The sequence below is a fragment of the Mycolicibacterium sp. XJ879 genome, from assembly GCF_053483935.1.
In genome coordinates this window covers 228862-456654 of sequence record NZ_JBEFTH010000004.1, presented here as the reverse complement: position 1 = coordinate 456654, position 227793 = coordinate 228862, and the positions used below count along the sequence as shown (strand labels likewise).

The following is a 227793-nucleotide window of genomic DNA, read 5'->3' as shown; positions in this document are numbered from 1 at the left end:
GGCCTCGCCCGCTACCGATAACGATGCCGATCAGTACCGGTAGTGCTCCGGCTTGTAGGGGCCCTCGACGTCGACGTTGATGTACTCGGCCTGCTCCTTAGTGAGCTTGGTCAGCGAACCACCAAGCGCCTCAACGTGAATGCGTGCGACCTTCTCGTCGAGATGCTTGGCCAGCCGGTACACCGCGTTGTCGTACTCGTCGTTCTTGGTCCACAGTTCGATCTGGGCGATCACCTGGTTGGAGAAGCTGTTGCTCATCACGAACGACGGGTGCCCGGTGGCGTTGCCCAGGTTGAGCAGCCGACCCTCACTCAGCACGACGATCGACTTGCCGTCGTCGAACACCCACTGGTCGACCTGCGGCTTGATGTTGATCCGCTTGGCCCCGGAGCGTTCCAGCGCAGCCATGTCGATCTCGTTGTCGAAGTGGCCGATGTTGCCCAGGATCGCCTGGTCCTTCATCGCCCGCATGTGCTCGAGTGTGATGATGTCTTTGTTGCCGGTCGCGGTGATGACGATGTCGGCCTCGCCGATACCCTCCTCGACGGTGCGCACGTCGAAGCCGTCCATCAGCGCCTGCAGCGCGTTGATCGGGTCGATCTCGGTGACCGCCACCCGCGCGCCCTGGCCGGCCAGCGATTCCGCGCAGCCCTTGCCGACGTCGCCGTAGCCGCAGATCAGCACCTTCTTACCGCCGATCAGCACGTCGGTGCCGCGGTTTATGCCGTCGATCAGCGAGTGCCGGGTGCCGTACTTGTTGTCGAACTTGGACTTGGTCACCGAGTCGTTGACGTTGATCGCCGGGAACGGCAACTCGCCCTGCGCCTCGAACTGGTAGAGACGCAACACACCGGTGGTGGTCTCTTCGGTGACGCCCTTGACGGCCTCGGCGATCTTGGACCACTTGGTCTTGTCCTGCTCGAAGCGCTCGCGCAGCACCGACAGGAAGACCTTCCACTCGGCCGGGTCGTCGTCCTCGGCGGGCGGCACCACACCGGCCTTCTCGTACTGCGCGCCGCGCAGCACCATCATGGTGGCGTCGCCGCCGTCGTCGAGGATCATGTTGGCGGGCTCGCCCGGCCACGTGAGCATCTGCTCGGCCGCCCACCAGTACTCCTCGAGCGTCTCGCCCTTCCAGGCGAAGACCGGGGTGCCCTGCGGCTCCTCCGGGGTGCCGTGCGGACCGACGACCACCGCGGCGGCGGCGTGGTCCTGGGTGGAGAAGATGTTGCACGACGCCCAGCGCACTTCCGCGCCCAGCGCCGTCAGGGTCTCGATGAGCACCGCGGTCTGCACGGTCATGTGCAGCGATCCTGAGATGCGCGCACCCTTGAGCGGCGCCACATCGGCGTACTCGCGGCGCAACGCCATCAACCCGGGCATCTCGTGTTCGGCGAGCCGGATCTCCTTGCGACCGAATTCAGCAAGGGACAGATCGGCCACCTTGTAGTCGATGCCGTTGCGGACGTCAGGGGTCAGCCGCTGTTCAGTCGTCGTCATGGAGCTCTCTTCCTGGGGCTTTCTGGGGCATGTGGTTTGGCTCAAGCTTGCCCGGCCAGCGTCGTGGCTAATCGGTGGCGATCACACCGTAGCGTTCAGCGGCCGGCGTAAGCAGCCTAGCCAAGTCCGCCGCGACGTCGTGATCTGCCTCCGGCGGCATCGAGATATAGCTCATCGCCAGCCGCACGATCGCGCGGGCCAGCATGCCGGCGTCGTCGTCGCTGCACGCCACCCAGCTGTGCACGAACGTCGCCGTCAGCCGCTGCGAACAGTGGGTGATGATCGGGCCGCTGTCGGTGGTGATGAGCGCCAACAGGTCCGGTTTGATCTCGCCGTTCAGCAGCGACATCACCAGCGGGTCGGCGGCCGACTCGGTGAAGAAGTCGCGGAAACCGTGCAGGAACGCGGAGTAGACGTCGCCCACGTTGCCCTCGATCGCGTCGTCGACGTGGTCGACGAGCCGGTCGGCCAACCGCAGCGCATACGCCTGCGCCAGGCCCTGGCGCGATCCGAACTCGTTGTAGATGGTCTGGCGGCTGATGCCGGCGGCCTTGGCCACGTGCGACAGCGTGATCGCCGACCAGTCGCGGGTGAGCAGCAGATCGCGCATACCGTCCAGGATGGAGTCACGCAGCAACACCCGGGACGCTTCCGCGTAGGGGATGCGCTGCGCGGTTCGCTTCGTGCGCGGTGGACTCACACGCGCGACATTAGCGTTTTCTGCCGCCGCGCTCGCGCAGATGGCGTCACCGGCGCGCGACTTGGACCATTTCGAAGTCCGACTTGGCCGCGCCGCAGTTGGGGCAGGTCCAGTCCTCGGGGATGTCTTCCCAGCGGGTGCCGGGCGCGATGCCATCCTCAGGCCAGCCCTTGGCTTCGTCGTACTCGAACCCGCACACCAGGCATTCGTACACCTTGTAGTCCACGGTCTCTCCTTTCGTTGCGTTAACTCGCGGGTTGGAAGTCGGCCTTCTCGCGTACCGCACAGTCCGGGCAACCCCAGTCGTCGGGGATGTCGGAAAACGGGGTGCCGGCCGGAAAGCCTTCGCGCGGTTCGCCTTTGACCTCGTCATAGACGTAGTCGCAACCCGGGCAGCGGTAGGCGCTCATGCTCGAGCACTCCGCCCTTCGCGCGAGCGCTCATCGCCGGCCCCATAGCGGGCGAGCACCTTGTTGCGCACCCGCGGGTGGATGTTGACGCGGGTGATGTCGCCGTCGTAGTGGTCGAGCACCCGGTGGTCCATCACGCGGCGCCACAGCGGCGGGAAGTACGTCAGCGTGATCATCGACGCGTAGCCGCTGGGCAGGTTGGGCGCACCGGCCATGCTGCGCAGCGTCTGGTAGCGCCGGGTGGGGTTGGCGTGGTGATCGCTGTGCCGCTGCAGGTGATACAGGAACAGGTTGGTCACAATGTGGTCGGAGTTCCAGCTGTGCGCCGGCGTGCAGCGCTCGTAGCGGCCGCTTTCCAGCTTCTGGCGCAGCAGGCCGTAGTGCTCGAGGTAGTTGACCGTCTCCAGCAGCATGAAGCCGTACACCGCCGAAATCACGATGTAGGGAATCAACGCGACGCCGAACACCGCGATCAGCACCCCGTAGAACACCGCCGACATCGCCCACGCGTTGAGCACGTCGTTGGACGGGTGCCACTTGCTCTTTCCGGCCCGTTCGAGCCGCTTGGCTTCCAGTTCCCATGCCGACTTCAGCGACCCGAACACGCTGCGCGGCAGGAACTCCCAGAACGTCTCCCCGAACCGCGCCGACGCCGGATCCTCCGGTGTCGCCACGCGGACGTGGTGGCCGCGGTTGTGCTCGATGAAGAAGTGCCCGTAGCAGGTCTGCGCCAGCGTGATCTTGCTCAGCCACCGCTCCAGCGAGTCCTTCTTGTGCCCCATCTCGTGGGCGGTGTTGATGCCGACGCCGCCGAGGACCCCCACCGACAGCGCCAGGCCGATCTTCGCCGGCCAACCCAGTCCGCCGTCGAAGCCAAGCCAGCTCAGGTCCGAGGCGGTGAACAGGTACGCGCCGACGATGACGCTGGCGTACTGGAATGGGATGTAGGCGTAGGTGCAGTACCGGTAGTACCGGTCGTTCTCCAGCCGCTCCATCACCTCGTCGGGCGGGTTCTGCCCGTCGGGTCCGAAGCGCAGGTCCAACGCGGGCAACAGCAGGTAGACCAGAATCGGACCGATCCAGAACGGCACCTGCGCCGCCACGTGCCAGCCCCACTGGTTGAACGCCCACACCAGCGGCAGCATCACGAAAAGTGCTGTCGGGGCGATCAACCCCATCAGCCACAGGTAGCGCTTCTTGTCCCGCCACTGCTCCGCGGTCTGGGGTTCAGACATCTGTGTCGTCACTGCAAGCCTCCCGAAGTGAGTGCCATCACGTGTTCGCTTGACTATAGAGGTCTTCGTGTCGGCTGTCTAGACATACAGAGTCACTTTGTAAACCTAACCCTGCGAGTTCGGCGCGCAAATGCCCCGTGAGGGTCCTTCAGCGCGCCGAAATCGCCGTGGCTTCCCGGCGGCCCAGCACCGAGTGACCGCGGCCGTACAGGAAATACAGCACCACGCCGATGGCCATCCAGATCAGGAACCGGATCCACGTCACCGCGGTGAGGTTGAGCATCAGCCAGATGCACGCCACGATCGAAGCGATCGGCAGCCACGGGACGCCCGGCGCGCGGAAGCCGCGTTTGAGGTCCGGGCGCGTGCGCCGCAGCACGATCACCCCGGCCGAGACCAACACGAACGCGAACAGCGTGCCGATGTTGACCATCTCCTCGAGCTTGTCCATCGGGAACGCCGACGCCGTCACCGCGACCGCCGCGCCGACCAGCAGCGTGATGCGCACCGGCGTGCCACGGGCGCCGGTCTTGGCCAGGCCACGGGGCAGCAGGCCGTCCCGCGACATCGCGAACAGCACCCGGGTCTGGCCCAGCACCAACACGATCACGACGGTGGTCAGACCGGCCAGCGCGCCGATCGAGATGACCTGGGCCGCCCAGTCCACTCCGTTGGCCGCGAACGCGGTGGCCAGGTTCGCGTTCTCCCCCGCCGCACGCAACTCGGTGTAATGCACCATCCCGGTCAGCACGACCGCGACCGCCACGTAGAGCACGGTGACGATCGCCAGCGAGGCCAGGATGCCGCGCGACACGTCGCGCTGCGGGTACTTGGTCTCCTCTGCGGTGGTCGCGATGATGTCGAAACCGATGAACGCAAAGAACACGATCGACGCGCCGGCCAGCAGGCCGTACCACCCGTAGCTGCTGCCCTGAGCCCCGGTCATCAGCGAGAACAACGACTGCTCGAGGCCGCTGCCGCCCTGGCCGGCTTCCGCGGGCGGCAGGAACGGCGAATAGTTCGCCGCCTTGATGTAGAACGCGCCGACAGCCACCACGAGCAGCACCACCGCCACCTTGATTACGGTGATCGCCAGGCTCACCCCCGCGGATAGCTTCGTGCCGACCGCCAAGATGAACGTGACGAACGCGATGATCAGCAGCGCGCCCCAGTCCAGTTGCAGGCCAAAGACATTGACCGTGCCGCCACCGAAGCCGAACACGGTGCCGAGATAGCTCGACCAGCCCTTGGCGACCACCGCGGCCGCCACGGCGAACTCGAGGATCAGGTCCCAGCCGATGATCCACGCGACGAACTCACCGAACGTCGCATAGGAAAACGTATAGGCGCTGCCCGCCACCGGCACCGTCGACGCGAACTCGGCGTAACACAGCGCGGCCAGCCCGCAGGTGGCCGCCGCGATCACGAACGAGATCGAAATGGCCGGGCCGGTCAGGTTTCCCGCCGTCGACGCGGTGATCGTGAAGATACCGGCGCCGATCACCACCGAGACGCCGAACACCGTGAGGTCCCACCAGGTGAGGTCCTTGCGTAGCCGCGTACCGGGTTCGTCGGTGTCGGCGATGGACTGTTCTACCGACTTGGTCCGCCGCGTCATTGGCATTCCTTCCTGATCCGCTGACCGCAATGTAGCGAGTACCCTCTGCTCAATGGGGCGGACTGCCGAACACGCGGTTGTCATCGGGGCCAGCATCGCCGGCCTGTGTGCGGCGCGGGTGTTGTCGGACTTCTATGACCGGGTGACGCTCTGTGAGCGCGACGAACTGCCCGATGCGCCCGCCAACCGGTCCGCCGTCCCGCAGGGCAGGCATGTGCATCTGTTGATGGCGCGTGGCGCCCAGGAGTTCGAAACCCACTTCCCCGGACTGCTCGACGGCATGGTCTCCGAGGGTGTGCCGATCCTGGAGAATCGGCCCGACTGCATCCACTTCGGCGCGGCCGGTCATGTGCTCGGCACCGCGCATCGGCTGCGAAACGAGTTCACCGCCTACGTGCCCAGCCGCCCGCAGTTGGAATGGCAGCTCCGCAAACGGGTCTCGGCGCTCGACAACGTCGAGAAGATCCACGCGGCGGTCACCCAACCGCGCTTCGACCCCGGCAGCGAGCGGGTGACCGGGGTGCACTTGGAATCCGGCGCGGTGCTGCCCGCCGATTTGGTGGTCGACGCCACCGGCCGCGGTACCCGATTACCGGTGTGGCTGCAGAACTGGGGTTATGAGCGGCCCCGCGAGGACGTCGTGTTCGTCGGCATCGCCTACACCAGCCAGCGCGTCCGGGTTCCCGACGGCCTGCTCAGCGAGAAGGTCGTCGTGGCGGGCGCGTCGGCTGATCAGCCGCTGGGAATCGGCATGCTGCTTTACGAGGACGGCATCTGGAACGTCACCACGTTCGGCGTTGGCAAGGTCGCGCCACCGCAGGACTTCGCGCAGATGTGCGCGTTGGCCGACGAGATCCTGCCCGCCCACGTGGCGTCCGCGCTACGGCGCGGCACCCCGCTGGACGACGTCGCCCACCACAAATATCCGGCCAGCCGGTGGCGCCGCTACGACAAACTGCAGCGCCTACCGGGCGGCATCCTGCCGTTCGGCGACGCCGTAGTGAGCTTCAATCCCACGTTCGGCCAGGGCATGTCGATGACCTCGCTTCAGGCCGGTCATCTGAAGCGGGCCCTTGAGACACCGGGCGCCGACGTGGTCCGCGAAACCCTCCGCGCCACCGCCAAGACGACGTTTCCGGTGTGGACCATGAACGCCATCGGCGACCTGACCATGCACCGGGCCGCCGGGCCCTCACCGTGGTGGTACAAACCGGTGGGCTCGCTGTTCGACCAGTTTCTCGGTGCTGCCGAGACGGATCCCGTTCTGGCCGAATGGTTCCTGCGCCGGTTCAGCCTGCTCGACAGCCTCTACATGGTGCCCTCGCCGCGCCTGGTCGCCCGCACGATCCGACACAACATGCGGCTGTGGCTGGCGCAGAAGCGGGCCGCCAAAGAGCCGGTAATCTTCGAAGCGATGAGAGAAACACGATGAGCGCGGGGCTGTTCGGGCTTCTCGACGATGTCGCGGCGCTGGCCCGGCTGGCGGCCGCATCGGTCGACGACATCGGCGCCGCCGCCGGACGCGCGACCGCGAAGGCCGCCGGTGTGGTGGTCGACGACACCGCGGTGACCCCGCAGTACGTGCACGGCATCACCGCCGACCGCGAACTTCCGATGATCAAGCGCATCGCGATCGGGTCGCTGCGCAACAAACTGCTGTTCATCCTGCCGGCCGCGCTGCTGCTCAGCGAGTTCCTGCCCTGGCTGCTGACACCGCTGCTGATGATCGGCGCGACGTATCTGTGCTACGAGGGCGCGGAGAAGGTCTGGGGCAAGATCCTGGGCCACCAGTCCCACGCCGTGCCAACCACGGCGGTCGGCGGTGATGTCGAAAAGCAGATGACCGCGGGCGCAATCCGCACCGACTTCATCCTGTCCGCGGAGATCATGGTGATCGCGCTCAACGAGGTCGCCGGCGAACGGTTCTGGCCCAGGTTGATCATCCTGGTGGTGGTCGCGTTGGCCATCACCGCCGCGGTCTATGGCGTCGTCGCGGCCATCGTGAAGATGGACGACGTCGGGCTGAGCCTGACGCAGCGGACCTCGGCGGCCGCGCAGAAGATCGGCCGGGGACTGGTCGCCGGAATGCCCAAACTGCTCGCCGCGCTGTCGGTGATCGGCACGGTGGCGATGCTGTGGGTGGGCGGACACATCCTTCTCCTCGGCACCGACGAGGTCGGCTGGCATGCCCCCTACGGGCTCGTCCACCACGCCGAGGAGTTCGTCCGCCACGCGGCCGAAGGTATCGGCGCGCTGACGAGTTGGCTCGTCAACACCGCAGCGTCAGCGGTGATCGGCCTGGTTATCGGGTCCGTGGCGGTCGCGGTCAGGCACGTGTTGCCGATTGGCCGCAACGCCAAGTACTGAGCCCGTCAGATTCCCACGGTGGACCGGAACAGCTTCGTCGGCTCCGCGGCGACCAACCGGATCGGGCCGTCGTCGGCCGACACCCACGCCGCCGAGCCGCGTTGAAGCGTCACCTTGCCCGACTTGGCGTGCACCACCGTTGACCCCTCCGTGCACAACAAGATCTGCGGACCGTCGTTGCGGGTCGGCGCGTCGATCTCGTGGCCGAGCTGGTCGCCGTCGATGCACAGCACCGACACCGCGAATTCCGGTGCGGGCGTGTCATAGACCAGCTCCATACCGCCTTCCATGCTGTCCCTGGCTATTTCGGGACGGATGACCACATCGGCCGCGGGGGTGAAGTCGAGCACCCGCAGCAGCTCGGGAACGTCGACGTGTTTGGGGGTCAGCCCGCCGCGCAGCACGTTGTCGGAGTTGGCCATCACCTCGACGCCCACCCCCTCCAGGTAGGCGTGCAGGTTGCCTGCGGGCAGGTAGATGGCTTCGGCCGGTGCCAGGCTGATCCGGTTCAACAGCAGCGAGGCCAGCACGCCGGCGTCGCCGGGATAGCGCTCCCCGAGCTCGAGCAGGGTCTTGGCCTCGGCGGCGAACTTGCGCTTGCCCGAGCGCACGTAATTGATGGCGCCGTCGAGCACCGCGGGCACCAACACGTCGATGTCGGGCTGCGGCGCGGTGATCCAGGTGGTGAACAGGGCGCGTAAACCATCGGCGTCGGATTGGCCGCCGAGCAGGTTGATGAACGGGTCCAGGGCGCTGACGTCCAGCGCGCGCATCAACTCGACCGTGCGCCCCGCCGGCCGGAAGCCGGCCAGCACTTCGAATTGCCCTAGGGCGACGAGTATTTCGGGTTTGTGACTGGGATCGCGGTAGTTGCGGTTGGGTGCCGAGATCGGAATGCCTGCCCGCTCCTCGCGGTGGAACCCCTCCACCGCCTGCTCGGCGCTCGGATGCGCCTGCAGCGACAGCGGTTCGTCGGCGGCGAGCACCTTGAGCAGAAACGGCAGGCTGTCGCCGAACCGGCTGCACACCGCCGCGCCCAGTTGGCCTTCCGGATCTTCACTCAGGGTCTCCAGCAGCGACCGCTCACCGTCGTCGGTCTGCAGCCACGCCGGGTCGCCCGGGTGGGCCCCGAACCACAGCTCCGCTTCGGGATGTGCTGTGGGGCTTGGCCGTCCAGTGAAATCGGCAATCGCGGTCCGCGAACCCCACGCATAGGTCCGCACCGCGCCACGTAGCAGGTGCACTTGCTTAACCTCGAACCAGTTTCAGATAAACGGCCGTCATCTCCAGCCGCACCGCCAGGATCGCCAATTGTTGTTCGGGGCGGCCGTTGCCGGAGGTCGGGACGCCCTCGCCGGTGGCCGCCTCCGGCACGTCCTCGGCGTCGAGCACGTCGACGCCGTCGAGCCCGCTCACCCGCGCCACCACCACCTGCCGTTCGGCGTCGGTGGTCAGCGCCAAGGTACGCACCCGCTCGGGCAGCGCGCCGTCGATCTCTTCGTCATGGAACAACCGGTCGACGCCGGGCGCACCACCGAACCCGGCGCGCAGCGCGGCGACCGCATCGGCCAGGCCGGCCGCCGCGACCACCCGGTGCGCGACACGCAACATCACCGCCGCCGCGTGCCGCGCCAACGCCAGCGTCGCCGGAGTGTCACCGGCCAACACCACCTGCCGGTCGGCCATGCGGTCGGCCAGCGTCTTGGCGGGATTGGTGAACAGCTCATGGGCGGCGCTGTTGCGGAACGCCTCGGCGTCGAGTTCGTCGGCCAACGCGTCGAGATCGAACCGCATGCTCGGCTGCACGACGGACAGGATCGCCAACCCGGCGGCCAGGTACCGCACCAGGCTGAACTCCTCGGGCACCCACACCCGTGGCGCCAGCGCGACGGCGCGGCCCGCGACCACGTCGCGCAGCGGGCCCTCGAAGGGCGCCACCACCACGACCCGGGCGCCGCGATGCAACGCGGTGGCCGCCGCCGACACCAGCACGGGGTCACCGGCGTCGTCGCCGGCGACGACGAGCACGTCCAACGCGCCGATCCAGGGCGGTACCTCCGCCGCGACGACGATCGGCGCGGTCACCGACCCGCCGACCGCGGCCGCAACCAGCGACCCGGCCGTCTGGGCGTTGCCGCGATCGGCCAGCCAGATCAGGGTGCGGGGTGATTGTTCGGCGCGCAGGCCATCCAGTTCGCCCTCGGCGAGTGCGGCGGCGGTGGCGCGCACCTGGGCACCGGCCATCGACGCTCCGCGCAGCAAACCGTCACGGTCAGCGGCCAGCAAACCGTCCACATCGTCGAGGTCGACGGCGGCACGGGTCGCGTTCACGTGACGGCCCCTGACTCCTCGGGCATTTGAGCGTTCACGGTCCGGGAGACCTGCCCGACGATCGTGTCGATCTCCTCGACGGTGCGGGCCTCCACGTTGAGCCGTAGCAACGGCTCGGTGTTGGACATGCGCAGGTTGAACCAGCTCCCGTCGCCCAGGTCGACGGTCACGCCGTCGAGGTGGTCGATCGATTGGATCTGCGGGCCGAACGCCTTGAGCACCTCCACCACACACGCCTCGGCGTCGGTGACCGTGAAGTTGATCTCGCCGCTGGCCTCGTAGCGCTGGTAGTCGGCCATCAGCTCCGACAGCGGCCGGTCCGCCTCGCCGAGCGCCGCCAGCACGTGCAGCGCGGCGAGCATGCCGGAGTCCGCGCCCCAGAAGTCGCGGAAATAATAGTGCGCGGAGTGCTCGCCGCCGAAGATGGCGCCGGTGTCGGCCATCAACGCCTTGATATAGGAGTGCCCGACCCGTGAGCGCACCGGTGTACCGCCACGCTCGGCGACCAGTTCGGGCACCGCCCGCGAGGTGATCAAGTTGTGGATCACCGTCGCGCCGATCTCGCGGCCCAGTTCGCGCGCGGCGACCAGCGCGGTCACCGCCGACGGCGATACCGGACGGCCCCGCTCGTCAACGACGAAACACCGGTCGGCGTCCCCGTCGAAGGCCAGCCCGATATCGGCGCCGGACTCGACCACATGGGCCTGCAGGTCGAGCAGGTTGGCCGGGTCCAGCGGGTTGGCCTCGTGGTTAGGGAACGTGCCGTCGAGCTCGAAGTACATCGGTTCGAGGGTGACCGCCGCGATCGGGCCGAGCACCGCGGGCGTGGTGTGGCCTGCCATCCCGTTGCCCGCGTCCACGGCAACCTTTAGCGCACGCAGATCGGTCAGGTTCACCAGCGACCGCAGGAACTCGCCGTAGTCGGCGAGCACATCGCGGTCGCTGATCGTGCCGCGCGAGCCGCCATGGCCTGGGACGCCCGCGATGACCTCTTCGCTGATGGTCGAGAGCCCGGTGTCCTTGCCGACGGGTTTGGCACCGGCCCGGCACAGCTTGATGCCGTTGTAGGCGGCTGGGTTGTGGCTCGCGGTGAACATGGCGCCGGGACAATCCAGCAGGCCCGAAGCGAAATAGAGCTGATCTGTCGACGCCAGCCCGATCCGTACGACGTCGAGACCTTGGGCCATCACACCCTCGGCGAAGGCGGCAGCCAGCGCCGGTGAGCTGGCCCGCATATCGTGGCCGACCACCACCTGCGCTGCCTGAGATTCTCTGTCGCGAACCAGCCGCGCGAACGCACCGCCGACGTCGGCGACGAACGCGTCGTCGAGTTCCTCACCAACCAAGCCACGCACGTCATAGGCCTTGATGACGCGATGAACCGCCGCGGCGGGCCGAGACATATAGCTCCTTGTGACGTGGACTACTGGCGCCAGCCTAGCCGTCAGACGCCGCCTGCACGGCCGCTACTCCGGGCCCGGCCGGCTTCGCTGTGACTCAATCGGTCGGGTCGGGTAACACCCGCAGGTGGCCCCGTCGGCGTCCGTTGGATGCAGGCCGCTTCGTCGGCGGTGCCACCAGCATGCCACCGGGCGTCGGAGTGGTCGGGTCGGAAAAGCTGGCGGCGACGCCGTTGACCGGAGGTGCGACGTCGCGTCCCTCACGGACCGCCTCGGCCAACGCGACCAGATCGTCTTCGTCAGGGTGCGACGGCAGCGGTCCGGCATGGCGCACCAGCTCCCAGCCACGCGGCGCGGTGATCCGGCCGGCGTGCACCACGCACAGGTCCCACGAGTGCGGCTCAGACACCGTGGCGAGCGGACCCACCACCGCGGTCGAGTCGGAGTAGACGAAGGTCAGCGTCGCGACCGCATAGTGAGGGCACCCGGGCCGGCAGCAGCGACGGGGAACGTTCACGCACGGAAGGCTATCGCGGACGCACCCGGCAAGCTGCTGGACACGCGCAGTACCAGGACGGCCGATCTCCAACCGTTACGATCGTGTCCGTGGCCGAACGGGCACGTATGCGATCGCGCCGCGGCCGGGAGATGCGCGGGCCGCTGCTTCCCCCAACCGTGCCCGGCTGGCGCAGCCGCGCCGAGCGATTCGACATGGCGGTGCTGGAGGCCTACGAACCCATCGAGCGGCGCTGGCATGAGCGGCTGTCCGCGCTCGACGTGGCGGTCGACGAGATACCGCGGATCTCGCTGAAGGATCCCGACACCATGCAGTGGCCACCCGAGGTGGTTGCGGACGGGCCGATCGCGCTGGCGCGGTTGATACCGGCGGGGGTGGACGTGCGGGGTAATGCCACTCGGGCCCGAATTGTGCTGTTTCGCAAGCCGATCGAGCGACGGGCCAACGACACCGTCGAACTCGGCGATTTGTTGCATGAAATTCTGGTGGCTCAGGTGGCCACCTACCTGGGGGTCGAACCTTCTGTCATCGACCCGACGATCGACGACGAGTAGAGCGCGCGGACTAGATGATGCCGCGTTTGAGGCGGCGGCGCTCGCGCTCGGAGAGCCCGCCCCAGATGCCGAAGCGTTCATCGTTGGCCAGCGCGTAATCGAGGCAGGCGTCCTTCACCTCGCAGCCCTGGCAGATGCGCTTCGCCTCCCGCGTCGAGCCGCCCTTCTCCGGAAAGAACGCCTCCGGATCGGTTTGAGCACACAGTGCGCGCTCTTGCCAGAGGTCGTCTTCGGGAGTCAATGGCGGCGCAACATCGATTGGGTCGGGCACCAGACTCAATTGCGGACGCGTGGGTATCGCAGCCGGTGCCGGTCCGATATTGGTGTGCGGCGCGCTGCCTACTGAGCCGAACAGTCGGTCATCGAACGGAACCACACGATCGAAATGGCCTTGCTCAAAAGACATCTTCCCGCCTCCTCACCTGATCTCGTAGATCCCTAGAAATGGAGCCTCGCTGTTGAGATGTGGCCATCCCATTCGAACAAGTGATCGAATCTCGGTCTGCGACACCGGAACCGGCAGGCCAACCGCGAAATGACACTGCTGTGATTACACACGCGTTAGATGCTGCGGTCAAGCGTTGGAACAGAAATTCATACCATTCCGTGACCGATTCTCGGCGAGTCGTTGATCGGCGTGTCTGTCACACCCGCCCCATTGCAGTGCTCCTGCGCGAACCGCCTCGGCCGCGACGGCCTACTCTCGTTCGATGTGAAGGTCACGGTTCTGGTCGGCGGGGTCGGCGGTGCGCGGTTCCTGTTAGGCGTGCAGCATCTTCTCGGGCTGGGCCAGTTCGGTGACGACTCGACCAACGAGTTGACGGCGATCGTCAACATCGGAGACGACGCATGGATGTTCGGTGTGCGGATCTGCCCGGACCTCGACACCTGCATGTACACCCTCGGCGGCGGCATCGACCCGGACCGCGGCTGGGGCCATCGCAACGAAACCTGGCACGCCAAGGAGGAACTCGCCGCCTACGGCGTACAGCCGGACTGGTTCGGGTTGGGCGATCGCGACCTGGCCACCCATCTGGTGCGCACCCAGATGCTGCGGGCCGGTTATCCGCTGTCTCAAGTCACCGAGGCGCTGTGCAAGCGGTGGTCACCCGGAGCGCGTCTGCTGCCGGTGACCGACGACCGCAGCGAAACCCACGTTGTCATCACCGATCCCAGCGACGGCGAGAAGCGCGCCATTCACTTTCAGGAGTGGTGGGTGCGCTACCGCGCGCAGGTGCCCACGCACAGTTTCGCGTTCGTCGGCGCCGATGCCGCCACCGCCGGCCCGGGTGTCGCCGAGGCGATTGCGACGGCGGACGTCGTGCTGCTGGCGCCGTCCAACCCGGTGGTCAGCATCGGCGCGATCCTGGCCGTACCCGGCATCCGCGCCGCACTGCGCTCCACCCCGGCGCGGGTGATCGGCTACTCGCCCGTCATCGGCGGGAAACCGTTGCGCGGCATGGCCGACGAATGCCTGTCGGTGATCGGGGTGCAGAGCACCTCCGAGGCGATCGGCCAACACTACGGCGCCCGTTCGGGAGTCGGCATCCTCGACGGCTGGCTGGTGCACGAAGGTGACTCCGCCGCGATCGACGGCGTCGAGGTGCGGGCGGTGCCGCTGCTGATGAAGGATCCGGCGACCACAGCCGAAATGGTGCGTGCCGGGCTGGATCTGGCCGGTGTGAAACCGTGACCGAACACGGATCGGCAGCCGCCGTCGAACTGCTCCCCGTGCTGGGGCTGCCGCAGTTCCGGCCCGGTGACAACCTGGCGGCGGCGATCGCGACGGCGGCACCCTGGTTGCGCGATAACGACGTCGTCGTCGTCACCAGCAAGGTGATCTCCAAGTGCGAAGGCCGTATCGTCGCAGCACCGTCTGACCCCGACGAGCGTGATGCGTTGCGCCGCAAGCTGATCGATACCGAGGCCGTGCGGGTCCTGGCCCGCAAGGGGCGCACCCTGATCACCGAGAACGCGTTGGGGCTCGTCCAGGCGGCCGCCGGCGTGGACGGCTCCAACGTCGGGTCGACCGAGTTGGCGCTGCTACCCGTCGACCCCGACGGCAGCGCGGCGGCCCTGCGCACCGAACTGCGTGACCGCCTCGGTGTCACCGTCGGCGTCGTGGTCACCGACACCATGGGCCGGGCATGGCGCAACGGCCAGATTGATGCCGCGATCGGCGCCGCGGGCCTCACCGTGCTACACGGCTACGCCGGGTCGCGGGACCGGCACGGCAACGACCTGATCGTCACCGAGATCGCGGTCGCCGACGAAATCGCCGCAGCCGCCGATCTGGTGAAGGGCAAGCTGACCGATATTCCGGTCGCGGTGGTGCGCGGGTTGTCGCTGCCCGACGACGCATCCACCGCCCGCGCCCTGCTGCGGCCCGGCGAGGAAGACCTGTTCTGGTTGGGCACCGAGGAGGCGATCGCGCTCGGCCGCTCCCAGGCTCAGCTGCTACGCCGGTCGGTGCGCCGCTTCACCGACGAACCCGTCGCCGCCGGCGTCATCGAGGCCGCCGTCGGCGAAGCACTCACCGCCCCGGCACCCCACCACACCCGTCCGGTGCGGTTCGTCTGGTTGCAGGACCGCGCCCGGCGGGTTGCGCTGTTGGACCGGATGAAGGACAAGTGGCGCGAGGACCTGCGCGCCGACGGCCGACCCGAGGACGCCGTCGAGCGCCGGGTCGCCCGCGGCCAGATCCTGTATGACGCACCCGAAGTCGTGATCCCGTTTCTGGTTCCCGACGGTGCGCACAGCTATCCAGATGCCGCGCGCACGGCGGCCGAACACACTATGTTCACCGTCGCGGTCGGAGCGGCGGTGCAGGGGCTGCTGGTCGCGCTCGCGGTGCGCGGGGTGGGTAGTTGCTGGATCGGTTCGACGATCTTCGCGGCCGACCTGGTGCGCGACGCGCTCGACCTACCAGAGGATTGGGACCCGTTGGGCGCCATCGCGATCGGGTACCCGGAAGAAGGCTTGGCCGCTGTCGCACCCCGTGATTTGGTACCCACCGACGCTCTGCTGGTGCGCAAGTGAGCCTGCATGCTTCGGCGGTCGAAACTCTGAAACGTTGGCACGCGCCCGATCCCGGCCAGGACACGCTGCGCCACGCGGTGCTGGCGTTTCTGGCCGCGCGGCCGGACGGTTGCCTACGCGAGTGCGTGCCCGGCCACATCACCGGATCGGCGCTGGTGCTCGACCACACCAAAACCCATGCGCTGCTGACCCTGCATCCGCGGGTCGGCCGCTGGCTGCAACTGGGTGGACACTGTGAGCCCTCCGATTCCACGATCGTGGCCGCCGCGCTGCGGGAGGCCGCCGAGGAGTCCGGCATCGACGGGCTGCAGATCGACCCCGCACTGGCCGCGCTGCACGTGCACCCGGTGACGTGTTCGTTGGGTGTGCCGACGCATCACCTCGACATGCAGTTCGTCGTGCACGCGCCGGCGGGCGCCGAAATCGCTTGTAGCGACGAGTCGTTGGATCTGCGCTGGTGGCCGTTGGACGCGCTGCCCGTCGACTGCGACTTCGGCCTGACGCAATTGGTGACTTCGGCGCGAAAACGTACCGTCACGGGGCGTTAGCGCGCCGAAATCGCATGTTCTAGACGTCGGTGGAGAAGCGGATGCCGCCGTCGGGGATCGCAACCCCCGGCCACACCCGCGCGCCGCGCAACAACTCGCAGCGCGCACCGATGTCGGCGCCGTCGCCGATCACGCCGTCACGGATCAGCGCCCGGGGGCCGATGCGGGCGCCGAAGCCGATGATCGAGCGTTCGATCACCGCACCTGCGCCGACCTTGGCGCCGTCGAAGATCACCGCACCGTCGAGACGGGCGCCGCCGGCGATCTCCGCGCCGCGGCCCACGACCGTGCCGCCGATCAGCAGCGCGCCGGGGGCCACGCTCGCGCCGTCGTGCACGAGGTCTTCGCCGCGGGGCGCGCCGAGGGCGGGCGACGGGGCGATGCCGCGCACCAGGTCGGCCGAGCCGCGCACGAAGTCCTCGGGGGTGCCCATGTCGCGCCAGTAGGTGGCGTCGACGTAACCGCACACCCGCAGGCCGTCCGCCAACAGCCCGGGAAAGACTTCCCGCTCCACCGAAAGCGCCCGCCCCTTCGGGATGCGCTCGATCACCTCACGTTTGAACACATAGCAGCCGGCGTTGATCTGATCGGTCGGCGGATCCTGCGTCTTCTCCAAAAACGCGGTGACCCGTCCGTCGGCGTCGGTCGGCACGCAGCCGAACGCGCGGGGATCACCGACACGCACCAGGTGCAGGGTGACGTCGGCGTTGTTCTCTTCGTGGCTGTCCAGCAGCGCGCGCAGATCCGCGCCCGACAGCACGTCGCCGTTGAACACCAGCGCGGTGTCATGGCGCAGCTTCGACGCCACGTTGGCGATGCCGCCCCCGGTGCCCAACGGTTCATCTTCGACGACGTAATCGATCTGCAGGCCCAGCTTGGAGCCGTCGCCGAACGCGGTCTCGAAGACCGCGGCCTTGTATGAGGTGCCCAGCACGACGTGTTCGATGCCGGCGTCGGCGATCCGGGACAACAGGTGGGTCAGAAACGGCAGGCCTGCCGTGGGCAACATCGGCTTGGGCGCCGAGAGCGTCAGCGGCCGCAGCCGCGTGCCGAGCCCACCGACCAGTACGACGGCGTCTACCTCTGCCGGATTCACGCTAACGCCGTCCTTTCCCGCGGTTGCGCTGAGAATTGCGTACCACCAACCCCCCACGCGCCGCGAGGGCCCCCCTGATGGTCCACCGCAGCGGACTCTGCCACCACTTCGGATACCGATCCGCGAGAAAAGTGTAGGTGCTGGTGTGGTGGGCGGCCAAGTTGCGGGCCGGGTCCCGGCCGGCCGCGTGGCCCTTGTCGTGCAAAACCTCGGCGGCCGGCACGTAGACGTTATGCCAGCCGGCCCGGCCGAGGCGATCACCCAGGTCGACGTCCTCCATGTACATGAAATAGCGCTCGTCGAAGCCCGAGATCTCGTCGAATGCCGCTTTCCTCAGCAACAGGCACGAGCCCGACAGCCAACCGACCGGGCGTTCGCTGGGCTCGAGCCGCTCCTGGCGATAGGCGGCCGTCCACGGGTTCGACCGCCACACCGGGCCGACGACCGCGTGCATGCCGCCGCGGATCAGGCTCGGTTGGTGGCGTGCCGAGGGGTACACCGAGCCGTCGGGGTCGCGGATCAGCGGGCCAAGCGCACCGGCGCGCGGCCACCGCGCCGCGGCCTCCAGCAGGATGTCGATGCTGCGCGGACCCCATTGCACGTCGGGGTTGGCGACCACAAAAAGGTCGGAGCAGTCCGACGCCGCCGCAGTACCTTTCAGATACTCGCTGACGGCACGGTTCACCGCGCTGCCGTAGCCGAGGTTGGCGCCGGTGGGCAGCAGGCGCACGTTGGGGTAGCGCTGCAGCGCTTCTTCGGGAGCACCGTCGGTGGAGCCGTTGTCGGCCATGATGACCGTCACCGGCCGGTCGGTGGCATGCGCCAGCGACGCCAGAAACCGGTCGAGGTGGGGTCCCGGTGAATACGTCACCGTGACGACCACCAAATTGTCGCTCACGCGACTCCTGCCAGTTCGTCACTCACGGCGTAGAGGTTAACCGTGCCCGACCGCGCGTCGAAGTCAGCGCGTCGCCGCCCCGACGGGCCGCGCTGTCGCCGATGTCACACCGCGGCGCCGTCGGCGCCACCACATCGCCCGCCGAGCGGCGCTGACCTGCCAGGACGCCGCCCCACGCGGCGTCGCCGCCGCAGCTAGCGAGTGGGGCCGAGTTGCGCTGAGCCGAGGTCACGACTCTGGCACGCCGACGCGCGCTACCCGGGATCTGGGCGATGCGCACGTAGCCTGGGCTGATGCCCGCGCGCACGATTCGTGTCATCGCCGTGTCGGCGGCGCTGTTGGTCTTGATCAGCACGGGCGCCGCCTGGGGCAAGATTCGCTCGTTTGAAGCCGGTATCAACCAGATCTCCCCGGTCGCGCTCGGCGGGGGCGGCGAGGACGGCGCGATCGACATCCTGCTGGTCGGCATGGACAGCCGCACCGACGCCCACGGCAACCCGTTGTCGCAGGAAGAACTGGCAATGCTGCGGGCCGGCGATGATGAGGCCACCAACACCGATACGATCATCTTGGTGCGGGTGCCCAACAACGGTAAGTCCGCCACGGCGATCTCGATCCCCCGCGACTCGTACGTGGAGGCGCCCGGGGTGGCCAAGATGAAGATCAACGGCGTGTACGGCTCGGTCCACCTGGAGCGGATGAAGGACCTCGTCGAAGAAAAGGGCATGGATCCGGCCGTGGCCGAGCCGATGGCCGCCGAAGCCGGCCGCGAGGCGCTGATCAAAACCGTCGCAAACCTGACCGGTGTCACCGTCGACCACTACGCCGAGATCGGGCTGCTGGGCTTCTCGCTGATCACCGATGCCCTCGGCGGTGTCGAGGTGTGCTTGAAAGAAGCGGTGTACGAACCGCTTTCGGGTGCCGACTTCCCGGAGGGCTGGCAGACGCTCAACGGCCCACAGGCGTTGAGCTTTGTCCGGCAGCGCCACGATCTCCCGCGCGGTGACCTCGACCGGGTCACCCGCCAGCAGGCGGTGATGGCCTCGCTCGCCCACAAGGTGATCTCCGGTAAGACACTGTCCAGCCCCGCGACGCTGAACCGGTTACAGGAGGCCGTCCAGCGTTCGGTCGTGTTGTCCGACGGTTGGGACGTCATGGAATTCGCCCAGCATCTACAGAACCTCGCCGCCGGTAACGTCGCGTTCGCGACCATCCCATGGCTGCAGGAGAACGGCTGGAGCGACGACGGTATGCAGAGTGTGGTCCGGGTGGATCCGGCCGCGGTCAAGGAGTGGGTGGCCGGCCTGCTGACCGAACAGGACGAAGGCAAGACCGAAGAGCTGGCGTACACACCGGACAAGACCACCGTCGACGTGCTCAACGCCACCGATGTCAACGGGTTGGCCGCCGCGGTGTCACAAGTGCTGGCCAACAAGGGATTCGCCCGCGGCATCACCGGGAACCACGAAGGCGAGGCGGTGTCCAGCAGCCAGGTGCAGGCCGCCGCCGCCGACGACCTCGGCGCCCAGGCGGTCGCCGCCGATCTGGGTGGGCTTGCGGTCGTCGAAGACCGCTCGGTGCCGCCCGGCACGGTGCGGGTGGTGTTGGCCGACGATTACACCGGCCCCGGTTCGGGTCTGGACGGCACCGACCCGACGCTGACCTCGGTCGACGCGCTCGCCGTCGGATCGACCGCCTCGACCGACGGCACCCCGCCCCCGCCGCAGATCATCACCGCGGGCTCCGACGACCCGCAGTGCGTCAACTAGCCGTGTCGACGGTCAGTTCGGCCATCCTGGATCCGCTGATGGCGGCCGACCCGGCGGGTCCGCGCATCACCTACTACGACGACGCCACCGGTGAGCGCATCGAATTGTCAACGGCCACACTGGTTAATTGGGCCGCCAAGACCGGCAATTTGTTGCGCGACGAGCTGGGCGCTGGACTGGGCAGCCGGGTCGCGGTCTTGTTGCCCGCGCACTGGCAGAGCGCCGCGGTGCTGTTCGGGATCTGGTGGATCGGCGCGGAAGTGGTGTTGGGGGCAGGCGAGGCCGACGTCGCGCTGTGCACCGAGGACCGGCTGTCCGACGCGGACGCTGCCGTCGGAGTCGGCGAGGTCGCGGTGCTGTCACTGGACCCGTTCGGTAAGCCGGTCGATGACCTTCCGATCGGCGTGACCGATTACGCCACCGCGGTGCGGGTGCACGGCGACCAGATCGTCCCCGAGCCCAGCCCGGGTCCGGCGTTGGACGGCCACTCGGTCGCCGACGTGCTCGCCGACGCCCGGACGTCGGCGGATGCACAAGGATTGACCGCGCAGGACCGGGTGCTTTCCAGCGCGTCCTGGGACACCGCCGACGCGCTCATCGAACACCTGCTGGCGCCGTTCGCGGTGGGCGCGTCCCTGGTGCAGGTGGCCAACCCGGATCCCGCTGCGCTCGAGCGGCGCAAACAGATGGAGAAGGTCACCAGAGGCTGACGGGCCGATTAATTTGCGATTTCGCAAGCGACGGCCGCGTTGTGGTGCCACGCTGGACCCGTGCTCGACAGGCGCGGCTTTCTCGTGCTGTCGGCCGGCTTGGCGGCCGGTGTGGTCGGCGCGTGCTCGACGCGTACCGCCGAGCCGGCGGCGGCCCAGGAGGCGGCAGCCACGCCAGGCTTCGATATCGCGTTCACACCTGTGCAGACCGACGTCGACCTCGGCGGCGTTCAGGTGCGGACCTGGGCGTACGGTGACCGGCTGCCGGGCCCGGAGATCCGCCTGCGCAAGGGCGAGCGGCTGCGCGCGCAACTGACCAATAAGCTGCCCGCTCCCACCACCATCCACTGGCACGGCCTGGCGATCCCCAACGACATGGACGGCGTGCCGGTGCTGACCCAGCCCGCGGTGGCGCCCGGCGGTGACTTCACCTACGAGTTCGTCGTGCCCGATGCCGGCACCTACTGGTATCACTCCCACGAAGGCACACAACTCGACCGTGGCCTCTACGGCCCCTTGGTTGTCGAAGACCCCGCCGACGGCGCCGACTACGACGACGAACTCGTTGTGGTACTTGATGATTGGGTCGACGGCACCGGCCGCGACCCGGACCAGGTGCTGGCCGAGCTGAGGAAGGCGGGGATGCCCGCGATGCCGGAACTGCCCGACGCGGGCATCACGCCGTCGACGCCGCTCGGCGACGACGGCGGCGACGTCACTTACCCGTACTACCTCATCAACGGGCGGGTCACCACCGATCCGCAGGTCGTGGACTACCGTGCCGGGCAACGTATCCGGCTGCGGGTCATCAACGCGGGCTCGGACACGGCATTTCAGGTCGGGGTGCCCAACCACCGGCTGCACGTGATCGCCACCGACGGGTTCGCGGTGGAGCCGGTCGACACCGACTCGGTGATCCTCGGAATGGGTGAGCGGGTCGATGCGATCGTCACGCTGCAGGCGTCGGTGCCGGTGATCGCGGCGGCGTACCGCAAAGACGGCTACGCGCAATTGAACATGCGCGTCGGCGGCGCAGCGAGCGCCGTCAACACCGACGACTACGTCGCCGCGCTGCGCATGCAGGCCCCGCTGGACACCGCGACGCTGAGCGCCCCGCCCGACCTGAACCTGCCCGGTGGCCCCGTCGACCAGAGCATCGACATGCGCCTGGCCGGGCCGGTGAACGGCTACAACTGGACGATCAACGGCAGGCAATACGATCCGCCCAACGACGGTTACCCGGTGCGCCCCGGCCAGCGGGTGCGCATCCGCTACGTCAACGAGTCGAAGATGTTTCACCCGATGCACTTACACGGGCACACGTTCCAGGTGATGGGTCCCGGCTCGACTCCGTTGGCCCGCAAGGACACCGTGCTGGTGGCGCCGCTGCGCACCGTCGAGATCGACTTCGACACGGACAACCCCGGTCGGTGGATCACCCACTGCCACAACACGTATCACCTCGAGGCGGGAATGGCCACCTTCATCGAGTACGTCTGAGAGCGAGGGCGCCCACACCTACTTCAGCAGGGCGCGGGACATCACCACGCGCTGAATCTGGTTGGTGCCCTCGTAGATCTGGGTGATCTTGGCGTCGCGCATCATTCGTTCGACGGGGAAGTCGGTGGTGTAGCCGTAGCCGCCGAACAACTGGACCGCGTCGGTAGTGACCTCCATCGCGACGTCGGAGGCAAAACATTTCGACGCCGAGGAGATGAACCCGAGGTTGGGCTCACCACGTTCGGCGCGCGCTGCGGCGGTGTAGACCATCAGCCGGGCCGCCTCGATCTTCATCGCCATATCGGCCAGCATGAACTGCACCGCCTGGAAGTCGGCGATGCGCTTGCCGAACTGCTTGCGCTCCTTGACGTATTCGATGGAGGCGTCCAGTGCGCCCTGGGCGATGCCGACGGCTTGGGCCCCGATCGTCGGGCGAGTGTGGTCCAAGGTGGCCAGCGCCGTCTTGAAACCGGTGCCCTCATCGCCGATGATCCGGTCGGCGGGGATCCGGCAATCCTCGAAATACAGTTCGGTAGTGGGCGATCCCTTGATGCCCATCTTCTTTTCCTTGGCGCCCACCGAGAACCCGGGATCGTCCTTATGGATGACGAACGCCGAGATGCCGTTGGCGCCCTTGTCCGGATCTGTCACCGCCATCACCGTGTACCACGTCGATTGGCCGCCGTTGGAGATCCAGCACTTGGCGCCGTTGAGCACCCACTCGTCGCCCTCGCGGCGCGCCCGCGTCCGCATCGACGCCGCGTCGCTGCCCGCCTCACGTTCGGACAGGGCGTAGGAGGCGACCGCATCGCCGGCGGCGATCGACGGCAGCACCTGCTTCTTGAGTTCCTCGCTGCCGCGCAGCAGCAAACCCATCGTGCCCAGCTTGTTGCAGATCGGGATCAGCGACGAGGACGCGCACACCCGCGCCACCTCTTCGATGACGATGCACGCCGCCACCGAATCACCGCCTTGGCCGCCGTACTCTTCGGGGATGTGGATGGCCGCCATCCCCGAACCGGTCAGCGCCGCCAGCGCCTCATCGGTGTAGCGCGCTTTCTCGTCGACGTCTGCGGCGTGCGGTGCGATCGCTTTCTCGCACAGGTCACGAAGCACCGACCGCAGCTCGTTGTGCTCGTCGGACAGCATGAAAGTGTCGAAAGACGGGTTGCCAATCGCCATCACAGACTCCTTGCTACTCGCGGGTAACTTTACCCGTGCGGGACGGCGTCATGCTCAGTGGGCCGATCCGCCGCGACCCGAGACGATCTGCAGGCCGCGCACCATTTCACGGTACGTGCGGTGATACAGCGACCGGATGATCGCGCTGCGCCGCAGCAGATCCACCGGACCCCGCGGGGCGACCAGGCCCACGTCGTGCCCGGCGAACACCGACGCGCCGGTCGCCAGGCGCAGCTTGCCACCGACCGCGGACTCCACCTCGGCCCGGTACAGCCCGCAGTAGTCGGGCTGGGCGAAGAAGACCTTGTTGAACCCGATCAAAAACGGGGCCATCCCACCGGAGTCCTGCAGGTAGCGCAGCGTGCCGACCGCGACGCCGGGCCACTGCTGGTTGAACACGTCGTCGGCGATGACGATGCCGCCGTCGGCGAGCGTGGCCTCGGCGAGTTTCATGTCGGAGTACACGATCTCGTCGGTGTGGCCGCCGTCCACGCTGAAAAACCGGATGTTGCCGCCGGCCAGGTCCCGCAGCGTCTGCGGCGACAGCTTCGTCGAATCACCCTGGTGGATCACGACGTCGTCCATCGACGACCACAGGTTCACGTTGTTGACGAACTTGGTCAGGTCGCCGTGTCCGGATCCGTCGACGTTGAGGTCCTGATCGCCGAAGATGTCGATGGCGACCGACTTCTCCCCGGGACGCTGCAGCAACCGCAACCCGATGAACAGCTTGCCGTGGTGCACGCCGATTTCGGCCACCGCGCCCGACACCTGTTTGGCGCGCTGCGCTGAGTTCAACCCGTCGAGCAGCAACAGGACCTCAGGCTCTAAGAATCCGGTGACCACCCGGTGCCCGACAGCCCGGTACCGTGCGAAATTGCGCTCCATCGGGTTGGAGCCTACTGCCCGAGGAGGCGTTCGCGCAGCGCTGCGTCCTTGCGCAACACGGTGTCGTGTAGCTGCGCCTGGAACTGCTCGACCCGCGCACGCAGCGCCGCGTCGCAAGCCCCGAGAATGCGCACCGCCAGCAACCCCGCGTTACGGGCGCCGCCGATTGACACGGTGGCCACCGGCACGCCCGCGGGCATCTGCACGATCGACAGCAGCGAGTCGAGGCCGTCGAGCTTGGCCAGCGGCACCGGGACGCCGATCACCGGCAACGACGTCGCCGAGGCCACCATGCCGGGCAGATGCGCCGCACCCCCGGCGCCGGCGATGATCACCTCGATCCCTCGGCCTGCCGCGCTCTGGGCGTAGTCGAGCATGCGGGCCGGGGTGCGGTGCGCGGAGACGACGCCGACCTCGAACGGGATGTCGAATTCGGCAAGGGCCGCTGCGGCGTCCTCCATCACGGGCCAGTCGCTGTCGCTGCCCATGATGACGCCGACGCGCGGCGCAGGAGCACTACTCATGTGGATCCCATCCGTCTGTCCATTCCGCATGTGACAACCAGTGCGCCGCACGGCCGGCGCGTTCTCGCACATCGGCGACGTACCCGTCGTCGTCCACCGAACCGTCCGGCGCGCCGATGATGTTGACGTGGCCGATCTTTCGGCCGGGCCGCTCGTCCTTGCCGTAGAGGTGCACCTTGGCCTCGGGCAGCCGCGCGAAGAGGTGATGCAGCCGCTCATCCATGCCCATCTCCGGTTTCTGTTGGGCGCCAAGGACATTGGCCATCACGGTGACCGGCGCGATGGGGCCGGTGTCGCCGAGCGGGTAATCGAGAACCGCGCGTAGGTGTTGTTCGAACTGGCTGGTGCGGGCGCCGTCGATGGTCCAGTGCCCGGAGTTGTGCGGTCGCATCGCGAGTTCGTTGACGAGCAGCGTGCCCTCGACGGTCTCGAACAGTTCGACGGCCAACACCCCGACCACGCCGAGCGCTTCGGCCAGCCGCAGACCCAGTCGTGTCGCCGCGGTGGACAGTTCGTCGCTGAGCTTGGGGGCCGGGGCGACCGCCTCGACGCAGATGCCGTCGCGCTGCACGGTCTGCACCACCGGCCATGCCGCACCCTGCCCGAACGGCGACCGCGCGACGAGGGCGGCCAGCTCGCGCCGCATCTCGACCCGCTCCTCGACGAGCACTTCTGCGCCGTCGGCCAGGTGCCGCGCGGCCGCGTCGCGCGCCTCGGCCAGGTCGCGCGCCAGCGTCACACCGCGGCCGTCGTAGCCGCCGCGGACGGCCTTCACCACGATCGGGCCGTCGACCCGGGCGGCGAACGCGTCGACGTCGGCGGGCTCGGTGACGGCTGCGAACCGCGGCACCGGCGCATCCAGGGCCGCCAGCCGCCGCCGCATCACCAGCTTGTCCTGTGCGTGGATCAGCGCCGACGGCGGCGGTGCCACGTTGACCCCGTCGGCCACCAGCTTCTCGAGCAGCTCGGTCGGCACGTGCTCGTGGTCGAAGGTCAGCGCGTCGGCCCCTGCGGCCGCGCGGCGCAGCGCGTCGAGGTCGGTGTGGGCGCCGATCACCACATCGGGGCTGACCTGCGCGGCCGGGTCCTCGGCGGTGACCGCCAGTATCCGCAGCGTCTGACCCAGCGCGATAGCGGCCTGATGGGTCATCCTGGCCAGTTGCCCGCCGCCGATCATGGTCACCAGCGGGGGCCCGCTCGGGGTTCGCGACACGCCTTTATGGTGTCATGGCCACGATCGGCCGCCTCGGCTGCCTTTAGGCCGACCACCTGCGCGGCTACGCGCTGGCTGGGTGATTTCCGTAGACTGCCTCTTTGTGTCCTTTACCGATGCCACGATCGCGCGGCTGCCCCGCGTGGTTCGGCCGTACCTGGAACGGCATCACGAACTGATCAAGTTCGCCATCGTGGGCGCGACAACGTTCGTCATCGACACCTCGGTCTTTTACACGCTCAAGCTGACCGTGCTGGAGCCCAAACCCGTCACGGCCAAGATCATCGCGGGCATCGTCGCGGTGATCGCGTCATACATCCTCAACCGGGAATGGAGCTTCCGCGACCGGGGCGGGCGGGAACGCCACCACGAGGCGCTGATGTTCTTCGGGGTCAGCGGCGTCGGGGTGCTGCTGTCCATGGCCCCGCTGTATTTCTCCAGCTACGTGTTGATGTTGCGGGTGCCCGAGGTCAGCCTGACGGTGGAGAACATCGCCGACTTCATCGCCGCCTACATCATCGGCAACCTGCTGCAGATGGGGTTCCGGTTCTGGGCCTTCCGCCGCTGGGTCTTCCCCGACGAGTTCGGCCGCAACCCCGACAAGGCCCTGGAATCGCTCACCATCGGCGGTATCGCCGAAGCGCTGGAAGACCACGTCGAGCAGGTGCAGCGCAACGGCTCGCGCAATGGGAACGTCACGCCGCTGCGCCGCCCCAACCGGCGGGCCCGGCGGCTGGCTCAACTCGACGATTCCTCTGAGCCCAGCGTGTCGAAGACTTCGTGATACAGCAGCGAGTGCACGCGCTCCACCCGGGGGATGTCGTAGAACTCAAGCGGATCCTGCGACGCTGACTCGATGATCAGCGTGCCGGTACGCACCACCCGGTCCAATAGCCCGTGCCGGTACTCGACGCTGTTGATCCTGGCCAGCGGGATGTCGATACCCGCGCGCGTCAGCACGCCGTGGCGGAACATCACCCGCCGGTCGGTGATGACGAAATGCGTTGTCCACCAGCTCAGGAATGGCCAGAGCGAAAGCCAGCCGACGATCACCAACCAGATCGCCGCGATGACGATGAGCACGACGTTGCGGGCGGTGGGATCCCATCCCGTCTGGTTGACGTAACCCGCGCCGAACGCTGCCAGCGCGGTGGCCACCAGCAGCATCAGGATCGGGCCGATCAGCCGCTTCCAGTGCGGGTGGCGGTGCAGCACCACCTGTTCGTCGGCGGCCAGCACGTTGTCGGGATATCCCATGCCGAGCACTTTAAGGCGATTTGGGTGCGCTAACCATCGCCCAGCGATCGTTCGCGCACCGAAATCGCTACGGGGCGGGACGCAGGTGCACGATGTCGCCTGCCGACACCTTCGTCAGGGCACCGTCGGTATCGATGTCGAGCCTGCCCTGCTCGTCGATGTCGCGGGCGACGCCGACGATCTCCTGACCACCCGGCAGCATCGCCCGCACGGGCGTGCCGAGGGTCAGGCTGCGTGCGCGGTAGTCGGCGATCAGCGCGGGGTCGGCGCCGCCGTGCCGGCGCCAGGCCTCGAAGCGACGGCCCAGTTCGTGCAGCACCCGCTGCAGCAGTTGCTGACGGTCCGGGGCCGGCCCACCGAGTTCGACGAGCGAGGTGACCCCGGGCACCCCGATCTCGGCGCCGGTCAGCGAGACGTTGAGCCCGATACCGACCACCACGGCCTGCGAAGCGGCGGCCACCTCGGCGAGGATGCCCGCGAGCTTGCCGCCGCCGGCCAGCACGTCGTTGGGCCACTTCAGGCCGGCCTGCACGCCGGTGTCGGCGACCGCGTCGACGATCGCTACCCCGGTGGCCAGCGGCAGCCATCCCCACGCCTGGCTGGGTACCGCGGCGGCGTCGACGCCGACCGACACGGTGATCTGCGCGTACGGCACCGCCGACCAGCTGCGGCCCTGCCTGCCGCGGCCGGCGGTCTGGTTCTCGGCGACCAGCACGGCGCCGTCGACGGCCTCGCCGCGCTGCGCGCGCGCGATCAGATCGGCATTGGTGGAGCCGGTTTCGGCCACCACGTCGATGCGACGCCACAGCGGCGAGGCACCGATGACGTTGTGCCGCAACGCCGCCTCGTCGAGCGGAACCCGGTCAGCAGTCATTGGGTGCGGGCCTTCCTGCGAAGCGGTCGGACATCCAGTCGAGCATCTGCAGTGCGTTGGCGGGGTTGTGGCCGCCGTCGGGGTCGAATTCGATGGTCACCGTCCCGCCGAGCGCGCACGCCTCCTCGATCGCCGAGCGGGTCCATTCGGCGTCGATGAACGGATCATTGCCGCCGTAGAACACGTACAGCGGCGCCGACAGCGGTTGCTGGGGCAGCGCCCAGTCGTCGAGCAGCCGGCGCAATCGCTGGGCGGCCTCCGGGGTGCGCGGGGTGAACTCCCGCGGGCCGATCCGCTGGATCGCCGCCGCGCGGGCGTAGGCGTTTTCCTGGCTGCAGTCCGAAAGCTCCTCCCAGTGCCGTGCGGCTTCGAACCCGCGGTAGTCGTCACGGTCGAGGTCGGGATGTAGCCGTGCCAGGGACTCGACCACCGCCTGCATGACGGGCCGCTGTTCGGTGGTCAGGGTGCCGTGTTCGGCCTTCGTCACGAGCCCCGAGATGTCGGCGGCAGGCGATGACGCCACGGCGCCGACGAGCAGGAGTTCCGGTGCGTAGTCGCGGGCCTGTTCGTTGGCCGCCCACGCCGCGCCGCCGCCCTGGGAGTCGCCCAGCGCCGACCAGTTCTCGGACACGTCCCCGAACGTGTGCCGCAGCGCGCGCACCGCGTCGATCATGTTGCGTCCCGCCGTGCGGGCGTCCGAATACGGGTGGATGCCCTTGACCCCGAGGCCCTGGTAGTCGGGCAGCGCGACGGCATATCCCCGCTGGGTGAGCACCCGCACCACATGGACGAGGTTGTGCAGGTTGGGCGACAGCGACGGTGCGCACTGCGGGTCGATGCCCAACGTGCCGTGTCCGAACGCGACCACCGGCCATCCACCCTCGGGCGGGGCCTCCTTGGATGTGAACACCGAACCCGACACCACGGTCGGTGCTCCGGTGTCGCCGGAGGTGGACCGGTAGACCACCCGGGCCGCCCGCAGCTGGCGGCCTTCCACGGTGCGGGTGACGCCGGGCATCGTGGTGGCGGTCACCAGGGAACCGGGCCCGCCGCCACTGGTGTCGGCCGACTCGACCGGCACCGGCGGCCCGCCCGATGACGGGAACTGGTTGAGGAACTTCAGGGCAAGCGTCGTGGCGATCGGTTGAAGTGGCACGATGGCCAACACGCCCACCACCGCGACCACCAGCGCGACGGCGACGGTCACCACCACTGTGCGAGTCGTGCCGCTGCGTTGGCTAGACATGAGCCTCCTAGCGTTGTCGTCGCGCCCACACCGCCACCCAAACCTAGGGCAGCCGCATCGGTGGGCCGCGGCGGAGCCCGGTGAGAATCACATTCCGCGAACATCGCAACGGCCGCGCACCACATTTTCATGATCGATCGTCTCGGACGAACCCCACCCATTGCGCAAGATGAAATCTTTTGCGGAGGCGTTCCGAAGTGACATCACAATTTGTGCGTCGGCCGACTCAGTTGATGGTTGCTGGCTGACTCGATCACCTGTCGGAGGTCTTTCGCATTCGGGATAGCTGGCGGCACCGTCAGCAGACGGTCAGTACGCGCCGGTGCCCGCCGCGACGGTGCGGATGGTCTTGGCCGCGATCAGCAGGTCACTGGTGATCGACCAGTTCTCCACGTAGGACAGGTCCAGGCGCACCGAGTCCTCCCAACACAGATCCGAGCGTCCGCTGACCTGCCACAGCCCGGTGATACCCGGCAGCACCAACAGCCGACGGCGCACCTGGTCGGTGTAGGTGTCGACCTCCCGGCGCAACGGCGGACGCGGCCCGACCACGCTCATATCGCGGCGCAGCACATTGATGAACTGCGGCAGCTCATCGATGCTGTAGCGGCGCAGGAACTTGCCCACCGGAGTCACCCGCGGGTCCTCGCGGATCTTGAACAGCACGCCGCCGACGCTATCGTTGACGTCGAGTAGCCGGTCGACCTCTTTGTCCGCGCCGTCCACCATGGTGCGGAACTTGAGCATCTCGAACGGCCGGCCGTCCAGTCCGATCCGCTCGGAGCGGTACAACACCGGGCCCCTGCTGGTCAGTTTGATGGCCAGCGCGGCCAGCAGCATCACGGGCAGCGCGCCGGTCAGCACGGTGATCGACACACAGAGGTCGAAGGCCCGCTTCTGCAGTTTCTTGGTTCCGCTGTACTGCGGCTTCTCGACGTGGATCAACGGCAACCCGGCCACCGGCCGCATCGTCAGCCGCGGGCCCGCGACATCGACGACACCCGGCGAAACCACCAGGTCGACACCGAGTTTGTCCATTTCCCACGACAACTCGCGTATCCCTGCGGGGCCGAAGTGATCGGTGGTGGTCAGCGCGACGGTGTCGGCGTCAGTCTTGAGGATCGCGTCGTGCAGGTGGTGTTCGTTTCCGAACACCGGCAGCGCGCCGACGCCGGGCACTTCCAGGGTGCCCCCGCCGGGGCGACCGGTCAGACACACCCCGACCACCGCATACCCGTACGACCAGCCGCGCGCCAACGACTGCACCAAACTGCGCACGGCGCGGGCGTCACCGACGGCGACAACGGTCTGCACGCACTTGCCCTGGCGACGTTTCCGCGCCAGCAGCCGACGGCACAAGTTACGGCTGGCCAGCAGCGCGAGCAGACCGAGCGGAAGGGCGACCGCGAGATAGCCGCGGGCGTACTCCGGGCGAAAGATCATCAGCCCGACGGCGATCACGCCGACGGTTGCCAGCGTCGCGGAGAAGACGCGGCGATACTCCTCGACGCCGGCGCCGACGATCCGAGGTGAGCGGGTGCGGTAGGCCGCGAGCAAGGCCAGCCACGTCGCCGCGACGATGATCGACAGCAGCGAGTAGTAGGAGAACACCCAGAAGTACGCCCCGGGCGGCATCGCCTCCGGCGCGCCGAGCCTGACGAACTGTGCGGCGACGAGGGACAGGCAGACGACGAGGACGTCCGTGACGATCAGGGCGCGGCGGTATGAGTTGTGCCAGGGCGCGCTGTGCGCGGCACCGATCTTCGTCAATCGAGGCTTCGCGGGGGTGTAAGCCTCTTCAGCCACGAACACGGCTAGGCGTTCCTCCTAAGATTTGCTGACGGCTACGGGCCCCCCGACGAAGCACGATTGCGCGTTTACTATGTCAAAGTTTGCCCGGCTCCGCCACCCCATCCACGAAATAGCTGGTCAACAAGGAGCGTCAACCAGCAACACCTTCGCGACGCTGGCAAATTGACATGAATTGATAATTTGTCGTTCGGGGTAGCGAGAACTGTCAATTCGTTGCATATCGAGCAAGTTCCTCAGCGCGCAGCTGGCGGAATTTCGTCCACATGTCGTGGCCCATCTGCCGCATACCTGCGGCGTTGTAGTGCCGGTCGGTCGCGGAATTGACGGAATTGCGTGGTCCCGGGATGAAAGCGGTGCCCGGTATCCGGGCCGGCGTATCGACGTGTACGGCGTGGATCTTCGGATAATCGCGGCCGCTCAATTCCATCTCTTCGGGTGCCATTCCGCCCAACAACATCGGCACGTCTTTGCCGTATCGGGTACGTAAATCCGCGATGAGGGAATCGAGCTTGGCCCGATAAACCGTGCCGGAGGTCAGCGGCACGTCGCTTTCGCCCTGGTGCCACAGCACCGCGGCCACCTCACTGCCGGGATAGGCCGCCAGCGCCTTGTCGATGGCGCTCACCCCTCGCCGGTAGAGGTTCACCCTGGTGCGGGTGTCGGCGGGATCCCAGGTGTAACCGTTTTTCGGCGTGAACGACGTGTCACCGCGCGCGCCGGGGATGAGCAGGACGGTGCGTCCCGTCTCGTCGGCCAGGTGTTTGGCGAACGTCAACCCGAACCCGACCCCTTTACCGGGGATCTCGTGGATGAGCGGGTCGACGGCCAGGACGGCCTTACCCGCCGACGGTCCGCACATCGCCCACTGGTGCACCCGCGGGTGCGGCCGGTCCGGGCCGCTCAGATCGAGGCCGAGGCCCATGCCGAACGCATTGGACTGGCCGAGCACCGGCACGATCAGATACGGCTGCTCGGGCGGCGCGACGTCGATGCCCTTGGGTGCGAGCAGTCGCAGCACCACGCATTTGGCCTCGGTCAGCAGCCGCCGCCACAGCGGCCAGTCGCCGTCAGTTACCGGGTGGGGGTGAGGTGCACTCATCTGTCACCGGCTTTCCTGCGAATCTGTCTGCCAGCCATGCGTATTGGGAGCTGATGTCGACATTGCCGTGGCCAGCCTGCGGCTGCAGGTCCCATACGATCGGGCCGCCGAGGGCGCAGGCGCGCGCGATCGCGTCGGTGGTCCACTGTGCGTCGATGTATTCGTCCTGACCGCCGTAGGACACCGACAGCGGCGCCGTGAGCGGCTGCTGCGGCAGCGCCCACTGACCCAACAGTTCGCGCAGCCGCTCGGCGGCCTGCGGTGTCTTTGGGACCAGGTCGCCGGGGGCGAGCGCCTCCGCCGCCTCCTTGCGGTCCAGTCCCTTGGCGCCCGAGCACGACGACAGCACGTCCCAGTATTCCGCGGCCGCGCCGCTGCGGTAGTCGTCACGGTCGAGGTCGGGGTGCAGCCGCGCCAACGTCTCCACCACCGACTGAAACGCCGGCCGCTGGTAGTACGTCAACGTTTTGGCCTCCGCCTTGTCCACCAGGCCGGTGACGTCGGCGGCCGGAACCATCGCGACGACGCCGACCAGGTCGAGTTCGGGCGCGTAGCCGCCAGCCTGCTCGCCGGCTGCCCACACCGCGCCGCCGCCTTGGGAACCGCCGAGCGCCGCCCACTGCGGCGAGATGTCGTCGAAGGTGCGGTGCAGTGCGCGCACCGAGTCGATGATGTTGAGCCCCGCGGTCTTGGCGTCCAGGTAGGGGTGTATGCCCGGCGCGCCGAGCCCCTGGTAGTCGGCGAACGCAACGGCGTAGCCCTTCCGAACCAGCCCGACCACCATGGCGGACATGCCGAGCAGCGAGTCCGACAGCGACGGCGCGCACGGCTCGTCCATGCCCGTGGTGCCGTGCCCGAACGCTATGACCGGCCACCCACCTTGGGGCGCAACACCTTTGGGCGTGTAAACCGAGCCGGAGACCACGGTCGGGTCGCCGGTATCGCCGTTGGTGGAGTGGTATAGGACGCGTGCGGCGTTGAACTCGGCGCCGACCTTGCTGCGGGACAGCCCCGGCATCGTCATGGCGCTGACCAGGTCACCGGGTTCGGATCCGCCGAGGCGCGCGGTCGCGATCGGTTCGGCGTCGGGGTGGGCAGCCGGCGTGTCGCCTTCGACGTCGCCGGAGCGAAACGCCCATGCCACCACGACCGCGCCCGCCACCAGAACGACCGCTGCCGCGACGACAAGCGCGACACGAAGCCGACCCATCAGCGCCACCGGTAGCGGTAGCGTCGGGCGACGTTCATTGCGGGCTTCTCCACCGTGTAGTAGGTGACGCTGGACACCGCTAGCGTGACCGCAAGCACCACAACGATGTTCAGACACATCCCGCCCAGGGAGTCACCCGCCAGCAGGCCGAACCGGTGCAGCATCAACATCGTCGGGAAGTGCAGCAGGTACAGCGACAACGACACCTTACCCACGAACAGGAAGGGGGCCCGTTCGAGGCCTTCGCCGATCCTCGAGCGTTGTCCGCACGACAGCGGTGCGACGATCACCAGGATCACCAGCGCCGAGGCGATGGCCATCGCGCTGGTGCCGAACATGTTGCCCAACGCGATCAACGCCAACCCCACGACCAGCACGACGGGCAGCGCCAGCGCCGAAACCGGCCGCACCCGCCGTGCGGCCGGTGTCCGCACCGTGCCCTGTTCGATCGCCACGACAGCGACCGCGGCCAGCATGCCGAACGCGAAGTTGTCGGCGTTGACCAGAAAGCTCCTCAGATACACCGAAACCCAGTTGGGTCCCCACTGCATCAGCTCAGGGTCGGTGACCCCGAAGTGGTTGCTCACCAACGGCAACAATAGTTTTGCGACGAACCCGATCACGATGAACACCACGGGCAGGCTGGCGGCCAGCAGCAGGGGACGCGCCGCGGTTCTGCGGCGTATCGCGAACAACAGCACGGCCGACAACGGCAGCGACAAGTAGAACGCGAATTCCAGCGTCAGCGACCACGACGGGTTCAGGCCGGTGAAAATGTACTCGGGAATGTAGGTCTGCACGAGCGTGAGATTGGCCAGCAACTGCCACGGGTCGGTGATGGTGCCGGTGCCCTCGTCGGTGCCGAGCGCCTGCACTGTGGGGTTCTCGACGTACACCACACCGAAGATGTAGTTGCACACCAGGAAGATGAACAGGTAGCCGGGCACGATGCGGGCAATCCGGTGGATCGCGAAGTTGCGTGCGCTTGGCGGCGTTGCCACCGCGGCGTCGTCGGTCAGCCTGCGAACGTAGGGCAGGAACAGCAGAAAGCCGCTGAGCACGAAGAAGAAGATCAGGCTCATCCCGACGATGCCGATCTTGGTCTGCGCCGAGGTGTTTGGTGAAAAGTTGCCGGCGACGTGCATGACCGCCACTCCGACGGCCGACAGGCCGCGCGCCCCGTCCAGGCCGATGATGCGCCCGGTAGTGGCGGGTGTCGGCCGCGCCGGCGACGGGTCCGCGTTATCCCGCGGCTTGATGGTCACTGCGGCGCCCCGGGCGGTGTCAGACCCAGACAGCTGTCGGGTGCCGGCTCACTGCGGAACCGCGCGTTTACCCAGCCGAACGCCGAGGAGACGTCAATGTCGGCGTGGCCCTTGTCCGGCTGCGGCGCGATGTCGATGACATCGCCCATCGCGCACGCCGCGCGCAGCGCACGGTCGGTCCACTCCGGAAGCACCAGCGCATCGTTGCCGCCGTAGAGCACGAGCATCGGGGCCGTGGTCGGGAGCTTCGGCAGGCTCATGTTCTGCAGCAGCGTGCGCAGTGTGTCGACGGCCTGCGGAGTGCTCGGCCGAAGGTCCTCACCGCTGAGCTGCGGCGTCAGCGCGCTGCGCTCAGCGACCTCGGGCCCGTCGCACGCAATCAACGTGTCCCAGTTGTCTTCTGCGAAGCCCCGCCGGTATTCGTCGAGCGCGAAGTCCGGATGTGTGCGGTGCAGCGACTCGAGGATCGCCACCAGCGCGGGCAGCTGTTCTCCGGTGAGCTGACCGGTGGCGGCCGCGTCGGCGAAACCGGCGATGTCGGCGGCCGGCGCCACGCTGACCGTGCCCAGCAGCGCGAGGCCGGCGCCATAGGTGGCGGCCAGTTCATTGGCCGCCCAGGCGGCCTGCCCGCCCTGGGAGACGCCGATCGCCATCCAGCGTGCGGATGCCTCGGGGACCAGGTGGCGCGCGGCCTTCACCGAGTCGATGACGTTGTAGCCGGCCGTGGTGGCATCCAGGTACGGGTGGTCGCTGTTGTCATCGCCGTCTTCCATGCCCAGCCCCTGGTAGTCGGGCACGGTGACGACGAACCCCGCATCCACCAGCGCCGTCACCGCGTTGGACGTGCCCAGCAGGTTCGGCGAAAGCGACGGTGCGCACGTGGATTCGATCCCGGTGGTGGCGTGGGCGTAGGCCACGATCGGCCAGCCGCCTTCGGGCGCGTCGCCCTTGGGCACGAAGACGCTTCCGCTGACTCGGGTGTGCTGGTTGTCGATACCGGAGGTGGACGTGTACTCGATGCGCGCGGCCAACGAACTCGCCGCGCGCAGCCTGCGGTCGATGGTCGGCAAGGAGTTGGCCTGGGCCAGGCCACCCGGCTCTCGTCCGGCGGCGCTGTAGTCCGCCTCGATGGGCATCCCCGACATCGCCGCGGGCGCCTCCTGTTCGGAAGTGTCGTCGGCACAACCGGTTACGACGGCGCCGGTCGCCACGAGAAGGCACGCCAGCCCGATGCCCCCGAGGTGAGCGCGGATCATCAGTTCCTTTCTGCGAGGGCCTCGTCGACGACGTGGTCGAGGTGACGGATGCCGTGCGTGCGGTCGCGCAGCAGCCCGTACGCGAGCACCAGGATGGCGCTGAGCGCAAACCCCACTGCGCCTGCGGGGACGACGAACTGCCACGCCGAGCCCTGCCGGACCGCCGGTTCGGCGGCGTCGACGACGACGAGTTCGGCGGCGCCGGTGTCGACCCTGGCCATCTCCTTGGTCAGCGCGACCAGGTTCTGCGTGACGCCATCGGCGGTGCGGCGGGTGAGGTCGGGGTCGCTGCCGGTCACCGCCACCTCCAGCAGCGCGGAGTTCTTGGCCGACACGGTGATGCGGGCCGCGAGTTCGGCCGGGCTGGTGTCCAGGTCCAACTGCTCGATGGTGCGGATCGTGACCTGCCGGCTGCGGGCCAGATGGCCGGTGGTGAGGTTTCGCGAGATCGAGTTCAGGTGGCCGTAGTAGGCGTCCACCGGGGTGGCGCCGCCCGGCGTCACCGCGAAAACGCGTGCGGTCGAGGTGAACACGGGCGGCGTGCTCTGCCAGGCCAGCCAACCGGCGCCCGCCGAGACTGCGGTTGCGCACAGCAGCACCACCCAGCCGTTGACCAGCAGCCGTAGATAGTCGCGTACCCGAGGCACGTTCGCGGGCGGCCTCATGTTGCCCCCACGCAGACGTCGGCGGGCTGTTGGCCGTCGAAGCGCGCCTTCAGCCACGCCAGCGACGTCTGGATGACCAACTCGTTGGTGGTGGTCGTGTCACCGATGCGGCGATTCACCACGATGGGATCACCTTTGGCGCACGCCTCTTTCACCGCGAGCGCGACACCGGCTTGTGGCACCACCGGGTCGTGTGTGCCGTACACCACCAGGACGGGCGCGGGCGGGGCCGGTGAGCTGCCGGGCAGCGCCAAGGTGTTCAACGCGTTGCGCAGCGTAGCGGCGGCGGCCTCGTCGCGCGGGCGCAGGTCCTCCGGGCGCAACTGCGACACCAGCCGGTTCGCCTCTGCGGGATCCGCGGGCGCGCACGAGGTGAGCAGATCCCAGTGCTCGCTGGCCAAACCCGAACGGTAGGCGTTCAGATCGAGATTGGGCAGCTCCTGCGACAAGCCCTGCAGCAGCACCATGAGCAGCCGGTACTGGTTCGGGGTGAGGTTGCCGCTGCTGGCGGCATCGACCAATGGCGACAGGTCGGCGTACGGCGAAAGCGCCACGGCGCCTACCAGGTTGAGCCCGGCGCTGTAATCGGCGGCCCGGATCGCCGCTGCCCATGCTGCAAGGCCGCCCTGGCCGCTGCCGTACGCCGCCCAGTCCGGGCTGGTCTCGGGAACCACCCGGTGCGCCGCGCGCACCCCGTCGATCATGGTGTTGCCCAGGGCAACCCAGTCCAGCGGCGCGTGCTGTTGGCCGCCGACACCGAGCCCTGGAAAGTCGGGCATCATCACCATGTAGCCGCGGTTGAGCATCACCGTCATCGCTGACGCGTAGCCGCCCAGCCCCTGCGCCAGCGACGGCGCGCAGTTCTCCGTCACGCCGGTGAGCGTGTGCCCGAACGCGATGACCGGCCACCCGCCCTCGGGCGCCTTGCCCGCGGGAACCGCAACCACGCCGGAGACTTCGGCGGGTTGGCCGCCGGTGGTGGTCGAGCGGTACACCACCCGTACCGCCGTCACGCCGGCGTCGGTGAAGTGTCTGTTGGGGGCGAGGGGTTCGACCTCAACCAGCGATCCTGGCCCGTCGCCGGTCAGATCCGGCGGCGGCAATTCGGTCGCGCCGACAAACGGCGGCACCAGCGAGTGCGGCGGCCGGTTGTAGTCCGCCTGCGGCTGCGGCGGGCTCGGCGCACAGCCGGCCAGTACCGACACCGCGCCGACGATGGCTCCTGCGTGGGCCACCGCGAGCCGCAACCGCACTATCCGTTGCCTCCGTGTCTGGGCCTGCTCCCGGCGCCCAGCGCCGCGTCGCCGTTGGCATGCCGCGGGGTGTCCGAGCCGACGAGTTGACCCTTCTGGGTCGCCACGGGTCGGGTGTCGGCCGAGTTGTCGCGTCCGCTGCCCGACGGCCTCGCTGCCGAATCCGCTGGGGCGTCACGGCGCACCTGTTTGTGGTGTTGGCGCCGCAGGCGGCCGCCGACACGTTCGAAGGTCGCCACCGTCCCGATCAACGCGACGTTGGCGGTCTGCAGCGCCTGGATCCCCCGGCGCAGCGCCGAGTTCGTGGTGGACCCGATGCGGGCCAGCAGCACCGCACCGTCGCACAGCGCGCCGATGTTCGCGCCGTCGGCGTAGTGCTCGAGCGGAGGCGTGTCGACGACGACATAGTCGAAATTGCGTCCGAGCTCCTCGAACATCGCGGTGGCGCGGTCGTTGGCCCACATCTCGCCGGGGCGCGACGCCTTGGGTCCCGCGGGCAGCACCGCGATGGCGTGCGCGCCGACGGGGATCTCGCCGATCACCGCTTCGGCCACTGCGTGCTCGCCGGCGATCACCGTGCTCACGCCTCGGTTCATGGCGCGGGCGCGACGCTGGTCGTCCAGACCCAGCCGGTCGGCCAGGTCCGCGCCGCGCAAATCACCGTCGACGACGATGACCGAACGGCCCGACTCGGCCAGCGCGGCGGCGAGGTCGATGGCGACGGTGGTGCGTCCGTCGCCGGTCGACGGGCTGGTCACCGCGATGCGGCGCGGCGGGGCGCCGCTACCGGGTGGCACCGCGAACCGCAGGTTCGTGCGCAGTTCACGCACCCGCTCGGCGTAGAGCTCGTTGCCGTCGAGATCGACGACCGTGGTCGCGGGCCGGGTGGGTTCTGCGGGCAGCGCCCCCAGCAGGTGGGTGCCGACGGCGCCCTCCACCGCATCGCGGCCGCGCAGCCGCTTGTCGAGGATGCCCGCCAGCACCGCGGCGATGATGCCGACCACCAGACCGATGACCGCACCCAACGCCGTCATCGTGAGCACACCGAGCCCCGTCGGCGCCGTCGGGTAACTGGCCTCGTCGACCACCACCAGGCCCGCGGCGGGGCTGCCGCCCCGGCGCGACGTCTCCAGCTCGCTGACCAGCCCGACGAGCTGGTCGGCCACCGCATTGGTGTAGGCCTGCGCCTGCGCGGGGTCGGCGTCGGTGACGCTCACATCGAGCAATACCGTCTTCTCACCGGGCAGCGCCGTGACCTTCGAACGCAGCTCGTCCGGCGAGATCGGCGCCTTCAGCTGGTCCACCGCGCGGGCGGCCACTTGTTCGCTGGACGCCAAGTCGGCGTAGGAGTACACCCGTTCCTGGGAGAAGAGGTTGTTCTGATACGCCTCGGTGACCGAGGTGCCGTGCTGCGTTGCTACGAACAGGCGCGCAGTGGACTGGTATTCGGGTGTCAGTAAAAACGTGGCCGCATAGCCACCGGCGCCACCAACGATCACCAGGGTCACGATCAGCCACCAGTACCTGCGGAAAATACGCAGGTATTCCATGATCTCCAAGATCGAACCTTTCAGAAGCGCGCCGCAAACTAAAGATCAAACACGGACAGAGTAACGGTTGTGCGGCCGGACCGCCGCAATGCACCTGACCGGGCAGGCTGGTGTCCAGTCCGCGAAGCTGTCACCATAGTCCCGTGACGTGCCGCCCGGACCTGATCGGCAAATGCCTGCTCGCCGTGGTGGCGATCGCCATCTGCCCCCTCGTCGCGTGGCTTGCCGTCGGGCACGGGACGCTGGTGACGTACGGGGTTGTCGGCCTTATTGCGCTGGTCATCGCCGTATATATCGGTTTGCGCCATCCGTTGTGGCTGTTTTGGGCAACGGCGGCGGTAATCGGCGGACTGCCCTTCGGATACTTCCCCGGCGTCCACATTCCGCTGTACCTGTTATTCGCCGCCGGAGCGGTGCTGGCGGCCATCATCCATCCCACCCAGCGAACTCGACTCAGCACGCTCGAGACAGCGGTGATCGCGTTGCTGGTTGCATCGGCTTTGTCTGTTGTCGCCACCGGGGCCACCCTTCCGGCAATTTTGCTGTACGCGAAGTGGGGCATCGCAACGTCGGTGACAATCGCGTTGCTGAGAATGTCGCGCGAGAACCTCGCCCGGTTCGGAAGGATATTCGTCTACGCCGCATCAGCCAATGCCCTCGTCGGAATTGCCATGGCGACGGTGGACCAACAGCAGCGCCTGTTGAAGCCGCTGCAGATCTTCGGCTACGGCGTCGGCGCAGGGCTGCGCGAGCAGACGGCGTTGTACGTCTACTCCGACGAGGGCGCCACGATCGGCAGGACGTTGCGCCTGGGCGGGACGTGGGTGCTGCCCAACAGCGCCGGGCTGGCCCTGGCGACCGCGCTGATCATCTGCCTGGTCCTGTTCACCGGCTGGCGGCGCACCCTGATGTCCACCGTCATCGTGATGGCGCTGCTGCTCACGCTGAGCCGCAGCATGATCTTCTCGGTCGCGGTCGGGCTGCTGCTGGTGCTGCTGTCCCACAGCATGCGGGCCCGCGACCGCCAGATCGCGATGGGGATCATCGGTGTCGGCGCCGCGGCGGCCCTGCTGACCCCGATGATCCGGGACCGCATCTTGTCCACGTTCGCCGACGAGGACACCGGGCGCGAAGCCCGGGCGGACTCGATCGCCGAGTTCCCGAACCGCATGTCGGGCAACTGGCTGTTCGGGCTCGGCTGGGACCGACCCGAATTCCGCAGCGGCCAGTTGGCGCAGTCGCTCAACTACGTCTCGAACGCGCCGCTGTTGACGGTCTACCGCGGAGGCATCATCACCGGGCTGGTGTTCGTCGCCATCCTGGTGATCGGCGCGGTGATGGCCTACCGCGCGCTGCGCTCGCCGTCGTTGCCCCATGCCGTCTACGGCGGCGTGTTCATCGGTATCGCGGTGATCTCGGCGAACCTGCAGCAGTCGGTCGTCGATATGCCGCAGATGACGCTGACCTTCTCGATCCTGCTGGCGTTTCTGGTCTATGTCGATCAGACCAGACACGAGGCGCCGCCCGGCCGGGCAGCGGCTGTCGAGCCCGCGGCCGTCGCCGCAAGCTGACGACGTTCACTCGATCACCGGCTCGGCGCGCAGCAGCGCGGCCACCGCGCGGTGCGGTGTGCGCTGTTGCCAGCGCGCGCGGTTGACGTCGTAGAGCCGATCGCCGTCGGCCACCGCCGTGGGCTGGTCGAGAAGATAGCGCCGGCACTGCGCGACGAAGCTGTCGTCGTCGTCGTGGGTTTCAAGGCCGTACAGCGGCCCAAGGTCGCCGATTGCCGCGGTGGTACCCACCACCGGCAGACCCATTCTGATCGCGTCGAGAACCTTCACCCGCACCCCGCCACCGGTCTTGATGGGCGCCACCATCGCGCGGCAGGTGCCGAGGAACTCGGCCAGGTCGTCGACGAAGCCGAGGTCGCGCACACCGTCGGGGTAGACCGGATCGGGTGCGCCCGGCTTCTTCTTGCCGATCACCGCCAGTTCGGCGCCGGCGATGCCCGCGGCGATGTGCGGCCACAGCCGCAGCGCGTGCAGGAACGCCTCCTGGTTCGGCGGCCAGTCCCGCAGCCCCATGAAGACGAGCCGACGCGGCGTGTGCGCCACGTCGACCTGAGCTACCGGCGGCAGGGACACATCGAGCCAGCGGGCGCAGGCCACCCCGTTGGCGCGGTAGAACTCGGCGTCGGCCGCGTCGTAGGTGCCGACCGCGTCGGCGGCCCGCGCGACCCGCAGTTCGTCGCGGCGTAACCGGGGCGCCTCGATGCGGCCCAGCGCGCCGCGGCTCGCGCGCCACACCAGCGCCTCGGAGATGTTGGTGTTGACGACCAACCGGACGCGGCCGAACTTTGTGCTGCGCAGGAATGATTCGGCCATGTAACTGTGCTCGGCGACGAACACGTCGGCACCGCACGCATCGATGGCGGCGACCAGGTCGTCGGTGTCGAAACGGACGTGGACGAGGCTGCGCCGTTTGCGGATGGAATCGGCCAGCAGTTTCGCCGGCCGGATCGCCGGCTTCGGCAGCCGGGTCAGCGCATGGCCGCCGGGCAGCGTGGCCGGGCCCGTCTGCGCCGAAAGGCACAGCGCAGATACCTCGAACTCGTCGGCGGCCAGGCCCATGAGCAGCTGGCCCAGTTCGACGTCACCGGCCCGCTCCGTCACCGGGTCTTTCGACAGCAGGAATGTCACCTTCGTCTTCGGCCGGCCGCTTGCCATGCCGTCCCTTTCCGTAGATCGCCAGCGAGAAAATGGCCAACAGCGCCGCGTCGGCGGCCGACGTCGCAATCGCGGCGCCGACCGCGCCGAGATGCGCCAACATCGCCAACAACCCGAACTTCAGCGGCACCAACCCGATCACCGACGCCATCCGAACCATGTCGCGCCGCTGGGCATACAGCACGAACTGGAACACCATGATCACCGTGCGGAAGGCGCAGTAGGCCGACATGATGATCATCGCGATGGCCAGTTGTTGGGGCGCGGGCGAGATCAGCAACCCGATGCCGACGAGCAGCACCAGCAGCCCCCCGCCCGCGCCGAGCGCCACGGTCAGCTTCAGCGGCGGGCCGGTCGACAGGTCGCCGCCGCTGTCGCGCAGCGTCTGCGCGTAGGTGGTGCCGAACGCCTGGCCCACGTAGCAGACCGCAGAGGCGACCACCCAGGTCAGGTTGTAGTAGCCGACGACCGTGGTGTCGGTGAGCCAGCCCAGCAGCAATACGTCGCCGGCGAGGAAGGTTGAGGTGCCGAGCATCTCCCCGGCCAGCACCAGGATGGTCTGCGGCGGGCCCGGCAACTGCGGCCGGTGGCCGCGCACCGTGGCCGCCGCGAGCACCGCGATCACCACGTAGGGCACGCAGTAGGCCACGCTGGCGCCCAGCAGCGTCGGGTGCATGCCGACCAGCGGCGCACCGAACAGATAAGCGCAGCCCGCCAGCACGCTGCCGGCCTGTCTGCTGGTGTCGATCCGCGACGTCACGTGCGGGTCGCCCCGACGCATCGCGCGCGCCTTATAGGCCCCGACGATCAGCTCGCCGCCGGCTACCGTGACGCCGAACCAGACGATGTAGTTCAGCGGAAAGAAGATCTGGCCCAGCACCATCAGCGCCAGCCCGAGCAGATACCGGCCGGCGCGTTCGCGGACGAAGTCCTGCTCCGGTTCGCGCACCGAGCGCACCACATAGGGATTGCTCAGCGTCTGACCCAGCACCGACATCAGCGCGAAGCCCAGGCTGTACAAGCCGTAGTCGCTGATGCCCAGTTGATAGATCAGCGCCGCCGTCCACGCCAGGCCGGTGCCGCGCCCGCCATAGACGTAGAGCAGCGACACCACCGTCTTAGCGGATCGGCGGGGTGCGGCTTTGGGCTTAGATCCGGGAGTCGACAGGTCAGTGCCCCTCGTGGTGTCGGGCCAGCAGCTGCGACCAGGTCACCGCATAGGCCTGCGCGGTGGCCGCAGCAGAGCGCGCCTGGCGGGTTTTTTCCGCGTACTCCCCCAGCTCGGTGAGCCGCCCGGCGTCGCCGAGCAGCGCCCCGATCGCGCCGGCCAGGTCCGCTGCGACGGCGTCGCGGTCGGCGTCGGGGGTCGGGACGACGACGGCTGCGGATTTCTCGTCCAACTCGGCCAGTGAGCCGTAGGCGGTGCACACCACCGGCGTCCGGTACGCGGTGGCGTGCGCCACGACGCCCGACGCCGGGTACGTCTCGTCGTACCAGTGGCGTTTCCCGTAGGGCACCACGATGGCGCGCACCGAGCCGAAGAACGCGTCTTCGGCGGGGCCGTCGACGGCACCGAGGATCTCGATGCCGTCCACGCGCGGCAGTGATTCGGTGCCGCGGCCGGCGACCCGGATGGCGATGTCGTCGGGCAGCAGTTCGCGGATGCGCGCGACCTGCTCGAAGCCCTTACCTCGGTACACGTGGCCGAAGAACCCGACCGCGTTCGGGCGTTCCTGCACGGGGCGGATGACGGGCCGGTCGCGCACCAGGTGGGGCACGTACACCGCGGTGGTGTGCGGGTAGCGCTGCTCGATCGACCGACGGCCGGTCTCGGTGAGGGCGAACAACGTGCGCCGCCCGTTCACCATGCCTTCCACCTTGGTGGACAGCGGCCGCAGCGGGTAGTGCACGCCGTGGAAGATCAGCTTGCGGCTCAGCGTGGGGCCGAACATGAACTTGGTCGCCGCGGGCCACCACACCCCTTGCGGCGGGTCGTGGATGGTCGCGGTCACCGGGGTGCCCGGCAGGCCGGCGATGGCCCAGAACGGCGCCGCCCCGCCTGCGGCGAGTTCGGCGTGCACGAGCGTGCGGTCCGGCGCCTCGGCGACCGTCTCGGCGACGGCACGTCGATACCGGCGGATATCGCGCAGGGTGTCGCCGCCGGGGCCCCGCGTACGAATCTCGGCAACGTCGCGGAAGTGGGGTCTGACGGCGGTGACGAAGTCCTCGGCGTAGTCACCCACCGCGGTCTGACCTTCGGCAGCGCCGACGAAGACCAGCCGGTATTCGCGCAGGTTCGTCGTCACCTCGAATGCTCCCGTCGTTGATCGGAGCTAACGATACCCAAACGCCGATGGGGCGCCCGGTAAGGGCAATAGGAAGGCCTGTGCGCTGAGGTCGCAGCATTGCCGCCGTGTTATGCTACGCCACGTTTTTCGCCGTCTGGCAGGAGTACATCGTGGGCATAGCTGGAACCGCCAAATTCCTTGCGATACAACGTCTTAAGGGCTTTGACGTACCGGACACCCCGGTCTTCTACGGCACCGACGGCAGCTTCGCGAAGGGTACCGACTGGTTCATCGAAACGCTGCGCGCCTCCAAGCGTTATCTGGAATTCGGCACCGGCGGTTCGACTTATCTGGCAGCAAAGTTCGGAATTGAGTTCATCGCGGTCGACTCGGACCGGTTTTTCTTGAAAAGCGTGGAGAAAAAGATTCGCGATGACGGGCTGGCCCGGCCCGTCGGACAGAGCTTCCACTACGCCGATATCGGGCTGACCGCGCACTGGGGCCGCCCCATCGGGCCCGGCCTGAACTCACCCGGCCGGGTGGCGAAATTCCGCCGCTACTCGGATCTGCCTGCGGCCAGCTTCGTGGGCGGCCGGGCCCCCGACTTCGTTCTGGTCGACGGCCGGTTCCGGGTCGCCTGTGTGCTCAAGACCCTGCGCGCGCTGCGCCACGAGCGCGGCTGGACCATCGCGATGGACGACTACGGTGACCGCCCGCATTTCCATGTGGTGTCCGAGTTCGCCGAGATCGACCAGCTGGTCAACGGCCGGATGGCGGTCATCACCGCGGCCAAACCGGTCAGCGCGGAGTCGCTCGACGCGGCGATCCGCAAGTACGAAACCGAACTCGACTAGCCGAACAGCGGTCGGTAGTAGGCGCTGTACTGCAGCGCGTCGGGGTTGCGCTTGGCGATCAGCTTCGCCGGCACGCCGCCGACCACCTCGAGTTCGCCGATTTCCTTGTACTGGTTGACCAGCGCCTGCGCCGCCACGACGGCGCCGCGACGGATATGGCTGGGCAGGACCATCGCACGGCTGGCGATCCAGACGTAATCCTCGATCACGGTCGGCACCGGCACCGGTAGGAAGTCGGGATGGTTGATGTCGTGCCCGCCACCGATGATGTGGACGTCGCTGGCGATGGTGACGTTGTCGCCGATCCACAATCCGGCGCGGGCGTCGAGCAGGCACCGCTGCCCGATCGTGCTGTGGCGTCCGACGCGCAGGAACTCGGGATCGAGCACCTGCGTTGTGCGCATGATCGAGGACCCTTCGCCGATCGTGGCGCCCACCAACCGCAGGAACCCCAGCCGGACGGTGTGGGAGGGGATGTAGGTGACGAACATGTTGTACAGCAGTTGGGCAATCCGGTTGCGCGCCTTGCGCGCAAGGCCCATCGTCTGCATGCGGTAGTTCGCAAGCTTCCCGTCGGGTCCGACCTCCCATGACGGCGGTGGAGGCAGTTTGAGATCCGGTGCGGCCGCGAGTTTGCGTGCTACGTCGGCGGGGTCGGCTTTCGTCGGTTCTACGAACACTCAAGTACTCCTGTCAGAAGAACAGCGGACGGTAACTTGCGCTGTAGGCCAACGCATCCGGATCGCGCTTGCCGATCGGCTTGCCGGGGTTGCCGCCGACCACCGTCAGCTCGTCGATGTCCTTGACCACCAACGCATGTGCTGCCACCACGGCGCCGCGTTTGATGTGGCTGGGTAGCACCATGGCGCGGCTGGCGATCCACACGTGGTCCTCGACGACGGTCGGGTCGGGGCCGACGATCGGGAAGTCGGGATGGTTGATGTCGTGGCCGCCGGCCAGCAGCTGCACATCGCTGGCGATGGTCACGTTGTTGCCGAAGTAGATGCCCGAACGGCAGTCGAGCACACACCGCATGCCGATCGTGGTGTTCTCGCCGATCGCCAGATAGTGGATGTTTTGGATCTGGGTGCCCCGCATGATCGAGGAACCCTTGCCGATCTCGGCGCCGAACAGCCGCAACCAGGCCAGCCGGATGGTGTGCGACGGGATGTAGGTGATGACGATGTTGAAGGCCAGTTGCCCAACCCACCGGCGAAGCTTGTCGGCGAACGTGACGCCCTCGGTCTCCACGTCGACGATCCGGCCGTTCTCGTCGGTGATGTATTCGAACTGCGGGCTCATCTTGAGCGCGGGCGCGGCGGCGCGCTTCCGGGCGACGACCTCGGGGTCGATCTTCGTCGGTTCTAGACCCATCGCGTCACCCCTTGGCGGATGCCAGGTTGTCGACCGCGGCGTGCAGCTTTTCGGTGAAGACTTCCTCGGTGAACTGCTCGACGTGGCGGCGGATCTTGTCCGCGTCGAATCGGGTGGCTTCGAACCGGTTCAATGTCTCGGCGATCGCGGCGGGCTCCGGCTTGTCGAAGTACATCCCAGTGACGCCCTCGTCGATGGTGTCCAGGAAGCCGCCGAAGCGCAGCGCCACGCTCGGACGGCCCCACACGCCGGCCTCGATGGGCGTCAACCCGTAGTCCTCGTAACTGGCAGCAAGCAGCGCCCGGCAGTTCTTGTAGAGCCAGGCCATCTGGCCGTCGGTGAGGTCGGACAGCATGGTCACATTCGCGGTCTTGATGCCGCGCAACCGCTCGGCGTCGGGGCCCTTACCGACCACGACGAGCCGGCGGTCGGTTCCGGCGAAGGCACGCACGATCACGTCGACGTTCTTGTAGGGCAGCAGCCGGGAGACGACCAGGTAGAACCCGTCCTCGGTGACATCGAGCCCGGGGATCGGTTCAGGGTTCATCGACTGCGACATCGCCACAGGGGCGAACATCACGTCGGAGTCGATGCCGTAGATGTCGGCGATGCGGTTCTGGATCAGCGTCGAGATCGCGTAGTACTTGTCGGCCGCCAGCGCCTGGCGGCGGTCCCACGCCTTGAGGTACGGCTTGGACAGCGCTAACCCGGCGCGTTTGATCAGGCCGCTGTCGTCGCCGAGGTACTTGTCGGACAGATACAGCCACCGCGCCGGTGAGTAGCAGTAAATGAGCTTGCGGCCGTTGGTGCGAAATCCGTGCGCCCACCCGCTGGTGCTCGTCAGCACGATGTCGGCGTCCACGAACACCGACCGCGCGATCTGGGGGTACAGCGGCAGGGCCGCGCGGTGATACTTGCGCAGCGGCCCGAAGCGGTTGTAGGGCGACACCCGGACGTCGCAGTCCGCAAACTCCGGGTAGGTGCTTTGCGGCTCGTAGAGCATCGTGTAGATCGGTGCCTCGGGGAACGCCTTGGCCATCGACAGGACGATCTTCTCGGCTCCCCCGAGTTGGGTCAGGTAATCGTGCGCAATCGCTACCTTCGGACCGTCGATTCCGTCGTATTTGCGGGCTGGTTGCACGCTGATAATCCTCTCACGAGGCTCCGTCGCCTGTTTGCCAGATGTTTGGTTGAATGGTTGCTCTGCTTCCGCGGGGACTATAGAACCGCAAATACGGCCCCGTGACAAGCGGGAGTTTGGAATTTGCTGATCGGCCCTCCTTGGTGGGAACCTGCGGCAGGTATGCTTTGCCGAGCCGCCGCCCGAAAAGTACCGGAGTAAACGCATGAATAACGAAGGCGTCAATTTAACGGTGTCCCCCGCCGGTAGCCGTGTTAGCTACCGGGATATCGAAACGCTGTGGAAAGGCTACGACGAATACGTCCGTGAGCTGGCGTTGCGTGAGGGTGCGCAAAACATCGCCGAGCTGGGCGGCGGTGCCAACCCGGTGCTGGCCGACAACGAGCGCTGGGGGTTCGCCTCGCACCGCATCGTCGTCGACATATCGGCCGAGGAGCTAGCGAAGGCCGGCGGCGACGTGGAGACGCGGGTGCTGGATTTGTGCCAGCCCGTACGCGACGGCCGCGAGATGTACGACATCGTGTTCTCCAAGATGCTGTGCGAGCACGTGCCCGACGGGCGGGCGTTTCACCGCAACTGCTTCGATCTGCTGCGCCCCGGCGGTCTGGCCGTGCATTACTTTCCGACGCTGTACACGCTGCCGTTCGTGCTGAACCGGCTCATCCCCGAACATGCTGCGCGCACACTGCTGCGCAAGATCCAGCCCGGTCGCATCGACGACCCCAAACACGAAAAGTTCCCCGCCTACTACCACTGGACCACCGGGCCCACCAAGCGGGCGATCCGCCGCTTCGAGAGCGTGGGCTTCGAGCTCGAGCAGTGGCACGGCGCCTTCGGCCATCACTACTATCACCTGGTCAAACCGCTGGACGCGCTGGAGCAGGCCAAGTCACGGTTCCTGCTCAAACACCCGGTGCCCGCGTTGACCAGCTTCGCCGTGGTCGCGCTGCGCAAGCCTGCTTAAGGAGACATTAAGGAACCCGGTAGCATCGGGCACCATGACTAGCGTTACCGAACCGGGCGAAACGCACGAGATCGATATCCACACCACCGCCGGCAAGCTCGCCGATCTGCGCAGGCGCGAGGAGGAGACGCTGCACCCGGTGGGTGAGGCGGCGGTGGAGAAGATTCACGCCAAGGGCAAATTGACTGCCCGCGAACGCATTCTGGCGCTTCTCGACGAGGGATCGTTCGTCGAACTCGACGCACTGGCGCGGCACCGCAGCAAGAACTTCGGGCTGGACAGCAAGCGTCCGCTCGGTGACGGCGTGGTGACCGGCTACGGCACCATCGACGGCCGCGAGGTGTGCATCTTCAGCCAGGATGCCTCGGTGTTCGGCGGTAGCCTCGGCGAGGTCTACGGCGAGAAGATCGTCAAGGTCCAGGAGCTGGCCATCAAGACCGGCCGCCCGCTGATCGGCATCAATGACGGCGCCGGCGCACGCATCCAGGAGGGCGTCGTCTCGCTGGGCCTGTACAGCCGGATCTTCTACAACAACATCAAGGCTTCCGGCGTCATCCCGCAGATCTCGCTGATCATGGGCGCCGCCGCGGGCGGGCACGTGTACTCCCCCGCGCTCACCGACTTCGTGATCATGGTCGACCAGACCAGCCAGATGTTCATCACCGGCCCCGACGTCATCAAGACCGTCACCGGTGAGGACGTCACGATGGAGGAGCTCGGCGGCGCGCACACCCACATGTCGAAGTCGGGCACCGCGCACTATGTCGCCTCCGGTGAGCAGGACGCCTTCGACTACGTTCGCGACCTGCTGAGCTACCTGCCGTCCAACAACTACGCCGACCCACCGCGCTACCCGGCCCCGGTGCCTGAGGGCGCGATCGAGGACAACCTCGTCGACGAGGACCTCGAGCTGGACACGCTGATCCCGGACTCGCCGAACCAGCCCTACGACATGCACACGGTGATCACCAGGATCCTCGACGACGACGAGTTCCTCGAGATCCAGTCGGACTACGCGACCAACATCGTCGTCGGGTACGGCCGCGTCGAGGGTCGTCCGGTGGGCATCGTCGCCAACCAGCCCACCCAGTTCGCCGGCTGTCTGGACATCAACGCCTCCGAGAAGGCCGCTCGCTTCATCCGGACCTGCGACTGTTTCAACATCCCGATCGTGATGCTGGTTGACGTGCCGGGCTTCCTGCCGGGCACCGGCCAGGAATACAACGGCATCATCCGCCGCGGCGCCAAGCTGCTCTACGCCTACGGTGAGGCCACCGTGGCCAAGATCACGGTGATCACCCGCAAGGCCTACGGCGGCGCCTACTGCGTGATGGGGTCCAAGGACATGGGCGCCGACGTCTGCGTGGCCTGGCCGACGGCGCAGATCGCGGTGATGGGCGCGTCGGGCGCGGTCGGCTTCGTCTACCGCCAGGAGCTCAGTCAAGCAGCGAAGGACGGCGCCGACGTTGAGGCGCTGCGCTTACAGCTGCAACAGCAGTACGAGGACACGTTGGTCAACCCGTACATCGCCGCCGAACGCGGCTACGTCGACGCGGTGATCCCGCCGTCGCACACCCGCGGTTACGTGGGCACCGCGCTGCGGCTGCTGGAGCGCAAGATCAGCCAGGTGCCGCCGAAGAAGCACGGGAATATTCCACTGTGAGCGGGGCGAACAATTCAGCCGCTGTGAGCGGGGCTGTGGTTGAGGATCCGCACGCGCACGAGGCGCACATCCAAGTGGTGTCCGGGCACCCGACCGCCGAGGAGCTCGCGGCGCTGCTCGCCGTGTTCGCCGCCGCGTCGGGGACTCCGGAAGAGCCGCGCGAGCAGGAGCAGAACTTGTGGGGTCATCCCGTTGACCGGCTGCGCTACTCGTCGTTCAGCTGGCAGCGGGTGACGTTGGTGGAACGGACCCACATGCGCCGATGACGCGGGTGGTCCTCGCGTCGGCATCGCCGGGCCGCCGAAAGGTATTGCGGCAGGCCGGAATAGATCCGCTCGTCATCGTCTCCGGCGTCGACGAGGACGCTGTGCTCGCAGGGCTTGATCCCGCGGCCACGCCGTCGGAGATCACGGCGGCGCTGGCGGCGGCCAAAGCCGAGGCGGTCCTCGGCGGGCTGGATTCGGCTGTGTCGGCCGATTGCGTGGTCATCGGCTGCGATTCGATGCTCTACCGCGACGGGGCGCTCGTCGGTAAGCCCGCGACAGCCGCGGCAGCACGCGCCGGCTGGCAGCAGATGGGCGGCACGTCCGGTGAGCTGTACACCGGTCACTGCGTTATCCGGTTACGGGACAACGCTGTTGCGTATCAGTGCGCCGACAGCATGGCCACCACGGTGCACTTCGGGGTGCCGTCTGCTGATGAGCTCGACGCCTACGTCGCCACCGGTGAGCCGACCGCGGTGGCCGGCGGTTTCACCATCGACGGGCTGGGCGGCTGGTTCATCGAAGGGGTCGACGGTGACCCGTCGTCGGTGGTCGGCATCGGCCTGCCGTTGACCCGTCGTCTGTTGCGTGAGGCGGGGTTGTCGATCGCCGACCTTTGGGCCGCCAACCCGGTCACCCCTTGAGCGCGAGCAGCGCGAGCAGCGCTAGCAGCGCGAGCAGCGCTAGCAGCGCGAGCAGCGCGCGCGAGCAGACACAAACTCGCACTCAACTACCAAGTTTTGTGTGATTTCGCGTCTGCTCGCGGGGGTTAACTGGCCGCCGCGGAACGCGACAGGTGGGACCGGAGGCGATCGGCGAGCCGCCACGGCTCACGTCTGACGTCGTCAACGGTGATCGGGACCATCGTCCAGTCCACCTCTTGCACACCGGCGTACCTCTTCTTGTCCCTGAGCATCTCGAGCCTGCCAGCGTGCCAGTCGACGCTCTCGTACTCCGCGACCACACGCTGTTTCGGCCAGGCGAAATCGACGCGGTACACCGTGCCGTCGAGGCCGACGATTTCGTACTGCAACTCAGGCATCGGCAGCCCGTAATCGATCATCACCAGGCGTGCCTCGCTTTCCATCGCCGACTCTGCGCGGCCGTCGACGTGCGGCAGCAGCTCTCGCACCTGAACAATCCCGCGGCGGCCCTTCTGTTCACGCACAGCGTCCTCGAGTTGTGCAGGCGTGCAGGCGTTTACATGAAGCACGGCGTCGAGAGTGGCGAGCGCTCGGGGCCTGCGCAGTTGCCGCGCGACCTCCACAGCGGTCCAGGCGGGTGCCGTCGCCAGCCGGCCGGCGATCCGTTGTAGTGGCGCGCCCACACGCTGGTGGACCATCAAACCGGTCGTCGGCCGCATCCGCACACCTGGGTCGAGCACGTGCACCCTTTTGGTGTCCTGCACATCGAAGCGATACAGGCTTGCGGCCGTGCCCATACACGCGACCGCAGGTTGGCCCATCAAAAGATCCAACGCCGCTAATCGACCGTGCAGGTCGGGTTCAGCCGTGCTGTATATCCCCCGCCACACCCGAACGAGTTCGCCGTTGCGAACCATTACGTCGAGCTGCTGACGGGTCATGACCGTCAGCAACTGTCCGGTCGTTGCGATTCCGCCGTGTTCATCGAGAAGGGTCAGGGCAGCCGCGTTCATGCCGAAATCATCAAAGGCCTACGGGTCGAGAACCTGCGGCCGCAGGCCAATCTGGGGATGAAAACGCCGTTGTGGATAACGCCTCTCTCGGCGAGCAGACACAAACTCGCACTCGCGGGCCGATTGTTATGCGAGTTTGCGTCTGCTCGCGCCATAAAGGAGAGCTACATCAGGTCGTTGGGCGGCACATCGCGGCGGTGCGCGCGATACCAGTCGACGGTGCGCATCAACCCATCGTCGAGACCGACTTTTGGCGCCCACCCGAGCGCGCGCATCTTGGCGATATCGGGGCAGCGGCGCAACGTGGCGCCCTCGGGGGCCTCGCCGGGTTTGATGTCCAGCTCCACGCCGACGATCCCGGCGATCCTGGTGGCGAGCTCGCGGATCGTGAGTTCCTCGTCGTTGCCGATGTGGTAGATCTCGCGGTGCGCGCCATGCTCATACATGGTGAGGATGCCGTCGACGCAGTCGTCGACGTAGAGAAACGAGCGTGTCTCGGTGCCGTCGCCCTGGATCGGCAGCACGCTGTCACCGGCCTCCTGGGCGTCCAGTGACCGCAAAATCAGCTGCGGCTCAACATGTTTGAAACCCATATCGGGACCGTAGACGTTGTGCGGCCGGAAGACCTGCACCTTGCGGTAGTGCTCCTGGCCATAGTTGAACGCGATGAGCTCGCTGACGATCTTGGAGCCGCCGTACGAGTAGCGCGGGTTGAGGCTGTCGGGCAGCATCAGCGGAACCGTCTCCGGCGTGGGAATCACCGGTGGCGTCTGGTACACCTCGGCCGTCGACGCCACTACGAGGTCCGGCACCCCGACGTTGCGACCGGCGTTGCTCACCGCCAGCGCACCGCGCAGACCCATGTCGAGCACCAGTTCCGGTCTGGTATAGAAGTTTTCGGTGCCGTTGATGGCGGCCAGGTGCATCACCACGTCGGCGCCCTTGAACGCCCGCTCCAACGCATCCTGGTCGCGCACGTCGTTGGTGAACAGTTCGACGTCGTCGGCGACGTCGCCAAGGCGTCCCGCGTCGCCGCGCACCATCGAGTCGACGACGGCCACGTTCCAGCCGTCGACGACCATCCGCCGCGCCAGGTATGCCCCGATGAAGCCGCACCCGCCGGTGATCACCACGCGGTCAGGCATCGCACACCACGCGTCCACTCTTGCCGACGGCGAAGTAGGAGTCACCCAGTTCGGACTCCGGCAGGTGGCTGAAATGGTTCCAGTAGTCGAAGACGAACCCGTTCGGTTTGATGAACTCGCTGATGGTGCGTGGCGAGATGGTGCCGAGCGACGGGTGGTTGTTGCCGATCACCACCACCGACGCGCCGCTGACCGCGTCGCCGAACCGATCGAAAACGGCCTCGTCGGGAAACTCGGCCGCCAGCAGACCGGTCGGCGTGACGGGGTCGTAGATGCAGATTTCGGCTCCGGGATGGGCCTTCTTGAGCGCGTCGAGCACCCTGATCGACATCGATCCGCGCAGGTCGCTGGTCTCCGGCGACCCCTTGAACGCCATGCCGAGCAAGCTGATCTTCATCGGCGCCGACGCCTGCAGACCGCGCCGTTCGATCTCGCTGCTGATGAAGCGCACCGTCTCCTCCGGCTGGCGTTCGTTGACCATCCGGCCCGCTTTGGTGATCTCCAGATCGAGGCCGCGGGTGCGCGCGCTTTCCATCAGGATGTGCGGGTCCTTCTCCAGGCACGGCCCGCCGACCAGACCCGGCAGCGGGATGTTGGTGCGGTTGTAGCCGAGCTTGCCCGACGAGATGACCTCGTGCGCGCTGACGCCGAACGCGTCGCACACCCGGGCCACCTCGTTGGCGAAGGCGAACTGCACATCGCGGTAGGTGTTGCTGACCAGTTTCATGATCTCGGCCGTCTCGATATCGGACACCAGGACGATGGATTTCGTTAGCCGGCGAAATACCGCGGCCGCCCGGTCAGCCACCTCGGAATTGTCGGCACCGACAATTTGCGGCAATTCGCGCAATTCCGATAGTGCCCGGCCTTCCAGCGTCCGTTCCGGACACATTGCGATATCGAATTGCTTGCCGCTGGCCGCCAGGATCGGCGCGACGACCTGGCGGGTGGTGCCGATCTTGACCGTCGAGCGCAGGATCACCAGGGCGCCGTCGCGCATATTCTCGGCAATGTCGCGCGCGGCGGACTCGATCATGTCGATCTGCGCCACACCCGCCGCCGAAAGCGGTGTGCCGACCGTAATGATGTATGTATCACAGGTAAAGCTGTTGTCGAACCGCTCGGTGGCCACCAGCTTCTTGAACCTGGTCACACCGTCCAGTGCGTCGGGCAGACCGGTTTCGGTGAAGTGCGGTGTGCCCTCGTTGGTCATCGCCACCAGTTCGGGCCGCTTCTCCACCCCGATCACCGAGTAGCCGGCTTCGGCGAGCACCGTGGCCAAGGTCAGCCCCACATAACCCAGTCCGACTATTCCAATGTCGTAATTTGCTGGCTCAGGCATATTTCCTCGAGTTTGTTGAATGCAACGACCCCGACACGAGTGCACACAATACTTTGCCAGAGTTCTTTTTGCACGGCGGGTACATGCCACGCGCCCTGGCGGCTGGGTAGGCTCTGACTGTGCCTCTGCCACCCGATCCAGATCCCGCCCTGCAGGCGTACGCCCATCCGGAACGCCTGGTGACCGCTGATTGGTTGTCGGCCAACCTCGGCCGGCCGGGCTTAGCCATCGTCGAATCCGATGAGGATGTGCTGCTCTACGACACCGGCCATATCCCCGGCGCCGTCAAGATTGACTGGCATACCGACCTCAACGATCCGCACGTGCGCGACTACATCAACGGCGAGCAGTTCGCTGACCTGATGAACCGCAAGGGGATATCCCGCGACGACACCATCGTGGTCTACGGCGACAAGAGCAACTGGTGGGCCGCCTATGCGATGTGGGTGTTCACCCTGTTCGGCCACCCTGATGTCCGGCTGCTCAACGGCGGACGCGATTTGTGGATCTCCGACGGCCGCGAAACCACCCTCGCGGTGCCCAGCACGCAGTCCACCGGCTATCCCGTCGTCGACCGCAACGACGCACCGATCCGCGCCTACAAGGAAGACGTGCTGGCCATCCTCGGCGAAGAGCCGCTCATCGACGTGCGTTCACCGCAGGAGTACACCGGCGAGCGCACGCACATGCCGGACTATCCCGAGGAGGGCGCGCTGCGCGGCGGCCACATCCCCACCGCCAAGTCGATCCCGTGGGCCAAGGCGGCCGACGACAGCGGCCGGTTCCGCAGCCGCGCCGAACTCGAGGAGCTCTACGGCTTCGTGCAGCCCGACGATAGGACGGTGGTGTACTGCCGCATCGGTGAGCGCTCCAGCCACACCTGGTTCGTGCTGACCCATCTGCTCGGCCTGCCCGATGTGCGCAACTACGACGGCTCGTGGACGGAATGGGGCAACGCGGTGCGCGTGCCCGTCGCGGTCGGGGAAGAGCCAGGCGAAGCGCCGTGAGCATGCCGACCCCCTTAGCCGAGGTGGTGTCGGATTTTGCCGAGGTGCAGGGGCAGGACAAGCTGCAACTGCTCCTCGAGTTCGCCATGGAGCTTCCAGCACTGCCCGCCCATCTCGAAGAGGCCGCGATGGAGCCGGTGCCCGAATGCCAGTCGCCGTTGTTCCTGCATGTCGATGCCCAGGACCGCGAACACGTCCGGCTGTACTTCAGCGCGCCGGCCGAAGCCCCGACCACGCGCGGGTTCGCCGCGATCCTGGCCGCCGGGCTCGACGACCAACCCGCCGACGAGATCCTGGCCGTGCCCGACGACTTCTATTCCGAACTTGGGTTGGCCGCGTTGATCAGCCCGCTGCGGCTGCGCGGCATCTCGGCGATGCTGGCCCGCATCAAACGCCGGCTGCGCTAGCTCCACGGGAGCTGGGGCTTTGGGAAAAGTCCCGCGGTGCAAGTTCTTTCGTCGAACGGGCGAGCTGACCCGTTGACTCTGCGGTGACGGCTCGTGCAGCCGCACTATCGCGCCCTGGGCGCAGAGTCAAGAAATTGCGAGTCGACTGCTCAGCGGCCGGATGCCTGTGGAGACTTTCCGGCACCGCGTCATCAGGTGCCCCGCATCGCCCCTTAAACTGCCCCGGGATAGATTCTTAAAGACGTTTCTTAGAGATATGCCGTCAGGAGGCCACGTGGCAAGTCACGCCAGCTCAAAGATCTCCAAGGTGCTCGTCGCCAACCGTGGGGAGATCGCGGTCCGGGTCATCCGGGCGGCCAGGGATGCGGGGCTGCAGAGCGTGGCCGTGTACGCCGAACCCGACGCCGACGCACCGCACGTACGACTCGCCGACGAAGCGTTCGCGCTCGGCGGGCAGACCTCCGCGGAGTCCTACCTCGACTTCGCCAAGCTGCTCGATGCCGCCGCGAAGTCGGGCGCCAACGCGATCCACCCGGGCTACGGGTTCCTGTCGGAGAACGCCGACTTCGCCCAGGCCGTCCTGGACGCCGGGTTGATCTGGATCGGCCCGAGCCCGCAGTCCATCCGCGACCTCGGCGACAAGGTCACCGCGCGGCACATCGCGGCGCGGGCCCAGGCGCCGCTGGTGCCCGGCACCTCGGATCCGGTGAAGGACGCCGACGAAGTGGTGGCCTTCGCCAAGGAGTACGGCGTGCCGATCGCCATCAAGGCGGCGTTCGGTGGCGGCGGCCGCGGTATGAAGGTGGCCCGCACCATCGAAGAGATCCCCGAGCTCTACGACTCGGCGGTGCGCGAGGCCACCGCGGCGTTCGGGCGCGGCGAGTGCTTCGTCGAGCGCTATCTGGACAAGCCACGTCACGTCGAGGCCCAGGTCATCGCCGATCAGCACGGCAACGTCGTCGTCGCGGGCACCCGCGACTGCTCGCTGCAGCGCCGGTTCCAGAAGCTGGTGGAAGAAGCGCCGGCGCCCTTCCTCACCGATGCGCAGCGCAAGGAGATCCACGAGTCGGCCAAGCGCATCTGCAAGGAGGCCGGCTACTACGGCGCGGGCACCGTCGAGTACCTGGTCGGCCAGGACGGGCTGATCTCCTTCCTCGAGGTCAATACCCGTCTGCAGGTCGAGCACCCGGTGACCGAGGAGACTTCGGGTATCGACCTGGTGCGCCAGCAGTTCCTGATCGCCAACGGCGACGCACTCGAGATCACCGAGGACCCGACCCCGCGCGGCCACTCCATCGAGTTCCGCATCAACGGCGAGGACGCCGGCCGCGGTTTCCTGCCCGCGCCCGGCCCGGTGACCAAGTTCGAGGCTCCACAGGGCCCCGGTGTGCGGTTGGACTCCGGCGTGGAAACCGGCTCGGTGATCGGCGGACAGTTCGACTCGATGCTGGCCAAGCTGATCGTCACCGGCGCCAACCGCCAAGAGGCGCTCGAGCGGTCGCGCCGCGCCCTTGCAGAGTTCACGGTCGAGGGCCTGGCCACCGTCATCCCGTTCCACCGCGCCGTGGTGTCCGATCCGGCGTTCATCGGCGACGACTCAGCTGGTTCGGCTGGTTTCACCGTGCACACCCGCTGGATCGAGACCGAGTGGGACAACACCATCGAGCCGTTCACCGGCGGTGACCCGATCGAAGAGGAAGACACCATCCCGCGGCAGACCGTCGTCGTCGAGGTGGGCGGGCGTCGGCTCGAGGTGTCGCTGCCCGGTGACCTGGCGATCGGCGGTGGCGGCGCAGCGGGCGGCAACATCGTGCGTAAGAAGCCCAAGCCGCGCAAGCGTGGCTCCAACGCCGGTGCGGCCGCCTCCGGCGACGCCGTGACGGCGCCGATGCAGGGCACCGTGGTGAAGGTGGCCGTCGAGGAGGGCCAGCAGGTCGCCGCCGGTGACCTGGTCGTGGTGCTCGAGGCGATGAAGATGGAAAACCCCGTCACCGCGCACAAGGAAGGCACCATCACCGGGCTCGCGGTGGAGGCCGGAGCGGCCATCACCCAGGGCACGGTTCTCGCCGAAATCAAGTGATTCCGGTGCGCGAACCAGCGCTGACCGAGCGTTAGCGCACCGAAATCGCATGGAGCCCGTCGAGATCAACGCAGGCGCGTGGTATCTGCGCGCCTTGCGCGCCGACGACCGCATCGACGATCGGCCTGCGCTGGCCGAGTTGGGTGCGACGGACACCGACTACGTCGAGACGCGGGCCGCGCAGTGGGCGGACGACACCACGTATTCGTGGGCGGTGTGCGAACCGACGACCGGTGAGATGCTCGCGGAGGTGACGCTGTCCCCCGCCACCGGGCACATTGGTCTGCGGGCACGCGCGGGCCATGCCGGCGCCGCGCAAGCCGCCGGCGACGCGGTGCGGCGGTTCGCCGAAGCGCTGGGGTGACCCGCTATCTGACGTCGATGTCGGTTCCGGTCGCGAGGTCCTCGCACGGTACGGCGACGACGTCGTCGCGCTGCGCCAGAAACGGCCGCGCGCCCTCGTCGCCGTGCAGCCGCTCGAGCAGCGGCGCCCAGTGTCTGCGGGCGAGCACGACGGGGTGACCGGGCGTGTCGGCGTAATGTGCCCGCGCCAGACCGGACGCCGACCGACGCGCCGCTGCGAGTACCCGCGACACGACGGCGGCGCCGATATCGGGCGTGTCGACGGTGAGCACCACCGCGTAGTCGGCGTCGACCGCGGTCAGACCGGCGCGCAGCGAGGACGACAGGCCGGTCGCCCAGTTCTCGGCGATCACCGCGCGGGCAGGTGCGGGCACATCGACGACGGCCGCGCCCAGCACCACCACCACGTCGTCGCATCCTCCGCGGTGCAGCGCAGAAACCGCCGATACCAGCCAATGACCTTGTGCCGCAAGGACTTTCGGCATTCCATAGCGGCTGCCCGCCCCGGCGGCCAGCAACACGCCTGCGGTGGTCGTCATCGGGCCTCTCAGATTCACGATGCTGTGAGCTGCGATTATAAGAAGACTGCGTCTGCAATTGTGCGTTAGGTGTCTACAGCGTAGGGTTCGAGACAGGTTGAGTTCACAGCCGAGCTGGGAACGTCATCGACGTGCAGGACAGAGCTTCCTGCATTCAGGCTTTGAGCTCGCAGGGTCTACTTGTTTTGACGTGAACCACAGTCCCGAAATCCGACTGATGGAGTCACACAATGTCTACTGTTTCTGATACCTCATCCGCTTCGCCGAGAGCCTCCGCCGATTCGGTCCAATGCCACACCGCGCAGTTCAGCACCCGGTGGTTGAAGCCCGACACCGCGGTTATCGCAGTGAACGGCGAGATCGACGCGGCGAACTCCCGAGAGTTCGTCGACTACGCGCTGCGCCACGCCGGCCAGACCCGCCGGCTGATACTGGATCTGTCCGGTGTCGAGTTCTTCGGCACGGCAGGGTTTTCCGCGCTGCATACCTTCAACGTGCGCTGTGTGGGCGCGCGTATCGAGTGGGCGCTGACAGCGGGTGCCGGGGTGGCCCGGATCCTGACTATTTGCGACCCCGACTGGCAGCTGCCGATGTACTCGAGTGTCGACGAAGCGTTGTCGGCAGTGCAGGGTCAATCGCCGCCGCTACTGCAGCTGGTCCCGAAGTCGCGCTAGGGATTTCGCCAGCAGCCTCGAAACGTGCATCTGGGAGATGCCCACTCGCTCGGCGATCTGGGTCTGGGTGAGCGACTCGAAGAACCGCAGTACCAGCACGGTCCTTTCCCGCTCTGGTAACGCAGCGAGCAACGGCCGCAAGGCTTCTCGGTTCTCGATCTGATCGAGGCCGAAGTCGACGTCGCCGAGCGTGTCGGCGATGGCGGGGGCGTCGTCATTGGCGCTCCCGCCGCTGTCGATCGACAGCGTGTTGTAGGAGCTGCCGGCCACCAGGCCCTCGACGACCTCGTCGCGGTCCATGTCCAGTTCGGCGGCCAACTCCGAGGCGGTCGGTGCGCGGCCGAGCCGCTGTGACAGTTCGGCGGTAGCCGCGCCAAGCCGCAGATGCAGTTCCTTGAGCCGGCGGGGCACCTTGACCGACCAGCTGTTGTCGCGGAAATGCCGCCGGACCTCACCCATGATCGTCGGCACCGCGAACGACACGAAGTCCGAACCCGCCTCGACGTCGAAGCGGATCACCGCGTTCACCAACCCGACCCGGGCCACCTGCACCAGGTCTTCACGCGGCTCACCACGCCCGTCGAAGCGTCTGGCGATATGGTCGGCCAGCGGCAGGCAGCGCTCGACGATGCGGTCGCGCTGCCGCTGGAATTTCGCCGAGCCTTCCGGAACGGCCTTCAACTCGCGGAACATGTCGGCGACATCCGCGTACTCAGAGTTCGATCGCGATGACGAACCCTGTGACGTGGGGGGCGTCACTGCAGCGAGCTCGCTCGTCTCGTCGTCATCGAGATCCCGAACACCCGCGCGTCGTCGGGGCCACGCCCGTCCTCGAAGGTGCGGACCTCGTCGGTCAGCGAGCTGAGCACGTGCCAGCTGAAGCTACCGGGTGACAGGATGTCGGGGCTCCTACATGTGGTGGATGCGTCAATGACTACCGCGTCCTGCCGCGCGTCGATCACCACGAGAAGCACCGAGCCGGGCACCGCCGACCGGATCAACCGGGTGCACGCTTCGTCGACGGCCAGCCGTAGGTCGGCGACCGCATCGAAGTCCAGGTCTTCGAAGGTCGCCACCGCGGCGACCAGAGTACGTAGCACGGCGAGGTTCTCGAGCTCTGCGGCGACCCGAAGTTCCACTGACGAGCCGCCACGCTGGTGCCCGTTGTTGGTGTTGGTGGCCTCGGCCATTTGCCCTCCCGGCGATGTCGAGCCGAGGTTACCCCAGGATGTACCCCAGCTAACCACTAGCGCTCCGATAACCCAGTGCAGCCGCGGGTGTGTCGGCTGCGCCCAACGGGTAATCCACGAACATGGACACTAGGTTGCGCAAGATCCTTGTGACGGCCGGGCTGGTGCTGCTGGCGTTGATTCTGGTCGCGGTGGCCATCTACGCCGCCGCGTTCGTCATGATCGCGCCGATGATGCAGTGACGTCGACAGCGTCGACCTTGCTGGGTCCTTCTTCAAAATCTCTTTCACCATGGTGCAGGTCCAGTACCCCCACGACCTCGGACATCAAACATGCGGCTACGCCGTAGCGATCTGCAAGGCCCGGGTCTGCGGCGGCTGCGGCGCGGACGCGGGTTCTCCTATCAGCATCCCGACGGCACCGCGGTCACCGATGCGGCGACGCTAGAGCGCATCAAGGGCCTGGTGATCCCGCCGGCGTGGAAGCGGGTGTGGATCTGCCCCTATCCCAACGGCCACATCCAGGCCGTGGGCACCGACGCCGCCGGCCGACGTCAGTACCTCTACCACCAACAGTGGCAGCAGGAACGAAGCGAGGAGAAGTTCGACCGGGTGCTGCAGATGTCGGCGGCGCTGCCCGAGATGCGCCGCCGGATCGCGTCGGATCTGAGCGGTCGCGGTCTGAGCTACGACCGGGTGCTCGCGCTGGCACTGCACCTGCTCGATCTCGGATACTTCCGGTCCGGCAGTGAGCAATACGTCGAGGAAAACAACTCGTTCGGGATCGCGACGCTGCGCTGTGATCACGTCACGGTGCGTCCTCAGGGAGTCGAATTCGACTACCCGGCCAAGAGCGGGGTGCGCCGAACCCTGCACATCGAGGATCCCGAGGTGATCAGGTCGGTGCGCGCGCTGTTACGCAGACCCGAGCGCGGCGAGCGGTTCTTGGTCTGCCGCAACGGTTCGGGCTGGACCGAGATCCACGCCGACGACCTCAACAATCGGTTCAAGGAGCTGGTCGGCGAGGACTATTCCGTCAAGGATCTTCGGACCTGGCATGGCACGGTGCTGGCCGCGGCGGCCTTCGTCGATGCTGACCCACCGGTGACCAAGAAGGTGATCAAACGGGTCGAGTCCGCCGTGATGAAGGAGGTCGCCGAGGAACTCGGCAACACCCCTGCGGTGGCGCGCAGTTCCTACGTGGACCCGCGGGTGGTCACCGGCTATGAGTCGGGGCTCACCATCGCCTCGGCCGCGCGCCGGGCGGCCAAAATCAAGGCGGCCGATGAGCGGCAGGCGATTCTGGACCGCAGCACGGCGCGGTTGATCCGCAAGGTCGCCAAACACTAGTCCGCTAGTAGCCCGACGCGGTCCCGTTGCCCAGATAGGTCAGCGCGGTGTCGGCCAGCGACGCCGGGTCGAGGAGGTTGCGCGTGTCGAGCACGACGGCGCCCGGCGACTGTTCGGCGATCAGCGGCCAGTTCAGGTCGCAGAACTCCGGCCATTCGGTGAGTACGACGACGGCGTCGGCGTCCTTGGCCGCCAGGTACGGATCGTCGACGGCGACGATGCTGGCCCGCCGCAGCGCGGCCTGGTCGATCTGCTCGAGGCGCGGGTCGTAGCCGGTGACCTGCGCGCCGGTTCGGCCCAGCTCGGCGCAGATCGTCAACGCCGGTGAGTCCCGTACGTCGCTGGTGCCGGCCTTGAATGTCAAGCCCAGCACGGCCACCCGCGCATGCGCCAGCGGGGTGGCCATCGTGCGGCTCAGGGTGGAGACGATCCGCGCGGGCTGTGCGGCGTTGGTGCAGCGCGCCGATTCCACCTCCGGCAGCTCGACTCCGGCCATCCGACCGGTGTGCAGCAGGGCGGCGGTGTCCTTGGGCAAACACGAGCCGCCCCATCCCGGACCCGGCTGCAGGAAGTGCTGACCGATCCGCACATCGGCGCCCATGCAACGGGTGACGTCGCCGATGTCCGCGCCGACCCCTGCGCACAGCCGGGCAAGCGAGTTGGCGTACGAGATCTTCACGGCCAGAAACGCATTGCTCGCATACTTGGCCAGCTCGGCGCTTTCCGGGCTCATCCGCAGAATCGGCGCCGACCTGCCGTACACCTCGGCGACGGTCGCGGCGGCGGCGTCGTCGTCGGCGCCGATCACGACGCGGTCGGGGTGACGGAAGTCATAGACGGCGTGGCTCTCGCGCAGAAACTCCGGATTGGACACCACCTGGATACCGGTCGGCTCGAGCCGGCGCGCCAGCCACCGCGTGGTGCCGACCGGCACCGTGGACTTCAGTACCAGCACGGCGGTCGACGGCAGCAGCGCGGCCAGTTCGGCGACGGCGGCTTCGACCGCGGACAGATCGGCTGATCCGTCGAACCGGCTCGGCGTCGGCACACAGATGAACACCAGGACGCAATCGGCGAGGTCGGCGTAATCGGTGCTGAACAGCAGGGTTTGGGTAGCTATGCCCTGCCGCAGCAGCAGCGGCAGCCCGGGTTCGTCCAGCGACGCCTGACCGCGGTTGAGTTGTTCGACCCGGCCGGCATCGACGTCGATGCACACCGTTGAGTGCCCCCGCTCAGCGAGGCACACGGCGGTCGTCAACCCCACGTAGCCGGCGCCGATCACGCCCACCCGCACGCCGCTCATGCGCACTCCTGCAGCAGGTTCTTGCTGGCTTCGAGCACCCGCGACACCGTGATCAACAGCAGCCCGGGATGCGGGTCCTCGGCGTGCGGGTCGCCCTTGTCGCCTGCCCACACCGCGATGTGCGGGCCGGCGCCGCGCGGACCCCAGCGGCTCGGCGGTGTCGGACCGAACAGCAGCACCGACGGGGTGCCGGTAGCGGTGGCGATGTGCCCGACGCCGGTGTCACCACAGATCAACAGCCGGCAGTCGTGGATCAGCGCCACCAATTCGAGCAGCCCGAGAGTTCCTGCCAGCACCCGGCCGTGCGGCAGGCCGGCCATGTCGGCCACCGACCGCGCCAGCTCGACCTCGGTGCGGTCACCGGTGATCACGACGTCGTACCCGCCGTCGTGCAGCGCGGCGGCGACGGTCGCGAAGCGCTCAGGCGGCCAGCGCCGCGCCCCGTACGCCGCGCCGGGGTGAATCACCACCGCCGACGACCGGTCAGGGTGGACGGGCGGGCGTGGAATGGTGAGATCTGTTGGATCGCAGGCGATCCCGGCCCACTCCAGAAGTGCACACCAGCGGTCGACCTCGTGCAGGTCGGCGCGCCACGGCGGGCCGTCAACGCCGGGGTAGGCGTGGTGCCGATGGCTGAGCAGCGTGCGCGGGTTCAGCGCCAGCAGGTCGGCCAGGCTCTGCGGTCCGCTGCCGTGCAGGTTGACCGCCAGCGCGGGCGGGTGGCCGAGCGCAGCCAGCTGGCCGAGTCCCGGTGTGTGATGGACCTCGTCGACCGCACCCGTCAGCATCGCCAGGTCCGCGTACCGCTGCGGGGCGGCCAGCACGATGTGTGCCTCCGGATGTGCGCGTCGCAGCCCACGCAGCGCCGGGACGCCGGTCAGCAGGTCGCCGAGGCCCAACGCACGCAAAACCAGAACGGTGTCTTGGCTCACGGCCACGAGGATTCTGTCGAGGCGCACACGACCATCTCCCGGATCTCGCAGCCGGCCGGCTGGGCCAACGCGAACACCACGGTCTCGGCGACGTGTTCGGGTTGGTTGAGCTTGGCGTCCGGTGGCGGCTTGTACTGCTCGTCGCGGTCGTCGAAGAACGCGGTGTGCATACCGCCGGGGATCAGCGTCGTGACGCCGACCTGCCCGGCCAGCTCCGCGGCCAGCGCGCGGGAGAACCCAACGACGCCGAACTTGGCGGCGCAGTAGGCGGTTGCGTCGCTGACGGCCTTGATGCCCAGGGTCGATGCGCAGGTGACGATCGTGCCGTGGGTGCTTTTCAGATACGGCAGCGCGGAGCGGATCACCGCGGCCGTGCCGAGCAGGTTCACGTGTACCACCCGCTCCCAGTCCTTGGCGGGGACGTCGTCGAGCTTTCCGCACGAGTCGATGCCCGCGGCCGTGAACACCCCGTGGACCTGCCCGTCGACGCGATCAGCAAGGGCCTTCACGGCGCTGTCGACGGCATCGGTGTCGGCCAGGTCCGCCCGCTCGAAGGTCATCGAGCCGTCACCGGGGTCGTTCCTGTCGATGATCAGCGGTGTTCCACCCTGTTGCGCAACGGCTTTCGCGGTAGCGGCACCGAGTCCGGATGCGCCGCCGGTGATAATGATGTTGCCCAAGCTCATATGTGGTTCCTTTCGGTCACGACCGCGCCGCGGCGATCAGGTTGGACGACGAGTAACCGGCGACGGTGGGCAGCAGCACCACTTCCCCGCCGTGGCGGCGCACCACGTCGGCCTCGGGCAGTTCGGCTTCGGTGTAATCGCCGCCTTTGACCCAGATGTCGGGCCGCAGTTGGGCAAGGGCGTGCTCTGGGGACAGTTCGTCGAAGATGACGACGGCGTCGACGCACGCCAACGCTGCGAGCACGCGGGCCCTGTCCGCGTCGGCCATCACCGGGCGGCGCGGGCCTTTCAGCGCACGCACCGACGCGTCGGAGTTGAGCAGCACCACGAGCGCGTCACCGAGTTGGCGGGCTTGGCGCAGTAACCGGATATGGCCGGTGTGCAACAAGTCGAAGCACCCGCCCGTGGCGACCAGCGTCTTGTCCGGGCGGCGGAGCTGCTCCCGCACTGCGGACACGTCGGCAGTGATCAGCTCGGTTTGCCCTGCCGCCGACCGGTTTCCGTCCGGCGCCGCCGGACTGGACACTCCGACCGCACCGCCGGTGGTGACGAACCGGCTTGCGGCGTCCACCGCGGCGGTGACCGCGGCCTCCGCGTCCGCGCCCGCGCCGAGCGCTTGGGCGGCGGCGATCGCGAACCGGTCACCTGCGCCGCAGGTGTCGCCCGCGGCGCCGCGGGCGGCGGCGTCGGGTACCCCGACGGGCACGTTGCCGTTCTCGGTGGCCAGCAGCGCGCCGCGGGCACCCAGCGTGATACACACCGCTCTGGCGTCCCACAACCGGCGCAGTGAGCCGGGCGGGTTCCCGGCGGCCTCAGCCTGATTGGGGGTGACCAACCAGCATCCCCTGGTCGGCACCGCGCCGCGCGGATGCGGATCCCAGACCACCGGCACCCGGTCGGCGATGCGGGTCAGCAGGTCGCGGATGCCTTGGTGGGCGCTGACGCCGTGGCCGTAGTCCGCAACGCACACCGCGCGCGCCTGTTCCAGCGCGGTCACCACGGCCACTGGAGCGGTGTCGCCCGCGGCCACACCGGTACCGTGGTCAAGTCGCAGCATCGACTGTCCGGCCGCGCGGATCCTCGTCTTGCACACCGTTGTTCCCGACATCGGCAGGGCAAGCACCGTCACGCCGGCGTGCGCGAGCAGGTCGGTCAGCGCACGCCCGTCCGCGTCGTCGCCGACGGCGGTGACCAACACCACGTCCTGCTCCACGCGGGCGGCGAGGGCGGCGGCCAGGCCGGCGCCGCCGGGACGCTGCCAGATGCGCTCGGCGTCGACGACGGGCACGGGCGCCTCCGGGCTGAGCCGGGTGGCGCTGCCCTCGATGTCGACGTCGAGCATCGAGTCACCGACGATGACCAACGGCTTAGCCATGAGACGCCTCCAGCAGCACGTCGTCGAGCGCGATGCACAGCGCGTGCACCAGAAGCAGATGGATCTCCTGCACGGTCGCGGTGGTGGCCGCTTCCACGCACACCGCGTCGTCGCACATGGCGGCCAACGGGTTCGGCGCAGGCCCCGTCAGCGCCCAGGTGGTCAGCCCGGTCTCGTGGGCGGCCTTGACGGCGGCGAGCACGTTGGCGCTGGTGCCGCTGGTGGACAAGGCGACCAGGATGTCACCCGGCCGACCGTGTGCGCGCACCCCGCGGGCGAACATCTCATCGGACCCGTAGTCGTTGGTGATCGCAGTCAGCGCCGACGTGTCGGCGTGTAACGAGATGGCCGACAACGGCATTCGTTCGTCACGGAACCGTCCGACGAGTTCTGCGGTCAGATGCTGAGCCTCGGCCGCGCTGCCGCCGTTACCGCAGGCCAGCAACCGGCCGCCATCGGTGAGCACCCCGGCGAGCCGCGTGCCCCATTCGGTGAGCCGGGGCGCCTGGTGACCGATGTGATCGACGGCCCGCGACAGCGCGCAGAAATGTTGCTCGATCATCGTTGTCCTCCCATTCCGTCGACCGCGCTGCACAGTTGTGCGTCGGTGATGTTGTCCAGACACGGATGGCCATCGACCGGACAATCGCGGGCACGGGTGAGTCGGCACGGGGCTTGCTGATCTCCGAGCCGCATGACGTTATGGCCGTATGGGAGCCACTGCTCTGCGGGCACCACCGGCGCGAACAGCGAGACCACCGGTGCGCCGACGGCGGCGGCCAGGTGTGCGGGTCCGGTGTTGGGCGCGACGACCACGTTCGCACCCGCGTACACCGCGGCCAGGGTGGCAAGCGATGTGCACCCGCCGAGGTCGATCGCGATGTCGCCGGCCACCGCAGCGGTGAGGTCACGTTCGGTTTGGTCACCGGTGACCACAACGCGGTGCCCGGCCGCCGCCAACGCGGCGACCATCCGGGCGCTTCGCGCGGTGGTGGGTCTGCGCGCCGGCACCGCCGCCCCGGGGTGAAAGGCCACATACGGTGCGTCACCGAGCTTCTCGGACAAGGTGTGCGGCAGATGGGGCGGCGTCCGCACGCGCAGCCTGCCGTCGTCGCCGGCCGGCAACTCGCATCCGGCCGCCCGCACCAGCGACAGGGCCCGCTCGGGTTCGGGCACACCGCCTTCAACGTGGTGACGCAGGTTGAGCAGGGTGCCGGGATAGTCCTCGCTGATCGCGCCGATCCACGGCACCGCCGCCATCCGGCAGATCAGCGCCAACGGCAACGGCGACTGGTGAAACGACGTGAGGATGTAGACCCGTTCGGGCGCCAGGTCGCGCACCTGCTTGACGAGTGCGTCCACATGCCCCGCGGTCAGTTCGGGTGAGTCAAAATCGACCCAGGGCGCCTGCCATTCGATGATGTCGCCGACCGCGGGCAGCAGCTCGGCCGCGGCCCGACCCCGAGGTCCGACCAGAAAGGTCACCTCGCCGTGGCGCGCAGCGACGGCACGGACGGCAGGACCGGTGATCAGCACATCGCCGGCACTGTCGAGTCGGGCAACCACGGCGCCACTCATCGGCAGTCCTTGAGCACGAGCGAAACCGCGTCGCCGATGGTCGCGGCGACGCGGGCACGTTGGTGCGCGTCGCTGATCTCGCGGGTCAGCGTGCGCTCGGTCGGTACCAGCACCGCCTGCGCACCCGCGGACAGGGCGGCCTCGACATCGGCGCCGGTGTCCCCGATCAGCACGCAGCGGGCGGGTTCGACGCCGAGCTCGGCTGCGGCGGCCCGCACCATTCCCGGTGCGGGTTTACGGCATTCGCAGCCGTCGCCGGCGTCGTGCACACAGATCTGCCATACGCCGAACGGTCCCAGCGCCGCGTCGACTTCGGTGTTGACCGCCGCCAGTTCGTCGGGGCTGATCAGTCCCTTGGCCACGCCGGACTGGTTGGTGACGATCGCCAGCAGCAGACCCCTGTCACGCAACCGCCGCAACGCGTCGTGCGCACCGCGTACCGGCCGCACCCCGGCGGGGTCACGCAGATACGGTCCGTCTTCGATGACGGTGTCGTCGCGGTCGAACAGCACCGCCAGCGGCGGCTCCGGCCGCGACGACCGAAACGCCCACTCCCCGCCGATGCGGTGTGCCACTGCGACAGGCGGGATCAGGATGCTCGTCACCGCCATCTTCGTCGCTTCGCGCGCGGTGTGCGGGCCCGCCCAGAATCTGCGGGCGGCGAATTCGGCGGTCAGCGCGGCCCACAGCGCGGCGGCGCAACCCGCGATGCGTCGCCGGCCTGCGAGGGCGGCGGCCGCAGCGGTCAGCGCCGCCGCGATGGTCGCAGCGTGCACGCGCAGGCGTCCGGGTCCTTCCCCGATCGCCGGGCGCCAGCGCCTTCCGTGTTTGCGCAGCATCAGCGCGTCGTCACGGTTGCCGCGCTGGGCACGTACGCTGCTGAGGAACGTCGCCGACGCGACGGGATGCGTGCACCGTCGGGTCCCCTTGACGATGGTGTTGCCCGCCAACGTGATTCGCAGTGCGATGTCGGCATCTTCGCGGTAGGCCCGCCGAAACCTCTCGTCGAACCCGCCGGCGCGCACCAGCGCCGAGCGCCGGTAGGCCATGTCCGCGGTGATCCACCGGGCGTCGGCCAGTCCCTGGGTGCGACGTTCGTCGTCGGTGGCGCGCCGTCCCGGTGCGCGCGGCACGTCGATGACGCCTTGCGAACCGGCTGCGTCTTCGGTGTCGGCCTTCGCCAGGTCGTCGGCCACCGCTTCGAACCAGTTGTGTTGCGGCACCACGTCATCGTCGAGGAAGCAGATCCACTCGGCGCTGCCGGCGCGCCACCCGAGGTTGCGTGCGGCGGCGGGTCCCCGTCCCCCACTGTGCAACACGGTGACCGGCAGGCTGGTCTGAAAGCGCAACGGCGTTGTGGGCTGCACGCGGTCGTCGACGACGATCACCGCCGTCGGCTGCGGGCCACCGGATCCGTCCAGTTGGGCCAGCAACCGGTGTACCGATTCCCGTCCGACGGTCGGCACCACCACGGCGAACTCCGGTGTCATCGCGGCCGCCTGACGAGATACGGCCCGATCGCGAGCACGTCGATCGGTGCGCTGCCAAAGCATTCGAGTGCATCCCGCGGGCTGTCCACCATCGGTCGCCCGGCGGTGTTGAAGCTGGTGTTGACGATCACCGGCACCCCGGTGTGCGCGGCGAAGCGGCTGATCGTGGCGTGCAGAAGCGGGTTGTCGCGATCGACGGTCTGGATCCGCGCGGTGCCGTCCACGTGGGTGACGGCGGGGATCTTCGGCCGCCAGCCCTCGGCGACGTCGTGGACGAACAGCATGTAGGGACTGGGAATCGGCCCGCCGGAAAAGATTTCGTCGGCACGCTCGGCCAGCACCATCGGGGCGACGGGCCGGAACTGTTCGCGTCCCTTGACGTTGTTGAGCCGCTCCAGGTTCTCGATGCGGCGCGGATCGGCCAACAGTGAGCGCTGTCCGAGGGCCCGCGGGCCGAACTCGGCGCGGCCCTGAAACCAGGCCACCAGTTGGTTGTCGGCCAGCGCGTCGCCGATGGCAGCGGCCAGATCAGCGGGCCGCTCGTGCGGTATCGCGGCGTCGCGCAGCACATCGGCGATCTCCTCGTCGGAGAACCCGCGGCCCAGCGCGGCCGACGGCATCGGGATGAGCGGTTCACCTGCCTCACCGGCCAGCGCCAGCGCAGCGCCCAGCGCGGTACCGGCGTCACCGGCGGCGGGTTGCACCCACACGTTCGAGAAGCCGCCTTGTGCCCAGATCTCGGAGTTCGCCACGCAGTTGAGGGCTACTCCCCCTGCCAGACAAAGGTTTTCCTGGTCGCTCTCGTCTCGCAGCCAGCCGACGAGATCCAGCAGCACCTCCTCGACCACCCGCTGCACGCTGCACGCCAGGTCGGCGTGCCGCGGTTCGGGGCGGTCCAGCGCGTGGCCCTTGCCCGCACCAGGTTCCCGACGCGGTGTGAACGACTCCCAATCGATTGGCTGGGTACGAAACCCGCCGTCGCCGGTGGCGTAGACCAACTCCCTGAACCGGTCGATGAAGCGCGGCGTCCCGTAGGACCCCATCGCCATCACCTTGTACTCGTCGCTGGACCGCTGAAAACCCAGATGCTCGGTGAGGCTTTCGTAGAGCAGGCCCAGCGAATGCGGAAGCGATTGGCTGGCAAGGACATCGAGTTTGCTGTCGCGGTAGCTGCCCGCCAGCATCGACGAGCGTTCGCCGCGGCCGTCGACCACCAGCACCGCCGAATCGGGGTGGGCAGAGGCCAGCGCGCTCGAAGCGGCGTGCGCGACGTGGTGGCGCACGTATCGGACGATGCCGGGGTCAAGGCCGGGCAGCGCGGACTGCAGGAACTTGGGTGCGCGTTGGGCGTACATGGTGCGCAGGTACTCCCAATCGCGGTCGAGCCCGGCCATATCCTCGGTTGATTCGTCCAGCAGGCGCGGGTCGTAGGAGTAGCCGACCGCGTCGAGGTCGGCCGGGCTCAGGCCGCCTTGCCGCAGACACCACCGCGCCGCCGCCACCGGCAGCTCCCACGTCGAGAACGGCACTGCGGACTTTCCGTGCTTGCGCCTGGAGAACCGCTCCTCTTCGGCGGCCGCGACGATCTGACCGTCGACCAGCAGTGCGGCGGCTGGATCGTGAAATACCGCGTTGATTCCGAGGATTCGCATTGTCGGCTCCTGACTACCCTGCCGCCGCGGTGGTCTCGGGCGAGGAGGTCAGCTGCGCTTGGAACCACTCGACCGTGCGGGCCAAACCGTCCGCATAGCGCATCCGTGGTTGCCAACCGAGGAGCCTGCGCGCCAGCGTGATGTCCGGGCATCGGCGCTGCGGGTCGTCCTCGCCGGGCGGAAGGAAATGGATGGGCGAGTCGCTGCCCGCCAAATCGCGGATGAGCTCGGCGATGTGAAGGACGGTCACCTCGTCGGGGTTGCCGATGTTGACCGGTCCTGCGCAGCCCGATCTGGCCAGCGCCACCAGCGCGTCGACGGTGTCGTCGACGTAGCACAGCGACCTGGTCTGCACCCCGGTGCCGTTGACCGTGATCGGGTCACCGGCCAGGGCCTGGGCACAGAAAGTCGGCACGATGCGGCCGTCGTCGGGGCGCATCCGTGGCCCGTAGGTGTTGAAGATACGTGCCACGGCGACGTCGGCTGACCGTCCCCGCTGATAGGCGAATGTCAATGCTTCGGCGAACCGCTTGGCTTCGTCGTAGACGCTGCGCGGCCCGACGGGGTTGACGTTGCCCCAATAGGTTTCGGGCTGCGGATGCTCCAGCGGGTCGCCGTACACCTCGCTGGTGGAGGTCAGCACCAGCCGCGCCCCGCAACGTTCGGCGAAGTCGAGCGCGTTGGCGGTGCCGAGCGCGCCGGTGCGCAGCGTCTGCACCGGCAGCCGCATGTAGTCCACCGGAGACGCCGGGGACGCCAGGTGAAAGACGGTGTCGACATCGAGCCGCGTCTCGGTCAGCGGCTCGCTGATGTCGTGGCGGACGAACCGGTAGCCGGGTCGGTCGCGTAGCAGCGTGGCGGCCGTCGGCGCGCTGGTGGACAGGTCGTCCACGCAGGTGACCTCCACCCCGTCGAAGAGCAGTCGCTCACACAGGTGACCGCCGAGAAACCCACCGCCTCCGGTCACCACGACACGCCTCAGCTCATGCATCGTTTGCCCTTTCCTCGCCTGGGTAGCCAGCACAGTCATGAAGCCCTCGGATACGTCGTTTGTGATCGCCAGCCGCAACCGCGCACAAGAGCTCGCGACGGTGGTCGCGCGCCTGCTCGATACCACCGCGTGCCCGATCGTGGTGGTGGACAACGCTTCCGAAGACGACAGCGTTGCGATCATGCGCCGAATCACCGCCCGCTCGGCGGGCCGGCTGCGAATAGTCGAGTTGGGCACCAACCAGGGGGCGGTGGGGCGCAATGCGGGGGTCGCGGCGTGCACCACCCCGTATGTCGCGTTCTGCGACGACGATTCCTGGTGGACAGCCGGATCCCCGGCCATCGGCGCGGAACTCTTCGACAGCCACCCGTCGCTGGGCCTGCTGGCCGCCCGCACGATCGTCTGGCCGCAACGGCGCGAAGACCCGTTCACCGCGTTGTTGGCCGACAGCGCCCTCGGTCACCGCCCCGACCTGCCGGGCCCGTCCATCCTCGGGTTCATGAGCTGCGCTGCGATGGTGCGCGTTCACGCCTTCCAGCAGGCCGGCGGGTTCAGCGACATCCTGCATTTCCGCGGTGAGGAGCAACTGCTGGCCTTCGACCTGGCGGCCTTGGGATGGGATCTGTGCTACTGCCCTGCGCTGACCGCGATCCACCAGCCGTCCGAGACCAGGGCCACCACGGCGGCCCAGGACGCCCGCGTGCTGCGCAACGATGCGCTGACCACATGGCTGAGACGCCCGATTCCGCAATGTCTGCGAGTCACTGCAGATCTGCTGCGCTCGGCGGTCCAGGACCGCGAGCACGCCCGCGGTGCCGCCGAGGCGTTCCTGAAGCTGCCTGCCGTGGTGCAGCAGCGTCGCCCGCTTCCTTCGAACCTCGAGGAAGCAGTGGCCAAGCTGGAGTCGCAGTGAGCCCGTCATCCCGATGACAGACTCCTCGCCGGTTCGGCGGGCTGCTCGAAGCGCACCGGCACCAGGCGGTCGTAGATGCGTTGAGTGTCCGCGGCGATGCGGTCCCACGAGTAGCGGGCCTGTGCCCGGTCGCGACCGGCCGCACCGAGGCTTTGGCGCATGAAGTCGTCACGCAACAAGTGGTTGACCGCTTCGGCGACCTTGTCGGGCCGCCGGGGCCGCACCAGTCGGCCGGTGACGTCGTGCACGACGGTGTCCAGCATTCCGCCGACCGCGGAGGCGATGACCGGTACGCCGCATGCCATTGCCTCCAGCGGGACGATGCCGAACGGCTCGTACCACGGCGTGCACGCGACCACATCGGCCGACCGAAGGATGGCCGGCATGTCCTCGCGGGCGACCGAACCGTAGAACCTCACCCGGTCCGCAACGCCGAGTTCCTCGGCGAGCGCGCGCAGCCGGCAGACCTCCGGATCGGAGCCCAGCCGGGCGAGGTCCGGGCCGCCGACGAGCACCAGCTCGGTATCGCGGATATAGGGCAGCGCGCGTACCACGACGTCAAACCCTTTGCGCGGCACGAACCTTCCGACGCTGACAATCCGCCGGTGACTGCTTCGGGGCGCCGTGGGTCCCTCCGGGCTGAACATGTCGAGGTTAACCCCGCACGGCACAACGGAGATGCGGCTGCGCGACCTGCCCAACCGCATCAGCTCGAACACCTCGTCGGTGCAGGTGGCGGCGACCCAGGTGGCGGTGCGGGCGACCGTCGCCTCCAGGCGCAGCCGGTCGGTCGGGCTGGTGTCCTGCGCGCCCTGGTAGCGGCGCTTGACCACGCCCAGCGCGTGAAACGTCTGCACGGCAGGCAGATTCAGATGCCGCGCGGCCAACTGCGTTGCGATACCGGACATCCAGAAGTGGGCGTGGGCGATGTCGGGGCGGTCTGCAGCCCATTCGGCGTCGAGGAACCGGGCGAACGGGCCCATATGGACCAGCAGTTCGTCCTTGGGCAGCTGCTCGGGCGGTCCGGCAGGCACATGCACAACGGTGTAGCCCTGCGCCGTGTGCACCCGCTCGGGCAGTCCGGGGTCGTCTCTTCGGGTATAGACGGTCACTTGATGTCCGCGGCGTGCCAGCGCCGCCGACAGTTCGGCGACATGTACGTTCTGTCCGCCTGCGTCGGCGCCACCGAGCGCCGCGAGTGGGCTTGCATGCTCGGACACCATGGCGATCTTCATCGGCGCCCTCCTCCCATCTTCATTGGCAGATGTCGTCGATGACTTCTTCGATCGTGGTGGCCCACTCGCGCAGGAAACGTTCGAGCGAAAACTGCGCCATCGCGTAGTCGCGAGCCGCCTTACCGGCGGCGGCCGCTGCCGACCGATCGGCGATGAACTGCTCGAGCGCGTGCGCCAGGGTGTCGACGTCAGCGCTGACCACGCCCGCCTCGGCGGGCACCGTCAGGGGGGCCATCGTCGAGGCCACCGCGACCACCGGCATGCCGAGGTACATGGCCTCCACCAGCGACAGGCCCAGCGACGTCCATCGCGCGGTGTGCAGGAACACGCGGCGCCGGGCCACCTCGGGCAGCAGCGTCGCGGTCGGGACGTCACCCCTACCGCGCACGTGTCCGCCGCCGTCGTCGAGCATGTCGGTGCCCATGCCCCAGACGTCGATCGGAACGCGCGCGCCCAGTGACATCAGCAGATCGGTGCCCACCGTGCGGCCCCGCCGGACAGGTTCGTTGATCATGGTCGCGGCGGCCGGAATCTCGCCGGTGTAGCAAGGACCCGGGTCGGCGATCCCGTGGGCGATCACGCGGGTCGGTGCGATGCCGTTGTCCCACATCAACCGGTTGAAGTCGGTGACATGCACCACGGGGATATCGTCGCGTTCGGCAAGCGGGTGAACGCTGTCGACGGCGTCCGGCCGCGGCGTGTTGTGCTCCACGTAGACGGCGGGGATATCGATCCCGGGCCTGCGGCCCAGCCAGCGCGCGGCCAACTCCAGTTCCTCGGGGCGCTGCAACACCACGAGGTCGACGTCTTCATCGGCCAACGCTGAATCCGAAATCTCATGGGCACGAGGCCAATCCCGGCCGCACAACCCGCGACCGGCTGCGTCGCGGTTCTGCGTGTAGGGAATCAGATAGCGGTGTCGACCCGCGACGAACGCCTCCGTCCACGACCCGTGCACGTGCCACACCAACACGGAGCGCGCAGTCGTGAGATCGAACATGACCGCCGCTTACCCGAGTACTTCGCTGGGAAAACGGTTCTTCAGGACTCTTCGCTATCTGTACTGAAGATCTTTCGCATCATGTACCGGCGCCGACGCGACCGGATTTTCGGTACTCACGTGCGGGTAATCTGGCCGGTATGCCGGACAGCGAAGAGATTCCCGACGACGTGCCCGAGGCCGACGCGGTGGAGCAGCAGCGTCCCGCCGATCCGACGCCCGACGATGACGACGCCCCCGAGGACCAGGGTCAAAGCGTGCCGTTGGAATCCAATGCTTCCGACTGGCACGAGCAGCAGCTCAGCGTCGATTTGGACCCCGAAATCGAGGGGTAGGACCACGAAGAGCAGACCGGGCTCGCGGAGGCCGCGATGGCACCACCGGATCAGCGCCTACAGCGTATCTCCCGGGTAGCCCTGCTCACCGTGGTGATCATCGGGCTGGCCCTGCTGTTGACGCGTTGCCCAGCCAATCGCGACGGCATGCCCGGCCAGCTCGCTCGAGCGATGGAAGAGACCACATCGGCGGCGCGCAGCGGTGCGCTGGCGTTGGACCTGTGGGCCCAGGGCCGCTCGACGACACAGCTGGCCAGCGTGCAGATCACTGATTCCCGCAACGATGTCACCAAGGCGTACAAGGGTATTGCCGAGCTGCGGGCCGAAGATCCGGTCGATGTACGGCGTCAGCGGATGCTGACCGAGTCGATGACGGAAATCATCGCCCAACTCAATGCCGCTTCGGCCGTGCTGCGCGACGTCAGCACGCAGCCCACCGTCGCGGCCGTGCGCGCCGACCTGATGAGGTCATCGCACGACCTTGAGTCCGGCTACCGCTGATGGCCAAGATTTTTGCGGTTGCGCTGGGCATCCTGACCGCGATCGGCGGCTTCCTCGACATCGGCGACCTGGTGATGAACGCGGTCGTCGGCTCCCGGTTCGGTTTGTCGCTGGCCTGGGTGGTGGTGGTCGGGGTAATCGGGATCTGCCTGTTCGCCGAAATGGCCGGCCGGGTGGCCGCCGTGAGCGGTAGGGCGACCTTCGAGATCATTCGGGAGCGGTTGGGACCGCGGACGGCCGCGGCGAACCTGAGCGCATCGTTCTTCATCAACCTGATGACGCTGACGGCCGAAATCGGCGGTGTTGCGCTGGCGCTGCAGCTGGCCACCGATGTCGGACCGATGATGTGGATTCCGGTCGCGGCGTTCGCGGTCTGGGTGGTGATCTGGCGCGTCAAGTTCAAGATCATGGAGAACGTGACCGGCCTGATGGGGCTGTGTTTGATCGTCTTCGCCGTCGCAGTATTCATGCTGAGCCCGGACTGGTCGAACCTGGCCCAGCAGGCCACCTCACCGGCGATCCCGGAGGCGGAATCGGCGGCGACCTATTGGTATTTCGCGATCGCGCTGTTCGGGGCCGCGATGACGCCGTACGAGGTGTTCTTCTTCTCCTCGGGTGCGGTCGAAGAACGTTGGACCCCCAAGGACCTGGGAGTGGCTCGCTTCAACGTCATGGTCGGTTTTCCCTTCGGCGGGCTGCTCTCGATCGCCATCGCGGCTGGAGCCGCAATTGTCCTGTTGCCCAACCAGATCGAGGTGACCTCGCTATCGCATGTCGTCATGCCGGTCGTGGCGGCAGGCGGAAAGTTGGCGCTGGCCTTCGCCATTGCCGGTATCGTGGCCGCCACTTTCGGCGCCTCGCTGGAGACGGCGCTGTCCGCGGGATATACCGTCGCGCAGTATCTCGGCTGGCCATGGGGTAAGTTCCGCCGGCCAGCACAGGCGGCGCAGTTTCACGTTCTGATGTTCGTGTCAATCGTGGCCGCCGTGGCGGTGCTATTCACCGGGGTGGACCCGATTCTTGTCACCGAGTACTCGGTGGTGTTCTCCGCGATCGCGCTGCCGCTGACGTATCTGCCGATCCTGGTCGTCGCCAACGATCCCGCCTACATGGGCGAACGAACCAACGGCAGAGTGCTCAACGCGCTCGCCTCGGTATACCTCGTCATCATCCTTGCCGCATCGTTGATGGCAATTCCGCTGATGATCGTCACAGGAGCCGGACAATGACCGACCGCACCGACCCTGTCATCAAAGGGCACCACGGCCGCGCGCTCGACGCGCGTCTGCAACTGTTGGACCGCCAACTCGTCGACGACGACGACAACCCGATCGGCATCGTCGACGATCTGGAGTTGACCGGTATCGACGTCGACCGCGACATCCCGCCCGGCTCCGATGCGCCCCACGTCACCGCGCTGCTGTCCGGAAAGGTGGTGGCCACCCGCATCTTCGGCGGCACACCGCCGCGCTCGCATCTGCAAGACATCTCGTGGCGCCTTGTCCAATCGGTCGGCATCACCGTGAAGCTCAAACCCAACGACATACGGTTCGAGGGCCGGTGGATGGAGCGATGGCTGCGTGACCGCATCGTCAAGCACATTCCGGGGGGCCGGCATGCTGCTGAGTAGTCTGTTGGGGCTGCGGGTGATTGATGCGGGCTCTCATCCGGTGGGCACCGTCGTCGACGTGCGACTGACCGTCGCGGGGGACCCCGCCAACGACCCGCCGACACCGCGGATGCTCGGGTTGGTCGTCAGCCCGCACAGCAAGGGATCGTTCCTCGGCTACGAACGTGTCGACATCAACGGACCGAGACTGATTGCCGCGCTGCTGCGTTGGGGACACCGCGGAACGTTCTTGGCGGCGTGGGAGGATATCGCCCGCGTGGGCGCCGACCACGTCACCCTGCGGCCGCGCTACACCCGGTACTCGGCGGCGCTGCCTCCTGACGGCGACTGACGCACGCTACCGGGCGGTCACGGCCGGCGTTCGTGGCCGCGACGTCCGTCGGTGCGGCGGCGTTCCTTCATCTCCTCCTCGAAGACGTGGCGCTTACCGCCCTGTAGTTCGTCACGCACTTGCCGCTCGTGTTGACGAAAGACCGACCAGTAGTTGTCGTCGAAGTCCTCGACGATCTGAAAGGTCCAGCGGCCGTGGAGGACGTTTCGGCCAACGACTTCGACCTCCAGCCGATCCGCGACCGCGTCGTGGCCCGCCGACCGCAGCTTGTCGCAGGCCTCGCCCAGCAACAGGTCGGCATGCCCGATCAACTGGTGAAACGAGTACAGGTCACCGCGGGCGCGTTCAACACATTCCAGGGCCTCCGACACTGCGCCGACGGCCTCGACGGTCGCATCGTCGAGACCCTCCGGGCGCCGGCCCTTCTTTGCTTGCAGCTCGTTCATGAAAGGTGCGATACCCATTGCGGGTCGGATTGCATCGGAGCAAACCGCATCGTTTTCGCTCCGACGGGTAGAAGTAGGTGGTGACGGAAATGACGGTGACCACCGGCGAAGACCTGGTGGTGTTGGTCGACGAAGCCGGACGGCAAGTGGGCACCGCGGCGAAGTCGGTCATACATCACCGCGCGACGCCGCTTCATCTGGGCTTTTCCTGCTATGTTTTCGACGCCGCCGGCCGTGTCCTGCTGACCAGGCGTGCGCTCGGCAAACTCACCTGGCCCGGGGTGTGGTCCAACTCGTTCTGCGGGCATCCGGGCCCTTCCGAGCCCGTCGCCGAGGCGGTGCGCCGTCGCGCACGCCAAGAACTCGGCCTGTCGCTCGCGGCGTTGCGATGCGTGCTGCCGGAGTTTCGCTACCGGGCGGTGGCCGCCGACGGCACCGTGGAGAACGAAATTTGCCCGGTGTTCTACGCACGCACCGACGAGCCCGTGCAGGCCGATCCCGACGAGGTCATGGAGTGGCGGTGGGTGCCGTGGTCGGATCTTCGGTCCGCGGCGGCGCTGCCTTGGCTGATCAGCCCGTGGGCGGCCGAGCAGGTGCCGCTGTTGGATGCGGCTAACTGCCCGGATCGTGATCGCGGATGAGGTGCGCGCGCCGCAGCGCGAACAACCGCTCCGCGTAGGCGAGGTCGTCTTTCCACAGCCGCGTCGCGGCCTGCCGCATCAACGGTGTGATCAGCGGCGCGGCCCGCAGCGCGTGCGTGAAACCCGGGCGGTCGGAGTGGGCGACGACGGCCTCGATGACCGCCGTGCGCGGTAGCCCGTCGGGTCCGTTCCCGAGGGGGGTGGCGTGTGTTTCCACGGTGCTTCCCGCACCCTCGCCGTCGAGGATCCGCATCACGATGGTCCGCGGTTCGGGGCTGGTGAACTCGGCAACGACGGGAACGCCGAACCGCCCGATCCGGAAGGTCACCGCGACCAGAAAGCGGTCTGATGTGTCGCAGACGTCGTGGCCCACCGGCGGCGAGGAAAGCACTTCCAGTTTGGTGAACGAATACGGATGAAACCATGCCCCGTGCCACGGGTCCATCCGGTTCGCGATGACGTCGCGCGGTTCGCAGGTGCCGACCAGGCGGGTGACGGCGTGTATCCGGGCGCCGTCCGGACGTTTCGGCAGCACCGGTCGCTCCGTCGGTGTCTCCCCGCCGACGGTATCCAGCCGCACCCAGGCCAACACGCCGTCGTCGTACGCGGAATAAGGGGTCCAACCGGATTGGCAACCACCCGACAGCCGCAGCCCGTGCCAGGCGCAGATCAGCGCGCCGTCGTCGACCTTTCCCGTCGACAGGTCCGCACCCAGGTGAGGACAGGCGCCCGGGCCCACACGCAAGGCGTTGCCGGTGCCGCGCCATGCGACCAGTTCGCGGCCCGCGACGACGGTGCCCAGCGGGCGGCGCCCAATGCTGTCACTGGCGGCGAACGCGTACCAGTTTCCGCTGCGGCGCGCCTGCGAGCGCCGCAGTGCAGAAGCAATGACGGCCGGTGACGCGTCGCGGTGGGTGGGCGGCTGCGCCGACCACCGTGACGGCGGAAGCAGCTGAAACGGCCAGGTTTTCGAGAGTTTCGAACGCATCTCAGCCAGCACGCTCATCGCTGGTGCGCCTTTCACTGGTGGCAAGGCGGCGCAGCACCGCCGAGCGGCCCTGCGTCGGGACGGTGTGCAGGGTGTGTCCGGTGATGCCGAAGCGCGCCAACAGCTGGTTGGCCGCGGTCCACCCGGTGGTCGCGGCGCGCTCCATCAGCGCGACCGGCAGATCGATGCGAACACCGTCACCGGCCAGCGCCAGCGTGTCATATGGCGTCGTCACACCCGGACGGGCGGCAAAATCGCCTGGGGCAAAACGCGGGCAGTCGGCGCGGCGCAGGACCCGTTCGCCGATCACGCGCATGTCGCTGGTCTCCGGATACAGCTCGTGAAGCCGCTTGAGGAGCTGCTCTTCGACCTCCGGTCCGGCGGCGGCGTAGGCGTGCAGTTCGACCACCGAACCACCTGTGCGGGTGTGCCAGTCGGCTGCCTCGCGCTCGTAGCGCTCGAGCACGCTCACGTTGTCCAGCGGCGAGAGCCCGCCGGTGCCCAGAAACGCTGCCCGCTCGGGCCGGACCGAACCGTCCAGCCACAGCCGTTGCACCACGAAGGGCGCCGCGGCGCCCAGCGCGGCGATTTGGTTGCGCCACACCTCGGTGCCCAGATCGGGTGAGTTGGCGACGATACGTTGCAGCGCGCCGACCTCGGTGGCCAGCACCACGCCGTCGACATGGAGCACGGCACCTGAGTCGCAACGGATCTCGAACCTGCCGCCGGATCGTACCTCGGTCACCGTCACACCGGTGTGGAATTGCACACCGCGCGACTCCAGATAAGCGCGCAGCGGGTTCCACAGCGCGACATCGAAGTTCGCGTTCGCGACGTCGAAGACCAGCCCCTCGCTGGAGCCCAGGAAATAGATGTGAAACATGGTGGCCAGTTCGGCGGCCGACAGCTCTGCGGGTTTGGCGAAGAAGCTGCGCGAGAACACCTCGAAAGCCAAGTGCCGTGCCGCCTCCGGGAAGTTGATCGCCTGCAGGAAGGTTTCGGCGTCGACGTGGTCGAGGCGGTGATAGGTGTCGGGCACCGACACCGCGGCCAGGGGCGCAGCGGCGCGCGCGTTGAGGCGGATCAGGTTCCGCAACCGGAAGGTGGGGCTGCGCATCGCGAACGCCAGCGCGTTCCACGGCGGGGTCCGCGGCAGACCGCGGAAGGTGTCTTGGCGACCGCGCGCGTCGACCAGCGGGTAGTCCGCCACGGGCGTTAACATCGACAGGGTTGGGTCAATGCGGCGCAGCAGCTTTCGCAGGTTGTAGTACTGGCGGAAGAATGCGTGGAAGCCGCGGTTCATCGCGACCGGTGTGCCGTCGTCGAACGTATCGGTCCAGCCGCCGACCCGGCCGCCCAGATACGGCTCGCGTTCGACGACGTCGACGCGCACGCCGCGTTCGGCCAGTCCGGTGGCCGCCGCCAGCCCCGCGATGCCGCCGCCCACCACCACCACGTGCGGTGTGGTGCCCAGCATCGCAGCGCTTTCCGCACCCGCCGCTGCGGTGTGCGTGACGCGCCGCGGATCGGTCATGCCGGGGCCTTCGCGAGGAACGTGTGCACGATATTGCGCTGCCAACCGGGCATGGTGTGGCTGCTCACATCGGTGAACCCGTTGGTGCGCAACCGGTCCCGCAACTTCCCGGCGCCGTCGAAGACGTTCACGCTACGCCGCAGGTAGGTGTACAACGATGCGTCACCGTTGCGGATCTTGCCGCTGGGGATGATGATCGTCACGCACACCGCATTCCACAGGGCGGTGGCGAACCGCGAGTCGCGCACGGAGTACTCATGGGCGGCCAGCGTGCCGCCTGGTGCCAGCAGCGCCAGGAAGTCCTGCAACTGGGCATCCGGGTCGGCGAGGTTGCGCAGCAGGTATGCCGCGAAAATGCCGTCGAACGGGCCCTCGACGCCGGCATCGGTGAGCGTCTCGATGCGGCTGTGCACGAACCGCACCGACGGCGGCCACCGCTTGGCGCGGGCTTGGGCCAGCATGCCCGCCGAGCCGTCCACAGCGACAATCTCGGCCTGTGGTGCGACATGCAGCAGCGCCGCGGTGGAAGCCCCGGTGCCGCAACCGGCATCGAGCAGCCGTAACCCACGGCCGTTGTCCGCCAACTTCATTCGTTGCGCCGACAACCGCAGATGGCTGTGGTATCCGGGATTGGCGTCGACCAACTTGTCGTAGGTGCCGGCCGCCGCGTCGAATGCCGCGGGCACATCACCCCGGATGCTCATACCGTGTCCTCCTCACGGTCACGCAACCGCTGCCGCTCCCACAACAGCAGCACGGCGGTGACCAACGCCCATCCGAACAGGAAGTCCTCCACCGGGATGTCGAACGGAAACCGCAGACCGCTGGTGTGCTGCTCGTCGTATATGACGATCGGTGCGCTCAGTTTGGTCAGCCAGCCGTCGACGGGGATCTGGAAGCCCAGCACGATCGCCATGGACAGCCAGTACGCCGGCCGGCGGAACAACCCGGTGCGTAAGAACTTGATTTCCCACAGGCACACCGCGATCACCGCCAGCACCGCAGGAAGCGTGTAGCCCAGACCCGTCATGACGAGTGCACCGACTTACGCTTTGCACGTTGCAGGATCGTGTCGACGGCATTGTAGGTGAGCAACCCGCACAGCGGTATCACAAAGAAGAACAGTAGTTCCTCCAGCGGCATGATGCCGACAAGTTCGACACCGGTCACGTACAGCGGGTTGAAGGTCCACACCTGCGCGAGAATGGCCACCACATCCCACAGTACGAACACGGCCGCCACCGGCAGGATCGCCGCCGCCGCCCGCCACGCGCGGCGGTAGACGCCGGCGCCGAAGAACTCGAGCGGTGCGGTGATCGCCAGGCATCCGGCGAGCACGAGCAAGTAATGCCAGCGGTCCACGTCTAGACCCTGTTCTCTCGTAACCGGGTTCGCCATGCCTTGACCAGCCCGGCCGCGGCGACGCGGATGCGTCGGCCATTGCCGACCGCAGCGCGTTGGCTGAAGATCGCGAAGTCGATGTCCTCGATACGGTCGAGTATCTGTGAGTACAGCGTCAGCGCCGCCGATATGCAGGGTCGAGAACGCGGCGAAAGCAGCGCAATGCCTTGCTGCGCATACTCGTAGGTGCGCTGGGTGGTGGCGTGTTGTTCGACCAGCGCACGACGTACCCGCGCATCGGTTCGGCGATGATCGTGGCACCACGACAGCACATCCCGGTCGACGCGGTGGGCGGCCAACTCGTCGGCCGGCAGATATACCCGTCCGCGCTGCAGGTCTTCGTCGACATCGCGCAGAAAGTTGGTGAGCTGGAAGGCTTTTCCAAGCGCGGCGGCGTACGGCTCGGCTTCCTCGCGGGAGCTGACCGTACCGAGGACGGGCAGCAGCTGCAGCCCGATCACCTCGGCCGAGCCGTGCATGTAGCGCTCCAGCGCGGCGCGGTTCGCGTAGTCGGTGACGGTCAGGTCCATCCGCATCGAGTTCAGGAAGTCGTCGAACAACTCCCATGGAATGTTGTACTTGCGTGCGCTGTCCACCACCGCGGTCAGCGCGGGATCGTCGTCGTCTTCTGTCGGGGGGCTACCGGAAGCCATACGCGAAAACAGCTGGGTTGCCAAGCATTGCAACCGCTCTGCGCGCTCGGCGGTCGTCAATGCCGGATCGAAATCGTCGAGGATGTCGTCGGCGCGTCGGGCGAAGCCGTACAACGCATGCACGGCGGGGCGTTGTTCGGGAGCGAGGAGGCGGGTGGCCAGAAAGAATGTCCGGCCGTGTTCGGCGTTGAGTCGGCGACAGCATCGATAGGCGTCGCGAAGTGCCGGGTCTCGGACGCCGGCAGCGTCCAGTTCGGAACTGATCATGACTGCACCACCTGTGAACTCCTCGGCCGGGTCGGTACCCCGGTGATCCGGTCGGCGGCCAACCGACCGGACAGCAGGGCTGTCGGCACCCCGACACCCGGCACTGTCGACGATCCGGCGAGCACGACGTTGTCGACGCCGCGGACGATGTTGGCTGGCCGAAACGGCCCGGTCTGAGCGAAGGTGTGCGAGAGTGCGAACGGCGTGCCTGCGGCCATTCCTTGGCGCTCCCAGCCCGCGGGGTCCACCGCGTGCAGGAGCTCGGCGTCGCCGCCCAGGTGCGGCAGCCGCTCGACGGTCCGGTCAAGTATCTCGTCGACGTATGCGTTGCCGACCTCGGCCCAGTCCACCTTTCCCACAGCGGTGTTCGGCGCGGGTGCGAGGATGTAGAGCAGGTCGCGTCCGGCAGGCGCCAGGCTCGGATCGCTGGCGGTCGGCCGCGTCACCAGCAGTGACGGATCGGCCATCAGTTGCCCGTCGTCGATGATGTCGCGGAAGGTCTGATCCCACGAGTCCCCGAAGACAATGGTGTGGTGACCGGAGCCCGCCGCACCGGTTCGCGCTGCCGCGCAACCGACATGCGCGACGACTGCGGACGGGGCGGGCTGCAACCGCAGCAACCGCCGGGGCGTGCGCCCGAGCAACCGGTAGGTGTCGGGGAGTTCGGTCGTCAGCACTACCGCGTCGGCCGCGATGGCATCGCCGGTGTCGGTGTGTACCGCAGTCACCCGGTCACCGCGGTGCGCCAAGCTCGAAACCACGGCGCCGTACCGGAATTCGACGCCGGCATCGGATGCCGCGGCGGCCAGCGCGTCGGGCAGCGCCCGTATACCTCCGCGCGGAAAGTAGACGCCGGAGATGGTGTCCATGTAGGCGATGACGGCGTAGACGGCCAGTGCCCGCTGCGGTGGGACGCCGGCGTAGAGCGCCTGGAAGGTGAATACCCGGCGCAGCCGCTCGTCGGAGATGAACCGCCGCACCATGCGGTCCCAGCGCCGGAAGCCGCCGATGGCGGCCAGCCGCGCCAACTGCGGCGTCAGCAGCGCCAGCGGTGAGTCGAAGTTGGCCGCGATGAACCCGTCGAACTCGACGCGGTATAGCCGGGCGAGCCAGTTCCGCAGCCGCACATAGCCTTCGGCTTGCGCCGGACCCGCGAACCGCTCCACCTCGGCGGCCATCGCAGCGGCGTCGCTGTGCACGTCGATACCGCTGCCGTCGGCGAACGACGCGTGGTAGGCGGGGCGCACCGGCATCAACTCGAGCCAGTCAGCCATCGATTCGCCCACGGCCGCGAAGGCGTCTTCGATGATGTCGGGCATTGTCAGCACGGTCGGACCGGTGTCGAGCCGGTACCCGTCGAGATCCATCCGGCCGACCCGGCCGCCGGGGTGCACACCGCGTTCGACGACGGTGACCGCGCGGCCCCGGCCTGCGAGCTGTAGAGCCGCCGACAGCCCGGCCAGCCCGGCACCCACCACGACGACGTGATCGCAGCTACCGCCGACGGTCCGCATGCGTTTCACCACCCTCATGCTGCTCGCGTCGTACACGTTGCGGCCATGTCGACCAACGCTTTTTGAACCTGTCCGCTGATCTCGGGTGTTCGGATGCCGTCCAGCGCACGGCACACTCGCTGGTCGATCATCTGCTCGATCCACCGAACGGCTCCGGTGGCAGCGATCAGGTGGCGCCAGCGCTCGATATCGGTCCCGTCGACGTGTGTTGCGCGCATCAACGTGGCCAACTCGCGGCGCAGCGGGGCATCGGCGAGGTGGTAGGCCGATACCACGACGCTGGTGGCTTTGTGCTCGAACAGATCGACGCCGGCCGGTTTTCCGGTTACCGACTCCGACCCGAAGACCCCGAGCAGGTCGTCGCGCATCTGGAACGCTTCGCCGATCGCCTCACCATAAACGCCGAGCGCGGCCAGCACGGCAGGACAGCATCCGGCGAGCGCAGCACCGATCTCAAGCGGTCTGCGCACCGTGTAGTTGCCCGATTTGCGTCGTGACACGTCGAGCACCTGATCCAAGGTGGGAAAACCTGCCGCGTCGTTGACCAGGTCGGCGAACTGGCCGACCGCGAGTTCGCTGCGCATCGCGTCGTATCGGGGCCAGGCCCGCGTCAGCGCCGCGGTTGCCACGCCGCTTTCCCGCAACATCTGTTCGGCCCACACCAGGCACAGGTCGCCGAGCAGCACGGCGGCCGACTCCCCGAAACGGTCCGACGATCCGGTCAGCCCCCGCTCGCGGTGCCAGCCCGCGAAGGCCACGTGGGCGGCCGGACGGCCCCGCCGCAGCGTGGCACTGTCCATGACGTCGTCCTGTAGCAACGCGAACGCGTGCAGCAACTCCAAACTGGCCGCTGCGCGCAGCGCCGCGGGGTCCTCGTCCTGGCCGCACAACCAGCCCAGGTACATAAACGTCGAACGCAGACACTTGCCGCCGGTGAGAAAGCCCCGCAAGACGTCGCCGGTGATCTCGACGCCGGTCTTACCGAGCTGATCGGCACCGTGGTCGGCGACAAAGCTCGTCACCGCCTCCGAGACGGCGTTGCGCACGCTGGCACGCCACGAGGCAGCGGACACCGGCGCCGAGGCAAGGGCGCATATCCCTGCGTCACCTACACTCAACGTTCGGTCCTTTTTTCGTCCGGCGTTGACTTCACTACCCACTTCGACGAGAAATGAACCGCCGAACCGGTTCCTGCCGGTGTTTTCTCACCGAACGCCGGTGGATGCGCCCCGGTCGCCCGAGGGAGCGACGCTACCCGCGGAACGGATACTGCTGTGCGCCAACAGTTATCGCATCACCGGCGTCGATTGAGCAACCAGATGTGGGTGGACAGCGCGGTCGCGAACGCACACCAGGCCGGGTAGGGCGTCAGCGATAACGCACTCTTGCCGCTGGCTGCCGCGGCCCTACGCGTGAGATCGGCGCTGCTTGCCGTCAGGGCACCCGCGGTGATCGCGGCCAGGCCCAGGCGACGCTGGCTGAAGAACACCCAGGACCAACTGGCGTTGAGCAGTAGGTTGATCGACAACGCCGCAGCAAACGTCTTCCGCCGGTTGTCGTCTCCGACGCTCCGGCTGTCATCGAGGGCCCGCGCCGAGACCAGGGCGATGTCGGTGTACAGCAGCGGCCACACGATCGGAAACACGGTGCTCGGCGGCTGGTACGGCGGCTTGCGCAGCTTCTTGAACCAAGATGACTCTGCGTTGGGTCCCGTCGCCGCGCCGCCGACGAGGGCGGTGGCGGTGACAGCGGCTGCGACCGCCCCAAGTGTCTTGATACGCAAGGTGACTCCGTTCTATAGGTCCTGGTCAGCACTCATTGCCGCGCTACGTCCTGAGTACCCAGGCCGTGCGCCTTCGACTCACCACTGCGTTTAGCCCGTCGTCGACCAGGGAACCCGGTCGTAGCGTGGGGAAATCCCCCCGTTCGGCCTGGAAACGGGCAAGACCGATGCACTGCACATAGGGGAAAGGCGACCAATGGCAGAAGAGAACACCGGTCCCAAAGAAGGCATCAAGGGTGCCGTCGAGGACGTCAAGGGTAAGGCAAAGGAAGCGGCTGGCACGGTGACCGGCCGCGACGACATGGTCCGTGAGGGTAAGGCCCAGCAAGACAAGGCCGACGCCCAGCAGGACGCCGCCAAGAAGGAAGCCGAGGCCGAATCGGCTCGGGGTGGCGCCAAGGCTGCTGAGGAGCGCCAGGAGTCTGAACAGCGTCCGTAGGCAGACAACAGAAAGAGGCCCAGCCGGCCAAATCGGCTGGGCCTCTTTTCTGTCGGGTCAACTGCTGGGTCGTTGCCGTTGTGATTCTGGATGCTCTGCGTGCCAACGGTCTTCGATCTTTCGCACCCGGAGGTGTTCAATCGCGAACCAGCCGAAAGACACGATGAACAGGACGGCGGAAATGCAGCCCAGCGTCACGCCTACGGTGTGGTGGGTGGTCGCGTGCGCGGCCAAGGCAGCGACGAAGGCGACCAGCGCCAGGCCGAGCACCACGAGCGCCGGCATGTTCTTGGTGTCTTTCATGGTCTCGCCGGCGTGCGGACGCGTGGTCCGGGAATGATCGACAGGATCGTTCGGGCTTTTCATGGCTACTCCTCTCCCGGCTAGAACTACCCGACCACGCTGGGAAAGAAACGCCGACGTCACTGGTACGGCGGATATTGGTCATTGCGCAGCAGGTTGGCAAGGTGAGCGGCGTTGCGCCCAAGGCCCGCGGTGGTCTTGGCCACCGGCTCGGGCACCTCGTCCAGATCCTGGTAGTCCGTGGACTGCATCGCCTCGCCGGTCCAGTAGGTGCCGCCCTGCGCCGGGATGGAGAACCCGATGTCGTTGAGCCCCTGGAACATGTCCGCGATGATCTTGTGCGCGCCATCCTCGTTGCCGACGACCCCAACCACTGCCACCTTGCCGACCATCGCCGGTCGTCCGGCGTCGTCGGTGGTGGACAGCTCGGCGTCGAGGCGCTCCAGTATGCGCTGCGCGATGCTGGATGGATGCCCGACCCACACCGGGGTGGTGAGCACCATGATGTCGGCGTCGATCAGCTTGTGCCGGATCTGCGGCCATTGGTCACCGTCGCCCATATCGGCCGCCACGCCGGGCGATATCGCGTAGTCCACAGCCCGCAGGATCTCGGTTTGCACGCCCGCGCCGCGAAGTTGCTCGCAGATGTGCTGGGCCATCAGTTCGCTGCTCGACGGCGCGGGGCTGGGCTTGAGGCTGCACACCACCGCCACGGCGGTCAGCGGCTGTTGGGTCCCGGTCGGTGTGCTCATAGGCCGAACACCGCGGGCGCCGTCACCGAGGGCATGCTCATGGTCACGACGAGCAACGTCAGGGTGAGCAGGACCCAGCCCGCGCCATGCCACGCCCAGAACGACTCGCGCCTTCGCCATGCCTGGTAGGTGCGGACGAACGCGCGCAGCGCGCCGAGCAGCAGGATGGCGGGTGCACCGAGCGTCAGCAGGGCGCGCTGGGGTGCGCCGCAGGCCAACGTGTCGTAAGTCGCTCCTGAGCAGGTGCTCAGCCATACCGCGGCGGTGACCAGATAAGCGATACCGGCCACCCCGACGAGCACCGTGAAGCGGACCGCGTCGCGCGTTGCCGAATCGACGTGGCGCAATTCGCCTGGATGCTGGTGCACTGCCTGTATCTCCCCGGTTCGCTGGTCGCAGCGCCGTCCTACCACGGCGGGGAAAACATTCCCGGTGCCTCGGCCGAATAAACCTCAGGCTTCGACGCGGATATGCGCGGTCAACAGCAGTCGGTCATAGCTGGACCGGGGCGGCAGCTCTTCGTCGTAGTTGAGCTCCAAGAAGTCTTTGGCGATTTGCTCGGCGAGGAGCCGCAGCTTGGTGTTGGTCTCCTGCGAACGCCACTTGAGCAGTTCGAACGCGGATTCGGCGTGAATTCGGTAAACGACCATCAACATGCCTTTGGCCTGTTCGATGACGCTGCGCGCCTCGGCGATCTCGGCGACCGCTGCGGTGACCATCTTGTTCTGATGCTCGGTCATCGCGGGTGTGACGTCGACGTAGAAGCCCTGGGTCCCGATCACTTCACCGGCGTCATCGACGATCTGGTCGCCGACCACGACGACGTGGTGCGTCTCGCCGTCGGTGTCGATGATGCGGTGGCGCGTGGAGAAGGCGCCAGCCGTGCGCCTGATCTCCTCCAGCGTGGCGGCGACCTGGCGGTAGTCCTCGGGATGTTTGTGCGACAGCACAAGACCCGTGGTGGGCTCGACGGTTCCCGGCTCGTATCCGTGCATCCGTTGCACTTGCGGTGACCATTCCCACCGCTCATCGGCGAAGTAGAAGCGGAACCACCCGACGCGCTGCGGGTCCCCGCCTGCGAGGGCGTGCTCGGCGGACGTCTGCCCTTCGAACTCGACCAGCTCATCAGACATGCCAGCTAGATTAACCCTGTTCAGACGGGTAAACATTGGACCTGTTCAACAATTCGCAATGTGGACGTCGCCCAGCGGGGCGGAATTGTCCGTACCCCGGCCTACCATGCGGCTGTGCGGATCAAGGTGTACCTGCTCACGGGCATCGTTTCAGCTACCGCTGCCTATTTGCTAGGTTTCGATGTCACCTGGAGCATCGTGATCGGTGTGTTTGCGCCGGTGCTGCTGGCGGCCGCGCCGTCGTTTCTCGCAGGCACCTTCGTCGGGCTTCGGACCGCGCCGGATCCGGCGGATGCCATGTCGGGCACCGAGTTCGAAGACCACGTGGCGCGGATAGCTCGATCCTGCGGGCAGCCGGTCATCATGACGTCGCTGACCGGCGACTGGGGCGTCGACATCATCGTCGGCAGACGGCCGAACCGGCTGGCCATCCAATGCAAGCGCCAGTCACGCCCCGTCGGCACGGCCGCGGTTCAGGAGGTGGTGGCCGGCGCGCCGATGCAGGACTGCGCCAAGACCCTGGTGGTCACCAACAACGACTTCACCCCTGCGGCACGCAAACTCGCGGAGTTGCACGGTTGCGAATTGGTCAGCGGCGCAGAGCTACGCCGACTGCCCGCGACGATACGGCGGCTCACGCAGCCTGCGGCGCCGACGGAGGTCAGCTGAGCACGTCGCGCGGCTACGGCAGCACGACGCGCGAACATGGGGTCGACTAGAGCATCGGCCGTCCGCCCGTGACCGCGATCCGCGCGCCGGTCACATAGCTGCCCTCGTCGGAGGCCAGCATCACGTAGACCGGCGCCAGCTCGACCGGTTGGCCGGCGCGGCCCAGCGGGGTGTTCTCACCGAACTGCTTGACCTTCTCCGGCGGCATCGTCGAAGGGATCAGCGGGGTCCAGATCGGGCCCGGCGCAACGCTGTTGGCGCGGATACCCTTCTCGCCGAGCATCTCGGCGAGGCTGGCCGAGAAGTTCGCGATCGCGGCCTTCGTCGCCGCGTACGGCGCCAGCTTTGGATTGGGCATATCCGAGTTCACCGAGGAGCTGCCGATCACCGAAGCGCCGGCGCCCATGTGCGGCAGCGCCGCCTTCACGAGGTAGAAGTAGGCGCCGATGTTGAGCCGGAACGTGTAATCCCACTCCTCGTCGCTAATTTCGTCGAGAGTGTCGTGTGTCATCTGGTAGGCAGCGTTGTTGACCAGCACATCGATGCCGCCGAACTCCTGCACTGCCTTGTCGACCACCGCGCGGCAGTGCGCCGGATCGGACAGGTCGCCGGGCATCAGGACGCACTTGCGGCCCGCATCGCGCACATAACGCTCGACGTCCTTGGCGTCCTCGTCCTCGTTGAGGTAAGCGATCAGCACGTCGGCGCCCTCGCGGGCGTAGGCGATCGCGACCGCGCGACCGATTCCGCTGTCCCCGCCGGTGATGATTGCGCGTTTACCCTCGAGCCGACCCGAACCGCGGTAGCTCGTCTCGCCGCAATCCGGTACGGGGTCCATCTTGGCTTGGACACCGGGTGGTGGCTGTTGTTGCTCAGGAAAGCCCACTTGCGATCGCCCTCCTCCGTAGTGTTGGGTGAGCCGACACACCGAGTACCCGCACCGGGCCCGGCAAACCGCTGCGCTTGTTGCACATGTGTCAATTAAGCTGGCGGCATGTCCGAACCCAGGCGCCGGCTCTCCCCCGACGACCGACGAAACGAACTGCTGGCGCTCGGCGCCGAGGTGTTCGGACAACGGCCCTACGACGAGGTCCGCATCGACGAGATCGCCGAACGCGCAGGGGTTTCCCGCGCCCTGATGTACCACTATTTCCCCGATAAGCGGGCGTTCTTCGCCGCCGTCGTGCGCGCGGAGGGCGAACGGCTCTTCGAGGCCACCAACACCCCGCCGAAACCCGGCCAGAGCCTTTTCGACCAGCTGCGCGAGGGTGTGTTGGCCTACCTGCGCTACGACGACGAGAACCCGTACGGCGCATGGGCGACGTACGTCGGCATGGGCCGCCACGATCCCGTGCTGCGGGGCATCGAGGACGTCGACAATGAACGACAGGCCAACCGGATCCTCGCGCGGATCCGCGACGCCTGCGGTGTCGAGCTGGACTCCAAGGTCGAACGCGACCTGCGCATCCGGGTCTACGGCTGGTTGGCGTTCACCTTCGAGATGTGTCGTCAGCACGTGCTGGAACCCTCGGTCGACGTCGACCAGGTGGCCGAGGCCTGCGCGCACGCCCTGCTCGACGCGATCCAGCGGGTGCCCGGCATCCCCGCATCTCTGCACGACGCTTCGTGATTTCGGTGCGCATACGATCGATCGCCGAGTGTTTGCGCACCGAATTCGCAGAAATGTCGGACCCTATGGGCACGATGGGTAGATGAGCTCCACCGCGCTGTCCCGGTTCAGCGAGTTGACCAGGGAGTGGTTCGCGGGCACGTTCGCCGAGCCGACGCCCGCGCAGGCCCAGGCCTGGACTGCCATCGCCGACGGCGACAACACGCTGGTCATCGCGCCGACCGGGTCGGGTAAGACGCTCGCGGCGTTCATGTGGGCCATCGACCAGCTGGCGGTCTCCGAACCGCCGAGCGCCGGAGCAGGCACCAAAGTGCTCTACGTATCCCCGCTCAAGGCGCTGGCCGTCGACGTCGAACGCAACCTGCGCACCCCGCTGACCGGCATCGGCCGGGTGGCCGAACGGCGCGGTATGCCCGCGCCCGGCGTCACCGTCGGGGTGCGTTCCGGCGACACCCCGCCCAAACAACGTCGTGAGCTGATCCTTCGACCGCCGGACATCCTGATCACCACGCCCGAGTCACTGTTCCTGATGCTGACGTCGTCGGCGCGCGAAACGCTGGCCGACGTCCAGACGGTGATCGTCGACGAGGTGCACGCCGTCGCGGGCACCAAACGCGGCGCGCATCTGGCGCTGTCGCTGGAGCGGCTCGATCAACTCAACGACAAGCCCGCCCAACGCATCGGGTTGTCCGCCACCGTGCGCCCACCCGAGGAGGTGGCGCGCTTCCTGTCCGGTCAGCAGCGCACGACGATCGTCGCGCCGGCAGCGGCCAAAACGTTCGACCTGTCGGTCCAGGTGCCCGTGCCCGATATGGCCGCGCCGAACAACCAATCTATTTGGCCCGACGTCGAGCACCGCATCGTCGACCTGATCGAGGCGCACAACAGCTCGATCGTGTTTGCCAACTCGCGCCGCCTCGCCGAGCGGCTGACCTCGCGGCTCAACGAGATCCACGCCGAACGCCTTGGCGTCGACGTGCCCGACGAGCACAACCGGCAGGTCGGCGGCGGCGCTCCGGCCCAGCTGATGGCCAGCGGCGCGTCCTACGGCGCTCCGACGCTGCTGGCCCGCGCCCACCACGGGTCGGTCAGCAAGGAGCAGCGCGCGCAGGTCGAGGATGACCTCAAAAGCGGCCGGCTCAAGGCGGTCGTCGCGACCTCCAGCCTGGAGTTGGGCATCGACATGGGCGCGGTCGATCTGGTGGTCCAGGTCGAGTCGCCGCCGTCGGTGGCCAGCGGCCTTCAGCGCATCGGCCGCGCCGGCCACCAGGTCGGTGAGATCTCACAGGGCGTGCTGTTCCCCAAACACCGGACGGACCTGATCGGCTGCGCGGTGACGGTCAACCGGATGCGCTCCGGGGAGATCGAGAGCATGCGGGTGCCAACCAACCCGCTCGACGTGCTGGCACAGCACACGGTGGCCGCGTGCGCGTTGGAACCGCTCGACGCCGACGGTTGGTTCAATACGGTGCGGCGCAGCGCCCCGTTCACGACATTGCCGCGCAGCGCGTTCGAGGCCACGTTGGACCTGCTGTCCGGCAAGTACCCGTCCACCGAGTTCGCCGAGTTGCGACCCCGCCTGGTCTACGACCGCGACACCGGCACGTTGACGGCCCGGCCGGGTGCGCAGCGGCTCGCGGTCACCTCCGGCGGCGCGATCCCCGACCGCGGCCTGTTCACCGTCTACCTGGCCACCGACTCCGAAAAGCCATCGCGGGTAGGCGAACTCGACGAGGAGATGGTCTACGAGTCCCGGCCCGGTGACGTCATCTCGTTGGGTGCGACCAGTTGGCGCATCACCGAGATCACCCACGACCGGGTGCTGGTGATTCCCGCGCCCGGGCAGCCGGCCCGGCTTCCGTTCTGGCGCGGTGACGCGGTCGGCAGGCCCGCCGAACTCGGCGCCGCGGTTGGCCAGTTCACCCGCGAGCTGTCCCAGCTGGGCCGCGATGAATTCGACGCCCATTGCCGCTCAATGGGTCTCGATGATTTCGCCACGGACAACCTGTGGCGGCTGCTCGACGATCAGCGCCAGGCGACGGGTGTCGTGCCCTCCGATGCGACGTTGGTGGTCGAGCGGTTCCGCGATGAGCTCGGCGACTGGCGGGTGATCCTGCACTCCCCCTACGGTCTCCGGGTGCACGGCCCGCTGGCGTTGGCGGTCACGCGCCGGCTGCGGGAACGCTACGGCATCGAGGAGAAGCCGACCGCCTCCGACGACGGCATCATCGTGCGGCTGCCCGACACCGACGAGGCCGCCCCCGGCGCCGACCTGTTCGTGTTCGACGCCGACGAGATCGAGCCCATCGTCACCGCCGAGGTGGGCGGTTCGGCGCTGTTCGCGTCCCGGTTCCGCGAATGCGCCGCCCGCGCACTGCTTTTGCCGCGCCGCCATCCCGGTAAACGCTCCCCGCTGTGGCATCAGCGGCAACGCGCCGCGCAGCTGCTTGATGTCGCACACAAGTATCCGGACTTCCCGATCGTGTTGGAGGCGGTGCGCGAATGCCTGCAGGACGTCTACGACGTGCCCGCGCTGACCGAGCTGATGCACCGGGTGGCGCAGCGCCGGCTGCGCATCGTCGAGGTCCAGACCGTCACCCCGTCGCCGTTCGCGGCGTCGCTGCTGTTCGGGTACGTCGGTGCGTTCATGTACGAAGGCGACAGCCCGCTGGCCGAGCGGCGCGCGGCCGCGCTGTCACTGGACAGCGTGCTGCTGGCCGAACTGCTGGGCCGGGTGGAGCTGCGCGAGCTGCTCGACCCTCAGGTCATCGCGCTCACGACGCGCCAGCTGCAGCACCTGGCCGAGGACCGTCTGGCGCGCGACGCCGAGGCGGTCGCCGACCTGCTGCGGCTGCTGGGCCCGCTGACCGAACGTGAGATCGCCGAACGCGCGACGACGGAGGAGGTGGGACCCTGGCTGGACGGGCTGCGCGCAGCCAAGCGCGCGTTGACGGTCACGTTCGCCGACCAGACATGGTGGGTGGCCGTCGAGGACTTCGGGCTGCTGCGCGACGGTGTCGGGGTGGCGGTGCCGGTTGGCGTGCCGGCGGCCTTCACCGAGTCGGTCGCCGACCCGCTCGGTGAACTGCTCGGCCGCTACGCGCGCACGCACGGGCCGTTCAGCACGCATGACGCGGCGAGCCGGTTCGGACTGGGGTTGCGGGTCACCGCCGACGTGCTGAGCAGGATGGCGGTCGACGGCAAGGTGATCCGCGGCGAGTTCACCACCTCCGAAACGGAGGGCGAACAGTGGTGTGACGCCGACGTTCTCAAGATCCTGCGGCGTAGGTCGCTGGCGGCGCTGCGGGCTCAGGTCGAGCCGGTCAGCACCGCCGCGTACGGCCGGTTCCTGCCGTCGTGGCATCAGGTCGGCTCGCACAATGCGGGCATCGACGGGCTGGCCGCGGTCGTGGAACAACTCGCCGGAGTGCCGCTTCCGGCTTCGGCGGTCGAACCGCTGGTGTTCGGTCAACGGGTGCGCGACTACCAACCGGCGATGCTCGACGAACTGCTGGCCTCCGGCGAGGTCATCTGGTCGGGCGCCGGTCAGATCGGTTCCGGTGACGGATGGGTGGCGTTCCACCTCGCCGAGTCCGCGCCGATGACGCTGGGCGTGCCGGCGGAGATCGAGTTCACCGACGCCCACCGGGCGATCCTGCAGACGCTGGAGGGCGGCGGCGCCTATTTCTTCCGTCAGCTCGCTGACACCTTCTTCCGTCAGCTCGCCGACAACAACCCGACAGACGAGCTCAAACAGGCGCTGTGGGAGCTGGTTTGGGCCGGCTGGGTCACCGGCGACACGTTCGCCCCGGTACGGGCGGTGTTGACCGGGTCCAGGAGCCCCTCAGGTCGGCGCGGCGCCCCGGCGCATCGGCAGCGGCAGCGGCCTCCCCGGCTGAGCCGCTACAGCGTCGCGCACGCGCAGACCCGCAGTGCCGATCCGACGGTGGCGGGACGCTGGTCGGCATTGCCCGCCGCTGAGCCGGAATCCACTGTGCGCGCACACTTTCACGCCGAGCAGCTGCTCAGCCGCCACGGTGTGCTGACCAAGGGCGCGGTGGCCGCCGAGCAGGTGCCCGGCGGCTTCGCGATGCTCTACAAGGTGCTGACGGCGTTCGAGGAGGCGGGCCGGTGTCAGCGCGGCTACTTCGTGGAATCGTTGGGCGGGGCCCAGTTCGCGGTGGCTTCGACGGTGGACCGGCTGCGCACTTACCTCGACGGGGTGGATCCCGATCGCCGCGAGTATTCGGCGGTCGTGCTGGCCGCCGCCGACCCGGCCAACCCCTACGGCGCGGCGCTGCCGTGGCCCGGACAGGGGCCGGGCCGCAAAGCCGGTGCGCTGGTCACGATCGTCGACGGGGAGCTGGTGTGGTTCCTCGAGCGGGGTGGCCGCACGCTGCTGAGCTTCAGTGACGATCCCGAAGCCCACGCCGCGGCCGCCGCGGCCCTGGCCGACATGGTCGGCAGCGGCCGCGTCTCGTCGCTGCTCGTGGAGAAGGTCAACGGCAGTTCCGTGCTGGAACCGGGCGCCGAGGGCCAGCGCGCAGCGGTGCACGAGGCGTTGACGGGCGCCGGGTTCTCCCGCACCCCGCGCGGTTTGAGGCTGCGGTAGCGATGCCCGAAGGTGACACCGTCTGGCACACCGCCGTCATCCTGCGCGACGCCCTCGAGGGTCAGACGCTGACGCGCTGTGATGTGCGGGTGCCCCGCTACGCCACCGTCGACCTCACCGGCCGGGTCGTCGACGAGGTCGTCAGCCGCGGCAAGCACCTGTTCATCCGGGCCGGCGATGCGAGCATTCACTCGCACCTGAAGATGGAGGGCAGCTGGAAGGTGCACCCGCGAAACAAACCCAGCAGGGTCGGCCATCGGATCCGAATCATCCTGGAGACCCGCGACGTGCAGGCGGTCGGAATCGACCTCGGTGTGCTCGAGGTGCTCGACCGTGAGCAAGACACCGACGTCGTCGCCCATCTGGGCCCGGATCTGCTCGGTGACGACTGGGATCCGCAGGTGGCGCGGAGGAACCTGACCGCCGATCCCGATCGCCGACTGTCCGAGGCGCTGCTGGACCAGCGGGTGATGGCCGGCGTCGGCAACGTGTACTGCAACGAGTTGTGTTACGTCACCGGCTATTTACCGACCACACCGGTCAAGCGCGTGCACGACCCGCTGCGGATGGTGCAGCGGGCCAGGGACATGTTGTGGCTGAACCGGTCTCGGTGGAACCGCACCACCACCGGCGACACCCGGCGCGGCAACCAGCTGTGGGTGTACGGCCGTGGCGGTGAGCCGTGCCGTCGCTGCGCCACCCCGATCGAGTTCGACCAGGGTGGCGAGCGGGTCACGTACTGGTGCCCGGTCTGTCAGACCTAGGCTCGCGACGGCAGCGCCAGCTTGGCGATCTTGCGCACGACTGTGGCGAACTGGCGCGGCAGCGAACCCGCGTTGTACGGGATGCCGTAACGCTGGCAGATGTCGCGAACCTGCGCGGAGATCTCGGCGTGCCGGTGCGCCGGAATGTCGGGGAACAGATGGTGCTCGATCTGAAACGACAGGTTGCCCGACAGCAGGTGAAACAGCTTGCCGCCGGTCAGGTTCGCCGAACCGAGGATCTGTCGGAAGTACCACTGCCCGCGGGTCTCGGCCTTGGTCTCCTCGATGGAGAACTCCTGGACGTCGTCGGGGAAGTGGCCGCAGAAGATGATCATGTACGCCCACACGTTGCGCACCAGGTTGGCTGTCATGTTGCCGGCGAACACCCATGGCGCGAACGGGCCGGCCAACAGCGGGAACGCGACATAGTCCTTCAGCGTCTGGCGCTTGGTCTTGTGCCAGATGCCCTGCAGGATCTCGCGCTTGTCGGACAGCGAGATCTCGCCGGCGCGGATGCGTTCCGTCTCCAGTTCGTGCAGTGCGACGCCGTATTGAAAGAGCACCATCAGCAGAAACGCATACACCGGGTTGCCGAGGAAGTAGGGCCGCCACTTCTGCTCGGGGCTCATCCGCAGGATGCCGTAGCCCACGTCGCGATCCATGCCGACGATGTTGGTGTAGGTGTGGTGCATGTAGTTGTGCGAGTGCCGCCACTGGTCGGCCGGACATGCGGTGTCCCACTCGAATCCGCGGCTGGAGATCGTCGGGTCGCCCATCCAGTCGTACTGGCCGTGCATGACGTTGTGGCCGATCTCCATGTTGTCGAGGATCTTCGACAAGCTCAGCATCGCCGTGCCGGCCAGCCACAGCGGCGGCAGGATTCCGCCGAACAACAGCGTGCGCCCGGTGACCTCCAATGTGCGCTGCGCCTTGATGACCCGGCGGATGTAGTCGGCGTCGCGCTCGCCGAGGTCGGCGATCACGCGTTCCCTGATCGCGTCGAGTTCACGGCCGAACGCTTCGGTCTGCTCGGGGGTCAGGCTGATCGTCTTGCCGGCGACAACCTTCTCCATGGTCTTGGGTGCTGTGGTGGTGACGGTCATTTCGACTCCTTCGGATCTAGAGCGCAAGGTCGACGTCACCGACGGGGACGGACACGCAGATCTGCACGTCCTCCTCGTCGACGCCCGACGTCGCGCCGGTGATCAGGTTTTTCACCGCGCCGCGGGTCTTGCGGCGGGTGCAGCTGTGGCAGATACCCATCCGGCATCCGCTTTCGGGGGTCAACCCGGCGGCCTCGGCCTGTTCGAGCAGCGGCCGGCCGTCGTCGGTGACGCTCAACCCGCTGTCGGCGAAACTGACTGTGCCACCGGAGGTTTCGGTCAAGGCGTCGAAGACCGGCGGCACGAAGCTTTCGCAGTGCGCGTCGGGACGCAGCTCGCGCACCGCATCGGCCAGCCCCGGCGGGCCACAGACGTAAACCGCGTCGGCGTCGGGCATCGCGGCGGCCAAGTGCTCCGGGCCGAACCGGCCCTGCAGGTCCGCACCCGCCGTCGAGCGGGTGTAGCCGTAGCGCACCTTGACGCCGGCCGTGTCCGCCAGGGCGTCGAGCTCGGCGCGGTAGCAGACGTCGTCGGCGCCGCGCGCGTAGTGCACGAAGGCGACCTCGCCGCAATAGCCCTGCGCCCGCAGCGTGCGCAGCATCGACATCACCGGCGTGATGCCGCTGCCGCCCGACACCAGCAGGATGCGCTGCGGCCAGGTGGCGGGCGGACCGCTCGGCAGGGTGAAGTCGCCGCCGACGCTGTCGAGGCCCACCACCATGCCCGGGTGTGCGTGCTCGTTGAGGTACGTCGACACCAGGCCGCCGTCGTGGCGGCCGATCGTCAGCTCGATGTAGCGCGCTCCGGCGGCGCTGGCCGGTGAATACGGCCGGGTGCGCCGACGGCCGTCGATCTCGACCGTCAGGTTGATGTGCTGGCCGGCGCGAAATCCGGTGAACGCCTGATTCGGCTCGAGCGTGAGGGTGACGCTGCGCGCGGTCTGTCGCCGCACGCCGATCACCTTCGCCCGAGCCTCCCCCGACGTCCAGGTCGGGGCGACAAGCTCGGTGTATCGGTCCACACCGTGCGGTCCGGTGAGCAGGTCCACCAGCGGTGAACCCAGCACCCGATCGCGCAGCCCCCGCGTCAAAGTTTGAGTGAACATATGTATACCGTGCGTGGCTGGACTGGCGGAGGTCAAGAGAATGTCGCTGCTTGTGGTACGTTTCACAGAGTGAACAGTCGTACGCCTAGTTCACGAACAAGCCGTTCGGGTAAGAGCAGGTCGCGGTCGCGGGACACCCTGTCCCGGGAAGAGCGCAAAGAAGCCACCCGCCGGGCGATCGTCACGGCCGCGCTGCGGCTGCTCGAAGAACGCAGCTTCGCCGCGCTCAGCCTGCGCGAGGTCACCCGTGAAGCCGGCATCGTGCCCGCGGCGTTCTACCGGCACTTCGAGTCGATGGAGGCGCTGGGCCTGGTCCTCATCGACGAGTCGTTCCGCGCGCTGCGCGAGATGCTGCGCGGCGCGCGCTCGGGCAAGCTCGATCCCAACCGGGTCATCGAGTCCTCCGTCGACATCCTCATCGACGGTGTGAACGAACGACGCGAACACTGGCGCTTCATCGGACGTGAGCGCTCCAGCGGGCTCACCGTGCTGCGCTACGCGATCCGCACCGAGATCCGGTTGATCACCTCCGAGCTGGCGATCGACCTGGCCCGGTTTCCCGGGCTCAACACCTGGAGCTCCGAGGACCTCAACATCCTCGCGACATTGTTCGTCAACTCGATGATCTCGATCGCCGAGGCCATCGAGGACGCGCCCGACCCGCGCGCGCAGGACGAGATCCGGCGCATCGCGGTCAAGCAGTTGCGGCTGATCGTGGTCGGCGTCACCGGGTGGCGCAGCGCGGGTTAGCGTGTGGCGCATGCCGCATCTGGAACTGACCTATCCGCGTCCTGACGTCGCGGTGCTGACGCTGAACCGGCCGGACAAGCTCAACGCCTTGAACTACGCGCTCGTCGAGGACCTGCACGCCACGCTCGCCGAGATCAACGCCAACAACGAATGTCGCGTCGTCGTGCTCACCGGTGCCGGACGCGGCTTCTGCTCCGGGCTGGACCTGACCGATCCGAGCCCCGAGGAGGCGGGCGGCGGCACCGAGTTCCCCCGCTCGGGCATGCGCTGGCAGGAACGCATCGCCGACCTGACCGCCCGCGTGCATCGGCTGCGGCAACCGGTGATCGCCGCGGTCAACGGCGTCGCCTACGGCGGCGGTATGGGTATCGCGCTGGCCTGCGACATCCGGATCGCCGCACAGTCCGCGCGGTTCTGCACCCAGTTCATCAAGCTGGGGCTCGGCGGTTGCGACATCGGGGTGAGCTACACGCTGCCGCGGATCGTCGGGGCGGGTCCCGCGTTCGACCTGATCCTCACGGCACGGGCCGTCGAGGCCGACGAGGCGCTGCGCATGGGCATGGTCTCGCGGGTCGTGCCCGACGGCGAGGTGCTCGACACCTCGATGTCCATCGCCGAGACGCTATGCGGCTACGGCAAGTTCGGCGTGGAATCCACCAAGCAGGTGCTGTGGGCCAACCTCGAAGCCACCAGCCTGGAGGCGGCGCTGCACCTGGAGAACCGCAGTCAGATCCTGTCGTCGACCAGCGGCGACCTGCGCGAAGCTACCGCGGAGTTCCGCCGCCGTCGACAATGATCACCTGACCGGTGATGTAGCTGCCGGCGTCGGAGGCCAACAGCAGTGCGGCCCCGACCATTTCATCCGGGGTGGCTAGCCGCTTCATCAAGGTGCCGCCGACCATGTAGTCGATGGCCTGCTGCGGGTTCTTGCGCATCATGTCGGTGTCCACCGGCCCCGGCGCGATCGCGTTGACCCGAATGCCGGAGGCCACGAACTCCGCGGCCATCGACCGGGTGAACGACATCAGCGCGGCCTTGGCCGCGGCGTAGATAGACAGCGCGGGTGCGAAGTTGAACGCGCCGACCGACACCATGTTGATCACCGCGGCGTGCGCGCTGGCCTTCAGATGCGGCAGCGCCGCCTGCACGAGGAACACCGGCCCGCGCAGGTTGACCTCGTGGGATTTGGCCAGCGCATCGGCCGTGATCTCGCCGAGGGGTTGGGCCAGCGCGTTGGCGGCGTTGTTGACCACGACGTCGACGCCGCCGAACTCGTCGGCGGTGCGCTGCACCAGTGCTTCGAGGTCGTCGAGCTCGCCGAGGTGCGTGGGTACCCCGATGGCCTGGCCGCCGAGGTCGCGCAGGCGCTGCGCGGCCGACTCGCAGGCGTCGGCCTTGCGGCTGGCCACCGCGACGCGCGCGCCTGCGAGCACGAAGCCCTCGGCCAGCGCGAGGCCGATGCCCCGGGTGCCACCGGTGACGATCACGGTGCGGTCGGTCATGTCGAACAGACGGTCAAACGAAGGGCGGTCCACGGCGTTCAGTCAAGCAGACCCCGTTATCGAGGCAGTCAGTCGGTCATCGCCCAGGTCGACGTGGCGATCAAGTCCCCGCGTTGCAGCGCGGCGGCCCGGTACTCGTGAATCCGGCGGTAGTCCTCGTTGGTCACCATGTCGAGAAACGCTGCGGGCGAGGGGTATTCGACGACGAGGATCGCGTCCCACCACGGTTCGGCGGCGTCGCCGATGACCTGCGCGGGCGCGGTGCCTGCGTAGCGGACCGTGCCGCCGACGCGCTGCAGATGCGGGACGACCTCATGCGCGTAGCGCCGGTAGCTGTCCCTGCCGCCGTCGTTGAACTGCAGCAGGTTGACCATCACGACCGGCTCGTCGGCCGGCCTGGCCGCCAACGCTTCGATCTGCTGTGCGGTGGGCTCTGACGGCGAGCCCACCTCAGGTGCATCCGGTGACGCTGACGCGCCGGCCCACGCTCGCGCACACGCTCACGTTCGGCGACGGCGGCGGCGGCACGTACACCGGCGGCGGCGGTGGCGGCGGCGGTGGGGGCGGCGCCTCTTCACCCGGCGGAGGCGGTGGCGGCGGCGGTGGTGGTGGCGGCGGGGGCGGCGGCAGCGCTTCGTTGAGATACGACAGCGGGTCGGCACAGCCGGTGATGTCGACGACCCGACCGCCGACGGATCCGCACACCGTCGCGTCAGCGGAGGGCACGACCGGCACCGTCAGGCCGCCGGCGAACAGCGCGGCTGCCGCCAAAAGGAACACCTTGCGCACACTTCCTCCTCACCAGTTGGCCTCACCGAGACCCACTTCGCGTCAATTGTGGCAGCCGCCACGCCGGAACGTGGTCGAACGACACCCCCAAAATTGACGTCTGGATGATATTTGCTCGCGCTACGTCTGTACGCCACTTCGCCGACAATGCACATGCTGGCAACCGGGTCGGCGCCCCTCGACGGTCCGGATATGCGCACGGCGTCGCGCATGGTCGCAGGTGAACGCGTCATCGCTGAAATCGGCCAGCAACCGTTGGGAAAAAACAACTTCCGTTATGGGCACAAACTTGATCGTTGCGGTGTCAGTTCGTTCGCCCGCACTGCGCCGTTGTCTAGCCATTTAGCGAAAACCTTGGCGTGCGAAGCCGGTAGCTTTGTCCCCGACTTACCGGTATGTTTGCTGCGACGTCCGCGGCGGTCGGGGGACCTTCGGGGTTGGCGCCGCCACGTCGGTTCTTCGCCGGATCCCAACGTGGGGAAGTTTGATGTCTGCCAACCTGCCCTCGCAACGCTGGGCGCAACCCGTCCGCCTGCGCCTGCTGCGTTTCCTGGTCGTCGGTTCGGCGCTGCTGACCGTCGCCGCCACGGTCGCTACCCCCGCGCACGCCGCCGAAGCGTGGCAACGCAAGAGGCCGCCGCTGTCGACGCCGTGGACGCACCTGGTCGGACCGAACAACGCGCTTCCGGAATATCCACGCCCGCAGCTGGTCCGGAAACGGTGGCACAACCTCAACGGGCTGTGGGGTTACACCGGCCGCTCGGCCGCCGAGGCGTTCTCCAGCCCGCCGTCGGCCGCCGCGTACGACGAGAAGATCCTGGTGCCCTACCCCACCGAGTCGGCGCTGTCCGGTATCGAACGCCACGACGATCAGATGTGGTATCGCAGGACCTTCGAGGTGCCGGGCACCTGGCGCGGCCAACGCGTGCTGCTGCATTTCGGCGCCGCCGACCAGATCGCCACCGTCTGGGTCAACGACCAGCAGGTCGCCCACCACGAAGGCGGATACACCGCGTTCAGCGCCGACATCACCAAAGCGCTGCGGTGGTCGGGCAGCCAGGAGTTGACGGTGCGCGTCGAGGACCGCAACGAGGACAACCCGTTTCCGGTGGGCAAGCAGCGCAGCCGGCCCGGCGGGCTGTTCTACACGGGGGCGTCGGGCATCTGGCAGACGGTGTGGATGGAGCCGGTGCGCGCCGCGCACATCGAGAAGCTCGACATCACCTCCGACCTGACCGGTTTGACCGTCACGCCCCATGTTTCCGACGGCACCGACGGCATCGCCGAGGTCGTCGTCTCCGAACCCGACGGCGCGGAGGTGGCGCGCGTGTCCGGGGAGGTCGGCGAGCCGCTGCGCGTCCGGGTGCCAGAACCGCGGCTGTGGAGCCCGCAGGACCCATACCTGTATGACCTTCGGGTGCGGCTCGTCGCCGCGTCCGGGAAGGTGGCTGACGACGTGCGCAGCTACGCCGGCCTACGCACCGTCGGCGTCGTGCCCGACGCGCGGGGCCGGCCGCGGATCGCGTTGAACGACAAGATCACGTTCCTGCACGGACCGCTCGACCAGGGCTACTGGCCCGACGGGATCTACACGGCACCCACCGACGACGCGTTGAAGTTCGACCTCGAACGCACCAAGGCGTTGGGCCTGAACTTCGTGCGCAAGCACGCCAAGGTGGAGCCGGCGCGGTGGTACTACTGGGCCGACAAGCTGGGCTTGCTGGTGTGGCAGGACATGCCGTCGCTGGACGTCTCGCTCGACCCGCCGACGGGGCCGGCGCCCGACCCCAGCCCGCAGGCCAAGGCGCACTTCGAACGTGAGCTCGCCGAGATGGTCGATCTGCTGCGTAGCGTCACGTCGATCATCGGCTGGGTGCCGTTCAACGAGGGTTGGGGCGAGTTCGACACCGCCAGGATCGCCGAGCAGGTCAAGGCGCAGGACCCGACGCGCATGGTCAACGCCAACAGCGGCGTGAACTGTTGTAAGTCCCGGCCCGACAGCCGTGCCGGCGACATCTACGACGACCACACCTACGTCGGGCCCGGCAGGCCCGTCTGGCCCGACCGGCGCGACGAACGCGCCCGCAGACTCGACGATCCGCCACCCGCGCCCGAGCACCGGGTCGTGGTCGACGGTGAGTACGGCGGCCTGGGGCTGGTGCTGGCCAGGAACCGGTGGCCGGGCCGGCCCGAGGCCTACGAGATGACCGACAGCCAGGCCCGGCTGACCGAGCGCTACGTCGAGGTGAGCCGCGACCTCGAGCAGATCGTGCGACGGGGCGGGCTGTCGGGGGCAATCTACACCCAGACCACCGATGTGGAGAACGAGGTCAACGGTTACCTCAGCTACGACCGGTGGCTGGTCAAGATGGTGTTGCGAACGGTCGCCGAACGCAACCGCGCGGTCATCGCCGCCGGCTCGAACCCGGGGGATCCGCCCGACGTGACGCGCTGAGGTCCGACGGTCATAGCGCGCGGGTGCTGGCGAATTCGCGAGGCTGCCCGGTGATCGGGTCGTCGAACGCCAGGCGTTGCGCCAGCAATCGCAGGGGCTGCGTGAAGTCGTCGGGCGCGACGTGAAGCGGGTGCGGATACAGCGGGTCCCCGATGATCGGCAGCCCGAGCGCGGCCATGTGTACCCGCAGCTGGTGGGTGCGCCCGGTTGTCGGGGTCAGCCGGTACAGCCCGCCGCCGAGGTGCTCGATCCGCGTGACGGCGTTCGGTGCGCCGGGCTCCTCGACCGCCTGCAGTTGCCCGCGACGCTTGACGATCCGGCTGCGGACCACGAGCGGAAACTCAAGGTTCGTGGCTACCTTCGCGCGGGCCCGGTACGTCTTGCGCACCGCCCCGGCGGCGAACAGCGACTGATACGCGCCGCGAACCTCGCGGCGTGCCGTGAACAGCAGGACTCCGGCGGTCAGCCGGTCCAGCCGGTGCGCCGGGGCCAGCTCCGGCAGGTCGAGTTCGCGGCGCAGCCGCACCAGCGCGGTCTGCGCGACGTGGCGCCCGCGCGGCATCGTCGCCAGGAAGTGCGGTTTGTCCACCACGACGATGTCGTCGTCGCGGTGCAGCAGTCCCACGTCGAACGGCACCGGCACCTCGTCGCGCAGCTCGCGGTACAGGTACACGTGCGCACCGGGCGGCAGCACCGTGGAATCGGTGACGACGGCGCCGTCGGCGTCGACCACCTCACCGGCGAGCACCTTGGCGCGGGCGCCGGTTCCGAACCGCGACTCCAACTCGGCCAGCACCGGTCCGCCGAACAGCCGCACGCGCGCGGGCCCGATCCCCTCGAAACCCGGCGGCACCGGAAGCGGCGCGGCGCGGCTCAACTCAACGGAACGGGTTCGAGGATCTCGGCACGCGCCTCCGGAGCGGCCGCCCGCAGCGCATCAGCGGATTCGTCGTCGGGCTGCTGCTGGGAGCGCACCTCGGCGTCGACGCGCGCACAGTAGGTGGCCACCTCGCGGTCCACGTCCTGGGGCGTCCAGCCCAGTACGGGCGCGACGATTTCGGCCACCTCCCGGGCGCAGTCCACCCCGCGGTGCGGGTATTCGATCGAGATCCGCATGCGCCGCGCCAGGATGTCTTCCAGGTGCAGCGCCCCCTCGGCGGCCGCGGCGTAGTACGCCTCCACCTTCAGATACACGGGCGCCTCGGTGATCGGATCCAGGAGGTCGGGCCGCGCTGCCCCTTCTTGGCTGGCCATCTGCAGCACTTCGCCGATGGTCGAGCCGTATCGGTCCAGCAGATGCCGAACTCGGTAGGGGTGCAGGTCGTAGTGCGCGCCGACGCTCTGGGTCTGGTTAATCAACGCGAAGTAGCCGTCGGCGCCCATCAGCGGCACCTTCTCGGTGATCGACGTCGCGACCCGGGCCGGGATGAACTCCGCGGCCGCGTCGATCGCGTCTTGGCCCATCACCCGGTAGGTGGTGTACTTGCCGCCGGCGATGGCCACCAGCCCGGGTGCGGGCACCGCGACGGCGTGCTCACGCGACAGCTTGGAGGTCTCTTCGCTCTCCCCCGCCAGCAGCGGACGCAGGCCCGCGTAGACGCCGTCGATGTCGTCGTGGGTCAGCGGTGTGGCCAGGGCCTTGTTCACCTCGCCGAGGATGTAGTCGATGTCGGCCTTGGTGGCGGCGGGGTGGGCCAGGTCCAGGTTCCAGTCGGTGTCGGTGGTGCCGATGATCCAGTGCGTGCCCCAGGGGATCACGAACAGCACCGACTTCTCGGTGCGCAGGATGATGGCCACCTCGCTGACGATCCGGTCGCGCGGGACCACCACGTGCACACCTTTGGACGCCCGGACCCGGAACCGGCCGCGCTGTTTGGACAACGCCTGGATTTCGTCGGTCCACACCCCGGTGGCGTTGACGACGACGTGCCCGCGCACATCGGTGACCGCGCCGTCCTCCGAATCGCGCACCTGCACGCCGATGACCCGGTCACCCTCCCGCAGCAACGCCACCACCTGCGTCGAGGACCGCACCACGGCGCCGTAGTGGGCGGCCGTGCGGGCCACCGTCAAGGTGTGCCGGGCGTCGTCGACGACGGTGTCGTAGTAGCGGATTCCGCCGATCAACGACGTCCGCTTGAGCCCCGGCGACAGCCGAAGCGCACCGGCGCGGGTCAGATGTTTCTGGGCGGGCACCGATTTGGCACCGCCGAGTTGGTCGTAGAGGAAGATGCCCGCCGCGACGTAGGGCCGTTCCCACCACCGCTTGGTCAGCGGGAACAGGAACGGCAGCGGTTTGACGAGGTGCGGGGCCAGCGTCGTCAACGCCAGCTCCCGCTCGTACAGCGCCTCGCGGACCAACCCGAACTCGAGTTGTTCGAGGTAGCGCAGCCCGCCGTGGAACATCTTCGAGGACCGGCTCGAGGTGCCCGACGCGTAATCGCGCGCCTCGACGAGCGCGACCTTGAGCCCGCGCGTCGCCGCGTCCAACGCCGCTCCCGCGCCCACGACTCCCCCGCCGATCACCACGACATCGAACTGCTCGCTGCCCAGACGTTGCCAAGCCGAGGCCCGCTGCTCGGGTCCCAGAAGGGTCTGCGGGTTGGCCGGGGTGGGGTCACTCACTTGTTCCACGTTACGTGCGGTCAATCCAGATCGTCGTGCGCCATCAGCTGTCGGCCGGCCTCGGTGACCGACCCCGACAGCGACGGATACACCGAGAACGTGTGCGCCAGATCCTTGACGTCGTTGCCGTTCTGCACCGCCAACGCGATGGGCAGGATCAGCTCGGAGGCGATCGGGGCCACCACCACGCCGCCGATCACCACCCCGGTGGCGGGCCGGCAGAAGATCTTGACGAAGCCGCGGCGCAGGCTGCTCATCTTGGCCCTGGCGTTGGTGTTCAACGGCAGCATGACCGTGCGGGCCGGCACCGAACCGTCGTCGATGCGTGACTGCGGCACCCCGACCGCCGCGATCTCCGGGCGGGTGAACACCGCAGCAGCCACGGTACGCAGCCGAATCGGTTCGAGCGCCTCGCCCAGCGCGTGGTACATCGCGATGCGGCCCTGCATGGCGGCCACCGAGGCCAGCAGCATCAGCCCCGTGCAATCCCCCGCGGCGTAGATCCCCGGCACCGAGGTGCGCGACACCCGGTCGACCTTGAGGTAGTCGCCGTCGTCGACTTCGATGCCGACGCGTTCGAGCCCGAGGCCGCTGGTGTTGGGCACCGAGCCGACGGTCATCAGCGCGTGGCTGGCCTCGACGGCGCGGCCGTCAGTCATGGTCACCAGCACCCCGGCCCCGGCGCGGCTGACCGAGTCGGCGCGGGCGTTCTTGACCAGCGTCGCACCGCGGGACGCCAGCACTTCCTCCAGCACCGCGGCAGCGTCGGAGTCCTCGTGCGGCAGGATCTGGTCGCGGCTGGCCACCACGGTGACCTTCACGCCGAGCTCGGTGTAGGCGTTGACGAACTCGGCGCCGGTGACGCCGGATCCGACGACGACGAGATGTTCGGGCAGCGTGTCGAGGTCGTAGAGCTGGCGCCAGTTCAGGATGCGCTCACCGTCGGGTTGTGCGCCGGGCAGCACGCGGGGGCTGGCGCCGGTGGCGATCAGCACGACGTCGGCGGTCAGCGTGTCCACGGTGCCGTCGTGGCCGGTGACCTTGACGGTGTGCGTGGCCATGCCGGGGACGGCGTCGATCAGCTCGCCGCGGCCCGCGATCAGCGTGACGCCCTCGTTGCGCAGCCGTGCGGCGATGTCGGCGGACTGCGCGGCGGCCAGCGCCTTGACCCGCTTGTTGATCTGCGGCAGCGAGATACTGGCGTCGCTGAACTCGAAGTCGTATCCGAGGTCGGGGGCTCGGCGTAGTTCGGTGCGCACACCCGTCGAGGCGATGAACGTCTTGGACGGCACACAGTCGAACAGCACGCACGCGCCGCCGATGCCGTCGGCGTCGACGACGGTGACCTCCGCGCGGGCGGCGGCCACCAGTGCGGCTTCATAGCCGGCGGGCCCTCCGCCGATGATCACGATGCGGGTTGGCACGCCCCCAACCTAACGAAGCGGGAGGTTGATCGCCCTGCCGACGCACCAACGCTTAGTCTTTGTCCGTGCCGCTCTATGCCGCGTACGGATCCAACATGCATCCGGAGCAGATGTTGCAGCGGGCCCCTCATTCGCCGATGGCAGGTACGGGGTGGCTGCATGGGTGGCGGCTGACGTTCGCCGGCGAGGACATCGGCTGGGAAGGCGCGCTGGCCACCCTGGTCGAGGATCCGTCCTCGAAGGTGTTCGTCGTGCTCTACGACATGACCAAGGACGACGAGGCCAACCTGGACCGCTGGGAAGGCTCTGAGCTGGGCTTTCACAAGAAGATCCGGTGCCGGGTGGACCGGTTGTCCTCAGACACCACCACGGATCCGGTGCTGGCCTGGCTCTATGTCGTCGACGCCTGGGAGGGCGGCCTACCGTCGGCGCGCTATCTCGGCGTCATGGCCGATGCGGCCGAGATCGCGGGCGCGCCATCGGAGTACGTGCACGATCTGCGGACCCGGCCGGCGCGGAACATCGGGCCGGGGTCGCCGGGGTCCTAGCCGACGCGGCGCAGCTTCCACAGCGGGTAGCCGCGCTCGATCACTGCCATCCGCACCAGGCCCACGATGGTCTTCAGATTTCCCGAATCGGCCGCCCGGATCATCCTCCACCCCCTTCTCACAACAAAGTCCGGTGTTACGGCACCGAATTCGACGGCCACCATAGGCGCTTCGTATCCCATCGCGATGACCGCGGTGCGCTGGCCGTCCGTCACGGTGAAATGCGTCCTCGGCGCGGGAAAGCCGGCGCCGATCAGAGCGAGACGAACCACGGATTCCACTGGCGACTGCGACCCGCCGTCCATCAGACCCAGCGCATCCACGGCCCGCCACCAGTGTCGCGTTCCCCGATAGCGGTCTACGAGCGGCTGCACGTCGAGCGCGTTGATGCCCGTTTTCGAGGCAAGCGCATCCAAGCGGGGGACCGCGGCGTTGCGTGGGCAGTGGCGGGCTAGGTCGAAGGCCGTGCGCTCCGCTGTGGTGATGGGCAACCCGGCGATCTGCACGATTTCGTCGGTTTGAATTTGGCTGTTTCGCACGACGATTCCGTCAGGTGGGCGGGCGTTACGCCAGATCAGCTCGACATCGATGGACTCGTCGATCCATCGCGCGCCGTGCAGGGCAGCAGCGGCCAGGCCCGCGACCACTGCTCGACGCCCCGACCACAACCAGGCGCCAACGGCGCGCTGCAACAGCGACGGGGTGGGCCCTGCAGGGATGTAGACGTCGGGGTAGAGGGCCCGGTAATTCCACCGCAGCTGCCCGCGGGTGAGCACGCCGTCAGCCAGAGCTTCGCTGCCGATGAAGACGTCGTCCATGCCGCGATGCTGACCGGACCCACTGACAAATTTCGCGCTACGACCGAGACTGCGCACACGGCTGTGGACACCCGATCACGACCCTGGCCGCAATCTCGCCCATAGCCTGCGATTCGCAATACCGAACAAGCTGCACCCGGCACCACAGCCCTGACTGCAATCTCGCCGCTAGCACTGATTTCGACAGGTGGTATCGGCGCGCGCCGAGTCCTAGTACCGCGCCGCCTGCTCCACGATGTTGACCAGCACCCGCACCCCCACCGCCAGCGCCCGCTCGTCGATGTCGAACGTCGGCTGGTGCAGGTCCAGCTGCGGACCGCGACCCGACCACACGCCCAGCCGCGCCATCGCGCCGGGCACCTCCTCGAGATACCAGGAGAAGTCCTCGCCGCCGCCGGACTGGCGGGTGTCGGCCAGTACGTCGGGGCCGATCACCTCGATCGCATGGGTCAGGACGCGCGTGGAGATTTCCTCGTTCACCACCGGCGGTACCCCACGCCGGTACTGCAGGCTGTGCTCGAGACCCAGCGGCGCCAACAGCGACGAAACCGCTTCGCGCACAATCGCTTCCAGTGTCTCCCAGGTATCGCGGCTGGCGGTGCGGATGGTGCCGGCCAACGTGCCGGTCTGCGGGATCGCGTTGGCCGCGACGCCCGCGTTGACCGCGCCCCACACCATCACGGTGCTGTTGCGTGGGTCGATGCGGCGCGACAGCACCCCGGGCACCCCGGTAATCAATGTGCCCAGCCCGTACACCAGGTCGCCGGTCAAGTGCGGTCGCGACGTGTGCCCGCCGGCCGAGTCCAGCGTGACCTCCAGCTGGTCGGCCGCCGACGTGATCGGGCCGGCCCGCACCGCGACCCGCCCGACCGCCAGCCGCGGGTCGCAGTGCAGCGCGAAGATCCGCGACACCCCGGTCAACGCACCGGCGGCGATCGCGTCGATCGCGCCGCCCGGCATCAACTCCTCGGCGGCCTGAAAGATCAGCCGGACCCCCACCGGCAGCTCGGGCACCGACGCCAGCGCCAGCGCCGCCCCCAACAACATCGCGGTGTGGGCGTCGTGACCACAGGCGTGCGCGACGTTGGGCACCACCGACGCGAACGGCGTGCCGGTGCGGTCGGCCATCGGCAGCGCGTCCATGTCGGCGCGCAACGCGATCCGCGGGCCGTGTTCGGGTCCGAAGTCACACGTCAGTCCGGTACCCCCGGGCAGCACCTTGGGGTTGAGGCCGGCGTCGGCCAGACGCGAGGCGACGAACTGGGTGGTGCCGAACTCCTGACGCCCCAACTCCGGATGGGCGTGGATGTGCCTGCGCCAACCCACCAGGTCCGCAGAGCGCGACGACAGCCAACGCGCGGCGGCGTGCCTCAGGACGGTCATGCCGCCCGCCTTGCCTGCAGCTCGACCAGATCGCCACGGCGTCGGGTAACGGCGTCTTCGACGCGACCCGACGCGGTGGAAGCGGACATTCTGGCAGTATCTCACTGCTCCGATGGCGGCCGATTTCGACGGTTAAGCTGCCCAGCGTGACGACCCCGGACGCGATGGCCCGCGAAGCGGCGAGCGCCATCGGCGACCGCACCGGCGTCGACCGCCACGACGTAGCCGTGATCCTCGGCTCGGGCTGGGCTCCGGCCGTCGAGGCGTTCGGCGACGCGACTGCCGAGATCGCGGTGGCCGAACTGCCCGGGTTCACCCCGCCAACCGCGCAGGGACACGGCGGCCGGCTGCTGTCGACGCGCATCGGCGAGCGGCAGGTGTTGGTGTTCGTCGGCAGGATCCACGCCTACGAGGGCCACGAGCTGCGCCATGTGGTGCATCCCGTGCGGGCCGCGTGCGCCAGCGGGGTGCACACCGTGGTGCTGACCAACGCCGCCGGAGGGTTGCGCGACGACTTCGTGGTGGGCCAGCCGGTGCTGATCAGCGATCACCTCAACCTGACCGGGCGCTCACCGTTGGTCGGCGCACAGTTCGTCGACCTGGTCGACGCCTACTCGCCGCGGTTGCGTGGCGTCGCGCGCGAGATCGAGCCCGCGCTCACCGAAGGTGTCTACGCGGGGCTCGTCGGGCCGCACTACGAGACGCCCGCCGAGATCCGCATGTTGCGCACGCTGGGCGCCGACCTCGTCGGCATGTCGACCGTGCACGAGACGATCGCGGCCCGCGCCGCCGGGGCCGAGGTGCTGGCCGTGTCGCTGGTGACGAACCTGGCGGCCGGGATGACCGGCGCACCGCTGAACCACGAGGAGGTGCTGGCGGCGGGCCGGCAGTCCGCGACGCGGATGGGCGCACTGCTCGCAGACGTCATCGCGCGGATCTGACGACAACCGGGCTTATGCCGACAAGAAAGTGGGCACACTAGCCGCATGACTTTGTCGCGGACATCGACCACCGCGCAGGAGTGGATTGCCCACGACCCCGATCACCGAACCGCCGCCGAGCTCAAGGAGTGCAGCGAGGAAGAGCTAGCCGAGCGGTTCGCCAACCCGCTGACGTTCGGGACGGCGGGGTTGCGCGCGCCGCTGCGCGCCGGACCCAACGGAATGAACCTGGCCGTCGTGCTGCGCGCGACGTGGGCGGTGGCCAAGGTGCTGCATGACCGCGGGCTGTCGGGCCAAAACGTCGTCGTCGGGCGCGACGCGCGGCACAGCTCGGACGATTTCGCGTTGGCTGCCGCTGAAGTGCTTGCCGCCCAGGGTTTTACCGTCACGCTGATGTTCACGGCGGTGCCGACGCCGGTAGTTCCGTTCGCGGTGCGCCGCCAGTCGGCAGTCGCCGGGATCATGATCACTGCATCGCACAACCCGCCGACCGACAACGGGTACAAGGTGTACTTCGAGGACGGCTATCCGATCGTGGCGCCCACCGACCGCGAGATCGAGCAGGCGATGGCCGAGGCTCCCCACGCCGACGAAATCGAGCGCGTCGCCGTCGAACCGGCCGGTGTCGACGAGGTGCAGGCGTTCGTGGAGCGTGCGGCGCAGGTGCGGCACACTCACGGTTCGGTGCGGGTGGCGCTGACGCCGTTGCACGGCGTCGGCGGGGAGTTCGTGATGGATGCGCTGGTGCGTGCGGGGTTCTCCGATGTGCATGTGGTTGAGGAGCAGTTCGCGCCCGACCCGGACTTCCCCACCGTATCGTCGCCGAATCCCGAAGATCCCGCCGCAACCGAGGCACTGCTGCAGCTGGCCGCCGATGTCGACGCCGACATCGCCGTGGCGCTGGACCCCGACGCCGACCGGTGCGCGATCGGCGTGCCCACACCCGACGGCTGGCGGATGCTGACCGGCGACGAAACAGGTTGGCTGCTGGGCGATTACATTCTGTCGCAGATCGAGCCGGGTCCGGTCACCGAGTCCACGGTGGTGGCCAGCACGGTGGTGTCGTCGCGGATGCTGGCCGCGCTGGCCGCCGAGCACGGCGCGCGTCACGTCGAAACGCTCACCGGGTTCAAGTGGCTCTCCCGCGCCGACAACGACCTGCCCGGCTGCACGCTGGTGTACGCCTACGAGGAGGCCATCGGCCATTGCGTCGACCCGGCCGCGGTTCGCGACAAGGACGGCATCAGCGCGGCCGTGCTGGCGTGCGATCTGGTCACCGCGATGAAACACCGCGGGCACACGCTGCTCGACGCGCTCGACGACCTGGCCCGCCGCCACGGTGTGCACACCACCACCGCGGTGTCGCGGCAGGTGGACGACGCGCACGAGGCAGCGGCCGTGATGGACCGGTTACGTCGCACCCCGCCCGAGGAGCTGGCCGACTACAACGTCACCATCACCGACCTGCGCGACGACGACGGCCCGCTGCGCACCGACGCGTTGATCCTGACCGGCGGCGACGAGCACATCTCGCTGCGCCTGGTGGTGCGGCCGTCGGGCACCGAGCCAAAGGTCAAGTCCTACATCGAGGTCCGGTGCAGTGACAGCGGTGACCTCGAAGCGGCACGCAGCCGCGCGCAAGCCCTGCAGGATGAGCTCACCGCGGTCGCCGAGCGCTTCTGATTGCCCCCTTGCCCCGCGGTCAGCGCGGGCCGAACTGGCGGTCGCCGGCGTCGCCGAGGCCCGGCACGATGTAGGCGATGTCGTTGAGGCCGTCGTCGATGGTCGCGGTGAACAGCCGCAGATCCGGGGCCACCTTCTCCACCGCGGCAAGGCCTTCCGGCGCGGCCACCACGCAGATCGCGGTGATGTCGGCGGCGTGGCGCGAGACCAACAGCTCGATGGTGTGGCACATCGACCCGCCCGTGGCGAGCATCGGATCGAGCACCATCACCGGCGTGTTGCTCAAATCGTCGGGTAGCGACTCCAAATACGGTGTGGGCAGGAGTGTTTCCTCGTTGCGGGCCACACCGACGAAGCCGACCAACGCTTCGGGGATCAGCGCGTGGGCCTGGTCGACCATGCCCAGCCCCGCGCGCAGCACGGGCACCAGAAGCGGCGGGTTGGCCAGCCGGCACCCGGTGGTCGCCGCGATCGGGGTGCGCACCGTGACCGGCTCGACGGGCAGGTCGCGGGTGGCCTCGTACACCAGCATCAGCGTCAGATCGCGCAGCGCCGCGCGGAAGCCCGCGTTGCCCGTCGCCTCGTCGCGCAGGGTGCTCAGCCGCGCGGCGGCCAACGGGTGATCGACGACGCGCACATCCATGCGCCGAACACTAATGGAACCGAGCGGCGCTCCCGTGCGTCATAACCACATGCGCGCCGATACCGATGCGATCCGCCACCTGGGGTCTGCCACCGCCACCCATGCCGCCGAACTCGCCGACGTCGCCGCCGTGCTGGCGTCGTTGCCGCCCCCGAACCTCGGGCCCGTCGGGGCCCGCTTTGTGACCGCGCTCGAGCAGGCGGCCGCCGACGGGGCGCACGTCCTCACGGCGCTGAGCGAACGGCTCGCGTCGTCAGGGCGCACCGCCTATTCCGCAGCCGCCGCGTACGACGCCGCCGACGACGGTGCGCGCGCCCGCATCACCGGCGTCTGACGGTGCCCACAGCGTTGGTGGCGGCGCTGTCGGCGCCGATACGCGAGTTACAGCACCTGGTCGGGCCCGGCTGGGCCGAGGACTCGGCCGTCGTGCTCGGCACCGTGCGCGACGCGCTCGACGACGTGGCGGCCTCGGTTCGGGTGGCGTGGCGCGACGCGCACGCGTCGTGGTCCGGTGCGGGCGCCGACGGGGCCGACGGCTACCTCGCCTCGACGGCGGCGGCCATCGACGACCTCGCCGACCACGTCGACCGGTTGGGCGCGGCGGCACGCACCGCGGCAGAGGCCGTCGCCCAGGCGCACCGCCGGTTGGCGGAGATCGTCGACGACTTCGAGGCCCGCGCCGCCGCGCTGGAGCCCTATCTCGACTCCCCCGGCGCGACGGAGAAGCTGCTGGCCGCGGCGCGACGCGCGCTGGACGAGGCGGTCGCCGCCGTCGCGCAGCTGGAAGCCGACCTGGACGACCATGCCGCGGCGCTGCCGGCCTCAGCACCCCAGGCAGCCCCGGCCCCGGCGGCCACCACAACGCCCGCCGGAATGGCCATACCGGCCGCACCGTCCGGGTTGGGCGGCGCGCCGATGGGCCCGGCGGGTTCGGGGCTGGCCGACCTCGGCGAGTGGGTGAAACCCGAGTCGTTGTCAACCACCCCCGACGCGACGACGTTCGGCGACGGCGTGGCCATCCGGCTACCCGACGGCAGCGTCGCGTTGGCGCCCAACGCGGTGGCCGCCAGCGCGGTGCGCCACGCGTTGACGCAGCTGGGCGTGCCCTACGAATGGGGCGGCATTACCCCGGGCGTCGGCCTGGACTGCAGCGGCCTGACTCAGTGGGCCTACGGCGAAGCGGGGCTGGGCATTCCGCGGCTGGCGCAGGAACAGGACGTCGGCGCCGCCGTCGACGCGGGTTCACTGCGGCCCGGCGACCTCGCGGTGTGGGACGGGCACGTCGCGATGATCGTGGGCAACGGGACGATGATCGAGGCGGGCGATCCGGTCAAGCTGTCCGCGATCCGCACCGACAACGCGGGACAGGGGTTCCAGGGCTTCTGGCGCCCGACGGCGTGAGGCCCGCCCAGCCCAGGTGGTTAGGCTGTGCGCCATGGCTGCTGACATCGTGCCGATCCGGCTCGGGCTGACCAAGGGTGACCTGTACACGTTGTGGGCTCCACGCTGGCGCGATGCCGGCGACGAGTGGGAGGCCTTCCTCGGCAAGGACGAGGACCTGTACGCGTTCGAATCCGTGGCCGACATGGTGGCGTTCGTGCGGGGCAACAACGACAACGACCTCGACGACCATCCGGCGTGGGAGAAGCTGACCGAGGCCAACGCGCACCGGCTCGATCCCCCCGAAGACCGCCAGTTCGACGTCATCGGTGTGGCCGAACTGCTCGCCGAGAAGAAGCCCAGCGAGGAGGCGGTCACCAAGGTGCACCGCACGCTGGCGGTGGTCTCGGCCATCGGCTCGGTGTGCGAGCTTCCGCCGATCACCAAGTTCTTCAACGGCAACCCGGTGCTGGGCACCATCGGCGGCGGCATCGAGGCGTTCAGCGGGCGCGCCGGGCGCAAGCGCTGGGGCGAGATCTCGACGGTGATCCACCGCGGCTGGGACAGCGTCATCGATGCGCTCGACGAGGTGATCACCATCCCCGACGTCGACGCGGTGGCCTCCGAGAAGGCCGCGGCCGAGCTGGCCGAACCCGCCCCCGAACCCGACTTCGACGAGCAACCCGTCGACGAGATCATCGCCGAAGCCGCGTCCGGTGACACCGAGGAAGACGCGGAATCCGAAGCGCTCGCCGGCCAGGCCACCAACCTGGTGCTGGGCAGCGACGAGGACTTCTGGGCCAAGGTGGGCATCGACCCGGTCCAGATCATGGCCAGCGCAGGCACCTACTACACGCTGCGCTGCTACCTCGACGACCGGCCGGTCTTTCTGGGCCGCAACGGGCGGGTCAGCGTGTTCGGCTCCGAACGCGCGCTCGCGCGCTACCTGGCCGACGAACACGACCACGACCTGTCGGACCTGGCCACCTACGACGACATCCGCACCGCGGCCACCGACGGGTCGCTGCAGATCGAGATCATCGACGAGAACGTCTACGTGCTGACCGGTCTGGTCGACGACGTCGCCGAGGGGCCCGACGCGCTGGACCGCGACCAGCTCGAGCTCGCGGTCGAACTGCTCAGGGACGTCGGCGATTACGCCGAAGACCCCACGGTGGAGCAGACCCTGAACGTGAACCAGCCGCTGGGTCGGCTGATCGCCCACGTGCTGGATCCCAAGAGCGTGAACCGCCCCGAACCGCCGTACGCCAAGGCCGTTTCGCAGTGGGAGGAACTCGAGGCGTTCGTGGAGTCGCGGCTGCGCCCGGAGCAAGCCTACGGCTGATGCTGGCGACCGACTGGTCGGCCCGGATGGGTCTTCGCGTCCCGATCGTCAACGCGCCGATGGGCGGAGTGGCAGGGGCCGCGCTCGCCGCCGCGGTGTCGCGGGCCGGAGGCCTGGGCATGCTCGGGATGGGCAGCTCCGCGTCGGCGACGAAGCTGACTGTCGAGTTACCTGACCTGGCCGAGCTGGCGGCACCGTTCGGCATCGGGCTGGTGGACTGGGTCGCCGCCGCCGAACCGGGGCTGCTCGACGCGGCGCTGGCCGCGCGTCCCGCGTTGCTGTCGGTCGGTTTCGGTGACGACTTCTTCTGGGTGGCGCCCGCCCGCGACGCAGGCGTCATCACCGCGACGCAGGTCGGTGACCTCGCGGCGGCGCAGCGCGCGGTCGACGCCGGCGTCGACGTGCTGATCGCGCGCGGCGCCGAAGGCGGCGGACACGGCGCGCCGCGGGTGGGCACCCTGCCGCTGCTCACCTCGGTGCTCGACCGCCACCGGCTACCGGTGCTGGCCGCCGGCGGGATCTCGTCGGGCCGCGGGGTGGCCGCCGTGCTGGCGGCGGGCGCATCGGCGGCGTGGGTGGGCACCGCGTTCAGCGCCTGCCTGGAAGCGTCGGTCTCCCCCGCCGTGCGCCAGGCGCTGCTCGATGCCCGCGACACCGACACGGTGACCACCCGGGTGTTCGACGTCGCACAGGGCTACCCGTGGCCCGACACACTTCCAGAACGGGTGCTGCGCAACGCATTCGCCGACAAGTGGATCGGCAGGGAAGCCGAACTCGGCGACGCCGAGCGCGACGCGCTGGCCGCGGCCGTCGCCGCCGAAGACCTCCGGTCGGCGCCGATCAACGCCGGGCAGGGTGTCGGGGTGTTGGACACCGTCGAATCCGCCGCGGATGTCATCGAGCGGCTGTGCACCGACGCGGCCCGGCTGCTCGGGCGGTGGGCCGACAAGCGCTAGCCGATCAGCACGGCGTAGCGCGGCTTGATCACGTCGTCGATGAGCGCGAGCCGTTCGTCGAAAGAGATGAACGCCGATTTCATCGCGTTGATGGTGAACCGCTGCAGATCCGTCCAGCCGTAGCCGAACGCCTCGACCAACCGCAGCATCTCCTGGCTCATCGAGGTGTCGCTCATCAGCCGGTTGTCGGTGTTGACGGTGACGCGGAAGCGTTGCCGGGCCAGCAGATCGAACGGATGCTCGGCGATGCTGGCTACCGCACCGGTCTGCACATTGCTGCTCGGACACATCTCGAACGGAATCCGCTTGTCGCGCAGCAGCGATGCCAGCCTGCCCAATCGGACCGGGCGGCCGGGCTCCTCGAAGATGTCGTCGACGATGCGCACCCCGTGGCCCAACCGGTCGGCGCCGCAATAGGCGATCGCCTCGTGGATTGACGGCAGGCCGAATGCCTCGCCGGCGTGAATGGTGAAGCGCGCGTTGTTGCTTCGCATGTACTCGAAGGCGTCGAGGTGCCGGGTCGGTGGATGTCCGGCTTCGGCGCCGGCGATGTCGAAGCCGACGACGCCCTTGTCGCGGAAGCGGATCGCGAGTTTGGCGATCTCCAGCGACCGCGCGGCATGGCGCATCGCGGTGACCAGGCAGCGCACCGTGATGGGGCGGCCCTCGGCGGCGGCGGCCTTTTCCCCGTCGACGAAGCCGGCCAGTACCGCGTCGACGACCGCGTCCATCGACAGCCCGCCGTCGATGTGCAGTTCGGGGGCGAACCGGATCTCGGCGTAGACCACGTTGTCGGCGGCGAGGTCCTCGACGCACTCGTAGGCCACCCGGTGCAGCGCTTCCGGGGTCTGCATCACGCCGACGGTGTAGGCGAACGGTTCGAGGTAGCGCTCCAGCGACCCGCTGTGCGCGGCAGTGCGCACGATGGTCGCCAGCTCGTCGGCGTCGGTGGCGGGCAGCCCGGTGTAGCCGGTGGCCTCGGCCAACTCGACGATGGTGGCCGCGCGCAGCCCGCCGTCGAGGTGGTCGTGCAGCAGCGCCTTGGGGGCGCGGCGGATGTTCTCCAAGGTCAGCGGTGTGGTCATGGCGTGATCCGGTCGATGATCAACGGACGCGACGGGGGCGCGGCGTCGGCGACGGACCAGCCGCCGTCGAGTTCGGCGACCGCGCCGACGAACCGCTCCGGCGTTTCGGTGTAGAGCGTGAACAGTGTCTCACCGGCGGCGACGGGCTCGCCGGGACGTCGGTGGATGCGCAACCCGGCGCCGGGCTGAACCCGCTCGCCCGGGACCACGCGGCCCGCACCGAGCCGCCACACCGCCAGTCCTACTGCCATCGCGTCGATGCTTCCCATCGTGCCATTTCGGGGTGCGGTCACGGTCTCGGTGTGCGCGCCGACCGGCAGTTTCTGCGTCGCATCCCCGCCCTGGGCAGCGACCAGGGCGCGAAACCGGTCCATCGCCGAACCGTCGCGCAGCGTCTCGGCAGGATCGACCCCGTCGATCCCGGCGGCGTCGAGCATCTCGGCGGCCAGCGTCAGCGTCAGCTCCACGACGTCGGCCGGACCGCCGCCGGCCAGCACCTCCAGCGATTCGGACACCTCGACCGCGTTGCCGACGGTGCGGCCCAGCGGGGTCGACATGTCGGTCAGCAGCGCGCGGGTCACCAACCCCGCGGCGGCGCCGAGTTCGACCATGGTTTGGGCCAGCTGCCGGGACTCGCTTTCGGTCTTCAGGAACGCACCGGAGCCCACCTTGGTGTCCAGCACCAGCGCCCGGGTGCCCTCGGCGATCTTCTTGCTCATCACCGAGCTGGCGATCAGCGGCAGCGATTCGGTGGTGGCGGTCACGTCGCGCAGGGCGTAGATCTTGCGGTCGGCGGGAGCCAGCTCGCCGGCGGCGAAGATCGCCGCACCCAGATCGCAAAGTTGTTGGCGGATCTGGGCTGTGGGCATCTCGGCGGAAAACCCTTCGATGGACTCCAGCTTGTCGAGGGTGCCGCCGGTGTGGCCGAGCCCCCGCCCGGCGGCCTGCGGTACCGCACCGCCGCAGGCCATCACCACCGGCACCAGCGCGATGGTGATCTTGTCGCCCACCCCGCCGGTGGAGTGTTTGTCGACCAGCGCCAGCGGTTTACCGCCGCGGCGCAGGTCGGAGAAGTCCAGCCGGTCCCCCGAGGCCACCATGGCCGACGTCCAGCGCGCGATCTCGGCGCCGGTCATCCCGCGCAGGAAGATGGCCATCAACAGCGCCGACATCTGTTCGTCGGGCACGGTGCCGTGCGTGTAGGCGTCGATCACCCAGTCGATGGCCGCATTGGAGAGCACGCCGCCGTCGCGCTTGGTCCGGATGACCGTCGGAGCGTCAAAGGACCGCGACATTGTCTTTGCCGCCGAGTGTGGGGTCGTGACACGCTTTTTCGCCCGACGCGTGCGGGTAACCCACGTTCGCGGCCGTGGTCACCGGGTTTCCTTGCGCCCGGCCAGATCCTGCGGGCCGAACGCATCGGGCAGCAGTTCACCGAGCGCTCGAGGCCCGCGCGGATGGTCGATCAGCATTTCGGGGCCGCCGTGCTCGAGCAGCACCTGCCTGCACCGCCCGCACGGCATCAACAGCTCACCCGCTGCGTTCACGCACGACAGCGCAATCAGGCGTCCACCGCCGCTGGAATGGAGGTCACAGACCACTGCGCACTCGGCGCAGAGGCCAAGACCATATGAGACATTCTCCACATTGGCGCCGACCACGATCCGGCCGTCGTCAACCAGGGCCGCCGCACCCACCGCGAACCCGGAATACGGCGCATAGGCGTGGGCGCTGACCTCGGTTGCCTTGTACCGCAATGTTTTCCAGTCGATATCGGCTGGCATGCCACCTCCGCTGGCCCGATTCTCCGATGCGTTCCACTGTTTGACGTCGCCGTAGCGACTGTGAAATTGATAACCCTAATTTGGCGTTTTTGGTGCACGGACACCTAAACCGTAGTTCGTTTAGTAGTGCGACTGGGTTTAGAGTCGCCCCGAGGGTTGGGTGTGCAGTGCAAACCGGCCGAACGATCACCCACGCCCACGCGTTCACCGAAGACGTTGGAGGCCAGATGAGTACTCAGACTTCCGGGGTGACGTCCGGCGGCACTTCGGAGGCGGTTGCGCGACCGAAACCGTCGCCCAGACGCACCCTGTACCGGGGCGATCCCGGCATGTGGTCGTGGGTACTGCACCGCATCACCGGCGCGACGATCTTCTTCTTCCTGTTCGTGCACGTCCTCGACACCGCGCTGGTGCGGGTCAGCCCGCAGGCCTACAACGCGGTCATCGACACCTACAAGACACCGATCGTCGGCCTGATGGAGATCGGGCTCGTGGTGGCGGTGCTCTACCACGCGCTGAACGGGGTCAGGGTCATCCTCATCGACTTCTGGCAACACGGGCCGCGCTATCAGCGCCAGCTGCTGTGGATCGTCGTCGGCGTGTTCCTCGCCGTCTTCATCCCGGCGGTCGGCGTGATCGGCATGCACATGGCGGAGCGGTTCCTGTGAGCGCGCCGACCGGACAGAAGTGGACGCCGCATCACCGTGAGGGCCGCGCCGCCCCGGTGATGCAGAAGGAATACGACCGGCCGGCGGGGCTGGACCATCCCCGCTCGCCGCGGCGCGCCAGGGGGATCCCCTACTTCGAAAAGTACGCCTGGCTGTTCATGCGCTTTTCCGGTGTGGCGTTGGTGTTTCTGGCGCTCGGCCACCTGTTCGTGATGCTGATGTGGCAGGACGGTGTGTACCGCATCGACTTCAACTACGTCGCCGAACGTTGGGCGTCGCCGTTCTGGCAGATCTGGGACATGGCGCTGCTGTGGCTGGCGATGCTGCACGGCGCCAACGGCATGCGCACGATCATCGGCGACTATTCGCGCAAGAACGTCACCAAGTTCTATCTGAATTCGCTGTTGTTGCTGGCCACGGGTTTCACGTTGGTGCTGGGAACATACGTCCTGGTCACCTTCGACGCCAACATCGGAGTTTGATGAATGATTCTTGAACATCGCTACGACGTCGTCATCGTCGGCGCAGGCGGAGCGGGTATGCGCGCCGCGGTGGAGGCCGGGCCACGCGCCCGCACCGCGGTGCTGACCAAGCTGTACCCGACCCGCAGCCACACCGGCGCGGCGCAGGGCGGGATGTGCGCCGCGCTGGCCAACGTCGAAGAGGACAACTGGGAGTGGCACACCTTCGACACCGTCAAGGGCGGCGACTACCTCGCCGACCAGGACGCCGTCGAGATCATGGCCAAGGAAGCCATCGACGCGGTGCTCGATCTGGAGAAGATGGGGATGCCGTTCAACCGCACCCCTGAGGGCCGGATCGACCAGCGCCGCTTCGGCGGGCACACCCGTGATCACGGCAAGGCGCCGGTGCGCCGCGCCTGCTACGCCGCTGATCGCACCGGCCACATGATCCTGCAGACCCTGTACCAAAACTGCGTCAAGCACGACGTCGAGTTCTTCAACGAGTTCTACGCGCTCGACATCGCGATCACCGAGACACCGTCGGGTCCGGTGGCCACCGGCGTCATCGCCTACGAGCTGGCCACCGGCGACATCCACATCTTCCACGCCAAGGCGGTCGTGTTCGCCACCGGCGGCTCGGGCCGGATGTACAAGACCACCTCCAACGCGCACACCCTGACCGGCGACGGGCTGGGCATCGTGTTCCGTAAGGGACTTCCGTTGGAGGACATGGAATTTCACCAGTTCCACCCGACCGGCCTTGCCGGGTTGGGCATCCTGATCTCCGAGGCCGTGCGCGGTGAGGGCGGGCGGCTGCTCAACGGTGACGGTGAGCGGTTCATGGAGCGCTACGCGCCGACGATCGTCGACCTGGCACCGCGCGACATCGTCGCGCGCTCGATGGTGCTCGAGGTGCTCGAGGGCCGCGGCGCCGGGCCGAACAAGGACTATGTCTATATCGACGTGCGCCATCTGGGCGCCGACGTGCTCGAGGCCAAGCTGCCCGACATCACCGAGTTCGCCCGCACCTACTTGGGTGTGGACCCGGTCAACGAACTGGTGCCGGTCTATCCGACCTGTCACTACGTGATGGGCGGCATCCCGACCACCGTCAACGGGCAGGTGCTCGCCGACAACACCACCGTCGTGCCCGGCCTCTACGCCGCGGGGGAATGCGCGTGCGTGTCGGTGCACGGCGCCAACCGGCTGGGCACCAACTCGCTGCTGGACATCAACGTGTTCGGCCGCCGCGCGGGCATCGCCGCGGCCAACTACGCGCTGGGCCACGACCACGTCGACCTGCCGCCGGACCCGGCCGGCATGGTCGTCGGCTGGGTCGGGCACGTGCTCTCCGAACACGGCAACGAACGCGTCGCCGACATCCGCGGGGCGCTGCAGCAGTCGATGGACAACAACGCCGCGGTGTTCCGCACCGAGGAAACCCTCAAGCAGGCGCTGACCGACATCCACGCGCTCAAGGAGCGCTACAGCCGAATCACAGTGCACGACAAAGGAAAACGCTATAACAGCGACCTGCTCGAGGCGATCGAGCTGGGCTTCCTGCTGGAGCTGGCCGAGGTCACCGTCGTCGGTGCGCTCAACCGCAAGGAGTCGCGGGGCGGCCATGCGCGCGAGGACTACCCCAACCGCGACGACACCAACTACATGCGCCACACGATGGCCTACAAACAGGGCACGGATCTGCTCAGCGACATTCGACTGGACTACAAGCCGGTGGTGCAGACGCGATACGAGCCGATGGAACGGAAGTACTGATGACCGTCACATCCGACGTCGACAAGACCGACGCGCCACTGCCGCCCGTCCCGGAGGGCGCGGTGATGGTGACGCTGAAGATCGCCCGGTTCAACCCGGAGGACCCCGACGCGGCCGGCTGGCAGAGTTTCCGGGTGCCGTGTCTGCCCACCGACCGACTGCTGAACCTGCTGCACTACGTCAAGTGGTACCTCGACGGCACGCTGACGTTCCGGCGGTCGTGCGCGCACGGGGTGTGCGGTTCGGATGCCATGCGTATCAACGGCGTCAACCGGCTGGCCTGCAAGGTGCTGATGCGCGACATGCTGCCCAAGAACCCGAAGAAGCAGCTGACCATCACGATCGAGCCGATCCGCGGCCTGCCCGTGGAGAAGGACCTCGTGGTGGACATGGAGCCGTTCTTCGACGCCTACCGCGCCATCAAGCCCTACCTGATGACCAGCGGCAATCCCCCGACGCGCGAACGCATTCAGAGCCAGACCGACCGCGCCCGCTACGACGACACCACCAAGTGCATCCTGTGCGCGTGCTGCACGACGAGCTGCCCGGTGTACTGGGTCGAGGGCTCCTACTTCGGCCCGGCCGCCATCGTCAACGCGCACCGGTTCATCTTCGACAGCCGCGACGAGGGCGCCGCCGAACGTCTCGACATCCTCAACGAGGTCGACGGGGTGTGGCGGTGCCGCACCACGTTCAACTGCACTGAGTCCTGCCCGCGCGGCATCCAGGTCACCCAGGCCATCCAGGAGGTCAAGCGCGCGTTGATGTTCGCCCGCTAAGTGGTGATTTCGGTGTGCAAACCAGCGCACATCGCATGTTTGCGCACCGAAACCGCTTCGGCGAACGAAAACGCGTCACATATCAGCCGGCCGTCTCGTCCTATTGGTATGACCGAGAAAACACCGAAGACCCGTATCGCACCCGTCACCCCGCAGCAGGCCTCGCTGCTGACCAGAATCCTCTACCGGGTCGCCAAGCGGCGGTTCGGCGAGGTGCCCGAGCCGTTCGCCGTCGCCGCGCATCATCCGCGACTGATGCTGGCCAACGTCGTCCACGAAGGCATGCTGCAGTCGGGCTCCAAGAAGCTGCCCGTCAGCGTGCGGGAGCTCGCGGTGTTCTGGACCGCACGCACCGTCGGCTGCTCGTGGTGCGTGGACTTCGGTTCGATGCTGCAACGCCTCGACGGCCTCGACGTGGCAAGGCTCAAGTACGTGGATGAGTACGCCAGCTCACCGCTGTTCAGCGATGACGAGCGCGCGGCCATCGCCTACGCCGACGCCATGTCCACCGACCCGCACACCATCACCGATGACCAGGTCGAGGACCTCAAGCGGCGATTCGGCGACGCCGGCGTGATCGAGCTGACGTATCAAGTCGGCGTGGAAAACATGCGGGCGCGCATGTATTCCGCGCTCGGCATCACCGAACAGGGTTTCAACTCCGGTGACGCGTGCCGGGTGCCGTGGGCGAAGGACGAACCAGCGGTGAACCCGTGAACTTGTCGGGGTTGGCGATATCCCATATGGCACAGACCTTTCCGTCGCGCACGGTCATCGCGGTCACGCGCGGCGTCAACTCGGGATAGCCCTCGGCGGCGGGCAGGCCTGGCGTGTAGCTGCCCAGCTGACCGTTGACCAACGCCAGCTCGTTGGACGACAGCCAGCCCGGCCCGTAGCGGCGGGCCAGCCCGAACAGGAACCGCGCCACCTTGTCGGGGCCGTGGATGACGCGCGGAGCCGTCGGCGCCCTGCGGTTGGAGTCGCCGGTGAAGGTGACGTCTGGATGGAGAAGTCGCACAACGGCTTCCATGTCGCCGCTGGTCAGCGCTGCCATCAGCGCCGCGGCCGCCTCGTTGTGGGTGTCGTCGGACACGGGCGGCGGCGCGGCCGCGACGGCGCGCCGGGCCCGAGACGCCAGTTGGCGGGCTGACGCCGCGCTGACGCCGAGCACGTCGGCGATCTCGGCGAACGGCACGTCGAAGCCGTCGTGCAGCACGAACGCCACGCGCTGGTCGGGGGTGAGACGCTCCAGCACCACCATCGCTGCGAACCGGGCCTCTTCGCCCGCGACGACGGCCGACAGCGGATCCGATCCGTCCAACGGCGTCACGACCGGCTCGGGCAGCCACTCACCGAAGTACGTCTCGCGCCGATGCGCGGCTGAGCGCAACCGGTCCAGGCTGAGGCGGCTGACCACCGTGGTCAGCCAGGCCCGCAGATCGTCGACGTCGTCGCCGGCCCGGTTCCAGCGCAGCCACGCGTCTTGGACGACATCCTCGGCGTCGGCGACGGTTCCGGTGAGCCGGTACGCCACGGCCAGCAGGTGCGGCCGTAGCTCTTCGAACTCGTCGACCCGCGTGCTGGCGGTCATGAGCCGAGTCTAGCTGCCGGCGATTTCCAAGGTCCAACGCCAACCGACGCATTCCATATGCGGAAGCCGCTCCGCACGCGTGATTTCATAGCCACGGTTGCCTGCTACGACGGATTCCGTGCACAATCTTGGGCATGGCTGGCCCGGGTCCGATGCACGGTGTCGGGCCGGTGTCGTTCCAGCTCGACGAACTGTCCAAGCAGATCATCGAGAAGCTGCAGGAGGACGGACGGCGGTCGTATGCGGGCATCGGCAAGGCGGTCGGGCTTTCGGAGGCCGCGGTACGCCAACGCGTGCAGCGCATGGTGGATGCGGGCGTCATGCAGATCGTCGCGGTCACCGATCCGATGCAGTTGGGGTTCGCGCGCCAGGCGATGATCGGCATCCGCTGCAGAGGCGACAGCACCAAGGTGGCCGAGAAACTGGCCGGCATCGATTGGGTCGACTACGTGGTGCTGACGGCGGGTTCGTTCGACGTGATCGTCGAGGTGGTGTGCGCCGATGACGACGGCCTGCTCGACCTCCTCAACACACAGATCCGCGCGCTACCCGAAGTCACCTCCACCGAGACGCTCGTCTACCTCAAACTCGTCAAGCAGCAATACAATTGGGGCGCCAGATGACAATCGCCGACCGCCAGATCGCGTCCGACCTGGCCGCCAAGGCCGACAGGCACCTGTGGGGTCACTTCGCCCGCCACGGCGCGGGCATCACGCCGCCGATCATCACCCGCGGTGAAGGCGTCACGATCTGGGACAGCAACGGGAAGAGCTACATCGACGGCCTGTCGGGGCTTTTCGTCGTGCAGGTGGGGTACGGACGCGCCGAATTGGCCGAGGCCGCGGCCAAGCAGGCCGAGCAGCTGGCGTTCTTCCCGCTGTGGTCCTATGCCACACCGACCGCGATCGAGCTGGCCGAACGAGTCGCCAACTATGCACCCGGCGACCTGAACCGGGTGTTTTTCACCACCGGCGGCGGCGAGGCGGTCGAGTCGGCGTGGAAACTGGCCAAGAACTACTTCAAGCTGACCGGCAAACCCGGTAAGCACAAGGTGGTTTCGCGCGCGATCGCCTATCACGGCACACCACAGGGCGCACTGGCCATCACCGGCCTGCCCGAGTTCAAGGCGCCGTTCGAGCCGCTGACCCCCGGCGGCTTCCGCGTCCCGAACACCAACTTCTACCGCGCGCCCGCGCCGTATCAAGACGACGAAAAAGCTTTCGGACAGTACTGCGCCGACCGCATCGCCGAGGCCATCGAGTTCGAAGGGCCCGACACCGTCGCGGCCGTTTTCCTGGAACCGGTGCAGAACGCCGGCGGCTGTTTCCCGCCGCCGCCCGGCTACTTCGAGCGGGTCCGCGAGATCTGCGACAGCTACGACGTGCTGCTGGTGTCCGACGAAGTGATCTGTGCTTACGGCCGGATCGGCTCGATGTTCGCCTGTGACGACTTCGGCTATGTGCCCGACATCATCACCTGCGCAAAGGGTTTGACATCGGGCTACTCACCGATCGGCGCGATGATCGCCAGCGACCGGTTGTTCGAACCGTTCGACGACGGCAAGACGGTGTTCGCGCACGGCTACACCTTCGGCGGACATCCTGTTTCATCGGCGGTGGCGCTGGCCAACCTCGACATCTTCGAACGCGAGAACATCAACGACCACGTCAAGCAACACGCGCCCGCCTTGCGCGCCACGCTCGAGAAGCTCTACGACCTGCCGATCGTCGGCGATGTCCGCGGCGAAGGCTTCTTCTACGGCATCGAGTTGGTCAAAGATAAAGCAAGTAAGGCCACCTTTTCCGACGAGGAGTCCGAGCGCCTGCTGCGGGGATTTCTGACGCCCGCGCTGTTCGAGGCCGGGCTGTACTGCCGCGCCGATGACCGCGGCGATCCGGTCGTGCAACTCGCACCGCCGCTGATCAGCGGCCCGAAGGAGTTCGACGCGATCTACGACATCCTGCACGGCGTACTGAGCGAGGCCAGTCGACGGCTTTAGGGCGACAACCGATTCGAATGCGTTGGCCGACGCGTGGGTGCTGTCTCACCATGGCCCGATGACATATTCGAGCAGCGCCAGTGAAACGGCACCGGCAATCGCGATCATCAGGGCCGCCATTACAGTCAGCTCACCGGCTCGTTGCGGGTTCAGCTTCGCCAGCGTCGTTCCTGCCGCCGCGCCAAACCCGCCGAGCACCACCACCCCACCCAAGGCCAGATAGAACACCGAAGCCAGAGCGGCCGTCGGGATGCCGTCAAACCCGTTGGCATAGCCGCCGAAAGGGACCGGAAACCGGTACACCGCGGCGACGAGCCCCGCGGCCACCGGCGCCCACCCAATAGCTGCGACCGCGCCTATCAGTGCCGTCCGCAGTGTCACTGGTCACCGCCCATCGCAACCCGGCCTTCTGAAGCGATGCAGACTGCCGACGCCGAAAATCGACCTGTCGCCGCGAAACTGTATTCCATCGGGGAAAGTTCGACGAGTAGCCACCTGCCGGAATGCCGTTTCGACGAGACTGGCGACATGCCCGCCAACGCCAAGCCGACGAAACCGCCGATCGATCCTGTCCGCTGGCAACCGCCGCCCGTGAACCCACTTCCCGACTTCGGACCCGCCGACCTCACGGTCGTTCGCGTCGCGGGCAACGCACCCGAGGATGTGGTGGCCGACGCCGACGGCAACATCTGGACCGGCGTCGAGGACGGCCGGGTCGAGCGGATCTCCCCCGACGGCACGCCCACGGTGGTCGCCGACACCGGTGGTCGGCCGTTGGGAATGCACGTCGCGCGCGACGGACGGCTGCTGATGTGCGACAGCCCGCGCGGCCTGCTGGTGCTGGACCCCCAGACCGGCGCGGTCCAGACGTTGGTCGACCAGGTCGACGACCGTCCCCTGCGGTTCTGCTCGAACGTCGTCGAAATGCCCGACGGCACAATATTTTTTACCGAGTCGACGAGCGCCTTCAGCTATCCGCACTTCAAGGGCGCAGTGCTGGAGGCTCAGCCCCGCGGCAGCCTGTTTCGTCGCGATCCGAACGGCACCGTGCTGACCGAGGTGGCCGGCCTGTACTTCGCCAACGGCCTCACGACGACCGCCGACGGCTCGGCGCTGGTGTTCGCCGAGACACTGGGCCGCCGGCTCGCGAAGTACTGGCTCACCGGACCGCAGGCCGGCACCGTGACGACGCTGGTGGCGAATTTGCCCGGCCACCCCGACAACCTGTCCACCGGTGCCGACGGCCGCATCTGGTGTGCGATCGTCTCGCCCGTCAACGGCGCCGCGGAATGGCTCGCGCCGCGCTGGCCGGCCCTGCGCAAACTGCTGTGGAAGCTGCCCGATCGGCTGCAGCCGCAGATCAAGCCCGAGGTGTGGGCCGTCGCGTTTGACCCGGACAGCGGCGAAGCTGTGGCCGGCCTGCGCACCGAGCATCCGGCGTTCGGCATGGTGACCGGCCTGGTCGAGGCCGATGGGCGGTTGTGGATGGGCTGCATCGGCGCCCCGGCCGTCGCCCACTGCGCCCTCCCCTGACCGCCGAGGCCGACGGATTGGCGGAATCCACTCGCACTTTTTCGCCCGTGTGTCCCTCTCGGCGAAGAGGTCAGCCACTTGCGTAACTTGAACCACTTTAGTCACAGCGCGCCTCCGCGGTAACGCGGCCAAAAGGGCCTAATCTGCGCTGACGATGGCGAAATTTCGAACCGCGTCCATGCGCGCTGTCGGCCTGGCAGCTGCCGTTTTCGTGATGGTCAGCCCGGCGGTGGTAAGCGCGCAGCCGCCAGCGGCGCCCGAGGGCACAACCTGCCCGTACCGCGAGACGACGCCCCCGGCGGTCGACCTCTCCGAAGTTCCCAAACCGGGCCAGGATCCGCCCGCCCCGCTGCCCGTGCCCGCGACCCCGTTGGGCGGCGACGCGCTGTCGGGGTGCGGGCTGATCACCGCACCCGGCACGCCCCCGGTGCCCGGCGACGTCTCCGCCGAGGCGTGGATCGTCGCCGACCTCGACACCGGTGACGTCATCGCCGCCAAGGATCCGCACGGTCGGCACCGGCCCGCCAGCGTCATCAAGGTGCTCACCGCCATGGCAGCCATCAAGGAACTCCCACTGCACCGGGTGGTGGCCGGCACGCCCGAAGATGCGGCGCAGGAAGGCACCAAGGTCGGCGTCGGGCCCGGCGGGCACTACTCGATCAACGACCTGCTGCACGGGCTGATGATGTACTCCGGCAACGACGCCGCCTACGCGCTGGCCACGCAGCTCGGCGGCATGGACGCCGCGCTGCACAAGCTCAACGACCTGGCGCGCAAGCTCGGTGGCCACGACACCCGCGTGGCCACCCCGTCCGGGCTGGACGGACCCGGGATGAGCACGTCGGCCTACGATATGGCGTTGTTCTACCGCTACGCCTGGCAGAACCCGGTATTCACCGACATCGTGGCCACTCGCAGCTTCGACTTTCCCGGTCGCGGCGACGTCGGTTATCCGATCGAGAACGACAACCGGCTGCTCAACAACTATCCCGGCGCGATCGGCGGCAAGACCGGGTTCACCGACGACGCGGGCCAGACGTTCGTCGGCGCCGCCGACCGGGACGGTCGCCGCCTGGTCGCCGTGCTGCTGCGCGGCACCCGCCAGCCGATCGCCCCGTGGGAGCAGGCGGCGCGCCTGCTCGATTACGGCTTCGCGACCCCACCCGGCACCAAGGTGGGCACGCTGATCGAACCCGATCCCGCACTGTTGGGCCGCAAAACGGCGGCCGACGGAACCGCGGCCGGGGTGAACGCCGCGCCCATGCTCTCCGATGTCGATGCCATGCCGGTGCGCGTCGGGGTGGGTGTGGTCGGCTCCATCATCGTGTTCAGCTTGATCATGGGCGCCCGGTCGCTCAATCGCCGCCCGCAGCACTGACGGCGGGCTTGCTAACGTCGTGTCATGGCGTGGGTCATCCTCATCGTGTCCGGTGCGTTCGAAGCGGTGTGGGCCGTCGCGCTGAGCAAATCCGAGGGGTTCAGCCGACCGGCGCCTGTCGCGATATTTGTTGTGGCGCTTATCATTTCGATGGGAGGTCTGGGCATCGCGCTACGCGACCTGCCAGTCGGCACCGGCTACGCGGTGTGGGTCGGCGTCGGCGCCTCCCTTGCCGTCGTCTACTCGCTGGCCACCGGGGCCGAGAGCACGACGCCGATCAAAGTCGCCCTCTTGCTGGGCGTCGTGGGGTGCATCGTCGGCCTGCAGCTCGTCAGCGACTAGCGGCGGATCATCCGCGAAAGTCCCAGGGCCCCAAGAGCTCCCAATGCGACCGCGGTCAATGCGCCGCCCGCCCCCAGACCTTCGCGGACCTGCACGCGCGGAATGATCAACGCGCGACCAGGCGGCAACACGGGTGCGGGTGCCATGTTCTCTTTGGCCGTCGCCGCCCACGCCGTCGCGAACAAGATCAGCCGCGCGGTGATGTAGGCGAACACCATCAACCCCAGCACCGGACCGAACGTAGCCCCCGCCGGGCCGGTGACCACAGAGCGCAGATAGATAGTGGCCACCTGTTTGAACACCTCGAAACCCACCGCCACCAGCAACCCGGCCCGCATCGCGCTGCGTAAGCTCACCGGCTCCCGTGGCAGCCGGGCGATGATCCAGGTGTACAGCAGCCAGCTGATCAGCAGCGAAGTCAGTATGGAGACGACCCGCAACGCCACGCCGACACCCGGAACATCCTCGAGCCCAACCCATTCGAGCACTTTTCTCATCGGTCCGGAATTGCCCAGCGCGGTCAGCGCGACGGTGACGGCAATGGCGACGAAGAGCCCGAGGATCGCCAAGAGGTCTGATGCCTTGGTGCGCAGGAACCCCTTGGACCCCTGCCGGGCAAGACCCCACATCTGGCTGAGCGCCTCACGCAGGTTCGCCATCCAGCCCAGGCCAGCCCACGCCGCGGTGGCCAGGCCGATGATGCCGACCGACGTACGCGAGGCGATCGCCGACTCCATCAAATCGACCAACTGGTCGCCGACATCGCCGGACACTGCCGCCCGGATCCGGTCTTCGACCTCGGCGAACAAGTCGGGCTGGCTGGCCAAGACGAAGCCGCCGACCGCGAATCCCACCATCAGCATGGGGAACAGCGCGAAGACGGTGAAGTAGGTGATGCCCGCCGCGTAGAAGTCGCCCTTGCTGTCCCGATAGCGCTCCTGCGCGCGCATGACGTGGTCAAACCACGTGTACCGGGTGCGCATCCGGTCAATGACGCCAGGTTTGTCCGACTCGGTGGGCGTGTCTGGCTCGGTCATCGACTATCTCCCGGCTCAACGGCGGGCCGGCAAGAACCCCAGCTGGTCGTATACCCGCTGCAATGTCTTCGCAGACACCTCGCCGGCCCGTTGCGCCCCGGCGGCCAGCACCGATTCCAGTTCGGTCGGATCGGCGAGAAGCTCGTCGACGCGGGCCTTGAGCGGCGTGACGAATTCGACGACGGCATCGGCGGTGTCGGACTTCAGATCGCCGTATCCGCGCCCGGCGTAGCCGTCGACGAGCTTGTCGACGTCGGCGCCGGTGATCGCCGACTGGATGGTCAGCAGGTTGGAGACGCCCGGCTTGACGTCCGGGTCGTAGCGCACGTCGCGCTCGCTGTCGGTGACAGCGGAGCGAATCTTCTTGGCTGAAACCTTCGGGTCGTCGAGCAGGTTGATCAGCCCGGCCTCGGTGGCGGCCGACTTGCTCATCTTGGCGGTCGGATCGGTCAGGTCGTAGATCTTGGCGGTGGCCTTCTGGATCAACACATCCGGGATGACGAACGTATCGGGGAAACGTGCGTTGAACCGTTGTGCGACATCGCGTGCCAGCTCGAGATGCTGGCGCTGATCCTCACCGACCGGCACCAGGTCGGTGTCGTAGAGCAACACGTCGGCGGCCATCAGCACCGGATAGGTGAACAGCCCGACGGTGGTGGCCTCGGCACCCTGCCGCTGCGACTTGTCCTTGAACTGCGTCATCCGCGATGCCTGGCCAAAACCGGTGAAACATCCCAGCGCCCAGGCCAGTTCGGTGTGCGCGGGCACGTGGCTCTGCACGAAGATCGTCGAGCGGGCCGGGTCGATACCCAACGCAAGGTACTGCGCGGCGACGGCGAGCGTGCGCCTGCGCAGCTGTTCGGGGTCCTGCGGGATGGTGATGGCGTGCAGGTCGACGACGCAGAAGAACGCATCGTAGTCGTCCTGCATGCCCACCCACTGTCTGATCGCGCCGAGGGCATTGCCCAGGTGCAGGGAGTCGGAGGTGGGTTGCACGCCGGAGAAGACGGTCTTCTCCCGCGCGCCGGCGCGGTCGTTGCTCATGGTGGCCCGATCATTTCACACCGTCCGAACGTGGGTTTGGGCGTGCGATGGCCCCGCGCTCGTCGTGAGTTAACCGCGGTATTCGACGGTCACGGGCGCGTGGTCGGACCAGCGCAGCTCGTAGGCCGTCGCGCGCTCCACGCGGGCGGTCACGGCGTGGTTGGCCAGCGACCTGGTCGCCAACTGGTAGTCGATGCGCGGCCGGCGTCGTTGTCGAACGCCCGACCGCGCCACGACCACCATGAATACGGGCCGGCCACGTCGGGGTGCAGCGCACGCACCACGTCGACCCAGCCCGACGCCAACAGCTCGGTGAGCCATTGCCGCTCGCTGCGCAGAAAGCCCGACTTCTTGAGGTTGCCCTTCCAGTTCTTGATGTCGTTCTCGGTGTGCGCGATGTTCCAGTCGCCCCATACCACCGCATCGCGGTCGGCGAGCTCGGCCATCCGCTTGGCCAACGCCGTGGCCAACTGGTCGTCGTCGGCGCGGGTCTCCTGCAGGCACACCACGTCGGCGGCGGTGTCGGCAAGTCAGGCCAGCAGCCCGAGGTTGTCTGCTGAGCGTTGCCGTACCGCGGCGCGAATCCCGTTGACGTTGATGGTGCTGACGATCACGCACAGACCATAGCCTCGAAGCTTGCAGTACCGCCGGTAACGCCTTTAGTGTCGGCAAGATGACTCTGCGCGACCCGATACACCTCGGCTCCGGTGAACCGATGCTTTTGCTACATCCCTTCATGATGTCGCAGAGCGTGTGGAAAGACGTCGCACCGATGATTGCCGACACCGGCCGCTACGAGGTGTGCGCGCCCACCATGCCCGGTCACAACGGCGGGGTTAAGGGCCGCAACTTCCTCGACACCGTTGAGCTCGCTGACGATATGGAACGGCGCATGGACGCCCTGGGCTGGGACACCGCCCACATCGTCGGCAACTCCCTGGGCGGGTGGGTGGCGTTCGAGTTGGAGCGCCGTGGCAGGGCCCGCACCCTCACCGGGATCGCGCCCGCGGGCGGCTGGAGCCGGTTCACCCCGGCCAAGTTCGAGATCGTGTTCAAGTTCGTCGCCGGGCTTCCGGTCTGGTTGGGCGCCAAGGTCCTGGGGTCGCGCGCGCTGCGTCTGCCGTTCGTGCGCCAGCTGGCCTACGTGCCGGTCAGCGCCGACCCGAGCGGGCTGTCCGACGAGGACCTGTTGGTCATCATCGACGATGTCACCCACTGCCCGGCCTATTACCAGCTGCTGATCAAGTCGCTGTTGCTGCCGGGACTGCGCGAACTGGCCGAGGGCAGCGCGCCCACCCACCTGGTGATCTGTGAAAAGGACCGGGTGCTGCCACATCCGCGCTTCACCCGGCATTTCACCACGCATTTGCCGCAGAGCACCGAGATCACCCACCTCGACGGCGTCGGGCACATCCCGATGTTCGAGGCGCCTCAGCGCGTCGCCGACGTGATCGTCGGGTTCGTCGACCGCTACATCACGCGGCCGCCGCGCGAGGCGCTCGGCGGTTAACCCTTCGTCACCGGGGCCTCGGTCGCGGCCTCGAGCACCGAGTTCAGCGTCTTGCTCGGCCGCATCACCGCGGTGGTCTTCTCCGCGTCCGGATAGTAGTAGCCGCCGATGTCGACCGACTTGCCTTGCACCTCAACAAGTTCGGTGATGATGCTGTCTTCGTTCTTGGCCAGCTCGTCGGCCAGCGCGGTGAACCGTTCGGCCAGCTCCTTGTCCTCGTTCTGCGCGGCCAACTCCTGCGCCCAGTACAGCGCGAGGTAAAACTGGCTGCCACGGTTGTCAAGTTCGCCGGTCTTGCGCGACGGGCTCTTGTTGTTGTCCAGCAGCTTGCCGATCGCGTCGTCAAGCGTCCTGCCCAGCAGTTCGGCCGTCTTGTTGTCGGTCTTGCGTCCGATGTCCTCGAAACACGCACCCAGCGCGAGGTATTCGCCCAGCGAATCCCACCGCAGGTGGTTTTCCTCGACCAGCTGGTGTACGTGTTTGGGCGCCGAACCGCCCGCCCCGGTTTCGTACATACCGCCACCGGCCATCAGCGGCACGATCGACAGCATCTTGGCGCTGGTGCCCAGCTCCAGGATCGGGAACAGGTCGGTCAGATAGTCGCGCAGGATGTTGCCGGTGACGGCGATGGTGTCCTGGCCGCGGATCAGCCGTTCGAGCGTGTACCGCATGGCCCAGACCTGCGGCATGATCTGGATGTGCAGGCCCTCGGTGTCGTGGTCCTTCAGGTAGGCCTTCACCTTCTTGCGCAACTCGACTTCGTGCGGACGCTCGGTGTCCAGCCAGAACAACGCGGTCATACCCGACGCCCGCGCCCGCGTGACGGCCAGCTTCACCCAGTCGCGGATCGCGGCGTCCTTGACCACGGGCATGCGCCAGATGTCGCCGGTCTCGACGTTCTGCGTCAGCAGCACCTCGCCGGTGTCGATGTCGACGATGTCGGCGACGCCGTCCTCGGGGATCTCGAACGTCTTGTCGTGGCTGCCGTACTCCTCGGCCTTCTGCGCCATCAGCCCGACGTTGGGGACGGTGCCCATCGTCGTCGGGTCGAACTGGCCGTGGGTCTTACAGAAGTTGATCATCTCCTGGTAGATCCGGGAGAACGTGGACTCCGGGTTCACCGCCTTGGTGTCCTTGGTCCGGCCGTCGGCGCCGTACATCTTGCCGCCCAGCCGGATCATCGCCGGCATCGACGCGTCGACGATGACATCGGACGGTGAGTGGAAGTTGGTGATCCCGCGGGCCGAGTCGACCATGGCCAGTTCCGGCCGGGTCTCGTGGCAGCGGTGGATGTCCTCGATGATCTCCTCGCGCTGCGAGGCCGGCAGCGATTCGATCTTGGCGTAGAGATCCGACATCCCGTTGTTGACGTTGACGCCGAGTTCGTCGAACAGCTTCTGGTGCTTGGCAAACGCGTCTTTGTAGAACACCTTCACCGCGTGCCCGAAGACGATGGGGTGGCTGACCTTCATCATCGTCGCCTTGACGTGCAGGGAGAACATCACCCCGGTCTCGTAGGCGTCCTGGATTTGTTCCTCGTAGAACTCGATGAGCGCCTTTTTGCTCATGAACATGCTGTCGATGATGTCGCCCTCGTCCAGCGCGACCTCGGGCTTGAGCACCAACGTTTCCCCGCCCTTGGTGTTGAGCACCATCTTGACCGTGCGCGCCCGATCCAGCGTCATCGATTTCTCGCCTGCGTAGAAGTCGCCCTTGCGCATGGTCGCGACGTGGGTGCGCGAGGCCTGCGACCACTCTCCCATGCTGTGCGGATGCTTGCGCGCGAACTCCTTGACCGCCTTGGGGGCGCGCCGGTCCGAGTTTCCTTCCCGCAGAACAGGGTTCACGGCGCTGCCCAGGACCTTGGCGTAGCGGTCCCTGATCGTCTTCTCTTCGTCGGTCTTGGGGTCGCCGGGATAGTCCGGTACCGCGTACCCCTTGGTCTGCAGTTCCTTGATGGCGGCCAGCAACTGCGGCACCGATGCGCTGATGTTGGGCAGCTTGACGATGTTGGTGTCCGGCTCCTGGGTGAGCTTCCCGAGCTCGCCGAGGTTGTCGGGCACCCGCTGGTCTTCGCTGAGGTGGTCGCCGAACTCAGCCAGAATGCGGGCCGCCACCGAGATGTCACTGGTCTTGATCTCGATGCCGGCAGGCTCGGCAAAGGTGCGGATTATCGGCAGGAACGCGTAGGTCGCAAGCAGCGGCGCCTCGTCGGTCAGCGTGTAGATGATGGTTGGCTGCTGGGCACTCATGATCTCTCTTCCGGGCGGCACTATCGGTATCGGCAGATGAAACGTCGCACGACCAGTATCTCGTTGACGTCGACGCTACGCGTGCCCACCTCCGCCGCAACGACTACCTGCTGGCACTTCTTCGCCGCAATGGGATAAACTTCAGCTTGGTCATGAGCGCCAGCGTCAAGCCCCGGCTTGCTGGCCGGCAACCCTCCAACCGCGGTGGGGTGCCCCGGGTGATGACCAGGTTGAGTACCCACTGGCGAGTGGTACCGGCAAGCGCGGGTCCGTTGTGACGGGCCCCCAGAGAGACAGGTGGAGGTCCGGCGTGCGTGAGTGTCGCTGAACTTCGACCCCGGCCACATCACAACAGGAGAATCCCTTGAGCACCGACAACCAGTTGGACGATCCCACCGCCCGGTGGGCATTTGAGACGAAACAGGTTCACGCCGGCCAGACGCCCGACCCAGGAACCAACGCGCGGGCGTTGCCGATCTACCAGACCACCAGCTACACGTTCGACAGCACCGACCACGCCGCCGCGCTGTTCGGGCTGGCCGAGCCCGGCAACATCTACACCCGGATCATGAACCCGACGACCGACGTCGTCGAACAGCGCATCGCGGCGCTGGAAGGTGGCGTCGCAGCGCTGTTCCTGGCGTCCGGTCAGGCCGCGTCGACGTTCTCGCTTCTCAACATCGCCGACGCCGGTGACCACATCGTGTCCAGCCCACGGCTCTACGGGGGCACCTACAACCTGTTCCACTACTCGCTGCCCAAGCTGGGCATCGAGGTCAGCTTCGTCGAGGACCCCGACGACCTCGACTCGTGGCGCGCCGCGGCGCGGCCCAACACCAAGGCGTTTTTCGCCGAGACGATCTCCAACCCCCAAATCGACGTCCTCGACGTGCCATCGGTGGCTGCGGTGGCTCATGACCACGGGGTGCCGCTGATCGTCGACAACACCATCGCCACCCCGTTCCTGCTTCAGCCGATCAGCCACGGCGCCGACATCGTCGTGCACTCGGCCACCAAGTACCTCGGCGGGCACGGCACGGCGATCGCGGGCGTCATCGTCGACGGCGGCACCTTCGACTGGACCAACGGCAACTTCCCCGGGTTCACCACACCAGATCCCAGCTACCACGGCGTCGTGTACGCCGACCTCGGCGCGCCCGCGTTCGCGCTCAAGGCCCGGGTACAGCTGCTGCGCGACCTCGGTTCCGCGGCTTCCCCGTTCAACGCGTTCCTCATCGCCCAAGGCCTGGAGACGCTGAGCCTGCGCGTCGAACGTCACGTCGCCAACGCCCAGCGTGTGGCCGAATACCTGGCCGGACACGACGATGTGCTGTCGGTGAACTACGCCGGGCTGCCCAGCTCGCCGTGGCACGAGCTGGCAAACAAGCTGACCCCCAAGGGAACCGGCGCGGTGCTGGCGTTCGAGCTGGCCGGCGGCGTGGATGCCGGAAAGGCGTTCGTCAACGCGCTGACCCTGCACAGCCACGTCGCCAACATCGGCGACGTGCGGTCGCTGGTGATCCACCCGGCGTCGACCACCCACGCGCAGCTGTCCCCCAAGGAGCAGCTGGCCACCGGCGTCACGCCGGGACTGGTGCGGTTGGCGGTCGGCATCGAAGGCATCGACGACATCCTGGCCGACCTCGAGCAGGGTTTCGCCGCCGCCAAACCGTTCTCCACCGCCGGGCCGACGGACCCGAAGACCACGGCGGCGTTCTGATGACGATCACTGACGTGGCAACCCCGACTCTGCCCGCCGAAGGGGAAATCGGCGTCGTCGACATCGGGCCGCTGACGCTGGAGTGCGGCGTCGTCCTCGACGACGTGCAGATCGCCGTGCAACGTTGGGGCGAGCTGTCGCCCGAGCGCGACAACGTGGTGATGGTGCTGCACGCGCTGACCGGCGATTCGCACATCACCGGCCCCGCCGGACCCGACCACCCGACCGCCGGCTGGTGGGACGGGATCGCCGGGCCGGGCGCCGCGATCGACACCGATCGGTGGTGCGCGGTGGCTACCAATGTGCTGGGCGGGTGCCGCGGTTCGACGGGCCCCAGCTCGCAGCATCCCGACGGAAAGCCATGGGGCTCCCGGTTTCCCCACGTGACCGTGCGTGATCAGGTCGAGGCCGACATTGCCGCGCTCAAGGCGCTGGGCATCACCGAGGTCGCCGCGGTGATCGGCGGCTCGTTGGGCGGGGCGCGCGCGCTGGAATGGATGGTCGGGCATCCCGACAAGGTCCGCTCTGCGCTGCTGCTTGCTATCGGCGCACGCGCCACCGCCGATCAGATCGGCACCCAGAGCACCCAGGTGGCCGCCATCAAGGCCGATCCGAACTGGCACGGCGGCAATTACTACGGCACCGAAACCTCACCCGACGTCGGCATGAGCCTTGCCCGGCGCATCGCGCACCTGACGTATCGGGGTGAGGTCGAACTCGACAACCGCTTCGCCAACGATGCGCAGGGCGCCGAGGATCCGCGCGCCGGCGGCCGCTACGCGGTGCAGAGCTACCTCGAGTATCAGGGCGACAAGCTGGTCGCGCGCTTTGACGCGGGCACCTACGTGGCGCTGACCGAATCGCTGTCCAGCCACGACGTCGGTCGCGGCCGCGGCGGTGTCGAGGCGGCGCTGCGCGGCTGTGCGGTGCCGGCCGTGGTCGGCGGGATCACGTCGGACCGGCTCTATCCGCTGCGGCTGCAGGAGGAACTGGCTGCGCTGTTGCCCAACTGCGCTGGGCTGCAGGTCATCGACTCGATCTACGGCCACGACGGCTTCCTGGTGGAGATGGACGCAGTGGGCAAGCTGATCCGCCAGACGTTGGAGCTGGCCTCCAGATGACCCCCGAAATGACGGTGCGGTGACCCGCTCGGATCAGCAGCCTTCGCTGTCGTTCGGTGCGGAAGCTGCGGCATACGAGCGCGGCAGGCCGTCGTATCCGCCGGAGGCCATCGACTGGCTGCTGCCCCGCGATGCGCGCGACGTGCTGGATCTGGGTGCTGGTACGGGCAAGCTGACCACCCGGCTGGTGGAACGCGGACTGACCGTCGTGGCCGTCGACCCCATCCCGGAAATGCTCGAGCTGCTGAGCAATTCGCTGCCCGACACACCGGCGCTGCTGGGCACGGCGGAGGAGATTCCGCTACCCGACAACAGCGTCGACGCGGTGCTCGTCGCACAGGCCTGGCATTGGTTCGACCCGCAGCGCGCGGTCAAAGAGGTGTCGCGGGTGCTGCGCCCGGGCGGCCGGCTCGGGCTGGTGTGGAACACCCGCGACGAGCGGATGGGCTGGGTAAAGGAACTCGGCCGCATCATCGGCCATGAACACGACCCGACCGGTGCCGACGTGACCTTGCCCGAGCCGTTCACCGATGTGCAGCGCCACCAGGTGGAGTGGACGAATTACCTGACGCCGCAAGCCCTCATCGACCTGGTCGCCTCGCGCAGCTACTGCATCACCTCACCCGAGCAGGTGCGCGTCAAAACGCTGGACCGGGTGCGCGAACTGCTGGCCACCCACCCCGCGCTGGCCAACGCGAACGGGTTGCCGCTGCCGTATGTCACCGTGTGCATCCGCGCCACGCTGTCCTGACGCGCCGACGCGCCGCGACGGACGTTCGCGCCGTGATTCTGCGCGAAACGCACAGTTTGGCCAAAAGGGCTAGTATGGGCATATGGCTCCACTGACTTACCGCAACCGCGATGGCGAGCTAGTCGACATCCCGAACGTCCCAGCTAGTCGATTCAAGAACGAGTTCGGCGCGATTCTCGAACAAGCGGCTCTCGCAGGTGCGGTCGCTGTCACCAAGCACAACGCGACGAAGGTAGTGGTGCTGTCGCTTGCGGAATTCGAGGCGCTGGCGAAGTCGCGGCTACCTTCTCTCGAAGGTCTGACGGACGAGTTCGACACACTGCTTGAGCGCATGCAGACGCCTGAATCCAGGGCGGCGATGGCTGCGGCATTCAAGGCCACGCCGAAACAACTCGGCCAGGCGGCGGTGAAGGCGGCACGCGCCGAGGGCAAGCAGTAGGCGTTCGCCATTCATGGCCGGTCGCCGTCCCCAGCTGCAAGTCATTGCCGGCGTGAACGGCGCCGGAAAGAGCAGCATCATCGGTGCGGCGATCCGGGGCTTCGGTGGCAACTACTACAACCCCGATGAGGCGGCGCGCGCGCTGGTGGCGGCGAATCCGGGCCTGGACCAAGCCGAAGCAAATGCGGCAGCGTGGCTCCATGGTAAGGACGAGCTGGAGACGGCGATCGATAACGGCCTCGATTTCGCATTCGAGACCACCCTCGGCGCAAACACCATGCCGCGCAAGATCGAGGAAGCGGCAGCAGCCGGATACGAAGTGCGAATCTGGTTCGTCGGACTCAGCAGCGCCGAACTACACATCGCACGAGTGCACTTGCGCGTCAGCAAGGGCGGACACCCCATTCCCGAAGATGACATCCGACGTCGCTACGAACACAGTCGGCTCAACTTGATACACCTGCTGCCCGCGCTTACCGAACTGCGAGTCTTCGACAACTCCGCCGACGCTGATCCCGCCACGGGTCAAGCACCGGAGCCGTTAGAGGTGTTGCATGTCGAGGACGGACAAATCGTGGGGCCACCCGACCTGTCGGCGACACCCGAGTGGGCTAAGCCGATCGTGGCAGCGGCATTGAAGCAATCCCGCCCAAACTGAACCCGCCGAGTGGTCGGTTATGGCACGCGAAACCGCGAATACGTTGCCCAAGCGGGCCACTCGAGGGCGGGTTAACTCGTGCCCAGCGGATCGATGGTCCAGGCGATGTAGAGCATCGCCGCGCTGACCATCGCGGTCGTTACGAAGTCGATCGGCTTGCTGCGCACCGCCAACAGCCCGGCGCGTTCGTCGGGAAGAAGTAACCGCAGCACCGCGGCGGCGCCCACCCCGATCGCGATGACCAATGCGCCGCGGCGCCAGTACCCCGTCACCACAAGCCCGAACGCCGCGACGAACACCAGGCCCACCAACCAGATCGGCCACTGCCCGGCGAACACCTTGCGGGCGAACTCCTTGAGGGTCACGTCCCGGCAAGGGCTTCCGCGCGTTCCACCACGTTCGTCAGCAGGAACGCGCGGGTGAGCGGGCCGACGCCGCCAGGGTTGGGCGAGACGTGCCCGGCGACCTCCCACACGTCAGGCGCCACATCGCCGACGAGCTTGCCGTTGTCGTCGCGGCTGACACCGACGTCGACGACGGCGGCTCCGGCGCGCACCATCTCGCCCGTCACCATGTGCGGCACCCCGGCGGCCGCGACGATGATGTCGGCCTGCCGGGTCAGCGCGGCCAGATCGCGGGTGCCGGTGTGGCACAACGTGACCGTGGCGTTCTCCGAACGCCGCGTCAACAGCAGACCCAGCGGCCGGCCCACCGTGACACCGCGCCCGATCACCACCACATGCGCACCGGCGATCGGTACGTCGTAGCGCCGCAGCAGGTGCACGATGCCGCGCGGGGTGCACGGCAGCGGCGCGGGCTCGTTGAGCACCAGCCGACCCAGGTTCGTCGGGTGCAGACCGTCGGCGTCCTTACCCGGGTTCACCCGCTCCAGCGCGGCGTTCTCGTTGAGGTGCTTGGGCAGCGGCAGCTGCACGATGTAGCCGGTGCACTCCGGGTTGGCGTTGAGCTCATCGATGGTCGCGTCGAGGGTGGCCTGGCTGGTGTCGGCGGTCAGATCGCGGCGGATCGAGTTGATGCCGACCTTCGCGCAGTCGGAGTGCTTGCCCCGCACGTAGGCGTGCGAACCGGGGTCATCGCCCACCAACACCGTGCCGAGCCCGGGCGTGCGCCCGGCCGCGGTCAGGGCCGCCACCCGTTCGGCGAGGTCGACGAAGATCTCGTCGCGCGTGGCCTTACCGTCAAGCGTTATCGCACCCACGTGGGTCATTGTGGCAGGCTTCCATCCATGGACACTCCCCGGAATGTGTTCACCCCGGCCAAGCTCGGCCCGGTGACACTGCGCAACCGGATTATCAAGGCGGCGACCTTTGAGGCGTGCACACCCAATGCGCTCGTCACCGACGACCTGATCACCTACCACCGGCTGCCTGCCGCCGGCGGCGTCGGCATGACGACCGTGGCGTATCTGGCGGTGGCGCCGGGTGGGCGCACCGAGGGCAGGCAGATCTGGTGGCGCCCCGAGGCGATCTCTGGACTGCGCAGGCTCACCGACGCGATCCACGCCGAGGGTGCGGCGATCAGCGCACAGATCGGCCACGCCGGGCCAGTGGCCGACGCCCGCTCCAACAAGGCGAAGGCCTACGCGCCGGTGCGGTTTTTCAACCCGCTGGCGATGCGGTTCGCGAGGAAGGCCACCCGCGACGACATCGACGACATCATGGCCGCACACGCCAACGCCGCCCGGATGGCGATCGACGCCGGCTTCGATGCGATCGAGATCCACCTCGGCCACAACTACTTCGCCAGCTCCTTCCTCAGCCCGCTGATCAACCGGCGCACCGACGAATTCGGTGGCTCGCTAAAGAACCGGGCCAAGGTGGCGCGCGGCACCGTACTGGCGGTGCGCCGCGCGGTGGAGGCCGCGGGCAACCCGATCGCGGTTACCGCAAAGCTCAACATGTCCGACGGCGTGCGCGGCGGCATCCCGATGGAGGAGTCGTTGCAGACCGCCAAGTGGCTCGAGGAGGACGGCGGCCTCGACGCCATCGAGCTCACCGCGGGCAGTTCCCTGGTCAACCCGATGTATCTGTTCCGCGGCGGCGCCCCCGTCAAGGAGTTCGCCGGCGCGTTCAAACCGCCGCTGCGCTGGGGCATCCGGATGACCGGCAACAAGTTCTTCCGCGAGTACCCCTACCGCGAGACGTATCTGCTGCGCGACGCCAAACAGTTCCGCGCCGAGCTGAAGATGCCGCTGATCCTGCTCGGCGGCATCACCAACCGCGAGTCCATGGACCTGGCGATGGCCGAGGGGTTCGACTTCGTCGCGATGGGACGCGCACTTTTGGCCGAGCCCGATCTGATCAACCGGATCCAGGCCGACGGGGACAAGCACTCCGTGTTCTCGGCGTGTAACCACTGCAACAAGTGCATGGCCACGATCTACAGCCAGACGCACTGTGTGGTGACCGGCTCGCCCGATTACACCGCGGTGCGTACGCCGGGCTGACCGGCTACTGCGACGGCGGCTGCACCGCCGCCATCGGCGGCGTCTGGAAGTGCAGCATCGGTTCGTCGCGCACCCAGTCGTCGGTCTTGATGACGAGTTGTTCGGTGGTGACGGTGTAGGTGGCGCCGTCTTTCTGCGCGAAGAACTCGCCGGGCACGGTGGGTTCGGCGACGACGACGAGCACCGCGTCGTCGTTCAGCCGGGCACCGCGGTATTCGTAGTGGCCGTCCGGCACCAGGCAGATCGCGACGAGCGATTGGGCGGTGCGCCCGAAGCTGACCGCCGCGTCCGGCGCGTCACAGCGCACCTTGGTGCCGACGAAGCCGCGGTCGTCGGTGGGATACGACGGCTGCGCCGCGGCTGTCGGGGTAAGCAGCGCCGTCACCAGGCCCACGCCCGCCGCACCGGCGAGGATCAGTGGCGCCCTGGACACCATGCCCAAGTGTGACCACGAACCGCCGGGGATATCAGCACGACTCGCCGTGTGACCGCGACATTTCAGTCGGCAGATATCAGCGCGCGGGCGCAATCGGACACGATGGCCTCCGCGCCGGCCGGTATCGGCCGCCCGGCCCGCAGGTGACGCCGCACGACCGCGTACGGGATGTCGATCACGGCGGCGTTCACCCGGTCGGCGTCGGCGGGCATCGCGGTGAGCAGCCGTCGCAACCCGCGGTGCAGCCGTCGTCGGTGCGCCGTCAGCTCACCGGGCCACTCGGCGGCCCCCAACGCCTCGGCGCCTGCGAGCAGCACATGGGCCTCAGGGCGATGCTCACGGCACCACTGCACGGTGAACCGCGCGCCGGCGACGCAGCGCTGCTGGGAGTCCGACGGGTCGGAGACCGCCGCCAGGAAACCGGACAGGAAGCGTTCCTCGGTGCGCATCCACAGCGCGCCGCACAACGCCGCACGGGTGGCAAACCGGTGATATAGCGAGCCGCTCGGCGCTCCCACCGCCCGTGCGACGGCCGACATCGTCACCGCGGCGGGACCGTCGTCAGCCACCAGTGCCGCGGCGGCGTCGAGGAGTTGATCGACGGTGTATCTGGCGGGCCGGGCCATCGACCCACTATAATAGAGAGATGCCTCTAATTGATCCGGCGGCACCCGCGAGGCGGCTGTACGCCGCGCTGGGCCACGCCGACGGCGAGGCGCTGTTCGCACTGCTCACCGACGACTTCGTCGGCACGGTCAGCACCGGCATGCCGCACGACGTGGGTGGTGAGCACCGCGGTGCGGCCGACATGATCGTCAACGTGTGGGGCCGCATCGCCGCGCACTACGACATGCACGTCGACCCGGCCGAGTTTCTGCCCGTCGACGAGAACCGGGTGGTGGTCACCGGCCGCTACTGGGGTCCGGCCCGCGACGGCGGCACCGCCGTGGACGCGGCTTTCGCCCACATCATCACCACCCGCGGCGATCAGGTGGCGGCCCTGCAGCAGATCACCGACACCGCGCGGTGGCGCATTCCCACGCACTGACCACCCGTTACAGTTGTCGCGATGTCAAATGTCGCCGGCCACCCGGCTCCGCCGAGCTGGGGGTCTCCACCTGCGCTGACGGTCCGGTACGACGGTTCGACCCGCACGTTCGCGCCGGGCAACGACGTCGTCGTCGGCCGCGATCTGCGCGCCGACGTGCGTATCGCCCATCCGCTGATCTCGCGGGCGCACCTGGTGCTGCGGTTCGATCAGGGCCGCTGGGTGGCCATCGACAACGGCAGCCTCAACGGGATGTTCGTCAACAACCGGCGCATTCCCACCGCCGATATCACCGACGGGCTGAACGTCAACATCGGCAACCCCGACGGGCCCCGGCTGACCTTCGAGGTCGGTCGCCACCAGGGCGCCGCGGGCCGCACCCCCACCACGGCACTGCCCGTCGCCACCCAGCGCACCTCCTCGGCACCTCAGCCGGCACCTCAGCCGGCACCGCCGCCGAGCGCGTCGCGGCCCCAACCGAGGTATCCGACGGCGCCGCCGCCCCCGCGCTATCCGACCGGCCCGCAAGCCCATGCCAGCGGCCCGGGCACCTACCCGCCGAGCACCTCGCAACCGGTGCGTCCGGCGCCCACGCCTCAACCGATGTCGTCGCCTTCGCTGGAATCGGCGACGGTGATGGGACCGACGGCGGCGCCGCGCTCCAGCGAGGGCAACCTCGCGACGAGCATGCTGAGGATCCTGCGGCCGGGCAAGCCCGCCGACGCCGGGATGCCCGGCGCCATCAAGATCGGCCGCGCCACCGACAACGACATCGTCGTGCCCGATGTGCTCGCCTCGCGCCACCACGCCACGCTGGTGCCCACTGCGGGCGGCACCGAGATCCGCGACAACCGCAGCATCAACGGCACCTTCGTCAACGGCACCCGGGTCGAGGTGGCGGTGCTGAACGACGGCGACACCGTCACGATCGGCAACATCGACCTGGTGTTCTCGGGTGGCACGCTGGTCCGTCGCACCGAGACCGAGGCGGCCACCCGCACCGGCGGGCTCGAGGTGCACGGCGTCACGTGGACCATCGAGAACAACAAGACGCTGCTGGACAACATCTCGATCGCCGCGCGCCCGGGCACGCTGACGGCGGTGATCGGCCCGTCGGGCGCAGGCAAGTCGACGTTCGCGCGGTTGGTGGCCGGCTACACCCATCCGACGTCGGGCACCGTGACCTTCGAGGGCCACAACATCCACGCCGAGTACGCCTCACTGCGCTCCCGGATCGGCATGGTGCCCCAGGACGACGTGGTGCACGGTCAGCTGACCGTCAACCAGGCGCTGATGTATGCCGCCGAACTGCGGCTGCCGCCCGACACCACCAAGGAAGACCGGGAACAGGTCGTCGCGCAGGTGCTCGAGGAACTCGAGATGACCCGCCACGCCGACACCCGCGTCGACAAGCTGTCGGGCGGGCAGCGCAAGCGCGCCTCGGTGGCGCTCGAACTGCTCACCGGCCCGTCGCTGCTGATCTTGGACGAGCCGACGTCGGGTCTGGACCCGGCGCTGGACCGCCAGGTCATGACCATGCTGCGCCAGCTCGCCGACGCCGGGCGTGTGGTGCTGGTGGTCACTCACTCGCTGACCTACCTCGACGTGTGCGATCAAGTGCTGCTGCTGGCCCCCGGCGGCAAGACGGCGTTCTACGGGCCGCCGAGCCAGATCGGCCCGTCCATGGGCACCACAAACTGGGCCGACATCTTCAGCGCGGTCGCCAACGACCCGGACACCGCCAACCAGAAGTTTCTGGCCCAGCACGGCCCGCCGCCGCCACCGCCGCCGACCGAGCAGCCCTCCGACCTCGGTAACCCGACACGCACCAGCGTGCGGCGCCAGTTCTCGACGATCGCGCGGCGCCAGGTGCGGCTGGTGATCTCGGACCGCGGTTACTTCGCCTTCCTGATGTTGCTGCCGTTCATCATGGGCGTGTTGTCGCTGTCGGTGCCCGGCGATGTCGGCTTCGGGGTGCCCGTCCCGGCGATCGAGGGCGGCGCGGCGCCCAACGAGCCCGGCCAAATCCTGGTCATGCTCAACGTCGGTGCCATCTTCATGGGCACCGCGCTGACGATCCGCGCGCTGATCGGTGAACGCGCGATCTACCGCCGGGAGCAGGCGGTCGGATTGTCAACGACGGCATATCTGTTGGCGAAGATGTTCGTGTTCACAATCTTCGCGGTAGTGCAGTCGGCCATCGTCACCTCGATCGCGATCATCGGTAAGGGTTGGGGCCCAGGCGCGGTGGAGCGCGGCGCGTTGCTTAGCAACCGCAGCGTGGAATTGTTCATCGACATCGCGGTGACCACGGTGGCCGCGGCGATGGTCGGGCTGGCGCTCTCGGCGTTGGCGAAGTCCAACGAACAGATCATGCCCCTGCTGGTGGTGGCGATCATGTCGCAGCTGGTGTTCTCCGGCGGCATGATCCCGGTGACCGACCGCATCGTGCTCGACCAGATGTCGTGGTTCACCCCGGCGCGGTGGGGCTTTGCGGCATCGGCCTCGACGATCGACCTGATTCGGCTGGTGCCCGGGCCGCTGACCCCCGACGACCGGCACTGGCAACATTCGCCCGGCACCTGGCTGTTCGATATGGCCATGCTGGCCGCGATCAGCATCGGGTACGCGTCGTTCGTACGCTGGAAGATCCGGCTGAAAGGCGCCTGATCACCGAAAATCGCACACAACGCGACGACGGTGTTAGCGTGAAACCTTCACATAGCCCGGAAGGTGTACCGAATGCGCTCGACGACGAAACTGGCTTTCGCCTCCGGCGGTCTGGCCATGCTGCTGGCCACGGGTGCGGGCATGGGCGCCGGCCTCGCAGCCGCGCAACCAGACATTGACACGATTGTCTACTCGAATTGCACCTATCCGCAGGTCGTTGCGGCGCTCAACGCCGAATCACCTGCGCTCGCCAGGCAGCTCGAGTCGGCCCCGGCCGCCACCGGCTGGCTGAAGAGCCTGATCGCCGCTCCCCCGGAGACGCGCCGGGCGATGGTCGCGCAGGCGCAGGCCACACCGGGCACCGAGGAGTTCACCCCGGTGGTCATGCGGGTGGCCGCCACCTGCAGCAACTTCTGACCGACGGCGTGCGGCGTCAGCCTTCGCCGCGTGCTGGGGCCAGCCGCTTGAGCGCAAGCCCACCTTCGAAGGGCCGGTAGCCGAACGCCGCGGGCGCGGTATAGCCGGTGTCGCCCAGCGGCGTATGCACCTCGTCGACCGTCGGACCGATCTCGGCGGCCACCGCCGTCAAAGCATCCAGGTCGAACCGGTAGAGCTGCGCGGCATTTCCTGCCAGGATCTTGCGGCAGACGTCTTTGGGCTGGTCGTGCAGCGCCCAGCGGATCGCGAGCTTGGAATGCGGCGCGAACCCCTCCTCGTGCGGGTAGTCACTGCCCCACATGAGGTGTTCTGGGCCGAGGTAACTGATCATCGAGGACTCGAACGGTGTGAGCTCGGCGGCCAGGTAGCAGTTCCGTTTGGCGTAGTCGCTGGGCGCCATGGTGAGTTCGTCGATCGAGGAACCGCCGAACATCCCGTACGTGCGGTTGCCCGCTTGCGATTTCATGCTGGGCACCATTGCGTCGAGCATCATCATCTGGTGCTGCAGCCACAACGTCCCCTGTTCGGTCGCCACGAACCGCAGATCTGGATGACGCTCGAAGACGCCGGCGAGGATGAGATGGGCAACCGTGCGTTGAGCCCACATCGCCATCTCGGTCACCAGCACGGCGTTCGACGCGGGCTGGTCCATCGGCATCACCGGGCTTCCGGCTCCGGCGTGCTGAACCACGGTCAGGTCGAGTTCGGTGCACAGCGCCCACAGCGGCTCGTAGCGGGTGTGAAACAGCGGGGCGACCGACGGGTCCCCTGGTGAGACGGCGGGCACCAGCACGCCGCCGAAGCACTCATGCTCTACGCCCCAACGGATCTCGTCCAGGGCCAGGTCAATGTCGTTGGGGAACACCTGGATCAACCCGCGCCGTCGCGCCGGAGCCAGCGAACAGAAGTCGACCTGCCAGCGGTTGTGGGCTTGCACACCGGCCCAGCGCTTTTCGAACTCCTCGCGGGTGCGCGGCAGGGTGATGGTGATGTTCGGGGTGGTCGGAAAGAACGGCGGCACGGTGTTGGGCAGCAACACTTCAGCGGCCACCCCGTCGGCGTCCATCTCTTCCATCCGCAGGTCGTGGTCCCAGTTGCGCTGCGCGGTGGCGATGACGAGGTCGTCGAACGGGCTCACGTAGGTTTTTGCCCACGCCTCGAAGTCGTCATGAAGCGCCGCGGGCAGATACGGCTGGTAGTCGTACAGGTCGGCGCCCGCGTGGGTGTCGGTCGAGATGACGACGTAGCGGTCGATGGTGTCCCACGTATCAGCCATGCCCCCATCCTTGCGCGCCAGCGCACCGGATGCTCGCGATTCGCGGGTTACCTGGTCAGCCGCCGTGGATGTCCAGGCCGTGCGCGGCGGCGTAGGCCAGCGCTTGTTCGACGTCGATCCTGGCGCCGCGCAATCTGGCCGTTGTCCACAACGTCGGATCAGTACGCGCACCGCGCAGATCCGCCTCCTCGAACCGGGCGTTCTGCACCCGCGCCTCGGACAGGTCGGCACCACGCAGCACGGCCTTGCGCAGATCGGCGTCCACCAGGCCGGTTTCCCGCAGCCGGCAGCCGGAGAGATCGACCCCGCGCAGGTCGCATCCACCCAGCACGGCCAGCGTGAAGTCGACGTCGGCCAGCGTCAGCGGCCGCAACCGGGCATTGGTGAACACGGAACCGAGCATGCTGCATTGCCGAAAGCTGCTGTGATGCAAGGTGGCCCGTTCGAATAAGCAGTTACGGAAGGCCGAGCCGACGTGTTCTGACTCGGTCAGGTTGACACCACGGAAGTCGCACTCGTCGAACACCACCCGCTCCGTCCGTAGCCGGCTCAAGTCCTCGTCACGGAAGTCTTGCCTCGTGAATTCCTCTGCAGTCCAGATGGTCTCGTCGTAGCCCACGATCAGCCGGGCAGCGCGGTGAGGTTCTTGAGCGCATATTCGGTGACGGTGATCAGCGCCGCGCGCGCGGACTGGCGGTCGCGGGCGTCGACGGTGATGACCGGGATGCGCTCCGACAACGCCAGCGCCTTGCGCACCGCTGCTACGGGATACCTTGGGGCCCCGTCGAACTGGTTGACCGCGACCACGAACGGCAGCTTGCGGGCCTCGAAGTAGTCAACCGCGGCGAAGCTGTCGGCCAGCCGCCGCACGTCGACCAGGATGATGGCGCCGATCGCGCCGCGGATCAGGTCGTCCCACATGAACCAGAACCGGCGTTGCCCCGGGGTGCCGAACAGGTACAGCACGAGGTCCTCGGCCAACGTGATCCGGCCGAAGTCCATGGCCACGGTGGTGGTGTTCTTGTCCGGGGTGGCCTCCAGACCGTCGACACCGGCCGACGCGTTGGTGACCAGCGCTTCGGTTCGCAGCGGCATGATCTCGGATACGGCGCCGACGAACGTCGTCTTGCCGGCGCCGAACCCGCCGGAGATGACGATCTTCGTCGACGCCGCAGTTCCCCGCGGCGCGGCGTCGGTGGAGGCGTGGCGCCCCTCAGAGTGCCCTAAGGCCACGCAGCGTCCTTCCTATCAGTTCGCGCCGGTCGGTCAGCGTCGCCGCATCGTCGAGGGTGGTGTGCACCCGCAGGTAACCCTGCGACACCAGGTCACCGATCAGTACCCGGGCCACGCCAAGCGGCAAGGATAGCTGCGCAGCGATCTCGGCCACCGACGGGTGATCGCCGCACAGCCGCACAATCTGCTCCCGCACATCGGTACCCGGCCATCGCACAGGTAACTCGTCGGGCACGGTCTCGATCGGCGCTTCTAGCGGTAGGTAGACGTCGGAATCGGTGCGCCCGGCCGTCAGGATGTAGGGCCGGACGAGGCTCGGCTCGTCGGCGACATCGGGCTCCCAGTCGTCCATCGACCCCTCAGGAGTGCGAAGGTGCTCGCCGGCGTCCCGACTGAACCACCGAACCCACTCGTTCCACCAATATCGCCATCTCGTAACCGATTTGGCCGATATCGCAGTTACGTTTCGCCAGCGTCGCCAGGTTCGAGCCGTCGCCGACCCGCATCAGCAGCAGGTATCCGTTCTCCATCTCGACGACCGACTGCAGCACGTGGCCGCCGTCGAACAACTGCGCCGCACCCGTCGAGAGGCTGGCCAGCCCGGAGGCCACCGCGGCGAGCTGGTCGGCGCGTTCGGTGGGGATGTGCTCGCTGGCCGCGGTCAGTAGCCCGTCGGCGGATACCAGCACGGCGTGCGACACCCCCGACACCTCTCTGGCGAATCGACTGACCAGCCAATCCAGCGACTCGCGTTGGGTCATTCGTCTTCTGTTCCTCTGGTCTCTCGGGCGTGGGACCGGCCGGCGTGCACACCGCCGAAGTGGCTGCTGATGCTCGCTCGGACCGCCTCCGGACTGCGGTGTGGGGATTCGCCGGTGTCGAACTCAGCCGCCGATGCTACTCGGGTGTCGCCGTCGGGCTGTGGCGTCTGCTCGACGGGCTCATCGGCGCCGCCCGGAACCAACCTGGCGCCGGGTTCTCGCACCGGAAGGCCTTCCTCGGTGTGGCGCAACACGGGCGCTTCCTCGGCGGCGGCCGCCGCCGACCAACCGTGGTCCCATACCGTTTCCCAGTTCAGGTCCGTGCTGTTGGCCAGCTCGGTCGGGTCGACGAGCCACTCCGACAACATCTTCTGATAGATCGCGTCATCTGAGCCCGCCGTCGGCGACGGTTCGGGCTCGGGCTCGGCAGGCGCCGCGTCGGCGGCCTGCGCGCGCGCCGCGAAGAACTCCGAGGTATCGGTCGGGCGGGCCGCGCTCGACGGCTGCGGCGCCACCGGTGCGGCCGAGATCCCGCTGGCCCCCGGGTTGCGTTGCGGCAGCAGCGCCACGGGCGCCTCATGGTGGCCGTTGGAGTAGCCGTCGTCGTCGGCGTAGTGGTCTTCGTCGAGCGCCAGCGCGGTCGCGATACCGGCGTGCGCATCGGCGGGCGTGGCGTACTCGGTCAAACTGAACTGGTCGGTTTCCTCGCCCTGCGCCAGCAGCTCGGTGGGGATGTACACACCGGCCGTGGTACCCGAATTCGGTTCGCCCGCAACGGTGCTGCGCAACCGGACCACGAGCCCGTGCTGGGCGGCGAGCCGGCCGACGACGAACAGGCCCATGTGCCGCGCGGTGTACGGGGTGACCTCGCCGCCCGACTGCAGCCGCGTGTTGGCGACCCGCAGATCGGATTCGGTCATGCCCAGCCCGGTATCGCTGACCTCGATGACCAGGCCGCCGTTGGCGGTGTGCACGGCCGAAACCCGCACGGGTGAGGCCGGCGGTGAGTGCCGCAGCGCATTGTCGAGCAGTTCGGCGAGCAGGTGCACGATGTCACCTGCGACGGCGCCGACGATCTCGCTGTCGGGCACGGTCGCGGTGACCACCCTGGTGTAGTCTTCGACCTCCGATGCGGCGGCGTTGATCAACGCCGCGACCGGCACCGGCTCAGCCTGCTCGCGCGGCACCCTGGCACCGGCCAGCACCAGCAAGTTGGCGCCGTTGCGACGCATACGCGCGGCGAGGTGATCGAGCCGGAAGAGGCTTTCGAGCCGGTCGGGGTCCTCTTCGTTGCGTTCCAGGCGGTCGATCAACGCGAGTTGCTGGTCGACCAGCGACCGGCTGCGCCGCGACAGCGTCTCGAACATGTCGCCGACCTGCAGCTGCAGCCGGGACTGCTCGCTGGCCAACAGCAGCGCCTGCTCGTGCAGCTCGTCCACGGCGTGCGCGACCTGTCCGACCTCCTCGGAGGTGTGCACCGGGATCGGGTTGACCGGCGGGGCGTCCCCGCCCGCGCGGACGTGTTCGAGCTCGCGGGTGAGGTCCTCGTGGGCCACCTTGAGCGCGCTGTCACGCAGGCGACGCAGCGGCCGCACCAGCGACCGGGCCACCGCGATGACGACGATCAGCGCCAGCAGAATCACGACCGCGACCACCACCGCATCGCGGATCAGTGCGCTACGCGCCGCCGCGGCCTTCTCCTCGACCGCGGTGGCCACCGAGTCGGTGGTGCGCGCGATGATCTGGCGGGCGATGTCGTCGGTGGCGTCCACCGACGCCGACAACTCGGGGTTGTTGACCAGCGGCACGGCGGGGTCCGTCATCAGGGCCATCCGCTTGACGAACTCGGCCTGCAACTTCTGAACGTCGGGTGACGCCACGCCGAGCACCTGGCTCATGCCGAACAAGGTCGACGGCTCGGTGCCGGCCAGCGCGATCATCGCGGTGCGCAGCTCGGGCTCCGGCAGCTCACCGCCGCGGGCGATGGCGAGTTCCTGCATCATCATTTGGCCTCGGGCACCGATCGCCCGCGACAGCCCGACCGTCTCGGCGCGGATGCGTTCGTCATCGACGCGGACCGAGCCGGTGACCGCGTCCTCGGCAGGCAGCAACAGCAAGGCGTACGCCGCGATGGTGTCGCGCAGCCCGATGCTGTTGGAGGTGGCCTTGTCCATCAACGCCTGACCGTCGTCGATAAGGGTCTGCACGCCGTCGCGGACGTCGGGCGCGACGTCGGTCTCGGCCAACTGCCCCTCCAGCCGCTGGCGGCTGCCGTCGAACTCCGAAAGCGCCGCCTGGGTGTCACCGCCGGTCGAACCCACCAGCATCGCGTTCTCCAGCGACGCCATGTAGTTCTCCACGGCGACCACCATGTCGACGCGGTCGGAGGCCAGCCGCAGGTCAGCAGCCTGTGTCGCGCTGCTGTAGATGCGCAGCCCGCCGAACGTCGCCGCCACCACCAGCGGCACCAACACGATCGCAAGCACCTTCCAGCGGACCGGCCAATTGGCCGGCGACCAGCGTGACGGCCTCTTGATGGGCGGCCCTGCCGTGCCGTCGGCGCTCATCGACGCGTTGTAGTTCATATGACTTTCCTGCTGACTTGCCCAGGCAAGGGCGGGCGTTGTACGCCTGGCAACTGGTCGAGTATGACAGCGATGCGCTGCGGTTTCCACAATTCTTACTGAACAGACAGAGTTGTGGCTCGGAGTGTTCACGCTCCTCGTGGTATGCGAGCAAATGGCTCGAAACTGAAGTCGTGCAGGAAAATTCGCCGATTCTCCTGCACGAGTTCAGTTTCGGCGCTCAGATGTATGAAATGTTCCGGCTGCTGTTCTTGACCCCGCGCATTGCACCGAACACCGGCAACGCGATCCGGATGGTGGCGGCCACCGGGTCCGAACTGCATCTGGTGGAGCCGATGGGGTTCGACCTGTCCGAACCGAAGCTGCGACGTGCGGGTCTGGACTACCACGATCTGGCATCGGTCACCGTGCATCGCGGCCTGACCGCGGCCTGGGCCGCGCTGATGCCTGCGCGGGTGTTCGCCTTCACCGCGCACGCCGCGACGTCGTTCACCGACGTGTCCTATCGGCCGACGGATGTGTTGATGTTCGGCCCCGAGCCCAGCGGCCTGGACGCCGCCACGCTGGCAGATGCACACATCACCGCCCAGGTGCGCATCCCGATGCTGGCCGGGCGACGGTCGCTGAACCTGTCGAACGCCGCCGCAGTCGCCAACTACGAGGCGTGGCGCCAACACGGGTTCGCCGGCGCCGACTGATCACCACCCGTCGAAATGGACGACCTGCTCAACCGGAAGTCGCTTGGCCGGGCGGAAATCGGTGCCCTTGGTGTAGGCGATCGGAAACAGCCCACCTTGGCTGTACTTGTCGAAGGGAATGCCGAGCACCTCGGCGGCCTGCTTCTCCCCGTCGCCGACGAGATGCAACGTGGTGTACGCCGAGCCCAGCCCGCGCGAGCGCAACGCCAGCATGTAGCTCCAGACCGCAGGCAGCAGAGACCCCCAGAAGCCGGCGCTGACACCGGCGGGTGCGCCATCGGGTCGGCCATCCAGGCACGGCACCAAAAGCCATGGCGCCTTGTGCATGTGCTCGGCCAGGTAACTGGCCGACGACACCACGCGCTCGCGCTGCGCAGCACGGCTGTCACCGTCGGCGTACTCCGTTGGGGTCTGGTTGCGGTACCAAGTGAAGTTGGTGCGGTAGATCTCGGCGAGCGCCCTCTTCTGCTGTTCGTCCTCGACGAAAACCCATTGCCAGCCCTGCGCGTTGGAGCCCGTCGGCGCCTGAAGGGCCAGCTCCAGGCACTCCAGCAGCACCTCGCGCGGCACCGGTTTGTCGAAGTCGAGACGCTTGCGCACCGAGCGGGTCGTGGTCACGACGTCGTCGAAGGAAAGGTTGAGACTTTCGTGGGCCGTCACCTGGCTGACATTACATTCGACGCCATTGCAGTCGGATTACGCGAGCGGACACCTACCGCGAGTTCGCCACCAGGATCGGCTTCCACCGATGAATTTCTCGCGACCTGTAGCACCTGGTTGAAGATCAGCATCGAGAAGGTATGGCCGACTCCGACCGGCGGCTGATCTTGAATTAGGCATTCGCTCGCTATCACGCCGGATCGGCGAGAAAGCTCACATACCTCGATCGAATGGCGTTACTGAATTCGCCAGACGCGACGAGTTGCGCAACTTCTACTTGCGGTCCATGGCCAGCGTTCGCAGCAGAAGCGTGTTCGACCAGCAGATGAGGCGTGATTGAGCAGGACAATCGGCATAACAGCGCTTACGGCCAGCCCTTTGCTAAAGCGTCAATTTCGCGCGGATTTGCCAATCACAGCAAAGTCGCCCCGCTTGTTTTATAACTGTACTTATGGATAGTTAGAGCACATGGGGGATTAATTTTCGATTTTGCATACAAACAACTTGGCTAATGCGTTAATTTCTTGATCAAGACGTCACCGTGACTCGTGATCGGGACTGAGGGGGGTAATCGATGAGAGGTCTACGTACCTGGCTGCAAGCCGGTGCCGTTGCGACCGTGATCGCGATGGTTCCGTTGGCGGTCATGCTCACCGCGGCGCCGACCGTGCAGAAACCGCGTATCGACCGGATGGCGCTCGACTACGTGCTGACGGCGGGCATCGTGGAGTCCGGCACGACGGTCGGTATCGCCGACTCGGACCTGTGGGCGCTGTCGACGCCGGACGGCAAGCTCGACACCGCCGCGGTCAACCGGCACCTGGACGAGATGCAGGCGCTCGGCGTGAACACCGTGCGCGTCGTGCTGCCGTGGCGTGGCAACGAACCGTTCCGGCCGGGAACGTTTCCGCCGGGGGTTGAAGAGGCCGCCTGGGCCAGAAGCGACTACATCATCAACGCCGCAGCCGACCGCGACATGGCGATCGTCGCGGTGCTCGCCCACGGACCGGACTGGGCCGGGGTCGACCCGAACACCGACTGGTCGCTGATCGGGTTCGAAGAACCGCCGCAGCCGGATCTATTCGGGGAGTACGCCGGCCGGGTCGCAACCCGCTACGGCGAGAAGATCGCGGCATACGAGATCTGGAATGAACCGAACTACGTGCGGGCATGGGCGCCGACGATCGATCCGGCCGCCTACACCGAGATGTTGCAGGCCGCCTACACCGCGATCAAGGACGCCAATGGCGACGACCCCGACGATCCGCTCGTCGTGGCCGGTGTGCTGGGCGCCGTGATCAGCAGTCCCGTCACGTTGGATCCGGTGACGTTCGTCGAGACGATGTACGCCAGCGGAGCCAAGGGCTACTTCGATGCCCTGTCGTTCCATCCGTACCACTACACGCTGAAGTTCTCCGAAGGCGTCAAGAACGACTTCTGGCGCGCCCCACTCGAGCAGGTGATCGAGATCAGGCAGCTGATGCTCGACAACGGCGATGAGGCGCTGAAGATCTGGGCCACCGAGTACGGTCTGCCGACCTTCGGCGACAACGCGGTGACCGAAGAGCACCAGGCCGAGTTCATCGAGGACTTCCTCAACGCATGGAAGGACCTCAAGGACGCCGACGGCACCTCCTATACGGGTCCGTCGTTCATCTACACGTTGCGCGACCGCCTGGTCGGCGGCGTGCTGACCCCGAACACCTCACTGGGCATCTTCAACGTCGACTGGACGGCGAAGCTGGCCGCGCAGGTGATCAAGGACTTCATCGAGGAGAACCAGGAGCCGGAGGAACCGGAAGAACCGGAGGAGCCCGTCGATCCGGGTGTTCCGAACATCGGCGAGCAGGTTGCTCAAGCGCTGCAGGCGTTCTTTCAGGTGATCGCCAACGCGGTACAGGGTTTCATCAACGCCGTTTCCACGTTCGTTAACTCGGTTGCCCAGGCGATCGCGAACATCTTCCGGCCCACCGCCGCCGCTGAGACGTCGCTGCCGGCGGACGTGCAAAACGAGGTCGCAGCGGGCGTCGACTCGGCTGCCATGTCCTTTCGGACTTCGTCGACCGCTGACGAAGACGCTGATGAGTCGGAAAACTCGACCGCACAGACGGTTTCGTCCGACGACGCCGCCGAGGACACGTCGACCGAGCCGGCCGAGACCGAGGAAGCGACCACGGCCGAAGATGTGGTCACCGAGGAGGAGACGGAGACCACGGAGGAGCAGGTCCCCGCTGACGACCCCGAGACCGTCGACCCCGACGTCGAGACCGAAGAGGTCGACGAGACCGACGAGGTCGAGACCGACGCACAGGTCGAGGCGGACGAGGACGCAGCCGAAGAGGCGGTCGAGGACGACTCGCGTGAACCGGTGCGCACCGGTTTGGTGGCCAAGCCCGGGCAGGTGGGGCCGGACGGCTCTGACGACACGGACTCCGATGATTCGGAGGATGCCGACGATTCGGTGGGGGCCGATGACACGGGCGACGACGACGGCTCTTCGAGGGGTGGGCCGGAGTCGGGATCGGAGGCGGGCTAGCGAAAATCGCGGCTTCGCGAGCCGACCGCCATCGTGAGCTGGCCCATCCGGTCGGCGACGACGGTGACTGCGCCGGTGGCGTTCTGCACCTGCCCACGAATCAGCAGGGCGGCAGCCGTCTGCGCCAGCTTGCGGTGGCGTGCCCAAACCCCTGGCGAGCACAGGATGTTGACCATCCCTGTCTCGTCCTCGAGGTTGAGAAAGGTGACTCCCTGCGCCGTCGCGGGCCGCTGGCGATGCGTCACTGCCCCGGCCACCAGCACCCGGGTACCGTCGGGAACCTCCAACAACCTGTCCGCCGCAACGACGCCGAGCGCGTCGAGATCCTCGCGCAGGAACTGGGTGGGAAAGCTGTCGGGTGAGACGCCGGTGGCCCATACATCGGCGGCGGCCAGTTCCAGTTCGGTCATACCGGGCAGCGCGGGGGTGGCCAACGACGAACCCACTCCGGGCAGCCGGTCGGGACGTTCTCTGGCGGCGGCACCGGCCGCCCACAGTCCTTCGCGCCGCGTGATACCGAAGCAACCCAGCGCACCGGCGGTGGCCAACGCCTCGGTCTGCGGAACCGATAGCTGCACCCGCTGGGTCAGATCAAGCAGGGACGCGAAGGCCCCGTTGGCCTTTCGTTCGTCGACCATCCGCCCGGCCAGCTCGTCGCCGATGTGGCGGACGGCGCCCAGGCCGAGCCGCACCTCGGTGCCGCGGTTCTCCAGCGTGGCGTGCGCGAGGCTGGCGTTGACGTCCGGGCCGTGCACGGCGACCCCGTGTCTGCGGGCATCGGCGACCAGGGACTGCGGTGAGTAGAAGCCCATCGGCTGCGCCCGTAGCAGGGCGGCGCAGAACGCCGCCGGGTGGTGCAGTTTGAACCACGACGAATAGAACACCAGCGATGCGAACGACAGCGAATGGCTTTCCGGGAAGCCGAAGTTGGCGAAGGCTTCCAGCTTCTCGTAGATCCGGTCGGCCACGTCGCCGGTGATGCCGTGGCGTTGGCGCATCCCGTCGTAGAACCTGTCCCGCAGCCGGCGCATCCGCTCCGAGGAGCGTTTGGACCCCATCGCCCGGCGCAGCTGATCGGCTTCGGCCGCGGAGAACCCCGCGCAGTCCACTGCCAGCTGCATGAGCTGTTCCTGAAACAGCGGAACGCCCAACGTCTTTCGCAGCGCGGGTTCCATCGACGGATGCTCATAGGTGACCGGCTCGACACCGTTGCGTCGCTTGATGTACGGGTGCACCGAGCCGCCCTGGATCGGGCCGGGGCGGATCAGCGCCACCTCGACCACCAGGTCGTAGAACACCCGCGGCTTCAGCCGAGGCAACGTGGCCATCTGTGCCCGCGACTCGACCTGGAACACCCCGACCGAATCCGCGCGTTGCAGCATCTCGTAGACCGCCGGCTCCGACAGGTCCAGGCGCGCCAGGTCCACCTCGATGCCCTTGTGCTCGCGCACCAGGTCGATGCAGTAGTGCAGCGCAGACAGCATTCCCAGCCCCAGCAGGTCGAACTTCACCAAACCGATGGCCGCACAGTCGTCTTTGTCCCATTGCAGGACACTGCGGTTTGCCATCCGCGCCCACTCCACCGGGCACACGTCGGCGATCGGTCGGTCACAGATCACCATGCCGCCGGAGTGGATGCCCATGTGCCGCGGCAGGTTGGAGATCTGCGTCGCCAGATCGATCACCGGCTGGGGAATATCCTCGACATCGGGTGGGTCGGCCGCTGTGTTCGATTGCCGCTCCCGCGGCGGGTTCCACCGGCTGATCTGCTTGCTCCAGGCGTCCTGTTGGCCCTGGGAGAACCCGAGTGCACGCGCCATGTCGCGCACCGCGCTGCGGCCGCGGTAGGTGATGACGTTGGCCACCTGGGCGGCGTAGTCACGACCGTAGCGGTCGTAGACGTACTGGATCGCCTTCTCCCGCAGATCCGATTCGATGTCGATGTCGATATCGGGCGGACCGTCACGTGCCGGGGACAGGAACCGTTCGAACAACAACTCGTTGGCGACGGGGTCGACGTTGGTGACCCCGAGCGCGTAGCAGACCGCCGAGTTGGCCGCCGACCCCCGGCCTTGCGCCAGGATGTTGTTCTGGCGGCAGAACCGGGTGATGTCGTGCACCACCAGGAAATAGCCCGGGAACTTCAGCTGCGCAATGGTTTTCAGTTCGTGCTCGATCTGGGCGTATGCCCGTGGCGCCCGCTCCGGCGGGCCGTACCGGTTGCGCGCACCGGCCATCACCAGATGCCGCAGCCAGCTGTCCTCGGTGTGTCCGTGCGGCACGTCGAACGGTGGCAGCTGCGGGGCGATCAGCGCCAGCTCAAACGCGCACTGCTCGCCGAGGTCGGCCGCCGCCGTTACCGCTTCCGGGCAGCCCGCGAACAGCCGGGCCATCTCCTGCCCCGACCGCAGATGCGAACCGCCCAGCGGGGCAAGGTAACCGGCGGCCTCATCCAGCGAGTGGCGGGCCCGGATCGCGCCCATCGCCATGGCCAGCCGGCCGCGTGACGGTTCGGCGAAGTGCGCGCCGGTGGTGGCGACGACATCCAGACCGAAGCGCGGCGCCAGCTCGGCCAGCATCGCGTTGCGTTCGTCGTCGACGGGATCTCCATGATGGGTGAGTTCGACGCTGACCCGCCTCTGCCCGAACCGGTCCACCAGATCGGCAAGCGCATCGGCCGCCGCCTCCGGGCCGCCCGCGCCAAGGGCCTGGCGCACGTGCCCTTTACGGCATCCGGTGAGGATGTGCCAGTGCCCGCCGGCCGCTTCGGTCAGCGCGTCGTAGTCGTAGCGCAGCTTGCCCTTCTCCCCTCCGGCCAGATGCGCCTTGGCGAGTTCACGCGACAACCGCCGGTAGCCTTCCGGGCCGCGGGCCAGCACCAGCAGATGCGGCCCCGGCGGATCGGGATCCTCGGTGCGGTTGCCTCCTCCGATTGAGAGTTCGGCGCCGAACACCGTCGACATATCCAGTTCCCTGGCGGCCTCGGCGAAGCGCACCACGCCGTACAGCCCGTCGTGGTCGGTCAGCGCGATCGCGCGCAGGTCCAGCCGGACGGCCTCTTCGACGAGCTCCTCCGGGGTGCTGGCGCCGTCGAGAAAGCTGTACGCCGAATGGGCGTGCAGCTCGGCATACGGCGTCGAGGTGGCGGGCCGGGCGACGTCGGCCGCCTGGTAGGCCGCGCGCTTGCGCGACCAGGCGGGGCTGTCGCCGCCGTCGCCGACCTGCTCGTCATGGCGATACTCCCCGCTCGCGGGGGAAGGCCAGCCAGAACGGCGCGGTTTGCCCTCCAGCACCCGCTGCATTTCGGTCCAGCTCGGCGGTCCGGTATGCCAACCCACCCGGCCAGTGTATCGAACTCATGTTCGACTCAGCCGGCCATCAACAGGGTCGCTGCGCCCGCGCCCACCAGGCCCACGGTCTGGCGCCGGGTGAGGCGTTCGTGCAGCACCAGGATGCCCAGCAGCACCGGAATCACCGGGTACAGCGACGCCAACGCCACCGCGATCGCCACGATCTGATGCTGGGTGGCCAGAAAGTACGAGATCAACGCCGCGGCGGCCAGGGCGCCGGAGGCCAGCGCAAGCGCCAACGGGTTGCGCGCCACGCGAAGCGCCTGCCGCCCGACGAACAGCAGCGCCACGCCGAGCACACACAGCGCGCCCACGCGTCCGGTCGCCACGGGCCACAGCCCTGACGCCGCCGAGGCCTGCGCGAGCGCGAGGTATTGAACGGCGATGCCCACCCCCGCCAACAGCCCGTCACTTGCACCGCCGGAATGGGTGCCCGTCGTTGCCTGCTGACCGCTCGACACCCACCACAACGCGGGCACCGCAATAGCGATCCCGACCCACGCCAGCAGCGACGGGCGCTCATCGCCGAGCGCGACACTGACCAACGCCGACAACGCGATACCGGTGACCGCGCTGGTCGGAACGACCACCGACATCGCGCCATGGCTCATACCGCGGAACAGAAAGACCATCCCGGCAGCGGTGCCGCCACCCGACAGCGCACCCCACCAGAGGTCCGCCGCTGTCGGCGCCGGCGCGAGCACGGCGGCGGCCGCGATTCCGGCCACCACCAGACCGGCGAGTTGGCCCAGCAGCGCGACGACCACGAAGTGCGCGCGACGCGACGCCAGCCCGCCGACGAAGTCGGAGGTGCCGTAGAACAGCGCCGAACCCAGCGCGAAAAGCCAGCCCGTCACGGCGGCACCCGCTGCTGATCGCGTTCGGCCTGCCCGACCGGGCACACGGCGTCCGTGGTGCACGCCTGGCGATCGCGGTACCGGCACAGCAGCGCGCTGTTGGGCACGAACCCGTACAACCCGCGCAGCAGCTTGGTCAACGCGTGTTCCAGCGCCCGGTGACCGACGCCACCACCTGATCGTTGATGGCCAGCGCCGCCACACCCAGCAGGTTCGCGACACGGGTCTCATGCATGCGTCATGCATATCCGCGGGTTCGGCTCGATTAACGCCCACCCGTCAAATTGGACGCCGCAAGCACGGGCATCCGATCCGTATGACACCCGCAACGATCACACACCGGAAGGTCTTTCGGAACCGCAGAGAAGCCGGCGGCGTTCTATGGTTTCGCGGCGGTGTTCGGCGCAGGCCGGTCCTGCGAACAGGCGGCGGTCGACCAGCTGCTCGAGATACAGCGCAACGCACACGTGGTGCGCAACGCCGAGGCCTACTACCACCAGATGTCCGACGGCCGGATCAACACCCTGGAACCTGCGTGGCGAACACCTGGCCGACACCTTTGCGGCACTTCGGGATCACCCTGACCGCGACGCAGCGGCACGTCACGGATCGTGGTGCGGGCGTTCACGGCAGGTCTTCTGCGACGAGTTGGTCTCTGGGCACCACCATCATCGGCACGTCCAGCACCCGCAGCATCTTGGCCGCCGTCGACCCCAGGAACAGGCGCCTTGGCGCGCCGAGCCGGCTCGATCCGACCATGATCAGATCGCCGTCGCGCCAGTCCAGCTTGCCCACGGCCTCTTCGACAGAACGGCCCTCCACGATCGTCGACGTCACGGGAAAGCCCTCCGGCAAGCGGAGTTTCGCGGTCTCGTGGGTGTGCCGGGCGTGCGCCAGCGCACGTTCGCGAACGGCCGGATCGTCGCGACGCAGCACCCCCAAGACCGGGTCGAGAGCCACCAACGAGACCAGCCTGAGCGGGGCGTCGGCGGCCCGGCTGAACCGCACCGCGTTCTCCAGCAACAGATCTGCCCCGGCACGTTCCCCGATGGCACACGTCACCTCACGCACCCGTTCTGCCGAGGAATGCCGCGTACCGCGCGGCGCGACCGCCACGGGAACCGGAGCCGAGTGCAGTAGTCCGTTGACCACCGAGCCCAGCGAGTAGCTTGCGGCCAGGCCGCCGCCCGCGCCGCCCACGACGATGAGGTCGGCCTGCACGCGGGCCGCTTCCTTGATCAGCGCGTCGGTCGAGGAGTCATCGAACGCGACCCGGCTGGCCACCCCGACATCGTCGGGCACCGATGCGCGTGCCGCCGCGAGCCATTCCTCGGCGTGGTCGGTCAGGTGTTCGCGGTACCCGCCGACCGGCGCATACGACGGCGGCACCCGGTCGGTCGGCAGGACCAGGCACAGGTCGAGCTCAGCGCCGAGCGTCCGGGCAAGCCGAACGCCCAGCGCCACCGCGTCTGCGCCACCGGGGGTGGCCAGATAGCCCACGACGATCCTCACCGCGCCATCCTGTCAACCGGCGGGGTCCGACACCGGCGGATCGACCCGATTGGTTCGAAGTTGCCGACCCGTCAGTCGCTGTACTCGGCGGCGCCGTCCTCGAGCACCAGCCGCGCATCCGAGCCGTCGGGGTTGGCCGCCTCGGTGCGAAACACCGCGCGGCCCGGTTCGGTGCGCCAGATCGAGGTCGTCAGCGTCTCACCGGGAAACACCGGAGAGGTGAACCTGGCCGCGATCGCGTTGACCTTCGTCGCGTCGTTGCCGCCGAGTTCGGCGACCAACGCGCGCCCGGCCACCCCGTAGGTGCACAACCCGTGCAGGATCGGCTTGGGGAAGCCGGCCAGCTCACGGGCGAACCACGGGTCGCTGTGCAACGGATTGCGGTCACCGGAGAGCCGATAGATCAGGGCCTGGTCTTCGCGCGTCGGTAACGCGATCCTCGAATCCGGTTCTCGGTCAGGGATTTCCGGTGCCGCGGGACGCTGGCCGGGCTGCCCGCCGAACCCGCCCTCGCCGCGGATGACGGCGGTGGCCATCGACTCGGCCACCACCTTCGAGGTGTCGGGGTCGGTGCCGGTGGCCTTGAGCATGACGACGGCGTTCTTGCCCTCGCCCTTGTCCTGCATGCCGGCGACTTCGGCGACGACGCTGAGCTTGCCGGCCGGCGGCAGCGGCTCGTAGAGCCGGATGGACTGCGAGCCGTGCAGCAGCATCGCGAAGTTGAAGCTGCCGATCTTGGCGGCCGCGGCGAACGGCGTACAGGCGATCACCGCGTAAGTGGGCAGCACCTGCTGCGGGATCTCGTGGCTGTTCTCGGTTGTGAACGCCAGATCTGAGGTTCCCGCGCCGACGCCGAGCGCGTACAGCATGGTGTCGCGGTCGGTCCATTCGAACAGTTGGGGTTCGGTCTTGACGCCTATGGCATTGGGATCGAGTGGCATAGACGGACGATAGCGCGCATTGACGTTTCCCTCGGCAGGGGCGACGATGCTCGCATGCATTATGTCGTTACCGGCGGTACCGGGTTTATCGGGCGGCGGGTGGTGTCGCAGCTCCTGGCCCGTAGCGACGACGCCGGGGTGTCGGTCCTCGTTCGGCGGGGGTCGCTGTCGCGGTTCGAACGGCTGGCCGCGACGTGGGACGAGCGGGCCAAACCCCTGGTCGGCGACTTGACCGCACCCATGCTCGGCCTCACCGACCAGGCGGTCGACGAGCTCGGCGCCGTCGACCACATCGTGCACTGCGGCGCAGTCTACGACATCACCGCGCCCGACGCCGTTCAACGCGGCGCCAACGTGGCGGGCACCCGGGCGGTCATCGAGTTGGCCGGCCGGCTCGACGCCACGCTGCACCACGTGTCCTCCATCGCGGTGGCGGGACGGCACGGCGGCGAGTTCACCGAGGGCGACTTCGATCTCGGCCAGGACCTGCCGACCCCGTATCACCAGACCAAGTTCGAGGCTGAGCTGTTGGTGCGCTCGGCGCCGGGGCTGCGCTACCGCGTGTACCGGCCAGGCGTGGTGGTAGGCGATTCGCAAACCGGCGAGATGGACAAGGTCGACGGGCCCTATTACTTCTTCGGGCTGCTGGCCAAACTGGCCCGGCTGCCGTCGTTGACGCCGATCGTGCTGCCCGATACCGGTCGCACCAACATCGTGCCCGTTGACTTCGTGGTCGATGCGTTGGTGGCGCTGATGCACAGCGATAACCGTGACGGGCAGACGTTTCACCTCACCGCCGCTAAAACCATTGGGCTGCGCGGTATTTACCGCGGAATTGCCAAGGAGGCCGGGCTGCCGCCGGTGCGTGGGTCGCTGCCCCCGGCCATGGCGACGCCGTTTCTGCGGGCCACTGGACGCGCGAAGGTGTTGCGCAACATGGCGGTCACCCAGCTCGGCATCCCGGCCGAGATCCTCGACGTCGTCGATCTGATGCCGACGTTCACCGCGCACCACACCGCAGACGCGTTGCGCGGCACCGGGATAGCCGCACCGGAGTTCGCGTCGTACGCGCCGCGGCTGTGGCGCTACTGGGCCGAGCACCTCGATCCCGACCGCGCCCGCCACGACGACCCCGCGGGCCCGTTGGTCGGCAAGCACGTGCTCATCACCGGCGCCTCGAGCGGTATCGGCCGCGCGTCGGCCGTCGCGATCGCACAACGCGGCGCGACGGTGTTCGCATTGGCGCGCAACGCCGACGCGCTCGACGATCTGGTCGCCGAGATCCGCGCCGCCGGTGGTCAGGCGCATGCGTTCACGTGCGACGTCACCGATTCGACGTCGGTGGAGCACACGGTCAAAGACATCCTGGGCCGGTTCGACCACGTCGACTACCTGGTCAACAACGCGGGCCGGTCGATCCGGCGCTCGGTGATTGCCTCCACCGACCGGCTGCACGACTATGAGCGGATGATGGCCGTCAACTACTTCGGCGCGGTGCGGATGGTGTTGGCGCTGTTGCCGCATTGGCGCGAGCGACGGTTCGGTCACGTGGTGAACGTGTCGAGCGCCGGTGTGCAGGCGCGCAATCCGAAGTACAGCAGCTACCTGCCGACCAAGGCCGCGCTGGATGCGTTCGCCGATGTGGTGGCCTCCGAGACGCTCTCCGATCACATCACGTTCACCACCATCCACATGCCGCTGGTCCGTACGCCGATGATCGTGCCGTCGCGTCGCCTCAACCCGGTGCCCGCGATCAGTGCCGAACACGCCGCGGCGATAGTGGTGCGCGCCCTGGTGGAGAAGCCGGCCCGGATCGACACCCCGCTGGGCACGTTCGCCGACTTCGGTAACTACCTGACCCCCAAGCTGTCGCGGCGCGTGCTGCATCAGCTCTACCTCGGCTATCCCGATTCGGCAGCGGCCCGCGGTGTGGTGCGGGAACCGTCGTCCCCGCCACGGCGCCCGCAACGTCGCACGGACCCGCCGTTGCGGGTGCCCGACCCGATCAAGCGCGCGGTGCGGCTGGTTCCCGGTGTGCACTGGTAGACGCGCCGACCTATCGTTGGCGGCGTGACTGCGCTCCCGGTCTTCGTCGACGTGGACACCGGTGTCGACGACGCGATGGCGTTGGTGTATCTGTTCGCAAGCGACGAAGCCAACGTGGTCGGCATCGCCTCTACCGCCGGAAACGTTCCGGTGCAACAGGTTTGCCATAACAACCTGGCGCTGCTCGAGTTGTGCGGGGTCGACGTGCCGGTGTCGAAGGGCAGTGAGAACCCAATCAGCGCAACGCTGCGCACCGCGGAGGACACGCACGGTCCCGAAGGCATGGGATATGCGCAGTTGCCGTCGACGGCCCGCACGCTCACCGACTACGACGCCGCAGAGGCCTGGGTGCGCGCGGCGCACGGGTATCCCGGTGAGCTGATCGGGGTGGCCACCGGCCCGTTGACGAACCTGGCGCTGGCACTGCGCCGCGAGCCTGCGCTGCCGCGGCTGCTGCGCCGGCTGGTGATCATGGGCGGCGCGTTCGACTACCGCGGCAACACCACACCGGTGGCCGAGTGGAACGTCAGCGTGGACCCCGAAGCCGCCGCCGAAGTATTTCACGGCTGGGGCCCGGACGTCGGACACCTTCCGATTGTGTTGGGGCTCAACCTCACCGAGAATATCGTGTTGACACCCGAGCTGTTGGGCAGGTTGAGGACCGCGGCGGAGCACCCGCTGGTCACGGTGCTCGAAGACGCGATGCGGTTCTACTTCGAGTTTCATGCCGCCCAGGGCGAGGGCTATCTCGCGCACCTGCACGACCCGTTGGCCGCGGCGGTGGCGCTGGACCCCGATCTGGTGCGGTGCCGGCCCACCACGGTCGACGTCGAGCTGACAGGCACGCTCACCCGGGCGATGACGATCGCGGACTGGAGCAACCGGTGGGGCCGGGAACCCAACGCACTCATCGGTGTCGACGTCGATCCCGCGGCGTTCTTCGACCGGTTCCTCACGCGCATCAACACGTTCGTCAAGCGGCTGGGTCACTCGTAGATGCCCTCGAGATACCAGCGTCGCTGCCGGTAACACAGCAGCAGGGCCTGCGCCGGCTCGGTGTCGAGCAGCACCTGCGCGCGCGCTGTCCGACCCACCTTGGCCCGCTGAGGATCCCACCACCGCTCGTCGACGGACCACGGCCCGGCCCACCAGGCCAACCGGGCGTCCCGACCCGCCTTGCCGGGTGCAACCAGCCGCGACGGATCGGTGGAGAACAGGCCACGACCGGTCACCCGCACCGGATTTCCCTCGGCGTCGAACAACTCGACCGGATCGTCGAGCAGCACCGTCGGCGACGGCTCGGGCAGCTGCCCCGGCCACGGCTGGCGGGGATCGGCCTTCGGCACCGGTTCGTCGCCCAGCGGCATGAACGTGATGCGCTCGGCAGGTCCTCGGCCGCCGGACAGGATGGGCATCTGCACTGCCTCGGGTCCGAGCAGCCCCTGCACCCGCACCAGCGCGCGATAGGCACTGTCGGTCATCTTCGCTGGGGGTCCCCACAGCGGCAGCTGCAGCGCCTCGGCCGAGACCACCTCGACCGGCCGCAGCCGGATCATCGTGACGGGTGCGGTGGGACGGTCGTCGGGGTTGCGTTTGTTCAGCCAGCCGTCGAGCTGCCAGCGCACCCGGTCAGCGGTGGCATCCTCGGTCAACGGCTCGGCACAACGCCAAACCCGTTCGAGCTCTTCACCGTTGGCGGTGACAGCGTGGATGGCCAGCCGGGTGCATCCCACCCCGGAGGACTCCAGGCTTCGATGCAGGCTGCTGGCCAGCGACCGCCCCGCGAACGCCGCGGCGTCGACGCGGTCGATGGGCGGGTCGCAGTTCATGACGGCGTCGAGTTCGGCCTCGGGTTCTCGGCCCGACGGCCCACGGTCGGGCTCCCCGCGCGCGAACCGGTGGGCCACCACCCCGTCGGCGCCGAACCGGGAGGCGACGTCGCTGCGGGTCAGCGCCGCGAACTGCCCGATGCTGCGGATCCCCATGCGCCACAACAGATCCGCCAGGTCCTGCCGGCCGGGACCGACCAGGCTTGGTTCGGCGGCCAACTGCCGAATCGACAGGGGTGACAGAAACCGCGCATCCTCGCCGGGTGCCACGATCCGGCCCGCCCGCGCGGCGAAGACCGCGGTGGGCAGCTGATCGGCGATGCCGACCTGGCATTCGGCACCGGCCGCGGCCACCGCGTCGATCAGCTGCTGCGCGACGGCCTCCTCAGAGCCGAAGTAGCGGGCCGCACCGCGGACCGGCAGCACCAGCAGACCGGGGCGCAGCACCTCGGCCCGCGGCACCAGGTCATCCACCGCGGCCGTAACGCCCTCGAAATGGCGGGCGTCGCGTGCCGGATCGGCGGTGACCACATGCAGTTCCGGACAACGCGCCTGCGACTCCCGGCGCCGCAGCCCCCGTCGCACACCGGCCGACCGGGCCGCCGCCGAACACGTGATGACCCGGTTGGCCAACGTCACCGCGATCGGAGCCGTGGCCGGTAGGTCGGCCGCGGCAGCCGCGGCGACCGCGGGCCAGTCCATGCACCAGATGGCCAGAACGCGCGTGGACATTCATCCGCCCGCGGCACGAACGGAACCGGTGAACCGGCCCCTGGCCCGCATCGCCAGCCGTACCCGGCCGATGCGGCCAAAGCCCGGCCGGCCGTGGCCGGTGATCTCATAACCGCAGACCCGGGCGTCCATCCTGGTGGATGCGCCCTGCCAGTCGCCGTTGGTGACCAGCAGCGTGCAGCCCTTCTGCCGGGCCCGGGCCACCACCGCCCGCGCCCTGGTGGCCGGCACCGTGCGGCCGCCCAGACCGAGCACCACCAGATCCATCCCGTCCATCAGCACCGCGGCCACCTCGACCGGGTCGGCGCCCGGTTCGGGGATGACGGCGATCCTGCTCAGATCGGCTCCCATCTCCACGGCCGCCAGCAGGCCGACATCGGGCTGTCCGACGATCGCGGCATGACCTCCTTCGGCCGTCACCGCCGCCACCATGCTCAGCGGTAAGGAGCGGGCCCCCGACACCACCGCCACCGTTCCGCGCGGCAACGGCTCCGATAGGAGTTCTGCATGGGATTCGGGTAGCGGTAGCAAAGATTCCGAGGTCGGTAGCGAGTCGGCCGACGGTGCCGCGCCGCTGCGTCCGACGCCCACCTTTCCGGAGACCGCCGCTATCCTGCGACGCAGGTGTTCCACCTGTTCAGCGCGGGTAAGCTGGCGCTGCTCCAGGTTCATGGTCGCTGCCACAGCAGCACCTCCTGCATCATCTGAACCATCGGTTATTCGAATGTATGTTCGATATGGTCAGTAAACACTTCCCCACCGACACCGTCAAGGCACTTTCTTCAGCGCGAGCAGACACAAAGTCGCGTTCTCACGGCCCGTTTCATGCGAGTTTGCGTCTGCTCGCGGGCAGAAAGGCGAGGAGTTAGCTCACTCCCATTCGATGGTGCCCGGCGGCTTGCTCGTGACGTCGAGCACCACGCGGTTGACCTCGGCCACCTCGTTGGTGATGCGGGTGGAGATGCGTTCCAGCACCTCGTAGGGCACCCGGGTCCAGTCCGCGGTCATCGCATCCTCACTGGACACCGGACGCAACACGATCGGGTGGCCGTACGTGCGGCCGTCGCCCTGCACACCCACCGACCGGATGTCGGCCAGCAGCACCACCGGGCACTGCCAGACCTGGTGATCCAGACCGGCCGAGGTCAGTTCCTCGCGGGCGATCGCGTCGGCGCGCCGCAACGTGTCCAACCGGTCCGCGGTGACCTCGCCGACGATCCGGATGGCCAACCCCGGTCCCGGGAACGGTTGGCGCGCAACGATTTCCTCGGGCAGTCCGAGTTCGCGTCCCACCGCGCGGACCTCGTCTTTGAACAGCAGCCGCAGCGGTTCGACCAGCTTGAACTTCAGGTCGGCGGGCAGCCCACCGACGTTGTGGTGGCTCTTGATGTTGGCCGCGCCGGTTCCGCCGCCGGACTCCACCACATCGGGGTACAGCGTACCCTGCACCAGGAACTCCACATCACCGTCATTGGCGCCCAACGTATCTCGTACCGCACCCTCGAACGCGCGGATGAACTCGCGGCCGATGATCTTGCGCTTGCCCTCGGGGTTCGTCACCCCGGACAGCGCATCGAGAAACCGTTTCTCGGCGTCGACGGTGACGAGTTTGGCGCCGGTTGCGGCGACGAAATCGCGTTGCACCTGGGCGCGTTCGCCAGCGCGCAACAGGCCGTGGTCGACGAACACACACGTCAACTGGTCACCGATGGCGCGCTGCACCAGCGCGGCGGCCACCGCCGAATCCACGCCACCGGACAGCCCGCAGATCGCGTGCCCGTTGCCGATCTGGTTGCGCACCTCGCTGACAAGGGCATCGGCGATGCTGGCGGCGGTCCACGTCGCGCTGATGCCCGCGAACTCATACAGGAACCGGCTCAGCACCTGCTGGCCGTGCGGTGAGTGCATCACCTCGGGGTGGTACTGCACACCGGCCAGCCGACGCTCCCGGTTCTCGAACGCCGCGACCGGCGAACCCGCGCTGACCGCCACCACGTCGAACCCCTCGGGGGCCGCGGTGACCGCGTCCCCGTGGCTCATCCACACCGGCTGAGTCGCGGGCAGATCGGAATGAAGCTGTCCCCCGGTGACTTTGAGCTCGGTGCGGCCGTACTCGCGGGTGCCGGTCTCGGTCACCGTTCCGCCCAGTGTCTGGGCCATCGCCTGGAAGCCGTAGCAGATACCGAATATCGGCACCTCGAGGTCGAACACCGCCGGGTTGAGCTGCGGCGCCTCGTCGGCGTAGACGCTGGCCGGTCCGCCGGACAGCACGATGGCCTGCGGGTCGCGGGCCACGATCTCTTCGACGCTGGCGGTGTGCGGGATCACCTCGGAGTACACCCGCGCCTCGCGGATCCGTCGCGCGATCAGCTGCGCGTACTGCGCGCCGAAGTCGACCACCAACACGGGTCTGGGCGATGACGATGTCACCCGGTCAGTCTAGTTGGCACCATCGGCTCGTTACCCGGGCCACAAAAGGGGGAATGGTGACAGACAATGGCCGATGACCCGTCCGACGACCGCAAGCTCGAAGCGAGGAGCACCGTGCCTGGTCTGCCGAAACACATCCGCGCCTGCCTGTTCGACCTGGACGGTGTGCTGACCGACACCGCCAGCGTGCACACCAAGGCGTGGCAGGCCATGTTCGACGCCTTCCTTCGCGCACATGCGCAACGCACCGGCGAACCGTTCGTGCCGTTCGATGTGGGCGCCGATTACCTGCGCTACGTCGACGGTAAGAAGCGTGAGGACGGGGTGCGCTCCTTTTTGGCCAGCCGCGGCATCGAACTACCCGACGGGCACCCGGACGACGACACCGACGCCGAGACGGTGTTCGGCCTCGGCAACCGCAAGAACCAGATGTTTCACCAGGTGCTGCGCGCCGACGGGGTGACGGTGTACGACGGCTCGCGCCGCTACCTCGAGGCGGTGGCCGACGCGGGCCTGGGCGTCGCGGTGGTCTCCTCGAGCGCCAACACCCGTGAGGTGCTCGAGATGACGGGCCTGGACAGGTTCGTCCAGCACCGGGTGGACGGCGTCGTGCTGCGCGAGGAGAACATCCCCGGTAAGCCCGCTCCGGACTCGTTTCTGCGGGCAGCACAACTGCTCGGCATCGAGCCCGCCGACGGCGCGGTTTTCGAAGACGCACTGGCCGGAGTGGCAGCCGGGCGAGCTGGTAACTTCGGCTACGTGGTCGGCGTGGACCGCGTCGGACATGCGGAGGCTCTGCGCCACAACGGCGCCGATATCGTCGTGGCCGACCTGATGGAGCTCTTGACGCAATGATCACCGACGAGCTTTACCCGGTAGAGCCGTGGCACGTCCGCGAAACATCGCTCGATCTAGCGGTTATGGACGAATCCGAGTCGATATTCGCCCTGTCCAACGGTCACATCGGCATGCGCGCCAACCTCGACGAAGGCGAACCGCACAGCTTGCCCGGCACCTACCTGAACTCGTTCTACGAGGTTCGCCCGCTGCCGTACGCCGAGGCGGGCTACGGCTACCCGGAAGCTGGCCAGACGATCCTCAACGTCACCAACGGCAAGCTCATGCGCCTGCTTGTCGACGACGAACCGTTCGACGTCCGCTACGGCGACCTGCTCGAGCACGAACGCGTGTTGGACATGCGCGCCGGCACGCTGACCCGAAACGTGCAGTGGCGCTCCCCCGCAGGCAAACAGGTGAAAGTCGTTTCGACGCGGCTGGTCTCGCTCGACCAGCGCGGCGTCGCGGCGATCGAGTACATCGTGGAGGCGGTCGAACAGTTCGCCCGGATCACCGTCCAATCCGAACTCGTGGCCAACGAAGACCAGCCACCCACTTCAGGTGACCCGCGGGTGTCGGCCGTTCTCGACCACCCGTTGGAGGCGGTGCATCAGGAAAGCACCGGCGACGGCGCGATTCTCATCCACCGCACGCGCGGCAGCCAGTTGATGATGGCCGCCGCGATGGACCACGAAATCGACGTGCCCGGCCGCGTCGTGGCGAAAACCGATACCGCCGAAGACTGGGCCCGCACCACGGTCATCTGTGGGCTGCGGCCAGGGCAACGGCTGCGTATCCGCAAGTATCTGGGCTACGCGTGGTCGAGCCTGCGTTCCCGCCCGGCATTGCGCGACCAGGTCGCAGGCGCGCTCAGCGGCGCCGAATACACCGGCTGGCAAGGCCTTCTGGATTCCCAGCGGGCCTATCTCGATGACTTCTGGGACTCTGCCGACGTCGAGGTCGAAGGCGACCCCCACATCCAGCAGGCCGTGCGCTTCGCGTTGTTTCATGTGCTGCAAGCAAGCGCACGAGCCGAGCGCCGCGCGATTCCGGGCAAAGGCTTGACGGGCACCGGCTATGACGGCCACGCGTTCTGGGACACCGAAGGTTTCGTGCTACCGCTGCTCACCTACACCGCGCCCTATGCCGCCGCCGACGCGCTGCGATGGCGTGCCTCCACTCTGGATCTGGCCAAAGAGCGTGCCGAGTTGCTCGACATCGAAGGTGCCGCCTTCCCGTGGCGCACGATCCGCGGTGAGGAGTGCTCGGCGTATTGGCCGGCGGGCACCGCGGCCTTCCACGTCAACGCTGACATCGCGATGGCATTCGAGCGGTATCGCGTTGTGACAGGCGATGATTCGCTGGACATCGAATGCGGGCTGAAGGTGTTGGTAGAGACGGCCAGGATGTGGCTTTCGCTCGGGCAGCATGATCGACACGGGGTGTGGCACATCGACGGTGTCACCGGTCCCGACGAGTACACCGCCGTGGTGCGCGACAACGTGTTCACCAACCTGATGGCGGCGCGCAACCTTCGCGCAGCGGCCGACGCCTGTCTTCGGCACCCCGACGAGGCAAACGCCATGGATGTCACCGCCGAGGAGATCGCCGCCTGGCGTCATGCCGCAGCGACCGTTCACATTCCGTTCGACGAGGAACTCGGCGTCCACCCCCAGTGCGATGGCTTCACGACGTTGCGGGAGTGGGACTTCGAGGCCAACACCGCCTATCCCCTGCTGCTGCACGAGCCGTACGTGCGGCTCTACCCCCAGCAAGTGGTCAAGCAGGCCGACTTGGTGTTGGCGATGCATTGGGAGAGCCACGCTTTCACCCCCGAACAGATGGCGCGCAACGTCGACTATTACGAGCGGCGCACCACCCGCGACTCATCGCTGTCAGCGTGCACGCAAGCGGTGATGTGCGCGGCTGTCGGACATCTGGAACTGGCCCACGACTACGCGTACGAAGCAGCGATGATCGATCTGCGCAACCTGCACCACAACACCCGCGACGGCCTGCACATGGCCTCACTCGCCGGTGCGTGGTCGGCGCTGGTGGCCGGCTTCGGCGGGCTTCGCGACGACGAAGACGTGCTGGTGCTCAACCCGCAACTCCCCAAGACGCTGTCGGGCCTGAAATTCCGGTTGCGGTGGAAGAACTTTCGGCTCACCGTCGACGTCAACCACGAGAACGTCACGTACACCCTTCGCGACGGGCCCGACTCGTCGCTGACGATCCGCCACGCAGGCGAGGATCTCGAGCTCAAGACCCAAAACCCCACCACCGTCGCGGTCAAACCAGTCCGTCCGCTGCTGCCACCGCCGCAGCAGCCACCTGGGCGGGCGCCGTTGCGCCACGAGCAACCTGGCTAGACCAACTGCTTGCCCAGCGGCAGCCCACCTGTGGCCTCGAAGATGACCCGCCGCCCGATCTCCACCGCGTGGTCGGCGAAGCGCTCGTAATAGCGGCCGAGCAGCGCCACGTCGACGGCCGAGCAGACGCCGTCCTGCCATTTGTGGTCGAGCAGCAGCGTGAACAGCCGACGGTGCTCGTCGTCCACCACGTCGTCGTCGTGGTGTAACCGGGCGGCCTTGTCGGGATCCGGTGAGATCAGCACCTCCTGCGCGGTTTTGGCCAACTGCACCGCGCGCGCACCCATCTCCGTGAAGCTGGCGCGCACGTCGTCGGGCAGCGCGCATTCCGGATGGCGCAGCCGCGCGATGCTGGCCACGTGCACCGCGAGCGCGCCCATCCGCTCGATGTCGGCGCTGATGCGGATGGAGCCGACGATGGTGCGTAGGTCGCCGGCCACCGGCTGCTGTAGCGCAAGCAGCCTGATCGCCATCTCCTCGGCCCGGCGGTTCAGCAGCGCGATGTGCTCGTGTTCGGCGATCACCTGCTCGGCCAGCGTCAGGTCGGCGTCCAGCAGCGCCTGCGTCGCGCGTTCCATCGCGGCGGCGGTCAGCCCGCACATCTCACCCAACTGCGCGCACAGCGCAGATAACTGCTCGTGGTATGCGGTTCGCATGGGCCACTGCGTACCCGCATCGGCGGCGGCTCAACCAGTCGAGGTGACCGGTTCGATCGGCAACCGGCGCAGCGCCGCGGGGGCGTCTGCGGGCACCACCGGGTTGGTCGGCGGGATCGGATCAATGCGCTTGTACGGCTGTCCTTGCGGGGGACGCAGGTCGGCCTGCCCCTTGTTGGGCCACAGCGACGCCGCCCGCTCGGCTTGCGCGGTGATCGAAAGCGACGGGTTCACACCGAGGTTCGCCGAGATGGCCGCTCCGTCGTGCACCGACAGCGTCGGATAGCCGTAGACCCGTTGATACGGGTCGATAACGCCGTGCTCGGCGGTGTCGCCGATCGCGGCCCCGCCGAGGAAGTGCGCGGTGAGCGGGATGTTGAACAGCTCACCCCAGGTACCGCCGGCGACGCCGTCGATCTTCTCGGCGATGCGGCGGGTGACCTCGTTACCCACCGGGATCCACGTCGGGTTCGGCTGGCCGTGACCTTGCTTGCTGGTCAGGCGCCGGTAGCCGAGCTTGGTGCGTTCGGTGAACGTGGTGATCGAATTGTCCAGGTGCTGCATGACCAGCGCGATGACAGTGCGTTCACTCCACCGCCGGACGTTGATCATGCGCAGCGTGCCGCGCGGGTTGGCCGCCGCGTCGCGCAGGAACTGGCGCCAGCGCGGCACATCGGTGCCCTCCGGGCCGTCGCCGTCGGTCATCAGCGTCTGCAACAGCCCCATCGCGTTGGAGCCCTTGCCGTAGCGCACCGGTTCGACGTGGGTGTCGGAGGTGGGATGGATGGATGACGTGATCGCCACGCCGTGGGTGAGATCGAGACCGGGTGACACCTTGTACTTGCCCGCGCCGACGATCGACTCGGAGTTGGTCCGGGTCAGCACGCCGAGGCGCTCGGACATCTTGGGCAGCTTGCCGGAGTCCCGCATCTTGAACAGCAGCTGTTGCGTACCCCACGTGCCGGCAGCCAGCACCAGGTGCGTGGCGGTGATGGTGCGTCGCTTCTTGCGTACCCAGCGGCCGGTGCGCACGGTGCGGACGTCCCACAGGCCGTCGGCGCGCTGCTCGAATCCAGTGACGGTGGTCATCGGAAGTACTTCTGCGCCAGCCTTTTCCGCCAGGTACAGGTAGTTCTTCACCAATGTGTTCTTGGCGTTGTGGCGGCAGCCGGTCATGCACTCGCCGACCTCGATGCAGCCGGTCCGCGCCGGCCCTGCCCCGCCGAAGTAGGGGTCGGGCACGGTCTTGCCGGGCGTCTTGGTGCCGTCGGGCCCGAAGAACACGCCGACCGGGGTGGGCACCCAGGTGTGCCCGACGCCCATCTCGTCGGCGACCTCCTTGACGATGCGGTCGGCGTCGGTGAACGTCGGGTTGGTGACCACGCCGAGCATCCGCTGCGCCTGGTCGTAGTGCGGCATCAACTCGGCGCGCCAGTCGGTGATGTCCTTCCACTGCGGGTCGTTGAAGAACGGGTCCGGCGGCACGTAGAGGGTGTTGGCGTAGTTCAGCGATCCGCCGCCCACCCCAGCGCCGGCCAGGATCATCACGTTGCGCAGCAGGTGGATCCGCTGGATGCCGTACATGCCGAGTTTGGGCGCCCACAGGAACTTGCGCAGGTTCCACGAGGTCTTGGCGAAATCCTCGTCGGCGAAGCGCCGGCCCGCCTCCAGCACCCCGACGCGGTAGCCCTTCTCGGTGAGCCGCAGCGCGCTCACGCTGCCGCCGAAGCCCGAGCCGATGATCAGGACGTCGTAGTCAGGTCTCATACCCCCAGTATGGACCTACTCGACGGTAACTTCAGCTACCGACGGTCAACCCGACCTTCTGGAACTCCTTGAGGTCGCAGTAGCCGGCCTTGGCCATCGACCGGCGCAACCCGCCGACCAGGTTGAGCGAACCGAACGGATCGTCGGAGGGGCCCATCAACACCTGCTCCAGCGACGGCCGCTCCCCCATCGCGATCTGCAGCAGCGCCCCGCGCGGCAACGACGGATGTGCCGCGGCGGCGGGCCAGAACCAGCCGTCGCCCAGCGCCTCGGCGGCAGTGGCCAGCGGGGTGCCGAGCACGACGGCGTCGGCGCCGCAGGCGATGGCCTTGGCCAGGTCGCCGGAGGTGTGGATATCGCCGTCGGCCAGCACGTGCACGTAGCGCCCGCCCGTCTCGTCGAGGTACTCGCGGCGGGCGGCGGCTGCGTCGGCGATCGCGGTGGCCATCGGCACGCTGATACCCAGCACCTCGTCGCTGGTGGTGACGCCCTGCGTGGAGCCGTAACCGACGATGACGCCGGCCGCGCCGGTGCGCATCAGGTGCAGCGCCGTGCGGTGATCGAGCACCCCGCCGGCCACCACCGGCACGTCGAGTTCGGAAATGAACGTCTTGAGGTTCAGCGGCTCGCCATCGGAGGCGACCCGTTCGGCCGACACGATCGTGCCCTGGATGACCAGCAGGTCGATCCCGGCCGAAATAAGTGTCGGGGTCAGCGCCCGCGCGTTCTGCGGGCTTACCCGCACGGCCGTCGTCACCCCGGCGTCGCGGATCCGGGCGATCGCCGCACCCAGCAGATCGGGGTCCAGTGGCGCCGAATGCAGTTGCTGCAGAAGGCGTATCGACGCCGCAGGCTCAGGTTCTTTCTCGGCGGCCTCGACCACTTGGGCGATCTTGTCCTCGACGTCGGCGTGTCTGCCGATCAGACCCTCGCCGTTGAGCACACCCAGCCCGCCGAGCCGGCCCAGCGCGATCGCGAACTCCGGTGACACCAAAGCATCGGTCGGATGGGCGATTACGGGAACCTCGAAGCGGTAGGCGTCCAGCTGCCAGGCCGTCGAGACGTCCTTGGACGACCGCGTGCGCCGTGCCGGCACGATGTTGATGTCGTCGAGTTCGTAAGTGCGGCGGGCGGTTCTGCCCATGCCGATTTCGACCAAGTCACGCATGACCAGTGTGTCCCCTTAGCGGGCGTAGTAATTCGGCGCTTCGACGGTCATCGCGACATCGTGCGGATGGCTTTCCTTCAGCCCGGCGGCGGTGATCTGCACGAACTGCGCCTGCTGCAGCTGTTCGATGGTGGCCGAGCCGGTGTAGCCCATGGCCGCCCGCAGCCCGCCGGTGAGCTGGTGGATGACGGTGGACAGCGGACCACGGTACGGCACCCTGCCCTCGATGCCCTCGGGCACCAGCTTGTCCTCGGACAGCGCGTCGTCCTGGAAGTAGCGGTCCTTGGAGTAGGACCTGCCAGTGCCCCCGGCGCCGCCGCGGCCCTGCATGGCTCCCAGTGAGCCCATACCGCGGTAGCTCTTGAACTGCTTACCGTTGACGAAGATCAGCTCGCCGGGCGACTCGGCGGTGCCGGCCAGAAGCGAGCCCAGCATCGCCGTCGATGCCCCGGCGGCCAGCGCCTTGGCGATGTCACCGGAGTACTGCAGTCCGCCGTCGGCGATCACCGGCACTCCATGCGGACGACAGGCCGCTACTGCTTCCAAGATCGCGGTGATCTGGGGTGCGCCGACGCCGGCCACCACGCGGGTGGTGCAGATCGAGCCCGGTCCCACACCGACTTTCACCGCGTCGGCACCCGCGTCGGCCAGCGCGGCCGCGGCGGCGCGGGTGGCCACGTTGCCGCCGATCACCTCGACACGATCGCCCAGCACGGTCTTGACCCGGTGCACCATGTCGAGCACGCCGCGGTTGTGGGCGTGGGCGGTGTCCACCACGAGCACGTCGACGCCGGCCTCCACCAGCGTCACCGCGCGCGTCCAGGCGTCATCACCGACGCCGACGGCGGCGCCGACCAGCAGCCGCCCGTCTTTGTCCTTGGTGGCCAGCGGGAACTGTTCGGTCTTGACGAAGTCCTTGACCGTGATCAGGCCGGTCAGCTTGCCGTGGCCGTCGACGATCGGCAGCTTCTCGATCTTGTGCCGACGCAGCAGCCCCAGCGCGGCTTCGGCGGAGACACCCTCCTGCGCGGTGATCAGCGGTGCCTTGGTCATCACTTCCGAGACGGGCTTGGACTGGTCGACCTCAAAGCGCATGTCGCGGTTGGTGATGATCCCGACAAGGGAGCCGGTGTCGTCGACGACGGGCAACCCCGAGATCCGAAACCGTGCGCACATCGCGTCGACTTCGGCCAGCGTGTTGTCCGGCGAGCAGGTGACCGGGTCGGTGACCATACCGGCTTCGGAACGCTTGACGGTTTCGACCTGGCCGGCCTGCTCGGCGATCGGAAGGTTGCGGTGCAGTACTCCCATGCCGCCGGCCCGCGCCATCGCGATGGCCATCCGCGACTCGGTCACCGTGTCCATCGCCGAGCTGACCAGAGGCACTTTCAGCCGCACCTTCTTGGTCAGCTGGCTGGAGGTGTCGGCGGTGGCGGGAATCACGTCGGAGGCTGCGGGCAGCAACAGGACGTCATCGAAGGTGAGCCCGAGCATCGCAACTTTCGTCGGGTCATCGCCGCCGGTCGGCACCGGCACGGCGAGCGGAACGCTGCTTTCAGCGATCGACATGGATGGGCCTCCAGTGACGAGGACAGTCGTCGAGCTAGACGACCATCCTATCGGCATCGAGGTCGACGGTCCGGTGCCACACGGTGTTCGGAATCATCGGACGCCATGCCGCCCGACGGCTGGACCGAAATGGATGCGGCTGCGTAGGGTGGAGGCGTGCGTGACCACCTGCCACCGGGTTTGCCACCCGATCCGTTCGCCGACGACCCGTGTGACCCGTCGGCCGCGCTCGACGCCATCGAGCCCGGCCAGCCGCTGGACCCGCAAGAGCGGACCGCGGTGGAGGCCGACCTCGCCGACCTTGCGGTGTACGAGGCGTTGTTGGCGCACAAGGGCATCCGCGGCCTGGTGGTTTGCTGTGACGAATGCCAGCAGGATCACTACCACGACTGGGACATGCTGCGCGCCAACCTGCTGCAACTGCTCGTGGACGGCACGGTGCGGCCGCACGAGCCGGCCTACGATCCCGAACCCGATGCCTACGTGACGTGGGATTACTGCCGCGGTTACGCCGACGCCTCACTCAACGAGGCGGCCTCGGAAACCGACGGCTACCGCTGAGCACGCGCTAGCTCTACTCGCCTTCGGGCTCCGGCACCACGGTCGTCGTGGTGATCACCGTCTTCGACGCCTCCCTGGTGGGTGACTCCTGCGTCGGCGCCTGCGTGGTGGTCGCCTGCTGCGTGGTCGGCGGCTGGGTCGTTGCAACTTCGGTCGTCTGCGGTGCCTGCGTTGGCGTCGCGGTCGGTGACGGTGACGGTGCGGGCAGTTGCGTCGCCGAGGACGACGGCGGCTGCTGCACCGACGATGTCGGCGTCGGCCGCTGCGCAGGCGAGCTCGTCGGGGACGGGCTCGCGGTCGGCGTGGGCGACGGGCTCGCGGTCGGCGTGGGCGACGGGCTCGCGGTCGGCGTGGGCGACGGGGCCACAGTCGGTGTCGGCGACGGCGTCGCAGTCGGCGACGGCAGCGTCGTGACATCCGTGGGCGACGGCAGCGTGGTGTCCGTCGGCGACGGCAACGTCGTCACATCCGACGGCGACGGGGCCGTGGTGTCCGACGGCGACGGCGAAACCGAGATCGTCGTCGTGGTGTCGAGCACCGCGATCGGCACCTCCGGGAACACCGGCGGCGGCACATCCGGCGGAATGGTCGCGGCCGGGTCCTGCGCCTGAACCTTCACCGTCAACTCTTGCCAGTCGCTGACGAATTCCTGTTTGCGGTCAACATCGTCGACCGTGGCCACCGTGGTGGTCAGCGTCTGCAGCTTGTCCTGCGCGGCTTCCCACTGGCCTTCGTCGATCAGCTGCTGCACCTCGGCAAACTGCTGCGACGCCAGCATCACCGGATCGTCGCGGGTGGTCTGCTGCTCACCGAACAGCATGGTGCGCAGGCCGTACAACGCATCACCCGGTCCGGCGCCGGCGACCACCGCACCGAAGCCGCCGAGGCACAACACCGCAGCCGCCGCCGATCCGACGACCGCCAGCGACCGGTTGCGTCGTCGTGACACGGTGGCACGATCCAGTGCCAGCACCGCGTCGCGCGGGGTGACGGGCGCGGTCAGCGGTGCGTCGCGCACCTCGTCGCGCCAGCCAGCCAGCAGTTGTGCCAGCTCGGCTTCGCCGGGGTCGGTGGCATACACCGGCTCTTCGAACGCCAGCGCGTCCAGGAACCGGTCGGTGCGGTTGATGTCGTTGAGGGACGGGTCGCCCCCGTTTGCGTTCCAGCGTCCGAAGTCAGGCATGGTCGTGCCGCCCTGTCGAGATGATCTCCTGCTTCAGCCGCGCCAGCGCGCGATGCTGGGCCACCCGGACCGCACCGGCCGTACTTCCGACTGCCTCGGCGGTCTCCTCGGCGCTCATGCCGACGACCACACGCAGGATCAAGATTTCACGTTGCTTTTCCGGCAGTACGGCGAGCAGCTTTTTCATCTGCTCAGACGATTCGGCCTCCAGGGCCATCTGCTCGGGACCGGCGTCCAGCGAGTAGCCCTCCGGCACGACTTCCATCGGGTCGGAGCGGTTCCGTGCCGCTGCGCGGTGCGCATCAGCGAGCTTGTGTGCAGCTATGCCGTACACGAAGGCCAGGAACGGTCGTCCCTGATCCTTGTAGCGCGGCAGCGCCGTGATGGCGGCCAAGCACACCTCCTGAGCAATATCGTCTGCTGAAAGCCCACTGCGTTCCGCGGCTCCCACCCGTGCCCGGCAGTACCTGACAACGATGGGGCGGATGGTTTCCAGCACCTGTCGGAGTGCGTCTCGGTTGCCCGCTACTGCCTCAGCAACGACAGCATCGAGACGTTCTCTCGAAATTGTCATCGTGGGCGATCTCTCCAGCGTTACGAACCGGTGGCAGTCCGGCGGGGGCGGCTCAGCTAAACAATAACTTTCAGGATGACGTGCCCTCGGTCACCGAGACGGGCCACACGCCGCCCCGTGACCGGACTGTGTCGGCAGATTCGTCGCGAATGGCACGGATCTGGTCGTGCGGGCACGTCGCGCTGCCGATGTCGGCCAGCAAGCAGGCCAACGCCCAGCGCAGCGGGATCATTCCGAGGCGGCCCGTCTCGGTCAGCGCGGCGTCTGCGACCAGCCGCGCAGCGTCAAGGTCACCGGCGCTGCACAACGCGGCGGCGTGTACGACGTCGGATTTCACGGCGTGTCGCGCCGAGCCGAACGCCGCGGCCGCCCGGACGGCTTGCTCGGCATGGCGCACCGCCTGCGCGCCCTCGCCGCGGGCCATCGCCAGTTCTGCGCTCACCCAGCCGAGCCGAACCGCAAGCCGGGATTCCGGCGCGTCGGCCAGAAGATCGGCGGCCCGCTGAAGTGCGCGTGCAGCCGCCGGAAACCGGCCCATCCCCAACGCGTCGGCGGCCAGCCCGATCAGCGCGTCGGCACCGGCCTCGGCGTCGGAGCCGGCGAGCGCCAACGCTCGCCCGTCCCAGCCTCGGGCGTGGCCGTGCCAGCCGAGTTGCCGCAGCAACGACGCATAGGTGCTGTGCGCCAACGAGATCAACGGCTCAGGCCGTCGGGTGCGGCGCAGCCGAGCGAGGTCGGCGCGCGCGCTGGCGTAGCGTCCCTGACCGCCCGCGGCGACCGCGCGCAGCCACAGTTCGTGCTGCGACGCGGCCGGCGGCAGCGGCCAGCGGCCGGGGTCGCAACCGAACGCGGCATCGGCCAACACCGTCGCAGAGCAGGAAGTGGTCATCGAAGCGCCGACGCTATCAACGACACGCCGACCGGATGGATTCGGTTAACAGTTGATGCCCACAAAGTTAACTCCAGGTAAGCCGACCATTGATTGTTTGCGTTTGCTGGATTACCTCCTGGCGACGCGATCAGGTGAAACGGCGGCCGGGGTGGTCTCGGTGGGATTCGCTTAGCATGTTTTACGCCGGCGAAAAGGCCCAAGAATGAACGTGAGGTAAATTCTTAGCCTGCGGTTATGGCGTTCCACACGCGTTTGGACTATTGACGAAATTTCGTGAGCCCACCTACTTTGTGTGCACGAGTAGTCATCGGCGACTTGCGCTCGGATCTGTTCCAAGAACTCACGTGTTCAACTGTTTGCGGGAGAACACGCAGAGAGGGGTTCTCCAATGCCTTTGCCGCAACAACTACCCGGACCCAACGCTGATGTGTGGGATTGGCAGATGGCCGGTTCGTGCCGGGGTGTCGATTCCTCGATGTTCTTTCATCCCGACGGCGAACGCGGCCGTGCCCGTGCCCAGCGCGAGAGACGCGCCAAGGAGATGTGCAACCAGTGCCCGGTCATCGCGCAGTGCCGTGCGCACGCCCTGGCCGTCGGCGAGACCTACGGGATCTGGGGCGGGCTCACGGAATCCGAGCGCGAACTACTGCTGAAGCGAGGCATCCGCCGCGCGTCCTAGCCGCGGTTGGCCAGCGGACGGGCCTCGGCGGCCTCAGTTGACCGAATATCCTTTCGCGTCCGCGTAGTCCCGGTATTTGTCGAACGCTGGCGTAATGGCGGGCAGCAGCTTGAGCAACTTGGGCACCGATCCTTCGACCTTGACCTTGCGCCGCGCAATGGCCATCGGCACATTCAGGTTGCCCAGCCAGAACCGGTGCGCGTCTTCGGCCGACATCGTGAGCCGCACCTCGGCTTCACGCCCGGCAGCGTCGTCCCCGTCGAACACGACCGGCGGATCGACGGTGCAGTCGAGCATGAACACCTCATCGGGGTCCGTGTACTGCACTTTGAACGATGTGTCGCCTGCGACGAACTTCGGACGCAGCTCAGGATCGGTGACCAGCTGACGCAGGAACGGAGTGACGAACTGCTGTAGCTGCTCTGCGGACTGAAAACCTGTCATCTGTGCGCTCCTTAGCGTCCCGGGTTGGTCGTCATCGTTGCTGCCCATCAAACAAACACTGTACGGTAAACGCCGTAACGCGGCTCACAATCGCCGCGCTAATCGCCCCGGTCCCGCCGACTCGACCGGAACTTGGGGACGCCAACGGTCAAAGGAGTCACATGCCCAGCCAGACAATCAACGGGACCGGCGCCCACACCTTCGTTGAGTTCGACGTCGTGAATCCCGCCACAGGCGCGCCGTTCACAACGGCTCCTGAGGCCACCCGCGACCAAGTCGACCAGGCCTTCCAGGCGGCCGCAAATGCGTTTCCCGCATGGCGTGCCGATGAGGAGTTCCGACGCGCAAAGCTCATGGAGGCATCCGCTGCGATCGAGGCCAATTCGCAAGAGTTGGCCCAGATCCTGATTGAGGAGTCGGGTAAGACCGCGCCGTTCGCCGGCTTCGAAGTGCCCGTAGCAGCCGGTTGGCTGGCTTACTACGCCAGTCTCGACCTTCCCCGTGAAGTGCTTCGCGACGACGAAATTGCGCGTGTTGAGGTAATCCGCCGTCCTGTCGGCGTCGTCGGCGCGATCACCCCATGGAACATGCCTATCGGACTCGCATTCTTCAAAATTGCGCCGGCGCTGCGTGCAGGTAACACCATGGTGCTCAAACCGTCTCCGTTCACGCCGTTGAGCACACTGCGGTTCGGCGAGATTCTTCGAGATATCCTGCCGCCGGGAGTGCTCAACATTGTCAGCGGCGGCGATCGGGTCGGCCGCTGGATTGCCGGGCACCCGTTGGCCCGAAAAGTTAGCTTTACCGGCAGCGTCGAGGCAGGTAGATCTGTAAATGCCGCTGCTGCATTAGATTTCAAACGGACCACGCTGGAACTTGGCGGTAACGACGCAGCAATCCTGCTGGACGACGTCGACGTTGCAGAAATCGCGCCCGGGCTGTTCTGGTCCGCCTTCTTCAACAACGGACAAGCGTGCGCGCTCATCAAGCGTGTCTATGCCCCGCGCCACCTCTACAACGATGTTGTCGAAGCGCTGGCCGCGGTCGCAGATAGCACAGCCGTTGGTGATCCGACCGACACCACCACGCAACTCGGTCCGTTGTCGACGCTTCCCCAGATCGAGCGAGTGGTCGGACTGGTCGACACCGCCGTGTCGGGCGGAGCCAAGGCCGCCGCGGGCGGCCGCAGAATCGACCGGCCCGGGTACTTTATGGAGCCGACGATTATCTCCGAGATTGCCGATGGGACACCGCTTGTCGATGAGGAGCAATTCGGTCCAGCTCTACCGATTATCGCTTACGACGAACTCGATGACGCAGTGGCCCGAGCTAATCAGACGAACTTCGGTCTGGGTGCCAGTGTGTGGACGGCGGATCCGACCCGCGGCGCGCACGTCGCAGAGGCGCTGGATGCCGGCACGACATGGGTCAACACCCACGCCAGCCTGGGACCCACCACACCGTTCGGCGGGCTCAAGCACAGCGGGTTGGGCGTGGAGAACGGGCCATGGGGCTTGTATGCCTACACCGAGTTGCAGGTCCTGCACCTCAATCGCGGCACCCCGGGCCCCAGCGCGGGTTGATCGCCTGCCGTCGAGCGATAAGCCCTCCGACACTTCACCGTGCGAGCTCCCTTCCAGGCGACCCGCTTGCTCACCGAACGTTGTTTGGTTAATATCGTGACGCGGGCATGAAACCCCTTCAACGGCAGATCGGCAACCAGGAGCGACATGGGAACACTCGAGGGCAAGGTCGTCTTCATCAGCGGCGGTGCGCGCGGCCAAGGCCGAGCACACGCCGTCAGGCTCGCGAAGGAAGGCGCCGACATCATCACCTTCGATATCGCCGAGCAGATCGATTCCGTGCCGTATCCGCTGGCCACCAAAGACGATCTCGAAGAAACGGTGCGACAGGTCGAAGCGCTCGGTCGTCGCATCGTGGCGCGTCAGGCCGATGTTCGCGATCAGGATGCGGTAGGCCGGGTTTTTGATGAAGGCGTCGCCGAGCTTGGCCGGGTCGACATCGTCATCGCCAACGCCGGGATCATGCCGATCGTCGGCCCCACTTCGACCAAGGTGTCCGCGTGGCACGACGCAATCGACATCATGCTTACCGGGGTGGTTTACACGCTGGAAGCCGCGGTACCGACGATGGTGGAGCAGAATGAGGGCGGCGCCATCATCATCACCAGTTCGGTCGCCGGTCTCAAGAGCCCAGCACGGTCTTTACGGACCAACACCTATGGGTTACTCGGCTACACGGCAGCCAAGCACGCCGTGGTCGGCGTGATGCGGTCATACGCGAACGCTCTGGCTAGTCATAACATTCGTGTCAACACTCTGCATCCGACCGGCGCCAATACGATGATGGTGGCGAACGACGCGTTCCTGGGTTCCGCCGACCAGTTCCCTGAGCTGTTCGAGGCGATGAGCAATGCCCTCCCGGTGCAACTGATCGAATCCGACGACGTTGCCAACGCCGTGGCCTGGTTGGTGTCGGATGAAGCGCGCTACATCACCGGGGTCTCGCTTCCGGTCGACGCCGGGGCGTCGGTCCGCTAATCGGTACGCGGCCATCTACACCGACAGCAATCGGCGACCCTCGATTATTGTCACATCGGTCCTTGACTGGAGGCTTTGCGTTGTCTCATTCGGCGCCAGACGTACCGCGCATCAAATACACCCGCACACCGTATCTGGTTGTCTCACGGGAGAAGACGGTCCGGAAGGACATTTACGGTTCAATCGCCGATAACGTCGTCCGGCAGGCGCAGCTGCTCCGAGGCGAAGACGATTCGGACACCGTTATCCTCGCGATGCATCCCATCGGTTCCCCCGGGTACCTGCCGCTGTTTTCCGAGCTCGCGCGTACCGGTCTGCACGTGATCGGCGCAGCCAACCGGTACTCGGTCGGCGACTCCGCTCTGCAGATGGAGAATGTGCTGCTCGACCTGCACGCGTGTATCGAAGATGCACGGAATCGACTCGGCTACAAGAACATTATTCTTGCTGGCTGGAGCGGCGGCGGCTCACCAATGATGGGCTATCAGGCAGAAGCGGAGTCGCCGTCAATCTCAAAAACCGCAGCCGGTGAGGACACAATCCTGGCGGAGACGGCACTCGCTGGAGCTGACGGCGTGATGCTGTTGGCGGCGCCGCGCAGTCGGCACCGCCTTTTGACTGAGTTTCTCGATGCCTCCATCACCAATGAGATCGAGCCCGAACGCAACCGCCAAACCGAATTCGACTTGTACGACCCGTCCAATCCGAACCAACCGCCGTACTCCTCGGACTTCCTCGCCGCGTATCGGATGGCCCAGCGGGACCGTAGTCGGCGGATCACCGCGTTTACACAGCAGAAGTTGGCTGACTTTAGTTCCGCCGGCCGCCCGCACGCCGAATACGCGTTCGTGGTCCCCGGGACTATGGCCGATCCCCGCTGGCTTGACCCCTCAATCGATCCGAACGAGCGTAAGCCCGGATCGAGCTACCTGGGCGACCCCTGTATCGCGAATACCAGCCCCGGCGCGCTGATGCGCTTCACCACCACACGCAGCTGGCTCTCACAATGGAGCCTTCAGACTGCCCAGGTGGACGCAGGAGATGCCGCCCCGCGCGTCACGGTTCCGGTGTTCATGATGGTGAATGGGCGCGATGATGCGGTACCGACCAGTCATCAACAGCAAGTTTTCGATGCGGTCGGTCACACGGATAAGGAACTCGTAAATTTGCCCGGCGCCAACCACTATTTCAGCGGCACCGGTCAAAAGGTACATCTCGCCCGGGCCGCCGATCTGGTGCACGACTGGCTGGTACGGCATCAGTTCGTCAATTGAACACGAGGAGAAACCGATGGCCTTCGCGGCCCACGACTGGGTTGACTACCATGCAAATCACCGGCCACAGGATCCGGCACTTGGCAGCGCCGATGACAACACGATGTTGCGCTGGGCGGACCTCGAGGAGCGGGTGGGTCGTCTGGCGTGCGTACTTCGCGATCGCGGAGTCAAAAAAGGTGACCGCATTCTCGTCATCGCGGAAAATGACCCCCGCATCATCGAGATCCAGTTTGCCGCAATGCGTATCGGTGCGTTGCTGGTCCCACTGAACTGGCGATTGGCGGTCTCCGAAGTGACCGACATCGCGCTCGACGCCGAAGCTCAGATGATCGTCCACGACGCCGAATGGGCCAGCGTCGCAAACAACATCGCCGAGAAAGCAGCGATACCGGAGAGGATTTCTTGGGCGGCGACCGGTTCGGAGTACGACGCGGCTGTAGCCAGTGCCGGTCACCTCGCCCCCCACATCGGCCTGACGTTCGACGATCCAACGCACATCCTGTACACCTCGGGCACGACAGGACTGCCCAAAGGCGTGCTTTCCACCCACGGCACGCTCGTATGGCAGGCGCTGAACACAGCGCATACCACGCGGTATTCCGAGCCGGGTAACCACCACCTCAACCCGATGCCTCTGTTTCATGCCGGCGGACTCAACGTCATGGCCAACCCCATCCTGTACTTCGGCGGGGCGGTGTCGATCATGCGACGGTTTGTACCCGATGCCGTCTTTGCCGCACTGATCCGATCTGAACTGCCCGCAACGCATTTCGCCGCGATCCCGTTGATGTACAGAGGCATATCAGCGCAGCCAGGATTTGATACGGCCGACTTCTCGCACGCACGCCAGTTCATCGTGGCGGGCGCCATCGCCGAACCCGAGCTACTACAACGGTGGGCCGACCGGGGCGTAGCGCTACAACCGCAGTACGGTGGCACCGAACACGGGCCGATGGCCACGGCGGTCGACAACCCGGCCCTAGCGCTCAACAGGGCCAAGGCCGGGTCGATCGGACGGTCCGCCCGGCATACCCAGATCCGCCTCGTCGACCAGGGCGGTAACGATGTTGCCGCCGGCGACACCGGCGAGATATGGCTGCGCGGCCCAAGTGTCACCCCCGGCTATTGGCGCAAAGACAACCAGGATTTCTTCACCGATGGTTGGTACCGCACCGGCGACGCCGCACGCCGCGACGCCGATGGTTACTACTACCTCGCCGGCCGGGTGAAGGAGATGTACAAATCCGGCGGCGAGAACGTGTACCCCGCCGAGATCGAGCGGGTGTTCGGCGAGCATCCCAAAGTTTCGGATGTGGCAGTCATCGGCATCCACCACGAGGTGTGGGGTGAAGTGGGAATGGCGGTCGTTGTACCGGCCCAACCGCGCGTCCCGCCCACACTGGACGAGCTGAACCAATTCGCCCAGGCTCGACTGGCCCGGTTCAAACTACCCAAGTCGCTAGCGGTAGTCGACGATCTGCCCCGCAACGTCACGGGCAAGCTCTGTCGGCAGGCGTTGAAAGCGCAATACGGCGGGGTGTGACCTTGATTCGCCACGACATCACGGACAACGGCATAGCCGAACTGGTGATCGACAATCCACCGGTCAACGCATTCAGACTCTCTGATATCGCCAAGCTAGTCACACATCTGCGCAGCTACCACACCGACAACCGGGCGCATGTGGTGCTGCTGCGCGCAGAAGGCCGCGGATTCTGCGCCGGTGGAGACGTCAAGGAGGTTCAGGATCTTCCCGGCTTCAGCGGAATCCTCGGCCAGGCCAACGGCTCTCAGGAACTGACGCTTGCCATCAGCGAGTGCCCGGTGCCGGTGATCGCCGCCATACACGGCTACTGCATCGGATTAGGGGTGTTGGTCGCGGGGGTGTGTGACATCATCCTGACCGCGGAGCGGACCAGCTTTGTGCTTGCCGAAGCCGACAACGGTGCCACCAGCGGAATCGTCCAGGCTGCCGGTCTGCTGCCGGAGAAGCGGTTGCGGGCCGCGATGTACACGTGCGAACCCTTCTTCGCCGAAGAGCTACACGCCTACGGCAGCGTCTACCGCGTCGTGCCCGCACAACAGTTGGCCGACACCGCACGCGACCTCGCGGCGACGGTCGCAGCCAAGCGCACCGCCGTCGTCAGGGGGTTGAAAGCCGCGATCAACGGATCGATCGCCCGCGACATTCGCAAGGCCTACCGCCAAGAACTGAGCTACACCCTCGAACTGAACATGTCCGGTGAAGCGCACGATGCGCGTGGGGATTTCGTCGAGGGCCGTCGCTCGGGCTACCAGCACGGAAGCGAAACCCAATGAGCTACATGCCAACTGAGGATACGCTTGAGCTCGGTGCGGTTGTCCGACGCTTCCTTGAGAAGCACTCCCCCGAGGATTCTGTGCGACGCTGGATGTCAGTGGACTCGTCATACGATCCTGACGTATGGCGTCTGGCCGCAACTGAACTCGGCCTTCATGGTCTGTGTGTCACCGAGGAGTTAGGCGGTAGTGGTGCCGGTTACTGTGAACTCGGCGCGGTGTTCCAGGAACTCGGCCGGTCCCTGTACGGCGCGCCAATGCTGGCTTCGGTAGGGCTCGCGACGTCGGCGCTCTTGCATTGCGCCGATGACTCATCGAAATCCCAGATCCTGCCGCGGTTGGTGACGGGCGAATCGGTGGCCACAGTCGGCTGGTCAGGACGCGATCCGCTGCAGAGCTCGATCACGGCGACGGTGACCGACGAGCACACGGCAACGCTGTCCGGTCGCGCGGATTACGTGCTTGCCGGCCCGCACGCCGACATCCTGTTGGTGATCGCCACAGCGGCCGACGGCCCGAAGATCTACATCGTCGAAGACACCGCGCAGCTGCAGTGGTCCGAGTTCACACCGCTGGATCAAACCCGCAGACTAGCGCACACCGACCTCACCGGCGTTCGTGCCCGTCGGCTGCCGATCACGGCCGAGGCTTTGGAACGCACCGTGGACATCTGGACGCTGCTGTTGGCGGCCGAACAACTCGGCGGTGCATCCCGGGTACTTGACCAAGCCGTCGACTATGCATGCACCAGGGTGCAATTCGGTCGGACGATCGGTTCGTTCCAGGCGATCAAGCACCGCTGCGCGGACATGCTTGTCGAGGTCGAATCGGCCAAGTCCGTCGTGTGGCACGGACTCTGGACGGCCGATCATGATCCGCACAACCTGGGTATCGCGGCCGCGCTGGCAGGTTCCGTCGCCACCGATACTTACACCTACGTCGCCGCCGAGAACATCCAGATTCACGGTGGCATCGGGTTTACCTGGGAGCACCCAGCCCACCTGTATCTCAAGCGCGCCATGGCCTCCTCGTTTCTGTTGCGATCGACGAGCGAGCATCGTGACCGGCTCGCAACGCTGATCAACCTCCCGAAAGGAGCGTGATCGCAGATGTCCGCCAAGAATGATCGCCGGGTGCTGGGCTCCGCGCTCGAGGAATTCTTCGCCACTCATGACATCGCCGCCAGCCCGGACCAGATGATCCGCGCGGCACGCTTCGACGCTGGCTTGGCGTTCGTGCATTTTCCACCCGGGTTCGGCGGCCTCGGGCTGGGTTCGTCGCTGCAGGCCGAATGTGAGAACGCGTTTCAGCAGGCCGGCTCACCAGACTGGAGTGCGCGCAACGTGATCGGCCTTGGCATGGCGGCGCCCACCATCCTGAAGCATGGCACCCCCGACCAACGCCGCAAGCACCTGCGCACGCTGTTCACCGGCGAAGACATCTGGTGCCAACTCTTCAGTGAACCGGGCGCCGGATCCGACCTTGCCGCGGTGGCTACCCGGGCCAGGCGGCGCGACGACACATGGGTGGTCAACGGTCAAAAGGTCTGGACCTCACTGGGGCACATCGCCCGTTACGGGCTGCTGCTCGCCCGTACCGACCCGGAGGTCGCCAAGCACCGCGGCCTCACCTACTTCCTGTTGGACATGCACTCGCCAGGAGTCGAGGTTCGGCCGCTGCGGCAGCTGACCGGTGAGGCCGAATTCAACGAGGTCTACCTCAACGACGTCGAGATACCGGACAGCGACCGTCTCGGCGACGTGGGCGACGGCTGGAGGGTGGCCATCACCACACTGAGCAACGAACGCGTCTCTCTCGGCGGCCGCCCGTTGCGACGAGGTGAGGGCCCGATTGCACAGGCGGTTCGGGCCTATTGCAGCGCATCGCAGTCCGGCCACGGCAGTGCCGTCGCCCGTGATCTCCTCACCCGCTTGTGGATCCGCGCCGAGGCGGCGCGCCTGACCAACGTTCGCGCCGCATCGAGGGTCGCCACTCCTGGACCCGAAGGCTCGATCGCGAAACTTCAGATGGCAGAACTCAACAAGGCGATCTATGAGTTCTGCGTCGACGTGCAGGGGCAAACTTCGCTGGCCGTAGATGATTACGAGCCGACCGCCCCGGACTTTGCGGCGGTGCACGGCGGTGAGGTTCTCACCAAGGCGTACCTGCGCTCGTTGGCGAACTCGATCGAGGGCGGCACATCCGAGGTGCAGCGCAACATCCTCGGTGAACGTGTGCTGGGGCTTCCCGCGGAACCACGCGTCGACAAGGACATCCCGTGGAACAGGATTGCTCGCGCATGAATATGAGCTTCGACTTCACCGGTCACACCGTGCTTGTCACCGGTGCGGCACAAGGTATCGGATATGAGATCGCCACTGCGTTCAGCGATGCGGGGGCCCGGGTTGGCGCTCTGGACATCGATCCCGCCCTGCTCGACGCGACATGGGGCGGACGAAAGGATGTGCTGCCGATCGCGGTCGATGTGGCGGATTCTCGAGCCATCACCTCGGCGGTCACGCACATTGCCGACTGGGGCGGGAGCCTTGCCACGGTCGTCAACAACGCTGGGATCGCACGCGACTCCGTCGTGTGGAAGATGGCCGATCAGGACTGGAAGGCCGTTCTGGACGTGCACCTCGGCGGCACATTCAATGTCACCCGCGCGGCGGTACCGCTGATGCGGGCCAACGAATTCGGGCGCATCATCAACGTCACCTCCTATACCGGGATGCACGGTAACGTCGGACAGTCCAACTACGCCGCGGCCAAGGCGGCGATCATCGGGTTCACGAAGACAGTCGCCAAGGAAGTCGCTCGCTTCGGGATCACCGCGAACGCGATTTCGCCGAATGCGGCGACGGCGATGGTCAAGGCCATTCCACCCGAGAAGCTCGCCGCACTGACATCGGCCGTCCCGCAGCAGCGGTTCGCCGAACCGGCCGAAATGACCGCCGCGGTACAGTTTCTGGCTTCGGCTGAGGCCGGATACATCACCGGTGTGGTGCTTCCGGTCGACGGCGGCATGTCGATGTGACGATGACCGTGAGCCGTGCCGTGGGTGACCGCGACATCGCCCACCGTCATGCGGCGCGGGGTTGCGTCGTCGAGCCCTAACCGATCGCTGTTGCTTAAACCCCCCGGTCGCAAACCGATAAACGCAGGCCCACATGCGGCGTTGCATAATCAAACGCTGTTTGTTAAATTAGGTATCACGACGTTCACCTGCACCCCGGATGGGAGATAGCGGCAACATGACCCTCAGCTTGATGACACTGGGTGACCAGGTCACCGACCCAGTCACCGACCATCGCGAAAGCGCCATCGAACGACACCGTGCGATCGTCGAAGCGGCCGTCGTGGCCGACGAAGGCGGATTCGAGGGTGTGCACATCGGTGAACACCACGGTCTGGAATACATATACTCATGCCCGCCGGTGATCCTGGCGGCGATCGGTGAGCGCACCAAGAACATCAAACTCAGCACCGCGGTGACGTTGCTTGCCAACCTCGATCCCGTACGAGCCGCCGAGGACTACGCGACGCTGGACGCCCTCAATAACGGCCGCGTCGAGATGGTGGCCGGCCGCGGCAACTTCTTCACCTCGACCTACACGCTGTTCGGGCAGAACCCCGACGACTCCCATGAACTGTTCGAGGAGAACGTGGAGTTGCTCCTCGACCTGTGGACCGGAAAGCCGGTGACATGGCAGGGCAAGCATCGTGCACCGCTGGATGCTTTCGCACTCCAGCCCGCGCCCGAACAGGTGCCTCCGCTGTGGATCGGCGGTGGCGCCTCGGAGTCCACGCTGGAGCTCGCCGCCCGGCTCGGCCTAGACCTGATGCTGCCGAGTGCCTTCGGCAACCCGGCCATGTTCATCCCCGTTGTCGAGGCCTACCTGGAGCGCTACGCCTCCTACGGTCACACCCGCAAGCCGCGGGTCGGGGCATGCTGGCATCTCAACGTCGACACCGACAGCCAACGCGCACGCGAACGCTGGATGCCCCGGTACAAGGCCTACTTCGAGCTGATGACGACGGTCATCAGCCGCGTCAACCCGAACCCTCCGCCCTTCATCACCAAGCCCTTCGACTTCGAGTTCTTGAGTACAAAAGGTCCGGCAATAGTCGGCAGTCCCGCCGAAGTCGTCGACCGGCTTGGTGAGGTCTCTGAGATGCTGCACGCCGATGTCAACCTGTTGTCGATCGACATGGGCGGCCAGCCCGCCGACGAATTCCGGGCCATGGTGGAACTGCTCAGTTCAGAAGTGCTTCCGCAGTTGTCATGAGCCTGGTCGACGGCACCGATATTTGGTTGCCGGAACGGATTTCGATTCGCGAAGTCGGGATGCGCGACGGTCTGCAGATCGAAACGCCCATCCCGACAACGGCCAAGCTGGCGCTTCTGGACGCGTTGGTGGCCACCGGCGTCAAGCGGATCGAAGCCACCGCATTCGTCTCCTCCCGGGCGGTGCCCGCGCTCAGCGACGCCGCTGAGGTCGCCGCTGCCCTGCACCGTTATCCCGACATCGAGTTCTCCGCTTTGGTCGCCAGCACCGCAGGTGCCAAGCGAGCACTCGATGCGGGAGTGACCAACCTCGAGTATGTGGTGTCGGCCGCCGACGGGCACTCACACGCCAACGTTCGGCGTTCCACCGAGGAATCCATCTCGCTCGTGCCACAAGTCGCCGACTTGGTGCACGCCGCGGGTGGCACCCTGGAGGTCATATTCGCGGTGGCATGGGATTGTCCGTTCGACGGCCCGACGCCGGCCGCGCGGGTCGTCTCGCTCGTAAAAAACGCCGTAGGCTGCGGGGCAGACCGGGTGTGTCTCGGCGACACGATCGGGACGGCGACGCCCAGGCGTGCGACGGAGTTGATCGCCGACGTCCAGAGACGACATCCAACGGTTCCAGTCGGACTGCATATGCATAACACCCGCGGTGCCGGACTAGCCACGATTCTGGCCGCGATGCAGATCGGCATCACCATGATCGACTCGTCGATCGGCGGGCTTGGCGGATGCCCATTCGCACCCGGCGCCAGCGGCAACGTGGCGACTGAGGAACTGGTCTATTTGGCCACCGATATGGGGATCGACACCGGCATCGACATTGAACTCGCGATCAGCGCAGCGTATCTCGCACAGGATCTGGTCGGCCGACCGTTACCGAGCGGGGTGTTGCGCGCCGGTGATCGCCGGCGCGCAAGCTGATCGTTCGTTGCCCGCGGCCTTGGCTGAGTCAGTGCGCAGCGCTCGCGTCGGCGATCCGCTCAGCCTGTTTGCGAGCCTTGGCGTGTTCAGACTTGTGCACGATCCCCTCGTACTCGGGGACGCTGGCCGGCGTGTCGTCGGCCATCAGCTCGACCGCTTCACGCGTATCGTCGTCAGTCAAAGGAACGGTGTCGTAGGTGAATTCGACCAGAGTGCCATCGGGGTCACGGGTGTAGATCGAGTGGATAAACTCGTGCTTTACCTCGAGAACGTGATAACCACGGTCGAGCCAGCGCTGCTTGTGCTCTTCGAGTTTGCCGATGTCGTGGCATTCGAACGCGATGTGGTTCACCCAGTACGGCAGGCCGACGCCGGTCGACAGCCCGCCCTGCCAACTGTCAGCTGGGACGCCGGCGTCTTCAAGACCGTGCAGGTCCCAGATCGCGAAGAAGCCGGGTTCGTCGCCATTCGAATAAAAAATGTGCTTCGTCCAACCGCCACCCGGCGCCTGCCGTTTTACTACTTTTCGCAGCTTGAATCCCATGACCTCGGTGTAAAACTGGTGAGACCGATTGACATCTTTGACCGCGATCGCGGTGTGGTGGAACACGTCCGGCGCCCCTTTACCTGTGGGATGGGTACTCCCCCGACATTACCAAACGCTGTCTGATTAATCTATCTATGGCGCGATCCGGCGGAAAAGCCGGACCTCCTGCGCTATGGTTGCGATCTCGCGACCCTGCGACGACGAAAGCGCATAGGTGAAGAACGTCCGATGCCCATAGGCGCGGGAACCCGTCTGCGACAACAAGACCCAGTCGTCGGCGCGGAAGCAGCGATGGATCCACAGCCCATAGTTGATGGGCTGATAATCACCGTAATCGTGCAACGCACCGGCAACGACAGGATCCACCGTCAACGCCAGCGCCGCGACGTGCACCAAGAGGTCGTCCGGTAACTCGTTGCGGAATCTGACCCAGGTGCGACCATTGTCGTCGATCGGCCGGATATCGACGGGGAACCCTGCCGGCGTTGCCGGTGACAGCACCGCCGGCACGCTGTACGGGTCCGGGTTATCGCCCATGCCAACCAATTCCTCGGCGTGCGCCCCGAAAGACGGCGCCTCGAACGAGACCTGACCGCGAGCAACCACCCGATCACGTTGCATCACAGAAACGGCGCGAAACGCCGTCTCGGCGCCGGTTTCGCGATCCGTGATCGCGGTCGCCAATGCGGTGCCGTCGAGACTCCCGCCTTGATACGCCACCTGTGCCGAATGGATCCAGTGTCCGAACCCGGTGTCAATACCCGCATCGAGTACAGCGCGTGCGGCGACAATGCCCGCCGTCACGGAGGTTTGGCGGCAAAGCGCGGTAATCAACGGGTCGAGTCGTTGCCGCCCGAGTTGGGCTCGGTTGGGCCTGTCAGCGATGCGAGCCCTCTGGCTGGGGCTAAGTGTCGACCTCGCCAAGCTATTCCGTCTCGACCTTTGCGGCAGGAAGCCAACGAGACTGGCGCTCGCGGATAGCCTCCTCGAAAGCGCTGACAACGCTGGAGATGATCACATCGAACATCTCGTCCGATGACAGGCCCCTCTCCCGAAGAACCTTGGTCAATGCGGGATACTCCTCGCCAGACAGCAGATCAACCTCGTCACCCTGGGCATCCGTACGCGTCTCTTGAAGTGCGCTGCCGATCGCAACGAGCTCCAGTGATTCGATCAGAGGCATCACAGCTGCGCTCGGGACACCCTCATCGATCAGGTGTTTGGCCGAAACCTCGATACGTTTGGGGCCGAGGCCTACACTGCGTCGGCCGATTACGACCTGAATGATCTCGGGATGCGCCAACAGCGCCGTCCGAAGCTCACGCGCATTCTGCGACAGCCACTCACGCCAGCGCCCCGACGTGACATCAGGTGCACGCACGTCTTCGAGCGCAAGTTGCGCCGCCCCGGTGATGATCTCGTCCTTGTTCTCGAAATGGTGGTACAACGATGCGCCGTTGACGCCCAACTTGTCTGCTAGGCGACGGATGCTCAGGGAGGCGAGCCCCTCCTTGTCGATGATGTCTAGCGCCGCCTCTAGCGAGCGGCGACGCGAGATGAGCGCCTCTTTAGGCCGAGCCACATTTCTCCTCGTGTGCGTCGACGGTTCCGGTGACTATAAAGTTTATCTAACACCGTTGATAATGTGTACCGCGTGGAACTCCCGATCAGTCAAAACGCCCGCGGGCTGGGCACCCACGGCGAGACGATCGCATACCAGAACATGAGTTGAACCAGCGTACTGAGGTAAAACGCCGACCAGATGGCGGTGGCGCCGGTAGCTATTTGGCGCAACGTGTCTTCCTTAGGTCCCCGCATCAGGCCAGCGCCGGCAGACCCGACCGTACCCGCGGCGGCCGACGCCGGTTGCCGCGCATCGTCCCAACGCAGCGCAAGACGAAGTGCGCCGTAACAACTGACACCAAGCAGTCCGGAGAACCAGATGTTCGACCAAATGACACCGCCGATCAGATATTGCGGCGCTTGGTAATACGTCCACAGGTGCAACCACGACACCATCGGGATCTCGAACAGCGGCTGCAGCAGTCCCATGCCCAGGAACACCACTAGCCAGCCCCAAGCACCCAGTTTTCGGTCCAGCCAAGCCCGGTTACGTGCCAGAAACGCTGTCGGGATTCCGAAGAAGAACGCATACGTGAACAGCAGCGCAACCGGTTGCACGCTATCGCCGATCTGAAACAGGGGAATGAAGTTCGAGCTGTACGCGACGTTGAAGAACCACTTGGTGTTAAACGTCCAGTCGAACACTACGGTCAGCGTCGAACCGACGTAGCCGCCCACCAATATCGCGCTGCGCGTGCGGAGCACGTACCACCAGCCAAATAGGAACAGGGCAAGCGCAACGAACTCGAACAGCCGCACAGCGAGCACGTCCGCCACAATCGGCGTGGGCATTACAGCTCCTTCACAACGCAAGTTTCTGGCTACTGCGGATCAGCGGCCCGATGTCAACAACTCGCCCCCGTCTATGGGTACGACGACACCGGTCAGGTAGCTGGCTTGGTCACTGCACAGGAAGGCCACCAGGTGGGCGACCTCCGATGGCTCGCCCAGCCGGCCAAGGGGATTGACCTCGACGTCGTTCTTCTCAGCCCAAGCCAAGATGGGGGTGATCATCTCGGTGTTGGTCTTGCCAGGCGCTACGGCGAGCACCCGAACCCCCGCACTCGCCCATTCCAGGGCAAGCGACTGCGTGAGCATGAGCAGTCCAGCCTTGCTCACGTTGTACGGCGCGAGCCCCACCGACGGATACATGGCAGCTGTGCTTGCAACGTTGATGACCACGCCGCCGGCGGCGGGCATCATCTCTTTGATCCGGCAGGCCAGAAACCAGGGCGATGTCAAGTTCAGTTCGACGATGCCGGACCACTCGTCGTGGGTAAACCGCTCGGCGCGCTTGGCATCGGGCAGCATACCGGCGTTGTTGATCAACATGTCGACGCGCGAATGGCGACTCTTGACCTCATCTACCAATCGCGCAAGAGCCGCGGGCGAGCTCAGGTCCGCTGCGAAAAAGTCACACTCGGCACCGCGGTCACGCAACTCGACCGCGACATCCTCCAGCCGAGCCACATCTCGACCCACCAGCAACACCCGCGCACCTAGCTCCGCTAGTCGCCGTGAAATTGCCGCTCCGATTCCACGGCTGGCGCCGGTGACCAAAGCCGTTCGCCCATCCAACGATTCCGCTGTCAAATTATCGTCCCGTCCCTTCACGCCCGGGCCGAGTCGCCGTATAAGAGGTTGCGAGCCCCCGGTACCCCTGCCGTCGTCGTATCACTTTATCGAACGACGTTCAGGCGTCAAGACGCTGTACGCTCTGCGGCCACGCCGCCCGTCAGCGTCGCCGGTGGTTTGACCGCCCGGCCCGGCCCTGCACCGGCAAATAGTCCTGTTGGCTGAGTGCATTTCCTGAGATCTCATGGCTATCAGGTGTTCAGCGACGCCGGTGGATACCCGCCGGACCCCGGGTGAAGTCGGTGGCACCTGGTTAAGCACGGCGGCTCCATTGCGAACGCAAACCCAAATAAGGTCTCCCCTAACCCGACACTGTTTGATAATGTGCTCTCCGTCGGGTGATCGCCCTCACATGAATCGAAGAAGGACCACGCATGACGACATTGCGGACAACACTTGAGCCTCCGGGCTCAGGGTCTCCGCCGACGGAATCCGTCGACGCTTCGGGCGGTCGCCACGGCGGTTCCACTGGGCCGTTCGCGCGTACGCGGCGTCGGGTGGCGAACTTGCTCGCCCGACTGGTCGCCATACCGGTTCGCAGCGCGCACACGACCGGACGAAGCGTGCTGATGGCAGGATCGGTGTTCAGATACGCCGTCACCGACACCGTCGCGTTGAAACTGAATTTCGGTGAACTCATCGTCCAAGCGTGGACCCTGCTCAAGGTGACGGCCCTGCCGGCGATACTCATGGCGATACCGTTCGGCGCGATGGTGGCCGTGCAGATATCCGGTCTGGTCAACGAGGTCGGCGCCAACTCGCTGGTCGGCTCAGCGACCGGTGTCGCCGTCCTCCGGCAGGGAGCGCCGGTGACCGCCGGGCTGTTGATGGGTGGCGCGGCCGCCGCAGCAATCACGTCTGATTTCGGCGCACGAGCCATTCGCGAGGAGCTGGATGCCCTACGGGCACTGGGAATCGATCCGGTGCGGCGCCTTGTCGTGCCACGCTTTTTGGCCCTGCTCTTGATCACTCCGATCCTCGTGGTCCTGGTGCTCGCCATGGGCGTAGGTGCGGCTTTCCTCATCGCAACGATGGTGAATGGCGTCACGCCCGGCAGCTTCTGGTTGTCCTTTGGATCGTTCGCGAAGATGGTCGACCTCTGGTTCACGATGGGTAAGGGTTTCTGCTTCGCAGCGATCGTTGCGGTGATCTCGTCGCAGCGCGGTATGGAGGCCAAGGGCGGGCCGCGCGGCGTCGCCGATGCTGTGAATGCGTCGGTAGTGCTCAACGTCCTGCTCATCGTGGGTGTCAATCTTGTCATCACTCAGATTCAGTCGATGTTCTTCCCAATGGCGGTGGCATAGTGGCGGCTCCAGCACAGCATTCGGCGGCGCCGTCGACCTTCCTCGGCAGGCGACACTTCTCGGCGCGTCACTTGACTACGCCCTTCCGGACAGCCGGGCAGTGGGCAACCTTTGTCGCACAGACGATTTGGTTGCTTCCGACGACAGTGCGAAAGTACCCGCGCGAAACCCTGCGCGTCATGAATAACTTGGCGTGGGGTCGAGGCTCGATCATCGTCGACGGTGGCGTGATCGGCGTGCTGGTGATCCTCGGTGTCACGGTCGGGGGCATCGTCGCCATCGAAGCGTTCGCAACGCTCGATCTCATCGGGCTCGGGGCATTGACCGGCATCATCGGTGGATGGGGCAACGTCCGCGAAATGGCACCGCTGGTCGCCGGGGTGGCCTTCGCCGCCCAAGCCGGTTGTCGTATGACCGCCGAAATCGGCTCCATGCGGATCGCCGAAGAAATCGACGCGACGGAAGCGATGGGACTCAGAGCGATCCCGTTCGTCGTCGGCACCCGCGTCATCGGCGGGCTAACCTGCATCATTCCGGGCTTCGTGATGACGCTGGCTTTGAGTTTCTACACGGTCAACATGATCGTACAGCGGCTCTACAACCAGCCTGTGGGTACGTATAACCATTATTTCGTAGAGTTTCTCAGCTTGCAGGACATCGCATTCTCGGTGCTGAAGGCAACGATCTACTGCACAGCTGTGACGATAATTCACTGTTACTACGGATTTTTCGCATCCGGCGGACCCGTTGGTGTTGGCCAGGCGTCCGGCCGCGCCATTCGCGCCAGCCTGGTGACCATCATGGTCCTCGATCTCACGACCACCATCATGATGTGGGGCCTACGTCCAGAATTCGTGTTCAAGGGATAGGGAGATAAATGCTATTCCGCGCGTCTGCAGAAGACGAGACCCGCAGGCTCACTGTCATCGGCGTAGCAGTAACTCTGTGCTTCGCAATCGCCTGCCTTCTGGTGGTCACGAAACCATTCTCCAGCAAGACCGACCACATCTCGGTGGTGATGGACATGCCGTTTGTCGGCCAGGGCGTCGCCACCAACACCCCGCTGATGTTGCACGGTGTCACCGTAGGTGAAGTCACAGCGGTGAAAAGCTTGCCGAGCGGTACCGTTCGGATCAATGCCGACGTGGAAGCCACTCCGGCGGCTAGTTTGACCGAGTCCGTAGGCGTAGATTTCCGTCCTGCCAACTACTTCGGCGTGACCGGCATCAACCTGATTCCCGACGGAGCCGGCGAACCGCTACGGGACGGTGCGGTCATCGCCACCACACCACAGGGCAACTTCACCCTGCAAGCATTGTTAACCCGGATGGGGTCGATCACCGACAGCGTGATCACTCCACAGTTGGTCGACGTGATCAATCGGGCGACCCAATACGCCGACGGGCTCAACCCTTTCATCGAGACGATGCTGGTCGCGGCGGACTCGGTCGCCAGGGTTCAAACTGTATCGACCGAGCGACTACTCAGGAATGCAACCGGTATCAGCGTGGCTTTCCCGGCGTTCACCGATGCTGCGACAGCCGCCGGTTATGGCTGGAATCAGGGATCGAGTGCCATCACGTTCAAGGTGTCCGGCGAACCGGCTTTGCCTGGACAAGAACAGGTCGCCGTCATCGGCGAGGAAGTCACCGAAGAGTACTGGCGGGAACGCGCCATACCGACGCTCGACGTGGTTGCCAACTCACTGTTCGGTGCGATCGGGAAGCTGGAATCCTCGCACGCCACCGATTTGCTTCCAGCAGTCAAACTGACCCAGTTGCTCACCGACACCGTGCCGGCGCTGCTGACACCGGCCGGCATCAACGACACGCTGGTGGAATTGCGCACCCGGTTCGAGAACCTCTACGCAGGTTCTCCCGAACAGCGGGCACTGCAGGTTCATATCGTGCTCGACCAGATCCCGGGTGTACAGGCCCCGATTAATGCGATGGGAGGACCGTGATCAAACCTCGCGCCGCGTTGTGGCGATTTGTATTGGCCGGCATCTTTGCGGCACTGGTGTTCACCCTGATTGTGAACGTGCTACGTCAACCCGTTGCCAACGAAACACGTGCTTACACAGCGGAATTCACAGACATCTCCGGGCTGCGTACCGACGCAGACGTGCGCGTCCGAGGTGTACGCGTCGGAAAAGTCAAAGGGATGCGACTGGAGCACAAGAACGGCCAGGACATCGCGATTGTCGATCTCAGCCTCGACAATCGCTACTCGGTGGTGTCCGCAACGCGACTGGCGATCAAGTACCAGTCGCTCACCGGCGCCCGGTACATCGACGTCACCAACGCCGACGAACACGCTGCGGGTAAGCCACCCGCACAGACATCGATCACGCACATCCCGGTGAGCATGACCCAGCCATCTTTCGACATAACGGCACTGTTCAACGGGTTACAACCAGTGCTGGCCACGCTGAGCCCCGAGGACATCGACCGGTTCACCGAGAACGCTGCCAATTATCTACTCGGCGACGGCACCGGAATCGGACCGGTGTTGGACAGCATCCGGAAGCTGACCGAGTTCACGTCAAACCGTCAGCAGGTGGTAGCTACGTTGATGCAGAATCTGAGCACCATCGCCGAAACATTCGGCGGTCACGCCAAAGATCTTGTGCAGGTGATTGAATGGCTGGACCGGCCCATCGATTCAGCCCTTACCGTGCTAGACGAGTTCCGGAAGTCGGCGCTGTACGGACCCCTGTACACGGGCCATGTCGTGCGTCTACTTGCGAATGCGGGTTTCACGCCGGGCCGGGTAGACATCGACGATGCGCTGGACCGCGCGATTACCGCGTTCTATAACTTCAGCGACGAAGTCAAACGTGTTCCCGTTGTCTGGGACAGCGTTGTGCCGCCCCCCGATCCGGAATCTCCGGTTCCGTGCTCGAGGGGTCCGGCGCAATTGCCGGCGTCCATGGATGTCCTACTGAACGGACAGCGGGTGATCATATGCAACCGGTGAGTTTCTGGCGAAACCAAATGCTTTGGGGTGTGGTCGCACTGGCGATGGTTGCGGTGTTGGCGGTGACGGCGGCCGCGGTGTATGTCCGTCCGCCCGGGCAGAAATTGGTGGTCTTCTACACCGATGACGCGGCCGCGGTCCAGCGCGGTGATGACGTGCGGATGGCCGGCATCTCGGTCGGAAAGGTTGCCAGCCTCAAACTCGAGGCGAATCAGGTGAAGGTCCTGGCAACGGTAGACGAGACAGCATTCGTCGGTGATCAGTCCCAGGTGCAGGTGCGCATGCTCACAATTGTTGGCGGCTACTACGTGAATCTGGTGTCACTCGGCGACGAACCCCTGGGACAGAAAGCTATTCCGGCCGCACGTGTAACGATGCCGTATAGCCTCATGCGTACTCTCGCCGACACGACGAAAGTGTCCGAGCAGATGAATCCCAGGCCGATTCGCGAATCGCTGGACCGAGTGCAAGCGGGGCTGCAAGGAACAAACGTCGATGCCATGACGGCGGCGATCGACGCCGGCAATGCGTTGACTGCGACGATCGATCGGCAGCGAGGGCAGATCTCTGCGATTCTCAACCTCTCCGATGAATACATCACCGAGCTGAGCGGCTACCGAGACCAGCTCAAAGAACTCGTCTCCAAAATCTCCATTCTCGAACAGACACTTGTGCTGTACAGCAAGGGCTTTGCCCAATCATTGAAGGGGCTTGGTGACATCGCGGACGCGTTACTGGTCCCTTACGGAAAGTTCTGGATCAACCACCGCGAGGACTTCATCCAGAAGATTCGTGAATGGGAGGACCGCATCAGACGATGGGTCGAGAACAACAGCAGAATCGTCCCCCGACTGCGCCGGGTGCGAGACAAGATCGAGCGGGTTCTCGACGCGCAGAACGCACTCCCGGAGTTGCTCGCCACCGACGTATGCATCCCGATGCCCGGAAGCCCATGCTGATGTCCACCAAGATCCTTCGCAAACTCCTGCGTACCGCCGGCGGGATTGGTTTGGCTGCAGTTATTGCCGCTGCAGGCTCAGCATGTGCCTCCGGAAGCACGCACGACGTCGCCTTTTGTGCTTACCTACCCGACACCGTCGGACTGTACGTAGGAAACCCGATCACCCAGATGGGTTATCCGATCGGCACGATCACGGCTATCCAACCGGAGCCGACCCAGGTTCGGGTCGAGTTCGCGATCACCGAACAGCGCCAAATACCCAGTGATGTCAAGGCGATAATCCGGTCTCCATCTATCCTCGCTGACCGTTCGATGGAATTGGTCGGCAATTATGCCGACGGCCCAAAACTAGAAGCCGGCAACTGCATTCCGGTCGAACGAACCCTTTCCCCGAAGACCATCTCCCAGGTCATCGGCTCGGCAGACACATTCCTCAACGCGATCAACTCGGCCGGCTCGGAGAATATCGCCGACACTATCGGCGGGATCGACCGCTTGACGCAGGGCAACGGGGCCTCCGCTGGACAGCTGTTGACCACGACTTCTTCTCTGCTCGACAGCCCCGACCAAGCCATCAGCGATATCGGATCGATCATCCGGAATACCGCTGAGCTTTCGACGGCGTTGAAGGAAATGCGGGATCCGCTGAAGGAGATCCTGCAGGACTCCCTGATCACCACCGGCGACGTGGTGGTGGCCCTCGACGGCGCCGCACGCCTCTCCGGGCCGACCGGGCTCGGAGCCCTGGGCCCGCTGATCGAAACGGTTGCCGTGATGGAAACCAGGCTGGGCGACACGACGCAGCTCACGCTGGACGCGGTAAGCGACGCGGTTCGCAAGGTCACCCCCCACTCGCAGGCACTCGCCGATCTGTTCAACCCGGTGCCGTGGTGGATCAATACCTTGGCCAACCACGTCAACGCCAAGGAGTGGGGCACCTTCAATATTGCCTACCGACCGCCGCTCTTCCGAGTTCCCACCCACGACGGGCTTGCGTTGTGCGGCTTCATGAACGCTTCGATGCCCGGCAGTTGCGCCGATGTGAACGGACAGCCGTATGCCGTCGACGTTGCCCTGCTGCAATACGTACTACAGGAAGCGAGCAAGCGATGACGCGCCGGATACGTTCGGTAGCCGTCGGCGCCGCGGTGGCTATCCTGGTGTCATCGTGCGCGTCGATCACGGTCAACTCGTTACCCCAACCGGGCGGCCACGGCAACGACGGCTACCACATCATCCTGAAGTTCGCGAACGTCCTCAATTTGCCCGACCGGGCGAAGGTGGTGCAGGACGGCACCACCGTCGGGATGGTGACGCGAGTCGAACTCATGCCCGATCATGTCAACGTCGTATCGCAGATCGAGTCGAGCGTAGTCGTTCCATCCAATGTCCATGCGACCCTGCAACAATCGACCGTCCTCGGTGACACCTACGTTGCGCTAGACCGACCGCCCACCGGCGAAGCGGCGCCGGCCCTGGCTGACGACGACATCGTTCCGCTGGCACAGACGACATCGCCTCCCCAACTCGAGGACACCCTCGCCAACCTCGCGAACTTTGTCGGTAGTGGGGCCATCCAGCGTGCCCAGAACACCATCATCGGTATCAACAACGTCACGCCTTCGCAGCAGGGTCAGCTGCGCAGTTTGGTGAACCGTGTCGCCGTTGACCTCGACGACCTCGCCGACAACATCGACACGGTCGACCAATGGCTCAACGGCGTAGCGGGAACCGCCGAGGTGATGGTTCGCAATCGTGAGACCTATGAGTACTGGTGGTCGCCGGCAGGCATGCTGGGTTGGGACCGCACCACCGAGCACGGAAGTTACATCGGGACAGTGGTTCCCTCCATCGGGAGCATCTACTCCGGTGGGTTCTGGCTTGAGCCGCTGCTCAACTCCCTGGCCAACGCAACCGGAGCGCTGCAGCAGAGCAAATGGGATTTCGAAGCCGAAGCGCCCCGGTGGCGCGAGTTGTTCGCGGAGTACTTCTATCCGGTTGACAAATACCCGGCCATCAACATCACCTCGATAACCGGACCGGATGGGCAGGAAATGATCGGGAACGTCCAGGACGTGCTTCGGATACTGGGAGCGACGCCATGAGGATCGCCAAGAACATCGCGTCATTCACCGCGTTCGCAGTCCTCATCGCGATCGGCGCCAGCTATATCCTATCGTTCGATTTTCACACTCGAACGCCCGATAACCGCATCGATCTGTCGATGGAAGTCCCGGACGTGAAGGGTCTCGTCGTCGGATCGAGCGTGCTGCTCCGCGGCGCATCCGTCGGGAAGATCACCGGTGTCTCGTCGTCGAATAACGCCGCCACCATCGACTTCTATGTCGAAGGCGATCATCAGATCCCCGTCGACAGCGACGTGCGGCTTGACAACCTCTCCGCCCTCGGCGAGGCCTATGTCGGATTTCGCCCGCGCACCGCCGATGGACCGAAGTTGACTGACGGACAACACATCTCGACCGAATCGATAACTGTGCCGCCGTCCATATCGCAGCTCGCGACCACCGTGGTGCGGATGCTTGACCAAATGGATCCCAACCAACTCGAACGAATCCTCGATGAAAGTGACGTTGCACTGCCTGATCCGAAAGTAGTGCTACCGAATCTATCTCGAGCAAGTCTGCTCAGCAGGAACATGGTGGTCGGGATGGAAGGCAAAGGCCAGCAGATGCTGGACAACTTCCAAACGCTGCTGCAGAACGCCGACTGGGTAGGGCCCAACTTGGCGGAGCTGGCCCCGCACCTCTGGGACTTCGGCCCCGCCATAGCCGATGTGTGGAATGGCACGATGAACGCCATCGTCTGGAACAACCCGGAAAACATGATCTTGTTCGGCAAGTTCTTGGAACGCATACAGCTGTTCCTTGACACTCGGGCATCGGACCTCAAGGTGATAACGCAAACACTGATACCCCAATTCCAGGGCATCAGTGGCGCACTGATGAATTTCGACACAGGTCGGATTCTGTCGAATGTGCTGGCAGGCATACCGGAGGAGGGAGCGATCAAACTTCATGTCGCCATCCCCGATCGCTAGGTCGAGGCCCTCTGAACTACCCCCAAGGAGATTCGATGTCCATAACCGACACAGTCGAGCTGACCGAGAATTCGGCGTCTGCACCGGCCGACGAGCAGGCACCAGAGGAAACCGGCGGGCAAACCTCGACTATCGAAGAAACCGATGAACCGGCGAAGCGATCCGCCACTTCCCGACGGGTCTCGTTATCGCTGCGCACCCTGATCACGGCGATTGTGTTCATCCTGCTGGCCGGCACCGCGGGTGCCCTGGGGTGGCTGTACATCGGTGTTCGAGGCCAATTGCACGCGCAGGCACAGGCCACCGCCGACCGAGAACGCGCGCAGCAGATCGCCACCGAGTACGCGGTGAACGCCGCTCAAATGGACTATCAGAATTTCGGCGAGTGGAAGTCGAGGCTGGTTGACGGGACTTCACCCGAACTGAAAGAGAAGCTGACCAAGGCCGCCGACTCGATGGAACAGTTGCTGGCACCCATGCAGTGGACGTCGACGGCGCGGCCGCTGTCTGCGATCGTCAAATCGGATGCGGGCGGCGTCTATACCGTCGATGCGTTCGTCAGTGTTTTGACCAAGACGGTGCAGGCGCCCGAAGGGCTGCAGTCGACCGCGACCTACAGCATCACGATCGACAGTCGGAAGGACTGGCTGATCACCGACGTGGGGGGAATTGACGCCGCCCTCAGAGGCAGCGGCGGGTGACCATGAGTGTTTCACTGCGCGGTAGTCTCGCGGCGGCGGGCGCCCTGGCCGCGTTCTGCAGTGCCTTGCTCGTCGGCGGACCGGCCGCAGCCGTGCCGTATGAACCATACGACCCGGCAACACATTTCGATCAGCCGCAACGGCTCCCAGTCGTGACGCCCGCCCCCAGCGACTGGCAACCGAAGTTTCCTCCTCCATTTGATACGACGCGGCAGTTCGTGACAGATGCCGATATCAATGCCGAGCGGGAAATGTGTCAGTGGTACACCGCGCAGTACAAGGCGATAAAGCGCCAGATCACGGGACTCAACAACGCCGTCGTACGAGCTAATGGCAACTGGGACGCCGATGGCATACCGCAGCAGGCCGGCATCGTCACGGCCAATCTCGATCAATCGATCGAGTTCCTGAACCCGCGCGTCGATGCACTCACCCGAAGCTTCGATCGCGCCGGCGACATGTATTTCCCGCTCTACCAAGGCGATAGCTTCCATGGGCTGTGGCAGCAGATGTTCAATGTAAGCAACGGAATCAAAGCCCGACAGCCCACCTGGTTCAGCGGCCCGTCCTACCACCAGATGCAGTTCTGGGGCAGCAAGATCAAACGCTCCCACGTCTGCCGCTGACCCCGATTCACAAAGGAGGCGCCCGTGCACAGGGCCCGTACCATCGCAGCGTTGGCCGCGGTTGTCGTGATAGCTGCCGCGCCGGTACCTGCCTGGGCCGGAACGGCACCCAGCGTGACACAGGTCATCGAGCAGGCGCGGAACGCTTCCACGTGCAGTCCGTTGACCTACAGCCCCGAGCTCGAGCGTGCCGCGGAGATCATCAACAGGTCGACCTCCGACTACCTCGACCACACCGGGGAGAACATTCCGGCCGACGACCCGCACCCGATGCCGATACTGACGGAGCTCGGCATCGAGGCCGAGAACGTTCATTCGCTGCAGGGTGCCGGCCATGCCGAGGCAGATGCCATTAAGGGCCTGACTCTGCAGGGATACAAGACGATTCCCGACTGCGCCTATACCGAGTTCGGCACCAGCGGACTCTACGAACCCCAGTCGGGATACTTCCTTGTCGTCGCAGTGTTGGTGCAGAAGTGAGCGCAGCCATGAAACCACTGGGCAGGGCCGCGTCTCGAATCGCGACAGTTTGCCTGGCCGCGGTGTGCGTTCCGGTAGTGGTTAGCCCAGCGGCAGCATGGGCCGAGGATTTCGTCACCTATGAGGTTGTCTCCGACAGCGTCGGCGTCGCCAATGTCGAATACCAGACCAGCACGGGCCGCATAGCGGCGAGATCGGTTGCGCTGCCGTGGCGGGTGGACGCACCAGTGCATACCTTCGACGGCCCGCCGCCGAATGGCAGCCAGGTGCGCGCTGATTGGCGGCCGGTCGCCGCTCCCAGGCGGTGGGTCTCTGTGCGCATCATCCACCAAGGAAAGGTCATCTGCCAGAGCACTCTTGATATCGGCAATGCCACCTGCTATGGCAATGTGCCACGTATTTCGTAGTGTTGCCGCCTGATTCAGATAGGAATAGCCGTGAAGCGTCTCTACAGTGTTGTGGCGGCCCTGATCGCCACCATCGCAGCAGTCAGTAGTCCTGCCTCGGCTCAAGCCGACCCGGACCCCAAGCCGGCGGAGTCGGTCATCGATCCTTTCCCCGACATCAGGTATTACGATGTGGTGGATCCCGCGGCATACGTGCTCCCGGGAGGGGTGTGGTTCGTCGCGCCGGGAGGCCAGCACTGCGGCATTTGGGGCCGCGGAAATTTCGGCTGCACTGGTGATATCCCCGGCGCCCCAGACGGAGTGAGGCATATCGGTTGGATAAACGGGGACCGTGCCGTCCACTACGACTGGTCGATGGCGGTCAGATTCCCTGCGACTCGAGCCGACAAACCCCTGCCACCGCACGGGAAGATCACCCACGAGGGTACCAGTTGCGCTGTCACGATGGACAGCAGAGCTTACTGCGAGCGGGGACCCCTTCGTTTCGTCATGGAGCCCAGCAAGACCTGGCTGTCGGCGGCTTGGATGGACCTGAGTTGGATAGAGCGCGGACCTGCATCATGTAGTCCGCCGGGTGGCGGGCCCTGTTACAGCTGATTAATGGTCACATAACTACCAAACAATGTATGGTTTTGTGGAATGATGACATTTACCTCACTTGCTGTCGCGTCGGTTACGGCAGAACCACAATCCGACGGAAACCCGCTAGTGAGCCCTACCCGGGGCGCGAACAACCATTAGGAGCACACATGGCTGCACCCACAGAGCCGTTCTCTGCCAACGATGAACTTCCCCACCCCGTTGGGCCGGACCCGTTGTGGCAGGAGAGCGTCGTGTTGATCTGGTGGGATGCGGCCGCCGGCGTCGGCGGCTTTCATCGCATCGGTCACGAGCCGGGACGGAACATTTCCACGAGCTGGGTCGGCATCCACACCCGCGATGGCGAACGCTTCACCCAGCATGTGAACATGCCGCTCTCAGACGGTGCCCGGGCAGACACGGGATTTTGTGTCGGTGATGCGTATCAGGCTCGATTCGAGAACGGCCATGCGGTCTGGACCATCCGTGAGGACGACTGCGAAATGGAGCTCGTGGCAACTGATTACACACCGCGTTTCGACCTGTTTCGCGCGGGCGGTACCGTCACCGACGACTTCGCGCCGGGGCACCTCGAAGCCGCCGGCCGGGTCGAGGGACATATCCGCCTCGGCGGACGGCTGACTCAGATCAACGGGTTGTGCTATCGCGACCACAGCTGGGGAAAGCGCGACTGGACAACCCTATTGAGTCACCGTTGGATTGCTGGAACGTGCGGCCCTGAACTCACCTTCAACGCGGCCTCGTGGCACGCCGTTGACGGTTCGTTGCGCAGCTTCGGCATCGTCGTCCGTGATGGCGTGGTCACTTACGCGGATGCGGTCGACCTGCTGGTGTTCATGGAAACGGATGCGACGACACACCGCGGCGGCCTCGCCGCCTTCGAATTGCCCGACGGCGAACGCATCCGGATAGACATCCAGACGCCAATCGGTGGTGCGTTGACACTGCACAATGGTGTGGCATGCATCGACGAGCTGTGTGAATTCGAATACCGCGGCAAGACCGGCTTCTGCGACCTCGAGATCACGACCAACCCGCGCGGGGGAACGGAACCGGTCACCGCGCTGGTCCGCGCGACCCAGCAAAGAGGACTGTCGCGACGCGAGTGGGCCACCGAGGACCTGCTGAGCCCACACCGGAGAGACTCATGACGGCCCCAGGTCACATCACCGCGATAGACGACCAAGCAGCGCGCGCGTACCTACTCAATGTCGCAGATACGCTGGGACGTACTGTCATCCCCGCACTCGATGGCGCCGCGCTGAGCCGCGCGAAGGACTGCTTGACGATCCTGGCGAGGCTGGCCGTGCAGCTTACGGCGCCGAATGACGGCGCTCAGCAACCGCTGCAGTTGCTCGCCGAACTCGACACCTTATCGGGCCGCGAAGCCGTTGAGGCCGACGGTGCAGTACTGGACGCTGAGGAGGCCGTCGCCGCCAAAGTTCGCGGCGACGTCGCTACATCCGGTGACGGGGGCCAGCGCAGCTTCGACCGCGACGGCCTTGAGGGTTTCCTGCGCGCACACTCTATCGGCGGCGAGGCGACAAGGATCGTCGACGCGCGCCCACTGGCCGGCGGGCGTTCCAAACAGACCGTACTGCTGCGCCAGCAAGGGGCCGCCGCACTGCCGGAACGCTTTGTGCTGCGGCAAGACTGGGCCAATTCGGTGGTGGGTACCTCGGTGACACCGGAATTCGAGGTACTTCGACGGCTGCACGCGGCCGGCCTGCAGGTACCGGAGCCGTACTTGCTGGAATCCTCTGACGAGGCGCTCGGCGCACCTTTCCTGCTGGTGGGCCATATCGAGGGTCACATCGAAGGCGACGTCTTCGATCCGCCGGCTTCGGAGAACCTCGCATTGCAGTTCGCCGTTCAACTCGGCCGTCAACACGGGCTGGGCGACGCTGCTTTCGACGGTCTCGATGGCCTCGTCGAGCGCAGCTTCACCCCGGACCAACTGCGGAGCGAGCTCGAAACTTTCGAAGCAATCATATCCGAGCTAAGTGAGCCGAACGCGACAATTGCGGCTGCGCTCGACTGGACCCGACGTCACATCGACGACGTCACAGGACCACGTGTGCTGGTGCACGGTGACCTAGGCTTTCACAACTTCTTGGTGTACGAAGACAACCTCACCGGGGTGTTGGACTGGGAACTTGCGCACCTGGGCCATCCTGCCGAGGATCTTGGATACATCCAGGGATGGGTGCGAAAGATGCTGCCGTGGGAGCAATTCATGGCGGCCTACCATCGCGCAGGCGGACCGCAGTCGTCACAGGCTGCGCTCGACTTCTACACGCTGTGGGCGGGCCTGCGGCTCTACTCGATGCTTTTGCAGGCACGCGCTGCCATCGTCTCCGGAGCCCTGCTCGACTGCGAGGTCACGATGTGCGTAGTGGACTACACACCCAAGTTGTTGCACCAGACTTCAGTCGCGTTGCGCGAGATCCTCGCCAGGAACTAAGCCGGCGCTTACCGTCAGCAGATGAGGTCGAGGGCGGCACGCGCGATGCTGTTCGCGTCGATCCCATGGTGGCGATAGACATCGTCGAGGTCGCCGGACTGGCCGAAGCGGCTGACACCCAGCGCCGCGCCCGCGACGCGATTCACATTGCTCAGGAACGCCAGGGTGTGCGGATGTCCGTCCAGAACGGTGACCATCGGCGCGCGCCGCTTTACGGGAAATGCCTGCTCGAGAATCCAGGTGGGGGCCTCGCAGAAGCCGCGACGCGCCTGCACTGCCTCGAACAGCAACCCGGGGCTGGTGACACAGACGACATCGGCGCCGATGCCCTGCCGGCGGAGACTTTCGGCCGCGGTCAGGGTTTCGGTAACCATCGCACCCATCGCAACCAGCGTCACCGCCGGCTCCGTCGCCCGTTGCAGCGGATAGGCCCCGGCGATGACCTGACGCCGGCGCCGCTCGCGCGCCGCCGGATCGGTCGGTACCGCACCCAGAGTCTGATCGACGGGGCGGGTCGACAACCGCAAGTACGATGAACTACCGCCGGGCCGGCCCATGCGGGCCAAGCAGGACAACAAGATCCATTCGGTATCGACGGCAAATGCCGGCTCGTAGCTGATACATCCAGGCTGTTCGAGCCCGACCGACGGGGTCTTGATCGACTGGTGTGCGCCACCTTCGGCAGCCAACGTCACGCCTGACGGCGTCCCGACAAGTATCGACTGCCCGCCGGCATAAATGCTGAAGGACCACGGCTCCAAAGCACGTTCGACAAACGGATCGTAGAGCACACCAATCGGATACAGGGTCTGGCCCCAACGGCTCCAGGTCGCGCCCAGTTCACCGATCAGGCCCACGAGATTTGTCTCAGCGATCCCGAGTTCGATGTGCTGCCCGGTCGGCTTCTCGCGCCAGTGTAGGAGAGTTTCGCCGTCGTCGTCGAACCAATTACGGCGCTCAATCAGCGACCACACGCCCACCTTGTTCACCCAGCCGGCGAGATTGGTTGTCGAGCTCACATCGGGGCTCACGGTGACGACCCGCCCGGCGACGTCGGGCGCCTCCCGGGTGAGATCCAGCAGAGCGCGACCGAACGCGGCTTGCGTTGTGGTCACCCCGGACGGTGTGCGCCCGAAGTCACCAGGGACCGGCGGGGGTGTTGGATCCGAAATCTGCGGACGTTGCAACCGCTTCCGCGTCGCGGCACACAGCCGTCCCGCGGGGGTCTTGTCGTCGAATCGCCGCCACGGATGGTCCGGATCCATCGCCAGGGCGTCGGCGAGTTCCTCGTATTGGGCCACTGACAACAGTGACGAATGATTCTGCGGATGTCCCTGTGTCGGCAGACCATATCCCTTGATGGTGTAGGCGACAATCACTGTCGGGCGGGTGTCGTCGATCTGCGCGAATGCCTCGCGCAACCGATCCAGGTCGTGGCCGCCCAGATCCCTGACCGCCGCCGACAGGGTTACGTCGTCGAGATCGGCAATCAGCCGCCTGATCTCGGCGCTGTCGCGCCCTTTCCCCGGCAGCACGTCCCGCAGCTGGTCGGGGTCATGTCGCAGCAGCCGTTGATACTCGGCATTGGGCATGGTCAGTATTCGGTCCCGCAACGCTGCTCCCCCGCGACGGGTGAACAACGATTCCAGCAATCTGCCGAACTTGCAGGTGATCACCTGCCAGCCGGCGGCGCCGAACATCCGCGCCAACCGCTCTGCGGCTATCAGTGGAACGACACGGTCCAGCGACTGCCGGTTCATATCCACGATCCAGACCAGCTCGCCCAACTCGGCTACGGCAGGATCGAGAATCGCCTCCCATACCGCCCCCTCGTCCAGCTCGGCATCACCGACCAGGGAGTACTGTCGGCCCAGCGTCGCACCCGCCGACCGGTCGTCTCGGACGATCCCGGCGGCGTCGCCGAACCTGAAATGAACGTAACGCCGCGCGATCGCACCCCAGATCGGAGCTGTCGCCCCGATTCCGACCGAGCCGGTCGAATAGTCAACCGGGTCCGGGTCTTTGGCCCGGCTGGGATAACTCTGTAGGCCACCGAATTCGCGAAGCGTGGTCAGATGCACTTCATCGAGCTCACCGATGAGATAGTTGATCGCATGCAGGACCGGGGATGCGTGCGGCTTCACCGAAACCCGGTCTTCCGGCCGTAGTTGACCGAACCAGAGCGTCGTCATGATCGACACCATCGATGCCGAGGAAGCCTGATGGCCACCGACCTTCAAACCGGACGAATTGTGCCGAACCCGGTTGGCGTGATGGACCATCGCCGTCGACAACCAGAGCACCCGCCGCTCGATTTCCGACAGCACGTCGGCATCGGGGGGATGGGAGCCGAGGCAAATGGAGGGAACTGCGGTGGTGCTCACCGAACCGCCCGGATCACCCGCTGTGCGGCGAGTTCCGCCGAGGCCGCACATCCGTTGGTGCTCGATGCGCTCATATAGTCCCCTGCCAGCTGGACCCGAGACCGATGATCGATCAGGTCGACGAGGTCCTGAACGTAGGAGTACATACCGGGGTAGCTGCGGATGACGGCGGGTTGCCACCGCTCGATGTGGCTGAACTCCACATCGCGGGACACCCCTGGCAACACCTTTTCGACGGACTGGAGCATCTGCGCGGCCAACGCGTCGTCTGCGATGTCACCGCGCTCCTTGCACCAGCTACCCAACCAATAGGTGCTGACGATTCCCTTGTCGTGCGGCGCTGCGCATCGACTGTAGTTGTGCGGCAGGACAACTACGCATAGGCCGTGATCCAGCGACGCGGGCACCGGTATCACCATCGCTTCTTCGTCCGGCTTACGCGACAACGCGAAGTGCGCGGCGTAGGCCGTCCCGTACTCCAGACGGTCGCGCAGAATGTCCTGTTGACCGGCATTAAGCTGAGGAAACAATTTCGGCACTTCGGTGGCCGGGGTGGCGATCACACAGGCATCCGCCACGATGGTGGACTCGACCCCGTCGACCGCGTACGTCACCACGACATCGGTGTCACGCTCGGTGACGTTGACGGCTTCGGCATCCGTGACGACATCGAGTCGACCGGCAATCGCATCGACGACGAATCCGATGCCCCCCTGGTAATTCATGAATCCCGAACCGACGAAGTTCACCGCGGCAAAGAAAAAGTCGACGACGGAGAGCTCGTGTGATTCGGCGCAGTACAGGGCCCTCAGCATCGGGTTGACCAGAAACTCTTCGAGTTCCGGGGTCAGTCGGCGTTCACAGTATTGTGCGGCCGTCTCGATGTCGAAGCGCGCTGCGGCACCCAGGTTTTCGTAGCTGAGGTACTTCTTCATCCGTAGGCCGTCGATCACCAGGTTTCGTGCGGTGAGCTTGCTTCGTACGGACAGTAGATCCGTACGGAGACCATCGGCCACCATGGCAGCACCGGTAGACCGGATGCGATGCAGCCAGCCCCCTCTGGGGATTGCGAGCAGGCCTTGGACGTCGTCGATCTCTGCCGACAGGTTGAGTTCGCGGATCAGGCTCCTGATCGCCGCATACGACGACGGCAGGATATTGGCCGCTCGATTGATCGTGAATCCGCTTCGGCGGATGCTGCTCATCTTGCCGCCGACTGTCGGTTCTCGTTCCAAGACTGTGACCGCAAACCCCTCGCGGTGTAGGCGAAACCCTGCGGCCAATCCGGATATGCCGGATCCGATGACGACCGCCCTCGGTCGTGCGTTGCCAGACATCAGTGCTCTTTCCGTAGTATTCGCACCAGCTCGCCAGCAGCTCGCTGCCCCGCGCCGACACTGGCATTGATACTCGTCTGCGCGTGGTAATCGCCCGCCAACTGAATGCGGCGATCGCGTCGGCTGCGCTCCGCGAATGCACGCAGGTCGGCGTAGGTCCCCGGCCGGCTCGCGACCAAAGCCTGCGACCATCTCGAAACACACGATTCCCGCACATCCTCGCACCAGCCCGGGAAGAGGTCGTTCACCGCCTGTCGGGTGGCGGCGACAATGGACGCGTCGTCGTCACCCCAGTGCCGCCGGGACCACTCACTCGTCCAGAAAGCGGTGAGAATACCGGCGTTGCGCGGCACACGTCCTGGCGCGAGATTGTGACCGAGCGCGACGACGGGCAGGTCCGGTTGGGCGGACCGGGGCACCAAAACCATCGAGGACTCTTCGGCCGGTGCGCGCCCGACGCCGACGTTGACCACAATCGACGACGAGTAGTCCAACGCCTCGAGATAGGTACGACGGTCGCAATCAAGCGCGCTGTGTATCCGCACGACGTCGGGTGCTGGAATGGCAAGGACCGCGGCGTCGAAACACCGCCGGTGTTCGCTACCGCCGGCCCGCCAACTCACCTGCACGCCCTGATCGTCCTCGACAACCCCGTCGACTTCGGTCTCCAGGTGCACATTCAACCCGCGTGCGGCACGCTCGGCGAAGAATGCAACACCGTCCCGATGGGTCCATAGGCTGTTTCCCACCAGGAGTGCTTTCGCGGCGGCGAACAGATCCACGACCGATGTCCGCTCCGGCTCCACCAAGAACAGCGCCCGGGTAAGCGGCGCAAGAAGATAGTCGAAGACCTCCCCGGAGAACCGTGACTCGGCGTAGTCGCGCACCGTCTGGGTGTCGAACGGTGCGGCGGTGGACAGATCTATCGGGTTGATCGCCCGATACATTCTCGCCAGATCCACGCCGAACCGCCACAACGACACTTTGGAGGATGTGCTGAGCGCGCCGAACCGCAACAGACTCCGCGGCTGCCGGCGCCGGATCCGCTCGATGCTTCCCTGCCGGTACACACCGATGGTCGCCCCGCGCTTTTCGATCTCGTCCTCGACGTTCAAGCTCTGCAGCAGCGACCGGACTTCACGGCTGGTCGACGGCAACGCACCGGCTCCGGTGTCGAATCCGAAGCCGTTGCGCCAGACCGTGCGTGTCCGCCCGCCCACGGCATTGGACTTTTCGAACACCGTGGTCTGAAATCCAGCGCGGTTCAACCGGTACGCGCACGCGATTCCGCCGACACCGGCGCCGATGACTGCGACCTGCGGACGTACACCCATCAAGAACTCATTGCGGTCCGGTCGGTGTGCCGCTCCACCTGCGCCCTGCGCGTTGTCCGCGCGGCGAATGCCGCCGACAACTCACACGGTGCCTCAACGACCGGGCTGGCGTGTAGATCCGGGTCATGCCGAATCCGGTGGAACATGTTTGGGTACACCGACCTTTCCGAGATCCAATTTAATCCAACACTATACGGTTAGTGCGGCCGTCGTCGATGCCCATTCGGAAAATCCGCCCTGATGTGGTGAATGCCGTGGAACGGGCCGCCAACCTGGCTGCCCTATGAACGTTCCACTCAGAAGCTGCAACACCGAATTCCGGGCCAAGACGGCTGAGGTATCTTGATGTTCCAAACAGTGTTAGATATTGTGTTTTGCGGGCTCCCCGCCCCATATCCACGTTGAGGAGTCGTCGCGATGCAGTTCAACCACCACTCTCCCGAGTTCGCCACCCACTGGCGTGAGCAGTATGCCGAGATGCGCGCGAAATGCCCTGTCGCACATAGCGACGAATTCGGGGGCTTCTACATCGCGACCGACTTCAGTTCCGTCCAGCAGATTCTGCACGATCCGCAGAACTTTCGCTGTGGCCGCGGCCTTGATGTCGGTACCGGTGAGACCATTCCCGGCGGGGTAACCATTCCGACGAACCCCGTTCGAATGGGCATGATGGAGATGGATCCGCCCCGGTCCCAGACGTTACGCAAGATCATCGCCGGCCGGTTCAGCAAGAAGGCGGTCAACGACTACGCGCCGCGCATGCAGGCGCTGGTGTCATGGTGTGTGGACCGCGTGATCGAGAGAGGGTCAATCGATTTCGTCGACGACCTCGCGAATCCGACTCCCGCCCTGATCACGGTCGATTACCTGGGTCTACCGCTGACGAACTGGGAGTTCTACGCGACGACGCTGCACAAGGCGGCATACCGTGAGAAGGGCTCGGCCAGTGCGGTCGGGGAAATGCTGGACGACATCCGTGCGATCGTGCGTGATCGGCAGTCGCAGCGGCGCGGTGACGACAGCGTGATCGAGCAACTCCTCGACGGCCAGGAGGACGGTGAACCGATCAGCGAGGACATCGCCGTCGAGATGATCTTTATGCTGCTCAACGGCGGCATCGACACGACCACCGCGCTGATTGCCAATAGTTTCCTCTTCTTCGATGAGCATCGAGACAAGTGGGAATGGCTGCGCGAGGACCTCAGCCGCGTCCCGGCTGCCGTCGACGAGTTGATCCGGTATACCAGTCCGAGCACCGGTGTGGCCCGTACTGTCGCCAACCCCGTGACGGTTCATGACGTGGACCTCGAACCCGGAGACCGCGTCCTGCTGGCGTTGGGTTCGGCCAATGCCGACCCGGAGGTGTTCGACGACCCCGCCGAGGTCCACCTGGATCGGCAACGCAACCGCCATCTCTCGTTCGGTTCAGGCATGCACCGCTGCATCGGGACATATGTCGCGGTACAGGAGATGACCCTGCTACTGCGCGAGGTCCTGCGCCGCCTGCCCGACTATCGAATCCGACGTGACAAGGTGGTCGCCTACCCCACCGTTCCGCTGGTGAATGGCTACATCGCCATGCCGGCAACGTTTACCCCCGGCCCCAAGCTGATGGGCGGGGTGCTTGCGGACGATCTGCCCTACCCCCTCGACAGGGTGGCGACGTGACAGCCGAACCCGTTGCCGCTGATCAGCCGAACAGCGGCGCACTCAAGGGCTTACGCGTCCTGGAAGTCGGACACATCATCGGCGGACCGTTCTGCGGGCATCTGTTCGCCGACCACGGCGCCGAGGTTATCAAGATCGAACCACCCGGCGTTGGCGACCCCATGCGGACATGGGGCGGCTTGTACAAGGGGGTCGGGCTGTACTGGTCGATCATCGGGCGTGGCAAGAAGTCCGTCGAACTCGACCTCCGCACGGCGACGGGGCAATCGACGTTCCGTGAACTTGCCCGCACCGCCGATGTGGTCGTCGAGAACTTCCGGCCGGGCACGATGGAGCGCTGGGAACTGGGATTCGAGAAATTGCACCGTGAAAACTCCCGGCTCATCATGGTTCGAATCACCGGATTCGGCCAGACCGGGCCCTACCGCGACCGGGCCGGCTTCGGATCGGTCGCCGAGGCGATGAGTGGCTTTCGGCATCTCTCTGGCGAACCGGACCGACCACCCGTGCGAGTCGGCATCTCGATCGGTGACGCGCTGGCCGCCACCCAGGGCTTCACTGGTGCGCTGATGGCGCTGTGGGCGCGCGACCGTCCCGGAGGACTGGGCCGCGGCCAGGTAATCGACGTCGCACTGTACGAGGCGATGTGGATGTACATGGAATCCACCCTCGCCGAGTACCAGAAGCTCGGCAAGATCCGCCAACCGACCGGCGCCCTCCTGCCGGGCGTGGCACCGTCGAATGTCTATCCTTCCCGCGACGGCCAGTGGATCATCATTGGCGCAAACCAAGATTCGGTATTCCGACGGCTTGCCACACTGATCGGCCACGATGACTGGTTGGCAGAGGATTCCCCCTATCTCACCCACACCGGCCGCGGCGCCGCGCAGACGGAACTCGATACCGCTATCGCGATGTGGAGCGCCCACCTCGACGCCGCAACGGCATTGGCGCAACTTGCCGAAGCCGGCGTGCCAGCCGGTCCTATCTACAAAGCTGACGACATCGCCGCAGACCCGCACTATGCCGCACGCGAAATGATCATCCATCTGCCCGAGCCCGGACTAAACGGCGAGCCCGTGGCGATGCCGGGAGTGGTGCCGAAACTCAGCTCCACACCGGGACGAGTGCGTCGCGGTGCGCCGCGGCTCGGCCAGCACACAGCCGAGATCATCAATAGACTGCAGCACAACGACGTCCAATCCGCTACAACCGAATCATCAGGAGCCCCCCACTGTGACGTCGCATCACCCTAACGTCGGTCCGCTGGCGGGAATCACCGTGCTGGACGTCAGTGCACTCGGCCCCGGCCCGTTCTGCTCGATGATGCTCGCCGACTTTGGCGCGGAGGTCGTCAGCATCAGCCGGCCCGGGCCCCGCGAGAACTTCGATCCGTCCCAGTTCTTCTCTCGAGGCAAGCAGTCGATCGTCGTCGACATCAGAAGGCCGGACGGCGCGCAGTTGATCCGGCACATGACAACTCAAGCCGATGTCTTCCTGGAAGGCTTCCGACCCGGGGTGATGGAACGGCGTGGGTTGGGCCCCAACGAGTTGATGGCCATCAGTTCCAGGCTCGTCTACGCCCGACTGACCGGCTACGGGCAAAACGGGCCCCTATCACAGTCGGCGGGCCACGACATCAACTACCTGGCGTCGGCGGGTCTTCTCGGCACGCTGGGTGACGAACAGAACGGACCCGCCATACCACTAAATCTACTCGGAGACTTCGCTTCTGGATCCATGTCGACCGTCCTGGGTATCACCCTGGCGCTCATCGAGCGGCAGGCGACGGGGCGAGGCCAAATCGTCGACGCGGCGATGGTCGACGGAGCCGCTGCGCTGTTGTCGGCGCAGCTCGCCGAATTCAGCGCAGGCCTTTGGCACGGGCCGGGCACATCGTTGCTCAGCGGCCGGGCACCGCACTACGCTGCGTACCGTTGCTCCGATGGAGGATGGTTCGCCGTCGGAGCCATCGAAGACCGCTTCTACGCTCAGATGGTTTCCACTCTGGGTCTGGACATCAACGAACTGCCCGACCGATCGGATCGAGCGAACTGGGATGATCTTCGCGACATATTCGCCTCCTGTTTCGCCGCGCGAACACGTGCTGAGTGGACAAAGGAGTTTTCTGTCGTCGACGGGTGCGGTAGCGCCGTCCTGCGACTGGACGAGCTTGCGGATGATCCCCACCTGCAAAGCCGAAAAACTGTGTACCGTAACGGTAACCTGCTTGAGCCAGCTCCCGCGCCTCGCTTGTCGGGCTTCGCACCTCCGGTTCGTCAACGGGTGGCAGCCATCGGCCAGGACACCAGAGCGGTGCTGCGCCGCTTCGGGGTCCGCGACAGCCGCATCGACGAGCTCGAACGACAAGGCGTGGTCGAGCAGGCCGACTCCTGACCGCCACAGCGGCTGACGCGCTCAGCCCTCCGTTGTGATGGCAGATTCGGGGCAGGCCAGTACCGCCTCATCGACTTCGTCCCTAAGGTGCTCTGGGACAACGGATTCTAGGACCCGGCCCTTGCCGTCGTCGTCCATGCCGAAGACGTCCGGGCAGATCGTCACGCACCGGGCGTGTCCCTGGCACCGTTGATCGTCGATCGTCACCTTCACGGCCGCACCTCCATCTCAACAACCTGTTCAACCGCGTCCGACCGACGAACCGGCATGGAAACGCAGATTAGCAAACGTCGTTCGGTTTTGTCTAAAGGGATATTTCGGCATGGAAACGCCCAACCGAATCCGCTTTCACCTTGTAAAATCCAACGTTGATCGTTTACGCTGGTACGGTCGGATCGATATCAGGAGCGGACATTTGACCACCACGCCCCCAGCGCCAGAAGACATCCTCGACCACTACGACATGTGGGCTCCGGACCACGAGGCCGTCAAGTGGGACGTCTTCGCCTACGCGCGACGTAAATGCCCGGTGTTTCACACGTCGGCCGACGGCGGAGGTCAGTACGTGGTCACCCGGTACCAGGACGCACGCAGGGTGCTGGAGGATACCGAAACCTTCTCGTCCACAGGTGTGAATCCACGTGGCGCCTCGCCGGTGCCGCTGAATCCGCTGGATGCCGATCCGCCCTTCCAGACCGAACTGCGGCGGTTGTTGAATCCCCTGTTCACCCGGACGTACCTGCTGCGGTACGAGCCCGAACTACGACGCGAGGCGCAGGCGCTGATCGACGGCTTCATCGACAAGGGTGAGTTCGACTTCATCGAGGACTACGCCGCGCCGTTTGTCGGTAACGCCCTGGCCAAAATTGCGTTCAACGAACAAGACCCGGCCAAGATGGCGCAGGCGGCATCCATCGTGATTCGGGTGGCCGCCGAGGCCACCGATGAAGCGTTCTTCGAGCTCGCGGTACTGGCTGGCCAGTATCTCGCCGAACGAGAAGACAATCCCGTCGACCGTGACGATGTTCTCAACGCGGTGACCACCGGCACAATCGGCCCCGACCATCGGCCATTGACCGAAGACGAGCGGTTGGGCGTGATGACCGTGTTGTTCCTCGGTGGCCTGGACACCACCCGCGGCGCCCTGGGATCGATCGCCTGGCATGTCGCCAATGAACCCGACCTCGAACAGCGGCTGCGCGATCCACGCTGGGTCCGCCAAGATCTGGACGAGTTCATCCGGCACTCATCTCCGGTTGGGTGTCTTGGACGTCGCATCACCAAAGACGTCGAAGTGGCTGGCACCCATCTCGCCGCCGGTGAGCAGGTTCTGATCCGATACGACTCGGCCAACCGGGATGAGGACCAGTTCGAGAACGCCGACCGCCTGGAATTCGACGTCCGCCGGCCCGGCAACATGGGGTTCGGCTTGGGCATTCACCGCTGTCTGGGTGCGCACTTTGCCCGGATCCAGATCGCGATCGCGTTCGACGAACTGTTCAAGCGGCTTACGAACATGCGCCTTGTCGATCCCGCCGATGTCCGATGGGCGGCGGGAATCGCCAACGGTCCCGAACGGTTGCGTGTGAGATTCGATCGGTACGCGGGTTCGGAAGCGAACTGAAGTCGGCAGCCCACCACGTTGAGTACGCCGAGCCGCGCGTCCTAGCCGCGGTTGGCCAGCTCGCGCAACGCCAACTCGGTTGTCGGCCAATCCATGCACTTGTCGGTGACCGACTGCCCGTAGGTCAGCGGACGGGCCTCGGCGGCTTGGGCGCCACCGACCAGGAAGCTCTCCAGCATCACGCCGCTGACCGGCACCCCGTCGCGGACCAACTGTGCGACCTCGGCGGCGACGGCGGCCTGGCGGACGTGGTCCTTACCGGAGTTGGCGTGGCTGCAGTCGACCACTACCCGACCGGGTAGACCCGCCGCGGTGAGCTTGGCGGCGGTGGCGCTCACCGACTCGGCGTCGTAGTTGGGCCCGCCGGTGCCGCCGCGCAGGATCACGTGGCAGTCGTCGTTGCCTGCGGTGTTCACCAGGGCGCCGCGGCCGGTGTCGTCCATACCGAAGAAAACATGTTGGGCCGCAGCGGCTTTCACGCCGTCGACCGCGACCTGGATGTTGCCGTCGGTGCCGTTTTTGAACCCGACGGGCATCGACAGCCCCGACGCCAGCTGGCGGTGCACCTGCGATTCGGTGGTGCGGGCACCGATCGCGCCCCACGCGACCGCGTCGGCGATGTACTGCGGGCTGGTCGGCTCGAGGAACTCGCATCCCACCGGAAGCCCGATGTCGATGACCTCGAGCAGCAGTTGGCGCGCGATGCGCAGACCGCGGGCCACGTCGAAGGTGCCGTCCATCCCGGGATCGTTGATCAGACCCTTCCAGCCGATCGTGGTGCGCGGCTTCTCGAAGTACACCCGCATCACGATCTTGAGCTGATCGCGTAGTTCCCCGGCCACCTTGGCCAGCCGGCTGGCGTAGTCGAGTGCCGCGACCGGGTCGTGCACCGAACACGGGCCAACCACGACCAGCAACCGGTCGTCCCGGCCTGCCACGATATCGGCCACCTCGTCGCGGTCGCGGGCCACCCGCTCCGCACGCCGGGCACCGAGCGGGAACTCGGTGAGCACATCGTGCGGGCTGGGGATCTCGCTGAAACTGCGGACGCGCCGGTCAGACGTGGCAGGCGGGGTGGCGGTCTGCGCCAGGTTCATCTCGGTAGTGCCTTTCTTGACTGGGCACCTGGGTGAATCTCCGGCGCCCTCTTAACGACGAAAGGCAGCGACCTGATGGTCACTGCCTGGGCTCCGGGTGGACGCGTGCTTAGTGCTGCGCTCTATCGGCCCCACCCGGAGCCTTGATAAAGCGCCAATAGCCGGCACACACGCTGATCACGCGACCCAGGCTATACCGGCGTCCCCGAACTGGCCAAATCGGCCCGGTACGCAGCTAACGGTCCACTTACGGCCCAGTAAATATTTAACTTGCATGTTCAATTTGCTGTGATATGTGACCATGTGGATCTATACCGCATGTACCGGCATTAATAGTTCTTCAATACTTGGGGACATATTGATCTTTGCTTGCTGGAAGCTATCATTGGCAAATGGCTGGTTCGGTCCTGAGCCAGCCTCACACAGGAGGTCAAGGGAGGAACATGGCTAAGCACAAGGCGGTAAAGGCGCTCGGGGTGGGGCTAGTGGCCGGCGGCCTGATGGTCGGCGGGCCCGCAGGTGTCGCGTTCGCCGATGGCGGTCTCGGAGGCCTTCTCGGCTCGGTCGTCGACGGCGCCAACGACGCGGTGCAGAACGTCGTCGGCGGCACGAAC

The 227793-nt window shown here is 66.9% G+C and carries 223 protein-coding genes, 2 pseudogenes and 1 riboswitch (1 of these 226 only partly in view); of the genes and pseudogenes, 102 read left to right on the top strand and 123 right to left on the bottom strand.

The window, feature by feature from the left end; translation table 11 throughout:
* Positions 1-30: 30 nt before the first annotated feature.
* The 6 genes from ahcY to ABQF13_RS12730 form a co-directional block, all read right to left on the bottom strand.
* A complete protein-coding gene (ahcY, locus tag ABQF13_RS12755; protein ID WP_448393101.1) occupies positions 31-1500 on the bottom strand; it encodes an adenosylhomocysteinase in 1470 nt (489 codons plus the stop codon).
* A gap of 67 nt (positions 1501-1567) precedes the next feature.
* Complete coding sequence (gene alkX, locus ABQF13_RS12750) at positions 1568-2200, bottom strand: TetR family transcriptional regulator AlkX (protein WP_448393100.1); 633 nt, start codon at positions 2198-2200, stop codon at positions 1568-1570.
* 46 nt (positions 2201-2246) lie between these two features.
* Positions 2247-2426 carry a rubredoxin gene (locus ABQF13_RS12745; RefSeq protein WP_448393099.1) on the bottom strand — a complete coding sequence of 60 codons (180 nt, stop codon included), beginning with the start codon at positions 2424-2426 and terminating at the stop codon, positions 2247-2249.
* 19 nt (positions 2427-2445) lie between these two features.
* Positions 2446-2610, bottom strand: coding sequence for a rubredoxin (locus ABQF13_RS12740; RefSeq protein ID WP_448393098.1), 165 nt, complete (start codon positions 2608-2610; stop codon positions 2446-2448).
* Positions 2607-3845: an alkane 1-monooxygenase gene (locus tag ABQF13_RS12735; RefSeq protein WP_448393097.1), complete on the bottom strand. Its 1239-nt coding sequence runs from the start codon at positions 3843-3845 to the stop codon at positions 2607-2609. The genes ABQF13_RS12740 and ABQF13_RS12735 overlap by 4 nt, the downstream gene beginning before the upstream one ends.
* 148 nt (positions 3846-3993) lie before the next feature.
* Positions 3994-5463, bottom strand: coding sequence for an amino acid permease (locus ABQF13_RS12730; protein ID WP_448393096.1), 1470 nt, complete (start codon positions 5461-5463; stop codon positions 3994-3996).
* A 52-nt stretch (positions 5464-5515) separates the two neighbouring features.
* On the opposite strand from ABQF13_RS12730, the gene ABQF13_RS12725 reads away from it, so the two are divergent.
* Both ABQF13_RS12725 and ABQF13_RS12720 read left to right on the top strand, forming a co-directional pair.
* A complete protein-coding gene (locus ABQF13_RS12725; RefSeq protein WP_448393095.1) occupies positions 5516-6895 on the top strand; it encodes an FAD-dependent oxidoreductase in 1380 nt (459 codons plus the stop codon).
* Positions 6892-7830: a DUF808 domain-containing protein gene (locus ABQF13_RS12720; RefSeq protein ID WP_448393094.1), complete on the top strand. Its 939-nt coding sequence runs from the start codon at positions 6892-6894 to the stop codon at positions 7828-7830. Before ABQF13_RS12725 ends, ABQF13_RS12720 begins: the two co-directional genes overlap by 4 nt.
* A 5-nt stretch (positions 7831-7835) precedes the next feature.
* Here ABQF13_RS12720 and manA read toward each other — a convergent pair whose 3' ends face one another.
* The 4 genes from manA to ABQF13_RS12700 form a co-directional block, all read right to left on the bottom strand.
* Positions 7836-9074: a mannose-6-phosphate isomerase, class I gene (gene manA / locus ABQF13_RS12715; RefSeq protein WP_448393093.1), complete on the bottom strand. Its 1239-nt coding sequence runs from the start codon at positions 9072-9074 to the stop codon at positions 7836-7838.
* Between the two features lie 4 nt (positions 9075-9078).
* Positions 9079-10161 carry a TobH protein gene (locus tag ABQF13_RS12710; RefSeq protein WP_448393092.1) on the bottom strand — a complete coding sequence of 361 codons (1083 nt, stop codon included), beginning with the start codon at positions 10159-10161 and terminating at the stop codon, positions 9079-9081.
* Positions 10158-11564: a phosphomannomutase/phosphoglucomutase gene (locus ABQF13_RS12705; RefSeq protein WP_448393091.1), complete on the bottom strand. Its 1407-nt coding sequence runs from the start codon at positions 11562-11564 to the stop codon at positions 10158-10160. Before ABQF13_RS12705 ends, ABQF13_RS12710 begins: the two co-directional genes overlap by 4 nt.
* A gap of 94 nt (positions 11565-11658) precedes the next feature.
* Complete coding sequence (locus tag ABQF13_RS12700) at positions 11659-12078, bottom strand: DUF3499 domain-containing protein (protein WP_448393090.1); 420 nt, start codon at positions 12076-12078, stop codon at positions 11659-11661.
* Between the two features lie 131 nt (positions 12079-12209).
* On the opposite strand from ABQF13_RS12700, the gene ABQF13_RS12695 reads away from it, so the two are divergent.
* Positions 12210-12632 carry a metallopeptidase family protein gene (locus ABQF13_RS12695; protein ID WP_448393147.1) on the top strand — a complete coding sequence of 141 codons (423 nt, stop codon included), beginning with the start codon at positions 12210-12212 and terminating at the stop codon, positions 12630-12632.
* 10 nt (positions 12633-12642) lie between these two features.
* Here ABQF13_RS12695 and ABQF13_RS12690 read toward each other — a convergent pair whose 3' ends face one another.
* Positions 12643-13038 (bottom strand): WhiB family transcriptional regulator, encoded by a 396-nt coding sequence (locus ABQF13_RS12690; protein ID WP_448393089.1) that lies wholly within the window; start codon positions 13036-13038, stop codon positions 12643-12645.
* A gap of 306 nt (positions 13039-13344) precedes the next feature.
* Here ABQF13_RS12690 and cofD point away from each other — a divergent pair, with 306 nt between their 5' ends.
* Genes cofD through ABQF13_RS12675 form a run of 3 tightly spaced genes read left to right on the top strand, consistent with a single transcriptional unit; the run spans position 13345 to position 16219 of the window.
* Positions 13345-14325 (top strand): 2-phospho-L-lactate transferase, encoded by a 981-nt coding sequence (cofD, locus tag ABQF13_RS12685; protein ID WP_448393088.1) that lies wholly within the window; start codon positions 13345-13347, stop codon positions 14323-14325.
* Positions 14322-15671 carry a coenzyme F420-0:L-glutamate ligase gene (locus tag ABQF13_RS12680; RefSeq protein WP_448393087.1) on the top strand — a complete coding sequence of 450 codons (1350 nt, stop codon included), beginning with the start codon at positions 14322-14324 and terminating at the stop codon, positions 15669-15671. Before cofD ends, ABQF13_RS12680 begins: the two co-directional genes overlap by 4 nt.
* Positions 15668-16219, top strand: coding sequence for an NUDIX domain-containing protein (locus tag ABQF13_RS12675; protein ID WP_448393086.1), 552 nt, complete (start codon positions 15668-15670; stop codon positions 16217-16219). Before ABQF13_RS12680 ends, ABQF13_RS12675 begins: the two co-directional genes overlap by 4 nt.
* Positions 16220-16238: 19 nt before the next feature.
* On the opposite strand, the gene ABQF13_RS12670 is transcribed toward ABQF13_RS12675, so the two are convergent.
* Together ABQF13_RS12670 and ABQF13_RS12665 are read right to left on the bottom strand one after the other, a co-directional pair.
* The gene (locus tag ABQF13_RS12670; protein ID WP_448393085.1) at positions 16239-17315 is read right to left on the bottom strand and encodes a mannose-1-phosphate guanylyltransferase ManB; all 1077 of its coding nucleotides are present in this window, start codon (positions 17313-17315) and stop codon (positions 16239-16241) included.
* Between the two features lies 1 nt (position 17316).
* Positions 17317-18213 carry a glycosyltransferase family 2 protein gene (locus ABQF13_RS12665; RefSeq protein ID WP_448393084.1) on the bottom strand — a complete coding sequence of 299 codons (897 nt, stop codon included), beginning with the start codon at positions 18211-18213 and terminating at the stop codon, positions 17317-17319.
* Between the two features lie 293 nt (positions 18214-18506).
* Here ABQF13_RS12665 and ABQF13_RS12660 point away from each other — a divergent pair, with 293 nt between their 5' ends.
* From ABQF13_RS12660 to ABQF13_RS12650, 3 genes are read left to right on the top strand one after another with little or no spacing between them, the layout of a single operon-like run.
* A complete protein-coding gene (locus ABQF13_RS12660) occupies positions 18507-19982 on the top strand; it encodes an LCP family protein (protein ID WP_448393083.1) in 1476 nt (491 codons plus the stop codon).
* Positions 19983-19984: 2 nt separating this feature from the next.
* Positions 19985-20692, top strand: a complete 708-nt coding sequence (locus ABQF13_RS12655; RefSeq protein ID WP_448393146.1) for a TIGR03089 family protein — start codon at positions 19985-19987, stop codon at positions 20690-20692.
* A 60-nt stretch (positions 20693-20752) separates the two neighbouring features.
* Positions 20753-22192 carry a multicopper oxidase family protein gene (locus tag ABQF13_RS12650; protein ID WP_448393082.1) on the top strand — a complete coding sequence of 480 codons (1440 nt, stop codon included), beginning with the start codon at positions 20753-20755 and terminating at the stop codon, positions 22190-22192.
* An 18-nt stretch (positions 22193-22210) separates the two neighbouring features.
* On the opposite strand, the gene ABQF13_RS12645 is transcribed toward ABQF13_RS12650, so the two are convergent.
* From ABQF13_RS12645 to ABQF13_RS12630, 4 genes are read right to left on the bottom strand one after another with little or no spacing between them, the layout of a single operon-like run.
* On the bottom strand, positions 22211-23374 hold the full coding sequence (locus tag ABQF13_RS12645; RefSeq protein ID WP_448393081.1) for an acyl-CoA dehydrogenase: 1164 nt from the start codon (positions 23372-23374) through the stop codon (positions 22211-22213).
* Between the two features lie 54 nt (positions 23375-23428).
* Positions 23429-24262, bottom strand: a complete 834-nt coding sequence (locus tag ABQF13_RS12640) for a class I SAM-dependent methyltransferase (RefSeq protein ID WP_448393080.1) — start codon at positions 24260-24262, stop codon at positions 23429-23431.
* 11 nt (positions 24263-24273) lie between these two features.
* Positions 24274-24786 (bottom strand): 5-(carboxyamino)imidazole ribonucleotide mutase, encoded by a 513-nt coding sequence (gene purE / locus ABQF13_RS12635; RefSeq protein ID WP_448393079.1) that lies wholly within the window; start codon positions 24784-24786, stop codon positions 24274-24276.
* The gene (locus ABQF13_RS12630) at positions 24779-25999 is read right to left on the bottom strand and encodes a 5-(carboxyamino)imidazole ribonucleotide synthase (RefSeq protein ID WP_448393078.1); all 1221 of its coding nucleotides are present in this window, start codon (positions 25997-25999) and stop codon (positions 24779-24781) included. The genes purE and ABQF13_RS12630 overlap by 8 nt, the downstream gene beginning before the upstream one ends.
* 103 nt (positions 26000-26102) lie before the next feature.
* On the opposite strand from ABQF13_RS12630, the gene ABQF13_RS12625 reads away from it, so the two are divergent.
* A complete protein-coding gene (locus ABQF13_RS12625) occupies positions 26103-26783 on the top strand; it encodes a GtrA family protein (protein WP_448393077.1) in 681 nt (226 codons plus the stop codon).
* On the opposite strand, the gene ABQF13_RS12620 is transcribed toward ABQF13_RS12625, so the two are convergent.
* From ABQF13_RS12620 to ABQF13_RS12570, 11 genes are all read right to left on the bottom strand, one after another.
* Positions 26738-27256 (bottom strand): PH domain-containing protein, encoded by a 519-nt coding sequence (locus ABQF13_RS12620; protein WP_448393076.1) that lies wholly within the window; start codon positions 27254-27256, stop codon positions 26738-26740. The two genes, ABQF13_RS12625 and ABQF13_RS12620, sit on opposite strands and share 46 nt — an antisense overlap.
* Before the next feature lie 67 nt (positions 27257-27323).
* Positions 27324-28130, bottom strand: a complete 807-nt coding sequence (locus ABQF13_RS12615; protein ID WP_448393075.1) for a biotin--[acetyl-CoA-carboxylase] ligase — start codon at positions 28128-28130, stop codon at positions 27324-27326.
* Entirely contained in the window at positions 28120-29376 is a 1257-nt protein-coding gene (locus ABQF13_RS12610) for a lipase family protein (protein ID WP_448393074.1), read from the bottom strand. The genes ABQF13_RS12615 and ABQF13_RS12610 overlap by 11 nt, the downstream gene beginning before the upstream one ends.
* 309 nt (positions 29377-29685) lie before the next feature.
* Complete coding sequence (locus ABQF13_RS12605; protein WP_448393073.1) at positions 29686-31146, bottom strand: sugar transferase; 1461 nt, start codon at positions 31144-31146, stop codon at positions 29686-29688.
* A 247-nt stretch (positions 31147-31393) separates the two neighbouring features.
* Complete coding sequence (locus ABQF13_RS12600; protein ID WP_448393072.1) at positions 31394-32287, bottom strand: sialate O-acetylesterase; 894 nt, start codon at positions 32285-32287, stop codon at positions 31394-31396.
* On the bottom strand, positions 32256-33497 hold the full coding sequence (locus ABQF13_RS12595; protein ID WP_448393071.1) for a lipase family protein: 1242 nt from the start codon (positions 33495-33497) through the stop codon (positions 32256-32258). Before ABQF13_RS12595 ends, ABQF13_RS12600 begins: the two co-directional genes overlap by 32 nt.
* A complete protein-coding gene (locus ABQF13_RS12590) occupies positions 33497-34762 on the bottom strand; it encodes an acyltransferase family protein (protein WP_448393070.1) in 1266 nt (421 codons plus the stop codon). The genes ABQF13_RS12595 and ABQF13_RS12590 overlap by 1 nt, the downstream gene beginning before the upstream one ends.
* Positions 34759-36018 carry an alpha/beta fold hydrolase gene (locus tag ABQF13_RS12585; RefSeq protein WP_448393069.1) on the bottom strand — a complete coding sequence of 420 codons (1260 nt, stop codon included), beginning with the start codon at positions 36016-36018 and terminating at the stop codon, positions 34759-34761. Before ABQF13_RS12585 ends, ABQF13_RS12590 begins: the two co-directional genes overlap by 4 nt.
* Positions 36018-36683, bottom strand: a complete 666-nt coding sequence (locus ABQF13_RS12580) for a YveK family protein (RefSeq protein WP_448393068.1) — start codon at positions 36681-36683, stop codon at positions 36018-36020. The genes ABQF13_RS12585 and ABQF13_RS12580 overlap by 1 nt, the downstream gene beginning before the upstream one ends.
* Complete coding sequence (locus ABQF13_RS12575) at positions 36680-37936, bottom strand: lipase family protein (RefSeq protein WP_448393067.1); 1257 nt, start codon at positions 37934-37936, stop codon at positions 36680-36682. The genes ABQF13_RS12580 and ABQF13_RS12575 overlap by 4 nt, the downstream gene beginning before the upstream one ends.
* Positions 37936-39486 (bottom strand): tyrosine-protein kinase domain-containing protein, encoded by a 1551-nt coding sequence (locus tag ABQF13_RS12570; RefSeq protein ID WP_448393145.1) that lies wholly within the window; start codon positions 39484-39486, stop codon positions 37936-37938. Before ABQF13_RS12570 ends, ABQF13_RS12575 begins: the two co-directional genes overlap by 1 nt.
* Positions 39487-39629: 143 nt before the next feature.
* On the opposite strand from ABQF13_RS12570, the gene ABQF13_RS12565 reads away from it, so the two are divergent.
* Complete coding sequence (locus ABQF13_RS12565) at positions 39630-41057, top strand: O-antigen ligase family protein (protein WP_448393066.1); 1428 nt, start codon at positions 39630-39632, stop codon at positions 41055-41057.
* Between the two features lie 6 nt (positions 41058-41063).
* Here the strand turns inward: ABQF13_RS12565 and ABQF13_RS12560 are convergent, their stop codons facing one another.
* Genes ABQF13_RS12560 through ABQF13_RS12550 form a run of 3 tightly spaced genes read right to left on the bottom strand, consistent with a single transcriptional unit; the run spans position 41064 to position 44518 of the window.
* Positions 41064-42212 carry a glycosyltransferase gene (locus tag ABQF13_RS12560; protein WP_448393065.1) on the bottom strand — a complete coding sequence of 383 codons (1149 nt, stop codon included), beginning with the start codon at positions 42210-42212 and terminating at the stop codon, positions 41064-41066.
* On the bottom strand, positions 42139-43326 hold the full coding sequence (locus ABQF13_RS12555; protein ID WP_448393064.1) for a polysaccharide biosynthesis protein: 1188 nt from the start codon (positions 43324-43326) through the stop codon (positions 42139-42141). Before ABQF13_RS12555 ends, ABQF13_RS12560 begins: the two co-directional genes overlap by 74 nt.
* A 55-nt stretch (positions 43327-43381) precedes the next feature.
* Positions 43382-44518, bottom strand: a complete 1137-nt coding sequence (locus ABQF13_RS12550; RefSeq protein ID WP_448393063.1) for a glycosyltransferase — start codon at positions 44516-44518, stop codon at positions 43382-43384.
* A 107-nt stretch (positions 44519-44625) separates the two neighbouring features.
* Between ABQF13_RS12550 and ABQF13_RS12545 the strand changes: the two genes are divergently transcribed.
* The gene (locus tag ABQF13_RS12545) at positions 44626-45354 is read left to right on the top strand and encodes a hypothetical protein (RefSeq protein ID WP_448393062.1); all 729 of its coding nucleotides are present in this window, start codon (positions 44626-44628) and stop codon (positions 45352-45354) included.
* On the opposite strand, the gene ABQF13_RS12540 is transcribed toward ABQF13_RS12545, so the two are convergent.
* The 3 genes from ABQF13_RS12540 to ABQF13_RS12530 are packed head-to-tail and all read right to left on the bottom strand — an operon-like array spanning position 45351 to position 47869.
* Positions 45351-46034: an acyltransferase gene (locus ABQF13_RS12540; protein WP_448393061.1), complete on the bottom strand. Its 684-nt coding sequence runs from the start codon at positions 46032-46034 to the stop codon at positions 45351-45353. The two genes, ABQF13_RS12545 and ABQF13_RS12540, sit on opposite strands and share 4 nt — an antisense overlap.
* Positions 46035-46047: 13 nt before the next feature.
* Positions 46048-46728, bottom strand: a complete 681-nt coding sequence (locus tag ABQF13_RS12535) for an acyltransferase (RefSeq protein ID WP_448393060.1) — start codon at positions 46726-46728, stop codon at positions 46048-46050.
* 4 nt (positions 46729-46732) lie between these two features.
* The gene (locus tag ABQF13_RS12530; protein WP_448393059.1) at positions 46733-47869 is read right to left on the bottom strand and encodes a glycosyltransferase; all 1137 of its coding nucleotides are present in this window, start codon (positions 47867-47869) and stop codon (positions 46733-46735) included.
* Between the two features lie 232 nt (positions 47870-48101).
* Here ABQF13_RS12530 and ABQF13_RS12525 point away from each other — a divergent pair, with 232 nt between their 5' ends.
* From ABQF13_RS12525 to ABQF13_RS12510, 4 genes are read left to right on the top strand one after another with little or no spacing between them, the layout of a single operon-like run.
* Complete coding sequence (locus tag ABQF13_RS12525) at positions 48102-48833, top strand: class I SAM-dependent methyltransferase (protein ID WP_448393058.1); 732 nt, start codon at positions 48102-48104, stop codon at positions 48831-48833.
* 34 nt (positions 48834-48867) lie between these two features.
* Positions 48868-50496: an acyl-CoA carboxylase subunit beta gene (locus ABQF13_RS12520; RefSeq protein ID WP_448393057.1), complete on the top strand. Its 1629-nt coding sequence runs from the start codon at positions 48868-48870 to the stop codon at positions 50494-50496.
* The gene (locus ABQF13_RS12515; protein ID WP_448393056.1) at positions 50493-50762 is read left to right on the top strand and encodes an acyl-CoA carboxylase epsilon subunit; all 270 of its coding nucleotides are present in this window, start codon (positions 50493-50495) and stop codon (positions 50760-50762) included. Before ABQF13_RS12520 ends, ABQF13_RS12515 begins: the two co-directional genes overlap by 4 nt.
* Complete coding sequence (locus ABQF13_RS12510; protein WP_448393055.1) at positions 50759-51403, top strand: Maf family protein; 645 nt, start codon at positions 50759-50761, stop codon at positions 51401-51403. The genes ABQF13_RS12515 and ABQF13_RS12510 overlap by 4 nt, the downstream gene beginning before the upstream one ends.
* 125 nt (positions 51404-51528) lie before the next feature.
* Here ABQF13_RS12510 and ABQF13_RS12505 read toward each other — a convergent pair whose 3' ends face one another.
* The 3 genes from ABQF13_RS12505 to ABQF13_RS12495 form a co-directional block, all read right to left on the bottom strand.
* Entirely contained in the window at positions 51529-52416 is an 888-nt protein-coding gene (locus ABQF13_RS12505; protein WP_448393054.1) for a type IV toxin-antitoxin system AbiEi family antitoxin, read from the bottom strand.
* A 164-nt stretch (positions 52417-52580) separates the two neighbouring features.
* Positions 52581-53561, bottom strand: coding sequence for an NAD-dependent epimerase/dehydratase family protein (locus ABQF13_RS12500; protein WP_448393053.1), 981 nt, complete (start codon positions 53559-53561; stop codon positions 52581-52583).
* Positions 53554-54903: a nucleotide sugar dehydrogenase gene (locus tag ABQF13_RS12495; protein WP_448393052.1), complete on the bottom strand. Its 1350-nt coding sequence runs from the start codon at positions 54901-54903 to the stop codon at positions 53554-53556. Before ABQF13_RS12495 ends, ABQF13_RS12500 begins: the two co-directional genes overlap by 8 nt.
* A 119-nt stretch (positions 54904-55022) precedes the next feature.
* Between ABQF13_RS12495 and ABQF13_RS12490 the strand changes: the two genes are divergently transcribed.
* The 4 genes from ABQF13_RS12490 (at position 55023) to ABQF13_RS12475 (ending at position 58761) form a co-directional block, all read left to right on the top strand.
* Positions 55023-55910 carry a sulfurtransferase gene (locus ABQF13_RS12490; protein ID WP_448393051.1) on the top strand — a complete coding sequence of 296 codons (888 nt, stop codon included), beginning with the start codon at positions 55023-55025 and terminating at the stop codon, positions 55908-55910.
* Positions 55850-56317 (top strand): SufE family protein, encoded by a 468-nt coding sequence (locus tag ABQF13_RS12485; protein WP_448393050.1) that lies wholly within the window; start codon positions 55850-55852, stop codon positions 56315-56317. The genes ABQF13_RS12490 and ABQF13_RS12485 overlap by 61 nt, the downstream gene beginning before the upstream one ends.
* A 274-nt stretch (positions 56318-56591) precedes the next feature.
* Positions 56592-58397 carry an acetyl/propionyl/methylcrotonyl-CoA carboxylase subunit alpha gene (locus tag ABQF13_RS12480; RefSeq protein WP_448393049.1) on the top strand — a complete coding sequence of 602 codons (1806 nt, stop codon included), beginning with the start codon at positions 56592-56594 and terminating at the stop codon, positions 58395-58397.
* Positions 58398-58446: 49 nt separating this feature from the next.
* On the top strand, positions 58447-58761 hold the full coding sequence (locus ABQF13_RS12475; RefSeq protein ID WP_448393048.1) for a hypothetical protein: 315 nt from the start codon (positions 58447-58449) through the stop codon (positions 58759-58761).
* Between the two features lie 4 nt (positions 58762-58765).
* Here the strand turns inward: ABQF13_RS12475 and ABQF13_RS12470 are convergent, their stop codons facing one another.
* On the bottom strand, positions 58766-59299 hold the full coding sequence (locus ABQF13_RS12470) for a nucleotidyltransferase family protein (RefSeq protein WP_448393047.1): 534 nt from the start codon (positions 59297-59299) through the stop codon (positions 58766-58768).
* A gap of 230 nt (positions 59300-59529) precedes the next feature.
* Between ABQF13_RS12470 and ABQF13_RS12465 the strand changes: the two genes are divergently transcribed.
* Complete coding sequence (locus ABQF13_RS12465; protein WP_448393046.1) at positions 59530-59973, top strand: STAS domain-containing protein; 444 nt, start codon at positions 59530-59532, stop codon at positions 59971-59973.
* On the opposite strand, the gene ABQF13_RS12460 is transcribed toward ABQF13_RS12465, so the two are convergent.
* On the bottom strand, positions 59944-60666 hold the full coding sequence (locus ABQF13_RS12460) for an RNA polymerase sigma factor SigF (RefSeq protein ID WP_448393144.1): 723 nt from the start codon (positions 60664-60666) through the stop codon (positions 59944-59946). The genes ABQF13_RS12465 and ABQF13_RS12460 overlap by 30 nt on opposite strands.
* A 62-nt stretch (positions 60667-60728) precedes the next feature.
* On the bottom strand, positions 60729-61163 hold the full coding sequence (locus tag ABQF13_RS12455) for an ATP-binding protein (protein ID WP_448393045.1): 435 nt from the start codon (positions 61161-61163) through the stop codon (positions 60729-60731).
* Between the two features lie 332 nt (positions 61164-61495).
* Here ABQF13_RS12455 and ABQF13_RS12450 point away from each other — a divergent pair, with 332 nt between their 5' ends.
* Positions 61496-62512, top strand: coding sequence for a DNA topoisomerase IB (locus tag ABQF13_RS12450; RefSeq protein ID WP_448393044.1), 1017 nt, complete (start codon positions 61496-61498; stop codon positions 62510-62512).
* 4 nt (positions 62513-62516) lie between these two features.
* On the opposite strand, the gene ABQF13_RS12445 is transcribed toward ABQF13_RS12450, so the two are convergent.
* From ABQF13_RS12445 to ABQF13_RS12405, 9 genes are read right to left on the bottom strand one after another with little or no spacing between them, the layout of a single operon-like run.
* A complete protein-coding gene (locus tag ABQF13_RS12445; RefSeq protein ID WP_448393043.1) occupies positions 62517-63815 on the bottom strand; it encodes a UDP-glucose dehydrogenase family protein in 1299 nt (432 codons plus the stop codon).
* Complete coding sequence (locus ABQF13_RS12440) at positions 63812-64747, bottom strand: glycosyltransferase family 9 protein (RefSeq protein WP_448393042.1); 936 nt, start codon at positions 64745-64747, stop codon at positions 63812-63814. Before ABQF13_RS12440 ends, ABQF13_RS12445 begins: the two co-directional genes overlap by 4 nt.
* Positions 64744-65433: an SDR family oxidoreductase gene (locus tag ABQF13_RS12435; RefSeq protein WP_448393041.1), complete on the bottom strand. Its 690-nt coding sequence runs from the start codon at positions 65431-65433 to the stop codon at positions 64744-64746. Before ABQF13_RS12435 ends, ABQF13_RS12440 begins: the two co-directional genes overlap by 4 nt.
* A gap of 16 nt (positions 65434-65449) precedes the next feature.
* Positions 65450-66808, bottom strand: a complete 1359-nt coding sequence (locus tag ABQF13_RS12430; protein ID WP_448393040.1) for a PfkB family carbohydrate kinase — start codon at positions 66806-66808, stop codon at positions 65450-65452.
* A complete protein-coding gene (locus tag ABQF13_RS12425) occupies positions 66801-67370 on the bottom strand; it encodes a D-sedoheptulose-7-phosphate isomerase (RefSeq protein ID WP_448393039.1) in 570 nt (189 codons plus the stop codon). Before ABQF13_RS12425 ends, ABQF13_RS12430 begins: the two co-directional genes overlap by 8 nt.
* Complete coding sequence (locus ABQF13_RS12420) at positions 67367-68386, bottom strand: glycosyltransferase family 9 protein (protein WP_448393038.1); 1020 nt, start codon at positions 68384-68386, stop codon at positions 67367-67369. The genes ABQF13_RS12425 and ABQF13_RS12420 overlap by 4 nt, the downstream gene beginning before the upstream one ends.
* A complete protein-coding gene (locus tag ABQF13_RS12415; protein WP_448393037.1) occupies positions 68383-69876 on the bottom strand; it encodes an HAD-IIIA family hydrolase in 1494 nt (497 codons plus the stop codon). The genes ABQF13_RS12420 and ABQF13_RS12415 overlap by 4 nt, the downstream gene beginning before the upstream one ends.
* Positions 69873-71528 (bottom strand): carbamoyltransferase family protein, encoded by a 1656-nt coding sequence (locus ABQF13_RS12410; RefSeq protein ID WP_448393036.1) that lies wholly within the window; start codon positions 71526-71528, stop codon positions 69873-69875. Before ABQF13_RS12410 ends, ABQF13_RS12415 begins: the two co-directional genes overlap by 4 nt.
* A gap of 13 nt (positions 71529-71541) precedes the next feature.
* Entirely contained in the window at positions 71542-72519 is a 978-nt protein-coding gene (locus ABQF13_RS12405; RefSeq protein WP_448393035.1) for a UDP-glucuronic acid decarboxylase family protein, read from the bottom strand.
* A gap of 37 nt (positions 72520-72556) precedes the next feature.
* On the opposite strand from ABQF13_RS12405, the gene ABQF13_RS12400 reads away from it, so the two are divergent.
* Positions 72557-73432 (top strand): glycosyltransferase family 2 protein, encoded by an 876-nt coding sequence (locus ABQF13_RS12400; protein WP_448393034.1) that lies wholly within the window; start codon positions 72557-72559, stop codon positions 73430-73432.
* 5 nt (positions 73433-73437) lie between these two features.
* Here the strand turns inward: ABQF13_RS12400 and ABQF13_RS12395 are convergent, their stop codons facing one another.
* On the bottom strand, positions 73438-74667 hold the full coding sequence (locus ABQF13_RS12395; protein WP_448393033.1) for a glycosyltransferase: 1230 nt from the start codon (positions 74665-74667) through the stop codon (positions 73438-73440).
* Between the two features lie 19 nt (positions 74668-74686).
* Positions 74687-75667, bottom strand: a complete 981-nt coding sequence (locus ABQF13_RS12390) for a glycosyltransferase (RefSeq protein WP_448393032.1) — start codon at positions 75665-75667, stop codon at positions 74687-74689.
* A gap of 140 nt (positions 75668-75807) precedes the next feature.
* Here ABQF13_RS12390 and ABQF13_RS12385 point away from each other — a divergent pair, with 140 nt between their 5' ends.
* From ABQF13_RS12385 to ABQF13_RS12365, 5 genes are read left to right on the top strand one after another with little or no spacing between them, the layout of a single operon-like run.
* Entirely contained in the window at positions 75808-76002 is a 195-nt protein-coding gene (locus ABQF13_RS12385) for a hypothetical protein (protein WP_448393031.1), read from the top strand.
* 36 nt (positions 76003-76038) lie between these two features.
* A complete protein-coding gene (locus tag ABQF13_RS12380; RefSeq protein ID WP_448393030.1) occupies positions 76039-76503 on the top strand; it encodes a hypothetical protein in 465 nt (154 codons plus the stop codon).
* Complete coding sequence (locus ABQF13_RS12375; RefSeq protein ID WP_448393029.1) at positions 76503-77732, top strand: Nramp family divalent metal transporter; 1230 nt, start codon at positions 76503-76505, stop codon at positions 77730-77732. Before ABQF13_RS12380 ends, ABQF13_RS12375 begins: the two co-directional genes overlap by 1 nt.
* Entirely contained in the window at positions 77729-78133 is a 405-nt protein-coding gene (locus ABQF13_RS12370) for a PRC-barrel domain-containing protein (RefSeq protein ID WP_448393028.1), read from the top strand. The genes ABQF13_RS12375 and ABQF13_RS12370 overlap by 4 nt, the downstream gene beginning before the upstream one ends.
* Positions 78120-78464: a PRC-barrel domain-containing protein gene (locus tag ABQF13_RS12365; RefSeq protein WP_448393027.1), complete on the top strand. Its 345-nt coding sequence runs from the start codon at positions 78120-78122 to the stop codon at positions 78462-78464. Before ABQF13_RS12370 ends, ABQF13_RS12365 begins: the two co-directional genes overlap by 14 nt.
* Before the next feature lie 17 nt (positions 78465-78481).
* On the opposite strand, the gene ABQF13_RS12360 is transcribed toward ABQF13_RS12365, so the two are convergent.
* On the bottom strand, positions 78482-78910 hold the full coding sequence (locus ABQF13_RS12360; protein ID WP_448393026.1) for a hypothetical protein: 429 nt from the start codon (positions 78908-78910) through the stop codon (positions 78482-78484).
* A gap of 89 nt (positions 78911-78999) precedes the next feature.
* Between ABQF13_RS12360 and idi the strand changes: the two genes are divergently transcribed.
* Complete coding sequence (gene idi / locus ABQF13_RS12355) at positions 79000-79551, top strand: isopentenyl-diphosphate Delta-isomerase (protein ID WP_448393025.1); 552 nt, start codon at positions 79000-79002, stop codon at positions 79549-79551.
* On the opposite strand, the gene ABQF13_RS12350 is transcribed toward idi, so the two are convergent.
* The 9 genes from ABQF13_RS12350 to ABQF13_RS12310 form a co-directional block, all read right to left on the bottom strand.
* On the bottom strand, positions 79523-80557 hold the full coding sequence (locus ABQF13_RS12350) for a DUF5914 domain-containing protein (RefSeq protein ID WP_448393024.1): 1035 nt from the start codon (positions 80555-80557) through the stop codon (positions 79523-79525). The two genes, idi and ABQF13_RS12350, sit on opposite strands and share 29 nt — an antisense overlap.
* On the bottom strand, positions 80541-82073 hold the full coding sequence (locus ABQF13_RS12345) for an FAD-dependent oxidoreductase (RefSeq protein ID WP_448393023.1): 1533 nt from the start codon (positions 82071-82073) through the stop codon (positions 80541-80543). The genes ABQF13_RS12350 and ABQF13_RS12345 overlap by 17 nt, the downstream gene beginning before the upstream one ends.
* Positions 82070-82777, bottom strand: a complete 708-nt coding sequence (locus ABQF13_RS12340; protein WP_448393022.1) for a class I SAM-dependent methyltransferase — start codon at positions 82775-82777, stop codon at positions 82070-82072. Before ABQF13_RS12340 ends, ABQF13_RS12345 begins: the two co-directional genes overlap by 4 nt.
* Positions 82774-83103, bottom strand: a complete 330-nt coding sequence (locus ABQF13_RS12335; RefSeq protein WP_448393021.1) for a lycopene cyclase domain-containing protein — start codon at positions 83101-83103, stop codon at positions 82774-82776. The genes ABQF13_RS12340 and ABQF13_RS12335 overlap by 4 nt, the downstream gene beginning before the upstream one ends.
* On the bottom strand, positions 83100-83435 hold the full coding sequence (locus tag ABQF13_RS12330) for a lycopene cyclase domain-containing protein (RefSeq protein WP_448393020.1): 336 nt from the start codon (positions 83433-83435) through the stop codon (positions 83100-83102). The genes ABQF13_RS12335 and ABQF13_RS12330 overlap by 4 nt, the downstream gene beginning before the upstream one ends.
* A gap of 2 nt (positions 83436-83437) precedes the next feature.
* The gene (locus ABQF13_RS12325) at positions 83438-84394 is read right to left on the bottom strand and encodes a phytoene/squalene synthase family protein (protein WP_448393019.1); all 957 of its coding nucleotides are present in this window, start codon (positions 84392-84394) and stop codon (positions 83438-83440) included.
* A complete protein-coding gene (gene crtI, locus ABQF13_RS12320; protein ID WP_448393143.1) occupies positions 84391-85908 on the bottom strand; it encodes a phytoene desaturase family protein in 1518 nt (505 codons plus the stop codon). Before crtI ends, ABQF13_RS12325 begins: the two co-directional genes overlap by 4 nt.
* A gap of 14 nt (positions 85909-85922) precedes the next feature.
* Positions 85923-87026: a polyprenyl synthetase family protein gene (locus tag ABQF13_RS12315; protein ID WP_448393018.1), complete on the bottom strand. Its 1104-nt coding sequence runs from the start codon at positions 87024-87026 to the stop codon at positions 85923-85925.
* Positions 87027-87202: 176 nt separating this feature from the next.
* A complete protein-coding gene (locus ABQF13_RS12310) occupies positions 87203-87691 on the bottom strand; it encodes a TspO/MBR family protein (RefSeq protein WP_448393017.1) in 489 nt (162 codons plus the stop codon).
* A 196-nt stretch (positions 87692-87887) separates the two neighbouring features.
* Between ABQF13_RS12310 and mbp1 the strand changes: the two genes are divergently transcribed.
* Positions 87888-88130 carry a microaggregate-binding protein 1 gene (gene mbp1 / locus ABQF13_RS12305; protein ID WP_448393016.1) on the top strand — a complete coding sequence of 81 codons (243 nt, stop codon included), beginning with the start codon at positions 87888-87890 and terminating at the stop codon, positions 88128-88130.
* A gap of 57 nt (positions 88131-88187) precedes the next feature.
* Here mbp1 and usfY read toward each other — a convergent pair whose 3' ends face one another.
* The 4 genes from usfY to ABQF13_RS12285 form a co-directional block, all read right to left on the bottom strand.
* Complete coding sequence (usfY, locus tag ABQF13_RS12300) at positions 88188-88496, bottom strand: protein UsfY (protein WP_448393015.1); 309 nt, start codon at positions 88494-88496, stop codon at positions 88188-88190.
* Between the two features lie 56 nt (positions 88497-88552).
* On the bottom strand, positions 88553-89185 hold the full coding sequence (locus ABQF13_RS12295) for a flavodoxin family protein (RefSeq protein ID WP_448393014.1): 633 nt from the start codon (positions 89183-89185) through the stop codon (positions 88553-88555).
* Positions 89182-89553 carry a hypothetical protein gene (locus ABQF13_RS12290; protein ID WP_448393012.1) on the bottom strand — a complete coding sequence of 124 codons (372 nt, stop codon included), beginning with the start codon at positions 89551-89553 and terminating at the stop codon, positions 89182-89184. The genes ABQF13_RS12295 and ABQF13_RS12290 overlap by 4 nt, the downstream gene beginning before the upstream one ends.
* Before the next feature lie 84 nt (positions 89554-89637).
* Positions 89638-90318 carry a PAS and ANTAR domain-containing protein gene (locus tag ABQF13_RS12285; RefSeq protein WP_448393011.1) on the bottom strand — a complete coding sequence of 227 codons (681 nt, stop codon included), beginning with the start codon at positions 90316-90318 and terminating at the stop codon, positions 89638-89640.
* Positions 90319-90432: 114 nt separating this feature from the next.
* On the opposite strand from ABQF13_RS12285, the gene ABQF13_RS12280 reads away from it, so the two are divergent.
* Positions 90433-90987 carry a restriction endonuclease gene (locus tag ABQF13_RS12280; protein WP_448393010.1) on the top strand — a complete coding sequence of 185 codons (555 nt, stop codon included), beginning with the start codon at positions 90433-90435 and terminating at the stop codon, positions 90985-90987.
* 46 nt (positions 90988-91033) lie between these two features.
* On the opposite strand, the gene ABQF13_RS12275 is transcribed toward ABQF13_RS12280, so the two are convergent.
* Positions 91034-91873, bottom strand: coding sequence for an SDR family oxidoreductase (locus tag ABQF13_RS12275; RefSeq protein ID WP_448393009.1), 840 nt, complete (start codon positions 91871-91873; stop codon positions 91034-91036).
* 108 nt (positions 91874-91981) lie between these two features.
* Here ABQF13_RS12275 and ABQF13_RS12270 point away from each other — a divergent pair, with 108 nt between their 5' ends.
* The 3 genes from ABQF13_RS12270 (at position 91982) to nei2 (ending at position 97993) form a co-directional block, all read left to right on the top strand.
* Positions 91982-92617 (top strand): TetR/AcrR family transcriptional regulator, encoded by a 636-nt coding sequence (locus ABQF13_RS12270; protein ID WP_448393008.1) that lies wholly within the window; start codon positions 91982-91984, stop codon positions 92615-92617.
* 82 nt (positions 92618-92699) lie between these two features.
* A complete protein-coding gene (locus ABQF13_RS12265) occupies positions 92700-97229 on the top strand; it encodes an ATP-dependent helicase (RefSeq protein ID WP_448393007.1) in 4530 nt (1509 codons plus the stop codon).
* Positions 97230-97231: 2 nt separating this feature from the next.
* Positions 97232-97993: an endonuclease VIII Nei2 gene (gene nei2 / locus ABQF13_RS12260; RefSeq protein ID WP_448393006.1), complete on the top strand. Its 762-nt coding sequence runs from the start codon at positions 97232-97234 to the stop codon at positions 97991-97993.
* On the opposite strand, the gene ABQF13_RS12255 is transcribed toward nei2, so the two are convergent.
* Together ABQF13_RS12255 and ABQF13_RS12250 are read right to left on the bottom strand one after the other, a co-directional pair.
* Positions 97990-99096, bottom strand: a complete 1107-nt coding sequence (locus ABQF13_RS12255) for a fatty acid desaturase family protein (RefSeq protein WP_448393005.1) — start codon at positions 99094-99096, stop codon at positions 97990-97992. The genes nei2 and ABQF13_RS12255 overlap by 4 nt on opposite strands.
* Before the next feature lie 16 nt (positions 99097-99112).
* Positions 99113-100201 carry a ferredoxin reductase gene (locus ABQF13_RS12250; protein ID WP_448393004.1) on the bottom strand — a complete coding sequence of 363 codons (1089 nt, stop codon included), beginning with the start codon at positions 100199-100201 and terminating at the stop codon, positions 99113-99115.
* Positions 100202-100270: 69 nt separating this feature from the next.
* On the opposite strand from ABQF13_RS12250, the gene ABQF13_RS12245 reads away from it, so the two are divergent.
* Positions 100271-100951, top strand: coding sequence for a TetR family transcriptional regulator (locus ABQF13_RS12245; protein WP_448393002.1), 681 nt, complete (start codon positions 100271-100273; stop codon positions 100949-100951).
* A 10-nt stretch (positions 100952-100961) separates the two neighbouring features.
* Positions 100962-101747 carry an enoyl-CoA hydratase/isomerase family protein gene (locus ABQF13_RS12240; RefSeq protein ID WP_448393001.1) on the top strand — a complete coding sequence of 262 codons (786 nt, stop codon included), beginning with the start codon at positions 100962-100964 and terminating at the stop codon, positions 101745-101747.
* Here ABQF13_RS12240 and ABQF13_RS12235 read toward each other — a convergent pair.
* Genes ABQF13_RS12235 through ABQF13_RS12225 form a run of 3 tightly spaced genes read right to left on the bottom strand, consistent with a single transcriptional unit; the run spans position 101716 to position 103242 of the window.
* Positions 101716-102486, bottom strand: a complete 771-nt coding sequence (locus ABQF13_RS12235) for an SDR family NAD(P)-dependent oxidoreductase (protein WP_448393000.1) — start codon at positions 102484-102486, stop codon at positions 101716-101718. The two genes, ABQF13_RS12240 and ABQF13_RS12235, sit on opposite strands and share 32 nt — an antisense overlap.
* A gap of 35 nt (positions 102487-102521) precedes the next feature.
* A complete protein-coding gene (locus ABQF13_RS12230; protein ID WP_448392999.1) occupies positions 102522-102902 on the bottom strand; it encodes a DUF1330 domain-containing protein in 381 nt (126 codons plus the stop codon).
* 1 nt (position 102903) lies between these two features.
* Positions 102904-103242, bottom strand: coding sequence for an RNA-binding protein (locus ABQF13_RS12225; protein WP_448392998.1), 339 nt, complete (start codon positions 103240-103242; stop codon positions 102904-102906).
* A gap of 487 nt (positions 103243-103729) precedes the next feature.
* On the opposite strand from ABQF13_RS12225, the gene ABQF13_RS12220 reads away from it, so the two are divergent.
* Complete coding sequence (locus ABQF13_RS12220; RefSeq protein WP_448392997.1) at positions 103730-105697, top strand: glycoside hydrolase family 2 protein; 1968 nt, start codon at positions 103730-103732, stop codon at positions 105695-105697.
* Positions 105698-105707: 10 nt separating this feature from the next.
* Here the strand turns inward: ABQF13_RS12220 and ABQF13_RS12215 are convergent, their stop codons facing one another.
* From ABQF13_RS12215 to ABQF13_RS12205, 3 genes are read right to left on the bottom strand one after another with little or no spacing between them, the layout of a single operon-like run.
* On the bottom strand, positions 105708-106574 hold the full coding sequence (locus tag ABQF13_RS12215) for a pseudouridine synthase (RefSeq protein ID WP_448392996.1): 867 nt from the start codon (positions 106572-106574) through the stop codon (positions 105708-105710).
* Positions 106571-108322, bottom strand: coding sequence for a glycerol-3-phosphate dehydrogenase/oxidase (locus ABQF13_RS12210; protein WP_448392995.1), 1752 nt, complete (start codon positions 108320-108322; stop codon positions 106571-106573). Before ABQF13_RS12210 ends, ABQF13_RS12215 begins: the two co-directional genes overlap by 4 nt.
* A 20-nt stretch (positions 108323-108342) precedes the next feature.
* Positions 108343-109746, bottom strand: a complete 1404-nt coding sequence (locus ABQF13_RS12205) for an NAD(P)H-quinone dehydrogenase (protein ID WP_448392994.1) — start codon at positions 109744-109746, stop codon at positions 108343-108345.
* A gap of 65 nt (positions 109747-109811) precedes the next feature.
* Here ABQF13_RS12205 and ABQF13_RS12200 point away from each other — a divergent pair, with 65 nt between their 5' ends.
* On the top strand, positions 109812-110294 hold the full coding sequence (locus ABQF13_RS12200; protein WP_448392993.1) for a gamma-glutamylcyclotransferase family protein: 483 nt from the start codon (positions 109812-109814) through the stop codon (positions 110292-110294).
* On the opposite strand, the gene ABQF13_RS12195 is transcribed toward ABQF13_RS12200, so the two are convergent.
* A complete protein-coding gene (locus ABQF13_RS12195; protein WP_448392992.1) occupies positions 110291-111112 on the bottom strand; it encodes a type IV toxin-antitoxin system AbiEi family antitoxin in 822 nt (273 codons plus the stop codon). The genes ABQF13_RS12200 and ABQF13_RS12195 overlap by 4 nt on opposite strands.
* Positions 111113-111322: 210 nt before the next feature.
* The gene (locus ABQF13_RS12190; RefSeq protein ID WP_448392991.1) at positions 111323-112495 is read right to left on the bottom strand and encodes an amidohydrolase; all 1173 of its coding nucleotides are present in this window, start codon (positions 112493-112495) and stop codon (positions 111323-111325) included.
* Between the two features lie 164 nt (positions 112496-112659).
* Between ABQF13_RS12190 and ABQF13_RS12185 the strand changes: the two genes are divergently transcribed.
* Together ABQF13_RS12185 and ABQF13_RS12180 are read left to right on the top strand one after the other, a co-directional pair.
* Positions 112660-113436: a purine-nucleoside phosphorylase gene (locus ABQF13_RS12185; RefSeq protein WP_448393142.1), complete on the top strand. Its 777-nt coding sequence runs from the start codon at positions 112660-112662 to the stop codon at positions 113434-113436.
* 45 nt (positions 113437-113481) lie between these two features.
* The gene (locus ABQF13_RS12180; RefSeq protein ID WP_448392990.1) at positions 113482-115119 is read left to right on the top strand and encodes a phospho-sugar mutase; all 1638 of its coding nucleotides are present in this window, start codon (positions 113482-113484) and stop codon (positions 115117-115119) included.
* 19 nt (positions 115120-115138) lie between these two features.
* Here ABQF13_RS12180 and upp read toward each other — a convergent pair whose 3' ends face one another.
* Positions 115139-115762 carry a uracil phosphoribosyltransferase gene (gene upp / locus ABQF13_RS12175; protein ID WP_448392989.1) on the bottom strand — a complete coding sequence of 208 codons (624 nt, stop codon included), beginning with the start codon at positions 115760-115762 and terminating at the stop codon, positions 115139-115141.
* A 49-nt stretch (positions 115763-115811) separates the two neighbouring features.
* Here upp and ABQF13_RS12170 point away from each other — a divergent pair, with 49 nt between their 5' ends.
* Genes ABQF13_RS12170 through ABQF13_RS12155 form a run of 4 tightly spaced genes read left to right on the top strand, consistent with a single transcriptional unit; the run spans position 115812 to position 119443 of the window.
* Positions 115812-116096 carry a hypothetical protein gene (locus ABQF13_RS12170; RefSeq protein ID WP_448392988.1) on the top strand — a complete coding sequence of 95 codons (285 nt, stop codon included), beginning with the start codon at positions 115812-115814 and terminating at the stop codon, positions 116094-116096.
* Positions 116097-116098: 2 nt separating this feature from the next.
* Positions 116099-117163: a C40 family peptidase gene (locus ABQF13_RS12165; protein ID WP_448392987.1), complete on the top strand. Its 1065-nt coding sequence runs from the start codon at positions 116099-116101 to the stop codon at positions 117161-117163.
* Positions 117164-117197: 34 nt separating this feature from the next.
* Entirely contained in the window at positions 117198-118487 is a 1290-nt protein-coding gene (gene satS / locus ABQF13_RS12160) for a protein export chaperone SatS (protein ID WP_448392986.1), read from the top strand.
* Positions 118487-119443 carry an NAD(P)H-dependent flavin oxidoreductase gene (locus ABQF13_RS12155; RefSeq protein WP_448392985.1) on the top strand — a complete coding sequence of 319 codons (957 nt, stop codon included), beginning with the start codon at positions 118487-118489 and terminating at the stop codon, positions 119441-119443. Before satS ends, ABQF13_RS12155 begins: the two co-directional genes overlap by 1 nt.
* Here the strand turns inward: ABQF13_RS12155 and ABQF13_RS12150 are convergent.
* From ABQF13_RS12150 to ABQF13_RS12140, 3 genes are all read right to left on the bottom strand, one after another.
* The gene (locus ABQF13_RS12150) at positions 119440-120528 is read right to left on the bottom strand and encodes an adenosine deaminase (protein ID WP_448392984.1); all 1089 of its coding nucleotides are present in this window, start codon (positions 120526-120528) and stop codon (positions 119440-119442) included. The genes ABQF13_RS12155 and ABQF13_RS12150 overlap by 4 nt on opposite strands.
* Entirely contained in the window at positions 120525-121823 is a 1299-nt protein-coding gene (locus ABQF13_RS12145; RefSeq protein ID WP_448392983.1) for a thymidine phosphorylase, read from the bottom strand. Before ABQF13_RS12145 ends, ABQF13_RS12150 begins: the two co-directional genes overlap by 4 nt.
* Before the next feature lie 78 nt (positions 121824-121901).
* Positions 121902-122312: a cytidine deaminase gene (locus ABQF13_RS12140; protein ID WP_448392982.1), complete on the bottom strand. Its 411-nt coding sequence runs from the start codon at positions 122310-122312 to the stop codon at positions 121902-121904.
* Between the two features lie 227 nt (positions 122313-122539).
* On the opposite strand from ABQF13_RS12140, the gene sdhC reads away from it, so the two are divergent.
* The 5 genes and pseudogenes from sdhC to ABQF13_RS12115 form a co-directional block, all read left to right on the top strand.
* A complete protein-coding gene (gene sdhC, locus ABQF13_RS12135) occupies positions 122540-122980 on the top strand; it encodes a succinate dehydrogenase, cytochrome b556 subunit (RefSeq protein WP_448392981.1) in 441 nt (146 codons plus the stop codon).
* Between the two features lie 59 nt (positions 122981-123039).
* Entirely contained in the window at positions 123040-123462 is a 423-nt protein-coding gene (locus ABQF13_RS12130) for a succinate dehydrogenase hydrophobic membrane anchor subunit (RefSeq protein ID WP_448393141.1), read from the top strand.
* Positions 123463-123465: 3 nt separating this feature from the next.
* Positions 123466-125220, top strand: a complete 1755-nt coding sequence (sdhA, locus tag ABQF13_RS12125) for a succinate dehydrogenase flavoprotein subunit (RefSeq protein ID WP_448392980.1) — start codon at positions 123466-123468, stop codon at positions 125218-125220.
* Positions 125220-125999 carry a succinate dehydrogenase iron-sulfur subunit gene (locus ABQF13_RS12120; RefSeq protein WP_448392979.1) on the top strand — a complete coding sequence of 260 codons (780 nt, stop codon included), beginning with the start codon at positions 125220-125222 and terminating at the stop codon, positions 125997-125999. The genes sdhA and ABQF13_RS12120 overlap by 1 nt, the downstream gene beginning before the upstream one ends.
* 117 nt (positions 126000-126116) lie before the next feature.
* Positions 126117-126716: pseudogene (locus tag ABQF13_RS12115) on the top strand (carboxymuconolactone decarboxylase family protein); the annotation flags it as partial.
* Here the strand turns inward: ABQF13_RS12115 and ABQF13_RS12110 are convergent.
* Positions 126655-127590, bottom strand: coding sequence for a sigma-70 family RNA polymerase sigma factor (locus ABQF13_RS12110; protein ID WP_448392978.1), 936 nt, complete (start codon positions 127588-127590; stop codon positions 126655-126657). The pseudogene ABQF13_RS12115 and the gene ABQF13_RS12110 sit on opposite strands and share 62 nt — an antisense overlap.
* 134 nt (positions 127591-127724) lie before the next feature.
* Between ABQF13_RS12110 and ABQF13_RS12105 the strand changes: the two genes are divergently transcribed.
* Positions 127725-128213: an Lrp/AsnC family transcriptional regulator gene (locus tag ABQF13_RS12105; RefSeq protein ID WP_448392977.1), complete on the top strand. Its 489-nt coding sequence runs from the start codon at positions 127725-127727 to the stop codon at positions 128211-128213.
* Positions 128210-129589, top strand: a complete 1380-nt coding sequence (locus ABQF13_RS12100; protein WP_448392976.1) for an aspartate aminotransferase family protein — start codon at positions 128210-128212, stop codon at positions 129587-129589. The genes ABQF13_RS12105 and ABQF13_RS12100 overlap by 4 nt, the downstream gene beginning before the upstream one ends.
* Before the next feature lie 45 nt (positions 129590-129634).
* Here the strand turns inward: ABQF13_RS12100 and ABQF13_RS12095 are convergent, their stop codons facing one another.
* Positions 129635-129916 (bottom strand): hypothetical protein, encoded by a 282-nt coding sequence (locus ABQF13_RS12095; protein WP_448392975.1) that lies wholly within the window; start codon positions 129914-129916, stop codon positions 129635-129637.
* 201 nt (positions 129917-130117) lie between these two features.
* Here ABQF13_RS12095 and ABQF13_RS12090 point away from each other — a divergent pair, with 201 nt between their 5' ends.
* From ABQF13_RS12090 to ABQF13_RS12080, 3 genes are all read left to right on the top strand, one after another.
* Entirely contained in the window at positions 130118-131122 is a 1005-nt protein-coding gene (locus tag ABQF13_RS12090) for an SMP-30/gluconolactonase/LRE family protein (RefSeq protein ID WP_448392974.1), read from the top strand.
* Positions 131123-131276: 154 nt separating this feature from the next.
* A complete protein-coding gene (locus tag ABQF13_RS12085; RefSeq protein ID WP_448392973.1) occupies positions 131277-132500 on the top strand; it encodes a D-alanyl-D-alanine carboxypeptidase family protein in 1224 nt (407 codons plus the stop codon).
* A 24-nt stretch (positions 132501-132524) separates the two neighbouring features.
* Complete coding sequence (locus ABQF13_RS12080; protein WP_448392972.1) at positions 132525-132842, top strand: DMT family transporter; 318 nt, start codon at positions 132525-132527, stop codon at positions 132840-132842.
* Here ABQF13_RS12080 and yhjD read toward each other — a convergent pair.
* The 3 genes and pseudogenes from yhjD to ABQF13_RS12065 all read right to left on the bottom strand — a co-directional run bounded on the left by yhjD (position 132839) and on the right by ABQF13_RS12065 (position 135537).
* The gene (gene yhjD / locus ABQF13_RS12075) at positions 132839-133879 is read right to left on the bottom strand and encodes an inner membrane protein YhjD (RefSeq protein WP_448392971.1); all 1041 of its coding nucleotides are present in this window, start codon (positions 133877-133879) and stop codon (positions 132839-132841) included. The genes ABQF13_RS12080 and yhjD overlap by 4 nt on opposite strands.
* Positions 133880-133894: 15 nt before the next feature.
* Complete coding sequence (trpS, locus tag ABQF13_RS12070; RefSeq protein ID WP_448392970.1) at positions 133895-134923, bottom strand: tryptophan--tRNA ligase; 1029 nt, start codon at positions 134921-134923, stop codon at positions 133895-133897.
* A gap of 69 nt (positions 134924-134992) precedes the next feature.
* Positions 134993-135537: pseudogene (locus ABQF13_RS12065) on the bottom strand (exodeoxyribonuclease III).
* Positions 135538-135596: 59 nt separating this feature from the next.
* Here ABQF13_RS12065 and ABQF13_RS12060 point away from each other — a divergent pair.
* Complete coding sequence (locus tag ABQF13_RS12060; RefSeq protein WP_448392969.1) at positions 135597-136433, top strand: epoxide hydrolase EphH; 837 nt, start codon at positions 135597-135599, stop codon at positions 136431-136433.
* Here the strand turns inward: ABQF13_RS12060 and ABQF13_RS12055 are convergent.
* A complete protein-coding gene (locus ABQF13_RS12055) occupies positions 136430-138685 on the bottom strand; it encodes an NADP-dependent isocitrate dehydrogenase (protein WP_448392968.1) in 2256 nt (751 codons plus the stop codon). The genes ABQF13_RS12060 and ABQF13_RS12055 overlap by 4 nt on opposite strands.
* Before the next feature lie 148 nt (positions 138686-138833).
* Positions 138834-138955: riboswitch (SAM riboswitch) on the top strand.
* A gap of 94 nt (positions 138956-139049) precedes the next feature.
* Here ABQF13_RS12055 and ABQF13_RS12050 point away from each other — a divergent pair.
* The 5 genes from ABQF13_RS12050 (at position 139050) to ABQF13_RS12030 (ending at position 143374) form a co-directional block, all read left to right on the top strand.
* Positions 139050-140405: a bifunctional o-acetylhomoserine/o-acetylserine sulfhydrylase gene (locus ABQF13_RS12050; RefSeq protein WP_448392967.1), complete on the top strand. Its 1356-nt coding sequence runs from the start codon at positions 139050-139052 to the stop codon at positions 140403-140405.
* On the top strand, positions 140405-141526 hold the full coding sequence (metX, locus tag ABQF13_RS12045) for a homoserine O-acetyltransferase MetX (protein WP_448392966.1): 1122 nt from the start codon (positions 140405-140407) through the stop codon (positions 141524-141526). Before ABQF13_RS12050 ends, metX begins: the two co-directional genes overlap by 1 nt.
* A gap of 19 nt (positions 141527-141545) precedes the next feature.
* Positions 141546-142277, top strand: a complete 732-nt coding sequence (locus tag ABQF13_RS12040) for a class I SAM-dependent methyltransferase (RefSeq protein ID WP_448392965.1) — start codon at positions 141546-141548, stop codon at positions 142275-142277.
* Between the two features lie 82 nt (positions 142278-142359).
* Positions 142360-142716 (top strand): type II toxin-antitoxin system prevent-host-death family antitoxin, encoded by a 357-nt coding sequence (locus tag ABQF13_RS12035; protein ID WP_448392964.1) that lies wholly within the window; start codon positions 142360-142362, stop codon positions 142714-142716.
* Between the two features lie 13 nt (positions 142717-142729).
* A complete protein-coding gene (locus tag ABQF13_RS12030) occupies positions 142730-143374 on the top strand; it encodes an ATPase (protein WP_448392963.1) in 645 nt (214 codons plus the stop codon).
* A gap of 71 nt (positions 143375-143445) precedes the next feature.
* On the opposite strand, the gene ABQF13_RS12025 is transcribed toward ABQF13_RS12030, so the two are convergent.
* Complete coding sequence (locus ABQF13_RS12025; protein WP_448392962.1) at positions 143446-143739, bottom strand: DUF3017 domain-containing protein; 294 nt, start codon at positions 143737-143739, stop codon at positions 143446-143448.
* Positions 143736-144593 (bottom strand): bifunctional methylenetetrahydrofolate dehydrogenase/methenyltetrahydrofolate cyclohydrolase, encoded by an 858-nt coding sequence (locus ABQF13_RS12020; protein ID WP_448393140.1) that lies wholly within the window; start codon positions 144591-144593, stop codon positions 143736-143738. The genes ABQF13_RS12025 and ABQF13_RS12020 overlap by 4 nt, the downstream gene beginning before the upstream one ends.
* A gap of 27 nt (positions 144594-144620) precedes the next feature.
* Between ABQF13_RS12020 and ABQF13_RS12015 the strand changes: the two genes are divergently transcribed.
* Complete coding sequence (locus ABQF13_RS12015; RefSeq protein ID WP_448392961.1) at positions 144621-145841, top strand: NADH:flavin oxidoreductase; 1221 nt, start codon at positions 144621-144623, stop codon at positions 145839-145841.
* Positions 145842-145845: 4 nt separating this feature from the next.
* On the opposite strand, the gene ABQF13_RS12010 is transcribed toward ABQF13_RS12015, so the two are convergent.
* A complete protein-coding gene (locus tag ABQF13_RS12010) occupies positions 145846-146277 on the bottom strand; it encodes a hypothetical protein (protein ID WP_448392960.1) in 432 nt (143 codons plus the stop codon).
* Between the two features lie 62 nt (positions 146278-146339).
* Positions 146340-146903 carry a TetR/AcrR family transcriptional regulator gene (locus tag ABQF13_RS12005; RefSeq protein ID WP_448392959.1) on the bottom strand — a complete coding sequence of 188 codons (564 nt, stop codon included), beginning with the start codon at positions 146901-146903 and terminating at the stop codon, positions 146340-146342.
* A gap of 20 nt (positions 146904-146923) precedes the next feature.
* Between ABQF13_RS12005 and ABQF13_RS12000 the strand changes: the two genes are divergently transcribed.
* The 3 genes from ABQF13_RS12000 to ABQF13_RS11990 all read left to right on the top strand — a co-directional run bounded on the left by ABQF13_RS12000 (position 146924) and on the right by ABQF13_RS11990 (position 150412).
* Entirely contained in the window at positions 146924-147325 is a 402-nt protein-coding gene (locus ABQF13_RS12000; RefSeq protein ID WP_448392958.1) for a nuclear transport factor 2 family protein, read from the top strand.
* Between the two features lie 21 nt (positions 147326-147346).
* Entirely contained in the window at positions 147347-149995 is a 2649-nt protein-coding gene (locus ABQF13_RS11995; RefSeq protein WP_448392957.1) for an FHA domain-containing protein, read from the top strand.
* A gap of 72 nt (positions 149996-150067) precedes the next feature.
* Positions 150068-150412, top strand: coding sequence for a hemophore-related protein (locus tag ABQF13_RS11990; protein WP_448392956.1), 345 nt, complete (start codon positions 150068-150070; stop codon positions 150410-150412).
* 16 nt (positions 150413-150428) lie between these two features.
* On the opposite strand, the gene ABQF13_RS11985 is transcribed toward ABQF13_RS11990, so the two are convergent.
* Genes ABQF13_RS11985 through ABQF13_RS11960 form a run of 6 tightly spaced genes read right to left on the bottom strand, consistent with a single transcriptional unit; the run spans position 150429 to position 156288 of the window.
* Positions 150429-151709: an amidohydrolase family protein gene (locus ABQF13_RS11985; RefSeq protein ID WP_448392955.1), complete on the bottom strand. Its 1281-nt coding sequence runs from the start codon at positions 151707-151709 to the stop codon at positions 150429-150431.
* Between the two features lie 55 nt (positions 151710-151764).
* Complete coding sequence (locus ABQF13_RS11980; protein ID WP_448392954.1) at positions 151765-152328, bottom strand: pentapeptide repeat-containing protein; 564 nt, start codon at positions 152326-152328, stop codon at positions 151765-151767.
* A 2-nt stretch (positions 152329-152330) separates the two neighbouring features.
* Entirely contained in the window at positions 152331-152942 is a 612-nt protein-coding gene (locus tag ABQF13_RS11975) for a GTP-binding protein (RefSeq protein WP_448392953.1), read from the bottom strand.
* Positions 152923-153294, bottom strand: coding sequence for a DUF742 domain-containing protein (locus ABQF13_RS11970; protein WP_448392952.1), 372 nt, complete (start codon positions 153292-153294; stop codon positions 152923-152925). Before ABQF13_RS11970 ends, ABQF13_RS11975 begins: the two co-directional genes overlap by 20 nt.
* Positions 153295-153301: 7 nt before the next feature.
* Positions 153302-153703 (bottom strand): serine protease inhibitor, encoded by a 402-nt coding sequence (locus ABQF13_RS11965; protein WP_448392951.1) that lies wholly within the window; start codon positions 153701-153703, stop codon positions 153302-153304.
* On the bottom strand, positions 153700-156288 hold the full coding sequence (locus ABQF13_RS11960; protein ID WP_448392950.1) for a HAMP domain-containing sensor histidine kinase: 2589 nt from the start codon (positions 156286-156288) through the stop codon (positions 153700-153702). The genes ABQF13_RS11965 and ABQF13_RS11960 overlap by 4 nt, the downstream gene beginning before the upstream one ends.
* 233 nt (positions 156289-156521) lie before the next feature.
* Here ABQF13_RS11960 and ABQF13_RS11955 point away from each other — a divergent pair, with 233 nt between their 5' ends.
* Positions 156522-156986 (top strand): tRNA (cytidine(34)-2'-O)-methyltransferase, encoded by a 465-nt coding sequence (locus ABQF13_RS11955; protein ID WP_448393139.1) that lies wholly within the window; start codon positions 156522-156524, stop codon positions 156984-156986.
* Here the strand turns inward: ABQF13_RS11955 and ABQF13_RS11950 are convergent, their stop codons facing one another.
* Positions 156987-157646 (bottom strand): nitroreductase family protein, encoded by a 660-nt coding sequence (locus ABQF13_RS11950; RefSeq protein ID WP_448392949.1) that lies wholly within the window; start codon positions 157644-157646, stop codon positions 156987-156989.
* A 574-nt stretch (positions 157647-158220) separates the two neighbouring features.
* Between ABQF13_RS11950 and ABQF13_RS11945 the strand changes: the two genes are divergently transcribed.
* Entirely contained in the window at positions 158221-160182 is a 1962-nt protein-coding gene (locus ABQF13_RS11945) for a cellulase family glycosylhydrolase (RefSeq protein ID WP_448392948.1), read from the top strand.
* Here the strand turns inward: ABQF13_RS11945 and ABQF13_RS11940 are convergent.
* From ABQF13_RS11940 to ABQF13_RS11920, 5 genes are all read right to left on the bottom strand, one after another.
* Positions 160179-163520 carry an error-prone DNA polymerase gene (locus ABQF13_RS11940; RefSeq protein WP_448392947.1) on the bottom strand — a complete coding sequence of 1114 codons (3342 nt, stop codon included), beginning with the start codon at positions 163518-163520 and terminating at the stop codon, positions 160179-160181. The two genes, ABQF13_RS11945 and ABQF13_RS11940, sit on opposite strands and share 4 nt — an antisense overlap.
* Positions 163521-163549: 29 nt before the next feature.
* Entirely contained in the window at positions 163550-164389 is an 840-nt protein-coding gene (locus ABQF13_RS11935; RefSeq protein WP_448392946.1) for a GRP family sugar transporter, read from the bottom strand.
* Entirely contained in the window at positions 164386-164529 is a 144-nt protein-coding gene (locus tag ABQF13_RS11930) for a hypothetical protein (RefSeq protein ID WP_448392945.1), read from the bottom strand. The genes ABQF13_RS11935 and ABQF13_RS11930 overlap by 4 nt, the downstream gene beginning before the upstream one ends.
* Positions 164530-165013: 484 nt before the next feature.
* Entirely contained in the window at positions 165014-165901 is an 888-nt protein-coding gene (locus ABQF13_RS11925; RefSeq protein WP_448392944.1) for a universal stress protein, read from the bottom strand.
* A gap of 71 nt (positions 165902-165972) precedes the next feature.
* A complete protein-coding gene (locus ABQF13_RS11920; protein ID WP_448392943.1) occupies positions 165973-166842 on the bottom strand; it encodes a MaoC family dehydratase in 870 nt (289 codons plus the stop codon).
* A 54-nt stretch (positions 166843-166896) separates the two neighbouring features.
* Between ABQF13_RS11920 and ABQF13_RS11915 the strand changes: the two genes are divergently transcribed.
* Both ABQF13_RS11915 and ABQF13_RS11910 read left to right on the top strand, forming a co-directional pair.
* Positions 166897-168888 (top strand): SDR family oxidoreductase, encoded by a 1992-nt coding sequence (locus ABQF13_RS11915; protein WP_448392942.1) that lies wholly within the window; start codon positions 166897-166899, stop codon positions 168886-168888.
* A 24-nt stretch (positions 168889-168912) separates the two neighbouring features.
* Positions 168913-169884: a nucleoside hydrolase gene (locus ABQF13_RS11910; protein WP_448392941.1), complete on the top strand. Its 972-nt coding sequence runs from the start codon at positions 168913-168915 to the stop codon at positions 169882-169884.
* Here ABQF13_RS11910 and ABQF13_RS11905 read toward each other — a convergent pair.
* From ABQF13_RS11905 to guaA, 3 genes are all read right to left on the bottom strand, one after another.
* Positions 169875-171449, bottom strand: a complete 1575-nt coding sequence (locus ABQF13_RS11905) for a DNA polymerase Y family protein (protein ID WP_448392940.1) — start codon at positions 171447-171449, stop codon at positions 169875-169877. The two genes, ABQF13_RS11910 and ABQF13_RS11905, sit on opposite strands and share 10 nt — an antisense overlap.
* Positions 171450-172121 (bottom strand): DnaE2-dependent mutagenesis accessory factor ImuA', encoded by a 672-nt coding sequence (locus ABQF13_RS11900; RefSeq protein WP_448393138.1) that lies wholly within the window; start codon positions 172119-172121, stop codon positions 171450-171452.
* 198 nt (positions 172122-172319) lie between these two features.
* The gene (guaA, locus tag ABQF13_RS11895; RefSeq protein WP_448392939.1) at positions 172320-173879 is read right to left on the bottom strand and encodes a glutamine-hydrolyzing GMP synthase; all 1560 of its coding nucleotides are present in this window, start codon (positions 173877-173879) and stop codon (positions 172320-172322) included.
* Between the two features lie 66 nt (positions 173880-173945).
* Between guaA and ABQF13_RS11890 the strand changes: the two genes are divergently transcribed.
* Both ABQF13_RS11890 and ABQF13_RS11885 read left to right on the top strand, forming a co-directional pair.
* Positions 173946-174734 carry a beta-phosphoglucomutase family hydrolase gene (locus tag ABQF13_RS11890; RefSeq protein ID WP_448392938.1) on the top strand — a complete coding sequence of 263 codons (789 nt, stop codon included), beginning with the start codon at positions 173946-173948 and terminating at the stop codon, positions 174732-174734.
* Positions 174731-177088 (top strand): glycoside hydrolase family 65 protein, encoded by a 2358-nt coding sequence (locus ABQF13_RS11885; RefSeq protein WP_448392937.1) that lies wholly within the window; start codon positions 174731-174733, stop codon positions 177086-177088. The genes ABQF13_RS11890 and ABQF13_RS11885 overlap by 4 nt, the downstream gene beginning before the upstream one ends.
* Here ABQF13_RS11885 and phoU read toward each other — a convergent pair.
* From phoU to guaB, 4 genes are read right to left on the bottom strand one after another with little or no spacing between them, the layout of a single operon-like run.
* Entirely contained in the window at positions 177085-177744 is a 660-nt protein-coding gene (gene phoU, locus ABQF13_RS11880; protein ID WP_448392936.1) for a phosphate signaling complex protein PhoU, read from the bottom strand. The two genes, ABQF13_RS11885 and phoU, sit on opposite strands and share 4 nt — an antisense overlap.
* 30 nt (positions 177745-177774) lie before the next feature.
* Positions 177775-179511 carry a GMC oxidoreductase gene (locus ABQF13_RS11875; RefSeq protein ID WP_448392935.1) on the bottom strand — a complete coding sequence of 579 codons (1737 nt, stop codon included), beginning with the start codon at positions 179509-179511 and terminating at the stop codon, positions 177775-177777.
* Between the two features lie 31 nt (positions 179512-179542).
* Positions 179543-180670: a GuaB3 family IMP dehydrogenase-related protein gene (locus tag ABQF13_RS11870; protein WP_448393137.1), complete on the bottom strand. Its 1128-nt coding sequence runs from the start codon at positions 180668-180670 to the stop codon at positions 179543-179545.
* A gap of 24 nt (positions 180671-180694) precedes the next feature.
* Positions 180695-182248, bottom strand: a complete 1554-nt coding sequence (guaB, locus tag ABQF13_RS11865) for an IMP dehydrogenase (protein WP_448392934.1) — start codon at positions 182246-182248, stop codon at positions 180695-180697.
* A gap of 156 nt (positions 182249-182404) precedes the next feature.
* Here guaB and ABQF13_RS11860 point away from each other — a divergent pair, with 156 nt between their 5' ends.
* The gene (locus ABQF13_RS11860) at positions 182405-182809 is read left to right on the top strand and encodes a DUF5319 domain-containing protein (RefSeq protein WP_427058319.1); all 405 of its coding nucleotides are present in this window, start codon (positions 182405-182407) and stop codon (positions 182807-182809) included.
* Positions 182810-182822: 13 nt separating this feature from the next.
* Here the strand turns inward: ABQF13_RS11860 and ABQF13_RS11855 are convergent, their stop codons facing one another.
* From ABQF13_RS11855 to ABQF13_RS11845, 3 genes are all read right to left on the bottom strand, one after another.
* Complete coding sequence (locus tag ABQF13_RS11855; RefSeq protein WP_448392933.1) at positions 182823-183992, bottom strand: anti-sigma-D factor RsdA; 1170 nt, start codon at positions 183990-183992, stop codon at positions 182823-182825.
* Positions 183985-184566 (bottom strand): sigma-70 family RNA polymerase sigma factor, encoded by a 582-nt coding sequence (locus ABQF13_RS11850; protein ID WP_448392932.1) that lies wholly within the window; start codon positions 184564-184566, stop codon positions 183985-183987. The genes ABQF13_RS11855 and ABQF13_RS11850 overlap by 8 nt, the downstream gene beginning before the upstream one ends.
* A gap of 70 nt (positions 184567-184636) precedes the next feature.
* A complete protein-coding gene (locus ABQF13_RS11845; RefSeq protein ID WP_448392931.1) occupies positions 184637-185455 on the bottom strand; it encodes a hypothetical protein in 819 nt (272 codons plus the stop codon).
* A gap of 391 nt (positions 185456-185846) precedes the next feature.
* On the opposite strand from ABQF13_RS11845, the gene ABQF13_RS11840 reads away from it, so the two are divergent.
* Positions 185847-186137 carry a WhiB family transcriptional regulator gene (locus ABQF13_RS11840; RefSeq protein WP_448392930.1) on the top strand — a complete coding sequence of 97 codons (291 nt, stop codon included), beginning with the start codon at positions 185847-185849 and terminating at the stop codon, positions 186135-186137.
* Between the two features lie 33 nt (positions 186138-186170).
* Here the strand turns inward: ABQF13_RS11840 and ABQF13_RS11835 are convergent, their stop codons facing one another.
* On the bottom strand, positions 186171-186581 hold the full coding sequence (locus ABQF13_RS11835) for an SCP2 sterol-binding domain-containing protein (protein WP_448392929.1): 411 nt from the start codon (positions 186579-186581) through the stop codon (positions 186171-186173).
* A gap of 161 nt (positions 186582-186742) precedes the next feature.
* Between ABQF13_RS11835 and ABQF13_RS11830 the strand changes: the two genes are divergently transcribed.
* The 10 genes from ABQF13_RS11830 to ABQF13_RS11785 all read left to right on the top strand — a co-directional run bounded on the left by ABQF13_RS11830 (position 186743) and on the right by ABQF13_RS11785 (position 197953).
* A complete protein-coding gene (locus ABQF13_RS11830; protein WP_448392928.1) occupies positions 186743-188164 on the top strand; it encodes an aldehyde dehydrogenase family protein in 1422 nt (473 codons plus the stop codon).
* Between the two features lie 147 nt (positions 188165-188311).
* Complete coding sequence (locus ABQF13_RS11825; RefSeq protein ID WP_448392927.1) at positions 188312-189142, top strand: mycofactocin-coupled SDR family oxidoreductase; 831 nt, start codon at positions 188312-188314, stop codon at positions 189140-189142.
* Between the two features lie 62 nt (positions 189143-189204).
* Positions 189205-190416 (top strand): alpha/beta hydrolase family protein, encoded by a 1212-nt coding sequence (locus tag ABQF13_RS11820; protein WP_448392926.1) that lies wholly within the window; start codon positions 189205-189207, stop codon positions 190414-190416.
* A gap of 16 nt (positions 190417-190432) precedes the next feature.
* The gene (locus ABQF13_RS11815; RefSeq protein ID WP_448392925.1) at positions 190433-191962 is read left to right on the top strand and encodes an AMP-binding protein; all 1530 of its coding nucleotides are present in this window, start codon (positions 190433-190435) and stop codon (positions 191960-191962) included.
* Complete coding sequence (locus ABQF13_RS11810; protein ID WP_448392924.1) at positions 191959-192738, top strand: enoyl-CoA hydratase-related protein; 780 nt, start codon at positions 191959-191961, stop codon at positions 192736-192738. The genes ABQF13_RS11815 and ABQF13_RS11810 overlap by 4 nt, the downstream gene beginning before the upstream one ends.
* A complete protein-coding gene (locus ABQF13_RS11805) occupies positions 192735-193841 on the top strand; it encodes an acyl-CoA dehydrogenase family protein (RefSeq protein WP_448392922.1) in 1107 nt (368 codons plus the stop codon). Before ABQF13_RS11810 ends, ABQF13_RS11805 begins: the two co-directional genes overlap by 4 nt.
* Before the next feature lie 6 nt (positions 193842-193847).
* Entirely contained in the window at positions 193848-195041 is a 1194-nt protein-coding gene (locus ABQF13_RS11800) for an acyl-CoA dehydrogenase family protein (protein ID WP_448392921.1), read from the top strand.
* A complete protein-coding gene (locus ABQF13_RS11795; RefSeq protein WP_448393136.1) occupies positions 195038-195775 on the top strand; it encodes an SDR family oxidoreductase in 738 nt (245 codons plus the stop codon). The genes ABQF13_RS11800 and ABQF13_RS11795 overlap by 4 nt, the downstream gene beginning before the upstream one ends.
* Positions 195776-195992: 217 nt before the next feature.
* Complete coding sequence (locus tag ABQF13_RS11790; RefSeq protein ID WP_448392920.1) at positions 195993-197027, top strand: LLM class flavin-dependent oxidoreductase; 1035 nt, start codon at positions 195993-195995, stop codon at positions 197025-197027.
* Entirely contained in the window at positions 197024-197953 is a 930-nt protein-coding gene (locus ABQF13_RS11785; protein WP_448392919.1) for a hydroxymethylglutaryl-CoA lyase, read from the top strand. The genes ABQF13_RS11790 and ABQF13_RS11785 overlap by 4 nt, the downstream gene beginning before the upstream one ends.
* A gap of 28 nt (positions 197954-197981) precedes the next feature.
* Here the strand turns inward: ABQF13_RS11785 and ABQF13_RS11780 are convergent, their stop codons facing one another.
* The 5 genes from ABQF13_RS11780 to ABQF13_RS11760 form a co-directional block, all read right to left on the bottom strand.
* Complete coding sequence (locus ABQF13_RS11780) at positions 197982-198563, bottom strand: VOC family protein (RefSeq protein WP_448392918.1); 582 nt, start codon at positions 198561-198563, stop codon at positions 197982-197984.
* Between the two features lie 69 nt (positions 198564-198632).
* On the bottom strand, positions 198633-199334 hold the full coding sequence (locus ABQF13_RS11775; RefSeq protein ID WP_448392917.1) for an acyl-CoA thioesterase: 702 nt from the start codon (positions 199332-199334) through the stop codon (positions 198633-198635).
* Positions 199335-199425: 91 nt separating this feature from the next.
* Complete coding sequence (locus tag ABQF13_RS11770) at positions 199426-200082, bottom strand: TetR/AcrR family transcriptional regulator (protein ID WP_448392916.1); 657 nt, start codon at positions 200080-200082, stop codon at positions 199426-199428.
* Between the two features lie 89 nt (positions 200083-200171).
* Positions 200172-200915: a hypothetical protein gene (locus ABQF13_RS11765; protein ID WP_448392915.1), complete on the bottom strand. Its 744-nt coding sequence runs from the start codon at positions 200913-200915 to the stop codon at positions 200172-200174.
* Between the two features lie 39 nt (positions 200916-200954).
* A complete protein-coding gene (locus ABQF13_RS11760; RefSeq protein WP_448392914.1) occupies positions 200955-201737 on the bottom strand; it encodes an SDR family NAD(P)-dependent oxidoreductase in 783 nt (260 codons plus the stop codon).
* Between the two features lie 395 nt (positions 201738-202132).
* Between ABQF13_RS11760 and ABQF13_RS11755 the strand changes: the two genes are divergently transcribed.
* The 15 genes from ABQF13_RS11755 (at position 202133) to ABQF13_RS11685 (ending at position 215338) form a co-directional block, all read left to right on the top strand.
* Positions 202133-203062, top strand: a complete 930-nt coding sequence (locus tag ABQF13_RS11755; RefSeq protein ID WP_448392913.1) for an ABC transporter permease — start codon at positions 202133-202135, stop codon at positions 203060-203062.
* A 71-nt stretch (positions 203063-203133) separates the two neighbouring features.
* A complete protein-coding gene (locus tag ABQF13_RS11750; protein ID WP_448393135.1) occupies positions 203134-203931 on the top strand; it encodes an ABC transporter permease in 798 nt (265 codons plus the stop codon).
* 8 nt (positions 203932-203939) lie between these two features.
* On the top strand, positions 203940-205025 hold the full coding sequence (locus ABQF13_RS11745; protein WP_448392912.1) for an MlaD family protein: 1086 nt from the start codon (positions 203940-203942) through the stop codon (positions 205023-205025).
* Positions 205022-206041 carry an MlaD family protein gene (locus ABQF13_RS11740; protein ID WP_448392911.1) on the top strand — a complete coding sequence of 340 codons (1020 nt, stop codon included), beginning with the start codon at positions 205022-205024 and terminating at the stop codon, positions 206039-206041. The genes ABQF13_RS11745 and ABQF13_RS11740 overlap by 4 nt, the downstream gene beginning before the upstream one ends.
* Positions 206029-207000, top strand: coding sequence for an MlaD family protein (locus ABQF13_RS11735; RefSeq protein WP_448392910.1), 972 nt, complete (start codon positions 206029-206031; stop codon positions 206998-207000). Before ABQF13_RS11740 ends, ABQF13_RS11735 begins: the two co-directional genes overlap by 13 nt.
* Positions 207000-208115, top strand: a complete 1116-nt coding sequence (locus ABQF13_RS11730) for an MlaD family protein (protein ID WP_448392909.1) — start codon at positions 207000-207002, stop codon at positions 208113-208115. The genes ABQF13_RS11735 and ABQF13_RS11730 overlap by 1 nt, the downstream gene beginning before the upstream one ends.
* Positions 208112-209107: an MlaD family protein gene (locus tag ABQF13_RS11725; protein WP_448392908.1), complete on the top strand. Its 996-nt coding sequence runs from the start codon at positions 208112-208114 to the stop codon at positions 209105-209107. Before ABQF13_RS11730 ends, ABQF13_RS11725 begins: the two co-directional genes overlap by 4 nt.
* Positions 209104-210060 (top strand): MlaD family protein, encoded by a 957-nt coding sequence (locus ABQF13_RS11720; RefSeq protein WP_448392907.1) that lies wholly within the window; start codon positions 209104-209106, stop codon positions 210058-210060. The genes ABQF13_RS11725 and ABQF13_RS11720 overlap by 4 nt, the downstream gene beginning before the upstream one ends.
* Positions 210061-210095: 35 nt before the next feature.
* Positions 210096-210761, top strand: coding sequence for a hypothetical protein (locus ABQF13_RS11715; protein ID WP_448392906.1), 666 nt, complete (start codon positions 210096-210098; stop codon positions 210759-210761).
* Between the two features lie 2 nt (positions 210762-210763).
* Complete coding sequence (locus tag ABQF13_RS11710; RefSeq protein WP_448393134.1) at positions 210764-211387, top strand: hypothetical protein; 624 nt, start codon at positions 210764-210766, stop codon at positions 211385-211387.
* Between the two features lie 24 nt (positions 211388-211411).
* Positions 211412-211867 (top strand): spore germination YkwD domain-containing protein, encoded by a 456-nt coding sequence (locus ABQF13_RS11705; protein WP_448392905.1) that lies wholly within the window; start codon positions 211412-211414, stop codon positions 211865-211867.
* Between the two features lie 8 nt (positions 211868-211875).
* Positions 211876-212274 carry a hypothetical protein gene (locus ABQF13_RS11700; protein ID WP_448392904.1) on the top strand — a complete coding sequence of 133 codons (399 nt, stop codon included), beginning with the start codon at positions 211876-211878 and terminating at the stop codon, positions 212272-212274.
* Positions 212275-212346: 72 nt separating this feature from the next.
* Positions 212347-212871, top strand: a complete 525-nt coding sequence (locus tag ABQF13_RS11695) for a hypothetical protein (protein ID WP_448393133.1) — start codon at positions 212347-212349, stop codon at positions 212869-212871.
* A gap of 152 nt (positions 212872-213023) precedes the next feature.
* Positions 213024-214025, top strand: coding sequence for a DUF7064 domain-containing protein (locus ABQF13_RS11690; RefSeq protein WP_448392903.1), 1002 nt, complete (start codon positions 213024-213026; stop codon positions 214023-214025).
* Positions 214022-215338, top strand: a complete 1317-nt coding sequence (locus tag ABQF13_RS11685) for a phosphotransferase family protein (RefSeq protein WP_448392902.1) — start codon at positions 214022-214024, stop codon at positions 215336-215338. Before ABQF13_RS11690 ends, ABQF13_RS11685 begins: the two co-directional genes overlap by 4 nt.
* A gap of 14 nt (positions 215339-215352) precedes the next feature.
* On the opposite strand, the gene ABQF13_RS11680 is transcribed toward ABQF13_RS11685, so the two are convergent.
* Genes ABQF13_RS11680 through ABQF13_RS11670 form a run of 3 tightly spaced genes read right to left on the bottom strand, consistent with a single transcriptional unit; the run spans position 215353 to position 220393 of the window.
* On the bottom strand, positions 215353-217773 hold the full coding sequence (locus tag ABQF13_RS11680; protein WP_448392901.1) for a thiamine pyrophosphate-binding protein: 2421 nt from the start codon (positions 217771-217773) through the stop codon (positions 215353-215355).
* Positions 217719-219059: a protoporphyrinogen/coproporphyrinogen oxidase gene (locus ABQF13_RS11675; protein ID WP_448392900.1), complete on the bottom strand. Its 1341-nt coding sequence runs from the start codon at positions 219057-219059 to the stop codon at positions 217719-217721. The genes ABQF13_RS11680 and ABQF13_RS11675 overlap by 55 nt, the downstream gene beginning before the upstream one ends.
* Positions 219059-220393, bottom strand: coding sequence for a protoporphyrinogen/coproporphyrinogen oxidase (locus ABQF13_RS11670; RefSeq protein ID WP_448392899.1), 1335 nt, complete (start codon positions 220391-220393; stop codon positions 219059-219061). The genes ABQF13_RS11675 and ABQF13_RS11670 overlap by 1 nt, the downstream gene beginning before the upstream one ends.
* 417 nt (positions 220394-220810) lie before the next feature.
* Between ABQF13_RS11670 and ABQF13_RS11665 the strand changes: the two genes are divergently transcribed.
* The 3 genes from ABQF13_RS11665 to ABQF13_RS11655 are packed head-to-tail and all read left to right on the top strand — an operon-like array spanning position 220811 to position 224458.
* On the top strand, positions 220811-222061 hold the full coding sequence (locus tag ABQF13_RS11665; protein ID WP_448392898.1) for a cytochrome P450: 1251 nt from the start codon (positions 220811-220813) through the stop codon (positions 222059-222061).
* On the top strand, positions 222058-223317 hold the full coding sequence (locus tag ABQF13_RS11660; RefSeq protein ID WP_448392897.1) for a CaiB/BaiF CoA transferase family protein: 1260 nt from the start codon (positions 222058-222060) through the stop codon (positions 223315-223317). The genes ABQF13_RS11665 and ABQF13_RS11660 overlap by 4 nt, the downstream gene beginning before the upstream one ends.
* A complete protein-coding gene (locus ABQF13_RS11655) occupies positions 223199-224458 on the top strand; it encodes a CaiB/BaiF CoA transferase family protein (protein ID WP_448392896.1) in 1260 nt (419 codons plus the stop codon). Before ABQF13_RS11660 ends, ABQF13_RS11655 begins: the two co-directional genes overlap by 119 nt.
* A gap of 21 nt (positions 224459-224479) precedes the next feature.
* Here ABQF13_RS11655 and ABQF13_RS11650 read toward each other — a convergent pair whose 3' ends face one another.
* Complete coding sequence (locus ABQF13_RS11650) at positions 224480-224671, bottom strand: ferredoxin (protein ID WP_448392895.1); 192 nt, start codon at positions 224669-224671, stop codon at positions 224480-224482.
* 202 nt (positions 224672-224873) lie between these two features.
* Here ABQF13_RS11650 and ABQF13_RS11645 point away from each other — a divergent pair, with 202 nt between their 5' ends.
* Complete coding sequence (locus tag ABQF13_RS11645) at positions 224874-226082, top strand: cytochrome P450 (protein ID WP_448392894.1); 1209 nt, start codon at positions 224874-224876, stop codon at positions 226080-226082.
* Between the two features lie 41 nt (positions 226083-226123).
* On the opposite strand, the gene ABQF13_RS11640 is transcribed toward ABQF13_RS11645, so the two are convergent.
* On the bottom strand, positions 226124-227179 hold the full coding sequence (locus ABQF13_RS11640; RefSeq protein WP_448392893.1) for a 3-deoxy-7-phosphoheptulonate synthase: 1056 nt from the start codon (positions 227177-227179) through the stop codon (positions 226124-226126).
* A gap of 443 nt (positions 227180-227622) precedes the next feature.
* Here ABQF13_RS11640 and ABQF13_RS11635 point away from each other — a divergent pair, with 443 nt between their 5' ends.
* Positions 227623-227793, top strand: the start of a protein-coding gene (locus tag ABQF13_RS11635) for a hypothetical protein (protein WP_448392892.1). Its footprint extends 267 nt past the window's final position; the window shows 171 of its 438 coding nt (coding positions 1-171); its start codon is at positions 227623-227625; its stop codon lies off the right edge, out of view.

Bases quoted from the DNA above. Each gene is read 5' to 3' on its own strand.
- ahcY (WP_448393101.1), bottom strand. From the start codon at position 1,500: ATGACGACGACTGAACAGCGGCTGACCCCTGACGTCCGCAACGGCATC.
- ABQF13_RS12740 (WP_448393098.1), bottom strand. From the start codon at position 2,610: ATGAGCGCCTACCGCTGCCCGGGTTGCGACTACGTCTATGACGAGGTC.
- ABQF13_RS12735 (WP_448393097.1), bottom strand. From the start codon at position 3,845: ATGTCTGAACCCCAGACCGCGGAGCAGTGGCGGGACAAGAAGCGCTAC.
- ABQF13_RS12730 (WP_448393096.1), bottom strand. From the start codon at position 5,463: ATGACGCGGCGGACCAAGTCGGTAGAACAGTCCATCGCCGACACCGAC.
- ABQF13_RS12725 (WP_448393095.1), top strand. From the start codon at position 5,516: ATGGGGCGGACTGCCGAACACGCGGTTGTCATCGGGGCCAGCATCGCC.
- ABQF13_RS12720 (WP_448393094.1), top strand. From the start codon at position 6,892: ATGAGCGCGGGGCTGTTCGGGCTTCTCGACGATGTCGCGGCGCTGGCC.
- ABQF13_RS12705 (WP_448393091.1), bottom strand. From the start codon at position 11,564: ATGTCTCGGCCCGCCGCGGCGGTTCATCGCGTCATCAAGGCCTATGAC.
- ABQF13_RS12695 (WP_448393147.1), top strand. From the start codon at position 12,210: ATGCGCGGGCCGCTGCTTCCCCCAACCGTGCCCGGCTGGCGCAGCCGC.
- ABQF13_RS12690 (WP_448393089.1), bottom strand. From the start codon at position 13,038: ATGTCTTTTGAGCAAGGCCATTTCGATCGTGTGGTTCCGTTCGATGAC.
- ABQF13_RS12660 (WP_448393083.1), top strand. From the start codon at position 18,507: ATGCCCGCGCGCACGATTCGTGTCATCGCCGTGTCGGCGGCGCTGTTG.
- ABQF13_RS12645 (WP_448393081.1), bottom strand. From the start codon at position 23,374: ATGGCGATTGGCAACCCGTCTTTCGACACTTTCATGCTGTCCGACGAG.
- ABQF13_RS12640 (WP_448393080.1), bottom strand. From the start codon at position 24,262: ATGGAGCGCAATTTCGCACGGTACCGGGCTGTCGGGCACCGGGTGGTC.
- purE (WP_448393079.1), bottom strand. From the start codon at position 24,786: ATGAGTAGTGCTCCTGCGCCGCGCGTCGGCGTCATCATGGGCAGCGAC.
- ABQF13_RS12620 (WP_448393076.1), bottom strand. From the start codon at position 27,256: ATGGGATATCCCGACAACGTGCTGGCCGCCGACGAACAGGTGGTGCTG.
- ABQF13_RS12615 (WP_448393075.1), bottom strand. From the start codon at position 28,130: ATGACTGCTGACCGGGTTCCGCTCGACGAGGCGGCGTTGCGGCACAAC.
- ABQF13_RS12610 (WP_448393074.1), bottom strand. From the start codon at position 29,376: ATGTCTAGCCAACGCAGCGGCACGACTCGCACAGTGGTGGTGACCGTC.
- ABQF13_RS12600 (WP_448393072.1), bottom strand. From the start codon at position 32,287: ATGAGTGCACCTCACCCCCACCCGGTAACTGACGGCGACTGGCCGCTG.
- ABQF13_RS12595 (WP_448393071.1), bottom strand. From the start codon at position 33,497: ATGGGTCGGCTTCGTGTCGCGCTTGTCGTCGCGGCAGCGGTCGTTCTG.
- ABQF13_RS12585 (WP_448393069.1), bottom strand. From the start codon at position 36,018: ATGATCCGCGCTCACCTCGGGGGCATCGGGCTGGCGTGCCTTCTCGTG.
- ABQF13_RS12580 (WP_448393068.1), bottom strand. From the start codon at position 36,683: ATGAGGCCGCCCGCGAACGTGCCTCGGGTACGCGACTATCTACGGCTG.
- ABQF13_RS12570 (WP_448393145.1), bottom strand. From the start codon at position 39,486: ATGGAATACCTGCGTATTTTCCGCAGGTACTGGTGGCTGATCGTGACC.
- ABQF13_RS12560 (WP_448393065.1), bottom strand. From the start codon at position 42,212: ATGGCAAGCGGCCGGCCGAAGACGAAGGTGACATTCCTGCTGTCGAAA.
- ABQF13_RS12535 (WP_448393060.1), bottom strand. From the start codon at position 46,728: ATGGGTCTAGAACCGACGAAGATCGACCCCGAGGTCGTCGCCCGGAAG.
- ABQF13_RS12520 (WP_448393057.1), top strand. From the start codon at position 48,868: ATGACTAGCGTTACCGAACCGGGCGAAACGCACGAGATCGATATCCAC.
- ABQF13_RS12510 (WP_448393055.1), top strand. From the start codon at position 50,759: ATGACGCGGGTGGTCCTCGCGTCGGCATCGCCGGGCCGCCGAAAGGTA.
- ABQF13_RS12505 (WP_448393054.1), bottom strand. From the start codon at position 52,416: ATGAACGCGGCTGCCCTGACCCTTCTCGATGAACACGGCGGAATCGCA.
- ABQF13_RS12500 (WP_448393053.1), bottom strand. From the start codon at position 53,561: ATGCCTGACCGCGTGGTGATCACCGGCGGGTGCGGCTTCATCGGGGCA.
- ABQF13_RS12495 (WP_448393052.1), bottom strand. From the start codon at position 54,903: ATGCCTGAGCCAGCAAATTACGACATTGGAATAGTCGGACTGGGTTAT.
- ABQF13_RS12485 (WP_448393050.1), top strand. From the start codon at position 55,850: ATGGGGCAACGCGGTGCGCGTGCCCGTCGCGGTCGGGGAAGAGCCAGG.
- ABQF13_RS12475 (WP_448393048.1), top strand. From the start codon at position 58,447: ATGGAGCCCGTCGAGATCAACGCAGGCGCGTGGTATCTGCGCGCCTTG.
- ABQF13_RS12470 (WP_448393047.1), bottom strand. From the start codon at position 59,299: ATGACGACCACCGCAGGCGTGTTGCTGGCCGCCGGGGCGGGCAGCCGC.
- ABQF13_RS12465 (WP_448393046.1), top strand. From the start codon at position 59,530: ATGTCTACTGTTTCTGATACCTCATCCGCTTCGCCGAGAGCCTCCGCC.
- ABQF13_RS12460 (WP_448393144.1), bottom strand. From the start codon at position 60,666: ATGTTCCGCGAGTTGAAGGCCGTTCCGGAAGGCTCGGCGAAATTCCAG.
- ABQF13_RS12455 (WP_448393045.1), bottom strand. From the start codon at position 61,163: ATGGCCGAGGCCACCAACACCAACAACGGGCACCAGCGTGGCGGCTCG.
- ABQF13_RS12450 (WP_448393044.1), top strand. From the start codon at position 61,496: ATGCGGCTACGCCGTAGCGATCTGCAAGGCCCGGGTCTGCGGCGGCTG.
- ABQF13_RS12445 (WP_448393043.1), bottom strand. From the start codon at position 63,815: ATGAGCGGCGTGCGGGTGGGCGTGATCGGCGCCGGCTACGTGGGGTTG.
- ABQF13_RS12435 (WP_448393041.1), bottom strand. From the start codon at position 65,433: ATGAGCTTGGGCAACATCATTATCACCGGCGGCGCATCCGGACTCGGT.
- ABQF13_RS12430 (WP_448393040.1), bottom strand. From the start codon at position 66,808: ATGGCTAAGCCGTTGGTCATCGTCGGTGACTCGATGCTCGACGTCGAC.
- ABQF13_RS12425 (WP_448393039.1), bottom strand. From the start codon at position 67,370: ATGATCGAGCAACATTTCTGCGCGCTGTCGCGGGCCGTCGATCACATC.
- ABQF13_RS12420 (WP_448393038.1), bottom strand. From the start codon at position 68,386: ATGAGTGGCGCCGTGGTTGCCCGACTCGACAGTGCCGGCGATGTGCTG.
- ABQF13_RS12415 (WP_448393037.1), bottom strand. From the start codon at position 69,876: ATGACACCGGAGTTCGCCGTGGTGGTGCCGACCGTCGGACGGGAATCG.
- ABQF13_RS12410 (WP_448393036.1), bottom strand. From the start codon at position 71,528: ATGCGAATCCTCGGAATCAACGCGGTATTTCACGATCCAGCCGCCGCA.
- ABQF13_RS12405 (WP_448393035.1), bottom strand. From the start codon at position 72,519: ATGCATGAGCTGAGGCGTGTCGTGGTGACCGGAGGCGGTGGGTTTCTC.
- ABQF13_RS12400 (WP_448393034.1), top strand. From the start codon at position 72,557: ATGAAGCCCTCGGATACGTCGTTTGTGATCGCCAGCCGCAACCGCGCA.
- ABQF13_RS12395 (WP_448393033.1), bottom strand. From the start codon at position 74,667: ATGAAGATCGCCATGGTGTCCGAGCATGCAAGCCCACTCGCGGCGCTC.
- ABQF13_RS12390 (WP_448393032.1), bottom strand. From the start codon at position 75,667: ATGTTCGATCTCACGACTGCGCGCTCCGTGTTGGTGTGGCACGTGCAC.
- ABQF13_RS12385 (WP_448393031.1), top strand. From the start codon at position 75,808: ATGCCGGACAGCGAAGAGATTCCCGACGACGTGCCCGAGGCCGACGCG.
- ABQF13_RS12380 (WP_448393030.1), top strand. From the start codon at position 76,039: ATGGCACCACCGGATCAGCGCCTACAGCGTATCTCCCGGGTAGCCCTG.
- ABQF13_RS12375 (WP_448393029.1), top strand. From the start codon at position 76,503: ATGGCCAAGATTTTTGCGGTTGCGCTGGGCATCCTGACCGCGATCGGC.
- ABQF13_RS12370 (WP_448393028.1), top strand. From the start codon at position 77,729: ATGACCGACCGCACCGACCCTGTCATCAAAGGGCACCACGGCCGCGCG.
- ABQF13_RS12365 (WP_448393027.1), top strand. From the start codon at position 78,120: ATGCTGCTGAGTAGTCTGTTGGGGCTGCGGGTGATTGATGCGGGCTCT.
- ABQF13_RS12360 (WP_448393026.1), bottom strand. From the start codon at position 78,910: ATGAACGAGCTGCAAGCAAAGAAGGGCCGGCGCCCGGAGGGTCTCGAC.
- idi (WP_448393025.1), top strand. From the start codon at position 79,000: ATGACGGTGACCACCGGCGAAGACCTGGTGGTGTTGGTCGACGAAGCC.
- ABQF13_RS12350 (WP_448393024.1), bottom strand. From the start codon at position 80,557: ATGAGCGTGCTGGCTGAGATGCGTTCGAAACTCTCGAAAACCTGGCCG.
- ABQF13_RS12345 (WP_448393023.1), bottom strand. From the start codon at position 82,073: ATGACCGATCCGCGGCGCGTCACGCACACCGCAGCGGCGGGTGCGGAA.
- ABQF13_RS12340 (WP_448393022.1), bottom strand. From the start codon at position 82,777: ATGAGCATCCGGGGTGATGTGCCCGCGGCATTCGACGCGGCGGCCGGC.
- ABQF13_RS12335 (WP_448393021.1), bottom strand. From the start codon at position 83,103: ATGACGGGTCTGGGCTACACGCTTCCTGCGGTGCTGGCGGTGATCGCG.
- ABQF13_RS12325 (WP_448393019.1), bottom strand. From the start codon at position 84,394: ATGATCAGTTCCGAACTGGACGCTGCCGGCGTCCGAGACCCGGCACTT.
- crtI (WP_448393143.1), bottom strand. From the start codon at position 85,908: ATGCGGACCGTCGGCGGTAGCTGCGATCACGTCGTCGTGGTGGGTGCC.
- mbp1 (WP_448393016.1), top strand. From the start codon at position 87,888: ATGGCAGAAGAGAACACCGGTCCCAAAGAAGGCATCAAGGGTGCCGTC.
- usfY (WP_448393015.1), bottom strand. From the start codon at position 88,496: ATGAAAAGCCCGAACGATCCTGTCGATCATTCCCGGACCACGCGTCCG.
- ABQF13_RS12295 (WP_448393014.1), bottom strand. From the start codon at position 89,185: ATGAGCACACCGACCGGGACCCAACAGCCGCTGACCGCCGTGGCGGTG.
- ABQF13_RS12285 (WP_448393011.1), bottom strand. From the start codon at position 90,318: ATGTCTGATGAGCTGGTCGAGTTCGAAGGGCAGACGTCCGCCGAGCAC.
- ABQF13_RS12270 (WP_448393008.1), top strand. From the start codon at position 91,982: ATGTCCGAACCCAGGCGCCGGCTCTCCCCCGACGACCGACGAAACGAA.
- ABQF13_RS12265 (WP_448393007.1), top strand. From the start codon at position 92,700: ATGAGCTCCACCGCGCTGTCCCGGTTCAGCGAGTTGACCAGGGAGTGG.
- nei2 (WP_448393006.1), top strand. From the start codon at position 97,232: ATGCCCGAAGGTGACACCGTCTGGCACACCGCCGTCATCCTGCGCGAC.
- ABQF13_RS12255 (WP_448393005.1), bottom strand. From the start codon at position 99,096: ATGACCGTCACCACCACAGCACCCAAGACCATGGAGAAGGTTGTCGCC.
- ABQF13_RS12250 (WP_448393004.1), bottom strand. From the start codon at position 100,201: ATGTTCACTCAAACTTTGACGCGGGGGCTGCGCGATCGGGTGCTGGGT.
- ABQF13_RS12240 (WP_448393001.1), top strand. From the start codon at position 100,962: ATGCCGCATCTGGAACTGACCTATCCGCGTCCTGACGTCGCGGTGCTG.
- ABQF13_RS12220 (WP_448392997.1), top strand. From the start codon at position 103,730: ATGTCTGCCAACCTGCCCTCGCAACGCTGGGCGCAACCCGTCCGCCTG.
- ABQF13_RS12195 (WP_448392992.1), bottom strand. From the start codon at position 111,112: ATGGACGACGTCTTCATCGGCAGCGAAGCTCTGGCTGACGGCGTGCTC.
- ABQF13_RS12190 (WP_448392991.1), bottom strand. From the start codon at position 112,495: ATGACCGTCCTGAGGCACGCCGCCGCGCGTTGGCTGTCGTCGCGCTCT.
- ABQF13_RS12185 (WP_448393142.1), top strand. From the start codon at position 112,660: ATGGCCCGCGAAGCGGCGAGCGCCATCGGCGACCGCACCGGCGTCGAC.
- ABQF13_RS12180 (WP_448392990.1), top strand. From the start codon at position 113,482: ATGACTTTGTCGCGGACATCGACCACCGCGCAGGAGTGGATTGCCCAC.
- upp (WP_448392989.1), bottom strand. From the start codon at position 115,762: ATGGATGTGCGCGTCGTCGATCACCCGTTGGCCGCCGCGCGGCTGAGC.
- ABQF13_RS12170 (WP_448392988.1), top strand. From the start codon at position 115,812: ATGCGCGCCGATACCGATGCGATCCGCCACCTGGGGTCTGCCACCGCC.
- satS (WP_448392986.1), top strand. From the start codon at position 117,198: ATGGCTGCTGACATCGTGCCGATCCGGCTCGGGCTGACCAAGGGTGAC.
- ABQF13_RS12155 (WP_448392985.1), top strand. From the start codon at position 118,487: ATGCTGGCGACCGACTGGTCGGCCCGGATGGGTCTTCGCGTCCCGATC.
- ABQF13_RS12150 (WP_448392984.1), bottom strand. From the start codon at position 120,528: ATGACCACACCGCTGACCTTGGAGAACATCCGCCGCGCCCCCAAGGCG.
- ABQF13_RS12145 (WP_448392983.1), bottom strand. From the start codon at position 121,823: ATGTCGCGGTCCTTTGACGCTCCGACGGTCATCCGGACCAAGCGCGAC.
- ABQF13_RS12140 (WP_448392982.1), bottom strand. From the start codon at position 122,312: ATGCCAGCCGATATCGACTGGAAAACATTGCGGTACAAGGCAACCGAG.
- sdhC (WP_448392981.1), top strand. From the start codon at position 122,540: ATGAGTACTCAGACTTCCGGGGTGACGTCCGGCGGCACTTCGGAGGCG.
- ABQF13_RS12130 (WP_448393141.1), top strand. From the start codon at position 123,040: ATGCAGAAGGAATACGACCGGCCGGCGGGGCTGGACCATCCCCGCTCG.
- sdhA (WP_448392980.1), top strand. From the start codon at position 123,466: ATGATTCTTGAACATCGCTACGACGTCGTCATCGTCGGCGCAGGCGGA.
- ABQF13_RS12120 (WP_448392979.1), top strand. From the start codon at position 125,220: ATGACCGTCACATCCGACGTCGACAAGACCGACGCGCCACTGCCGCCC.
- ABQF13_RS12110 (WP_448392978.1), bottom strand. From the start codon at position 127,590: ATGACCGCCAGCACGCGGGTCGACGAGTTCGAAGAGCTACGGCCGCAC.
- ABQF13_RS12105 (WP_448392977.1), top strand. From the start codon at position 127,725: ATGGCTGGCCCGGGTCCGATGCACGGTGTCGGGCCGGTGTCGTTCCAG.
- ABQF13_RS12100 (WP_448392976.1), top strand. From the start codon at position 128,210: ATGACAATCGCCGACCGCCAGATCGCGTCCGACCTGGCCGCCAAGGCC.
- ABQF13_RS12090 (WP_448392974.1), top strand. From the start codon at position 130,118: ATGCCCGCCAACGCCAAGCCGACGAAACCGCCGATCGATCCTGTCCGC.
- ABQF13_RS12085 (WP_448392973.1), top strand. From the start codon at position 131,277: ATGGCGAAATTTCGAACCGCGTCCATGCGCGCTGTCGGCCTGGCAGCT.
- ABQF13_RS12080 (WP_448392972.1), top strand. From the start codon at position 132,525: ATGGCGTGGGTCATCCTCATCGTGTCCGGTGCGTTCGAAGCGGTGTGG.
- yhjD (WP_448392971.1), bottom strand. From the start codon at position 133,879: ATGACCGAGCCAGACACGCCCACCGAGTCGGACAAACCTGGCGTCATT.
- trpS (WP_448392970.1), bottom strand. From the start codon at position 134,923: ATGAGCAACGACCGCGCCGGCGCGCGGGAGAAGACCGTCTTCTCCGGC.
- ABQF13_RS12060 (WP_448392969.1), top strand. From the start codon at position 135,597: ATGACTCTGCGCGACCCGATACACCTCGGCTCCGGTGAACCGATGCTT.
- ABQF13_RS12055 (WP_448392968.1), bottom strand. From the start codon at position 138,685: ATGAGTGCCCAGCAGCCAACCATCATCTACACGCTGACCGACGAGGCG.
- metX (WP_448392966.1), top strand. From the start codon at position 140,405: ATGACGATCACTGACGTGGCAACCCCGACTCTGCCCGCCGAAGGGGAA.
- ABQF13_RS12035 (WP_448392964.1), top strand. From the start codon at position 142,360: ATGGCTCCACTGACTTACCGCAACCGCGATGGCGAGCTAGTCGACATC.
- ABQF13_RS12030 (WP_448392963.1), top strand. From the start codon at position 142,730: ATGGCCGGTCGCCGTCCCCAGCTGCAAGTCATTGCCGGCGTGAACGGC.
- ABQF13_RS12015 (WP_448392961.1), top strand. From the start codon at position 144,621: ATGGACACTCCCCGGAATGTGTTCACCCCGGCCAAGCTCGGCCCGGTG.
- ABQF13_RS12010 (WP_448392960.1), bottom strand. From the start codon at position 146,277: ATGGTGTCCAGGGCGCCACTGATCCTCGCCGGTGCGGCGGGCGTGGGC.
- ABQF13_RS12005 (WP_448392959.1), bottom strand. From the start codon at position 146,903: ATGGCCCGGCCCGCCAGATACACCGTCGATCAACTCCTCGACGCCGCC.
- ABQF13_RS12000 (WP_448392958.1), top strand. From the start codon at position 146,924: ATGCCTCTAATTGATCCGGCGGCACCCGCGAGGCGGCTGTACGCCGCG.
- ABQF13_RS11995 (WP_448392957.1), top strand. From the start codon at position 147,347: ATGTCAAATGTCGCCGGCCACCCGGCTCCGCCGAGCTGGGGGTCTCCA.
- ABQF13_RS11990 (WP_448392956.1), top strand. From the start codon at position 150,068: ATGCGCTCGACGACGAAACTGGCTTTCGCCTCCGGCGGTCTGGCCATG.
- ABQF13_RS11985 (WP_448392955.1), bottom strand. From the start codon at position 151,709: ATGGCTGATACGTGGGACACCATCGACCGCTACGTCGTCATCTCGACC.
- ABQF13_RS11970 (WP_448392952.1), bottom strand. From the start codon at position 153,294: ATGGACGACTGGGAGCCCGATGTCGCCGACGAGCCGAGCCTCGTCCGG.
- ABQF13_RS11965 (WP_448392951.1), bottom strand. From the start codon at position 153,703: ATGACCCAACGCGAGTCGCTGGATTGGCTGGTCAGTCGATTCGCCAGA.
- ABQF13_RS11960 (WP_448392950.1), bottom strand. From the start codon at position 156,288: ATGAACTACAACGCGTCGATGAGCGCCGACGGCACGGCAGGGCCGCCC.
- ABQF13_RS11955 (WP_448393139.1), top strand. From the start codon at position 156,522: ATGTTCCGGCTGCTGTTCTTGACCCCGCGCATTGCACCGAACACCGGC.
- ABQF13_RS11945 (WP_448392948.1), top strand. From the start codon at position 158,221: ATGAGAGGTCTACGTACCTGGCTGCAAGCCGGTGCCGTTGCGACCGTG.
- ABQF13_RS11920 (WP_448392943.1), bottom strand. From the start codon at position 166,842: ATGCCACTCGATCCCAATGCCATAGGCGTCAAGACCGAACCCCAACTG.
- ABQF13_RS11915 (WP_448392942.1), top strand. From the start codon at position 166,897: ATGCATTATGTCGTTACCGGCGGTACCGGGTTTATCGGGCGGCGGGTG.
- ABQF13_RS11905 (WP_448392940.1), bottom strand. From the start codon at position 171,449: ATGTCCACGCGCGTTCTGGCCATCTGGTGCATGGACTGGCCCGCGGTC.
- ABQF13_RS11900 (WP_448393138.1), bottom strand. From the start codon at position 172,121: ATGAACCTGGAGCAGCGCCAGCTTACCCGCGCTGAACAGGTGGAACAC.
- ABQF13_RS11890 (WP_448392938.1), top strand. From the start codon at position 173,946: ATGGCCGATGACCCGTCCGACGACCGCAAGCTCGAAGCGAGGAGCACC.
- ABQF13_RS11885 (WP_448392937.1), top strand. From the start codon at position 174,731: ATGATCACCGACGAGCTTTACCCGGTAGAGCCGTGGCACGTCCGCGAA.
- phoU (WP_448392936.1), bottom strand. From the start codon at position 177,744: ATGCGAACCGCATACCACGAGCAGTTATCTGCGCTGTGCGCGCAGTTG.
- ABQF13_RS11875 (WP_448392935.1), bottom strand. From the start codon at position 179,511: ATGAGACCTGACTACGACGTCCTGATCATCGGCTCGGGCTTCGGCGGC.
- guaB (WP_448392934.1), bottom strand. From the start codon at position 182,248: ATGTCGATCGCTGAAAGCAGCGTTCCGCTCGCCGTGCCGGTGCCGACC.
- ABQF13_RS11855 (WP_448392933.1), bottom strand. From the start codon at position 183,992: ATGCCTGACTTCGGACGCTGGAACGCAAACGGGGGCGACCCGTCCCTC.
- ABQF13_RS11850 (WP_448392932.1), bottom strand. From the start codon at position 184,566: ATGACAATTTCGAGAGAACGTCTCGATGCTGTCGTTGCTGAGGCAGTA.
- ABQF13_RS11845 (WP_448392931.1), bottom strand. From the start codon at position 185,455: ATGACCACTTCCTGCTCTGCGACGGTGTTGGCCGATGCCGCGTTCGGT.
- ABQF13_RS11840 (WP_448392930.1), top strand. From the start codon at position 185,847: ATGCCTTTGCCGCAACAACTACCCGGACCCAACGCTGATGTGTGGGAT.
- ABQF13_RS11835 (WP_448392929.1), bottom strand. From the start codon at position 186,581: ATGACAGGTTTTCAGTCCGCAGAGCAGCTACAGCAGTTCGTCACTCCG.
- ABQF13_RS11830 (WP_448392928.1), top strand. From the start codon at position 186,743: ATGCCCAGCCAGACAATCAACGGGACCGGCGCCCACACCTTCGTTGAG.
- ABQF13_RS11825 (WP_448392927.1), top strand. From the start codon at position 188,312: ATGGGAACACTCGAGGGCAAGGTCGTCTTCATCAGCGGCGGTGCGCGC.
- ABQF13_RS11815 (WP_448392925.1), top strand. From the start codon at position 190,433: ATGGCCTTCGCGGCCCACGACTGGGTTGACTACCATGCAAATCACCGG.
- ABQF13_RS11805 (WP_448392922.1), top strand. From the start codon at position 192,735: ATGAGCTACATGCCAACTGAGGATACGCTTGAGCTCGGTGCGGTTGTC.
- ABQF13_RS11800 (WP_448392921.1), top strand. From the start codon at position 193,848: ATGTCCGCCAAGAATGATCGCCGGGTGCTGGGCTCCGCGCTCGAGGAA.
- ABQF13_RS11795 (WP_448393136.1), top strand. From the start codon at position 195,038: ATGAATATGAGCTTCGACTTCACCGGTCACACCGTGCTTGTCACCGGT.
- ABQF13_RS11790 (WP_448392920.1), top strand. From the start codon at position 195,993: ATGACCCTCAGCTTGATGACACTGGGTGACCAGGTCACCGACCCAGTC.
- ABQF13_RS11785 (WP_448392919.1), top strand. From the start codon at position 197,024: ATGAGCCTGGTCGACGGCACCGATATTTGGTTGCCGGAACGGATTTCG.
- ABQF13_RS11765 (WP_448392915.1), bottom strand. From the start codon at position 200,915: ATGCCCACGCCGATTGTGGCGGACGTGCTCGCTGTGCGGCTGTTCGAG.
- ABQF13_RS11755 (WP_448392913.1), top strand. From the start codon at position 202,133: ATGACGACATTGCGGACAACACTTGAGCCTCCGGGCTCAGGGTCTCCG.
- ABQF13_RS11745 (WP_448392912.1), top strand. From the start codon at position 203,940: ATGCTATTCCGCGCGTCTGCAGAAGACGAGACCCGCAGGCTCACTGTC.
- ABQF13_RS11735 (WP_448392910.1), top strand. From the start codon at position 206,029: ATGCAACCGGTGAGTTTCTGGCGAAACCAAATGCTTTGGGGTGTGGTC.
- ABQF13_RS11730 (WP_448392909.1), top strand. From the start codon at position 207,000: ATGTCCACCAAGATCCTTCGCAAACTCCTGCGTACCGCCGGCGGGATT.
- ABQF13_RS11725 (WP_448392908.1), top strand. From the start codon at position 208,112: ATGACGCGCCGGATACGTTCGGTAGCCGTCGGCGCCGCGGTGGCTATC.
- ABQF13_RS11720 (WP_448392907.1), top strand. From the start codon at position 209,104: ATGAGGATCGCCAAGAACATCGCGTCATTCACCGCGTTCGCAGTCCTC.
- ABQF13_RS11715 (WP_448392906.1), top strand. From the start codon at position 210,096: ATGTCCATAACCGACACAGTCGAGCTGACCGAGAATTCGGCGTCTGCA.
- ABQF13_RS11710 (WP_448393134.1), top strand. From the start codon at position 210,764: ATGAGTGTTTCACTGCGCGGTAGTCTCGCGGCGGCGGGCGCCCTGGCC.
- ABQF13_RS11700 (WP_448392904.1), top strand. From the start codon at position 211,876: ATGAAACCACTGGGCAGGGCCGCGTCTCGAATCGCGACAGTTTGCCTG.
- ABQF13_RS11690 (WP_448392903.1), top strand. From the start codon at position 213,024: ATGGCTGCACCCACAGAGCCGTTCTCTGCCAACGATGAACTTCCCCAC.
- ABQF13_RS11685 (WP_448392902.1), top strand. From the start codon at position 214,022: ATGACGGCCCCAGGTCACATCACCGCGATAGACGACCAAGCAGCGCGC.
- ABQF13_RS11680 (WP_448392901.1), bottom strand. From the start codon at position 217,773: ATGTGCGGCCTCGGCGGAACTCGCCGCACAGCGGGTGATCCGGGCGGT.
- ABQF13_RS11675 (WP_448392900.1), bottom strand. From the start codon at position 219,059: ATGTCTGGCAACGCACGACCGAGGGCGGTCGTCATCGGATCCGGCATA.
- ABQF13_RS11670 (WP_448392899.1), bottom strand. From the start codon at position 220,393: ATGGGTGTACGTCCGCAGGTCGCAGTCATCGGCGCCGGTGTCGGCGGA.
- ABQF13_RS11665 (WP_448392898.1), top strand. From the start codon at position 220,811: ATGCAGTTCAACCACCACTCTCCCGAGTTCGCCACCCACTGGCGTGAG.
- ABQF13_RS11640 (WP_448392893.1), bottom strand. From the start codon at position 227,179: ATGAACCTGGCGCAGACCGCCACCCCGCCTGCCACGTCTGACCGGCGC.